This is a genomic window from Acidovorax sp. Root568 (genome assembly GCF_001427445.1).
GTDB lineage: Bacteria > Pseudomonadota > Gammaproteobacteria > Burkholderiales > Burkholderiaceae_C > Acidovorax > Acidovorax delafieldii.
In genome coordinates this window covers 336,301-560,769 of sequence record NZ_LMGP01000001.1, presented here as the reverse complement: position 1 = coordinate 560,769, position 224,469 = coordinate 336,301, and the positions used below count along the sequence as shown (strand labels likewise).

Genomic DNA, 224,469 nt, shown 5'->3' with positions numbered 1-224,469 from the left:
TGGTACTTCCCCGCCGTTCGCCGCTTCACAGGACTTTGACTTTTGCGATGCAGCCCCCGAACACACCCCCATCCACCGAAGAAGCCGTCACGCGCGTTGTCGCGTTCTTTGAAAACCTCTCGCCTGCCGACATAGCGGCCATTGGCCAGTTCTACGCACCACAGGCGCGCTTCAAGGACCCCTTCAACGAGGTGCAGGGCGTGCCTGCCATCCAGGCCATTTTTGCCCACATGTTCGAGGCGCTGGAGCAGCCGCGTTTTGTGGTCACCGGCCGGGTGGTGCAGGGCACGCAGTGCTTATTGACCTGGGACTTCCTGTTCGCGTTCAAGGACTTTCACAAGGGCGTGACGCAGACCGTGCGTGGTGCCTCGCACCTGGTGCTGGACGAACAGGGTCGGGTGACGCTGCACCGCGACTACTGGGATGCGGCCGAAGAGCTGTACGAAAAGCTGCCCGTGGTAGGCGCACTGATGCGCTGGCTCAAAAAGCGCGCCAACAGCTAAGGATCCTCCGCACGCATCGAGCGGTAAGTGGGCGCTGCGGATCGGGATGGTCTGCTAGGCGCAAAACGCAGCACTAGCTGTCGCTATTGCGAGGTGTTGCAACACCGCAGGCTGCCCGGGACCGCAGATGCACACGGCGCGGCGATTCGTGCACAGGGTCCCCGGGGGCCTGTTCACCCTCTTCACCCCACTGCCCGGATGCGCGAATGCCCGGGCAAGGGCACTGCGCGTTGCAACACGCCTTCGGCCAGCCACAGCGCACTGTTCCACGCCCGTTGCGCCACATAGGGCAGAGGCAGCTGCTGGTAGTCGTCGTTGAAGACCTCGAAGCTGTAATCGCCCTGGTAGCCCATGCCGTCCAGCGTGCGTACCAGTTCGGCCAGCGCCTTGCTGTGCACGCCTTCGCCAGGGAACACGCGAAAGTGCCGTGCGGTCTCGATGCGCTCTTGCACTGTGCGCGTTTCCTGCCACATGAAGTCGGACAGCTGCACGAGGTAGATCTTGGCGGGGTCCACGTCCTCCAGCGCCGCGAGCGGCGTGCTGGTGGCGAACTGGTGGTACGAATCAATGGCCAGCCCGAGGTTGGGGCAATCGGCCTGTTCCACGGCGGCCCAGGCCTGGTGCACCTCGTTGATGTGGCGGCCCCAGGAGAGGCCCTCAAACGCCACGCGGATGCCATGGGGCAGCGCCAGCAGGGCCAGCTTGCGCAGGTCGCGCGCAATCGCATCGGCGTCAGACGTGGCGTGCGAAGACGTGGAGCTGCAGGCCAGCAGCACGGGCGCGCCCAGGTCGCGCGCCATCAGGATCATCTGCTTGGCGATGTCCACCTTGTAGCTGTGCAGGTGGCCGGACAGACCCTCGAAGTCGCGCAGCACCTGGAAGCCCGTCACCCGCAGGCCGCTGCTGCGCACGGCATGCACGGCGGCCTCGATGCCCTCGGGGTGGCCCACGATGTCGCGTGCGGCCAGCATGATCTGGCCAAATCCGGCGGCCTTGACGGCGGCGAGCTTGGCCTCCAGCGGGCCGGCCAGGCTGATGGTGTCCATGCCAAAGTCGGCGACGTTGCGTTGCATGGTGGATGTGCGCATGGGGCAGTCTCCAGGCTCAGCGTGCGTCCAGCACCAGTTCGAAGCTGGGAGCTCCGGCATCTGCGCGGGTGAGGGCGCCGCGCGTGCCCGTGTGCACGCCGGTGGGGGACTCGACGAAGTCCACACCGCGCTCGCGCAGCGCTTGCACCGTGGCCAGCACGTCGGGCGCGCCAAAGGCCACGCGTTGCAGCAACTCTTCGGGGTCGGCTTCCAGCGCATCGACCAGCGGTTCGATGAGCTGCCAGTGCAGCGTGCCACAGGGACTGGCCAGGATGCGGCCGTGGGTGAGCACGCCAAACGACTGGTCCGGTGCCAGCTCGGCGAAGCCAAACAGTTCCCTGTAGAAGTGGATCCAGTCCTCCGCACGGCCCAGGCCGATGTACTGCACCACGCCAAACAGGTGCAGGCCCTGCAGCGCAGGCGGGCGCTGGTTGACGGTGGGGATGGGCACAAAGTCCACGTCGTAGATGGAGAACTCCTTCCAGCGGTCGACAAAGTAGATGCGGCTGGCACCCACCCCGTGGATGGCGGGGATGTTCAGCTCCATCACCTCGACCTCGGTGTGCACGGCCCAGGCGCCCAGTTCCAGCACCCGGCGGTAGGCCGCGGCCGCATTGCCCACGCGAAAAGCAATGGCGGCGAGTACCGGCGCTTCGGTGAGCGCGGGCGGGGCGTGCACGCCGGTGAGCTCGTTGTCCTGGTGGGCGTTGACAATGATGTTCATGTCGCCCTGGCGGTACAGCAGCACCTCGCGCGAGCGGTGGCGCGCCACGGGCTGAAAGCCCATGCGCTCCAGCGCCTGGCCCAGCGCCTGCGGACGGCTGGTGGCGTATTCGATGAACTCCACGCCCTGCAGGCCCAGGGGGTTGGGCAGTTCGCCCAGCGTTTCGCGGGCGGCCATCATCGGGGTGCTCATGGTGTCGGCTCCTTGAGGGTTGCGGCGGGCAGTGGCATCAGCGCGTGCTGACCAGGCGGCGGAAATGCGCATCCATGCGCGCCGCATCGGGCGCCTCGCCGGTGAACAGTTCGAACGCGCCCACGGCCTGGCCCACAGCCATGCCACCGCCGTCGGATACCCGGCAGCCCAGCGCGCGTGCGGCCTGTACCAGGGCGGTGTCGAGCGGGAAATACACCACTTCGGACACCCACATCGGGGGCCGCAGCAGGGCCACATCGAGTGGCAGGCCGGGCAGTTTGTCCATGCCCGTGGGCGTGGCGTGGATCAGGCCTGTGGCCTGCGCCATGGCCGATTGGATGTCGGAGGCTTCGGCCCGGACGCCGTACAGAGCATTCACGTCGGCTGCCAGTTGAGCCGCACGCTCGGGCTGCGCATCGACGATGCTCAGGTGCTCGGCGCCCAGCCGCAGCACGGCGTGTGCAATCGCAGCGCCGGCACCGCCCGCGCCGAGCAGCACCACGCGGCTCAGGTCGGCGCCAGGCAGTGCGCGGGTAAAGCCCCAGGCCCAGCCCGATCCGTCGGTGTTGTGGCCCACGAGTTTTCCGCCCTGGATGACCACGGTGTTCACGGCGCCCATGGCGCGCGCTTCTTCAGACAGGCTGTCGAGGTGCGGAATCACCGCCTGCTTGCAGGGGTAGGTCACGTTGCAGCCCGCGTAGCCCATGATGCGCGCCGCCGATAACAGCGTGGGCAGATGCTCCGCCGAGGAAGCAGAGCGGTCCAGGTCGATGAGCTGGTAGTGCAGGCGCATGCCGTGATGGCGCGCTTCTTCTTCGTGCAGCGCGGGCGACAGCGATTTCTGGATGCCGGCACCGATCAGTCCGATCAGCACCTTGCGGGGGCTTGTGGATGGCATGGCGGACGTGGGTGTGGTGACCGGGGGATCAAGCAGCTGGATGCTCATGGGGCGGGCGGGATACGGGGTGAATGCACGGCCGGGCGTGGCGGGGCCACTGGCAGCCGTGCAGGGAGGGCAGCGTGGGGCTTACTTGCCGCCGCGCAGCTTGGCCAGCGTGGCGTAGACCTCTTTCACCGTCTCTGCGCCCACTTTTTCGCTGTGCTTTTCGACCACGGGTTTCACCTTGGCGCGCAGCTTGTCCAGCTCGGCAGGCGAGAACTCGGACACCTGCATGCCGGCCTTCTTGAGGTCTTCCAGCGCCACATTGGCCTGCACGCGCGACACACCGCGCTGGAAGGTGGTGGCCTCGGCCATGGCATCGGTCAGCGCCTTCTGGTCAGCAGGGTTCAGGCTGTCCCAGAACTTCTTGCTCACGATCACGGCCTGGGGGTTGTACATGTGGCGCGTCACGGTCAGGTACTTCTGCACCTCCGCAAACTTGGACGACAGGATGGTGGAGAACGGGTTCTCCTGGCCGTCCACGGCCTTTTGCTCCATGGCCGTATACAGCTCGGGGAAGGGCATGGGCACGGCATTGGCGCCCAGCGCGTTGAACATGTCGATGTAGATGGGCGACTGGATCACGCGGATCTTGAGGCCTGCAATGTCTTCAGCCTTGGTGATGGGGCGCTTGCTGTTGGTGAGGTTGCGAAAGCCCAGCTCCCAATAACCCAGGCCCACCAGGTTCTTGGCCTGCAGCTTGTCGAGCAGCTTCTTGCCGAAGGGACCATCCGTCACGGCATCGGCCTCTTGGGGCGTAGCGAACAGGAAGGGGAAGTCGTAGATGCCGAATTCCTTGGCCTGGGCCGACAGAATGCCCGCGTTGAGCACCGTCATCTCCACCGTGCCACCTTGCAGCGCCGACACGGTCTGCAGGTCGCCGCCCAGCGTGCCGCCGGGGAAGAGCTTGACGGCAATGCGGCCGTTGGTCTTGGCCGCCACCAGGTCGGCAAACTTTTGCGCGCCCTGGGCTTGCGGGTGGTCCTTCTGGTTCTGGAAGGCGAACTTGATGGTGCGCTCCTGCGCGTGCGCAGCGGGCAGCAGCGATGCGGCGACGAGGGCCGTGGCAAGCAGGGTCTTGAGCAGATTCATGGGATGGTCTCCTTGGGTTTTGGGCAGGCAGAAACGGTACGTGCTGGAGGGCTGGTCAGCCACCCAACAGGCGCAGGGGCACGGTGACGATGGACGGGAAGAGCACCAGCAGGAACATGACGATGAACTGCGCCACCATGAACGGCATGACGCCCCGGGTGACCTGCGACATGGAAATGCGGCCCACCCCGGCCACCACGTTGAGCACGGTGCCCACGGGCGGCGTGATGAGGCCAATGGCGTTGTTGATGATGAACAGCACGCCGAAGTACACCGGGTCAATGCCCGCCGCCTTGACCACCGGCATCAGCACGGGTGTGAGGATGAGGATGGTCGGCGTCATGTCCATCGCTGTACCCACCACCATGACCAGCACCATGATCGCAATCAGCAACAGCGTCTGGTTGCCCATGAAGGGCTCCAGCATGCCGATGACCGCAGAGGGAAGATCGGCCACGGTGATGAGCCAGGCCGACACCATGGCAGCTGCCACCAGGAACATGACCACGGCACTGGTGCGTGCGGAAGTCTGGAAGATCTCCACCAGCTGGCGCAGGGTCAGCTCGCGGTACACGACCATCGCGACAAACAACGAGTACACGGCGGCCACCACAGCAGCCTCGGTGGGTGTGAACACGCCCATCCGCAGACCCACCAGGATGATGATGGGCAGGCCCAGGGCCCACACGGCTTCGCGCAGCGCCAGCAGCAGCTCGGCGCGCGTTGCGCGCTTTGGCGGCGCCACGTTCTCGCGCCGCACCAGCCACCACCACGTCACAGCCAGCGAGAGCCCCAGCAGCACGCCAGGAACAATGCCCGCCAGGAACAGCTTGCTGATGGACACGTTGGCGGCCACGCCAAAGATCACAAAGCCGATCGAGGGCGGTATCACTGGCGCGATGATCCCGGCGGAGGCAATCAAGCCCGCCGAACGCTCCTTGTTGTGGCCCGCAGCCACCATCATGGGCAGCAGCAGCGACGCGAGTGCCGCCGCATCCGCCACGGCCGAGCCCGACACTGCCGCCAGGATCACGGCCGCCATGATGGCCACGTAGCCCAGCCCGCCGGGGACATGGCCCACCACGGTGAGCGCCAGCTTCACGATGCGCTTGGACAACCCCCCCACATTCATGATCTCGCCCGCCAACATGAAGAAGGGCACGGCCAGCAGCGGGAAGCTGTCCGCGCCGTTGATCACGTTCTGCGCGAGGATTTGCGCATCGAACAGGTCGAGATGCCACATCAGCGCCACACCGCAGAGGAGCAGCGCGAAAGCGATGGGGACGCCGATCGCCATGGCGAGCAGCAGGGAACCCAGGAAGATGGTGACGGTCATGGTGCGCGTTCCAGTGCAAATGAGGGGTCAGCGACGGGGGCCTGCAGGGGGAGTGCTGGCACTGGCGTCTTCCGTGCGGTGTTGCAGTGCCGCGAGTTCTTCGCTTTCCTGCACCATGACCAGCTCATGCTCGCCCATTGGCACAAAGAGCGTGCGCAGCAGATCGCGGACCAGAATGGCAATGGCTGATGCGCCCATGAGCACGCCGCTGGCATAGAAGATGCCTACGGACGCCCCGGTCACCGGCGCTTCGGTGTCGGCATTGATCAGCATCTGGGCCCAGCTGCCTTTGAGCAGCAGCCAGGAGACATACAGCATCGAGATCTGTGCGAGAACCAGGCAGACCTTCTTGCCCACAGCGGGCAGGCGGGACACCAGGACATCGGTGCCCAGGTGCCCATGCTCTCGCAAAGCCACCACGGCCCCCATGAAGGTCAGCCACACAAACAGCCATCGCGACAGCTCTTCGGACACCGTGATGCCCGAGTTCACCGTGTAGCGCAGCACCACGTTGCCAAACACCAGCACCACCATGATGGCCAGACACAGGCCGGAAAGCATGTCGAGTGCGCGGGTGTATCGCCCGAGCCAGCGGTCGGCCAGTGCAAGCATGGTGTCTCCAGTCGTTATCAGTTAGTGGATTTAATTTTGTACGAACTGGTTAGTATTTGATCTAGGTGCAAACCCTGCTCGCGAACAGCGATAGGGCAGTGCTGGGTGGCGCGGCGTGGAGCCGCGATGGATGGGTCAACCACGCCCGGCGAAGAGCGTCCTCCGGCTCATGGCCCTGAAGAACAGCGGGGTGCCAGGCGCGCAGCGCGCCGGGGGGATTCGATTCAGGGCCGCAGAAAGCGCACGATCATTTCAATGATCGATTCACGGCGTTGCGCCGTGGCGGCAGGCGTATCCAGCGAGCGCTTGAAGATCGCGCCAAAGGTGTGGCGGTTGGCCACGTTGAAAAAGCACAGCGCCGAGATCGACATGTGCAGATCGACAGGGTCCACATCCGGACGAAAAACCCCCGCTGCCACGCCGCGCTGGTACACATCGCGCACGGCATGGATGACTGGGATGTTCAGTTCCTGGATGGTGGTGGACTGGGTGATGTACTCGCCCCGGTGCATGTTCTCGTTCATCACCAGGCGGATGAAGTCGGGATTGGCGAGCTGGTAGTCCACCGTGAAACCGACCAGGGTGCGCAGGGCCTGCTCGGGCGCCAGGTCTTCGAGGTGCAGCTCGGACTCAATGCGCCGGATGCGGCGGTAGGCGTCTTCCAGCACCGCCACATACAGACCTTCCTTGCTACCAAAGTAGTAGTAGATCATGCGCTTGCTGGTGCTGGTCAGTGCCGCGATCTCGTCGATGCGGGCCCCGGCCAGGCCCTTGTCGGCAAACTCTGCCGTGGCCACCTGCAGGATGTTGGCCATGGTGCGGTCTGGGTCGTTCACGCGCACCCGGTCGGCGCCCGGCGTGGCAGCGGCCTCGCGCGCGGCGCGCTGGCGGGTCGCCCTGGTACCAGCGGTGGGGGGTGGGTTTTGAACCATTTCGTTCATACGCCCGGGAGCATACGGCAAGCAGGGGACCGGAACTGCACAAAGACCCGCGGCACTCTGCGGGAGGACGGGCTTGCCGGAGCCTTTCAGCAGCCGAGTGACGGGGTCAGGCGGGCTTGGTGTCCGCGAAACTCGGGCGCTGCATCAGCTTGTCGAGCAGCTTGCCCAGGTTGGGGTACTCGCTGCGCCAGGCGATCTCGGGAAAGCGGAACTCCAGCCAACCCAGAGCGCAACCCACGGCGATGTCCGACAGGCTCAGGTGGATGCCACTGCAATAGGGCTTGTCGCCCAGGCCCTGGCTCATGGACTTGAGGCCATCGTTCACCTTGAGCAGTTGGCGGTCGATCCAGGCCTGGCTGCGTTCGCTGTCCTTGCGGTGAACCCAGGTGGCTTCCAGGCGGGCCAGGATGCCGGCATCCATCACGCCGTCGGCCAGGGCCTCCCAGGTTTTGACTTCAGCGCGCTCGCGGCCCTGGGAAGGGATGAGCTTGCCCACGGGCGACAGGGTGTCGAGATATTCGACGATGACGCGCGAATCAAACACGGCCTCGCCGCCTTCCATCACCAGACAGGGCACCTTGCCCAGGGGGTTAGATGCGGAGATATGGGTGTCGTCTGCCCAGACGTTTTCTTGCACGAACTGGTAGTCGAGCTTTTTCTCAGCCATCACGATACGTACCTTGCGCACGTAGGGGCTGGCGGTGGCTCCGATCAATTTCATGGTGTGTCTTCCAGTGCGCGGGGAATGCTGAACAATTCGGGTTTGATTCTATCGACAGCGACCCGGCATGAGGCCGACTGATGCGCCGCCCCCACAAACCCCGCCGACCCGCCCCGCCTACAATCGTGCGCCATGAGCCTGTCCACCATCACCGCCCTGTCGCCGCTTGACGGCCGTTACGCCCCCAAACTTGCCGCCCTTCGCCCGATCATGAGCGAGCACGGCTACATGCACCGCCGCGTGCAAGTGGAAGTGGCGTGGTTCATTGCCTTGTCGGATGCAGGGTTTGCAGAGTTCAAGCCCCTCACCACCGGAGCGCGCGCTTACTTGCTGGGCCTGGTCAAGAACTTCTCCGAGGCCGATGCTGCAGCCATCAAGGAGATCGAGAAGACCACCAACCACGACGTGAAGGCGGTCGAATACTGGATCAAGAGCAAGTTCGAGGCACGCCCCGAGCTGGAAAAAGCCTCCGAGTTCGTGCACTTTGCCTGCACCAGCGAAGACATCAACAACACCAGCCACGCCCTGCAGCTGCGCTCGGGTCGCGACCAGGTGGTGCTGCCAGGGCTGGACCGCATCGTGCTCAAGCTGCGCGAAATGGCACACGCCTTTGCCGAAGTGCCCATGCTCAGCCGCACCCACGGCCAGACGGCAAGCCCCACCACCGTGGGCAAGGAAATGGCCAACGTGGTGATGCGCCTGCAAACCGCCTGCGACCGCATCGCCAGCGTCAAGATCATGGGCAAGATGAACGGTGCAGTGGGCAACTACAACGCCCACCTGTCTGCCTGGCCCGACTTTGACTGGGAAGCCTTTAGCAAGAAGGTCATCGAGACACCCGAGCCTCTGGGCCTGGGCCTGACTTTCCAGCCGTACAGCATCCAGATCGAGCCCCATGACTACATGGCCGAGCTGTTCGATGCCGTCGCCCGTGCCAACACCATCCTGATCGACCTCTCGCGCGACATTTGGGGTTACGTGAGCCTGGGCTACTTCAAGCAGCGCCTCAAGGCGGGCGAAATCGGCTCGTCCACCATGCCGCACAAAGTCAACCCCATCGACTTCGAGAACGCCGAAGGCAACCTGGGCCTGGCCAACGCGCTGCTCAAGCACCTGTCCGAAAAGCTGCCCATCAGCCGCTGGCAGCGTGACCTGACCGACAGCACCGTGCTGCGCAACATGGGCGTGGCCCTGGGCTACGCCACGCTGGCCTATGCCTCGTTGCTCACGGGCCTGAACAAACTCGAAATCAACGAAGAAGCCCTGGCCGAAGACCTGGACGCGTCCTGGGAAGTGCTAGCTGAACCCATCCAGACGGTGATGCGCCGCTTTGGAGTGCAGGGCGCCTACGAAAAGCTCAAGGAAGTGACCCGGGGCAAGACCGTGACGGCCGAGGCCCTGCATGGCTTGATCGCCTCGCTGGAGATCCCGCAGGCAGAAAAAGACCGCTTGCTGACGATGACGCCCGGCAGCTATGTGGGCAAGGCGGCCGAGTTGGCGCGTCGGGTGTAGCGCTACCTCCATGCGGCAGAGCGGTACACCCAAGAGAGCACCTGGATGACAGCGCCTTTCATTCGAGGGCGCTGGTCAAAGGAATCATTGTTTGCTCTGCTTGTTTTTGTCGTAGTTTCGGCAGTCGCGGCGGCGCTGTACGGCCCATACCTGGAAAATCCGTTTGTTTTTGACGACGGAAATCTCTTCTTCACCTCCCGTCTGACGACCGCGGCGGTTGAGCCCTGGGAGCTGCTTACTCGGTCGTTGCCGTACTTCACCCTGGGTTGGGTCCAAACACAATGGGGCACCATGGAAGCGCATCGGCTTATCAGCCTGGTGCTGCACGTTTTGGTCGCCTGGCAACTTTATCAATTGCTCAAGCAGATGCTCATTCTGGAGGGGCGCCGAAGCGAGCCGGCTGCCATAGCCCGTGAGCAGGCCTGCGCCATTGCAGCATTGCTGGCCGTTGTGTTTGTGGTGCATCCAGTGGCTGTCTATGCGGCGGGCTACCTGATACAGCGCACTACCGTCATGGCCGCGCTGTTCTCGCTGATCAGCTTGCGCTATTTGCTGATGGCCCTGCAGGAAGGTAGCCATGTCAGGGCGCTGCGTGCGGCGCTGATGTCATCTTTGGCCATGCTGTGTAAGGAACATTCAGTGACTGTGCCATTTGCAGCCTTGTCACTCGTTTTGCTGCTGGATCGGGTGGATCGACGAACGGTACAGGTCTGCTCCACGTTCATTTGCGCGAATTTGCCAGCCGTTGCCTTGGTGTTCAGCGTGGGGATGGGATTCGTTGGCCAGCCTTACGAACCCAGACTGAGCGATCTGAGAGGTGAAATCTACGGCCTGCCTGCATTCCAGGGCCGTGGTGATCGGTGGCTATTTTCGGCCTACACGCAGGCCCAGCTGTACTACCAATACTGGCTGCAGTGGCTGCTCCCCTCCACCACCAGAATGTCTGCAGACTTGAGGGTCGATTTTCTTCAACCCTGGACTTCCGTTCACGCTTTGCTGCAACTTGGTCTGTTTGTGGCGGTACCTTCTGTGGTGGCAGGCCTTTCGCTGCGGACAGGCAAGCACCGTTTGTTCGCTTTTGGTCTCGCATTCAGCGCTTTGCTGTTTCTGGTTGAGTTCAGCCTTGTGCGCTTTCAGGAGCCGTACGTGCTCTACCGCAGTTATATCTGGGCCATTGGGTATGCTGCGACGGTCGCCGCTTTGGCACGACACCTTCCGTGGCGTATGACACTTGCACTGGGCGTGCTGGTGATCCCTCTGTTGTTTGTACAGTCGCAAGACCGGCTGGAGAGCTTTTCTTCACGGGCCGCTCTTTGGGAAGACGCCGCAGCCAAACTCCCGAAACCTGAAGTAGCAGGAGCGAGCCGGATCTTCTTCAACCGGGGCAACGAGCGCTTCCAGAAGGGCAACGTTGAGGGAGCACTGTCAGATATCAGCAAGGCCATCGAACTGAGCCCCGAGAACTCCAGTTTCTACCTCGCTCGCGCAACGACGCTTACCCGCACAGGCCGCCCCCAAGAAGCACTTTCCGATCTGGAAACCGCCGAGCGGATAACGCCCCACGACGAACCGCGAATTTGGTTTGAAAGATTTCGCGCGCTTTATGCCTTGCAACGCCCTGACGCGGAGGATGCGCTGCAAACTGCCGCACGCCTGGGCAGTTTTTCGGCCCGATATGTCATTGAAAAACGTCGAAGCAATGGGGCTGACGTAGAAGTACAAATTGAAGGAACCCGCTGAGAATGGCGATCAAATCCACAATATTCAAAGCGAACCTTGCGATCGCCGACATCGACCACGGCTACTACGCCGACCATGCGCTCACCCTGGCACGCCACCCCAGCGAAACCGACGAGCGCATGATGGTGCGGCTGGCAGCCCTGGCCATTCAGGCGCACCAGCTCAATGACCTGTGCAATGGCGACGCCACACTCGCGTTCGGCGCAGGGCTGTCGGACCCGGATGACCCAGATGCATCGCTGACGGACTTTACCGGCCGCAAACGCGTGTGGATCGAAGTAGGGCAGCCGGAAGACAAGCCGCTGACGAAAGCCTGCAGCAAGGCTGACTCGGTAATCGTGTACTGCTTCAACCACGCGGCCGAGATCTGGTGGAAGGGCATTGAAACCAAGCTTTCGCGGCTGGACAAGCTGCAGGTCTGGCGCATTCCGACCGAGGCGTCGCAAGCGCTGGCACAGCTGGCCGAGCGCAGCATGCAGCTGCAGGCCACAGTGCAGGAAGGATCCATCACCCTCAGCAGCACACAAGGCAGCGTGCATGTGGAGCCTGTGCGCTGGAAGTGAGGCATTTCGGACCGAAATGCCTGATGGCGCCGGTTCTATTTGCCTAAGCAGCTATTAAATACATAGCAATTAGCCGCGCGAATCTCAATCGCGCGGCATGAGCGTTCCGCAATGCCAGCACTGCTCGAACCCGCCTTCCACGATCTCGCCGCAGCGGCAGGCCCAGTGGCGCTGCGGCAGGTCTTGTAGTTGTTGCAGCAAGGCCTGGGCACGCGTGGCGTGCTCGTCGTGGTCCAGCCAGATTTCGGGCAGGCACTGGTCGGGCGGCAAGTGCCCAGCGGCGGCGGCCAGGTACTGGCGCTGCACTGAGGCTGCCATGCCCGCCTCACACAGCAGGTCTGCCCACAGGGTGGCGATCGCAATGTTCGGGGCTTGGGTCAGGCGCAGCATGGCAACACCATAGCGGTTTGCCGGGCCTGCGTACAGCCCATCGCCCATCAACCCGCCCCGCCGTTGGCAGCCCCCGGCAAGGTCACGCCCTCTGCTGCACGCTCTGCGTACCGGTTGAAACGCCAGGCCGAGTGCTCCAGCGTGATGCGGCGCCACACCCCCCGCTTTTCCGCCGGAGTGAACGATGGCCAGAACTGCACCTCGTCGAACGTGCGCCCACAGCCCTTGCACAGGTCGTCGCCCTGACTGGTGGAGCAAATCGCGATGCAGGGCGTGTCGGGCGTCGTGTCATACCAGGTCTGCCATGCGGCCATCGCTGCCGACGGCAGCTTGTCTTCATCGATCTCTGTGGCGCGCCCATAGACCATCAGCGCATAGACCTCTCCCAGGGCCTGCACCTCAGGCGCCAGGCCCAGACCGTCGGGTGATGCGGGGGCACGGTGGCGCCAGTGATTGATGGCAGCTTCGATGTCGGTGATGTGGATGGCAGCCATGAAAACGGGGCAAGAGGCGCGCGAGCGCAGGGGCACAAGAGGGGCTGGATGATAGCGGCCCGCCACGAGGGATGCTGACAGTGGTGGTATCCGCCGTCTTCCCCCAGGCGAGACCTTTCACCCTGCCCGCACCCTGGGGTGTACGCAGTAACCACAACACCCCGGCCCTTGCGCTGCCTCGCCGGGAATGTTCCAATCGCTGTCTCGAAGGGGAGTAGCTCCCGTCTTGCCAGCCCACCCACCATCATCCGGGTGTGAGCAGCGCAAGGCATCGGATTTGTCGTCAATACGAAGCCATGCTTCCGGCAGTCCGGGTTCGCACACAGCCAGCCTGTGTGGAACTGAGCAAGACCTTTGATGGGCCCACCGTGGGCTGATCAAGGCCGTCTCTTCGCTTGCCATGTCTCCCCTGTCTGGGGCAAGCCTTCCTTGACCAGGTCACCGTAAGCCCCCTATCCCTGCGGGGGACTCGGCGCTACAGTGGCGCCAGGATCCTCGTTTCGCGCCACTGACATTGAGGAATTTATGGACTTTTTGGCTTCGCCCGAATTCTGGCTCGCACTCGGCCAGATCATCATCATCGACATCCTGCTGGGTGGTGACAACGCCGTGGTCATTGCCCTGGCCTGCCGCAAACTGCCCCCCGCACAACGCACCAAGGGCATCATCTGGGGCACTGCGGGCGCCATCGTGCTGCGCGTGATCCTGATCGCCTTTGCGATGACCCTGCTGGCGCTGCCCTTCCTCAAGTTTGTGGGCGCGCTGCTGCTGGTGTGGATCGGTGTGAAGCTGCTGGCTCCCGATGAAGAGGGCCATGGCGACGTGCAAGGCAGCGACAAGCTACTGGCTGCCATCAAGACCATCATCGTGGCCGACCTGGTCATGAGCGTGGACAACGTGATCGCTATCGCCGGCGCAGCCCAGAACGCAGGTGACCATTCGTTCCTGCTGGTGGTGCTGGGTTTGCTGATCTCTATCCCGATCATCGTCTGGGGGAGTCAGCTGGTCATCAAGCTCATGGAGCGGTTTCCCCTCATCATCACGCTGGGTGGCATGCTGCTGGGCTGGATTGCCGGCGGCATGCTGGTCACCGACCCAGCCCTCGCCAACCCTGACAAGTGGCAGTGGATGCTCAAGATGCCCGTCGATAGCGTGAGCGGCGAAGTCACCGATGTCGTGAAGTACGGGGCCAGTGTGGCCGGTGCGCTGCTGGTTTTGCTGGCTGGGAAGATCATCCTGGCTCGCCGTGCCAGTGCCGGCTCGGCACCGGCCGGGCACTGACCGCTTCACGCGGATTGCATTGCATCTGAGGCGGCGCAGGGGGCCATACCGCTCCCCTGTGGCCAGCCTCACACCTGGAGGTGGGTATGGACAGAGTCATCGTGTATGTGGACGACGCAGCGTACGCACAACAAGTGCTGGCACCCCTGTGTGGGCGCCCAGCCAGCGCACACACCCATTGGGTGCTGGTAGCGTGTGCGCCACGCATGACCCACCGCGTCAGCAAATGGGTGAGCCACAGCACCCGCGAGAACTGGCGTACCAAGTGGGCGGACAAGCTGTTCGCACAAATTGTTCCGACACTGCATACCCCCTCGGGGGCTGTAACCACCGTGGTGGCCAAGGGCCCGTTGGCCGAGCTCACGGCTCAGCTTCAAGCAGATGCCGGCGGCATGGTGACAGCACCCGTGGTGGACGCGCGTCGGCCCAAGTCCGAGCCTGTGCAGCCCGCTGGCCGCGTGGACGGGCGCTGGTCGTCACTGTCGGGCACGCTAGGCAGCGTGCTCACCGGCTTTGGTGTGTTGTGGGTGCTGGCGCTCGAATAGGCCGGTAGGTGTGTGGGCCGGCAAGCCACATCCAGCGATTGCAGTACAGCAGGCCAGTGCTATTCTCCGGCCATGCGACTTCTTCTGAAATGGCTGCTCAGCGCTGCATCGCTGCTGTTTGTGGCTTACATCTACAGCGGTGTGGAAGTGAAAAGCTTCACCTCGGCGCTGATCGCGGCCTTCGTGATCGGCCTGTTCAATGTGGTGCTGCGACCGGTGCTGGTCGTACTCACTTTACCCGTCACCATCGTTACGGTCGGGCTGTTTCTCTTCGTCATCAACGCACTCATGTTCTGGGCAGCGGCAAGCGTGCTGGACGGCTTCCACGTCGCCGGTTTTGGCGCTGCGCTGCTGGGTTCGCTGATCTACTCGGTGCTGGGCCTGGTCATCGAATCAGCGCTCGGCGGCCTGTTCGCGAAGAAGTGACTCCATCGCACGCAGACGCGTGTCGATGATGGAGGCCTCGATATGGTCCACCGCCGCACCGCCTCGGCGAGCCATATCCTGGCCGGCCTTGAACCGGTCTACAGCGGCGGCATAGTCATAGCGCGCAGCATGCGCTTCTGCCTCGGCACGAATCGCCCTGAGCGCCTGGCCTTGTGCTTGCCAGGTGGACGCCAGTAGTTGCCATACAGTCGCATCCTTGGGGTGGGTTGCCACCCAGGTTTGCAAGGCTTGCGTGGCGTCAGCAGGTCGGTTGGCGCGCAACAGGGCTTGGGTACGCAGCAAAAGTTCTGGCCTGCGTGCGTTGTTGCCATCTGGAATGGACGGCAGGGCCGCAGATGCATCGCCAGCTGCCAATTCGGTCTCTGCCACCAACAGGCGCGCTAGGCGATGCGCAGCGGCGTCCTGCCGCACCAAGTCGTCCAGTTGGCGCGCGATCAGACGCGCATTTGCCGCATCACGCAACTGGCTGCTTGCCAACGCCGCCGCATACAGCGCGGCGGCCCGTCGTGGCAGCGGCTGCGACTGAAACGCGGAGCCCTTGGGCTCCGCGATCCACTGGCGCAAGGTATCCACTCCGGGGTTAGACAGCACACGCGCCCGCGCAGCCACCATGGCGTGTTCGCTGGAAGCCTGCATTGCTGCGCCCGGCGCAGATGCTGCACCCGGAGGGATGCGCGACTGCATGTCTGCCATGCGCTCCGTGGTCAGCGGGTGGCTGCGCAAATAGGGCCACGACCCATTGTCATTGAGTCGATTAGCTTGCTGCAGTTTTTCAAACATGCTCACAAACCCTTGGGGCGCAAAACCCGCGGGGGCCATCAGCCCGTAGCCAATGCGGTCCGCCTCACGCTCCATGTCCCGCGAGAAATTGAGCTGATTCTGAATGGCCAAGGCTTGGCCTCCCACGACCAGGGCCTGCGTGGCGCCCGGGTTCTTGCTGGCCGCAAGTGCACCCAGCACCATGGCCCCCAGCAGCAAGGGCGTCTGCTTGCTCTGCTGCGTGATCAGTCGCGAGATGTGACGCTGGGTCACATGGCTCAGCTCGTGCGCCAGTACCGAGGCCAGTTCATCGCGCGTGGCCACCACACCGATCAACCCCAGATGCACCCCGAGGTACCCACCGGGCAAAGCGAAAGCATTCACCGTGTGATCGCGTCCCAGCAGGATTTCCCAGGCAAAGCGTTCGTCCAGCTCGATGCTAAGTTCACCGCGTGTCTTGGCCGCTGAAAGGAGAGGCTGCCAGATTCCCTGCACATAGTCGGCCACGACCGGGTCATCAACGTAGTCTGGGTCGCGGTACAACTCGCGGATGATGCGGTCGCCCAAGCGGCGCTCGGCGCTGGTAGTGAGGTCGCTGGTGTCGCCGAGGGTAGGGAGGTAGGATTGGGCATCAACATGCACAAATCCCGTCACCAAATACACCCCTAGCATGAAGGTGGCAGCGCCCAGTTTCCTTGAGAGATTGGTCCGAACGTTGTCAAACATGCGGCTGAGATTCAGAAGGAGTCGATTGGCATGAACGCCAGTGGTTGCGCTGTGGTGGCGTCTAGAAGCACTGTCCAAACCTTATCCCGGCTGACCAGCGGCAGGTAGCGAAGCTGGTGGATCGGCCGGCCTGCATCTTGAAGGGCCATGTTGATCGAAGCTGCTTGGCTGGCAAATCTCACCAGTAATTCAGACGCCGGTCTCGCCTCACGCAGAATGTTTGCCCGGCTGTCTTCGTAAGCTTGCCAAAGATCACTCCTAGCCGCCAACGGTACACCGCCAATGGCCGACATCGTTGCATCAAACTGTTCAGATGCGTCCTTGAATGGGCGCAGCGCAATCGGTGTCGGCCCCCTCAAAGGCAGCGACCGAAGCGCGACAGGAGCTTGATCCAGTAGACTGGCATCTACATCAACCGCGTGAACCACAGTCATTCGGGTGTACTCGAACACCATATGTACAGGCCTGGCTGCGAAAACAGTCCACAGGCCATAGCCCAGGGCTACTAGCTGCAGCAACGCCACAACCGTAAAGTCCATAACCAGCTCTTTGCGCGGCTTAGCACGATTGAAGATGACGAGGGTGAGAAGCGGTCCCATCACAACGTCCACCCCCACCATCAGCACAAAAAGCGTACGGCCACCAGATATCTCTCGATAAGGATACGGATACCACAAGCCAAGTACCAGCAGTGCTGCCAGCAAAGCAACGCTCAAACTGATACCCAAATGAATTCCACCAGCGCGCAGGCGCCCCTTCCAATGGTGCATGGTCGTATGATGCTTTCGCTTATTCAATGTTCCACGGTTACTGCTTGTCATCTCATTTTTACCGCATGTCTGCCCTAACCCACTTTGATGCTCAAGGCCAGGCCCATATGGTCGACGTGGCCACCAAGCCCGCTACCCATCGCATTGCAATTGCATTTGGTCGTATTGCCATGCAGCCAGAGACCCTCGCACTGGTGCAGGCGGGCACAGCCAAGAAAGGTGATGTCTTGGGAATAGCTCGGATCGCTGGCATTCAGGGCGCCAAGAAAACCAGCGATCTGATTCCGCTGTGCCATCCGTTGGCGTTGACACGCATCACTATTGAGTTTGAAGCATCAGATATTTCCAAGATTGGCGCTCATGGCATTTTTTGCACCGCAACGGTGGAGACAGTGGGCCCTACTGGCGTCGAAATGGAAGCCCTCACAGCCGTACAGATTGCGCTGCTGACCATCTACGATATGTGCAAGGCGGTGGACCGTGGCATGTCGATCCATGACGTGCGCGTGCTTGAAAAGCATGGTGGCAAGTCAGGAAGCTTTGTAGCCAGCTGACATGCCGCAATTTGCGCCATAGGGAACAGTCTAGAGACACATACCAATATGTAGCGTGCTTCCACGCGGGGGCAGATCTCGCTACCCGCGTAGCAGCAGTCAGCACACTTCACTGTATTGCGCCAGCGTCAGGGAAAGCAATCTGCAGTAGTTGGGGGTAGCGGTTTTTTGCTAGGTCGTTCCACTCTTTTTGGGCACTTATGCATACACTGCGCGGCTGCATCGAGCATAGTTTTTGCAGTGTAGTGACTGCCCCCTCTGAGCGGTGATTGAGTGCTTGAGCGAGAGCATATTTAAACATCGGCGCGGCATAAGCAAATCGCTCCGAGCTACGGCGCATGGCTTCCAATGCCTGGTCGGTCATGTCAGACCGAGCCTCACTGCGAGAAAATCGCAGGAATTCTTGAATGCTGGTCAGGACTAGAGCGGCGGGAGGCTCTGTCATCTCCCGGCTTCCAATCCTCGCCTCTTGGTAGCGCATCAGACTCCAATCTGACTCAAGTGGGAAGTATTCAATGGCAACAGAGACTGCCAACCCAGCAGTAAAAGTGCCCGTAACGATCAATGCCCATCTTGCGAAGCGCCTCTTTGGACCTGCCGAGTTAAAGCGCGACGGAACTCCTTGTGCAATAGACAGTGCCCCCATAAAGAAACCAACAGGTAGCAAAAAATACGCATAGCTCAAGGGGTATTCGACCATGGCATGACTAAACACAAACCCAACACCCACAAGCGTCACCCACCTCATGGGATCGTTACAAGCTCTTGCTTGATGCACCAACCAGCATGCGAGCCCAGCAATCACCAGAACAGCAATCGGCAACCCGTTCCACAGTGCAAGATCAAGAAACAAGTTGTGGGAGCTTTCAAGCACAAGGTGGGTCGGCGCATGATTCAGAGTACCCGCGATTTGGGCGAGACTTATTTGCCCCCATCCGTAACCAAACCAGGGGGCTCGGCTGACAGCATCCAACATGGACCACCATATGACCCGGCGGATGCCCGGAGTGCCCATACGTTCCACGGCCGTATTGATGCCCGCTGTATTCAGCAGCAATATCTCATCCAACATTGGCCACAACCAAGTTATCACGAAGTAGAAAGCCACGCCAAAGATCACGGCCACCGGCTTAGTCCGTAAGTGGCACCGCTTGCGCATCAACGCATATGCGGGCAGAAACCAGAGAAGCGCTAACAGCACAGAGCGTGAGCCGGTCATGACCAATGCCCACAACAGTAGAAAAAGCGCAGCCATCGCGTAAAGCCTGCGCAATCGGCCAGCCTCCCAAAGATAGACAAGACCTGCGATCCCCAGAAGCAGAAGTGTCGCCAATTGATTCGGCTGGGCAAGATTACCAAATGGACGGCTTTCTGGTGGAATTTCTGCAATGTAAATACCCCGATAAGTCGGGATAAGCCATTGGTGGAATGCAAGGCCTGCAGAAAGAAGCGCGGCGAATAGCATTGCTATCCATATCACTTCGACCGGTGATTGGAACGAACGTCGACCCGGCAGTGGAGTGAATGCCCCTTGCGCACCTGCGTGGGCAGACAATGCAAAACCCATGAGATAGAGGCAGGACATCCAGCCATCGGTGGCGAAGTACAGTTGCCCACTGGCAACTTGCAGCAGAGGAACCAAGGCCAACAGGACGGCGCCATAGGTAATCGCTGGAACCTCCGAGGCCCGGGTACTCGCCCACGCCAACAAGGGAGCGAATGCAATGGCTGCCACCAACTCCTGATGAAAGCTCAACCACGGGGAATAGTGGTTCGGTAGCAGGTACGCAAGACACAGTGCCACCCCGGTCCATAGGAGCAATTTTTCTTTCACCAGAGTCATCATCCCAGAAATGAATGCCGCAATAAGAAAAGCGGTGCGCCCATAGGCACACCGCTTTGTCAGAAGGACGTCTGCCCTATGGGACGACTTTTACAACCCAACCATTAACCGCGGCAAGAGCCCGGCAAGTACTTGGCAGGCATGGGCGCACCACCAGCAGGTCCACAAACCCACTTGTAAACCACCTTGTTCGTATCACCGTTAGCAATAGCCGTCGTTTCAGTCAAATACGGAGTCATAACAATCGTCTTGCTGGCTGCTTCTTTGAGACTCACATCATCAGACGATGTAATTGTCACAGCGCCCGCATTATTTGTTTTGATAGACTGGACGTACTTCGTCACCTTGCTTGCTGCAGTATTTGCAGTATTTTGCTCGCAACCCCAAGTGTCGGCAGCAGGAAGTACATTACTAGAAATAGTCTGAATAGTTTCGGTAATGCTAGTGCGGCAGGCAGAGCCTGCCAGAATGACTTCAGACACCTTGGCGCGGATGGTGTAGTCCTGGTACGCAGGCAGAGCCACGGCGGCCAAGATACCGATGATTGCCACAACGATCATCAATTCGATCAGGGTAAAACCCTTTTGCAGAGTGCGCTTCATGAAAAACTCCTAGGAAAGTTGCAAATGCGCTGTTGCTATGCAATCGCCGTGCCTACACGCTGGAACAAGTCACAATCACTTCAAGCAGCTACTTAGAACATCCAAGCGGCAGAAAACGCCCGCCTCGGCCAATCACCAAACCATAAGTCAAGCGTCTTTTCGCGCACTCACCTAAAAAAAGACCCCATTCATAGCAACCTCGGCGACTCCAGCTAGCGATATCGAGCACCGGGGTAAGTTCCTCCAAAGCCACCGACCTCCGCAGTCCTTAGAAATTACATTTTTGTCGATCAGTATTGTCACAATCGTCTAAGCAATATTCAAACCTCGATCATCTGGCCTGCAACCAACCAACGAACGTCATGCGGGCGGTGCGGAATGCCAATAGTGCAGTCGAGTTGCGTTATCTCGTCCATGATGAGCGATGTCTCCGAAGGCTTCGTGTGCGTGATGTAAACGGGATAGCGCTCCGTGCCCGGGATGAGCGCCAGTTCCTGCGCCAGAGTCTCGGGCGAGAGATGCATGCTGCGGCGAGCCAGATCACGTTCGCGGTTGCTGAAGGCGGTTTCGATTACCAGGCAAGCTACCGGCAGCGCATTGATGCGGTTCCAGAACGCAGGATTGCGCTCTGTATCACCACTGAACACCCACCAACCGGTGTCGCCCTGCACTGCAAAGCCTACGGCGGGTACGGCGTGGTGGGCGGATAGCACCTCAATTTGGGTGCCAGCTATGCTCAGCACATCGCCGGTGACTAAGGTTCGATACTGCAAAAACGGGGATGCGGTAGAAGGTATGGCGCTGAAATCTGGCCAGATAACGTTGTTGAACACATGCGTCTGCAACGCCGCGATGGTGGCAGCCAGGGCGTGTACCCGAACCGGGTGACGGCGCTGTGACGACACCGCGTCGAGCATCAGGGGCAGCGCGGCGATGTGGTCCAGGTGGGAGTGGGTCAGCAACACATGGTCAATCTTGGCCATCTCTTCCAGCGTGAGGTCGCCCACGCCAGTGCCAGCATCGAGCAAGATGCTGTCACCAATCAAGAACGATGTCGTGCGACAGTCCTTGGCGATAGCGCCGGAGCACCCCAGCACGCGAACCTTCATGTCAAGCCTTCTACTTGGTGTCGAAATTGGTGGCGCTATCCCAATCCGGGTTGAAAGGCAAATTACGCAGGCCTTCGACCCGTGCCGCATACAACTCGTACAGGATGCAGTGAGATTTAAGGCCTCGCAACTGCCCCATCAGTTTGTCGCATTGTGCCCATTCTTGTGCTGCGTAGGCACGCAGAAAACCCTCCCACACAGCCAGTTCTTCAGCGAGATCGGTGGGTAGCTGCCCCCGGTGTGCGAGGGGCTGGTAAATCGGCACTGCCTGGGCCTTGCCTTTGACACGCACGCGGTCCATGGCCTGCCATACAAACTGAGGGGCGAGCTGCATGGCAGATTCGCTCACCACGATCGAAGTACCGTAGTGCTTGGACAGCCCCTCCAGGCGGGAGCCAAGGTTGACGGCATCGCCGATGACCGTATAGCTGCGCCGGATGTCAGAGCCCATGTCACCCACGCACATAACCCCGGTGTTGAGCCCAATGCCCACCCCGATCTCGGGCAAACCGCGCTGGCGATGATTGGCGTTGATTTGGCCAATAGCCTGTGACATTTCCAGGGCCGCAGCCACTGCCAGTTGGGCATGATCCGGCGTGACCACTGGAGCCCCCCAAAAAGCCATGACGCAGTCGCCCATGTATTTGTCGATGGTGCCGCGGTGGCTGCGGATGATATGGGTGAGCTTGCTAAATACTTCATTCAACAACCCTTGCAGCTGCAAAGGCTCCATCCGCTCGGACATGGCGGTAAAGCCGCGCATGTCGCAGAACATCACCGTCAGCTCCCGGTTGGTGGCCTGCATGCTGTAGTGCTCCGGCTGCTTGACCATTTCGGCCACCAGCTCTGGAGGCACATAGGCGCTGAACAGCGCTGCGAGTTCGCGCTTGGACCGGCTTTCCACAAAATAACCGTAGGCCATGTTGAGCGCAAAGGCCAGCATGGACATCACCACCGCCGTAGCCAGCGGCAACGCCAACCCCTGCGCGATGTACATCCAAAGGTTCAGCCCCACGAGCGCAGAAACCACGCCAGCGCTCAGCAAGACCGCTGACGATGCAGACAAGAGCGGCAATGCCACCGCCAAAAGTAGCCCTGCGCAGAGGAGCTGCAGCACATCGAACCCAGCGGCGTAGTCGGGCCGGACGATGCTTTTGCCATCCAGAAATGCCGACAACACGTTGGCATGGGTTTCTACGCCAGGGTAAGTTCTGCCCACTGGCGTCACACGCAAATCGAGCAAGCCAGGCGCGGTGGACCCGACCAGCACCAATTGATCCTTGAGCTGGCCCGGTGGGAGCACGCCATCCAGAACGTCCGACGCTGAGATGTACCGAAAGGAGCCCCCTTTGGCATCTCCCGGTCCCCGATAAGGAATGAGGGTGGCCAGTTGCTGGTCTACAGGGAGTGCCAGCGTGCGACCGTCCTGGAGCAACACGATGCTTTGCAGCAAATCATGCGTCCCAACGGGTGTGGGGTTCACAAAGCCCGGATGGATTTCTGGCAACCCGATGGCTGTGCGGAACATGGCCAGCGCCAGCGACTCGTAATACTGCCCTTGGTACTCGGCCAACAATGGCAAGGAGCGAACGACCCCGTCCTCGTCCGTGATGGAGTTGAAGAACCCCGCAGCAGGCGCTGCGCGGGTCAATGCCTCGATATTGCTGCTATAGCCGCGCCAAGTGGTTGCTCCCAGCGGCAGGCCCCGTAAGCGCTCCAACGGGAGAGCAGGGTCCGGCAGCATGCCTTTCATGATGCCATCGCGGTCTTCGCCCGACAGGTAATAACCCAGCACCACGGGCTGCCCACGCAAGGACTGCGCAAAAAGCGCGTCATAGTCCAGCGACGGTGCCAGTCTTTTCAGTTGCTCCTGGAAGGCCGGCTGACTGCGCAAAGGGCCTTGGGCCAGCTCTTGCAACGTAGAGAGACCTGAACTCTCGTCGGCCTCGGCAAACAGAACGTCAAACCCGATGACCGACACTTGCTGGCGCTCAAACAGTTCACGCACCAGCGCGGCCATTTTGTCCCTGCGCCAGGGCCATTGGCCCACACGCCCCAGACTTTTCTCGTCGATGTCGACAATGACGATGCGCTCGTCCAGCGTTCGAGGCATGGTCACCCGCAGGCGGGTGTCGTAGATGATGTTGTCCAGTCTCTCCAACACCTGCAAGTGGAGCACGTCGGCCACATGCAGCAACGCAAAAACCAGCGGTATCAGCGTGACTGCGATGCGTTGCCAGCGTCGGAGGAACAGCTGCGACAAGGACTGCAACATAGGTCCACGCGCAGGAATTAGAGTGTCCAGTCAGCAAGGGCCCGCAGCGAAGATGCGAGCCTTTTGCAGAGTTTCAGCTTTGCTCGAACTGCATCTCGGTGCCAGCCAGTTCCAGGCGATCACCGTGCTTCAGAGGAACCGGCGATGCACCAATGGCAGCGCCGTTGAGCAGCGGCATGTCCGGTCCTTCGACATGGGCCAAGACAAAACCCTGGTGCCGCTTGGTGATGGAAGCCACAGCCACACCCGGCTTTCCAATCGTGGTGACCACCTTCTGCAGCGACACTTCACGCCCCGCAGCAGCACCGGACATGACCCGAATCACGGCCGAAATCGGGGCTGGCGCGGGCGCGGCCGGAGCGGGCCTGGCAGCGGCGACCGCAGGCGGCACCATTCCGGGCTTGAAGATCATGGTCTTCTCAAAGTTCTGCCCTTCGGCGTCCTGGAGGAACCGAATCTTGTACTTGCCCACTTCCACTGTATCGCCATTGCGCAACTCCTGGCGCTTGACGGCCTTGGCGTTCACATAAGTGCCGTTGGTGCTGCCCAGGTCTTCAATCTCCACATCCTGTCCCACCATATGGAGCACGGCATGCTCACCGCTCACCGCAAGGTTGTCGATCACGATGTCGTTGTAGGGGCGCCGGCCCAGCGTGGTCCGCTCCTTGGTCAGCTGCACTTCCTTGATGACAACGCCGTCGATTGAAACGATCATTCTCGGCATGATCCACTCCTGATGTGATGAATTGTTGTAGTTCGGGCCGTTCAAGAGGCCCCTAGCAATCGGGACATGAGGCCACGCTTCTTGCCCCCAGCGGCAGCCTGCACCAGCAGCACGCTCACGTTATCACGACCGCCGTTGGCGTTGGCGGTGTCTATGAGCAGTGTCGCTTTTTCCTCCAAAGGCATGGGCGCCCGCACAAGCTCCGCCAGATCCGAATCGGACACCATGTCGGTGAGCCCATCGGAACAGAGCAGAAACAGATCATTCGGCGCCACCTGAAACTCGTTGACTTCCATCAGCACATTGGGCTCCACACCCAAGGCCCGAGTCACCAGATTGCGATTGGAAGACATGGCCGCCTGCTGCGCCGTCAGCAGCCCCGCATCGACCTGTTCCTGCAACCAGGAATGGTCGCGCGTGATTTGCTGCAAAGCACCATCACGCAGACGGTAACAGCGCGAATCGCCAATATGTCCCAGGATCAGGCGGCTGCCGTGGAACACGGCAACCACCAGCGTCGTACCCATGCCCGCGTACTGCGGATTGGAGAGAGATGCACCCAGAATGGCGTGATTGGCGTTTTCCACGCAGATTTCCAGCGCCCGGCGCACGTCCGTGGACTGGGGACTCGCGCCGGCTTGGGCCAACCAGCGGGCCATTTCGGTACGGATGAAGGTGGTGGCCATGCCACTGGCCACTTCGCCCGCGTTGTAGCCGCCCATGCCATCGGCCAATATCGCGACCTGCGCATCGCGGTCAACGGCTACCGCGTCTTCGTTGTTGGAACGCACGCGGCCCTTGTCGGTCCGCGCAGTGAATTCGTAGGTCATGGATGTGGGGGCGTGCGTCATGGGGCGCCCGAAATCGGCGGGGCTGCCGCACCCCGCACAGCGGGGGGCTCCATCACGGTTTCCTGAAAATCCGCCATTTCTTGCCCTGTTGCATCGCGGTCCGCATCATAGACGACTGGTTCAGGGCTGAATCGGGCATCGCCGGCCATGGCCTGCCGCAGATCCGCCGCGAACTGCCGCCCGGTCTGATAACGCGTCTCTGGCCGCTTTTGCAACGACAGCGCCACCACCCTGGCCACTGCGGCTGAGAGTTCGGGGCGCAGCTGGCGCACATCGGGCGCCTCCACGCTCGCGATCTTGTGCATCAGCTCGGTCATGGACGCGCCCCGCAGCGGCAGCGTGCCCGTCAACAACTGGAAGAGGGTGATGCCCAGCGAATAAAGGTCGGAGCGCCCATCTACTTTCTTTCCCGCCAGTTGCTCCGGAGACATGAAACTGGGTGTTCCCAGAACCAGCCCCGTACGGGTCTTGCTCGAATCCGTGATGCGGGCAATACCGAAGTCCGTCACTTTGACCGCGTCTGTCCCGCTGTCAAACATGATGTTGGCGGGCTTGATATCGCGGTGCACCACATTGTGGGCATGGGCATAGTCCAGTGCATCAGCCACCCTGGCTGCAATGGAGAGCACGGTGGGGACCGGCAGCAGCCGGTCCTGGCCACAGACATGGGTCAGGTCCTGACCCTTCAGGAACTCCATGGCGATATAGGCCAAGTCATGCTCCTCACCGGCATCAAAAATGGTGACGATGTTCGGATGCTGTAATCGGCCTGCAGTTTCGGCCTCTCGGAAAAACCGTGCGCGCGCATCGATCAGGGCGTCACCTTCGAACTCCTGCCCCAAGGCCAGAGTCTTGATGGCTACGACGCGGCCGATCTTCGGGTCGCGTCCCAGATACACCACTCCCATGGCGCCTTTGCCAATTTCGCGATCAATCTGGTAGCGCCCCAACATGGGCACGCCGACACTCGCATCGCCTGGCAGGCGGGGCGCTGCAGCGCCGGCACCCGGCAAAGAGTCTGTGGCGCCCTGCGGAGTTTGCGCGCCACCTTGTGCCTGAGCCTTGGCACGCTTGTAGCGGATGCGGGCGTCCTTGTAGTGCCGGTCATGGCGCAGGATATGTTCGTAGACCGTCTGCGCCCTGCCGAAGTGGCGCTTGCGCTCGAAATCCTCCGCCAGATGGTAGAGATTGTCCAGAAGCGCGTCGCTGGCAGGTACCTTGCGCAGGCGCTCAAAGGCCATATCCAGTTGTCCCTGGCCCTGCAGGGCCAAGCCCATCATGCGGTCCGCCTCGGCGGCTTCTGCGGAACGTCCGGAGGCGTCACTCAGCCGGCCACGGTGCAAAAGCACCACCACGGTAGTACCAGCCAATACAGCCAGCACTGGCAGCAACAACGGAACCCACAACCCCCCATAGCGCAAAAGGGTCCATTGGGCGATGACAACAGTGAGCACGAGCGCCGCACCGACCCCCATCCCGACGGGGCGCGCCAAACGCGGCGCCAACAGCACCAGATACCCCCCCCCCAGCGCCAACACCAGCCAAGCGACCGGACTAGCCCAGGCTGGCTCTGTCACGCCCAGCCCGAGGCGAACGGATGACAAGGTTTGCGCCAAAACCTCCACCGGATAGGCAGCATGCTCCCCCAGCTGCGCCCCTGGGGCGCCCAGCTTCTCCGCCATTTCGCCCACCAACACGATCTTGCCCCGCAAGCTACCGGCGGCGACGGTTCCATCGAGCACGCTGGCAGCCGACAGAATACGGAAGGTGCCCGCTCCATCGCCAGCCACTTGCCAGCGGGGACGCAGCACGGCGCCTGCATTGGTGGCAACGTTCAGCCCTCCGAGCCGCAGCCCCGCAGGCGCATCGACCACGCGGATATCACCCAACCCCAGATGCAGGCTGTGTTGCGCCGCCAGCAACGCCAAGGACGGCACCCCCACGCTGTCGTAGCGAAGAAGCAGTGGAACCTGGCGCACACGCCCATCCAGGTCAGCCTCTGCATACAAGTGCCCCACCCCAGCCGCCACCGCGCCCAACGACGGGATGGGGTGCTGCGCCGACTGCATCGGGGTTGCAGCAGCACCCGGGTCGGGCAACGTGCTGCGACGCACGTACGACGGCAGGGGCGCAGCAGCCCCGCCACTTTCATAACGCGAAGCCAGGAGCACGTTGCCCGCCCGCTGTATGGAGGCTGCCAGACGCGCATCGCTGTCGAGTACAGCTTCTGCCTCACCCACCACACGGCCGAGCTCGGCCGTCAGTGCGGTTCCCTCAGGCGCAGCGGCAAGGGTTTCGCGGATTTTTCTCAGGTAACCCAAGCCCCTGTCGTTCTGGGGCTGTGTGAGTGGGGGGGTGTAAACAACGGTTTGGGCACCAGCCGCTGACAGGCCATCAACCAGGCGCGCGTGGATGTCACGCGACCAGGGCCACGGCCCCAGAGCGGCCAAGCTGGCATCGTCGATGCCCACAATCACCACGTCGGCCAACGGGGCGGGGGACGAGGTGCGGATGGCGGCGTCGTAGAGCTTGTGTTCGAGTGACAACGATGCGCCCGTGACCGCACACAGGCCCGCTACGGCCAGTGCCACCAATCCGCCCCAAAAGCCATCGGTACGCCATCCATCCATCCGCCGCGCCGAGGTTTTTCGTCCCACTTGCTGTTATTCCACTCAGTATTGGGTGGATTTGAAGCAATAACTGCGCCCATGCAGTCCAAGGGCCTCAGGACCATTGAAAAGAGGAGATTCGGAGCGAATGGGCAGCGGGGGTGGCGTTCCGTGTCGTTCTTGTCACGCAACCCCGGGATGGGACGCCAGCGCCATGCCATTTTTGTCAGTCGCTGGCCTTAAAGAGGGGTTGCACCTCCGTGCAAGCCCCTTGGGCTGCAACCCTCAGGTCGCGGATGCGCTGTTGGATCCCTTGCGCCAGAACTTGCCCACGCCCACCACCAGCGCGGCGCCCAGTGCGGCTGCTACATAGTGCAGCGCAGGGTGCGCCACTGCGTAGTCATGCAAGATGGCATCGCTGGCGATGGTTTCTCCACCCACCCAGCCGATCAGCGCGGCGCCGAGCACCACGATGACAGGGAAACGCTCCATGAGCTTGATCATGAGGGTGCTGCCGAAAATCACCAGCGGGATACTGATGGCCAAGCCCAACACCAGCAGCACCACGTTGCCCTGGGCCGCAGCCGCCACAGCGATCACGTTGTCCAGGCTCATCACCAAGTCGGCGATGAGGATGGTGCGGACGGCGGCCATCAGGCTGCCATAGGTTTTGGACTCGCCCTCGTCCTCCTCGTCGTCGCTGAGCAGCTGAAAGCCGATCCACAGCAGCAGACAACCGCCCACGATCTGCAGGAACGACAGCTCTAGCAGCTTGGCAGCCACAACGGTCAGCAGAATCCGCAAGACCACGGCAGCGCCAGAGCCCCAGAACACGGCTTTCTTTTGCTGATGGGGGGGAAGGGACCGGGCTGCCAGCGCGATGACCACCGCGTTATCGCCCGAAAGAATGATGTTGATCCAGACGATCTTCACCAGGCCGATCCAGAAATCGGCGCTTTGCAGAAACTCCATGACTGACTCCACTGTTATGAATGCAAGAAGCGCCCGGAACCGGGGTTCCGAGCGCTTCTCTTTTTGTTGGAGCCGCCAGTCTAGCGGTCTGTGCCGAGCGCCGCGTCCGTAATTGTGCTTACGGACGGGACGGCGACAGCCCGCTTACTTCAGCTGGGCCTTGAGCAGCTTGCCCAGTTCCGAAGGGTTGCGGGTGATGACGAAGCCCGACTCTTCCATGATGGCGAGCTTGGCATCGGCCGTGTCAGCGCCGCCGGAGATCAGCGCGCCGGCATGGCCCATGCGCTTGCCGGGAGGGGCGGTCACGCCAGCGATGAAGCCCACGATAGGCTTCTTCATGTTGGCCTTGCACCACTGGGCGGCTTCGGCTTCGTCCGGACCGCCGATTTCGCCAATCATGATCACGGCGTCGGTGTCTGGATCGTCGTTGAAAGCCTTCATCACGTCGATGTGCTTGAGGCCGTTGATGGGGTCGCCACCAATGCCCACGGCGCTCGATTGACCCAGACCGACTTCGGTCAACATGGCCACGGCTTCGTACGTCAGCGTGCCCGAGCGGGACACCACACCGATACGGCCCTTACGGTGGATGTGACCGGGCATGATGCCGATCTTGATTTCGTCAGGCGTGATCAGGCCAGGGCAGTTGGGGCCCAGCAGCAGCGTCTTCTTGCCGCCAGCGGCTTCCTTGGCCTTCATCTTGTTGCGCACCATCAGCATATCCTTGACCGGAATGCCTTCGGTGATGCAGATGGCCATGTCCAGGTCGGCTTCGACAGCTTCCCAGATCGCGTCCGCAGCGCCTGCGGGCGGCACATAGATCACCGACACGGTGGCACCGGTCTGCTGGGCGGCTTCCTTGACGGAGGCGTAGATCGGGATGTTGAAGATCGACTCGCCCGCCTTCTTGGGGTTCACGCCCGCCACGAAGCAGTTCTTGCCGTTCGCGTATTCCTGGCACTTTTCGGTGTGGAACTGGCCAGTCTTGCCCGTGATGCCCTGGGTGATGACCTTGGTGTCTTTGTTGATGTAGATCGACATGTGTGTTCTCCGGGCTTACTTGACGGCAGCAACGATCTTGGTCGCAGCTTCGGCCATGGTGTCTGCGGCAATGATGGGCAGGCCAGACTCGGCCAGCATCTTCTTGCCGAGCTCTTCGTTCGTGCCCTTCATGCGCACGACCAGCGGCACGTTCAGGTTCACGGCCTTGCAAGCTGTGATCACGCCGGTGGCGATGGTGTCGCACTTCATGATGCCGCCGAAGATGTTGACCAGAATGCCTTCGACCTTGGGGTTCTTCAGCATGATCTTGAAGGCTTCAGTCACCTTCTCGGGGGTGGCACCGCCGCCCACGTCCAGGAAGTTGGCCGGCTCGCCGCCGAACAGCTTGATGGTGTCCATGGTGGCCATGGCCAGGCCGGCGCCGTTCACCAGGCAGCCGATGTTGCCGTCGAGGCTGATGTAGGCCAGGTCGAACTTGGAGGCTTCCACTTCGGCTGGATCCTCTTCGTCCAGATCACGGAAGGCCACGATTTCGGGGTGGCGGAACAGCGCGTTGGCGTCAAAGTTGAACTTTGCGTCCAGGGCCATCAGGTTGCCCTTGGAGTCGCAGTTCAGGGGGTTGATTTCCACCAGCGACGCGTCGGTGTCCATGTAGCACATGTAGATCTTGGCGAAGATGTCTACTGCTTGGTCGATGGAAGCGCCGGTCAGGCCGATGGCTGCTGCCACCTTGCGGCTCTGCGCTTCGGTGATGCCGGTCAGCGGGTCGATCATCTCGGTGATGATCTTCTCGGGCGTGGAGTGGGCCACTTCCTCGATGTCCATACCGCCTTCGCTCGAAGCGATCAGGGCGACCTTCTGCGTGGCGCGGTCAGTGACCAGCGACACATACAGTTCGTTCTTGATGTCGGCGCCGTCTTCGATGTACAGGCGGCGGACCTTCTGGCCCTCAGCGCCAGTCTGGTGCGTGACCAGCTGCATGCCCAGGATTTCGCTGGCGCGTGCTTTCACGTCGTCAATGGTCTTGGCAACCTTCACGCCGCCGCCCTTGCCACGGCCACCGGCGTGGATCTGGGCCTTGACCACCCACACGGGGCCGCCGAGCTTCTGGGCTGCTTCCACGGCTTCTTGCACCGTGAATGCGGGAATGCCACGCGGAACGGGCACACCAAAATTGCGCAAGATTTCCTTGCCTTGGTATTCGTGAATCTTCATGAGGTCTCTCTCAGGGAAGGGTGGTAGTTACCCGTTTACCATGAACAGATGTCTGGCCGCGGGCTTGGGACATGGCAACCCGCGACTGTATCATGCTGCAACGCACCATCCTTGTGCCTAACTTACACCCTGGGCTGGCCTGATAGCCTTCCCATCCCCCCTTTTCTATCCGGCAGACGCTGCCACCTTTTTGCAGGAGCACCTCCATGTCCAAAGTCTTTATTGATGGCGAAGCCGGTACCACAGGCCTGCAGATCCGCGAGCGCCTGCAGGCCATGCCGCAGATCGAGCTGGTCAGCATTGCGCCTGAGCTGCGCAAAGACCCGGCCGCCAAGCGCGACCTGATCGCGGGGGTGGATCTGGTGGTGCTGTGCCTGCACGACGACGCTGCGCGCGACACCGTGGCGATGGTGGACGAGATCGAGCGCAGCTCGGGCCGCAAGGTCAAGGTGATCGATGCCAGCACGGCGCACCGCACGGCCGATGGTTGGGTGTACGGGTTTCCGGAACTCGCACCAGCGCAGACACAAGCGGTGCGCGACGCCACCCGCGTCTCCAATCCCGGCTGCTACGCCACTGGAGCGATTGCCATGCTGCGCCCGCTGGTCGATGCGAGCCTGATTCCTGCGGACTACCCATTGAGCCTGCCCTCGGTCTCGGGCTACTCCGGCGGCGGCCGCACCATGATCGAAGCCTACGAGGCAGGCACTGCAGCGCCGTATGAAGCCTATGCCCTGGGCCTGACGCACAAGCACATCCCCGAAATCTTGCGCTACACCGGGCTCACACGCCGCCCGGTGTTCATCCCTGCGGTGGGCAACTTCCGCCAGGGCATGCTGGTGCAGATGCCGCTGCACCTGGACCTGTTGCCCGGAGCCCCCAAGGCCAGCGACCTGCACGACGTGCTGGCCAGCCACTACAGCCGCACCAACACGCCAGAACAATGGGTCAGCGTGCCGCCCCCCACCGACGATTTGAAGCTGGCCGCCGACACGCTGACCGACACCAACAAGCTGGAGCTGCGCGTGTTTGCCAACGAGCAGTACCGGCAGGCCGTGGTCATCGCGCGCCTGGACAACCTGGGCAAGGGCGCCAGTGGCGCTGCAGTGCAGAACCTGCAATTGATGCTGGGCGTGTAAACACGTCCGAGCGCATCAGGAAGCGGGACCGATGCCCCGCTTGTTGGCGTGGCGGTCAGCCCTCGTCAGACGCATCGGCACCCAGCACCGCGCGCCGCGCCACATCGCCCGAGAACCCCCGCACCAGCAAAAACCGCATCTGCTTGGCGCGGGTTTGCGGATCAGCGGCGGGTTCACCAAACTTGCGGCGCCACACCTCGCGGGCACGCTCCAGTTCGCTGCCCTGCAGCTGGGCCACTGCTTGCTGCACAGCCCCTGCGCCCAGCCCCTTGGACTGCAGCTCCTGCCGGATGCGCGAAGCACCGAGGCGGCCGGCGCGCCGGTTCAGCACCGACTCCACCACCCTGGCCTCGCTGATGAAGTCCTTGGCCTGCAGGTCGTCCAGCACAGCCTCCAGGTCTTCGCCCTCCTGCACATGCGGCGCGAGCTTGCGCTGCAGCTCGGCGCGCGAATGCTCCCGCTGGCTCAGCAGCCGCAGCGCACGGCCCTTGAGCGAGAGCGCAGTGAATCCCATGACTGACCAAATGCTATATTTTCAATAGCTACAGACGCATATGATATGAGCGCCTGCAGGCTATTTGCCTTCAAAAACCGAAATCACTCGTCCGCAGCCGCTGCTGGGGCCTGCAGTGCGCCAGGCAGCAGCGCAATGCCCAGGCCTTCGCGCACCTTGTTCTCGATCTCGCGGGCCAGGTCGGGGTTTTCGCGCAAGAACTCACGCGCGTTGTCACGGCCCTGGCCGATCTTTTCGCCGTTGTAGGCGTACCAGGCACCGCTCTTTTCCACGATCTTGGCCGTCACGCCCATGTCGATGATCTCGCCCTCGCGGCTGATGCCCTCGCCGAACAGGATGTCGAACTCGGCCGTCTTGAAGGGCGGGCTCACCTTGTTCTTGACCACCTTAACCTTGGTCTCGTTGCCGATGGCTTCGTCGCCCTTCTTGATCGTGCCGGTGCGACGGATGTCGAGGCGCACCGAGGCGTAGAACTTGAGCGCATTGCCGCCGGTCGTCGTTTCGGGCGAGCCGAACATCACGCCGATCTTCATGCGGATCTGGTTGATGAAGATGACCATGCAGTTGGTCTTCTTGATCGTGGCGGTGAGCTTGCGCAGCGCCTGGCTCATCAGGCGGGCTTGCAGGCCGGGCAGGGCGTCGCCCATCTCGCCTTCGATTTCGGCCTTGGGCGTGAGCGCAGCCACCGAGTCCACCACGATCAGGTCCACGGCGCCGGAGCGCACCAGGCTGTCCACGATTTCCAGCGCCTGCTCGCCGGTGTCGGGCTGGCTGATCAGCAGGTCGGACAGCTGCACACCCAGCTTCTGGGCGTACTGCACATCCAGGGCGTGCTCTGCGTCGACAAACGCGCAGGTGCCGCCTTGCTTTTGCATTTCGGCAATCACCTGCAGCGTGAGCGTGGTCTTGCCCGACGATTCCGGGCCATAGATTTCGACCACACGGCCACGGGGCAGGCCACCCACGCCCAGCGCGATATCGAGGCCCAGCGAGCCGGTGGAGACGACCTGGATGTCCTCGATCACCTCGCCTTCACCCAGGCGCATGATCGTGCCCTTGCCGAATTGCTTCTCGATCTGGGCGAGCGCGGCGGCCAGGGCCTTGGCCTTTTCCGTGTTCACGGGCAATGCGGGGTTGGTGCCTTTGACTGCGACGTCCATGAGAAACTCCTTGAAAAACAACAGGTTGGATGCTTGCATCGCTCTGCGGTTAATCACAGGCTGGATGCTTGAACAGTAGTTTATGCGAGCAATGAAATCCAGATAAAGCGATTTTTAGTCAGTTTGCCTGACAATATCGCATGGCCGATTTTTCTCCAGCCGCCCCCCTTGCCACGCCCGCCCCGGGACCTGACGACCGCTGGCGCCAGACCCACCTGGGCCGCCTGATGGGCAGCGCCCTGCGCCGCTTCGACGCGCGGGTGCTGCAGCTCATGGCGCGCAATGTGGAGGTGCCGCTGGCGCTGTCCAACCTGGCGGCACGCGACCAGGTGACGGCTGCGCACGTGCACATCACCCGGCACCTGGCCTTGCAGGGCGACCGGTTGACCGATCTGGCCCAGCGCGCGGGCATGACCAAGCAGGCCATGGCCAACCTGGTGGACCAGTGCGAGGCATGGGGGCTGGTCACGCGCGAGGCCGACCCGCTGGATGCGCGGGCGCGCCGCGTGTGCTTCACGCCCACCGGCCTGGCGTGGCTGCAAGCGTTCCGGGATGCCGTGGCGCAGGCCGAGGCGGAGTTCCGCGCCGAGGTGGGCCATGACGTGGCCACCGTGGTGGCCATTGGGCTGGAGGCCTATGCGGGCGGCGATACGGGTGCCTGAGCCCCCATCGGCTCGGCGCATGCCAGCAGCCATTCCCTGAAGCACTGCAGCGCGTGCAGCTGCGTGCGGCCTTCGGGGTAGCAGAACCAGTAGCCCACATCACTCCGGTAACCGCCGCGCAGGTCGGCGTCGGGCAGGGGCTCGCGCACCAGGCCTGCCGTGATTTCATCCTGCACCAGGCAGCGCGGCACCAGCGCCAGGCCCATGCCCGCCATCACGGCGCGGATCATGGTCTGGAACTGGTCGAACTGCGGCCCGGCCAGCGGGTCGATGAGGCCCTCCACCCCGTGCGTCTCGCTCCAGCGCAACCACGCCTCGGGCACGGTCACGTGGCGCAGCAGCGTGTAGCGGGCCACATCGCGCGGGGTGCGGATGGGCCAGTCGGCCACCTTGGTGCGGGGAGCGATCAGCGCCACCTCGTTGCCCGTGATGTGGTGGGCGTGCGCGCCGGGCCAGTGGCCGTCGCCGAACAGGATGGCGCAGTCCAGTTCGGGGCGGGTGAAGTCGTAGCTGTGCACATAGGGCACAAAGTGCAGCGTGATTTGCGGGTGCTGCTGCTGGAACTGCGGCAGGCGTGGGATGAGCCATTTGGCCGCAAACGTGGGCAGGCTGGACAGGTGCAGCGCCCCCCCACCGTCATCGCTGGTGATCAGCTCCAGCGTGGCGGCCTCCAGCTGCGCCAGCACGCCACGCACCGCCTTTTCGTAGCGCTCGCCGGCGGGGGTGAGCGCCAGGCGCTTGCGGCTGCGTTCGAACAGTGGCACGCCCACCCAGGTCTCCAGTTCCTTGACCTGTTTGCTGACCGCGCTTTGGGTGAGGTGCAGGGCCTCGGCCGCGCGGGACACCCCGCCGAACCGCGTCACCGTGGAAAAAGCCCGCAGCAGGTGAACGGGTGGCGAGAGGCGGCGAAGGGATGACATAGTAAGTAATCAAATCATTCCAAATGGGAATGTTATCAGGCATATCCATTGCTTGGTAGAGCGCATTGAATCCTTTAACCTCAATGCAACCCATAGGAGAAACGCCCATGCAACGCCGTCACCTGCTCTCAGCACTGGCCGCCGTATCTTTCGCTCCCGGAATGTCTTTGGCGCAAGAGGGCAAGCCCCTGCGCATCATCGTTCCGTTCCCGCCCGGGGGCGCCACGGACATCACGGCCCGCAGCCTGCAAGAGTCGCTGGCGCGCATCCTCAAGCAGCCCGTGGTGCTGGAAAACCGGGGCGGCGCAGGCGGCTCCATCGGCATGGCCGAAGTCGCCCGCGCGCCGGCAGACGGCCTCACCCTGGGCGTGGCCACGCTGTCCACCCATGGCGTGAATCCCGCCGTGTACACCAAGCTGCCCTACCACCCGACCAAGGACTTCATCGGCGTGACCGAGATCGTCAAGGCCCCGGGCGTCATCGTGATCAACCCGGCCGTGGTGCCCGTCAAGGACTTTGCGGAGCTGGTGAAGTACCTCAAGGCCAACCCCGGCAAGGTGTCCTACGCCACCCCCGGCAACGGCACCATCGGCCACATGTGGGGCGAGCTGTTCAAGAGCAGCACCGGCACCTCCATGGTGCACATCCCCTACCGTGGTGCAGGCCCGGCCATCAACGACGTGCTGGCGGGCCAGGTGGCGGTGTACTTTGACCAGGTGGCTTCGTCGCTCCCGCACGTCAAATCGGGCAAGCTCAAGGCGCTGGCGGTGTCGTGGCCCGAGCGGCTGGATGTGTTGCCCGATGTGCCCACCTACGCCGAGCTGGGCTACAAGCAGGCCAACGAGCCTTCATGGTTTGGTCTGGTGGCCCCTGCGGGCACGCCCCCGGCGGCGGCAGAGCGCATCCAGCAAGCCGTCGCCCAGGCCCTGAAGGAGCCCGCTGTGCGCGAGCGCCTGGCAGGCCAGGGCCTCTACCCCTCGGGCACCACACCCAAGGAATTCACGGCCCAGATCGCCAGCGAGATCGACAAGATGAAGCGCGTGGCGGCCTACGCCAAGGTGGTGCTCGATTGACCTGATTCCCCCGGGCCCTGGGCCCGGGGACGGCCACAGCTGGGATGGTGAGACAACGCAGGCACGCCTGCTTCCCGGGCCTGCTCAAGGTCTCAGGGATAACCATAGTCACATCCCGGTCTGGGCGGCTAGGCCAGCCGCCCTCCTTTGCGCACACTCTGCCTATGCATGCAGCCTTGAAACTGATCCACCACCGCTTCCAGCAGGCCCAGCCCGGCGTCACCGGCTCGCCGGGGCTTGCCACACAACCCGCCACCGTCACTGCGGTGCCCGGCAGCACACCGCTGGTGCTCGACTCCCCCCACAGCGGCACCCGGTACCCCGACGACTTTGGTTCCGCCCTCGACCTGGCCACGCTGCGCCGGGCCGAAGACACGCACGTCGAAAAGATCTACGCCTTTGCCCCCGCGCTCGGCGTGGCCTGGGTCGAAGCCCACTTCCCCCGCATCTACCTGGACGCCAATCGCGATACGACCGAGCTGGACACCAGCCTGCTCGACGGCGACTGGCCCGACCCCATCTCCACCGATCCCAAGGTGCTCAGCAAGGTGCGCCTGGGCAAGGGGCTGATCTGGAAGTTCACCGACCAGGGCGAACCCATCTACCAGCGCCAGCTCACTGTGGCCGAGGTGCGTGCGCGCATCGACCGCTGCTGGCGCCCGTACCACGCCGCCGTGGCCCAGGCCATCGATGCCGCCCATGCGCGCCACGGCTACAGCATCCACCTCAACTGCCACTCCATGCCCGCCGTGGCTGGGCGCTTTGCCACCGAGTTTCCGGGGCTGGAACATGCCGACTTTGTGGTGGGCGACCGCGATGGCACCACGGCCAGCCCGGCGTTGTCGGCACTGATCTGCGAGCACCTGCGCGCATGCGGCTATAGCGTCGAATACAACCACCCCTACAAGGGCGTGGAGCTGGTGCGCCGCTACGGCAACCCCGCGCAGCACCGCCACAGCATCCAGGTCGAGATCAACCGCAAGCTCTACATGGACGAGCAGACGCTCGCGCAGATGCCCGAGGGCATGGCGCGGCTGCAGGCGGATCTCAAGACCCTGGTGCAGAGGCTGCGGGCACACGACCCGCGCTGAGAACCCGGCGCGGGTCCAGCGGGCTCAAGACACCAGCGTGGAGACACCCTCGTAGAGCAGGCTCATGCTGTCCGCCGTGGCGATGTTGCTGTGGGCCAGGCCCGCGCGCGAACCATCGAGTGCGACTACCGACATGGCCTGAAAGCCCGCGTCCTGGCCGTTGTGCAGCAACCAGCCCGTGCCGTGCGCCGCATGCACCAGCCAACCCAGGCCATAGCGGCCTGCGGGGGCGTGCCCCAGGTCCTGAAGACCCTTCACGTAGCTGCGCGGCAAGGGGGTGGCTTCGCCGCGCAATGCCCGCAGATGCCACTGCAGCCACCGTGCGTCCTCCTCCACCGTCAGGCTCACGGCGCCTGCCGGGTCCAAGACCTCCAGCCACACACGTTCCGGCGCCTCGGCCAGCAGCAGGGGCTGCAGCCGCCCGTCCAGGATTTCATGCCCGGCGGGCTGCTGGCTGCCCGCACGCATCGGCTCTCCCACAAAGAGCGAAAGGCCCAGTGGCTGGGCCACGCGCTGGCGCAGCAGATCCGCCCACCCCAAGCCCGTGGCCGCACGCAGCATGCGGGCCGCCAGCGCATAGCCTGCATTGGAGTAGGCAAAGCCCGGGTCCGCGCCCGTGCCGCGAACGGGCGGCTGGCGCAGCAGCCATTGCAGGAAGAACGCCTCCGCCTCCGCAGGTTGCTGCAAGCGCGCCAGCACCTCGGGGCCCACTGCATTCACGAACAGGTCCACGTCTTCGATGGCTGAAAAACCCATCACCCCGGCGCGATGGTCCAGCAGGTCGCGCAGCGTGATCTGCTGGTAGGCGGGCAGGGCGCTCCGCGCCAGCTCGGGCAAGGTCTGGGCCAGCGTGCTGTCCCAGCGCAGCAGGCCCTGGTCCACCACACTCGCGGCCGCGCAGGCCGTCATGGCCTTGGTGTTGGAGCCGATGGCCATCAGGTCGCCGGAGGCCAGGGGCGCATTGCCACCCAGGCGGCGTAGCCCCGCGACGGCCGTGCGGACCTGGCGCGGGTCCGCCCACCCGGCTGCGGCTCCCACCACGCCCTGCTTCACAAGCCCTTGGGCCAGGGTCTGCACCCGCTTGTGGGCTTCGCGGGGACCGTCGTCGTCGCCACCGCCGCAGGCGGTGAGCACGCCGCCTAGCGTGGACAGGCCTGCGGCGGCCAGCCAGTGGCGCCGCGAGAGAAGGGGGGCGCTGCGCGCCGTGGAAGGGGTAACAAGGCGGGTAGGGTTCATGGCATCTCGTGAAGTGAAGAAGATGCCGGGATTGTTGAAACGCGAACCTTGGGCGAACCCAAAGATCTGCGCTGGGCGTGGAGCTGCCGGGTGCGGATTGTCAGCCCGCCACCGGCCAGCGCAGCGTGAAGCCCACGCCCCGCCCGTGAAGCCCCGGCCCCAGGCGGACCTGCCCGCCCAGGTGGCCGATGGCCTGCTGTGCAATGGTGAGTCCCAGGCCCGATCCGCTGCTGCGCGCGCGCGGCGAGCGCCAGAAGCGCTCGAACACCCGGTCTTGCTCGCCGGCCGCTATGCCCGGGCCGTCGTCGGCAATCCAGACCACCACGTCGCCGCCCTCCTGCCACACCCGCAACTGCACCTCGCGCCCCGCACCGGGGCCGCAGCCGTGCTTGAGCGCGTTGTCCAGCACATTGCCCAGGGCGGACCAGAGCAGCTGGCGGTCCAACGGCAGCTCCAGGGTGTCCGGGCCGTCCAGCGACAGCTCCGCGCCCAGGCCCTCGGCCCAGCCCACGCGCTCTGCCAGGCAGTCCTGCAGCAGCGCCATCAGGTCCTGGGGCGCGGCGGAGTCCAGCGCGGGGGCTTCTTCCAGGGCTGCCAGCATGAGCAGCTGTTCGCTCAGGTGCGCGGCGCGCTGCACGGCGCGCGCCAGCGCCTCGCTGGCCTGCGCGCGTGCGGGGCCTTCGGGGGCTTGCGCCAGCACATGGGCCTGGGTGGCGATGACGGCCATGGGCGTGCGCAGTTCGTGGGCCGCGTCGTGCACCAGGGCCTTTTCGCGCGCCAGGTGGGCCCGCAGGCGGGCCAGCAGCTGGTCGAACGACTGGGCCAGGCCGTGCAGCTCGCGCTGGGGCGGAAGGTGCTGCAGCGGCCGCAGGTCGTTGGCCGAGCGCGCGGCGATCTGGGCATCCAGCCGCGCCAGCGGGCGCAGCCCGGTGCGCACGGCCAGCCACAGCGGCAGGCCCACCAGCGGCAGCGCCAGCAGCACCGAGGCCGCCAGGTCTTCGCCCATGAAGCCCAGCAGCCGCGCATCGGCCAGGCGGGGCTCGGCCACCACCACGCGCCAGGGGCCCGTGCTTTCCCAGGCCACCCAATGGGGTGTGCCGGCCACGTCCATCGCGGCATGGCCCGCGTCGCCTGCCAGCACCACGGCGCGCACACCGGCCGTGCTGCTATGCAGAAGCTGGCCTGTGCGGTCCTGCAGCTGCAGCAGCACCGAGGTGCCCTGCAGCAGGTCCACATCGGCGCGCATGGCGTTGAGGGTGTGGGCCATGCCGTGCACCAGCGCGCGGGCCTCGGCGGGTTGCTCCAGCGTGGCCAGCGCCCCTGCCAGCCCCTGCGCCAGCTGGCGCACGCCGGGGTTGGTGTCCATGGCGCGGTAGTGGGTGATGGCCGCCTGGCCCAGCAGCACCAGCCACACCAGCGCCATGGCCGCGAGCAGTGCCAGCAGGGTGCGGCGCATGAGGCTCGGGCCCCACCAGCCGCGTGGGGGCGCGGGGGTTTCGGTAGGTGGTGTCATGGCTGCAGCCGGTAGCCCACGCCACGCACCGTGACCACGCGCTCTGCGCCGATCTTCTTGCGCAGGTTGGAGACATGCACCTCCAGTGTGGCGGCGTCCAGCGCGTCGCCCAGGGGTTCGAGCCGCTGGGCAAGCACGTTCTTGGCCACCACCTTGCCGGGTTCGCGCGCCAGCTCCACCAGCAGCCGGAACTCGCGCGGTGACAGCGCCAGGGGCTCGTCGCCCACCCATGCCTCGTGCCGCCCGGGCACCACGCGCAGTGCGCCCAGCGTCCACTCCTCGCTGGCCTGGCGCGCACTGCGCCGCAACACGGCGTGCAAGCGCGACAGCAGCTCGGGCACATCGAAGGGCTTGAGCACGTAGTCGTCGGCACCGCCGTCCAGGCCGTCAAGCCGGTCCTGCAAGGCGGTGCGGGCTGTGATCACGATCACCGGCAGGCTGAGGCCCGCGCGGCGCCAGCGACGCAGCAACGCCATGCCCTGACCGTCGGGCAGGGTCAGGTCCAGCAGCACGGCGGCGACCTCGTTGGCGTCGGGCAGGGGCGGCGTGGCGGCCACACTGCGCAGCCATTGCACAGTGAAGCCGCCCTGCTGCAGGGCTTGCAGCAGGGCCTGGCCCAGGTCCAGGTCGTCTTCGATGAGCAGGATGTGCATGGCCGCCATTTTCCGTGTCCCAAGCTTGCAGCCAGCCAAAGGCGCCGGACAGGGAGCTGGCGCCTAAAATCCTCGCACAGGCAGACAATGACGACACAGGCCCGCCCACGGGCCGCACCACCCAAGGAGACAGTCCGCATGCGCATCCTCATTGCCGAAGACGACCAGGTGCTGGCCGATGGCCTGCTGCGCACGCTGCGTGCCTCGGGCGCCGTGGTGGACCATGTCGCCAGCGGCAGCGAGGCCGACGCGGCGCTCATGACCAACAACGAGTTCGACCTGCTCATCCTGGACCTGGGCCTGCCCAAGATGCATGGGCTGGAGGTGCTGAAAAAGCTGCGCGGCCGAGGCTCGGCCTTGCCGGTGCTCATCCTCACTGCGGCCGACAGCGTGGAAGAACGCGTGAAGGGCCTGGACTTTGGCGCCGACGACTACATGGCCAAGCCCTTCAGCCTGCAAGAGCTCGAAGCCCGCGTGCGTGCCCTCACGCGCCGGGGCATGGGCGGCACCAGCAGCGCCATCAAGCACGGCCCGCTGGTGTACGACCAGGCCGGCCGCGTGGCCACCATCGACGGCAAGATGATCGAGCTGTCCGCCCGCGAGCTGGGCCTGCTGGAAGTGCTGCTGCAGCGCGCCGGCCGGCTGGTGAGCAAGGAGCAGCTGGTGGAGCGCCTGTGCGAGTGGGGCGAGGAGGTGAGCAACAACGCCATCGAGGTCTACATCCACCGCCTGCGCAAGAAGATCGAAGGCGGGCCCATCCGCATCGCCACCGTGCGCGGCCTGGGCTACTGCCTTGAGAAGATCCCCAATTAACTATCAAAACGATAGCAGCTTGTGCATATGAATCTAGCGCTATCGGGTGTTTTGGCTTCAAAAATGCCACGGCGGCCGCTGTGAAGATCTTCCAGCGCGAGCAGCGCTCCCTGTTCGGCGAAATCCTGGACTGGATGCTCACGCCGCTGCTGCTGCTGTGGCCCGTGAGCCTGGCGCTGACCTGGCTCGTGGCGCAGGGCCTGGCCAACAAGCCGTTTGACCGGGCGCTCGAGTACAACGCCCACGCACTCGCCCAACTGGTGAGCGTGGTGGGCGACAAGGCCCAGTTCAACCTGCCCCAGCCCGCCAGCGAGATCCTGCGGGCTGACGACTCCGACATCGTGTACTACCAGGTCATCGGCCCGGGCGGCGAGTTCCTCTCGGGCGAGCGCGAACTGCCCGAGCCCCCGAGCGACGAGGCGCCCCTGTCGGGCGAGGTGCGGTTGCGCGATGCCGAGATGCGCGGCATCGACATCCGCGTGGCCTACATCTGGGTGCGCCTGCCGCTGAAAGACACGCCGGTGGCGCTGGTCCAGGTGGCCGAGACGCGCGAAAAACGCAGCGTGCTGGCCACCGAAATCATCAAGGGCGTGATGCTGCCGCAGTTCGTCATCCTGCCGCTGGCGGTGCTGCTGGTGTGGCTGGCGCTGGCGCGGGGCATCCAGCCGCTCAACCAGCTGGAGCAGCGCATCCGCGCGCGCAACCCCGACGACCTCTCGCCGCTGGACGACCGCACCGTGCCGCTCGAAGTGGCGCCGCTGGTGTCGTCCGTCAACGACCTGCTCACGCGGCTGAACGATTCGCTGGCCACGCAAAAGCGCTTTCTGGCCGATGCCGCGCACCAGCTCAAGACCCCGCTGGCGGGCCTGCGCATGCAGGCCGACCTGGCCCAGCGCGAAGGCACCAGCACCGAAGAGCTCAAGCGCTCGCTGCAGCAGATCGGGCGCTCCAGCATCCGCGCCACGCACACCGTCAACCAGCTGCTGGCGCTGGCGCGGGCCGAGGGCAGCGGCGTGGGCATTACCCGCCAGCCCTGCGACCTGGCGCGCCTGGTGATCGAGGTGGTGCGTGACTCGGTGCCCCGTGCGCTCGACAAGCACATCGACCTGGGCTACGACGGCGCCGAGCCAGGATCGCCGGGCGTGCTGATCGACGGCAACCCCACGCTGCTCAAGGAGCTGGTGCGCAACCTGGTGGACAACGCCATCAACTACACGCCCTCCACGCCCGACAAGCCCGGCGTGGTCACCGCCCGCGTGCTGGCCGACACCTTCGGCCATGTGCTGCTGCTGCAGGTCGAGGACTCCGGCCCCGGCGTGCCCGAGGCCGAGCGCGAGCTGGTGTTCCAGCCGTTCTACCGCGCCCTGGGCAGCGAGGCCGACGGCTCCGGCCTGGGCCTGCCCATCGTGCTGGAGATCGCCAGCAAGCACGATGCCGAGGTCACGCTCGAAGACGCACGGCCTGGCCAGACCCCGCCCGGCGCGCGCTTCAGCGTGCGGTTTGCGGCGCGGGACGTGGTGGCGGGCAGCTGACCCTATGGCAGAAGACAAGGCCGTCGCGCTGCAGGGTTGATGCGCCGGCAACCCGCCACAGCACCGGGCATCCGGCATCATGCGGCCTCGTAGCCTGGCCCGATCTTTTTGCACGGACGCAGCCCCCGCCATGACATCACCGCCCCGCCGCTTTGCCAACACGCACCCTGCCGTGGTGATCGGCAACTTCCCCTGGTACGAAATGGTCTGGCGCTCGCTGCGCGGCGATTTCAAGCCGCGCAGCGAGCCTGCGGGCGGCTACGGGGCCTTTGCCCGGCAGTGGACGCAGCCCGTGGACCCCGCGCGCCTGGCTCAGCGCCAGCAGGCCCCCGTGATCACCTGGCTGGGCCATGTCTCCATGCTGCTGCAGGTGGCGGGCCTCAACGTGCTGATCGACCCCACGCTGTGCGATTTTGCGGGCCCCCTGGGCCGCTTCGGTGCCCCGCGCCGTGTGCCTGCGCCCCTGGCGCCCGAGGACCTGCCGCCCATCGATGTGGTGCTGATCTCGCACAACCACTACGACCACCTTTGCTACGGCACCTTGCGCCGCCTGCGCGACGTGGGCCAGTCGCCCCGCTTTGTGGTACCGCTGGGGCTGGCCGACTGGTTCACGCAGCGGGGCATGGGCCCGGTCACCGCGCTGAACTGGTGGGAGCACGCCGACATCGCCCCCGGCGTGCGCGTGGTGTTCACGCCGTCGCAGCATTGGAGCCGCCGCACCCCGTGGGATACGAATGCCTCGCTGTGGGGTGGGTACCTGCTGGAATGGTCGCGCCCGCAGGCGGCTGCGCCCTGGCGCTTTCTGTTCCCGGGCGACACGGGCTACAGCGACGACTTCAAGGTTATCCGCCAGCGCCTGGGGCCGGTGGACTTTCTCGCATTGCCCATCGGCGCCTATCTGCCCCGCGACTTCATGAAGCCCATGCACGTGAACCCCGAGGACGCCGTGCAGCTCATGCTGGACGTGGAAGCCAGGCAGGCCATGGGTGTGCACTGGGGCACGTTCATGCTGACGCAGGAGGCCTTCGACCACCCGCCGCGCGACCTGGCCGCCGCGCTCGCGCAGCGTGGCCTGCCGCTGGACCGCGTCTGGCTCATGCGGCAGGGCGAGACGCGCGCCATACCGCTGCCATAGCGCTGCACCGGGGTTGGCGCAGCAACCGTGCTCACGCCACGCGCTGCACCGACATCAGGGCCATGTACAAAAAGCCCCGGCCCGTGGGCACGCGGTACACGCCCTGGGCGCCCAGCACCTGCGCGGCCACGCCCGACAGCTCCCAGCCATCGGTGGCATCGCCCTTCCACAGCGGCACCGTGAGGTGCAGGAAGCCTTGGGTTTCACCCCACTCCCGCACCGCAGCGATGCGCGACACCACCGGGGCCTCGTTGTGGAAATTGGCCCAGGCCCACAGCCAGGTGCCGCTGGCCTCCGACACGGAGCCGATGAACTCGATGTCGGCCACCAGACGGGGCACACCGCCGTCTGAAAAGGTCAAGGTGCCTGCCGCCTGGTCGTAGTCCCAGCGTTCAAAGTGCGAGATGCCGTGGTCCTGCTCCAGCGCGCGCTGCTTGTCCCGCAGCGCATGGTGGCCCTGCGTCACCGCATCGATCCAGGCGGCTTCGGCATCACCGTCCAGGGCCTCCACGCTGCGTGCCATGGCGTCCTGGTAGCAGTGGTGGCACAGGATCTGGAGGTCCAGGCAGTCCGCGTTGTGTTCGTTCCACTCGCCGCCAGTCTTGAGCAGCTCGGTATGGCAGCTGGCACACCAGGCGTCCGGGTAAGGGGTGTCTGGCGACGGCGCATCGCAAAACCAGCGCTGCACCGGGTGGCGGCACAGGTGGCCGCACACGTAGGTGGGCGCGGCCTCTCCGTGCTCGCCGCACTGGATGGATGTCTGCTCTTCGTTCATGGTGAAGGTGCTCAGCCGCAGGTGCGCAGCGTCTTGCCCGCCATGGCCGTGCGCAGCACATCCAGCTGTGCCCGCAGCGCGTCGTTCACGGCGGACAGGCGCAGCGTGAAGCCGGGGGACTCGGCGCGCTCCTGGATCACGCGCGCCGTGCGCACGCCTTTGTTGCCAAGGTTGGCCAGCTCGCGCTCGGCCGCCTCTTTCGATGCAAAGCGGCCCAGCGACAAGCCCAGTTCGAGCGTGCCCCCGGCGCGGTCGTGGTCCACCTTGCGGGCGCGCAGCTCGGCACGTTTGCGGTCCAGTGTTTCCACATCGTCAAAGCGCCCCATGTAGACCATCCAGCGGCCCGGCACGGGCGTGGGCTCCAGCATCCAGCTGCCTGAGGGCAAGCCAGCAGCCGCCGTGCGCAGCACTTCGGCCTGGCGCTCGTCGAAGACGCCGGCCTGCAGGCACTCGGCAGATTCTGCGGGGGCCGGGGCAGCCGGTGTGGAGGCGGGAGTGGGGGAATAGTTGGCGGCGGTGGCCTGGGAGGGGGAAGTAGGGGTGGGGGGCGCAGCGGAGGAGGTCTTGCTGGGGTTGACCTTCAGGATCTGCAGCGTCTCGGGCCGGATCTGCTGGTTCATGCGCTGGGGCTCGGACTGCTCTTGCGGCGCATAGCCAAACTGGCGCAGAAGCCCCTGCGACCACGCGTAGTAGCCCGCGTTGGCCAGCAGCAGCACGATCACGGCAAGACGGAGCATGGGGCGCGGCCTTTCAAGAACACTCGCATCGGAAGAGGAAGCTGTCTCACACCGGTGGCACCGCCGCCGGCCGGACGCTGATTTCAGAACTGGTGATGGCCTGCATGCCACCGGCTGTGTGCACCAGCAGCGCGCCATCATCGCCCACGCCATGCGCGGTGCCGGTGTGGCCGTCGCTCAGCGTCACCGCGCGGCCCTGCAGCACATCACGTGCCGCAAAGCGGGGCTGCATGGGCGCAAACCCATAGCCCGCAAACGACTGCAGCATGGCCACCAGCGGCGGCACGATGCGCAGCAGGGCGGTGGGTGCGTCCAGGCCCGGCTCCACCTCCTGCAGGCTGCCGGGGGGCATGCTCATGCCCTCGGGGCTGCGCGGCAGCACGTTGATGCCAATGCCCACCACCACATAGCGCGCGGTGCTGATGCTGGCCTGCGAAGCCACAGCCTGGGGTGCCACAAAACTGGCCGTCTCCACCAGGATGCCACCCAGCTTGCGGTCGCCCGCAGCGCCGCCCAGCCACAAGTCGTTGGGCCACTTGAGCCCCACCCGCGCAGGCTGCCCCGCCCCCAGCGCGGGCAGCACGGGCTGCAGGCTTTCGGCCACGCTCACCCCCACGGCGAGCGACAGACCGGACCAGTCCTGGGGGGCCAGCGGCAGTCCCAAGGACATCATGAGAGAAGCCCCCACATCGCTTTGCCACACCCGCCCCAGCCGCCCGCGCCCGGCAGTCTGCTGCTCGGCCACCAGCAAGGTGGGCTCGCACTGGCCGTTGCGCGCACGGCGCATCAATTCGGTGTTGGTGGAGTCGATGGTGGGCAGCACCTCGACGGTAAAGCCCGGTAACAGCGGTGACACCGCTTCCCAGACGGCCTCGGCAGGCCAGCGGATGGGTGCATTCATCGCCGGGCCTTTTTGGCGGCCTTGGCGGAAGGTTTGGACGGCGGCAGCGGCACGGGAGGTGCCCAGCCGCGCTTGGGCGCCAGCAGCGTGCCCCGGCAGTTGGGGCTGCCACACCAGCAGGGGTATTCGGCCTTGAGCTTCGGGGTGTAGCGCTCTTCAATGATCAGGCCGTAGTCGTAGTTCAGCTCTTCGCCCGCCTTGATGTTGCGCAGCGCGGTGATGAAAATGCGGCCGTCCCGCTCGTCGGCGTAGCAGTTGGGGTTGCAGCTGTGGTTGATCCAGCGCGACGAATTGCCACCGAACTTTGCATCGATCACGTGGTCTTCATCCACATGGAAGTAGAACGTGTGGTTGGGCTGCAAGGGGTCGTGCGGGTGCCGGTCCTGCGCCTCCTGCCAGCCGATCACTTCACCCGTGTATTCGACAAGGACTTCGCCCTCTGCAATATCCTGCACGGCAAAAACGCCCTTGCCGTGCACGCCCGAACGCCGGGTCTGGATGCGACGGCCCTGCGCGGGGGTCTGGGTTGCAGGCGGTGCGGTGCGGGGCATGGCAAAAACTCTGTTAACTTGAATATGCACACATGCGCGTGCGCGTGTACGCGTGAGGCAACGAATTGTAGAAGCGACCGGCCGGATGCCGGACAGCCAGACTGGCGAGAAACCAAAAAATGACCAAGACCCTGGTAATTGCAGAAAAACCCTCGGTGGCGCAAGACATCGTGCGCGCGCTGACCCCCGTGGCGGGCAAGTTCGATAAGCACGAAGACCACTTCGAGAACGACCGCTATGTAGTCACCAGCGCCGTGGGCCACCTGGTGGAGATCCAGGCCCCCGAGCAGTTTGACGTGAAGCGCGGCAAGTGGAGCTTTGCGCACCTGCCTGTGATCCCGCCGTACTTTGACCTGAAGCCCGTGGACAAGACCAAGAGCCGCCTGAACGCGGTGGTCAAGCAGGCCAAGCGCAAGGACGTGACACAGCTCATCAACGCCTGCGACGCGGGCCGCGAGGGAGAGCTGATCTTCCGCCTGATCGAGCAGTACGCCGGTGGCGCCAAGCCCCTGGGCAAACCGGTCAAGCGCCTGTGGCTGCAGTCCATGACGCCCCAGGCCATCCGCGACGGCTTTGATGCGCTGCGCACCGAGCAGCAGATGGCGGGCCTGGCCAGCGCGGCCCGCAGCCGCTCCGAGGCCGACTGGCTGGTGGGCATCAATGGCACGCGGGCCATGACGGCGTTCAACTCGCGCGATGGTGGGTTCTTCCTGACCACCGTGGGCCGGGTGCAGACGCCCACGCTGTCGCTGGTGGTGGAGCGCGAGGAAAAAATCCGCAAGTTCATCAGCCGCGACTATTGGGAAATCCACGCCACCTTTGGCGCGGAAGCCGGCGAGTACCCCGCCAAGTGGTTCGACCCCAAGTGGAAGAAGGGCGAGGATGTGGAAATGCGCGCGGACCGCGTGTGGTCCGCCGCCGAGGCACAGTCAATAGCCAACGCTGTGCGCGGCAAGCAGGCCACGGTCACCGAAGAGAGCAAGCCCACCACCCAGGCGTCGCCCCTGCTGTTCGACCTGACCAGCCTGCAGCGCGAGGCCAACGGCAAGTTCGGCTTCTCGGCCAAGACCACGCTGGCCCTGGCGCAAAGCCTGTACGAGCGCCACAAGGCCTTGACCTACCCACGTACCGATTCGCGCGCGCTGCCGGAAGACTATTTGCCGGTGGCCAAGCAGACCTTTGAAATGCTGGCCGACAGCGGCATGCGGCACCTGGCGCCGCACGCGCTCACCGCGCTGAACAACAACTACGTGCGCCCGTCCAAGCGCATCTTCGACAACAGCAAGGTCAGCGATCACTTTGCCATCATCCCCACGCTGCAGGCACCGAGCGGCCTGAGCGAAGCCGAGCAAAAGCTGTACGACCTGGTCGTGCGCCGCTTCATGGCGGTGTTCTTCCCCAGCGCTGAATACACGGTGACCACGCGCATCAGCACCGTGGCCCCGCACAGCTTCAAGACCGAAGGCAAGGTGCTGGTCAAGCCGGGCTGGCTGGCCATCTACGGCAAGGAAGCGGCCGACGAAGTGGAAGGTGGCAAGGACGGCGACAAGGGCCAGAACCTGGTGCCGGTGAAACCCGGCGAGAGCGTCAACACCCTGGCCGCCGACCCCAAGGGCCTCAAGACCAAGCCCCCCGCCCGCTACTCCGAAGCCACGCTGCTGGGCGCCATGGAAAGCGCGGGCAAGCAGATCGACGACGACGAACTGCGCGAAGCCATGCAGGAAAAAGGCCTGGGCACCCCAGCCACGCGCGCGGCGATCATCGAAGGCCTGCTGACCGAAAAGTACATGCTGCGCGAAGGCCGCGAAATCATCCCCACGGCCAAGGCCTTCCAGCTCATGACGCTGCTGCGCGGTCTGGAGGTGGAAGAACTCTGCCGTGCCGATCTGACCGGCGAGTGGGAGTACAAGCTCTCGCAAATGGAAAAGGGCCAACTGAGCCGCGAAGCCTTCATGGCCGAGATCGCCGCCATGACCGAGCGCATGGTCAAGAAGGCCAAGGAATACGACCGCGACACCATCCCCGGCGACTACGCCACGCTTGAATCGCCCTGCCCCAACTGCGGCGGCGTGGTGAAGGAAAACTACCGCCGCTTTGCCTGCGTGGGCAAGGCCGGCTCGGAAGGCTGCGGTTTCAGCTTTGGCAAATCGCCTGCAGGCCGCACCTTTGAAACTGCTGAGGCCAACGCCCTGCTGCGGGACAAGAAGATCGGCCCGCTGGAGGGCTTCCGCTCCAAGGCGGGCTGGCCCTTCACGTCCGAGATCGTCATCAAGTACGACGACGAGGCGCACAACTACAAGCTCGAATTCGACTTTGGCGACGACAAGAAGGGCGAAGAGTCCGGCGAGATCGTGGAGTTTGAAGACGCCGCGCTCGGCCCTTGCCCCATCTGCGGATCGGAAGTGCACGAACACGGCAGCAACTATGTGTGCAGCAAGGCCGTGCCCACCGCGGCGCAGCCCACGCCCAGCTGCACCTTCAAGAGCGGCAAGATCATCCTGCAGCAGCCCGTGGAGCGCGAGCAGATGCACAAGCTGCTGGAGACCGGCAAGACCGACCTGCTCGACAAGTTCGTGAGCATGCGCACGCGCCGCAACTTCAAGGCCCACCTGGCGTGGGACAAGGAGGCGGGCAAGGTCAACTTTGAATTCGCGCCCAGCAAGTTCCCACCCCGTCCGGGCGCCGCTTCAAAAACAATAGCAACCAAAACAAAAGCCACTAGCGCTGCCGCCAAAAAAGCCCCTGCAAAGAAGGCCGCAGCCAAAACAACGGCTGCCAAAGCCCCGCGCAAGGCCGCCGCAGGCAAGGCCCCCAGCGCAGCCCTGGCCGCCGTGATTGGCAACGAGCCGGTGGCGCGCCCCGAGGCCGTGAAGAAGATGTGGGAATACATCAAGGCCCACAACCTGCAAGACCCCAAGGACAAGCGCACCATCGTCGCTGACGACAAGCTGCGCGCCGTGTTCGGCAAGGACAGCGCGGGCATGTTTGAGCTGGCGGGCATTCTGGGCAACCACCTGGGCGGCGAATGATGCAAGCGCCGAACATGGAACCTACCGCGTCGATGGCGGGCAGCGTCTGCCGCACCGCGCTGGTGGCACTCGCGGTTGCCGCTGCGCTGGGGGGTTGCACCACCACAGGCTCCGCGCGCTCCAGCGACCCCGCCAGCCAGCAGCAGCCCCAGGGCGCGAGCGGCGTGACCGTGTTTGGCGATATCGACGTGAACGTGACGCGGGAGCGCACCCGCTGACTGCAAGCTGCCACCGCGCGCAGCCCGTCTTCAACCAGCACGGGGCCGGGCGGATGATGGAACGTGAGCCGCAAGGGAGAGATTGATGGTCGAACCCGCACTGTCGTTGCAGATTGCCACCACGGTGCACCACCGCATCCACACTGTCACGGTGCGCATGGATTCGGTGGGCTGGGTGGTCTCTGGCACCAAGCACCTGGTCACACCGGGCGGGGCGCACCGCTATCCCAGCGGGCGGGTGTTTGTGCTGCCGCGTGGCGCGCAGTGGGAGGTGATCAACGACCCCGCCCCGCAAGGCCGCTATGTGGCGCGACTGCTGTGTTTTGCGCCCGAACTGGTGGAGCAGTTTCACCGCCAGTTCGGCCAGTTTGCGGCCGTGCCTGCGGTGCAGGGCTGTGCGGGCCTGGCGGCCGATGCGGCATTTGAAGACAGTTACCGGCGTGCCCTGGCCGCGCTGGAGAGCGATGCCAGCTCGCAGGCGCTGCGCGAACACCGCGCGCTCGAAGTGCTGCTGATGCTGGCCGAGGCAGGCATCGTCTTCGCCCCGCCCGGCGAGCTGGGCTGGGCCGAGCGGGTGCGCCGCCTGGTGGGCCCCAGCCCGCAGGCTGACTGGACGGTGGAGCGTATCGCCGCTGCCTTTGCCACCAGCGCCAGCACCCTGCAGCGCCGCCTGGCACAAGAGGGCGAAACCGTAAGCCAGTGCCTGCGCGATGTGCGGCTGGAGACGGGGCTGGTTCTGCTGCAAAGCTCCACGCTGCAAGTGTCCGAAATCGCAGCGCGCTGCGGCTACGAGTCGCACAGCCGCTTCAGCGCGGCCTTCCGCGAACGTTTTGGCTTTCCGCCCTCGCAACTGAGGCCCTGATTACTGCGGCTGACGCACAGCGCACAGCCTTTGATGCCGCCGGGCCAGTGCGAAGGCGTGGCACACCGCACCATCAAGTCCTTGTTTCACACCGCTACTGCAAGGAGCTTTTTGGATGAGCCACCCACTTTCACGCCCCCGCCGCGCTTTCACCTCCATCGCGGCGCTTGCCACCATCGGCCTGGCATTGGCTGCCCATGCCCAGGCGTTCACGCTCAGCAGCCCCGACTTTGCGGCGGATGGCACCTTGCCCCAGCGTTTCGAGTTCAAGGGATTCGGCTGCGCAGGTGAGAACCAGTCGCCCGCGCTGCGCTGGAACGGTGCGCCTGCAGGCACGCAGAGCTTTGCCGTCACCGCGTATGACCCTGACGCACCCACAGGCTCGGGCTGGTGGCACTGGTCGGTGGTGAACATCCCCGCCAGCGTCACCGAGCTGCGGCCCGACGCCGGTGCTGCTGGCGGCGCCAAGCTGCCCGCAGGCGCCAGCCATGTGCGCATCGACTACGGCGTGGCCGCCTGGGGCGGGGCGTGCCCGCCCGAGGGGGATGCGCCGCACCGCTACATCTTCACCGTACACGCACTCAAGGTGCCACGCCTGGACCTGCCTGCCGACGCCACCGCTGCGCTGGCGGGCTACATGATCAACGCCAACAGCCTGGGCAAGGCCACACTCACGGCGCGCTACGGGCGCCCTGCGGCCCAAGGCAGGCAGCAGTGACCGTGTGGGGTGGGGCACTGTGATGTTTTAAGCTTGGTGGTCATCCACCCCACTGCAGGCCCACCCCATGCGCAGCCCCCGCGAACGAGCCCTCTGGTCCCTTCTGGCCGCACTGCTGCTGGCCGCCGCAGCAGCGGCGTGGTGGACCGCCGACCAGTGGCTGCCCCAGGCCGGACCCTGGACCGAACAGGCCTGGAAAAAGATCACCCGCCCCGGGCCCGAGTCCCTGCCACCCGACAAGCGCCCCACTGCTACGCAGGCCCGCCCCGCGCAGGCGGGCGCATCCCAGCCCGTGGCGCCGCAGCCGCGCAAATGTGTGCGGGACGGCCGCACCACCTACACCGACCAGCCCTGCCCCCAGGGCAGCCAGGAGCTACCGGTGGATGGCGCAGTCACGTCGCTGCCGCCTGCGCAGTAAGCGGCTGGCGGCCAGCTGTGGTTGGCGTGCAGGCCTGTGGTGGGCATGTCGTTTTTTTCCTAGCCGGCGAGGGGGCTGCACAGATTCAATCGGCGCATTGATTCACTACCCCAGGCCTCTCTCTTTCTTTGGGGGCCGCATGCACCGATGCACCACCACCAACCCCTGCGCGTTTTTCTTGTTCTGCTGGCCGCCCTCGGTCTGGCCATCCCCTGGTACTTCAACACCTTGTACTTTCTGGGCGGCGGCAGCGTGATGCCCGATGTTTTCTGGCGCGATGCCTTTGCCAACGCGCTCACCACCGGCATCACCTGCGATGTGTACCTGGCCGCCGTGGCGTTCTCAGCCTGGGTGGCGGCCGACCGCCGCCTGGGCGCGTGGCGCTGGGCCTGCATCGCGGCCTGCTTTGGTATCGGGCTCGCGTTTGTGATGCCGCTGTACCTGGCTCAACGCCTGCGCAGGGACGCTGATCCCTCCGGCGGCTGACCCGGCTGCGCCTGTGCGCCCACCTGCAGGGGCCAGTGTTCGCTGACCGGGCTGCGGCTGCCCTGCACCAGGGCCTGCAGCGGCTGGCCCGCCAGCCTGCGCACATCACGCGCCATGTGCGACTGGTCGTAGTAGCCCTGGTCCACGGCCAGTTCCACCACCGGGTCGTCGGGCGCGGCCAGGGCGTTGCCCAGCGTGCTGTTCAGCCGTGCAATCACCTGAAACTGCTTGGGCGCCATGCCCCAATGCGCCACAAAGCGCCGCTCAAACTGCCGCTGGCTCAGACCCAGACGCTGTACCGTATCCGTGGCGTTTTCAGTGGCTGCATGCAGCAAGGCCAGCGCCTGTTGCCGCCGCGCCTCGCAGGGCGACGGCGGCGCAACCCACTGGCGGACGAAGTCGCACAGCACCTGCAGCCGCGCACCATCGTCCGCGGCTGCCCGCACCGCGTGTTCCACCTCCGCCCACCCAGGGCCCACCAGGTCTGCCAGCGGCCGCAGCGTGTTCACCACTCCACGCGCACTGGCGAACAGCGCCGCCGCTGCCGAAGGCTGCAGCACCAGCCCCACGGCCTGCACCGGCCCGCTGTGTTCGTACACCGTGGCCGTGGTGCTGGCGCTCATCCAGGCCGATGGCGGCACGGGCGCGCCCCGGCACACCACCTGCCCGGCCAGCCGCACCACCAGCATGCTCGACACCATGGCCGGGAAATGCGATTGCGCCAGCGCCGCCGGGGCATTGACCACCACGGCGGCCATCAGCCAAGGCTGCAAATCGGAGGGGACGGGCACCAAGCGCTGCATACCCGCATTCTGCATATCGACGTGGCACAGGTGGCGGCTTTCGGGGGTGGGTGGTCAGCAAGTCAGCCGTCGTACTCGACGTTCTCCAGCCACCCGTGCGACATGCAGCTGCCGCAGTGCCCGACTATCCTTGTTGCTTTCGTATCCCCACCAACCACTCAACCGTGCCAAGCACCATGCAGCAAGAGCAAGCCCCCACCCGGTCCGTCCCCCTCGCAGGCGCCACCAACTTCCGCGACCTCGGCGGCTACACCGGCCACGGCGGCCGCCCGGTGAAATGGCGCCGCATCTTCCGCTCTGACCACCTGGCGGGCCTGACGCCCGAGGACCAGGCCCTGCTGGCAGACCTGGGCGTGGCCCGCGCGGTGGACTTTCGCGGCCAGGCCGAAAGCGCCGCGTATGCCTACGCACTGCCCGGCGTGGCCTACCACCCACTGCACATCGAACCCACCGTGGTGCAGCGCGCGCTGGAGCTGCAACGCACCGGCCGCCAGCTCACGGCGCAAGACGCCGTGGGCCTGATGCGGGACACCTACCGGGGTTTTGTGAACGACAACGCCCCGCGTTTTGCCGAGCTGTTCCGCCTGCTGCTCGCCAGCGACGCGCCCACCGTGTTCCATTGCACCGCTGGCAAAGACCGCACCGGCTTTGCCGCCGCCCTCATCCTGCTGACCCTGGGCGTGCCGCGCGATGTAGTCATGCACGACTACCTGCTCACCAACACGCTCTACCAGCGCCCACCGGGCATGGGCAGCCACGCGCCGGAAGAAGTGCTGCGCGTGCTGTGGCGTGTGCAAGAGGAGTTTCTGGACGCCGCCCTGCACATGGTGGACAACGACTTTGGCGGGCTGCAGCCCTATCTGGTGGACGTGCTGGGCGTGGACGCCGCAGCGCAGACAGAGCTGGTGGGGCGGTATCTGCAGCCGACCCGCTGACGCATCACGCGCGTTCCTGTCGCGCCCTGGAGCGGGATAGGCCACCCAGTCCCAGGCCTGCCAGGACCAGTGCCGTGCACGCGATGCCCCATTCCGAGAGGGTGGGAATCGCCGTGCCGCTTACCAGCGGTGTCACTTGCAGGGAGAACGGGGCGCTGGTGCTGGCCGTATATCCCGTGGCGCTGTCGTACACCGCCGTAAGCGACCGGGCGCCGAGGGGCAGGTCGCTGGTGGTGCATTGCGCGGCACCGGCAACCACGGGCACGGCGCTGCAACCGGCGATGGGCGTTCCTCCATCCAGGAAGGTCACGGTGCCTGCGGCCGACGGAGTGCTGACGGTCGCCGTCAAGGTGACGCTGGCGCCCACTCCGACCGAGTTGCTGGAGCTGGTCAGCGAGAGGGTGGTCGCGACGTTGCCCAGCGCGTAGACCGGCGCCGGGCTGACCTGCTTGGTGGTACGAAACTGGAAGTCAGGGAAGCCGTAGTGGATAGCGTTGAGGTAGTTGGTGGGAAACGTGTCTTGCGTGCAGCCATTGCAATAGCGCATGTCCAAATACGTCAGCACAGGATTGATCTGCGTGCTGGAGCCGAAGTAGTAGCCATCACTCGCTCCCTGGTAGATCTCCATGATGTATTCGGTGTCCTTGGTAAGCATCAGAGGCTGCGCAAGCTGCGCATAGGTATACGTATTCGCGGGGCCTGAGACCTGCTGCTGGGCCAGCTTGGCCTGCGTGGCGACATCGAACAGCGTCAGATACCGGGTGGTTCCCGAAGGCTCGTATTTCCCGAAGTCGGTCACCAGAATGTCCTGGTTGGGTTTGAACCTGAAGCCGCGCTGGGAATTTGTGACGCCGCCAGGCTGTCCTACGACCACCTGCTGTGTGGCCGAATTGGCAACGGCGTCGGTGTAGTCGAACGTATTGACGGTGCTCGCGCTGGTGGCGGCAGGATTGCCGCTAAAAATGAAGAACGCCGTCGTGGCCAATGCGGGGATCGTGGGAACTTTGACCCACACCACCGTGGAGGCGGTGTTGACCCCGCGTTCGATGTAGTAGTCCATCAGCGTGCCGCCCGATGCGGCAGTCCCAAAGCGCAGATCGGCAGCGTCTGCCTGCAATTGGCCCGCCGTCACCATGCTGGCCGTGTCGAGCACCAGGCGTATTTGGTAATCCGTCAGGGTTGCGCCGCTGCTTTCCGTGATATTGAACGGACTCGCTTGTGTCCAGCCTGCAGGCTGCGCTTGTGCTGTGTGTGTTGCCATTGCGGCGAGGACGCCGCAGGTCCACACCGCAGCGTGGCGTAGCGCGCCAAGGACGGGGCGGACATCCGTTTTCGTTGAAAGGGAAAGTGTGTATGACATGGAGAATGAAGCGGAAGCGATTACGGAGGATGCAGTCGGTACGACCGTATGAAGGACGGACTCACCGCGCGCGCCGGGCAGCGGCCACCGAAACGGTGCGAGCAACGGGGCAACGGGGCCGTGTATCGGCCCAGGCCGAGCTAGAACCTATCGCTCATCGTGATTTGCTCAAAGAAAAATTTGCGCATTGAAGCGCTACCTGGAGGTCGAGGAGCACACCATTGCGGAGATAGTCGAGCTGGCCGCACTCACCCCGCACCAGGCTGCACCTGCCCCACCACTGCCCCTCAGCCCCGCACGCGCCAGAACAGCCAGCCCACGATCGACAGATTCAGCAGGTTCCACGCCATACCGTTCAAAAACGCCGCGCGGTAGCTGCCCGTCAGGTCAAAGATCCAGCCCGACATCCAGCCCCCCAGCGCCATGCCGATCAGCGTGGCCATGATCACCGCACCCACCCGCGCACCGGCCTCCTGCGGGGCGAAATACTCGCGGATGATGATGGCGTAGGCGGGCACGATGCCGCCCTGGAACAGCCCGAACATCGCCGAGATGACATACAGCGGCACCAGCCCGTCAAACGGCAAAAACAGCGCCAGCCCCACGCCCTGCAGCGCCGAGCCCAGCAGCAGCGTGCGCACGCCGCCAATGCGGTCGCAGATCACGCCCGACACCAGGCGGCTGACGATGCCGCAGGCCAGCATCAGCGACAGCATCTCGGCCCCGCGCGCCGCGCCAAAACCCAGGTCGGTGCAATAGGCCACGATGTGCACCTGCGGCATCGCCATAGCCACGCAGCACGCGACGCCCGCCACACACAGCAATAGCTGTGCATGCAGCGGGCGCAGACCGAACGGGCGGCTGCGATCGAGCGGCAACGGCGAGGGCGCTGCACCCGACGCGGCCGGTGCCACCGCTGCCGATGCTGCATCCATCTGCGCCACCGGCGCGCGCTGGCGCATGCGCAGTGCCAGCAGCAGCATGCCCACCCCACACACAATGCCCAGCAGCACATAGGTGTGGCGCCAGCCGATCAGCTCAATGCCGTGCTGCACGATGGGCGGCCACAGCGCGCCCGCAATGTAGTTGCCACTGGCGCAGATCGCCACCGCGATGCCCCGCCGCTTGTTCCACCACAGCGCGGTGTCGGCCATCAGCGGCGCAAACGTGGCCGAGCTGCCAATCAGCCCCATCAGCCCGTGCGCCAGCCCAAACCCCCAGATGCTGCCCGACAGCCCCGCCCACACGAACCCGCCACACACGGCCACAGCCCCCACGCACAGCACCGGCATCAGCCCATGCCGGTCGGCCATGCGGCCCGTCCAGATTCCGCCCAGCCCCAGGCACACCATCATCAGCGTGTAGGGCAGGGATGCATCGGCACGGCCCACGCCGAACTCGGCCTGTACGGCGGGCAGCACCACCGACACCACGTACATGCTGCTGTTGCCCAGCACCACGAGGCCCAGCGTGGTCAGCAGGCGCCACGCGGCCTGGCGGGAGTCGATGAGAGATGCGGGGGCGGCGGCAGAGGGGGGCGAAGAGGTGTACGGCATGCGGGGCAATTTACCCCACAGCGCTGCAGGGACTTGCAGGGCGGCGTCATGGCTCGCTGAGTGCAAGGATGCGGCACATCGATTGGTGTGATTTTTTAGCTGTTCGCACGGGCTGACCGCACACCCCGGTGGTGCCGCGGGTGGTGGGGCAGGGTCACTGCCACAGACCCCAGGCAACATGTTTTGATCGAGCTACCCTGGGGTCTGAAAGTGCCAGGGCAGATACCCCTTCTCAAATCTTGATGAACTGCGTGCTCGACAACGCACCAAACGGCAGCTCCGACAAACGCCCGCCCACCGCCAGCGTGCCCAGGTCCACCGGGAAGTAGCCAATGGCGTCCAGCACCTTGCGCACTGCGGCCTTGGCTGCGGCGTCGTCGCCTGCGTAGAACATGGCGCGCTGGCCGCCGGAGACTTGGGGCTGGGCCAGCAGGTTCACGTCCAGGTGGTTGAACGCCTTGACCACGCGGGCGCCGGGCACTAATTCGCTGAACACTTCGCTGGACGAGCGCCCGCCCAGGTCGATGGCCTTGATGCCGTAGGCCGCCAGCGGGTTGCTGGGGTCTTGGGCATCTGGCGAGTTGAGGTCCAGAAACGCCACGGGGTTGGTGCCGTCGATGACGATGCGGCCGTTCCACGCAGGCAGGCCACCCAGGGCCTGGCCCAGGTCTTCCCAGCGCACGGCGATGAGCACGATGTCTGCGGAGGCAGCTTCTGCCACGGTGCCCGCCTTGATGGTGGGGCCCAGTTCGGCCACCAGCGCGGCCAGTGATTCCGGACCGCGCCGGGTGGAGAGGGTGGCCGACAGGCCTTTGCTGGCCAATGCGCGTGCCACGTTAGAGCCGAGTGCGCCAGAGCCGATGATGCCGATGTTCATGGTGTTTTCCTTGGTCAATGAGTGAAGTGGGTGGTGGGAAAGGGAACAGTGAAAAGTCGAATGTGGAGGGGGATGTGAAAGGGATTAACCCAGCCGCCCGGCTTGGCGCAGTTGCCCTGCAATGCGCCGGATTTCTGTGGTGCCCTGCCGCAGTGCTGCCTGACTGGTATGCACGGAGTAAGTCCCCATGACCAGCTCATGCGGGTGCGGCACGGCAGAGCCCAGCACGAAGCGGGTGGCTTCGGTGGCCACAAAGTCGATGCTTTGGTGGGTGGGCTCAAACGCCACCAGCTCGCCTGCCGCAATGGGTTCGCCCGCCGTCAGCGCGCCAGTGGCCACTGCCGCCCATGCCACGGTGTGGCCGGGGGGCGGGGTGTAGGTCCAGCGTTCGCCCAGGGCCAACTGCACGGCCAGATAGGTCATGCCCTCGGGCGCCGCCACGGGGCTGTGCACTGCACCGTACTCGCCCAGCAGCACCCGCACCGGGCCCACCTGAGGCACCAGTTCGGGGGCGAGGTACTGGCTGTGGGCGGGGGCGTTCTCCAGCGCGGCGGGCAGGGCCACCCACAGCTGAAAGCCCCGGCCCGGTGTGTCGCCCACGGGGGCGCCGGTGTGCCACACGCCGTTGCCAGCGCGCATCCATTCGATGCCACCCGCAGGCAGCAGGCCGGCTTGGCCGGTGCTGTCTTCGTAGCGCACATCGCCTTGCGACAAGAACGTGACGGTGGCGATGCCCGAGTGGGGGTGCATGCCAAAGCCCTGTTGCGCTGCACCGGGCTGAAAGTGCACCCGATCCAAAAAGATAAAGGGCTTGAGCACCTGGCCCAGGTCCCCGGGGCTCATGAGGCGGATGATGGGGCCGTGCGTGGTGCCGCGGGTGCGGTGGGCGATGGCGCGTGGGGCGGTGGCGGGTGCAGACATACAGAGAACCTTGGAGGTGTTGAACTGATGCCTGTAGCTTAAAAATTCATCGATTGATTGACTAGATAGCGCAATATGATTGCACTCGTCCATTAATCGAATGAATGAGCGTGACCATGCTGGATCTGAACGACGTGGCCATCTTTGTGCAGGTGGTGCGCTGCGGCAGCTTTGCCGAGGCATCGCGCCGCCTGGGCGTGCCGCCCAACACCCTGAGCCGCCGGGTGCAGCAGCTGGAAGCGCAGCTGGGCACCCGGCTGATGCAGCGCTCGACCCGCCACCTCACGCTCACCAGCGCGGGCCAGGTGTTTCTGGAGCGCTGCAGCGGCGCGGTGGAAGGGCTGATGGATGCGGGCGAGGAACTGCTGGCGGTGAACCAGGAGCCCAGCGGCCTGGTGCGGGTGGCGGCCCCGGCTGATTTTTTTGATTTCTTTGCGATGGAGTGGCTGACCGAGTTCCTGGTCGCGCACCCCAAGGTGCGGGTGGACTTTGTGCTGAGCGACGGCCGCGCGGACCTGATTGCAGACCGGATCGATGTGGCGTTTCGCGGCGGCATTCTGGAGGACTCGGGCCTGTTTGCCCGCAAGGTGCTGGACGCGGGCAGCGACGGCCTGGTGGCCAGCCCGGCCTACATTGCCCGCCGGGGTGTTCCGGTCACGCTGCAAGACCTGGTGGACCACGACTGCCTGGCGTTCAGCCACCCCAGCGGCAAGGCCACCTGGCGCGTGACGGGGCCAGATGGCGCACCGGCCGAGGTGCAGGTGACTGGCCGCTTCAGTGGCAACACGGCACAGGCCTTGCGCAAGGCCGCGCTGGCGGGCCTGGGCATTGCGCTGCTGCCCTCCACGCTGACGCAACGCGATCTGCGCGCTGGCCTGCTGGTGCCCATGCTTCCTGGATACCACCGGCTGGGGCATGGCGTGCACATGGTCTACCCCAGCAGGCGCTACCTGCCCTTGGCGGTGTCGGCTTTCATTGAGCTGGTCATCAGCAAGATGGGTGCGATGCAGGAGCTGCCGCCCCAGGGCGATGGCTGATGACAGATGACAGATGACAGATGACTGACGCGGTATGAATCCACGGGTGCCGTTCACGCTGGGTCTGTCAGCGCGCTGCACGAGGCTTCGCAAGGCTCCGTCTGCTCACACTGCTGACCGCTATGCTCCCCACCCAACGAAACACAAACAACCCACACGGTGACCGCCATGCACGACATCATCTGCCCCCACTGCAACAAGGCGTTCAAGATTGACGAAGCCGGGTATGCCGACATCCTCAAGCAGGTGCGGGACGCGGATTTCGCCGCGCAATTGCACGAGCGGCTGGAGCTGGCCGAGCAGGACAAGCGCAATGCGGTGGCGCTGGCGCAGGCCCAGGTGGCCAATGAGCTGCAGAAGTCGGCGGCGGCCAAAGATGCCGAGATTCAGGCCCTGAAGGCGCAGCTGGGCGCGGGCGCGGTGGAGCGCGACCTGGCGGTGGCGCAGGCCCTGGGCGCGGTGGAGAAGCAGCGCGACGCGCTGGAAAACAAGCTGGTGAGTGAGCTGGAGCGTGCGCGGCAGGCGCAGCAGGCAGCGGACCAGTTGGCACAAGCACGGCTGGCGCAGCAGCTGCAGGGCGTGGCCGCCCAAAAGGACGCCGAGATTCAGCAGCTCAAATCACAACTGGACGCTGCCGAGGTGGCGCGCAGGCTGGCGGTGACCGAGGCAGTCACAGTGGTGGCGCGGGAGCGCGACGAGCTCCAAAACAACCTGAACCTGGTGGTAGTGAAAAAGCAGCTGGAGGAGGCCGCTATCAAGGAACAGTACGCCTTGCAGCTGCGCGACCGCGACGGCGAGATTGCGCGGCTGCGGGACATGAAGGCGCGCCTGTCCACCAAGATGGTGGGCGAGACGCTGGAGCAGCACTGCGAGACGGAGTTCAACCGCATCCGCGCCACGGCGTTTCCCCGCGCCTACTTTGAAAAGGACAACGACGCGCGCAGCGGCAGCAAGGGCGACTACATCTTTCGCGACCTGGACGAGGCGGGCAACGAGATCGTCTCGATCATGTTCGAGATGAAGAACGAGAGCGACGAGACGGCCACGAAGAAGCGCAACGAAGACTTCTTGAAAGAGCTGGACAAGGACCGCAACGAAAAGGGCTGCGAGTACGCGGTGCTGGTGTCACTGCTGGAGCCCGAGAGCGAGCTGTACAACACCGGCATCGTGGACATGTTCTACCGCTATCCCAAGATGTATGTGGTGCGGCCGCAGTTCTTCATCCCCATCATCACGCTGCTGCGCAACGCTGCGATGAAGTCGCTGCAGTACAAGTCGGAGCTGGCGCTGGTGAAGGCGCAGAACCTGGACATCACCAAGTTCGAATCGCAGCTGGAAGAGTTCAAGGGCGCGTTTGGGCGCAACTGGCGGCTGGCATCGGACGGGTTCGAGGAAGCCATCAAGCGCATTGACGAGGCCATCAAGGACCTGGAGAAGACCAAGGAGGCGCTGCACAAGTCGGCCAACAACCTGCGCCTGGCCAACGACAAGGCCGAAGACCTCACGATCAAGAAGCTCACACGCGGCAACCCGACGATGGCGGCCAAATTTGCGGAACTCAAGCAGTTGGGGATTTCGGACGGGGAGTGATGCGGGGCGGGGTGAGGCGGCTGGCGGACGGGGCCTTGCAAACAGGGCGGGCACAACCGGTCTGCCGCTGCTCCGTCCCCATGGGTTGCATGGACGTTGAGCGGCACTAGCCGCGCACCGACGCCCCCGTCGCATAAAACTGCCCGCCCGCCACGTAGTGCAGCGTGCGCAGCTCATCCGGCGCGGTGTCGAACTCCCAGTGCCCGTTGCGGAACACGCGGTCGTCAGCCCAGGCGGCCACCACTTCGCCGATGAAAAGGTCATAGGCCTGCTGGTTGTGCGGCTCAGGGATCACGCGGCACAGCAGCCAGGCAGCGCAACCTTGCACCAGCGGGGGCGTGGCCTGCGCCGGGTGGCCGGGCGCTTCAAACAACGGCACGCCATGGCGCTGCAGCTTGTCGGGCGTGGTCTTGGCGCTGTCGGTGCCCAGCGCCACAGTCAGCGCGGCCAGGGGCACGGTGGGCAGCTGCAGAGCAAAGAAGCCGCTGGCCTCCACCAGTTCGCGCGTGCGCGTGGCCTTGTCGAGCACCACCGTGACCTTGGGCGGTGCAAAGTCCAGTGCGCAGGCCCACGATGCCGCCATGACGTTGTGCTGGCCCGCGTGGGCGGCCGACACCAGCACGACGGGGCCGTGGTTGAGCAGGCGGTAGGCCTTGTCGAGGGGCACCGGGGTGAAGTGGCGGTGGGAGGCAGTGGGCAGCATGGGGGGTGAGGGTCTGTTCAAAGGGCAATACCAGGGGATGGGGCAGTGCGTGGAGCCTGTGGGCGTTGCTGAAATTTGCTATCAATTAGATAGCTATTCAGGCATATTGCACTAGCGCCATGGCGCATTTTTGCCTCAAAACGGCTTCCATGAAGCCTGTGGGGGCGCTCTGGGGCCAGCGGCACGGCCCGCCCAATGCCCCCGCCCCTGAGTGCCGCACAGGGGCTTGTGGCCCGCGCCGGTGATGGCGATAGCCACCCGCTAACATGCCAACGCCAACCGTTGGCCACAACCCGCCCCCTGAGGGGCCTACAGGAGACGATGAATGTTCAGTCATGTGATGGTCGGTGTGAACGACCTGGAGCGGTCCAAGAAGTTTTATGACGCGCTGCTGGGGGCGCTGGGCGTACCGCCCGGTGTGGCCAACAAGAACCGCTACTTCTATCGCGGCCCCACTGGTACCTTTGGCATCACCACCCCCATCAACGGCGAGCCCGCCACCTTTGCCAATGGCGGCACCATCGGTTTTGCCATGCAGTCGCCCGAGCAGGCCGATGCCTTCCACGCCGCCGGTGTAGCGAACGGTGGCATCACCTGCGAAGACCCACCCGGCTGGCGCGAAGGCCCCGGCGGCAAGCTGTACCTGGCGTACCTGCGCGACCCGGACGGCAACAAGATCTGCGCCCTGCACCGCCCGGCCAAGGCCTGATCAACGGGCAGGCCCCCCGCTGCAACCCCGGTAGCGTTGCAGCCAGCGCTGGGCGCCCTGCACACCGTGGCAGGCCGCAGCGGCCATGGCCCCGGTGACGGCCAGCATGGCCAGTGTGTGAACCCCCAGCGCGGCCAGCGCGAACAGCAAGGGGGTGGAGAGCCGGTCGCCCCCAGAGGCCACCCCACCTGCAGCGACATCGCCCCCGCACAGCGGCGCCAGCGCAGGCACCAGCGCCAGCCCGGCACCGTGCACCGTGGCCACCCCAAAGGACCAGATTGCCATGCCCACGGGCCCGGCCGGCTTGCGCAGGCGATGCCACGCCGCCCCCGTCAGACGCACGCGAGCGACTATCACCACCCCGCCCAGGCCGCCCGCCACCGCCAGCAGGGCAGGTGGCGACAACGACAGCCCCCACCCCACCGCAGCCGCCGTCAGTGCCACGGCGGCCAGGTGCCCGACGGCCATGGGCAGCAGTGCGCGCAGCGGCATGCTGTGGTCACGCGCACAGAGGCTCCAGATGGTGGCCAGCCCCCAGCCCGTGAGGGGGTTGAGCCCGTGCAGTGCCCCCATGGCCGCAGCGGCCAGCCAGGGCCAGAGGGTGGCGTCCATGGTCGCGGTCTCAACCGTGTGTGGTTCAGCCCCGTGTGGAGCAGCACCCGCCCGGCGCCGTGTGGGCCGGTGAAGGCTGTGGCGCCTGTGCAGCTGGTGCCGCCGCAGACCCAGCCGCTGGCAGGGAAGGTGCATACCGGTCGTGGTGGCGCACCCAGTCCATGGGGTAGGCTGGGTTGGTCTCGTGGCGGCCTTGGGGCGCGAGGTCCAGCAGCTGGTAGGTGCCCATCATGGCCTCCACGCCGCGCCCGAAGGTGGAGTAGGCGTGGAACACCTCGCCCGCGTCACTGCGCACAAACACGCTGATGCCCGGCGCCTCATCGGCGGGGAACGGCTGCATGCCGTAGTTGTAGAACACCTCGCCGTGGCCGCGTGCGCGCTGCTCGGGCGTGAAGCTCACGGCAAAGTCGTGGTTGAAGTCGCTGCCGTGCGACGACGCCCAGCGAAACTGCCAGCCCATGCGCTGGCGAAAGCGCTCGATCTCGGCCAGCGGCGCGCGCGAGACGGCGAGCACCGACACGTCGCGGTGCTGCAGGTGCAGCTCCATGCCGCCCATGTGGTCGGCCATGAAGGAGCAGCTGGGGCAGCCCTGCTCCCACCCCGGGCCAAACATGAAGTGCTGCACCAGCAGCTGGCTGCGGCCATCGAACAGGTCGGCCAAGGCGCGCGGACCCTGCAGCGTGTCCAGCATGTAGCGCTTGTCCACGCGGGTCCAGGGCAGTGCGCGGCGCTGCGCGGCGACCTCGTCATGCAGGCGGGTCAGGGCCTTTTCGCGGGCCAGCAGCGCGTGGCGCTGGGCCAGCCATTCGTCGGCAGAAACCACGGGGTGGGAAGTGGGTGCGTTCATGGGGGTGCTCCTGGTGGGTGGTGGATGACGTTGCGGGACGGAGAATTGCGTGGGGAGGGAGGCGCTGGCAGCCGCACCTGTCCCCGGCCCGCGACATCGCGTGATGCGCGCAGGGCCTGTGGTGGCAAGGGGTGGTGGGTGCGGCGGGGCGCCGCGTCGCTCAAGGGCTTAAGGTGTCAGGGGCTCAGGGGCGGGCCGCCTTGGGTCGGCGCACAGCGCGGACTTTGCCGCTGCCGCCGCCCCCGCAGTAGAAGAGGTCGGCACCGTCCGATTCGAGGCCGCTCACGCCCACGCCTGGAGGCATGTCGAGCTGCTGCAGCACGGCGCCGGTGGCGGGGTCGATGTGGCGCAGCGTGCTCTCGTCACCCTCCCAGGTGCCGTGCCACATCTCGCCGTCCACCCAGGTCACGCCGGTCACAAAGCGGTCGGACTCGATGGTGCGCCGGATGGCGCCGGTGGCGGGGTCGATCTGGTGGATCTTGCGGTCGCGGTACTGGCCCACCCACAGGCTGCCCTCGGCCCAGGTGAGGCCCGAGTCGTTGCCGTTGCCGGGTGCAGGAATGGAGGCCACCACCCGGCCGGTGGCGGGGTCGATCTTGTCGATGCGCGCCTCGGTGATCTGGTACAGGTGCCTGCCGTCAAACGCAGTGCCTGCATCGCTGGCCACCACCAGCGTGCGCTGGGTCTCGCCCGTGGCGGCATCGAAGGCCACCAGGTGCGCCCCCGTGGCCGCCCAGACATACTGGCCGTCATGGGTGACGCCGTGCACGCTGTCCGCGCCCGCAAAGGGGCCGTATTCGCGCACGATCTCGGCGGGTTGGGAAGGGTGGTGGCGGAGGGTGGCGGGTGTCGGGTCGCTGTGGGTGCATGCGGTCATGGTTGGCTCCTGTGGGGTAGCCCGGTGGGGGCTTGGCGTCCACTTTATGCAATCGGCAGCGCAGCAGGGAGTAACAATATCGTCGTGAATCCGGACAGCGGCGGCGCCAGCCAGCGCTGCGCACGCGCGCGGCCGATGGAGCGCACACGGCCTTGTGCTTCCAGCTCGGCCAACGCGCGCTGCACGGTGCGCTGGCTGGCATCCGTGGCCAACGCGAGCGCCGAGGTAGACCAGGCCGCACCGTCCGACAGCAGAGCCAGCAGCGCCGCCTGCTCGCCATCGATGGGCGGCGCCAGCACCACCACGGGCCGTGCGTCCAAGGGCTGCAGCGCAAAGCCGCGCGCTGTGGCCTCGATACGCGCCAGTGGCCGCAGAAGCGCGCGCAGGCGCCCCACCTCCACCCGCAGCCGCGCACGGTGGGTGTCGTCCGGGTGGCGGGTGCGAAAGACCTGCGCAATCAACGCCTCGCGCTCGGCATCGCCGGGCCAGGCTTGCGCCAGCGCACACACCAGCGTGAACAGGATGGGCCGGCGTGCCAGCAGTTGCCACACGCCGGCGCCTGTGATGGGGGGGCCACCGCCCACCCCCACGCAGCGCCGACATGCATCCACCACCAGCGCGCCCGATGCCAGCAGGTCTGCCACATCGGAAAGGCGCAGCGGCTGGTCCACCCCCGCCCCCACGCGCCGCGCTGCGGGTTGATCCAGCACGGCGCGCGCCTGCGCCACCTCAGCCAGCAGGGCCGGTACATGGGCTTGCTCAGCGGCCCCCTGCGCAAGGTCCAGCGCCGCGCTGGCGGAGGCGATGTGCAGCGAGCGCAGCGCCAGCTCGGCCAGGGTCAGGTCGGCCATGGCCCGCAGGGCGGGGGGCAGGTCGCCCGCTGTGGGGGCGGTCGCCATAGCGTCCATGGCCGCTGCGGCTTCGTCCAGGCGGCCCATGCGCAGCAGCCGCCGCGCCGCAATCAGCCGCGCCTGTGTGGCGTTGGCGGTGTCGCCGTGGGCTTGCAGCGTGTCGGCTGCCTCCAGCAGCGGACGGGGTGACCCGCCCAGGTCGCGCATGGCCAACGCCACCTCGGCCTCGGCCACCACGCAGCGGGCGCGCGCCTGGGCTTCGTGGGTGCCAAAGGCGCGCGCAGCCTGCCGCAGCAGGTCGCGCGCACGGGAGTGTTCGCCCAGCTGCGCCATGGCAATGCCGCGCAAGGCCAGGGCGGGTGGGTCGTCGCGCAGGGCCACGCGCTTGAGGGCGCCCAGCGGGTCCCCGGCGGCCAGTGCGCGGGCGGATGCGGAGATCAGCGAATCCATGGCCGCAGACTACACCGCCAAGGGCCCACACTCCCGTGGGCGATACTCGCCGCCTCGAACAGCCACCTCGAATCGCCATCGTGCGGCTGCCCCGCAGGCGGTTCGGGGCAAAAGGAAGCAGCAGTGAAACCAGTGACCGGCAGCGCAGACGCGGCCATTTTTGACGAGGCGTACTACCAGCGCTTTTACTTCGACAAGAAGACCAGCGTGGTGGACCCGGCGCACACCGAGCGCCTGGGCGCGTTTGTGTGCAGCTACCTGCAGTACCTGCGCGTGCCCGTGCGGCGGGTGCTGGATGTGGGCTGCGGCATTGGCCTGTGGCGCGATGTGATCGCACGGCATTTTCCGCAGGCGCAGTTCCACGGCGTGGAGTTCAGCGAATACCTGTGCCAGCGGTTTGGTTGGGAGCGCGGCTCGGTGGTGGACTACAAGGCCCGCACGCCGTATGACCTGGTGATCTGCCAGGGCGTGCTGCCCTACCTGAGCGAGGCGGACGTGCAAAAGGCCATGCGCAACCTGGCGCGCCTGAGCCGGGGCGCCCTGTATGTGGAGGCCGTCGCGCGCGAGGACTGGGAGCAGGATGTGGTGGACGAGCAAGTGACCGACCCGCGCATGTTCCGTCACCCCGCACAGCTGTACCGCCGCACGCTGGGCGAGGGCTTTACCGAGCTGGGTGGTGGCGTGTGGCTGAGCCCGCTGGCAGAGCTGCCGCTGTTTGCGCTGGAACGTGCGGGCGGCCGGTGACACAGCCCGCAGCCCCCTCGGCGACCGACGTGGCCACCACCGATACGCCGTCCGTCACACCACCTGTCCCACCGCATGCGGTGGCACGCCTGCGCGCCGAGCGCCTGGCCCGCAGTGCCAAGCCCTTTCTGGCCCGGGGCGGCCCCAAGGGCGAACGCTGTGCGGGCTGCCGCCTGGTACCCAGCCACTGCATCTGCGCGCTGCGGCCCGTGCTGCCCACGCGCGCAGGCATGTGCCTGCTGATGGCGGACATCGAGCCCCTCAAGCCCAGCAACACCGGCTGGCTGATCGCCGATGTGGTGGCCGACACCTATGCGTTTGGCTGGGCGCGCACCGAGGTAAACCCCGACCTGCTGGCGCTGCTGGCCGACCCGCAGTGGCAGCCGTATGTGGTGTTCCCTGGCGAGTTCGTGGCGCCCGAGCGCGTTGTCACGCAGGTGGCCACGGCCGAGGGCAAACGCCCGCTGTTCGTGCTGCTCGACGCCACCTGGCCCGAGGCGCGCAAGATGTTCCGCAAGAGCCCCTACCTCAACCACCTGCCCGTGCTGAGCCTGCAGCCCGAGCAGCTCTCGCGCTACCACCTGCGCCGATCCACCCGCATGGACCACTTCTGCACCTCCGAGGTCGGCGCGCTGTGCCTGGAGCTGGCGGGCGAGCTGCAGGTCGCACAGGCGCTGGAGGCATACCTGGACGTGTTCACCCACCACTACCTGCAGGCCAAGCACCAGTTGCCGGTGGCTGCGGACGATGCCACGCACCTGCGGCTGCGCGGTGTGTGCAGCACGGGCTGAGCAAAACGCACTTTGGCACAAGGTCCGCCGGGGGATTGCGCGACACGGGCAAAATGCACCGATGAAAGCTCCCCCCCGCCTGCAGTCCCTCATCGAGGAAGGCCTGATCGACACCGTGGTCCGGCAGCTCATGAGCGGCAAGGAGGCCATGGTCTACGTGGTGCGCTGCGGTGACGAAACCCGCTGCGCCAAGATCTACAAAGAAGCGAACAACCGCAGCTTTCGCCAAGCCGTGGATTACACCGAGAACCGCAAGGTCAAGAACTCGCGCTCGGCCCGTGCCATGGCCAAGGGCAGCAAATTTGGCCGGCAAGAGCAAGAGGCCGCCTGGCAAAGCGCCGAGGTCGATGCGCTCTATCGCCTGGCCGCCGCCGGCGTGCGTGTGCCGCAGCCCTACAACTTTCACGACGGCGTGTTGCTGATGGAGCTGGTGACCGACGCCCACGGCGATGCGGCCCCGCGCCTGAACGATGTGAGCTTCACTCCCGAAGACGCGCGCACCCACCACGCCACGCTGGTGGCCGAGGTGGTGCGCATGCTGTGTGCGGGCGTGGTGCATGGGGACTTGTCGGAGTTCAACATCCTGCTGGCCCACCTGCCTGGCACAGAAGGTGAAGAGGCGGGCCACGACGGCCCCGTCATCATCGACCTGCCCCAGGCCGTGGACGCTGCGGGCAACAACCACGCCCAGCGCATGCTGCTGCGCGACGTGGCCAACCTGCGCGACTTCTTCGGCCAGTTTGCCCCCGAGCTGCGCACCACCCAATACGGCCCCGAAATCTGGAGCCTGTACCAGAGCGGGCTGCTGAGCAATGAGACGCCGCTCACCGGCATCTATGCGCCGACGCATGCCGATGTGGACATGCAGGCCGTGCTGCGCGAGATTGACGACGCGCGCGACGAAGATGCAGCGCGCAGGCTGCGCATGGCGGCGGGCTGACGCCGTCTCCACCACGCAGGGCTGTGGCACCATCGCGGCCTTTTTCAGTGTCGCTTGCCCGCCATGCCGTTCATCCCCATCCGCAACTTCTGCCCCGGCGACGAACCTGCATTGCGCGCCGTTTTCCATGCCTCGGTGCATGGGTTGGCTTGCAAGAACTACACCGCCGAACAACTCGCCGCCTGGGCTCCACTGCACCATGACGCCCCACAGTGGGCAGAGCGCATGCGTGCCAACCAGCCCTTCATCGCGCAAGCGCAGAGCAGTGGCGCCATCGCCGGGTTTGCCGACCTGCAGGCCAACGGCTATATCGACATGTTCTTCGTGGCCCCGGCGTTCGCACGACAGGGTGTGGCCCGGGCGCTGATGGCGCACATTCACGCGCAAGCGGCGCAGCGCGGCATCACCCAGTTGCACGCGCATGTCAGCCTGACCGCTGAGCCCTTTTTTGCCGCCCAGGGCTTCGTGGTGGAAGCGCGCCAGCAGGTGGAGCGTGCGGGCGTGGTGCTGCACAACGCGCGCATGGCCAAGGCCTTGGCAGCCCGCCTGAGGGATCAGTCCTGATTTGATAGCTGGTTGCGCTTATCAATCAAACGCCAGAGGCCAATTTGGCTTGAAATGAAACCACAGTGCTGTGCCCCTGCACCTGCAGGTGCCTTACAGTAGCCGCCCCGCACACACAAACCCACCCACATACCAGCCCACGACGGCTGCCACCCCATGACCAAAGACCTGGCCCGACAGAACGAACTCAAACCCATGGCCCTGTGCGAGCCCTGCCAGGGCATCCAGCGCAACTGGCGCAAGGCGCCGGGCCATGCCGAGCTGGTGCAGCGCGGCAACCGCAAGGAAGACCGTGAGGACGGCACCGTCACCATCACCCGCTATGTGTGCGACCGCTGCGGCACCGCGTGGGAGTACGAGAATGACAAGAACAACCAGCGGGCGGGCTGGTCGGTCGTGGGGCGCTGAGCGCGGCGCTGGTCGCACCGGTGGCGGCCGAGCCCCGCTACCGCCATCCCGCAGCCCACGCGTAAATGCACCTATTTTGATAGCGCCCAAGGCATATAGCACTAGCGCTATCGCCCCAAAATCCACAAACTTCTGGTAACAACGCCTGCAGCAAGCCTTGGGCACCTTTTTGCTACCGCGGTGTCACAACGGTTTTGACGGAAAGCACCCATGCTGCATCGCCGACGATTCCTGACCCACGCCACCCGGGGCCTCGCTCTGGGCGGCGCGGTGCTGCTGGTGGCGCGGGGCGCGCTGGCACAGCCCAGCTACACCGTGCCCCTGGCCCAACTGCAGGCCATGGTGGACCCCAAGTTTCCGCGCAACGTGCCGGTACAAGGCCTGTTCAACCTGAGCGTGCAGGCGCCCCACCTGCGCCTGCTGCCCGAAGTGAACCGGCTGGGCGCAGCCATGGCGCTGGATGTGGCCGGCGCGGCGCTGCGGCGCAGCCACCAGGGCAGCCTGGAGGTGGAGTTTGCGCTGCGCTACGAGGCCAGCGACCGCACGCTGCGCGCCCACCAGATCCAGCTGGGGCGCATGGAGTTTCCCAGCCTGCGCCCGGCGGTGACCGAGCTGCTCAATGCCTACGGCCCGCTGCTGGCCGAACAGTCGCTGCGCGAAGTCACACTGCACCAACTGCGCCCGCAAGACACGGCGGTGTTTGACGGCCTGGGCCTGCAGCCAGGGCCCATCACCGTGACGGCCAAGGGGCTGACGGTGGCGTTTGTGAGCAAGACGCCCTGAGGGGCAACAGGGCTCAGGCGGGCGATTTTTTCAAGTAAGGCGCCAGATACCGCCCCGTATGGCTGGCCGGGTTGGCCGCCAGCTCCTCGGGCGTGCCCACGCCCACCACGGTGCCACCGCCCGCACCGCCCTCGGGGCCCATGTCGATGAGCCAGTCGGCGGTTTTGATCACGTCGAGGTTGTGCTCGATGATGACGATGGTGTTGCCCGCGTCGCGCAGTTGGTGCAGCACCTTGAGCAGCAGGTCAATGTCGGCAAAGTGCAGGCCGGTGGTGGGCTCGTCCAGGATGTAGAGCGTGCGGCCGGTATCGCGCTTGCTCAGCTCCTGCGCCAGCTTCACGCGCTGCGCCTCGCCGCCCGACAGCGTGGTCGCCGCCTGGCCCAGGCGGATATAGGAGAGGCCCACATCCAGCAGCGTATGCAGCTTGCGTGCGATGGTGGGCACGTCCTTGAAGTAGGCCGCAGCGTCCTCCACCGTCAGCTCCAGGATCTGCGCGATGTTCTTGCCCTTCCACAGCACCTCCAGCGTCTCGCGGTTGTAGCGCTGGCCATGGCAGATGTCGCAGGGCACGTACACGTCGGGCAAGAAGTGCATCTCCACCTTCACCACGCCATCGCCCTGGCAGGCCTCGCAGCGGCCGCCACCCGATGACTGCGACACGTTGAAGCTGAAGCGCCCCGGGCCGTAGCCGCGTTCCTTGGCGGTGTTGGTCTCGGCCATCAGCTCGCGGATGGGCGTGAACAGGCCCGTGTAAGTCGCAGGGTTGCTGCGCGGCGTGCGGCCAATGGGGCTCTGGTCCACATTGATGACCTTGTCGAAATACTCGATGCCCACGATCTCTTCGTGCTCGGCCGGCTCTTCGTGCGCACGGTGCACCTGCCGCGCCACGGCGGCATAGAGCGTGTCGTTGACCAAGGTGCTTTTGCCCGAGCCCGACACGCCCGTCACGCAGGTGAGCAGCCCCACCGGGAAGTCCACCGTCACCCCCTTGAGGTTGTTGCCCGTGGCACCCACCACGCGCAGCGCCTGCACGGCGCCCTGGCGCGCATGGTGCTCGGCCATGCGCTCGGCGCGGCGCTTGCTGGCTTCGGTCTGCGGAAAGCGCGACTTGGTCTTGGCCTCCACCACGGGCGCGGGCTGGTCCAGCACCGGCAACCAGGGCGTGCGGCGCTGGGGCACGGCAATGGTGCGCGTGCCCGACAGGTACTGGCCCGTGAGCGACTGGGCATTGGCGCGCACTTCGTCGTACGTGCCCTGCGCCATCACCCGCCCGCCATGCACGCCCGCACCGGGGCCCATGTCGATCACATGGTCGGCGGCGCGCATCATGTCTTCGTCGTGCTCGACCACGATCACGCTATTGCCGATGTCGCGCAGGTGCTGCAGCGTGGCGATCAGCCGGTCGTTGTCGCGCTGGTGCAGGCCAATGCTGGGCTCGTCGAGCACATACATCACACCCGTCAGGCCCGATCCAATTTGGGAGGCCAGGCGAATGCGCTGCGCCTCTCCACCGCTGAGCGTTTCAGCGCTGCGGTCCAGGCTCAAATAGCTCAGGCCCACGTCGTTCAAAAACTGCAGGCGCGTGGCGATCTCGCGCACCACCTTGTCAGCAATCTCGGCCTTGGCACCGGTAAGCTGCAGGGCCTTGAACCAGGCATGGGCGTCGCTCAGCGTGGCGTGGCTCACTTCGTAGATGGCACGGGCCTGTGTGCCTTCGCCCACCTTCACATGGCAGGCCTCGCGGCGCAGGCGCACGCCGTGGCATTCGGGGCAGGGCTGGGTGCTGCGAAAGCGTGCCAGGTCTTCGCGCACCACCACCGAATCCGTCTCGCGGTAGCGGCGCGCCATGTTGGGGATGATGCCTTCAAACGGGTGCTTTTTGGTGTGCACCTTGCCCTTGGAGGCCCCGCTGTCCATGATGTAGCTGAAGGCGATTTCTTCATCGCCCGAGCCGTGCAGGATGGCGTGCTGCACCGGCGCGGGCAGTGACTCAAACGGCGCCTCGATATCGAAGGTGTAGTGCCGCGCCAGGCTCTCCAGCATCGCAAAGTAGTAGCCATTGCGCCGGTCCCAGCCCTTGATGGCCCCGCTGGCCAGGCTGAGGGACGGGAAGGCCACCACACGCGCCGGGTCGAACACCTCGCGCTGGCCAATGCCGTCGCACGCCGGGCAGGCGCCCATCGGCGAGTTGAACGAGAACAGGCGCGGCTCCAGCTCGGCCAGCGAGTAGCTGCACACCGGACACGCAAACTTGCTGCTGAACAGGTGCTCCTGGCCCGTGTCCATCTCCAGCGCCAGCACGCGGCCATTGCCCTCGTTGCCGCCCACGCGCAGGGCCGCCTCAATGCTCTCGGCCAGGCGCTGCTGCAGGTCAGCGCGCACCTTCACCCGGTCGATCACCACGTCAATGTCGTGCTTCTCGGTCTTCTTGAGCGGCGGCAGGTTCTCGTGCTCGTAGATCTGCCCATCGACCCGAAAGCGGATGTAGCCCAGCGCCTGCATCTGCGCAAACAGCTCGGTGAACTCGCCCTTTTTCTCGCGTGCCACGGGGGCCATCACCATGAGTTTGGTGTCCTCGGGCAAGGCCAGCACGGCGTCCACCATCTGGCTCACCGTCTGCGCGGCCAGCGGCAGACCGTGGTCAGGGCAGAACGGCGTGCCTGCACGGGCATACAGCAGGCGCAGGTAGTCGTGGATCTCGGTCACCGTGCCCACAGTGGAGCGCGGGTTGTGGCTGGTCGCCTTCTGCTCAATGCTGATGGCGGGCGACAGGCCTTCGATCAGGTCGACATCGGGCTTGTCCAGCCGCCCCAGAAACTGCCGCGCATAGGCCGACAGGCTCTCCACATACCGCCGCTGCCCTTCGGCATACAGCGTGTCGAACGCCAGGCTCGACTTGCCCGAGCCCGACAGCCCCGTGATCACCACCAGCTGGTTGCGCGGAATGTCCAGGTCAATGTTCTTGAGGTTGTGCGTGCGCGCCCCCCGGATGCTGATGCGCTGCTCGCGCAGGGCGCGGGCGAGGTAGAGGCCGCTGTCGGCGGCTTGGGCATCAATGGGGGAGTGAGAGTCTGTCACGGAATGAAGTAAACAGCAGGGAAACCGACCATGATAGGTCAACCCCTGCAGCTTCGCTCACCAAAGCCTGCGTGAAACCGTCTGTGCCGCCACCCCATTACCATTACATGCCCAGTATCTTCGCCAGCGCCAAAATGCCCCATCAGACCAGCCCCCACACCCCTCATCTCCATTCACAGGTGCTCACAGTGAGTCGCGCGGAACGGGAGCAACTAGGCGGTCATGCAGGCCGGGTCGTGTGGCTCACCGGACTATCGGGTGCCGGAAAATCGACCATCGCGAATGCGCTGGAGCTAGAACTCCATCACCAGGGCAAGCGCACCTACATCCTTGACGGAGACAATATCCGTCAAGGGTTGAATCAGGATCTGGGGTTCTCCGACGCCGACCGGGCAGAGAATATCCGGCGCATTGCTCATGTAGCCCGCCTGTTTGTCGAAGCTGGCGTGATTGTGGTGGTGGCGTTTATTTCACCCTTCCGCGCTGAGCGCGAGACCGCCCGGGCTTTGTTTTCGCCAGGGGACTTTCTTGAGATATTCGTGGACGTACCCTTGGCTGTTGCCGAGGAGCGCGATCCAAAGGGCCTGTACCGCAAAGCGCGGGCGGGGCAACTTCGCCAGTTCACGGGTATTGATTCGCCCTATGAGCCTCCGCTGGCGCCAGAGCTTGTGCTGGCAACAGCGCAGATCACGCCGCAGGAATGTGTGCAAAAAATCTGCCGTCTGCTGTGACTATTTGAGTTGACAACGCCTGTCCGCCCAGCCTTGGCGAGATGGCTTGGTGCCCAGGCCGCATCCAGGTTTCTGCGCCATGGGCGAAAATCCCTGCTTTATCCGCCCTACAGGGCACCACCGTGCCGGAATCTCCTTCTTCATTACGGGGCGCTGCCCTGCCCCCCTTGTCGTCACCTTCATTTGGCACCGCAATGACCGCGCTGGAGCGTCGCTCCAGCGTAAGCCTGGCCCTCATTTTTGCGCTACGCATGCTGGGCCTGTTCCTGGTGCTGCCCGTGTTTGCCCTGGAGGCACGCAAGTACCCCGGTGGCGACGACCCTGCACTGGTGGGTCTGGCCATGGGTATCTACGGCCTGACGCAGGCAGTCCTGCAGCTGCCGCTGGGCATCGCGTCTGACCGCTTCGGGCGCAAGCGGGTGATCGTGCTCGGTCTGCTCGTCTTCGCAGGCGGCAGTCTGATGGCTGCGCTGGCGGATTCTCTGACCGGACTGCTGCTGGGCCGGGCGCTGCAGGGTGCAGGGGCTGTGTCGGCAGCCGTGACCGCGCTGCTGGCCGACCAAACACGCGACAGCGTGCGCACCAAGGCGATGGCGCTGGTGGGCGGCAGCATCGGGCTGATGTTTGCCGTGGCGCTGGTGGCGGCACCGATGTTGGCTGCCCATATCGGCCTGGCGGGGCTGTTTGGCCTGACCTGTGCGCTGGCCCTGGCCGGTGTGGCCGTGGTGGTGTGGTGGGTGCCGCCCGAGCCTGCGCTGCATCGGAACGCCCCCCGGGGCCGCCTGGCCGATGTGTGGGGACACCCTGACCTGCTGCGCCTGAACCTCGGCGTGTTTGTGCTGCACACCGTACAGCTGTCCATGTGGGTGGCCGTGCCCGCGATGCTGGTACAGGCAGGACTCACCAAAGACCACCACTGGCAGGTGTACCTGCCCGCCGTGGTGCTGTCGTTTGCCGCCATGGGCGGGCTGTTTGCGCTGGAGCGTGCGGGCCGACTGCGCGCAGCCCTGCTCGGAGCCATTGCCCTGGTGCTGGTGGTGCAGGCGGGGCTGGGCCTGCTGGCGGCCAGCGGTGTGCCTGCCACGCTGTGGGTGCTGGGGCCTTTGCTGTTCGTCTTTTTCTGCGGATTCAATGCGCTGGAGGCCAGCCAGCCCAGTCTGGTGTCGCGCATGGCGCCAGCCCAGCTGCGCGGCGCCGCGCTGGGCAGCTACAACACCCTGCAGTCTCTGGGCCTGTTTGCGGGCGGTGCGATGGGTGGCGCGCTGGTGAAATGGGCTGGGGCTCCAGGTCTGTTCGCCGTGACCACGGCGCTCACGGCTCTGTGGCTGGTGCTGACCTGGCCGCTGCGGCCCGTGGGGCGTGGCGGGCACTGAACCGCCAAGCCGTGCCACGCCGTCAGGGCTTCCATTGCCCCCCGGTTGCGGCACAATGGAGCGTTTGGCGCCTGGAATCTCTCTCCAAATCCGGCGCTTTTATCCCTTAAAGGCAAAGACAGCACCATGGCATCCGTAAACAAAGTCATCATCGTCGGCAACCTGGGCCGCGACCCTGAAATGCGCACCTTCCCCAGTGGCGATCAGGTGGCCAACGTGACGATTGCCACCACCGACAAGTGGAAAGACAAGCAGTCTGGCGAAATGAAGGAAGCCACCGAGTGGCACCGCGTGGTCTTCAACGGCCGCCTGGCCGAAATCGCCGGCCAGTACCTGCGCAAAGGCTCGCAGGTGTATGTAGAAGGCAGCCTGCGTACCCGCAAGTGGACCGACCAGAGCGGCGTTGAAAAGTACAGCACCGAAATCCGCGCCGACCAGATGCAGATGCTGGGCAGCCGCCAGGGCATGGGCGGTGGCGGACAGGGCGGCGGACAGCAAGGCGGTGGATACGACGACGGTTACGGTGGCGACCAGGGTGGCTACGACCAGGCCCCGCGCCGTGCAGCGCCAGCGCCGCGCCCCATGGCCGCCCCCGCTCAGCGCCCTGCACCCGCTCCCGTGGCACAGGCACCGCGCGCGGCCTCCGGATTTGACGACATGGACGACGACATTCCGTTCTGACAGCTTCTGGCACCGGACTTAGTCCCCAGCCCGCACCCGCAAGGTGCGGGCTTTTTTTCGTCTGTGCGCAAGGCATGCCCAACCCCACGGAAAACGTCGCCTGTGGGCGTCAAAACGTAGCAACTCGCAACAGGAGGTGCTGGAGCCCGCCCGACTCACAAGCGCCAGCGCGGCCATGGAGCGATGGCTTTTACAACGGCGCTCACGGGCGCCGCTTCTCAGTTTTGTCCAGTTCGGCACCACCGCAACAAACCAACAATTCCTTACATTCGATACGGAAATATCAAAGATCATCGCGGTCTGGCTCGCCAAAGAGGTGCAAAACCCGGCGGCCAGCAGTTACCAAAATCAATATTCCAAACTGAAAAGAGAGAGGGTTGTGATGCCGGGGTTCGTCCGAAAGATTTTGATATTTGTCACTGGCTACGCGTGGCTCCTGCTGCTGGCGGGCCCGGGGCTCATCGGGCTGTCGGTGTACAGCGGCTGGAAGGCGGAAGATGGCCACGCCTACGTGGCGCGCGAAAGCCTGCAGACCGTGTCCGGTACCGTGACGCAGGCCTCTGAAGTCACCGTCAAGCGCAAGCGTCGTACGACCAAGAAGTATTACGAAATCACGGTCCAGCCCGACACCGCTGGTGCCGAGGCGCGCAAGCTGCGCATCGACCACAGCACGCCGCAGCAGCTGGTGAGCAATCTGATCGACGAAAAAGTCACCGCCTTGGTCGATGGCAGCGACAGCGACCTGGTCTATGAAGTATCGGCAGACGGCGCGACCGTCATCAGCTACGACACCACCAAACAGCGGCTGCAGGCCGAAGCCGCCTCTTCCGCGCAGTCCTTCAGCGGCGCAGGCACCTGGATCTTTGCCATTTTGCTCACGCTGGTGGGAGCGGCAGGCGTGTGGTCCAACCGCAAGCTGCGCGCCGCCGACGAAGCACACCAGCTGGCCGCCGCCTGACGGCCATACCCCATAAAAAGCGAGAGGGAGGGAGGGGCAGCGCCCGGGGCGCGCTCCTCCCATCGTTTGCGCCAACCTGCGCGCTCACTACGGAGGACCACACCATGAACCCCAACGCACTTTCGCCACAAACCCCTGCGGGCGCTCCGATGGAGCGGCGCGATTTCATCGTCTCTACCTACAAGCACCTGGGCGTGGCCATTCTGGCCTTTGTCGTGCTGTCGGCGGTACTGATGGTGAGCGGACTTTCCACCGCCGCGGCCAAGATGCTCATGGCCAGCGGTAGCAAATTCCTGTGGCTGGGGGTCATGGGCGCTTTCATGCTCGTGGGCTGGCTGGCATCGCACCTGGCCGACAACTCGGACAACCCTCAGACACAGCTGATGGGCCTGGGCCTCTACGTGCTGGCGGAAGGGCTCATCTTTGCCCCGATGTTCGGCATTGCCCAGCTTTTGGTGCCCGGCGCCATCGGCGCTGCCGCCTTCATCACGCTGCTGCTGGTGGCGGCGCTCACCTGGACGGCGTTCAGCAGCAAGACCGACTTTTCGTTCCTGGGCGGCATCCTGAAGGTGGCGGGCCTGGTGGCACTGGGCACCATCATCGCGGGCGCCATCTTCGGCTTCAAGCTGGGCATCTGGTTCTCAGGGCTCATGGTGCTGTTTGCGGGCGCCTGCGTGCTGTACGACACCTCGCGCATCATCCACGACTACCCTGCAGACCGCCCCGCCGGCGCAGCGCTGCACCTGTTCGCATCGATTGCGCTCATGCTCTGGTACGTGCTGCGCATCCTGATCAGCCTGGCCACGAACGACGACTGACACGCCGGGGCACCGCCCCACAAAAAAGCCGGAGCGGTCACCGCCTCGGCTTTTTTGCTTTTGGAGAATGGATTTCGAGAGAAATCAGGCGCAAGCGCTAGTTCTTATTGCGCTGACAGCTATCAATTTTGAAGTATCAGCGGGCCATGGCCGGCTGCACCGCTGGCGCATTGCCGGTGGATTGCGGCAGCCCTTCCACGGCAGCAATCACGCCACCGCCCAGGCAGACATCACCGTCGTACAGCACCGCGCTCTGCCCGGGCGTCACGGCCCACTGGGCGTCCGGGAACTGCAGCGCAAAGCCATCGGGCACGGTCTCCAGCGCGCACGCTGCGTCCTGCTGGCGGTAGCGCGTCTTGGCGGCATAGGCGCCGGGCGCCGGGGCCTGGCCAGCGCACCAGCTCACGTCCTGCACCACCAGGCGGTGCGACAACAGCCAGGGGTGGTCGTGACCTTGCACCACCCGCAGCGTGTTTTTCTCCAGGTCCTTGCGGGCCACGAACCAGGGCTCGTGCGCGCCGCCACCGCGCTGGGCGCCTTTTTCCTTCACGCCCCCAATGCCCAGGCCCTGGCGCTGGCCCAGCGTGTAGAAACTCAGGCCCACATGCTGGCCCAGCTTGCGTCCCCGGTCGTCCAGAATGGGCCCGGGCGCATGGCTGATGTAGCGGTTCAGAAACTCGCGGAAGGGCCGCTCACCAATGAAGCAGATACCGGTGGAATCCTTCTTCTTGGCGTTCGGCAGGCCGATCTCCTCGGCAATGCGGCGCACTTCGGTCTTGTGCAGCTCACCCACGGGGAACAATGTCTTGGACAGCTGCGCCTGGTTCAGGCGGTGCAGAAAGTAGCTCTGGTCCTTGCTCGGGTCCAGGCCCTTGAGCAATTCATGCAGGCCCGTGGCCAGGTTGTGCCGCACGCGGGCATAGTGGCCGGTGGCGATCTTCTCCGCACCCAGGCGCATCGCGTGGTCCAGGAAGGCCTTGAACTTGATCTCGGCGTTGCACAGCACATCGGGGTTGGGTGTGCGGCCGGCCTGGTACTCGCGCAGGAACTCGGCAAACACCCGGTCCTTGTAGTCGGCCGCGAAGTTCACATGCTCGATCTCGATGCCGATCACATCGGCCACAGCGGCGGCGTCCACGAAGTCGATGTTGGACGAGCAGTACTCGCTGTCGTCATCGTCTTCCCAGTTTTTCATGAAGATGCCGACCACCTCATGGCCCTGCTTTTTGAGCAGGTAGGCGGTCACGGCCGAGTCCACGCCGCCGGAAAGGCCGACGACAACGCGCTGTTTGGTAGGGGAAGTCATTGCCCCCATTGTATTTTTGATGCCGCCGGAGCACTGCGCGGGCGCGCAGAACGCGTAGCCACGAGCAGGTCATACAGCTGCTGCGCGGCAGGCGACAGGGTTTTGCCCCGGCGCTTGATCAGCCCCATCTGCCGCGTGACGATGGGCTCCACCAGCGGAATACTGACCAGCGTAGGGTGGTCCTTGCCCGGCATGGCCAGGCTGGGCACGGCCGCCACGCCCAGGCCCGCCTCCACCAGGCCGAGCAGCGTGGTCACGTGCTTGGCCTCGTACAGGCACTGGGGCCGGTCAGGCACGTTGGCCAGCGCCAGGTCCATCAGCAGGCGGTTGCCCGACGTCTTGCCCACCGACATGAAGTCGTGTTGCCCGAGCTCGGCCCAGCTCACCTTCTTGCGCCGCGCCAGCACATGGTCGCGCCGGCAGGCGGCCACAAAACGCTCAGCCAGCACGGGCTTGAACTCGATCTCGGCTTCCTGGCTGCCGATGAAGTTCAGGCCGAAGTCCGCATCGCCCTGCGCCACGGCCACCAGCACCTCGTTGGCGCTGGCGTCGTGCACCTTGACGCGGATCTTCGGAAACCGCTCGTGGTAGCGCTTGACCACCTGCGGCAGGAAGTAATACACGGCCGATGGCACGCAGGCAATCGTGACCTCGCCCATGCGCCGCGCGGCCACATCGCCCAGGCCCATGAGCATGCCGTCCAGGTCGTCCAGCCACACGCGGGTCTTGCGCGCAAAGTCGCGCCCCACGGCTGTGAGCGTGACACGGCGCGTGGTGCGGTCGAGCAGACGCACACCCAGGGCTTCTTCGAGCTTGTCGATGCGACGGCTGAACGCAGGCTGCGACAGGTGGATGGCCTCGGCGGCCGCACGAAAGCTCTGCAGCTCGGCCACGGCCGCAAAGGCCTGGATGTCGGCAAGGTCGAATTTGTTGTTCATCGCGGCGTCCTTCCAGTGCGCTTCGGGGTGTTTTCAGCGTTGCAAGCCGTGCATCAAACGATCGGAACATTGCAATTCACGGCCGTGATTGGAGCATGTACAAGCCGCGTTAGCCTATTGCACAGCATGCATCAATCGTTGCCAACAATGCAATTCACAGATCATCGAAGGCGTCGCACCATGCCGACCCATGAGCACCAACATTCCTTGCGTTCTGATGCGTGGCGGCACTTCCCGGGGGCCGTTCTTCCTGGCCGACTGGCTGCCGCGCGACCCCGAAGCCCGCGACCGCACGCTGATTGCGGCCCTGGGATCGCCCCATGAGCTGCAGATCGACGGCCTGGGCGGCGGCAACTCGCTGACCAGCAAGGTCGCCATCGTCTCGCGCTCCACGCAGCCCGACTGCGATGTGGACTACCTGTTTGCCCAGGTCAGCGTGCAGGAGGCCCGCGTGGACACACGCCCCAACTGCGGCAACATGCTGGCCGGTGTGGGGCCCTTTGCCATCGAGCAGGGGCTGGTCCCAGCAGACCGCGAAGGCCAGACCACCACCGTGCGGGTCTACAACGTCAACACCCGCTCCCGCATCGACGTGCAGGTGTGCACGGCGGGCGGCCAGGTGCACTACGACGGCGATGTGCGCATCGACGGCGTGCAGGGCACGGCAGCCCCCGTGCTGATGAACTTCCTGGACGCCTGGGGCGCCGTCACCGGGCAGATCTTTCCCACCGGCCAGCGCATCGACACCATCCAGGGCCTGCAGGTCACCTGCATCGACGCGGCGCAGGTAATGGTGCTATTGCGCGCCGCCGACCTGGGCCTGCGCGGCGACGAGACACCTTCCGAGCTGGACGCCAACACCGCCTTGCTCACCCGCATCGAGGCCCTGCGCCTCGAAGCAGGCCAGCGCATGGGCATGGGCGATGTGACACACAGCGTGCTGCCCAAGCCGGTGATCGTGTCACCGGGCGCGCAACCGGGCAGCGTGGTGTCGCGCTACTTCACCCCCCACCAGTGCCACCGCTCGCATGCGGTGACGGGCGCAATTGGCGTGGCGGCGGCCTCGGTACTGCCGGGCACCGTGGCCACCGACGAACGGCATGCACCCGCCGCCGGGCTGCGCCGCGTGGAAGTGCAACACCCGGCAGGCCGCATCCAGGTGGAGGTGGAGCTCAGCGCGGTGGATGGCCAGTTCAAGCTGGTGCAGGCCGCGCTGGTACGCACCGCCCGAAAGATTCTGGAAGGCACGCTGTTTGTGCCCGAAAGCGCCCCCGCGCACTGAGCGCTCTTCAGGGCACCGCTTGCGCAGCGCCCTCCCAACGATTTCGACGATTCCAACCATTACGACAGGAGACAAACCATGCCCCGTTCCATTCACTCCAACACGCGCCGCACGGCGCTGGCCACGGCTGCGCTGGCGCTTGCGTCCAGCGCCTTCTGGGCCGCAGGCACCGCCCATGCGGCCTATCCCGACAAGCCCATCACGCTGGTCGTGCCCACCGCCGCCGGGGGCGGCAACGACGGCATGGCGCGCGTGGTGGCCATCAAGCTCTCCACCCTGCTGGGCCAGCAGGTCATCGTGGAGAACAAGGCGGGGGCCAATGGCGCCATTGCGGCCGAATACGTGGCCCGTGCGGCACCCGATGGGCACACCATCTTGTTTGGCTACATCGGCACCCACGGCATGAGCCCCGCGCTGCAAAAGCTGCGCTACGACCCCATCACGCAGTTCGAGCCCATCGGCATGGTGAGCTACTCGCCCACGCTGATGGTGGTGAATCCCAAGGTGCCGGCCAAGACGGTGAGCGAACTGGTGGCGCTGAGCAAGGCCAAGCCCCACGACTTCAACTACGCATCGGCCGGCAACGGCACAGCCCCACATTTCTCGGCGGAAATCTTCAAGCTCGAAAGTGGCGCCCAGATGGCCCATGTGCCCTACCGGGGCGCAGCCCCCGCCATGAACGACACCATGGCCGGGCAGACGCAGGTGATGTTTCCCAGCCTGTTCTCGGCCTACCCGCACGTGAAGGGCGGCAAGCTGCGCGCCCTGGCGCTGGCCGGGCCCAAGCGCTCGTCGCTGCTGCCCGATGTGCCCACGCTGGAGGAGGCTGGCATCAAGGGTGTGGAGATCACCCAGTGGTACGCCTTGTTCGCACCCGGCAAGACGCCCCGCCCGGTGATCGACCTGCTCAACAAGACCTTGAACACCGCACTGGCCGACAAGGACGTGGTGCGCCGCATCGAGGAGCAAGGCGCGGTGGTGGACACCAGCACGCCCGAGCAACTGGCCCTGACGGTGAAGCAGGAACTCGCCAAGTGGAAGGGTGTGGTGGTCAAGGCCCAGCTCACACCCGATTGAGCCCCTGCGAAGAAGGCTCTGGGAAATAGAGGGAGAGGGGCGCCACCACCCCTCAGCGGCACACATGCCCGCATTTCAACAAGAGGAGACAACCATGAAAACGAAGATGGCAGCGGCCTGCGCTGCATTGGTCGGCCACTGCGCGATGGCACAAGGCACTGATGTGACGCTATACGGCGTGGTGGACCTGGGCCTGCGCAACGGCAGCGGCCTCACCGCATCCAACGCGCCCACGGCCGGCTCCAGTCGCAGCCTGGGCAGTGGCATCCACACCACCAGCCGATGGGGCCTGAGGGGCAGTGAAGACCTGGGCGGCGGCGCCAAGGCGCTGTTCAACCTGGAGAGCGGCCTCAACGCCGACTCGGGTGCCCCGGCCAACGCCACCAAATACTTCGACCGCGCATCCTGGGTGGGCCTGCAGGGCGGCTGGGGCACGCTGGCCCTGGGCCGCCAGACCACGACGCTGGCCGACGCCATCTCGCCCGTGGACCCGCTGGCCATGCGCTTTGCCAGCTTCAACCCCAACATCGGCGTGACGGCGCTGAGCCAGCATGGCCTGGGCATCGAGTACGGCAGCGCAGGCGCCAACTCGGGCTCGTACCGGCTGGACAATTCACTGAAGTACACGGGCCGCTTCGGCGGCTTCACGGCGCGTGCCATGTGGGGCGTTGGCGAGGTCGCATCGCAGGCCTCGGCCCTGTCGTCACGCGGCGTGGGCCTGGCCTGGGCTGCGGATGGCTTCGTGGTATCCGGCGCCTACCAGAGCTTCAACGACACCAACAAACGCGCACTGGACGCCACCACGCTGGGCGCCGCGTACCAGTGGGGCAACGTGCGCTTGGCCGCCAATGCCGGCCGCAACAAGGCCGAAACGGCGGCAGGCCGCTTCACTGTGCAGCGCGTGTTGTCCGCCGGTGGCACCTGGGCGGCCACCCCGTGGGTGGACCTCACAGCGGCCTACTACAAGGTGGACCGCTCGCGCACCGGCGCCGCCGACGACGGCTACGGCCGCCTGGTGGCGTTTGCCGAATACAAGCTCTCGCGCCGCACCAAGGTGTATGCCGAGCTGGACAACACCCGCTGGCGCAACGGCTTCCAGGGTGTGGCGAACAAGGCCACGGCCACCGGCATCTCGGCCGGTGTGGTGCACACGTTCTGAGCCCTGTAGGCCGATACGGCGGGCGCTGGGCACAGGTCTCTTGGAGGCTTATGCCCCAAAGCCCCCGGTGGCGCGGCGCACACCCGCCGCAGGGGGCCGGAAGGGAGACTCTGTCGACCCGCTATCGCACCACCATGGACGTGAAGGGCCACACATAAGCCTGCAGGCTCACCAACAGCCCCACCAGGCAGGCCAGCGCGATCGAGTGGAAGAAGACGAAGCGCAGGATGTCCCCTTCATGGTTGAACCAGCGGGTGGCGGTAGAGGCCACAACAATCGACTGCGCATCGATCATCTTGCCCATCACGCCGCCCGAGCTGTTGGCGGCGCCCATGAGGTTGGGCGAAAGGCCCAGCTGTTCGGCCGCCACCTTCTGCATGCCCCCGAACAGCACGTTGGAGGCCGTGTCCGAGCCGGTCAGCGCCACACCCAGCCACCCCATGAGGGTGCCAAAGAAGGGGTACAGCACACCGGTGTTGGCAAACGCCAGACCCAGGGTGGTGTCCGTGCCCGAGTAGCGGGTGAGCGTGCCCAGTGCCAGCATGAGCACGATGGTCAGCAGCGAATAGCGCACCAGCCAGACGGTGCGGAAGAACGTACCAACGATAGCGACGGGGCTGTAGCGCATGAGCAGCGCGCTGACCAGCGCAGACAGCAAGATGCCCGTGCCGGTGGCCGACAGCAGGTTCAGCGTGTAGACCGCGCCTTCCTTGGTGGGCTTGGGCACCACAGGCGGCATCTTCTCGATGAGGTTGTGCAGCCCGTCCATCGGGAAGGCTGGCGAGAAAATGCCATTGAGCCATGCCTTGACCGATGGCAGCCCCCAGACAAACACACACACCGACAGGATCACCCAGGGCATCCAGGCATTGATCAGCTGGGCGCGTGAATAGCGCACCGGGGCCTGGGCGGGCTTGGTTTCGCCGGCACTGGGGTCGTGGCCGCGCATCGAGGGCGAGGTCCAGATCTTCTTGGGCTGCCACACGCGCAGGAACGCGATCAGGCTCGCCATGGAGACGATGGCCGCAATGATGTCTACCAGCTCAGGGCCGATGTAGTTGGAGACCAGGAACTGCGGAATGGCAAACGACACACCGGCGACCAGAATGGCGGGCCAGATTTCCCACATCGCCTTGCGCCCTGCAAACGCCCAGATCAGCCAGAACGGCACCAGCACCGAGAAGAAGGGCAGCTGGCGGCCGATCATGGCCGTCACCTCCATCAGGTCGTAGCCGTGCACCTTGGCCAGCGTGATCACTGGCGTGCCCAGTGCACCAAACGCCACGGGGGCGGTATTGGCGATCAACGACAGCCCCGAGGCTGCGAGTGGCGAGAAGCCCAGCCCGATCAGGATCGCGGCAGTGACTGCCACGGGCGTGCCAAAACCGGCGGCCCCTTCAAAGAATGCGCCAAAGCAAAATGCGATCAGCAGCAGCTGGATGCGGCGGTCTTCCGTGATGTTGGACAGCGAGTCCTGCAGCACCTTGAAGCTACCGTTCTGCTCGGTCAGCTGGTGCAGAAAAATGATGTTCAGCACGATCCAGCCGATCGGCAGCAGCCCCACAAAACCGCCATACAAGGCAGCGCGACCCGCCATCTCGGCGGGCATGCCATAAGCGAATATGGCCACCACCAGCGCTGCGATGAGCCCCATGCCGGCAGCAATGTGGGCCTTGATGTGAAAGAACCCCAGGGCGGCCAGCATGATGATCACCGGGATCGCGGCCAGTGCGGTGGACACAACCATATTGCCCGCCGGGTTGTAGATTTGTTGCCAGATCATGGCCTGTCTCCGTTCGGAAAGGGTTGAAGTGAAAAGATGCGGGCGCAGCATTCGCCTGTGCCAGCTCGCCGGCGGATTCTTTGGGAAAGCGCCTGTGTCTCTCTTGAAATGCGGTCCACCGGCGGTGCAATTAATTTCAAGTCCCCAGCCTCCATAGGGAATTGACGGGTCACAGGGGCTCGGACTGCGCGTTTACCCGGAGCAACGGCGTCAGCCTGCTGCAAGTGGCGCGTTGCGCGCTCAGCACGCAGTCGCCAACGAGTCAGGGCGGCGTGGCGGCACCGGTGTATTCGCGCCCCCGGGAGGGGCAACAGACGCTCCGGGGTACAGTGCCGCATGGCAAAAAGGGCGCTATGGAACTGAGACAACTGCGCTATTTCGTACGTGTGGTGGAGCAAGGCTCTATGAGCCGCGCCGCGCTGGACCTGGACGTGGTGCAGTCCGCACTCAGCCAGCAGATCACGCGGCTGGAGAGCGAGCTGTCCACGCGCCTGCTGCAGCGCACGCCGCGCGGCGTGACCCCCACCGAGGCAGGGCTGGCGTTCTTTCGCGAGGCGCGGCGCAGCAGGCGCGGCTGTCGGGCACCGTCACCGTGGGGCTGGCGCCCACCACCTCGGGAGTGCTGGGCCTGCCGCTGATGCAGGCCATGCGCACACGCTACCCCGACGTGCGGCTGCACATGGTGGAGAGCATGTCGGGCCACCTCACGGCCATGCTGCATGCGCGCGAGCTGGACCTGGCCGTGCTGTTCGACACCCGCCTGCACCAGGCGCAACAGGCCACGGGCGCGCGCCGCTGGGACATGGCGCCGCTGCTGGAGGAGGACCTGTTCCTCATCTGCGCCCGTGACCGAGGGGAGGGCACCGGCAACCCCCATGGCCGGCAGCTGCCGGAAACCATCACCGTCGCCGAGCTGGTGCAAGAGCCGCTGATCCTGCCCACCGGCCCACACGGCCTGCGCAGCACGCTGGACACGGCCTTTGCCCGCGACCGCGTGGCACCGCATGTGGTGCTGGAGGTGGACTCGCTTGCCATGGTGATGGCCGCCGTGGACGCAGGCCTGGGCTCCACCGTGCAGCCCTGGGCCGCCATGGGCCGCTACCCGGATGCGGCCGAGCGTTTTCAGTGCGCGCGCCTCACCGACGCGCCCGCGCGCCGCGTCAACCTGCTGTGCAGCCTGCCCGACGAAGAACTCTCGCCCGCCGCGCTGGCCGCACGCGTGGTGCTGACGGACTGCGTGCGCGAACTGGTGATCACCGGCCAGTGGTTTGGCACGACATGGATCGGCGGGCAAGACACCAGCGCCTGAGCCGCCACCCCGCAGCCATCACGATCCGTGATACCCCCATGACCTGAACCCGCTGCACGGCGGGCCCGTGTCTCCCTACAGTCGCCATCACCCCGATGAACGACACGGCGACCGCGCCAGGAGACACCCCATGGGCCCCACACCCCCTTCTTCATTCCCCCGCGCGCGGCGCACCACCGGGAGCCACCAGCCATGAGCGGCGATGCTGTGGTCGATGTGCTGGTCATCGGTGGCGGCAATGCCGCCCTGTGCGCCGCCCTGATGGCACGCGAGGCGGGCGCCAGCGTGCTGTTGCTCGAATCCGCCCCGCGCGCCTGGCGCGGCGGCAACTCGGCCCACACGCGCAACCTGCGCTGCATGCACGATGCGCCGCAGGATGTGCTGGTCGATGCCTACCCCGAGGAAGAGTTCTGGCAAGACCTGCTCAAGGTGACAGGCGGGCTGACCAACGAACACCTGGCGCGCCTGGTGATCCGCGAGTCGAGCACCTGCCGGCCCTGGATGCGCCGCCACGGCGTGCACTTTCAGCCCGCGCTGGCGGGCACGCTGCATGTGGCGCGCACCAATGCGTTCTTCATGGGCGGCGGCAAGGCGCTGGTCAATGCGTATTACCGCAGCGCGGAGCAGCTGGGCGTGCAGATCCGCTACGAGGCGCCCGTGGAGCGCATCGAGATGGACGGCCGCCGCTTCATCGCTGCCCACCTGGCGAATGGCGAGCGCATTGCCGCCAAGAGCTGCGTGCTGGCCGCGGGCGGCTTTGAATCGAACCGCGAATGGCTGCGTGAGGCCTGGGGCCAGAACGAGCGTGGCGAGTGGCCGGCCGACAACTTCCTGATCCGCGGCACGGCCTACAACAAGGGGGTGCTGCTCAAGCACCTGCTCGAAGACCACGGCGCCGACCGCATCGGCGACCCCACGCAGGCGCACATGGTGGCCATCGACGCGCGCGCGCCGCTGTACGACGGCGGCATCTGCACCCGCATCGACTGCGTGTCGCTGGGCGTGGTGGTCAACCGCAACGGCGAGCGTTTTTACGACGAGGGCGAGGACTTCTGGCCCAAGCGCTATGCCATCTGGGGCCGCCTGGTCGCGCAGCAGCCGGGGCAGGTGGGCTACTCCATCATCGACAGCAAGGCCATTGGCCGCTTCATGCCGCCCGTGTTTCCGGGCGTGCAGGCCGACACCCTGCCCGAGCTGGCCCAAAAGCTCGGCCTGCCCGTGGACACCTTCACGCGCACGCTGACCGGCTACAACGCCGCCTGCCGCGTGGGCCAGTTCGACCACACCACGCTGGACGACTGCCACACCGAAGGCGTGGCGCCCGCCAAAACGCACTGGGCGCGGCCCATCGACACCGGCCCGTTCTACGGCTATGCGCTCAAGCCCGGCGTCACCTTCACGTACCTCGGTCTGCACACCGACGACACGGCTGCGGTGCGCTTTAACAACCAGCCCAGCCCCAACCTGTTTGTGGCGGGCGAAATGATGGCCGGCAACGTGCTGGGCAAGGGCTACACCGCCGGCGTGGGCATGAGCATTGGCACCGCGTTTGGCCGCATTGCGGGCACACAGGCAGCTTTGGCCTCCAAACGCCCGATAGCGCTAGTCGAACCTGCTTCAAACGCTACAAAACAAGGAGCAAACCATGCAAACGCTTGAGGCCCTGACGCGCGACGCCCGGGCGCTGGCAAATGGCGACATCGTGCTGTCTGCGCCCGAAACCGAGGTGGCGCGCCAGCTGCAGATCTGCAACGCCTGCCGCTATTGCGAAGGTTTTTGCGGCGTGTTCCCGGCCATGACGCGGCGGCTGGAGTTTGGCAAGGCCGACATCCACTTCATCGCCAACCTGTGCCACAACTGCGGTGCCTGCCTGCACGCCTGCCAGTACGCGCCGCCACACGAATTTGCGGTGAACATTCCGCAGGCCATGTCCCAGGTGCGCGGCCAGACCTACGCCGACTACGCCTGGCCGCCCGCGCTGGGCCAGCTGTACCAGCGCAACGGCCTGACCCTGGCCCTGGCGCTGGTGGCGGGGCTCACGCTGTTCCTGCTGCTGGCCGTGGCACTGCATGGGCAGGGCATCGCCGCGCTGTGGCAGGCCCCTGTGGGCGGCTTCTACGGCATCTTCCCACACAACCTGCTGGTGGGCCTGTTCGCGCCGGTGTTCCTGTTCGCCGTGCTCGCGCTGGGCCTGGGCGTGCGCCGTTTCTGGCGCGATATCACACCTGCCACCAGCGGCGCGCCGCTGAGCGCGCCCGCCACGGCCGAGGCCACCGATGCCGTGCTGCGCCTCAAGTACCTGGACGGTGGCCATGGCGACGGCTGCCACAACGAGGACGACGCTTACACCTTGTCGCGCAGGCGTTTCCACCACCTCACCTTCTACGGCTTCACGCTGTGTTTTGCAGCCACCAGCGTGGCGACGCTGTACCACTACCTGCTGGCCTTGCCTGCACCGTATGACCTGCCCAGCCTGCCCAAGGTGCTGGGCGGCGTGGGCGGCATCAGCCTGGCGATTGGCACGGCTGGCCTGTGGCGGCTGAACCTGCGCCGCCACCCGCAACACGGCGACGCCGCGCAAAAGCCCATGGACCGCGCCTTCATCGCCCTGCTGTTCCTCACCGCCACCAGCGGCCTGGCGCTGTGGGCGGTGCGTGGCACCGCAGGCCTGCCGCTGCTGCTGTGCCTGCACCTGGGCGCGGTGATGGCGCTGTTCGCCACCATGCCCTACGGCAAGTTTGCGCACGGCATCTTCCGCACCGCGTCGCTGCTGCGCCATGCCGTGGAGAAGCGACAGCCCAACCCCATCGGCCTGGGCGCCGACTGATCCCCAGCCCCCCCAACAACCCACAATGAAGGAGACCCCCATGAACCCCAAAAGAACCCTGCTGCGTTGCGCCTTGGCGCTGGCCACCCTGCCTCTCGCCTTGGGCGCTGCGGCGCAAGACTTTCCGCCCAAGAAGCCCGTCACGCTGGTCGTGGGCTTTGCCGCAGGCGGCGCAGCCGATGCGGCGGCACGGCTCATCGCCAAGAAGCTGGGCGAGAACATCGGCCAGTCGGTGGTGGTGGACAACAAGGGCGGCGCAGGCGGCAACATCGCGCACCAGTTTGTGGCCAATGCGCCCGCCGATGGCTCGGTGCTGCTGCTCGGGTCGGTGGGACCGCTCACCATTGCGCCCCACCTGATGAAGGTGGCCTACGACCCCTTCAAGGACCTGGCCGCCGTGTCGGGCGGGGTGAACTTTCCGAACGTGCTGGTGGTGCACAAGGGCGCGGGCGTGAAGACGCTGGCCGAGTTTGTGCAGCTGTCCAAGAAGAAGCCCGGCAGCGTGGACTTTGCCTCCACCGGCGCGGGCTCGGCATCGCACCTGGCGGGTGAACTGTTCAACCAGCGAGCCGGCATCGACATGACCCATGTGCCCTACAAGGGCGGCGCCCCCGCGCTGCAGGACCTGCTGGGCGAGCGCGTGACCTCGTACTTTGCCGCGCCCCCCACTGCGCTGCCGCATGTGGAGACGGGCAAGCTCATACCGCTGGCCACCACCGGCCTCACGCGTCCGGCCTACCTGCCCAACATCCCTACCGTGGCGGAGTCGGGCTATCCGGGCTTTGAGGCGCTCAACTGGTACGCCTTTGTGGCGCCGGGCAAAACGCCCGCGCCGCTGCTGGACCGCTGGAACCAGGAGATCGTGAAGGTGCTGAACGACCCGGGCGTGAAAGAGGCGCTGAATAAGCACGGCCTCACGCCGCAGCCCACCACACGCGCCGAGCTGACGGCCTTCATGAAGAAGGAATCGACCCAGTGGGCCACCATCATCAAGGAACGCAAGCTGACGGCGGACTGATGGAAGCGGGCGCAGGAGCTGCGGCAGCGGGGGCAGTGGCGCCCGCCCGCCATCCTCGTTTTCCCGGAGGCCGTCACACAGCCGACACCCGCCGCCGCGCCGGGTGCGCAACACTGTGGCAAACCTCCCAGGAGTCCTGTCGATGCATGCCCGCATTTCCTCCCTTTTGACCGTTTTGCTCGGTGCCTTTGCGGTCGCCCCCGCGCTGGCCCAGCCCGCTGCCGCCGCCAACTACGACGCGCCGGATACCTGGCTGTGCCGCCCCGGCCGCGCCGACCTGTGCAGCACCGACCAGACGGTCACCACGCTGGCCGCCGAAGGCCAACGCACGGTGCAGGTGATCAAGCCGCAGGCCGATGCGCCCATCGACTGCTTTTACGTGTACCCCACGATCTCGCAGGACCCCAACCCGCACAGCACGCTGCAACCTGGCGCGGGTGAGCAGCGGGCGGTGGCGCAGCAGTTTGCCCCCTTTGCCTCGGTGTGCCGTCCGTTTGCACCCATGTACCGGCAGATCACGCTGGCGGGGCTGCGCGCGGCCATGTCGGGCAACCCGGCCGGGGTGAACCCGGAGATGGCCATCGAGGACGTGCGCGCCGCGTGGCGGCACTATCTGGCCAATGACAACAAGGGCCGGGGCGTGGTGCTGGTGGGGCATTCCCAGGGCAGCCGCATGCTGCTGGAGTTGCTCAAGCGCGATGTGGACGGCCAGCCGGTGCAGCAGCGCCTGGTGTCGGCCCTGCTGATCGGCTTCAACGTGATGGTCCCTGCGGGTGCGGACACCGGAGGGTCGCTGCCCACGCTGCCCCTGTGCCGTACCGGCGCGCAAACCGGGTGTGTGGTGACATACGCCACGTTCCGCGAGACATCACCGCCGCCCGCGAACTCCCGCTTTGGCCGCAGCAATGCGGCGGGCGCCGAGGTGGCCTGCACGGACCCGGTGCGCCTGAGCGGCCAGCCGCTGCGCAGCATGCTGGCCCGCGAGGCCAACCTGCTGGGGCAGCCCGTGTTGCGTGCGCAATGGGCGCAGGGCCTGGAGGGCGTGAGCACCCCGTTTGTGAGCCTGCCGGGCCTGATGCGTGCAAGCTGTGTGAAGGACGGCCCCGCACACTACCTGGCGCTGGGCCTGGACAGCAATGGGCGTGGCAGCCTGCCCAGCGATGTGCCGGGCGATATCGTGGTCAATGACCGCACTCTGGACGACTGGGGCCTGCACCTGATCGACATGAACGTGGTGATGGGCAACCTGCTGGACCTGGTGCGCCAGCAGGGCGCTGCCTGGAAGGCCAAGGCGAACTAGCGCCTGTTCACACCGGGGGCGGTGCGCAGCCCCGTGCGGCACCAAGGCTTATCGCGCGGTCACGCCGTCCGGCTCGGTCACCGAGATGTCGGTGTGCACCAGCGTCAGCGGAAAGCGCTGGCCCGCCAGGTAGTCCTCCAGGCCGCGCAGCAGCAGCGGGCTGCGGTGGCGCTCGGGGCAGGCGCGGATCTCGTCGGCCGTGAGCCACAGCGTGCGCACGATGCCGGTGTCGAGCGTGCGCCAGTCATGGTGCGTGCCCAGCGTGCCCGCAAACGCAAAACGCATGTAGGTGATGTCGTCCCCCGTGCGCGTCTTGGTGAAGCGGTTGAGGTACACGCCGATCAGCGCCGTGGGCTCGAAGTCGTGGGCGGTTTCTTCCAGCACCTCGCGCGCGCAGGCCTGGATGGGCGACTCGCCCGGGTCCAGGTGGCCGGCAGGGTTGTTGAGCTTGAGGCCGTCGGTGGTTTCTTCCTCGACCAGCAGAAAGCGGCCGTCGCGCTCGATGAGGGCGGCCACGGTGACGTTGGGTTTCCAGCGGTGGGGCATGGCGGGCATTATGACGAGGGCGGGTGACACTGTGCCTACAAGGTCTAAGAACGTGTTTACGATCTCGCAGGGGATCGCGTTGGAGCGCAATCGGGATGAGTGGATGCTTCGGATGCGCCGCATGGGCTCATGCCCATGCAAGCAGCTGGGGCGTCCAATCACCCGATTTCGCTCCAACCCTTCGGGCAGTGGTCTTTGCGGGCGGTCTGCAGCGTTGCGGCGCTTGTGGATAGCCAAGCTATCCACTACGCACAGCGCCTTGCATCCCATCCCGCAAAGACCGCTGCGCGACCTCTGGGAGATCGTAAACACGTTCTAAAGCGCTCGCGCCATGTACACCGCGCCTTCGCCATAGCTGGCCAGGCGGGCCTGCTGGGTGGCGTCCTGCAAGGGGTGCAGCGCATAGCCCTGCCGCTGCCAGTAGGCCTGCGAGCCCTGCACCGAGACCAGCGCGCTGTGCCGCAGCCCCTCGGCGCGGGCCTGCGTCCACAGGGGCTGCAGCAACGCATGGGCCAGGCCTTGCCCCGCATGGGCAGGCAGCACGGCCATGTCGTGCAGGTACAGCGTGTCGGGCGCAGTAGCGGTTTCAAAGTCGCCGTGCAGCGGGGTGACCTTGCCACGCACGCTGCGGTAGGCCGCCAGATAGGCACACACCGTGCCGCCCTGCTCCAGCACCAGCGAACAATTGGCGGGGCTGGCGAGGCGGCGGGCAAACACCTCGCCGCTCTCCACAAACCCCTCGCCATAGCAGGCCAGTTGCACGGCCAGCAGATCGGCCAGGTCGCTCAGCGCCAGCGGGCGCACCACCAGGGACATGAGTGAGCTTGGTTCGATCAGTGCGGCAGCACGGGCGCCTGCACGAAGTCGTCCAGCGACAGGCCCTTTTCCTTCAACAGCGCCTCCAGCACGGGCTGCAGGCGGCCCAGGCTCTCCTGCACGGCCTCGCGGACGGTGTCCACCACCACCTGGGTGCTGCGCTCGATCTCGATGTTCAGGCGGTCACCCACCTGCTTGGCTTCAAACACCGTGGCACGGCGCGTTTCGGGAATCATCCAGATCTCGAACCAGCCCTCTTGCCGGTTCACCTCGGCCACCGTGAGGCTGGCGCCGTGGATGGCGATGTAGCCCTTGGCAAAGATGTAGCGGCGAAACGCCTCGGGCACGGCCACGCGCCACACCAGGTTGTTGTAAAACTCGCGCCGCTCGATGAGCGTGCCGGTGAAGTCCACATGGCCCGACAGCGGGTGGCCGCCGATCTCGGCACCGTCCTTGGCCGCGCGCTCCACGTTCACGCGGTCGCCCTGGCCGTAGCTGCCCAGCGTGGTGATGTTCAGGCTCTGCAGCATCACGTCAAAGTTGGCCTGCGTGGGCGACAGGATCTCGGTGACCGTGAGGCACACGCCATCGGTGGCCACGCTGGCGCCAATGGCCAGGTCCTGGCAGAAGCCCTCAGGGAAATCAAGCGTGAAGGTGCGCAGCCCTGCGCGGTCGTGGATGGCGGCAATGCCTGCCGTGGCTTGGACGATGCCTGTGAACATGGTGGCGCGGCTTCCGGGTACGTTGGAACGGGAACCGGGAATTTTGCCACCCGCAGCATTCAAAGGTGTCCCGAGGGTTGGAGCCCCCAAACACCGGTCTTAACGGGGCCTCGCACCTGCCCGCAGCGCCCAAAACCGGCGCGACCCAGCCCGGGGCAGCCGAGCAAGGGCCGCCCCGCAGCGACGGCTGCGTCCCCCTGCCCGCGCGCAGCGCGAGAGCGGGGGGAAGACGCGAAGCGTCTCAGGGGGGTACCCCTTACCTTGCGCGCAGCAACTCGCCGACTTCCAGCAGCACCAACTCGTTGTCATCCGCCTTGTTCGGCTCGCGGCTGCTGCTGAAGGGCAAGTTGTTGTCGTTGCCCACCACGATGTGCGTGCTGTCCACAATGTCCACGTTCTCGATGGTGAAGAACGGGAAGGTGAGCACGCCGTTGTTCAGCGGCTTGCGCGCCAGGCGCTGCGGGTCCTGGATGTTCATGAGATCGATGTAGCCCACCTTGCGGATCTCGCCGCCCACGTTGGCGTCGCTCATCTCCACCTTGTAGACGCGCTTGAACTTGGCCAGGTCGTGGAAGCAGTCCGTGCGCTTGGTGCCCTCGGGGCAGGCTTTGTCGGCCGTGCCTTCGCCGTTGTCGCGCTCGATGATGAGGCCCGTGGTGCCGTCGATCATGTTGAAGTCGCCAATCGCGTGGTGGTTGGCCTCCAGCACGTACTTCCAGTGGCGGCCGGTCCATTGCTCGGTCTTCACGTCAAATTCGAGCACACGCAGGTACTGCTTGCCGCCCACGTTTTCGTACGCCTTCGCGCTGTCGTTCCACAGCGCGCCTTCGAGCAGTGCATAGAGCTTGCTGCCGTCCTTGCTGGAGGCCATGCCTTCGTAGCCCTTGGAGCGCTTGACTTCAAACGGCGTGGGCTTGGCGTCGGGGGCACCGGGCATCAGCACACCGGGCGCATCGGGCGAGCGCACGACCTTGCCGTCCACCTGCGTCTCGAACACGGCCAGCACCTTGCCGTTCAGGTCGGCCTTGATGAGGAAGGGGCCAAACTCTTCGCCGATCCACAGCGCGCCACCGGCGAACTGGAAACTCTCGGGGTCGAAGTCAGCGCCCGTCAGGTAGCGCTTGTCGGTGCCTTCGTGGGTGATGCGAAACGGCACCTTCTTGTCGGGGTCGTGCAGGAAGACAGTCTTGAGGCGGTTGAACTGGCCGCTTTGGAAGTCCACGGTGTAGTGGCTCAGGTGCAGCATGAAGTCGGGCGAGTTGGCCTTGGAGCCAGCGCCGTTGTCGGTCAGGATCCAGAACGAACCGTCGGCCATGCGCTTGATGCCCGAGTGGCCCTGGAGGGGCTGGCCCTGAAACGGCAACGACACACCCGTGTCGCGGCCGCCCGACTGGCCCATCACGCTGCCCACGGCGTCCACACGGCGGGGGGTGGTGAACTTGCCGGCCACCTGCAGGTCTTGCGGCGCGTCCTTGGGCGCGGCAACCACGGTGAGGGCGGGCAGCACGGCGTGGCCGGCCAGGGTGGCGGGGTAGGCCTGCTGGGCGATGGCGGGGATGGCGGCAGCGCACAGCAGCGCTGCGCAGGCGGCAATTTGGGACAGTCGGGACATGGTGGTCAAGGAGAAGAGAGCCAAAACCGTGAACGATGCCGCCGCCCTGTGACACCGCCATGAAAAGCGGTTCTCCAACGCCCCCCACCAGGCAACGCCGAATCGGGCACATGCACGGACCTTTTGCCGCTGGCCGGGATCACACCTGCCTCACCCCACCCGCACGGCCTGCGCACCCGCCATGGAAACCCTCTCTGCACTGCAATCCCTCGGCCTGGAGCTGCCCAGCCCGGCCTACATCGTGGGCGCCATCCTGTTTGGTCTGATCGGCATGGCGGCGTACTGGCACGGCAAGCGTGCGCAGCAGCCGCGCACCCGCTGGTGGGGCGTGGCGTTGATGTTTTATCCCTACGTGGTCTCGGCCACCTGGCTGCTGTACGCCGTGGGCGTCGCGCTGTGCCTGGGGCTGTGGTGGGACGGGCAGCGCGGCTAGGGATCCTCTGCACCAAGGAATCAACTGGCGGCGGCCACCAGCCCCGCGCCGTGCCCGCGCGTGAAGGCCTCTTCAAACACCGAATACCCCGACCAGTCGGCATGCGCAAACGCCAGCCGTGCGGTGGTGGGCGTGGGCAGCCAGGCGGCACGCTCACCATTTGATAGCACCTTGGGCATGAAAGTCTTGCGCTCCAGGCCGATTTGGCTCAAAAACTGCTGCAAACCCGGTGTGGGGATGGACATGGCGTGCCCGTAGCGGGTGATGTCCACGCGCGTGGCGCGCTGGCGCAGGTCGGGGTGGGGCACGGCGAGAGCGGCCAGGGCGGCTTCGGCCCAGTGCTGCCAGGGCTGGGTGGCCAGTTGCTGGCGGCCGTCCGCCCGGTCGCCCAGCGCCTGGTAGTAGGTAAGCACGGTGGGGCCGGCCAGCGTGGCGCGGGTGTCCAGGCGCTGGTGGCCGGCGTTCACATAGCCCAGGCCCCCCGCCGTGGGGTCGGCATACAGGACGTTGTCCCAGGCCGGCGCAGCGCCGGGGCGGTCGGTGAGCGGACTTTGGATGTGGATGTTGGCCACCAGCCAGGGCGCCCACGACAGACGCTGGGCCGCCCCGGTGAGGAAGGCGGGCGGGTTCTGCACCACGCGCGCCGCCATGAAGACGGGCAGCGCCACGATGCAGCGTGGCGCCTGCCAGCGCTCCACGCTATCGGTGGCGTGGTTGAACGCATCCACCTCCACGCCGTGGCGGCCTTCGGTGATGCGCAGCACGCTGGTGCCGGCGCGCAGCTGGCCGCCGCCGTGGGACGTGTTGGCCAGCGGCTCGGCCAGGCGCCGGGTGATCCAGCCATTGCCCTCGGGCCAGGTCAAAACGCTTTCGCGGGCTTCGTCCACGGCCTCGCCGGGCGCATGAAAACCGTGGCGGCTGGCAAAGTAGTGGATGCCCGCCCAGGCCGAGACACGGTCGGCCCCGGCGCCGTAGTCGTCGCGGCAGCAGTAGTCCAGGTACCAACGCAGATGGGCATCGTCCAGCCCTTCCTGCGCCAGCCAGGCGGCAAACGTCATCGCGTCCAGCGCCTGCTGGCTGGGCGCCAGTGGGCGCTTGGCGGTCCACAGCTTGAGTGCGGGCATGGCAAACCGGGCGGCGTGGGCCTGCGCGTCCACGGCCTGGGCAAAGCGGCGGTACTGCGCCAGCGTGGCCTCGCCCACGCCCTGCACGGGCAGCAGGCCATCCTGCCACTCGCCATCGAAGTACAGGCGCTCCTGCGGGCTGTGGCACAGGTGGCGTTCGTCGTACTGCCAGCGCCCGGCCACACGCTGGCGCAGGCCCAGCTCCTCCAGCAGGTCCTGCACCTCGCGCGCGTCGTCGCCAGGCACGGGCAGGTAGTGCGCGCCCTGCGGGCAGGTGATGCCGTTGACGGCGGTGCCCCGGCTGTTGCCGCCTGCGGTGTCTTCCAGCTCCAGCAGCGCAAAGTCCTGCACGCCTGCCAGGCGCAGCGCACGCGCTGCGGCCAGCCCCGCCACGCCACCACCGGCAATGATGACCTGCGCGCGGCGCACCACGGCGGGCTCGGGCCAGGTGCCGCGCGCCAGCCACTCACGCAGCTGGTGGCCGCGTGCCATGTTGATGCCGGTGAAGCCGCCTTCCAGCGGCGGCACGGCGCGGTCGCACCCGCCCAGCGCAGCCGTGGCCAGGGCGGCGGCGCCCGCCACGAACTGGCGGCGCTGCAGGGTCCAGGGGGTCATGCGGTCACGCCTCAATCGGCCCAGCGGGCGCGGATCTCAAGCAGCTGCGGCACCAGCGGGGCGAACAGCGCCACCAAAGCGGGGTCGAAGTGTTTGCCGGCCTGCGCTGCAATGTGGTCGAGCGCATCCTGCACGGGCCAGGGTTCCTTGTAGGGGCGGCGGGTGGTAAGCGCATCGAACACATCGGCCACCGCCACGATGCGCGCCGACACCGGAATGGCCTCGCCCGCCAGGCCGCGCGGGTAGCCGCTGCCGTCCCACTTTTCGTGGTGGGCCAGCGCAATCTCACGGGCCAGCTGCAGCACGCCGGACGGGTGCTCGCCAATGATCTCGGCGCCGATCTCGGGGTGGCGGCGCATGGTGTCCCACTCATCGGCGTTCAGCGGGCCGGGCTTGCGCAGCACGGCGTCGGGGATGCCGATCTTGCCCACGTCGTGCATGGGCGCGGCGTTGAGCAGGTCTTCGGCCCAGGCCGGGCTGTGGCCGGCAGCCAGGGCCAGCAGCTGGGCAAAGTGGCTCATGCGGATCACATGCATGCCGGTTTCGTTGTCCTTGTACTCGGCCGCGCGGCCCAGGCGCTGCACGATCTGCAGGCGGGTTTCACGCAGCTCGTCCATGCGCACTAGCGACAGGTGGGTGCGCACCCGCGCGCGCACCACGGGCGGGCTGACGGGCTTGGTGATGTAGTCCACCGCGCCCGCGTCAAACCCGGCAGTTTCGTCCTGGCTGTCGGTGAGGGCGGTGATGAAGATCACCGGGATGGAGGCGGTGGCGGCATCGGCCTTGAGCGCGCGGCACACGGCATAGCCGTCCAGGTTCGGCATCATGATGTCGAGCAGCACCAGGTCGGGCCGCTGCTCGCGCGCCACCTGCAGCGCACGTTCACCGTCGGTGGCAAACAGCAGGCGGTAGTCGGACTGCAGGATGTGGCGCAGCACCTGCAGGTTGGTGGGCTCGTCGTCCACCAGCAACAGGCGGGGCCGCTGGTCAGGGGCCGGTGTCATGCGGGGTTCTCCAGGGGTTCGTCCAGCCAGTGCGTGCGCAGCTGCTGCAACTGCACCCCGGCCTGGTCAAAGTCAAAGCGGTCGATGGCCTCTTGCAGGCGCTCGGTGGCATCTGCAGGCAGCAGCTGCACCAGCAGGTCCAACGGCGGCTGGGCCAGTTCGGACTGTGCCAGGGCCTGCTGCAGCGCCTGCGCGGCGTCCCGGGCCTGCTGGCGTTGGTCGGCGGTCAGCGGTGCGTGCTGGCCCACGCCGGGGGCGGGCGCTGCGGCGGCCTCGGCCTCGTGGGCCAGGGCCTGCTCCACGGCCTGCAACGCGGCGGGCAGGGCGGCCACCAGCGGCTGCAGAGCCGTGCGGTCCAGGCTGTGGGCGGCTTCCTCGATGCGCTGCGCCAGCGTTTGCAGCGGGCCCAGCGCCAGGTTGCCTGCCGCACCACGCAGGCGGTGGGCTAGCGCACGGGCAGCGTCCATGTCGGGCTGCGCCACCAGGGCCTGCAAGGTGGCAGGGGTGGCGGCATGGTCGGTCAGCAGGCGCGCCACGGCATCGCGCAGCAGCGCACGCTGGCCCCAGAGGCGGGTGCCACGCTCCCAGTCCACCGCGGCGATGGTGGCGTGGGGGACCGGTGGCAAGTCGGTGGCGCGCGTCAAGGTCTGCAGGCTGCTCCACCCCGATGTGGCGGTGTCGGGCTGCAGATGCAGCACGCGGGCGATCTCGCGGAACAGGCGGGCGGGCTCCAGCGGCTTGCTTGCAAAACCGTCCATGCCCGCAGCGCGTGCGTTGCGCCGGTCCTGCTCCAGCACGCTGGCCGACAGGGCGATCACCGGCACCGGCTTGCGCCGTTGCGCCTGCTCGAACGCGCGGATGCGGCGCGTGGCCTCCAGGCCGTCCATGCCGGGCATCTGCAGATCCATCAGCACCACGTCAAAGCGCCCGGCCTCGTAGGCGGCGACAGCGCTCTCGCCATCCCGCGCCACGGTCACCTGGTGGCGCCCCCGGTCCAGGTGGATCTGCAGCAGCTCGATGTTGGCCGGCACATCGTCCACCACCAGCATGCGCAGCGGCGGCAACTGCACCGCATGGCTCACGGTGGCCACTGCCGCCGTCGCCTGGCCCACCGGCAAAGGTACACACACGGTGAACGTGGTGCCAACACCCAGGGTGCTGCGCACGCTGATGCTGCCACCCATCAGCTCCACCAGCTGGCGCGAGATGGTGGTGCCCAGGCCGGTGCCGCCGAACTGCCGGGTGGTGGATGCGTCGGCCTGCGCAAAGGGGTCGAAGATGCGCTCCAGGTGCTGCGCCGCGATGCCGATGCCCGTGTCCTCCACCTCCATCACCAGCGTGCCGTCGTGGTAGTCCAGCCGCAGCAGCACATGGCCGCGCTCGGTGAACTTGAGCGCGTTGCCCAGCAGGTTGAGCAGCACCTGCTGCAGGCGCAGCGCATCGCCCCGCAGGTAGGGCGGCACCCGGTCGTCCGTCAGGCACTGCAGCGCGAGCCCCTTCTTGCCCGCATGGATGCGCAGCGAGGCAAGGATCTGGTCGCACACCTCTTGCAGCGAGAAGTCCGCAATCTCCAGTTCCACCGCGCCTTTTTCCAGCTTGGCAGTGTCCAGGATGTCATTGAGCAGGCGCAGCATGGAGCGCGCCGCATGCTGCACCGTGCCCAGGTGGCGGCGCTGCTGCGCGTCCATGGGGGTGTCGAGCAGGGCCTCGGTGAAGCCGATGATGGCGTTCATGGGCGTGCGGATCTCGTGGCTCATGTTGGCCAGGAAGGTGCTGCGCGCGGCTGCGGCCTGCTCCGCACGCTCCTTGGCGGCGCGCAGCTCTTGCTCCATGGCACGGCGCTGGGTGAGGTCGGTCGCAAACTTGACGACCTTGAACGGCTGACCCTGGGCGTCGAAGATGGGGTTGTAGGTGGCCTGGATCCAGATGCGCCGCCCGTCCTTGCCCAGTCGCTGATATTCACCGCCATCAAGCTGGCCAGCTCGCAGTTGCTCCCAGAACTGCGCGTACGCCTCGGTCTGCGCGTAGGCGGGCTCGCAGAACATGCGGTGGTGCTGGCCCACGATCTCTTCCAGCCGGTAGCCCATGAGTTCTCGAAAGTTAGCGTTGGCGTTGAGCACATGGCCCTGCATGTCGAACTCCACCACCGAGAGCGCACGGTTGATGGCACGCACCGTGCTCTCGAACTCGGCGTTGCGCTCGCGAAAGACGGTCATGTCCATGATGACGCCGTCGATCCACAACACCTGGCCATCATCGCCGGCCACGGGGCGGCCGCTTTCCGACACCCAGCGCAGGCGCCCGTCACGGTCCCGCAGGCCAAACTCCACGTGGTAGGGCCGGTGCTCCTGGATGGCCATGGAGACTTCCGCCCACAGGCGGTCCACCTCTTCGGGCAGCGTGAGCTGGGTGAAGTTGATACGGCCGTCCAGAAAGTCCTGCGGCAACCAGCCCGTGAGTGCGGTCACCGCATCGCTGATGAACAGCATGGTCCAGTCGGCATCGTGCCGGCATCGGAAAGTGACGCCCGGAATGTTAGCCATGAGCGAGCGCAGGCGCTGCTCGCTGGCCTGCAGCTCCTGCTCCATGGCGCGGCGCTGTGTCAGGTCGCTGATGAAGCCTACGAACACCGGCGCGCCATCCAGCGGCACGCGGCCTATGGAAATGCGAATGGGCACGGTGCTGCCATCGGGCCGCAAAGCCAGCACCTCGCGGCTGTTGGCGCCGACCACGCCACCGCCCTGGCCTTGCAGGTAGCGCTGCAGGTAGGTGTCGTGGCGCGAGCGGTCGGGCTCGGGCATGAGCATGGACACGTTCTGGCCCACCACTTCGTCGGGACGCCAGCCCAGGATGCGCTCGGCCGCTGCGTTGAAGGACTGCACACGGCCCTGCGCATCGATCATCACCATGCCGTCCACGGCGGTGTCGGCAATGGCGCGCAAGCGGGACTCGCTCTGGCGCATCTGCAGGAACATCTGCCGGTAACGCAAGCCCGCGTTGATGGCGATCACCAGCAGCCCGATACCCGACGCCACTGCAGCAACGGCCAGTGCCAGGGGCGCGCCATCGGCCGCAGTCAGCAGTTCCAGCTCGTTGGGGGCGTCAATGAAACGCAAGGCCGCCATGCCGGTGTAGTGCATGCCCGCAATCGCCAGCCCCATGACCACACCGGCCACCGCATTGAGCCACCGGGCGCGCCAACGCACCACGCGCTCCAGCCCAAACCGCACCCACAGGGCCACGATGGCCAGCAACACGGCCACCAGCACCGAGGCGGCAAACCCCCAAGGGTCGTACCGCATGACAGGCGCCCACTGCGATGCTGCCATGCCGATGTAGTGCATGGCGCCAATGCCAGCGCCCACCAGCACCCCACCCACCACCAGGGCGGAGCGGCTGATCTCGCGGCGCATCAGCAAGCCCAGCGCCACCCACGACGCGCCCACGCTGGGCAGCAGGGACAGCACGGTGGTCCACGCATCAAACTGGCCCCGCGCGCACACCGTGAAAGCCAGCATGCCGATGAAGTGCATGGACCAGATGCCGCCGCCCAGCGCCATCGCCCCGGACCCCCGCGCCATCTGGCGCATGAACCGGGTGTCGGCGCGGCGGGCCAGACCCGCCATCTGCAGCGCCAGCACGGAGGCCAGCACCGCCATGCCCACCGACAGCGTCACCAGCCAGGGATCGTGCTGCGCCCAAAGCAGCGGATAGGGCTGTGCGTCAGAAAGGAAAAAAAGGTCCAGCATCGGGGGCGCCCACGGCGATCAGGTCTTGACAGCTTTGTAGCCGATTGTGCTGCCCATGCCAGCGGGCAGAACCCCTGCAAATTGCTCGGCGAATGCCTGTTGGGGCCCTGGCAAACGGCGACTCAATGCGCCACCACCTTGCCCCATTCGCGCTCGTAGCTGTGCACCAGCGCCTGGTTGGACAGGCGGTTCACGTCGGCCGGCACCCGCGCCATGTCGAGCGGAAAGTCGAACAGCAGGGGCAGCGACGGGGCGCTCAGGAACCGGAGCCCGGGTGGCAGGGCGTCGGGCAGGCGCCACGGCCTGCGGCTGGCGATGACATAGCCCCATTCGCCAAAGCTGGGCACATGGGCGTGGTACGGCGCTGTCGAGAGGCCCACGGATTCGATGGTCTGCACCACCGTCCAGAAGCTCTGGCGCGCCACCAGCGGCGAGGTGGTCTGCACCACGGCGTAGCCACTGGCCGCCAGCCGCTTGTCCAGCAACGCATAAAAGCTGTTGGTGTATAGCTTGCCGATGGAGAAGTTGGTGGGATCGGGGAAGTCCACCACGATCACGTCAAAAAGGTCCGTCCCCTGCTGCAGCCACCCAAAGGCATCGGTGTTGACGATGGTCACCTTGGGGTTTTGCAGCGCGTGGCCGTTGAGCTTTGCCAGCGTGGGGTTCTCGCTGAAGATGCGCGTCATGGCCGGGTCCAGCTCGACCAGGGTGACGGACTCGACCGAGGGGTACTTGAGGATCTCGCGCACCGCCATGCCGTCGCCGCCGCCCAGCACCGCCACCCGCTTGGGCGCCCCATGCGCGGCCATGGCGGGGTGCACCAGAGCCTCGTGGTAGCGGTATTCGTCGGACTCGGAGAACTGCAGGTTGCCGTTGAGGTACAGCCGGTGGCCATAGCGGCCCTGCGTGACCACAATGCGCTGGTAGGGCGTGGCCGTGGTGAAGATGATGCGGTCCTGGTAGAACTTGTCTTCGGCAAAGCTCGTGATCTGCTCAGACCCCGCCAGTCCCGCCAGCAGCAGGCCCACCACCATCAGGCAGGCGAACAAATGGGCTTGGAGGCGCCGCAGCTCATGCCGGAACAGCCACACCGCCCACAGCGCCACTGCGGCATTCATCAGCCCGAACAACAACCCCGTGCGGATGAGCCCCAGGTGCGGCACCAGCAGCAGCGGAAACGCCAGCGACACCGCCAGCGCGCCCAGGTAGTCGAACGTGAGCACCTGCGAGACAAGGTCCTTGAGCACCACGTTGCGTTTGAGGATGCGCATGACCAGCGGAATCTCCAACCCCACCAGCGTGCCCACCATCAGCACCATGCCGTACAGCAGGAACCGGAACGCACCCGGCGCATACGCATTGGCGAGGAACAGCGTGGCTGGCAGCGCGCCGCCGATCAGCGCCACCAGCAGCTCGATGCGCAGGAAGTGCGCGGGCAGCTGCCGCTCGAAGTAACGCGACAGCCACGACCCCAGGCCCATGGCAAACAGGTAGGTGCCGATGATGGTGCTGAACTGCAGCACCGAGTCGCCCAGCACATAGGAGGCCAGCGCCCCGGCGGCCAGCTCGTACAGCAGGCCGCAGGCTGCCACCACAAACACGCTGATGAGCAGCGCGATGTCGATGGGGCGGGGGCCAGAGGATGGGGGCGGCACCGCAGGCGCGGGCGCGACGGGAGACGGGGTGGGAGACGACAAGGCAGCGGTCAGCGCACCCTGCCGGGTGCGCCGCTTCGTTCATTCAGGCGGTAGGGGCTCGAAAACGCGTCAATGCGTCAATGGATGGCAGCCGCCACGATGATGCTGATGCCCAGGCACATCGCGGCCACCACCAGGCCCAGGGCCTGGTTCTGCTTTTCGACGATCTCGCGCCACAGGTCATAGGGCGTGATCTTGTCCACGATGACAAAGGCCAGCCAGAAGATGATGACGCCAATGATGGCGTAGAGGATGGACCCGAGAAATGCCGCGGGTTTGAGCCATTCGAATCCCATCATGGTGTGATCTCCTTGAAACGTGGTGTCGGTGAGTGTGGCTGGCGGATGAACAGAAGCAAGCGCCGCACTACTTGTGGCTGCCGCCCGACGAATATCCGCCGTACGAGCCCCCCGAGCTTCGGTAGCTGGAGGACGAGGAACAGTTTTCGACCCGGGGATCGCAGCTGGAGCAACGGCTGAGCAAGATGAGCAGGATCAGGATCACCACGGCGATGATGATGATGGTGCCGCAGCCCAGGCCGGATTTGGCCACGAACGGGCCAGGGTCGTCGCGCTGGAGCACATCTTTCTTGTCGTCCAGCTTGAACGCCTTGGCCACCGTGTCGCTGGACAGCTTGTCCCCCGCAGACCAGGTGATCTCGTTCGGGCTCTGCTCCATCGACAGCAGGCCCTTGGCGCTCGCAAAGTCGCGGTTGGTGGTCTTCTGGCCGCGCGTGACCTGCCAGTAGAACTCGCCCAGCACATAGGTGGTCTCGGCCTCGTAGGTGTACTTGAGGTCGTACTTGGTGCCCATGTACGTGGCGGAGCGACCCGTGGCTGCCATCTGCGGCGCGCCGGTGGTGGGGCGCACCATGCTCCAGCCTTCTTCGGAATCGACCAGGAACGCGAAGCCACGCTTCTGGTTGTAGAGAAGGTATTCGCTCCAGCCAAAGTGCTCGTCATCGCCGGGCTCCACGCCCATCCGGTGCTGAAAGCCCACCACCTGCCAGTGCACGCCCTGCAGCTGCCCCTTGCTGCCCAGCGGGATCAGGGGCTGGACGGGTTCGTCCTGCTCCGCCGAGCGCAACTCTCCGCCCACGCCACTGTCCAGGCTGATGATGCTGGCGCACGAGCCGCAGGTGATGCTCTTGGAGGTGGACAGCTGTACCTGCACCGGCGCACCGCAGTGCGGGCAGTTGAACTGGCGGCCTTTTTCGTCCTTGGCCGATTCGTCCTTCAGACCCTGCAGCTGCAGGTCTTCCAGGAGCACTGCCTTGCCACGCTCCACATTGGGCGGGGTGTGGCCGTAGTCGATGCTGACCACTTCGCCGTCGGCACTGCGCAACTCGACCATGCCGAAGGGCTGGCCCAGCGGCGGTAGTTTGGGCAGCTCGCCCTGGGCCGAGATCAGCTGTGCCTGGCCGGTGTAGGCCACGCTGTAGGGTTTGCCGTTGATGGCCGTGGTGGTGCCGATGCGAAAGCGCTCGGGCGCAGGCATCTCGCGGCCGGGGTCGATGGGCCGGGTGAAGACATAGGCACCGTTGTCTTCGCCCAGCGTGGCCAGCGTGCCGTCATTCAGGAAGGCCGCCCATTCGGTCCACACGCCCGCGTCGCCCTTGTATTGCAGGCGGCCGATGAGGGTAAAGGGAACGTCCTTGCCGTCGAGCTGGATGCGCCCGCTGGCCATGAGCTGCAGCGGGCTGTGGTCGTCGAACAGCTCGGCCATCTTGCCCAGGCGCGTGAGCACATCGCCACTGCGCACGACGGTGCTCTGGCAGTAGCCGCAGACGGCATGGGTGGACTGCGCGCTCTTGAACTCCACCGGCGCGCCACAGCCGGGGCAGGGCGCGCGGTAATAGCGCTGGGTGGGGTCGGTGGCCATCGTGTGGAGTGTTCTGCCCGCGCCGCGCTAAACGGCTTTGAAGCCCTATTGGCCTCTAGCGCTTATCCCTCCAGCGCAAGCAGCTATTTTTATGATAGCAATCGATCCGATCGATCAGACGAGCTTCTTGAGCAGTTCGGCCTTCTTGGCGTCGAACTCTTCCTGCGTGAGGATGCCCTTGGACTTGAGCTCGCCCAGCTTCTCCAGCGTGGCCATCACGTCTTCGGGCTTGACGCCCACTGCAGCGGCCGCCGCTGCGGGCGCTGCCTGGGCTGCTGCGCCGCCGCCTTGCAGGCCCTGCTGCAGGTTCTGCGCGAGCACCTGGCCCAGCGCCACACCCGCGCCCAGACCCATGGCGTCACCCGCCACACCGCCACCGTTGCCCGCGCCCTCGGCAAATTTGGGGATGGCCTGCGCCGTCTGGTACTGCATGAATTTGGCCATGTCGTTGCCAACCATGCCCATGCCGATCTTCTGGTCGAGGATCTTCTGCAGCTCTTCGGGCAGCGAGACGTTCTGCACCGTGAGGGACTCGATCAAGATGCCCAGTTTGGCGAAGATGGGCGCCAGCTCCTTGGTCAGCGCATCGGCAAACATGACCTGGTTGGCCGCCAGGTCCAGGAACGGCAGGCCGCTACCGGCAATGGCGTTGCTGATGTTCTGCAACACCAGGCCACGCAGCTGGCCTTCCAGGTCGGCCACGGGGTAGGACTCGCGCGTGCCCGAGATTTCGGTGTGGAACAGCTTGGGGTCGGCGATACGGAAGGCGTAGTTGCCGAACGCGCGCAGGCGCACGGCGCCAAAGTCCTTGTCGCGGATCGTGATGGGCTGGGGCGTGCCCCACTTCTGGTCGATCTGCTGGCGTGTGCTGAAGAAGTACACATCGCTCTTGAAGGGGGACTCAAAGAGCTTGTCCCAGTTCTTCAGGTATGTGAGCACCGGCAGCGTCTGCGTGGTGAGCTTGTAGGTGCCGGGGCCAAACACGTCGGCCACTTGGCCTTCGTTCACGAAGATGGCCATCTGCGACTCGCGCACCACCAGCGTGCCGCCGTTCTGGATTTCCATGTCGCGCATGGGGAAGCGCCAGGCCAGCGTGCCGTCCCCCTCTTCGGTCCACTGAATGATGTCAATGAACTGTTTCTTGATGAAGTCCATGAGGGCCATGTGTGCTCCCAAAGCAAAAGAGGGGTTGAAAAGAGCGGCCATCATAGCAACGGGGGCTTTGGTGGCAGCGGCTTTTTTCAGTGGCGGAACGTGAACTAGTTCACGCGCAGAACCAGTCTGTTTGGGATAGGCGCTGCGGCGCTTCGTAAGGCGTCATTGGATAGCGGCTATCTGCGCCTTAGCGATGATCAATTGGCTTTCGATATTGCGAATCACTACCATTCAACCATCCCTGCTGCACCGCCGCAGGCTCTGTTGAACCAAGGAGTCCGCCATGTCCCTCATCCGCCGCGTTGCCCGCCAGAACCAAACCATGCTGATGAAGACGGGCAGCTACTACCTCATCCACATCTGCGTGGCCGCTCTGGTGGCCTATGCCGTCACCGGCAACCTGTGGGCCTCGCTCACCCTGAGCCTGCTGGAGCCCACGGTGCAGGCGGTGGCCTTCTTCTTCCATGAAAAGGCGTGGGACCGGGCTGGTCGGCGCGCTGCACGCCAAAGCGCTACCCCATCGCCCCACAGCAATCCCGCCATCCAGGGCGCCTGAACAAACTCACGACAAGGAGTACCGCCATGTACGCCATTCCACTGCGCAGCCGCACCGCCACGGGCTTGGCCTTTCAACGCTGGCTGGTCCAGCGCCTGGCGGGGCTGGCCGATACCAACTGATAGCGGGCAGTCCTCTCTGCCTGCGCCAGAAACGAACATGCCCCGACTAGCGGGGCATGGGGGTGGGAACACAAACAGGCGGTGAATGGGCAGCGCTCAGGCTTTCACATCCAGCAAGGAGCCCATCATTTCGTCCTGCGTCTTGATGGTCTGCAGATTCGCCTTGAACGCGTAAGTGGCCGACATCTGCTCCACCGCCTCTTGCTCCAGCGCCACGCCCTTGGCGTCCTGTTCGCGCTGCACGGTGGCTCGCACGCCGGCGCTTTCGGCCACTTCTTCTTGTGCAACCACCTCGCGGCGGTAGCCGGGGGTGTTCATGTTGGCCACGTTGTTGGCCGACGCGTCCAGCCGCAACTGGGCGGCCTGGAGGCCTGAACTGCCGATGGAGGAAATGCTGGCCATGGGCGCTGCTCCCGATGTCACACAATGTTGCAAAGAAGGCGAATTGTCCGCCGCGCCGCGGCGGCTGGCAAGCCGCAGCCCCGCAATACCCCTGTCAGCGACCGGGCCGGTGCGCATCCTCCAGGCATTGCGCAAACGCCTGCGCCGCGCGGGCGGGGGCGGGGGAGCGGCGCATCAGGCTCACAAACTGGCAGTGGTAGTGGAACAGCGACGGGTTCACCGCCTGCATGCGGCCCTGGCGCTCGAAGGCCTCGGCGTAGTGGTCGGGCAAGAACCCGAGAAAGCGGCCCGACAGGATCAGCGTGGCGATGGACTCCTGGTCAAACCCCGTGGCCGCACGCTGCAGCCGGGCCTGATGGCTCAACTCCATATTGGGCGAGTGGTAGCCCAGCCCCGCAAACTGGTAGCCGCGCACGGCATGCCAGTCGGCCGGAGGCGATGACGCCCCAAACAGCGGGTGGCCCGCGCCGCAATACAGCAGCATGGTCTCGCCAAACAGGTCGGCGTAGGCCAGGCTTTGCGAGCTGCGGTGCGCGGGGATGATGCCCACCTGGTAGCTGCCGTCGATCACACCGCGCTCGATGGCGTTGATGGAGCCCACATGCAGTTGCAGTTGCACATCGGGGGCCTGGGCGGTGAAGGCGGCAATCGCCTCGCCAATGCGGGCGGCCGGGTTGCTGGCGGTTTTGTCGAACACCGCCACGGCCAGCTGCCCGCCCATGCGCGAGTGGATGTCGTCCACGCTGTCGCGAAAGCTGCGCACCGAGGCCAGCAGGCGCAGGGTTTCGTCATACACCCGCTGCCCCTCGGCAGTCAGCGCAAACCCCGCCCGCCCCCGGCGGCACAGCGTGAGGCCCAGGCGGGCTTCCAGGTCCTTGATGTGGCGGCTGACGGTGCTGGTGCCGATGTTCAGCTCCAGCTCGGCGGCCGACATGCCGCCGCACTCCACCACGCTCTTGAACACCTGCAGCAGGCGCAGGTCCATGTCGCTGAGCTGGCCCAGCACAGCGCGGTGTTTGCCCGGTACTGCGGGCACTGAAGCTTGGGGGGATGGAATCGGGTCTTTTACTTGCATAAATCGTCAAGTAAACATTGATATTGGATTATTTGAGAGATTAACAGGCGGCGCAACAATGCCCTACGTCAAGCCCCAGGCCGCTGGGGCTGTCCGCTTTTTTGTCGCCGCCTTTGCACTGGAGAACCCCATGAGCTTCGTCAACATCGAAAAACCCGCCGCTGGCGCCGAAGGCCCCCGCATGGACGCCGAGTGGCTGGACGCGCACTGGATGCCCTATACGGCCAACCGCCAGTTCAAGGCCAACCCGCGCATGATCGTGGAGGCCAGCGGCGCCTATTTCACCGACAGCGAAGGCCGCAAGATTTTTGACGGCCTGTCGGGCCTGTGGTGCTCCGGGTTGGGCCATGGCCGCCGCGAGATCGCCGAAGCCATCGGCAAGCAGGCGATGAAGCTGGACTACGCACCCGCTTTCCAGTTTGGCCACCCGCTGTCGTTCGAGCTGGCCAACCGCGTGAAGGAACTGACGCCTGCTGGGCTGGACTATGTGTTCTTCACCGGTTCGGGCTCCGAGTCGGCCGACACGTCTCTGAAGATGGCCCGCGCCTACTGGCGCGCCAAGGGCCAGGGCACCAAGACGCGCCTCATCGGCCGCGAAAAGGGCTACCACGGCGTGAACTTTGGCGGCATCTCGGTGGGCGGCATCGTGGCCAACCGCAAGCTGTTTGGCCAAGGCGTGGAAGCCGACCACCTGCCCCACACCCAGCCGCCCGCAGGCTCGTTCCACAAGGGCATGCCGCCCACGGGCAAGGAACTGGCCGACCGCCTGCTGGAAGTGATTGCACTGCACGATGCGAGCAACATCGCCGCCGTGATCGTCGAGCCCTTCTCGGGCTCCGCCGGTGTGGTGATCCCGCCGGTGGGCTACCTGCAGCGCCTGCGCGAGATCTGCACCCAAAACAACATCTTGCTGATTTTTGACGAAGTGATCAGCGGTTTTGGCCGCAGCGGCGCCTGGACGGGTGCCGAAGCCTTCGGCGTGACGCCCGACATCCTGAATTTTGCCAAGCAGGTCACCAACGGCGCGCAGCCGCTGGGCGGCGTGGTGGCTACCAAGGAAATCTACGACACCTTCATGGCCGCGGGCGGGCCGGAGTACATGCTCGAATTCCCGCACGGCTACACCTACTCGGCCCACCCCGTGGCCTGCGCGGCGGGCATTGCGGCGCTCGACATCCTGCAAAACGAAGACATGGTCGGCCGCGTGAAGGCGCTGGCCCCGTACTTCGAGCAGGCTGTGCACAGCCTCAAGGGCGCCAAGCATGTGGCCGACATCCGCAACTTTGGCCTGGCGGCCGGCTTCACCATTGCGGCGCTGCCCGGCGAGCCTGCCAAGCGCCCCTATGAGATCGCCATGAACTGCTGGAAGAAGGGCTTTTACGTGCGCTACGGTGGCGACACCATCCAGCTGGCACCGCCGTTCATCAGCACCCAGGCCGAAATCGACCGCCTGATTAGCGCCCTGGGCGACGCCTTGCAAGAAACCGCCTGAGCTTCCTTCGCCAGCCAGCCTGCCCCTCCATGCGCATTTCCATCCTCACCTTCGATGCCTTCAACGACCTGGATTCGCTGGTGGCATTTGGCATGCTCAATCGCATCGCGCTGCTGGGCGACAAGGACTGGCAGGTGCGCATTGCGAGCCCCACGCCCCGCATCACGTCCATGAACGGGCTGACCATCGACGCGCACGAAGACCTGAGCCAGTTGGCTGAGGCCGACGCGGTGCTGGTGGGCAGCGGCATGAAGACGCGTGAGGTGGCCAACACCCCCGCGCTGATGGAACAGCTAAGGGTGCTGAACCCCGCCCGCCAGTTGCTGGCGGCGCAGTGCTCTGGCACCTTCCTGCTCAGCCGCCTGGGCCTGCTGAGCGGCACGCCCGCCTGTACGGACCTGACCAGCAAGCCGTGGGTGGTGGAGTCGGGCGTGGACGTGGTGCCGCGCGCGTTTGCGGCCCACGGCAACGTGGCCACGGCGGGCGGGTGCCTGGCCTCGCAGTACCTGGTGGCGTGGCTGATCGCCCGCCTCAAGGGGCTGGACGCCGCGCGCGAAGTGCTGCACTACTTTGCCCCGGTGGGCGAGAAGCAGGAGTTCATCGACCGCGCCTTGGGGCATGTGCTGCCCGCACTGGAGCCCCGGGCTGCTGCGGCTTGAATACTATAAATTTGGTAGCTATCAGCGCATGTTTCACTAGCGCTTGTGGCACTTTTTACTTGAAAACACCATGAACCACGACAAAAACGTCACCACCACCATCGGCCATCTCATCGACGGCCAGATCGTCGCCGACACCGCCCGTACGCAGCCCGTGTTTGACCCCGCCACCGGCCTGTCCACCACCAGCGTGGCCCTGGCAAGCCAGGCTACGGTCGAGGCGGCCATTGCCTCGGCCGAGGCCGCGTTTCCGGCCTGGCGCAACACGCCGCCGCTCAAGCGTGCGCGCGTGATGAGCAAGCTGAAAGTCCTGCTCGAAGAAAACGCCGACAAGATCGCCGCCCTGATCACCGCCGAACACGGCAAGGTTCTGGCCGATGCACACGGTGAGCTGCAGCGTGGCATTGAAAACGTCGAATACGCGAGCTACGCGCCCGAACTGCTCAAGGGCGAGCACAGCCGCAACGTGGGCCCCAACATCGACTCATGGAGTGAGTTCCAGGCACTGGGCGTCACTGCAGGCATCACGCCCTTCAACTTCCCGGCCATGGTGCCGCTGTGGATGTGGCCCATGGCCGTGGCCTGCGGCAACACCTTTGTGCTCAAGCCTTCGGAGCGCGATCCCTCCTCCACGCTGTTCATCGCCCAGCTCGCGTTGGAAGCGGGCTTGCCGCCCGGCGTGCTGAACGTCGTCAACGGCGACAAGCTGGCCGTGGACACGCTGCTGCGCGACCCCCGCGTCAAGGCCGTAAGCTTTGTGGGCTCCACCCCCATTGCCGAATACATCTACGCCGAAGGCTGCAAACACGGCAAGCGCGTGCAGGCCCTGGGCGGTGCCAAGAACCACGCCGTGCTGATGCCCGACGCCGATGTGGGCAACGCCGTGAGCGCCCTGATGGGCGCGGCGTATGGATCGTGCGGCGAGCGCTGCATGGCCATCCCGCTGCTGGTGGCCGTGGGCGACGAAGTGGGTGATGCCGTGATTGCGGGCCTCAAGACCGAGATCGCCAAGATGAAGGTCGGCCCCGGCACCGACAACAGCAACGACATGGGCCCGCTGGTGACCAAGCCGCACTTCGAGAAGGTGAAGGCCTATGTGGACAGCGGCGTGGCCGAAGGCGCCACGCTGGTGGTGGATGGCCGTGGCGTGAAGGTGGCGGCAGGCCACGAGAACGGCTATTTCCTGGGCGCCTGCCTGTTTGACAACGTCAAGCCCGGCATGAAGATCTACCAGGAAGAAATCTTCGGCCCCGTGCTGGGCGTGGTGCGCGTGAAGACGCTGCAGGAAGCCATGCAGCTCATCAACGACCATGAATACGGCAACGGCACCTGCATCTTCACCCGCGACGGCGAGGCCGCCCGCTACTTCACCGACCACATCCAGGTCGGCATGGTGGGCGTGAACGTGCCCCTGCCCGTGCCGGTTGCCTACCACTCGTTCGGCGGCTGGAAGCGCAGCCTGTTCGGCGACCTGCACGCCTACGGTCCCGACGCCGTGCGCTTCTACACCAAGCGCAAGACCATCACGCAGCGCTGGCCCTCGGCGGGCGTGCGTGAGGGGGCGGTGTTCAGCTTCCCGAGCAGCCGCTGAAGCACCAGCATCCACTTTTCGACGAAAAGGCCCCACGTGGGGCCTTTTTTCGTTCTGTGCCGTGCCAGGGCGTTTGAAGGCGAGCCATGCAAATGCGCATGGCTGGCGTGGCATGCCGTCTTTTGGCGCAAGAAGAGCCCATGAAGCGACCCGTTTTCGGATGCCGAGGTCTTACCCATCAAAAAGCAAAACACTTCATAGCTTTTGTGCATGGATACGGAGGTCTCAAAACCCTGCCCGCACGACACAATCAATGGGCAAACAGCCCCTCTGTAAGCAGATTCGCTTACTAGGGTTTTTACGCACATCCCCCTACAATCGCAGACCCTTACAAAGCTGACAGCCTGCTGCAGACCCGCTGGAGTACGGTTTTGGCCCCTCACCCCTGAGTTGGAGACACTGAATGCCCGAGAACACCACGGCCCAGAACAACAACGATTCCGACAAGCGTGCCCAGTTGCGCCGTGCCGCTCTCGAGTACCACGAGTTTCCCAAGCCCGGCAAGCTGGCGATTGCCGCGACCAAGCAGATGATCAACCAGCACGATCTCGCGCTGGCCTACTCGCCCGGCGTGGCAGCGCCCTGCGAAGAGATCGTCAAGGACCCGGCCAACGCCTTCCGCTACACCTCGCGCGGCAACCTGGTCGCCGTGATCAGCAACGGCACGGCCGTGCTGGGCCTGGGCGACATTGGTGCGCTGGCCTCCAAGCCGGTGATGGAAGGCAAGGCCGTCCTGTTCAAGAAGTTCGCGGGCGTGGACGTGTTCGACATCGAGATCGACGAGAAGGACCCCGCCAAGCTGGTGGAGGTGATTGCGGCACTGGAGCCGACCTTTGGCGCCGTGAACCTCGAAGACATCAAGGCCCCCGACTGCTTCTATGTGGAGCGCGAGCTGCGCAAGCGCATGAAGATCCCGGTCTTCCACGACGACCAGCACGGCACGGCGATCACGGTGGCGGCTGCCGTCGTGAATGCGCTCAAGGTCGCCAACAAGAAGATCGAAGACGTGAAGCTGGTCACCAGCGGCGCGGGTGCGGCGGCCCTGGCCTGCCTAAACCTGCTGCTCAAGGTGGGCGTGCAGCGCAAGAACGTGTTCGTCACCGACCTGGCTGGTGTGGTGTATGAAGGCCGCGAAGAGCTGATGGACGACGACAAGCGCCAGTTCATGCAGAAGACCGACGCGCGCAAGCTGGCCGAGGTGATGGTCGGCGCCGACGTATTCCTGGGCCTGTCGGCCGGCAACGTACTCAAGCCCGAGATGGTGGCCACCATGGCCGAGCGCCCGGTGATCTTCGCGCTGGCCAACCCCAACCCCGAGATCACGCCCGAGCTGGCGCACAGCGTGCGCAACGACATCATCATGGCCACGGGCCGCTCGGACTATCCGAACCAGGTGAACAACGTCCTGTGCTTCCCATACATCTTCCGTGGGGCACTGGACTGCGGTGCCACCACCATCACTGATGAGATGGAGATTGCCGCGGTGCACGCGATTGCCGAGCTGGCACAGGCCGAACAAAGCGAGGTGGTGGCCGCCGCCTACGTGGGCGAGAAGCTGACCTTCGGGCCCGAGTACCTGATTCCCAAGCCGTTCGACCCGCGCCTGATGATGAAGATCGCGCCCGCCGTGGCCCAGGCCGCCATGGACAGCGGCGTGGCACAGCGCCCCATTGCTGACATGGACGCGTACCGCGACCGGCTGCAGACCTTTGTGTATGCCTCGGGCACGACGATGAAGCCCATCTTCGACGCGGCCCGCAATGCCGCCAAGAAGCGGGTGGCCTATGCCGAGGGCGAAGAAGAACGCGTGCTGCGTGCTGCGCAGATCGTGGTGGACGAAAAGGTGGCGCGCCCCACGCTGATCGGCCGCCCCGCCATCATTGCCCAGCGCATCGAAAAGTTTGGCCTGCGCCTGAAGGAAGGCGTGGACTACGACGTGGTCAACACCGACTTCGACCACCGCTACCGCGACTTCTGGCAGACCTACCACCGCATGACCGAGCGCAAGGGCATCACCCAGCAGGTTGCCAAGATCGAGATGCGCCGCCGCCTCACGCTCATCGGTTCGATGATGCTGCACAAGGGCGAAGTGGACGGCCTGATCTGCGGTACTTGGGGCACCACCGCCAACCACCTGATGTACATCGACCAGGTCATCGGCAAGCATGCAGGCGGCGCCGACAGCACCGAGCAGGATGTGCCGGTGTACGCCTGCATGAACGGTCTGATGCTGCCAGGCCGCCAGGTGTTCCTGGTGGACACGCACGTCAACTACGACCCCACGCCACAGGAGCTGGCAGAGATCACCGCCCTGGCCGCCGAGGAAATGATGCGCTTTGGCATCAAGCCCAAGGCGGCGCTGCTGTCGCACTCCAACTTCGGCACCAGCAACAGCCCCAGCGCCGTAAAAATGCGCCGGACGCTGGAACTGCTGCGCCAGCAGGCCCCCTGGCTGGAAGTGGACGGTGAAATGCATGGCGACGTGGCGCTGGACGGCAAGGCCCGCTCGGCGCTCATGCCCAGCAGCGAGCTGACTGGCGACGCCAACTTGCTGGTGTTCCCCAACATCGACGCCGCCAACATTGCCTACAACCTGCTCAAGACCGCAGCAGGTGGCGGCATTGCCATCGGCCCCGTGCTGCTGGGCGCAGCCAAGCCGGTTCATATCCTGACACCCAGTGCTACCGTGCGTCGTATTGTGAACATGACAGCCCTCACCGTGGCCGATGCCAACGCCCTGCGGTAAGCCTTAAAAGAATAGCAAGCGCTAACTTAAAACCCCTGCAAAGCCCTTCAGCGTCTGCCCAATCTTTGTGCAGACGCTTGCTTTTTGGGGACCGTTGAGCGACACTAGCGGGTCGAAATTTCGGGTTAACCCGTAGTTTCTGAAAGGTTCGTTGATGCTGAAGGCTGTAGCCACCCGGGCGCGCAAGGCAGGGTTATTGTGTGTTTTGGGTGTTGCTTTCGTGCTGTCTCCGGTCGCGGGACATGCCCGGAAATCCCCGTCCACCGACGGGTCCATCACCCCCATCGCACTGGCCGAGTTGCCGCCCCAAGGGCGGACAACGTATGCGCTGATCCGTGAGGGCGGGCCCTTTCCGTACGACAAGGACGGATCGGTTTTTGGCAATCGCGAGCGGCTGTTGCCCGCCCAAAAGCGGGGCTACTACCGTGAATACACCGTCAGAACACCAGGATCGCGCGACCGGGGAGCCCGGCGCATAGTGTGTGGCGGCAAGCCCCGGATGCCGGATGCCTGCTACTACACCAGCGACCACTACGCCAGTTTTCGCGAGATCGTCGAGTAACCCCAATGCGTCGTACGCCAGCCAGCCCATCCCTGAAAGCGTACGCCGCGCCCCATTGAATTCCCCATTCACAGGCCGCATCCTGCAGCCTGTGAGATGCCAGAAGTTTGTGGACTTTATAAAGAAAGAGTAGCGGAGATGCAGACGCCACTTCGTAAAGACCTGGAAACGCCACTGCGTGGCGTGCGCACCAACATCGTGCAGTCCATTCGCGCCTTCCGCGTGCAGGACCTGCAAGATGCAGCCACCTCCATGGGTCACCATTTCTTGTACGCCAATCTGGCCCACGCGCAGTCCAAGCAGGATGTGCTGGATCTGATTGCCGCCCAATTCACGTTCCCGTCGCACTTCGGCAAGAACTTCGATGCGTTGTACGACTGCATGACAGACCCCTTGCACAAATCAGGCCCGCAGCCTGGTTTCATCGTGGTGCTGGAGCAGATTCCTGCCACGGGCAAGTTCGACAAGGAAGCGCGCGAGCAGCTGCTCGACATCTTCCGTGATGCAGCCGACTACTGGGGTGATCGCAAGATCCCCTTCCGGTGTTTCTACTCTTTTCTGTAGCCCGTTCTGCATCCACCAGCCAAGCAGAACGGGCGAACGAGGCTAGCGACACCCAGGCCGTGGAAGGCATCGAGATCAACGGCGAACCCGCTGAAAAGATGCCCACCGACAAGCTTGTGGACGTGTCGCCCATGGCGCTGCGCATGAGCAGCCCTTTCAATGCCGGGTATTGGCTCAGCGCCGCATAACTCGGTACATCCCCCTGAGCGGCTACGCCGCTTCCCCCTTCTCTCGGCTTCGCCGGGAAGGGGGACGACACCAGCGCGGCGGGGCGGCCCTTGCGCGGTGTCTCTGGCATGGTATCTCGCCCATCGTCGAGGGCAGAGTTGAATCAAGCGCCCTGCCACACCCGAGGCAGGCCTCTGTTCCTGCCATTGATGCGGATGATACGGGTGCACTGCACCCCATTTTTTGCCCCCATAGACCGCCAGCGCCTACTCAGCAAGCGCCGCCAGCTATCAATTCAAGAGCATTTCTGTGCTAGTGCCACGTATTCGGCCACGGGCACTTCCTCGGCGCGGCGCTGGGTGTCGAATTCACCAGCAAACTGGCGTGCTTCGAGCCAGCGGCCCAGTGTGTGGCGCAGCAGCTTGCGGCGCTGGCTGAAAGCAACCTGGACCAGCTCCTCCAGCAGCGGCACTGACAACGGTGCCGGCTCGGCATACGGCACCATGCGCACGACGGCGCTGTCCACGCGCGGGGGCGGGTCAAAGCTCTCGGGCGGCACGAACAGCACGTTTTCCATGGCGTAGCGCCATTGCAGCATTACCGACAGGCGACCGTAGTCGCCCGTGGCGGGGCTGGCCACCATGCGGTCGATCACTTCCTTTTGCAGCATGAAGTGCTGGTCTTCGATGACCTGCACATGGTCCAGCAGATGGAACAGGATGGGTGTGGAGATGTTGTAGGGCAGGTTGCCCACCACGCGCAACCGCAAACCGGGCTGTCCTGCCTTGTCACGCAGGGTCTGCGCCAGTGCGGTGAAGTCCACCTTGAGCACGTCCGACTCAATCACGTCGAGCTGGCCATGCAGGCGCAGGCGCAGCGCCAAGTCGCGGTCCAGTTCGATGACCGTGAGGCGCCCCAGGCGTTCCACCAGGGGCTGCGTCAACGCGGCCAGACCGGGTCCAATCTCGACCATGGGTTGGCCGGGCAGCGGCGCAATGGCCTGCACGATGCCGTCGATGATGCCCTGGTCGGACAGGAAATGCTGTCCGAAGCGCTTGCGGGGAATGTGTTTCAACGCGGCCTTACCTGTTGTCGTGTCTGAGAGTGCTTGGAGCTCGTGTGCGCTGCACTCACTGGGGTGGCTCGCGGTACTCGACATACGCGCGCCCGCGCAACTCCTGCGCCCAGGTGGCATAAGCCTCGTCGAGCTTCTTCTCGCGCACCGTGCTGCGGGCCATTTCGCGCTGCTCGCGCTGGGTGAGCTTGGCCTCGCGGCGTTCGAGCAGCTGGATCAGGTGCACGCCAAAACGCGAAACCAGGGGTTCGCTGATGTCACCGGGCTTGAGGGCGTCCAGCGCTTGCTCGAACTCGGGGACATACCGGCCTGGGTTGGCCCAGCCGAGGTCGCCGCCCTCCTTGGAACTGCCGTCCTGCGAATGGTCGCGCGCCAGGGCTGCAAAGTCGGCCTGCCCCGCCAGCACGCGGCGGCGGTAGTCGGCCAGGCGCGCGGCGGCGGCGGCTTCGGACAACTGGGGGCCAGTGCGCAGCAAGATGTGGCGCGCATGGTTTTGCACTACGGTGGTCGGCATACCCGCCGTCACACGTTCCACCACCTTGAGCACGTGAAAACCCGCTGGTGAGCGCACCGGGCCCACGATGGAGCCCACCGGCAGGCCAAGGGTGGAGTTCACAAACAATTCTGGATAACGATCCGCAGGCCGCAAGCCCAGCAATCCACCAGCCCGCTGGCCTTCGGGCGCATCGGAGAACTCGCGGGCCACCGCTGCAAAGTCTTCGCCTGCGCGCACCTTGTCGGCCGCTCGCTGTGCCCGTGCCTGCCGCTCGGCCACCTGCGTGGGGGTGGCGTTTTCAGGCACCAGCACCAGCACATGGCCCAGATTGATCTCCATGGCGGCGACATCCGTGCCCTTTTGCTCTTCACGCAGGAACTGGTCCACGTCCAGATCGCTCACCTTCACCCGCGCTTCGACTTCGCGCTCGCGCAGGCGCTGCTGCAGCAACTGGTTGCGCAGCTCTTCGCGAAAACGGTCCTTGCTCATTCCATCGCGGGCCAGGCGCGCATACAGCTCGTCCACCGTCATGTCGTTCTGGCGGGCCACGCCCTGCTCGGCCTGCGACACGGCGTAGTCATCGACCTTGATGCCCGATTCGCGGGCCTGCTGCAGCTGCACCTTCTCCAGGATGATGCGTTCGAGGACTTCGCGCGCCAGCGCATCGCGCGGTGGCATGGCACCGCCCTGCTTGGCGATCTGCGCCTCGGCACGTGCCAGGCGCGAGCGCACCTCGTAGTTGGTCACGGGCTCGGAGTTGACCACCGCCACAATGAAATCGGCCGAGCGCGGGGCCGTGCTGGTGGAGGGCGCGGGCAGCGTGATGGAGGGCACGGCAGCAGGGCGCGCCTTCAGCGAAGACGGCGAGGAAGACAACCCTGTCTTGCCCGAGGACGAGGTCCCCGAGGGGCGTAGGCCCTGGGCCGCAGCGCCTTGCGCCACGAGGGATGCCAACGCGGCCGTCAAGGCCAGTGCGAATACACGGTGGTTCATGGTCTAGTCGTAGTTGCTGAAGCGGCTGGGCGTGGAGACCTGCTCGCGCAGGTTCTGGTAACGCGGCACATTTTGCTTGAAGGAGTCGAGCGGGCTGGAGCCCAGGCTCAGGCGGGAGAAGCCCACGAATTCGATCTGGAACAGCAGGCGCGTGTTGGAGCTGGTCACGCTGCTTTGCAGGCGCTCCAGCACCACGCGGCCAATCCAGCAGCAGCTGTCGTACTCGAAGCCCACCACGGTGTCCACGAGTTTGCGGTCCTTCATGCTGTAGTTCAGGCGGCCCACGCTGTACCAGCGCCCGCCGCCCTGGCCGCGACCGGGGCCCAGGTCTTTGCCCTTGTCGCCCCACAGGTCGTTCAGCGGCCACTGCCAGCCGATGTCGATCTGCTCGCTGGTGCCACGTTGCAGGCGGTAGGCCGCGCTCACCGTGCGGTAGTTGCTGGGGCTGTAGCGCGCGCCGATGGTCGAACGGATGGACTGTCCGGTCTTGGGGTTGTACTGCACGGTGGAGTCAAAGCCCCACTGCGGTGTCCAGTTGATGCCCGCGCCCAGCAGCAGGTCCGACAGGCGCTCGCTCACCGGCGTACCCCCTGGCAGGGTGACCTTCTGGTCCGAGAAACGCACCCGCTGGGCAATGCCGAAGCGCGCTGCCTGGGCACCAGTGTCGGGGTCCAGCAGGCGTGTGGTCACGCCCAGGGTCAGCAGGTTGTTGTCGGCCAGCCGGTCGTTGCCGCCAAACGCGTTCTCTGTGTAGATGGTGGCGAAGTTGAAGTCATTGGCCGCTGTGTCATACACCGGCAGCATGCTCTGGTCGCGGTAGGGCGTGTAGGTGTAGAACGCCCGGGGCTCCAGTGTCTGCAGGAAGGCGCGACCAAAGTAGGCGGTGTCGCGCTCGAACACCAGGCCGCTGTCCAGGCTGAAGGTAGGCAGCGTGCGGCTGGCCGAGCGCTGGCCGTTGGACAGGGCCGAGTCAAACTGGTACTGCGTGGCGTGCAGCTGCAGGCGCGGGGTGATGAAGCCGCCCGGCGACAGGAAGGGGCGACTGATCTGCGCCATGGCGTAACTGCGATCGGCATTGGGCTGGCCCGTGAGCGCACGGGCCGCTTCAAAGCGCGTGGTGTCCAGCTCCACGCTGGCATCGAATCCACCGCCCAGCTGCGAGGGGTTGTAGCGCCATTGCACCTGCGGCATGCGGTCATACGGAGGCACGATGGGCGAGCTCACGTCTTGCAGCGTCTGCCACTTGAGCGTGCGCACGGTGGCCGACATGTCGTTGCGGCCCCAGGACAGGATCGCATCGTTGGGCAGCAGGCGCTGGCGCAGTTGATCCGTAGCACGGCTGAAGTCGCGCCAGTAGTTGTCATCACTCACGCGGTTGAGGTTGAGGTTCAGCCCCAGCCCGCCGATGCCGGTGTCGAACGCGCCTTCGTGTTTGCCGCTAAAGCTCCAGCGCACACGGTCGCGCAGACGGTCGGTGGGCATCACGTCGGCACTGATCTGGCCTTTGTAGGTTGGCTCCAGGTAGCGGAACTCGCCGCCCACGTTGGCGCCTCGTTTGGTCATGAGCGCGGCGCGCAAGGTGGCATCGCGGTTGGGCGCGATGTTCCAGTAGTACGGCTGCATGTAAGTCACGCCATCCCGGCTATCGAGCCCGACGGTGGGCGGCAGCAGGCCGGACTTGCGCTTTTCCGACAGCGGGAAGCTGATGTACGGAATGGGCAGCACCGAGATGCCCTTGAACTCCAGCACCGCATCTTCGGCCGTGCCCACCTCTTCCTCGTTGTCAATGCGGATGGTGGCGGCGCGCAGCACCCAGTCGGGCTGCCAGCTCTCCTCGTTGCCACGCTCGCAGGTGGTGTAGGTGCCGTTGTGCACCACGGCGCGGTAGCGGTCCACAAAATCCACCCGCGTCGCATCTCCATGCGCCTGCGTGGCCAGGAAGCGGTAGCGCGCGTCGCTGAAGAAGCCCTCGAAGGCCTCCACCCGCAGCTCCAGCGCCGTCCCTTCGTAGACATTGCCTGCGCGGTTGATGCGCACCTTGCCGTTGGCCTTGGCCAGGTCCTCGGGCACGTTGTAGTCGAGCCGGTCGGCGCGGATGACCGTGTCGCCCCGGCGCAGCTCGGCGTTGCCTTCAATCAGTGCGTTCAGGTCGGTCTGGCCGCTGATGTGGTCGCCCTTCACAAAGACGGGCAATTGCGAACGCACGGCGTCGGGAATCTTTTCCTGCAGCAGGGGTGACGTGCGCAGCACCGGCGGCGCATCCCAGGCGCTGGGCGCGGCTCCGTCCTGGGCCAGAGCCGCCAGCGGCAGGCCACACCAGGCCAGCGCAACGCCCAGGGCCAGCACGCGGGGCACGGGGGGCCGCAGCCGTGCAGACTTCGCCATGGCGGGCCGGGCGCGAAGGGAGGTGAGGTTCTGCACGGTGAGGGGCTGGCAGCGTGGCACGTGGGGTGTTGAGGGGCGGTAGCGGACAAAGGGACCGGTCCTGGCCAGCGCGCACGGCGCCAGCCACGACCGGTTTGTAAAATCGGATTATCCATGAGCCACCCCATCCCCCCATCGCCCGCCGGCCAGCCCCTGGGCGCCACCGTGGCCGCACCTGCTACGCCCGCCGCCTCCACCCCTGTCAGCTGGCCTGATGCAGCCCGCCGCGCGGCCTTCGAAGCCTGGTTGGCGCCACTCGTCGGCCCCCACCAGTTGCTGCCTGCCACGCTGCGCCCCGCCTCGGCCGATGCCAGCTTCCGCCGCTACCTGCGCATCGACACAGCCACGGGCGCCAGCCGCATCGTCATGGACGCACCGCCCGACAAGGAAAACAGCCAGCCGTTTGTGCAGGTGCAGGGCCTGATGGCCGCCGCCGGGCTGAACGTGCCGCAGATCCTGGCGTTTGATGCGCCCACCGGCTTCATGCTGCTGTCAGACCTGGGCCACCAGACGGTGATCGAGCGGCTGAACCCCGAAAAACCCCAGGACGCCTACGCCTGGTACCAGCAGGCCACCGATGTGCTGCTGCAGTGGCAAAAGGCGTCCACCCCCGGCGTGCTGCCCGCCTACGACGAGCCGTTGCTGCGCCGCGAGCTGGCGCTGTTCCCCGACTGGTACTTGGCCCAGCACCGCAGCGTCACGCTGGATGACAAGCAACGGGCCACCTTGAGCAGCGCCTTTGACGCCATCGTGGCGCACAACCTGGCCGCCCCGCAGGTGTATGTGCACCGCGACTTCATGACCCGCAACCTGATGGCACCTGCCGAACAGGGCGCCCCCTTGGGCGTGCTGGACTTCCAGGACGCTGTCTACGGCCCCATTACCTACGACATTGCCAGCCTGCTGCGCGATGCGTTCATCAGCTGGGAAGAAGAATTCGTCATCGACATTACCGTGCGTTACTGGGAAAAGGCGCGCAAGGCCGGACTGCTGGGCGCCACCAGCGCCAGCGGCTGGGGCGATGACTTTGGCGAGTTCTACCGCGCGGTGGAGTGGATGGGCCTGCAACGGCACCTCAAGGTCGCGGGCATTTTTGCGCGCCTGACCTTGCGCGACGGCAAGCCCAAGTACCTGGCCGATGCGCCCCGCTTCATCGCCTACATCCGCGCCACCGCCAACCGCTACCGCCAGCTGGGGCCGCTGCTCAAGATGCTGGACCAGATCGAAGGCACCGAGCCCGTGGTGGGCTTTGCGTACGGCCGGATGTAGCCCTGGCCGCCTGCACGCACGGCACACCCCCATAGATCAAGTAAAAACCGGCTCAAGCGCAGACAAATCATGCGCTAGCAGCTATTACAAAGATAGCAAATGCCCCGTTTCCATTGCCCGCCCCCCCTGGCCACCGGCGCCGAGCTGGACCTGCCCCCGGGCGCTGCACGCCATGTGCAGGTGCTGCGCCTGCAGCCTGGTGACGGCATCACGCTGTTCCACGGCGGCCAGAGCGCGGCCGACCCGGGCGGCGAGTTCGATGCCACCGTGGTCAAGATGGGCCGCAGCGATGTGCGCGTGCTGGTGGGGGCGCACCACGCCATCGAGCGCGAGGCGCCCCGCGCCGTGCACCTGCTGGCGGGTATCACCGCCAACGAGCGCATGGACTGGCTGGTCGAGAAAGCCACCGAACTGGGCGTGGCCAGCATCACCCCGCTGGTGGCCGAGCGCAGCGTGCTCAAGCTCAAGGGCGAGCGCGCCGACAAGAAGATCGCCCACTGGCAGGCCGTGGCCGTGGCCGCCTGCGAGCAGTGCGGTCGCAACCGCGTGCCGGTGGTGCACGCCGCCATCGACCTGGCGGGCTGGCTGCGTTCACCAGGGCAGGGCCTGACATCTCCCGAGACACGGGACACTCCCCAGCGCCTGCTGCTGTCGCTGCGGGCCGGTACCGTGCCGCTGCGCGAGGCCAGGGGCAGCGCGGATGGCCAGCGCCCCGTGCTGTTCCTCTCGGGCCCCGAGGGCGGGCTGAGCGCTGCGGAAGAGGACCTGGCGCTGCAACACGGCTTCGCCCCAGTCACGCTGGGCCCGCGTGTGCTGCGTGCCGAGACGGCCCCGCTGGCCGCCTTGGCCGCGCTCACGCTGTAGCGCGACACCCCGCGCGCAGGCCGGGCTCGCCACGCGCGCCCCACGCCCGGTCAAGGCCCGGACAAGCCCTGGGGGGGCTATACGCACGGCACTACCTCACCGTAAAATCTCCGACCAGCCGGTAACCCAGCATCACACGGGTTTCGGGCCACCCCGCCCGCGCGCCGCGCGGCCCTCTCTCCTGGCCGGAGCCCCCCACCTTGCGCCCACCCGCCCGCTGGCAGCGCCTCAAGGATGTGATCCTCTCCACCGACCCTCGGCGGCGTACGCTGGTGGGCATGGCCTTGCTGGCGCTCACGCTGATGGCAGGCAGCGCCGGCGTGATGCTGCTGGTGGCACATTCCAGCACCACCGTGGACCAGACCGCCGTGCAATGGTGGGCCGCCCTGTCGGTGGGCGGCCTGGTGGTCATGACGGCCTTCATCCGCTCCGGCGAAACCGCCCGCCTGCGCGACCCCTCGCTCACCATCCCGCAAATGGTCTGGACCATCACCAGCGGCGCCGTTGCCTATGTGCTGGCAGGCGATGCGCGCGGGCTGGTGCCCAGCGTGCTGGCAATGATCCTGTTCTTTGGCACCTTCGGCCTCACGGTGGCCGAGGTGATCGGCATTGGCGTGTATGCACTGCTGGCCTTTGCCAGCGCCATCGGCGTCAGTTCGCGCTTCAATGCCAACGCCTCGGGCTACCTCGACACCGCCTATGCGCTGATGGTGCTCATCGTGCTCAGCGGCTGCATTGCGCTGAACCTGCGCATCCAGCGCATCCGTGCCAAGCTGCAGCAGCAGCGCGAGGCGCTGGCCCAGGCGCTCGAAGTCAACCGCGAACTGGCCACCCGCGACGAGCTGACAGGCCTCATCAACCGCCGCGCCATGCTCGACCTGATGGCGCTGGAGCACCGCCGCAGCTTGCGCAGCGGCCGCCCGATGCTGCTGGCGCAGCTGGACATCGACCACTTCAAACCCATCAACGACCAGCACGGCCACGCCACCGGCGACCGCGCGCTGCAGGCCTTTGCGGGCACCGTGCGCGCCAGCGTGCGCGACACCGATGTGCTGGCCCGCTGGGGTGGCGAGGAGTTTGTGCTGATGCTCACCGACACCTCGGCAGACCATGCACGCGAGTTGCTCGAACGTATCCGCCAGGCCGTGCAGGCGCTGGAGATTGCCCACAGCGCAGGCTCACTGCACCTCACGGTGTCCATCGGCCTGGCGCAGCACCTGCCCGGAGACACCGTGGAGCACACGCTGGAACGCGCGGACCAGGCGCTGTACCACGCCAAGGCCCTGGGCCGCAACCGCGTGGTGGTGGCGCCTGCCGCCCACCGTACCGTGGCGGCAGGGTCTAACGCACGGGCTTGATCGTGCCGCAGTCAGCGGCGAGCCACTTGCCGTTTTGCACCATGTCGATCTGCTCGGGTTTGCCGTTCGACGTGGTCTTGACCTTGAAATTGCCCGTGTAGGCTGTGGGGCCCTGGAAGGTCATCGTTCCTTCGCCCGTGGTGGGCGGCTGCCCCTGGGTGCCCTTGCAGCTGAACGTCATCGCCACCGCGTTGGGGCCCGTGCGTTGCACGTTCTGTGTGCAGCCCTCCTGCGCCGGAATGCGGTCCAGGTCGGCCTGCTCGGGGCTGATGCAGACCTTCACGGTGTTGCCGCTGGGGCCCATGCTCACGCCCTGCTGGGCCATGGCCTGTTCCATCTGCTTGCGCTGCGCGGGCGTCAGGCTGGCCATGGACTTCTGCATCTGCGCCATTGCGGCCTCCAGCTGGCCGCTCTGGCTTTTCATGGTCACGCTGTTCTCCCACAGGCCGGGCCGCAGCTTCTGGGGCTGGGCGTGGGCAGTGCAGAGCGCAGCGAAGGAAACGGCAAACACGAAAGCGCGGGGGATGGTGGTGTGCATGGTGTGGGGGCCTCAGTGCCAGCGGCTGGGACCACAGTATCGGCAAGCACGCCCCGGCTGCCAAGTGGAGACGGAGCACTTCAGGGGCCACGATCGACGGCACGCACTCTCAGAAAGACGCCGAACCGCTCAAGCACTCAGGTGCGGCGGCGCGCGCAGCTGCTCGGGGGTGGTGAAGTAGGCCGCCGACGCCCCCAGGGCCCCACGCGCCTGCGCCAGCTCATGGCGCGCCACGGTGCGCAGGTGCACCTCGTCGGGCCCATCCATCAGCCGCAGCGCGCGGCCCCAGGTCCAGAAGGCGGCCAGCGGCGTGTCGGGCGACAGGCCCATGGCGCCAAAGATCTGCATGGCGCGGTCCACCACGCGCTGCTGCAGGCGCGCGGCCACCACCTTGATGGCAGCGACCTGGGCACGCACGGCGCGCGCGTCCGCCGCATCGGCTGATTCGCCCTGGTCCAGCAGCCACGCAGCGTGCAGCACCAGCAGGCGCGCCTGGTCGATCTCGATGCGCGACTCGGCCAGCCACTCCTGCACGTTGGCCTGATCGGCCAGCGGCTTGCCAAACGCCGTGCGCTCCAGCGCGCGCTCGGTGGCCAGGCGCAGCGCCAGCTCGCACTGGCCGATGGTGCGCATGCAGTGGTGCACACGGCCGGGGCCCAGGCGCGCCTGCGCCATCGCAAACCCCGCCCCCCAGTCGCCCAGCAGGTGGTCCGCAGGCACACGCACGCCCTGCAGCAGGATCTCGCAATGCCCCTCGGGCGCATGGTGGTGCAGCACGGGGATGTTGCGCACGATCTGCACACCCGGCGTGCCCACGGGCACCAGCACCATGCTGTGGCGGCGGTGGCTGTCTGCACCATCGGCATCCGCATTGCGGCACAGCACGATGAGCAGTTGGCAGTGCGGATGCGCCGCGCCGGTGATGAACCACTTGCGGCCGCTGAGCACCAGGCCATCCCCCTCGCGTCGCACCGTGGTCTGCAGGTTCGTGGGGTCGGACGAAGCCACGTCGGGCTCGCTCATCGCAAAGGCCGAACGCATCTGGCCGTGCAGCAACGGCACCAGCCAGCGGGCGCGCTGCGCGGGTGTGGCAAAGCGGTGCAGCAGCTCGATGTTGCCGGTGTCCGGCGCCTGGCAGTTGAACACCTCGGCCGCCCAGGGCAGGCGGCCCATGGCCTCGGCCAGTGGTGCGTAGTCGAGGTTGGACAGGCGGGTGCCCGGCTCGTCCTCGCGCAGCGTGGGCAAGAAAAGGTTCCACAGCCCTTCTTCACGGGCCAGGGCCTTCAGGTCTTCCAGGAACGGCGGCGGGTAGTCGCGCGCGGCCACGGCCGCATGCCAGGCGGCGTTGTAGGGCAGCAGATAACGGTCGATGAACGCCAGCAGGCGATCACGCAGTTGCAGAGCCAGGGGGGAAGGTGCGAAGTCCATGTGGGCATTGTGAAAACAGCGCCAGCACACGTCACAACGCAAGCGACAACGGGCTTGACGCACATCACGGCCTGCCCGGAGCGCCCTCAGGGGGGCAAACGCAGCGCTATTCTATTGATAGCTATCAAGGCATATTGCACTAGCGCTACCAGCCCCTTTTGCTTGAAATCTCGCTGAGCGCCACCCTGCACACGGGTACCATGGCCCCATGAGTACCCACTACGAAACCCTGCAACACGCCGACACCTACCGCGAGGCGTTTGCGGTCGAGCCCCCTGCGGCGCAGGGTGAACGCCACCTGTGGCCCCGCAAGCCAGGTTTCTTTATCGTGCATGCCGCGACGGCCGCCGCCCTGGCACAAGGGCCCACCAGCCCGGCCGAGGAGACCGCTCCATCAACAACTGCATCAGACACCCCCAGCAACGCCGCCCCCCACCGGGTACTGGTGCCTGCGCAATGGGGCCTGGTGCCGCACTGGGTCAAGTCGGCGTCCGATGCGAAACTGCGCGCACCCAAGCTGGTCAACGCCAAGTCCGACACCGCCTCCACCGGCACGGCGTTTCGCGACGCATGGCTGAACGGCCAGCGCTGCATCGTGCCCATGGCTGCGTTTTATGAAGACGACCTGCGCAGCGGCAAGGCCGTGCCCACCCGCGTGGCGCGCGTGGACGGCAAGCCCATGGGCGTGGCAGGCCTGTGGGCGCGCTGGCAGGGCGCTGACGGCGAGGCGATCATCAGCTACTGCCTGCTCACGGTGAACGCCAACAACCACGCGCTGCTGCACCGCTACGGCCAGCCCGGCAGCGAAAAAAGCATGCCCGCCATCCTGAACGAAGGCGCGTACGACGCGTGGCTCACGGCCCGGCCGGAAAAGGCCAAGGAGTTCATGCGCCAGTACGCGGCGCAGTGGCTCACGGCCAACCCGGTGGAAAAAAAGGCGGACAAGGTGCCCAAGGGTTTTTTGGACTGAACCAGGCCCCTGTCGCGCACCCGTGCCGTGCGGTGGCCTCTCTGCCTACCCACCGACCTGTAGCTGCGGCTCCCCCAGCGACAGCATCAACCGGTTGGCCCAGTTGAAGAAGGCGGCGCCTTGCAGCGCATCGGCAATGGCGTAGTCATCCAGCCCCAGGGCACGCAAGCCGTCGATATGCTCCGGGCCAAAGTCCGACGGTGTGGCCGACAGTGCTGCGGACGCGGCCACGATGGCGTTCCAGCGGGGGCCCAGGTCGGCAGACACCCCTTCATCGAGCAGGCGCTGCACATCGCCCTCGCGGTGCGAAAAGTGCGACGCAAACCGGGCGTGCACCGACGCGCAATAGATGCAGCCATTGAAACGCGACGTGGCCGTGGCCGACAGCTCGCGCTCTGCGCGCGGCAGGCCTGCATCGGGGTTGTAGAAGATGTCCTTGTCGGTGCGCGTGCGGGCGCCCAGAGTGTCCGGGTCGCGCGCCAACAGGCGAAAGTAGGGCGACTTGGCGCGCGCGGCGTCCACCAGGCCTGCATAGTGGCGATCGGTCAGTTCGTCCTCGGGCAGCGGCGGCAGCCAGGGCAGCCATTCAAGCTGGGCCTGCGTGAAAGCTGTAGGCTCGTGGTTGTCGGGGTGAGTCAGTGGGGTGTCGCTCATGGCTGGACCTCGGTGGTTTGGGGCAACGCAGGGTGTGCCGCCAGTGCCCGCAGGCCGACCACCACACGGATCTGGAACGACAAGAACGCCACCAGCTGCGACAGGATCACGATGTCGGTGGCCGACCAGCCCGCGTTCAGCAGCTCTTGCAGCGCTTGTGGGCTGGCATCGCGCGGGCGAAACACCAGCAGGTGCGCGTGCTCCAGCGCGGCAGACAGCCGGGCGCCCAGCACCGCACGCGCGGTGGGCGCCACGCGGTACACCGGCCCCTCGGCATCTTCTGCACTCAACGGCCCTGCGGGATAGCGGCCATACGGGCCACGCGCCGCGCCTTGCGCGATCTCCGCCGCAATGGCCGGTGCCAGCCCGGGCGGTGCATCGTGGGCCACCAGGGCGGCGGCATAAAAGCCCGCAGCCTCGGGCTGCTGGTGCAGGCCCGCCACAAACGCGGCCACCGCATGCCGCTCTGCCAGCGTCACGCTGCCGGGCACCGGCGCTGTGGGCGCAAACAGCGCCAGGTAGCTTGTATGGGCATGGGTGCGCGCCTGCAAGCGATGGCGGCGCACAGTGTCGAGGGCATCGCCCGGCCGGATGCCGACCAGCAGGTCGATCACGTCAGGGACTGTGCCTTGGAGAGCAGGGGTGTTTGTCATGCGGGTTCCGGAGTACGTTCAGCAGGCGATGGGGCCAGGGTGGAGGGCACAGATACAGGCTTGCGCACCCAGCCCAATGCCGGAGCCACCTGGGTCGCGGTCAATTCGATGGAGCGCAGGATGTGCTCGTGCGGCGGATCCACCGAATGCACCTGGAACACGATGTCCGTGGTGCGCGCCAGCGCTGTGTCGGCCTGCAGCGAGGCGATCACATCGTCCGGTGTGCCCACGTGCACGTCGTAGGCGGCAATCAGCTCGGCCAGCGGGGCTTGTGGCCCAGGGCGCGGCGCTTGTCCTGGCAACACAGCGGCGGCAAAGCGCGCGGCGGCGCGGCGCAGGCCGACATCCGCCAGGTGCAATGCCTCCTCGCGGTCATCGGCGACGAACAGGCTGCGCGAGCCCACGATGCGTGGGGTGATGCCGGGCGGCAGCGCTGCCAGGTACGCATCAATGATCGGGTGCTGCAGGTCTGACAGCGAGGCCGCAGGCGCCTCTACCGAGCGCGGCTGGGTGCGCGACAGCATCAGCCCGTCGCCCGCCTGCCCCGCACGCACACCACCCGACACCGAAAACGTGGCCTGCCAGATGCGTGCCAGCAAATGTTCGGCGGCGGGGTACAGCCGGTCACCGCCCGCCAAGGGCCGCCCGGCCCAGGCTTCGCGCACCAGCGCGAGGTGCCTGGCATAGACGCTGGCGCGGTCGTCGCTGGTGATGCCGAAGGCGGCGAACGATTCGGGCGTGCCGCCCGTGCCCACGCCCACCTCCAGCCGTCCACCCGAGAGCAGGTCCAGCACGATCGCGTCCTCGGCGACACGCACGGCGTTCTCCATGGGCAGGGTCACGATGCCAGTGCCCAGGCGGATGCGCCGCGTACGCGCCGCCACATGGGCCAGAAAGACAAACGGTGAGGGCAGGCCGCCTTCGTGTTCGTGGAAGTGGTGCTGGGCCACCCAGGCGGAGTCGAAGCCAAAGGCCTCGGCGTGGGCGATCTGCTCGGTCACCAGCCGGTAGCGTTCACTGGCTGGCACATCGTCAAGCAGCCTGCTGAAAAACCCCAGGCGCTTGGCGGAGGTGAGTGGTGTGGGTATCGATAGGGTCATGGTGATGGTTCTTCTTTCCGGGGATGGCTGCAATGAGTTCACGCGTGTAGTCGCTGCCGGGGCGCAGGAACACGTCTTCCACGCGGCCCGCGTCCACCTGGCGGCCGGCCTGCAGTACCGAGACGGTGTCTGCGATCTGGCGCACCACGGCGAGGTCGTGCGAGATGAAGAGGTAGGTCAGGCCCAGGTCGCGCTGCAGCGTCTCCAGCAGCGCCAGGATCTGCGCCTGCACCGTCACGTCCAGGGCCGACACCGCCTCGTCGAGCACCAGCACGCGGGGCTGCAGCACCAGCGCGCGCGCAATGGCCACGCGCTGGCGTTGGCCGCCTGACAGGGCGCGCGGGCGGCGCTCCAGCACGGCGGGCGGCAGGCCGACGCGGGCCAGGATGTCGTGCACGCGGCGCGCGCGCTCGGCGGCGGGCAGCGGCTCGAAGTTGAGCAGCGGCTCTTCGATGATCTGGAAGATGGTCTGGCGCGGGTCCAGCGAGCTGAACGGGTTCTGGTAGACCAGCTGCACCGTGCGGCGGAACTGCCGCAGCGCCTCGCCGCGCAGGGTGGTGAGGTCCGTGCCTTCGATGACGATACGGCCCGCCGTGGGCTGGCGAAAGCCCAACACGTCGCGGATGGTGGTGGTCTTGCCCGAACCCGACTCGCCCACGATGGCATGCGTGGTGCCACGTCGCACACGGAACGACACGCCGTCCACCGCGCGGAAAGGCTGCTTGTGCCCGGCCACGTCGAAGTCGTGCACCAGGCCGTCCACCTCGATGGCGAAGTCCTCGGGCCGCTCGGGCGCATCGTTGGCGGCGGCGCCACGGGCCGGGCGAAACGTCCCCTGCGAAAGCGAAGGCGCATCGGCCAGCAGCTTGCGCGTGTAGGCGCTGTGCGGGTTGCGCAGCAAGCTGGCCGTGTCGCCCTGCTCCTGGATGCGCCCGCCCTGCAGTACCACCAGCCGGTTGGCCCGGTCGGCCGCCACGCCCAGGTCGTGCGTGACCAGCAACACGGCGGTGCCGAACTCGCTGCGCAGTTCGTCGATGAGGTCGAGGATGCGCCGCTGTACCGTCACGTCGAGCGCGCTGGTGGGCTCGTCGGCAATGATGAGCGCGGGCTGCAGCGCGATGGCAATGGCGATCAGCACGCGCTGCTTCATGCCGCCCGACAGCTCGTGCGGGTACTGCCGCGCACGCAGCTCGGGCTGAGACAGGCCCACCTTGGCGAGCAGGTCAACCACGCGCCGCGCGATGGCCTGGCGGTCGCCGTAGCGGTGGATCTTCAAAATCTCGCCCACCTGCTCGCCCACCGTGCGCACGGGGTTGAGCGAGCTGGTCGGGTCCTGCGGGATGAGGCTCACCACGCGGCCGCGCACGCTGTCGAAGCGGTCGGGCGACCAGCCAGCGACGTCCGTACCGTTCAGGCGAATCGCGCCATGCTCCACCCGGCCGTTGTCGGCCAGCAGCCCGATGAGGGCCTGCGCGGTGGTGGTCTTGCCCGAGCCGGACTCGCCCACCAGCGCCACGACCTCGCCGGGTGCAATGGCGAACGACACACCGTGCACCACACGCTGCTCGTGGTCCTTGTCGCGGTAGGTGATGGAGAGGTTCTCCACCTCCAGCACCGGCGGCGGCGCCACGGCCTGGGCGATAGTGGTCATGCGCGCCCCTTCGTCAACGCCGCGCTGATGCGGTTGGCCGCCAGCACCACGGCCACCACCACCAGCCCCGGCACGGTGGTGAGCCACCAGGCCGTCGAGATGTAGTTGCGCCCCTCGGCGATGAGCAGGCCCCACTCGGGCGTGGGCGGCGGCGCGCCGTAGCCCAAAAACCCCAGCGTCGAGATCGACAGGATGGCCGAGCCGAACTGCAGCGCCGCCATGGCGATCACCGAGGTCAACGAGTTGGGCAGCACATGGCGCCACAGCACCGCGCCAAAGCGCCCGCCGCTGCCAAAGGCCGCCTCCACATAGTCGGAACGGCGCACGCGCACCACCTCGGACCGTGTGAGCCGCGCAAAGCTGGCCACCGAGGCCACGCCCACGGCCACCGCCGCGTTCAGCGTGCCGAAGCCCAGGATGATGATGATGGAGAGCGACAACAGCAGCGACGGCACCGACAGCAGCACATCGACGGTGCGCATGATCACGTCCTCCACCCAGCCGCCGATGGACCCGGCCAGCACGCCCAGCAGCGTGCCCAGCACCAGCCCCACGGCCACCGCCAGGAATGCACCTGACAGCGAATGCACCGCACCGAACACCAGCCGCGCATAGCCGTCGCGCCCCAGCGCATCCGTGCCCAGCCAGTGCGCAGCCGACGGCGCCTGCAGTTGCTGGCCGGCCACGCCCACCGTGGCGCTGTAGCTGGTGAAGGCACCGGGCGCGACGGCCCACAGCGCCACCAGCGCAAGAACGCCCCAGGCCAGCCACAGGCTGATGGGTGCCCTGCGCGCGCGCTGCACCAGGCGGCGGCCCCATGTGCCGCTGTGCGCTCGCGGCGGCGGGGCGGCAGGAATGGGCACCGTGGGCACCACGACGGCGGCAGGCGCCGCCACGGCACGCTCAAAGCGGTGCGGGGTCGGCTGTGCGGTACCCGTGAACGCGCCCAGGTCGGCGGTGGAAGACGTGGTGGTCATGCGGAATCTCCTCAGGTGCCCAGGCGCGAACGCAGGCGGGGGTCGAACACGGGGTAGAGCAGGTCCACCACCAGGTTGATGAAGACAAAGGCCGTGGCCGAGACCACCACCACGGCCTGCAGCACGGCGGTGTCCTGGTTGCCCACCGCTTGCTGCGTGAGGCTGCCCAGCCCGTTGAGGCCGAACACTGCCTCGGTCACCACGGCCCCAGCCAGCAGCTCGCCAAACAGCACGCCCGCAATCGTCAGCGTGGGCAGCACCGCGTTGCGCGCCACGTGTTTCCACAACACCCACTGGCGTGAGGCGCCCTTGGCGCGCGCCACGGCCACGAAAGGCTGGGTGAGCACCTCGTCGATGTTGCGGATCAGGATCTGCGCCAGCGGCGCGGCGATGGGAATGGCGAGCGTGAGCGTGGGCAGCACCAGGCCCTGCCACTTGCCGGGGTTGATCACCGGAATCCACCCCAGGCGGAACGACACCACCTGGATCAGCATGATCCCCAGCCAGAACACCGGCACCGAGATGAACAGCGAAGGCAGCGACTGCAGCGCCGAGCGCAGCCACCCCCAGCGCGTGAGCTGCGACGCAAAGGCCAGCAACACCGCCAGCAACAACGCCGCCGCAAAACCCAGCCCCGCCAGGCGCAGCGTGGGCGGCAGGTTGGTGGCCAGCCCCTGGCTCACCGGCACGCCCGCCTGCACCGAGTAACCGAAGTTGCCACTGAGGAAACCCAGCAGCGTGTGTTGGTACTGCTGCCACACCGACGTGTCGGCCCCATAGGCCGCGCGGATGTCGGCGATCTCCTGCGGGCCCAGGCCCAGCTCGGGGTTCAGGAACTTGATCAAGATCGCATCGCCCGGCAACAGTTGCAGCAGCACGAACGACGCCGTGAAGGCGGCCCACAGCACCAGCAGGGCCTGCCCGGTGCGGTTGGCGAGGTACTTGATGAACATATCGATCATTCCTTGTGCTGCAAAGGGCGCTGGGCCTGCGAAACTGGCGGCGTCAAAAGGTCAGTGTTTTGCAGCGACCCAGGTGCCGTAGAAGCTGGGGCGGCCCACTGCCTCAAACTCCACACCCTTCACCGAAGGCGCACCCGCAAAGGCCTGCGGCTCTTCGAACACCGGGATCACATAGGCCTGGTCGATCAGGTAGTTCTGCACGTCAGCCGTGAACGCGAGCCGTTTGGCCGGATCGGTCTCGGCGGCAATGGCTTCGAGCAAGCCGTTGAGCTTCGTGTCTTCGAACGACTTGACCTTGCTGCTCACCCCACCCTTTTGCAGCAGCACGTTGCGGTTGGTGGGGTAGTAGTTGCTCTTGATCACGTCGGGGTCGGCGCGGCCCACCATGCCGGGGGCGATAGGGGTCTTTTCGGGATCGAGGCTGTCCACGGTGCGGCTGCCAGAGTCGCCCGCCAGCACATTGAGCTTGACGCCCACCTTGGCCCACTGCTGGGCCACGAGCTGCAGGGTTTCCTTGTTCTGCGGCTGCGGCAGCGACTCGTACGCGGCCAGCACCAGCTCCTTGCCGTCCTTCTCGCGCAGGCCGTTGGCATTGAGTTTCCAGCCGGCGTCATCCAGCAATTGTTTGGCCTTGGCCTCGTCGTAACCCAGCTTGGCCGACAGGTTCACATAGCCCAGGGCCGTGGACGCGATGACCGATGTGGCCTGCGGGTAGTTGGCCGAGAACAGGGTCTGCACGATCTCCTTCGTGTTGGTGGCATGCAGCAGCGCCTGGCGCACCTTCACATCAGCCACCAGCGCGTTGTCCGGGCGAAAGACCACGCTGTTGTTCACGCCGCGCGTGGAGGGCGCGTAGATGGCGAACTTCTGGTCGAGCACGCGCTTTTCGTCATAGGCCTGCACCTGGCGGATGAAGCCCGCTTGGCCAGACAAAAGCGCACCGATGCGCACGCTGTCCTCGGGCGTGACGATGAGCTTGATCTCGTCGAGGCGCGCACGGCCCTGGTGGGCGTGCTTGGCGGGGCCCCATGTGTAGTCCTTGCGGGCGGTGAGCGTGAGCTCCTTGCCCAGCGTCTCGGCCGCCACCACGAAGGGCCCGGAGCCGATGATCTTGGTCGCATCGCCCAGCTCTTCAAACGGCCGTGCCAGCGTGGCCAGCGACACCAGGCCCGAGCCGATGACGGACGTGCCCTGCAGGAAGCCGGGCGATGGCTTCTTGAAGTAGAACTTGACGGTCAGCGGGTCCACCACCTCACTGCGTTCGTAGTTGTTGAGGACTTCTGACACGGGCAGCTTGAGCTCCTTGTTGCCCAGACCGTAGGTGTCGTAGTTTCTGGCCACGGCGACGGCATCCAGCGGGGTGCCGTCCGAGAAGGTCACGCCTTTCTTCAGCTTGAAGGTGTACTCGGTGGCAGTAGGGTTGACCTCCCACGACTCGGCGATCCAGGGCTGGATCTCCAGCGTCTTGGGGTCTTGGTAGGTGAGCTTGTCGGTGATCTGGTTGAGGATGCCGCCGTTCGGATAGAAGCCCCCTGCAGGCGGGTACAGGTTGGTGTGGGCCTGCTGCTCCAGATACACCAGCGTGCCGCCCTGCACGGGTTGGTCGGTGGCGGCACCGGTGGAGGCGGCTGGCTCGCTGGCCTGCTTGGAGCAGCCCGCCACCAGCACGCCCAGCGCCAGCGCAGACGCACCCCACACCCTCCATCCCATTGATTTCTTCAGAGAAAACACGTTCGTACCTCGTCGCCGGACCGGCATTGACAGACCATGAAACACCGGCCCCAAAGTGGGCCGATTCATGTGTATGCATGCTATCGACGCACCATCCAAACGTGCACCTATTACGTAGCATGCATATTCGGAAAACGACGAAGCAGGCCGCAGCACACAGCCCCGCCCGGCATATCTGAAACCCGCATATGCGAGCGCAGTTTTGTTTGTTTCCAGCGCGGGTGTGGCCCCGAACAATGCATGTGCGACGCCGCTTTACCCACGCCCGATGTCCGGGCGCGGAAGGCGTTGGAAAGAACATCCATGCCCCATTCGAATAGCCACCTCAACGACTACCTGGCTGAAAAGCGTGCCGCCGTGCTCGCGCGCAATGCCGCCATCGACGCAGGCACTGCACAACCGGCCGCCCTGCAGGCGCGCGTGAGCGCCGAGGGCCGCAGCGGCGTGCGCCGCATCCGCGTCCGCGACCACCAGGTCATCAGCGACAGCCCGCCCGACTTCGCGGGCTACAACCTGGGACCCAGCTCGCCCGAGTTGCAGCTCGGTGTGCTGGGCAGTTGCGTGACACACATCTTCCTGATCCAGGCGGCCTTGCGCCAGGTGCCTTTGACGAGCCTGGAGGTAGAGGTCAGCGGCGTGATCGACCCGCGCGGCGGCAAGCCTGGGCACGAGGCCACGCCCATCTGGCCGCACCACATTGCCTACACGGTGCATATCGACTCACCCGCCAGCCGGGCTGACATTGACGCGCTGTTTCTGGCGGTCGAGCAGACCTGCCCCATCCTCAGCCTGCTGCGCAACCCGCAGCACATCCACGCCGAAGTGAAGCTGGTGAACTCCGTTGCCTCCGCACCCCTACGCGCCACCACAGAGGCCGTGGCGGCCTGAACTCGACGAAAGCAACAAGGAACCCCATGGCATTGACACTCGACCACATCGTGATCGCGGTGAAGGATCTGGAGCAGACCATCACCGACTACCGCGCCCTTGGCTTTAACGTGCTGCAGGGTGGCGAGCACCCGGGCCGGCCCACCTATAACGCGCTGGTCGTGTTGGCCGATGGCGCCTACTTTGAACTCATCGCCTGGCGTTCCCCTTCGCCCGGCGACCGCTGGTGGGAACTGCTGAACCAGCATGGAGACGGCATCGTGGACTTTGCATTGCTGCCGCCTGGGACTGCGGCCACCCTGAGCAACGCACAGGCCCGGGGCCTGGCGTACAGCGGCCCGCACGACGGAGGCCGCCTGCGGCCCGATGGCGAGCGCCTGCAATGGCAAACAGCCCGCCCGCCGTCGGCCGATCTGCCGTTTCTGTGCGGAGACCTCACGCCCCGCGCGCTGCGCGTGCCCGAGGGGGACGCCCGCGTGCACCCCAACGGCGCACGCGGCGTGCTCAGCCTGTCGATTGCGGTGGAAGACCTTGATGCCAGCCTGGCCCACTACCGCGCCTTGCTGGACGAGACACAGGCGGCACACATTGGCACGCCGTTGGTGTTGCCTGGCGCCGGCGCACGGGTGGCCACCATAGCCCTGGGAACCACCACGCTGGTGCTGACGCAGCCAACCCAAAGTGCTGCGCCGCACGCCGCCGGAGCGCAGCAGCTTGCCACGCGTGGCCCCGGGCCGTTTGCCGTGGTACTGGGCGCCAGCTTGCCTGCAGCACAGACTGCCCTGGCATGGGGACTGGATCAGACCCACGGAGCAGCCATTGAGTTGGCGGTGGCCTGATAGCGGCTGATCCACACACTGCCGCCCCATAAAAAAGGGGAAGTGGGCACAACACCCACTTCCCCTTTTTTGATCGCCAACCGGCTGACAGTGCAGCCTGTGTGCGCTGGCTATCGCCGTTGCGCCGCCAGCCTGCGCACCACGGTCGTGAGGCAGTCGATTTCGTCAAACGTGTTGTAGAACGCCAGCGACGGTCGCACTGTGGTCTCCACGCCAAAGCGGCGCAGGATGGGCTGCGCGCAGTGGTGGCCCGTGCGCACCGCAATGCCCTCCTGGTTGAGCGCCTTGCCGACCTCTTCCGTGGTGTAGCCCGCGAGAACGAAGGACATCACGCTGGCCTTGTGCGCCGCCGTGCCGACCAGGCGCACACCCGGAATGGCGCCCAGCTGCTGCATGCCATACACCAGCAGGTCATGCTCGTACTGCGCAATGTTCTCGATGCCCACGCGGTTCACGTAGTCGATGGCGGCCCCCAGGCCCACGGCGTCGGCGATGTTGCCGGTGCCGGCCTCGAACTTGTTGGGGATAGGCTGGAACACCGTCTTCTCGAAGGTCACGTCGGCAATCATGTTGCCGCCGCCCTGCCAGGGTGGCATGTCTTCCAGCACCTCGCGCTTGCCCCAGACCACGCCGATGCCGGTGGGCCCGAACACCTTGTGGCCGGAGAACACGAAGAAGTCGGCACCGATGTCCTGCACGTCCACCCGCATGTGCGAGATGGACTGCGCGCCATCGACCAGCGCCTTGGCCCCTGCGCGGTGCGCCAGGGCCACGATCTCCTTCACGGGCACCACCGTACCGAGCGCGTTCGACACTTGCGTGACGGACACGATCTTGGTGCGGTCGTTCAAGAGCTTCTGGTATTCATCCAGCAGCACCTGGCCCGAGTCGTCCACCGGGATCACGCGCAGCCTGGCGCCCTTGGCCGCCGCAAGCTGCTGCCAGGGCACGATGTTGGCGTGGTGCTCCAGGTGGCTGACGATGATCTCGTCGCCCTCGCCAATGTGTTGCGCGCCCCAGCTCTTGGCCACGAGGTTGATGGCCTCGGTGGTGCCGCGCACAAAAATCACCTCGTTCACATCCGGCGCGTTGATGAAGTGCTTCACGCGCTGGCGGGCGCCTTCGTAGGCGTCCGTGGCACGTGCAGCCAGCTCATGGGCGGCGCGGTGGATGTTGGAGTTTTCGTGCTCGTAAAAGTAGCTGATGCGGTCGATGACCGCCCGGGGCTTGTGCGTGGTGGCCGCGTTGTCGAACCACACCAGCTGCCGGCCATTCACGCGCTCGGAGAGGACGGGAAAGTCGCGGCGGATGGCATGCACGTCGAACGGCGGATGCTGCCCCTGCCCCGCCAGCGGCACCGTGGCGTGCGGCGCGGGCTTGGCCGGGGTGACATAGCCGCTGGGCAACACCACCGCATCGGCAAAGTAGAACTGCGGTGCAGTGCTATGAGACGCCTGTGCCAAAGGTGCGGGCGAGGTCGCTGATGTGCCGCGCAGGTCCACCCCTTGCAGGTTGGCAAACGGCTGGCGGGCCAGTTCGTCGCTGACACGCGTGGGGCCCAGCGCATTGCCTGGCGTGCCGCTGTGGCCACCGGGCGAAGGCTGTCCATGGTTGGGCGACAGGAAGTAGAACGGTAGTGCGCTGGCCACAGGGTGGCTGCCAGCAGATGCACCGCTGGCACCCGCCGCCTCGGGCACACCCAGCACGCCACTGCCAAAGCGGGGCTCATAGCCCGGCACGGCAGTGACCACGGTGTCGGGCACGCCATTGGCGGCGGTGGCGTGGGGCAGCAGAGCGGGCGCCCTGTGCGCTAGCGACAACATAGGCGTAGGGGATGCGGGCACCAGATTGCTGCCCGGCACTTGTCCTTGCGGAAACGGCGTGCCCGGCACGCTGGGCCCAAAGCCCGCTGGGCTGGCCAGCGGCGAGCCCGCAGGCGCGATGTTGACCGGTGCCTGCACACCGGCCGGTGCGGGCGATGCCTGGGCAAAGCTCGGGACAGTGGCCGGTCGTGTGGAGGGGGTGCTGGAGGGCAGCTGCGGCGTCTCGCCCGGCCGGGCCGAGAAAATCGCCGTGGCCATCTGTGCCAGCAGCGCCGGGCTGATCGGCGCCTCGGGTGCGTCGGGCACGCCCGCTGAGGTGGAAGGGATGTTGCTCACCGCAGATTACTTGTAGGTGTCAGGGTAGTCGTGGTACTTGTTGACCTCGACGTCATCCAGCACCGCCAGTGCGTCGCTGGTCAGCACCGCCAGCGAGCAATACAGCGAGATCAGGTACGACGCGATCGCGTGGTTGTTGATGCCCATGAAACGCACCGACAGGCCGGGGCCCTGCTCGCCCGGCAGGCCCGGCTGAAACAGGCCCACCACACCCTGGCGCTTGTCGCCCACGCGCAGCAGCAGGATCTTGCTCTTGCCATCGGCCACGGGCACCTTGTCCGAAGGGATCAGCGGAATGCCGCGCCAGGTGATGAACTGCGAGCCGAAAAGGCTCACGGTGGGTGGTGGTGTGCCACGGCGGGTGGCTTCGCGCCCGAAAGCGGCAATGGCCAGCGGGTGCGCCAGGAAAAACGCGGGCTCTTTCCAGACCTTGGTCAGCAGCTCGTCCAGGTCGTCCGGCGTGGGGGCACCGGTGAGGGGGAAGATGCGCTGCTCTTCCGTCACCTGCGCCAGCAGGCCGTAGTCGGGGTGGTTGATGAGTTCGCTTTCCTGGTTTTCCTTGATCGTTTCGATCGTCAGGCGCAGCTGTTCCTTGATCTGGTCGTGGGGGCTGCTGTACAGGTCCGACACGCGGGTGTGCACGTCGAGCACGGTGCTCACGGCATTCAGGTGGTACTCGCGGGGGTTTTCTTCGTAGTCCACAAAGGTGCGTGGGAGCTGGTTCTCCGACTCCTTGGCGGTGCACGCCACCTTGATGGCTTCAGGGTTCTTGACCTTGTTGAGGCGGTAGATGCCCGCCTCCACCGGCACCCACTGCAGCAGGTGGGTCAGCCAGCGGGGGCTGATGGTCTCCAGCTGGGGGACGGTCTTGGTTGCATTGGCTAGTTGCCGTGCGGCGCTATCGCCGAGTGCGGTCGTGCCGCCCACTGTTGCCGACATAGTGAAACTCCCTGGGGTAAAAATCAGTGATGAAAAATGGAATGGGCGCAGTGTCCCGTGGCAGCGTGGGCCGCCTCAACAGGCTATAGCCGCCAACTCGATGCCACGCACCAGCTGGGCACGCTGAACAGCCTCGCCCCGCACCACCAGGCCCGAAGCCGCCACGCCCAGCGCACCGGCCAGCTTCTCGACGGTGGCCAGCGAGGCAATCACGCTGCCCCGCTCGATCTCGCCCACATAGGAGCGGTTGAGGTCGGAGTGTTCGGCCAGGCGCTCCTGCGACCAGCCCCGGGCCTCGCGCGACTGGCGCACGGCGATGCCAAAACCCTGGACCAGCGTGCTCATAGCGCAGCCCCCGCCAGCACGGAGGCAAAACGGCCCGACTCCAGCGAGCTGGCCTGGGTGACATTGCCGCCGGCCGGCACGTCGTGCGTGAGCCAGACGTTGCCACCGATGACGGCGCCCCGGCCCAGCGTGACGCGGCCCAGGATGGTGGCCCCTGCATAGATCACCACGTCGTCTTCCACCACCGGGTGGCGCGGCAAGCCCTTTTGCAGGTGGCCTTCGGCATCGGTGGGAAAACGCTTGGCGCCCAGCGTGACCGCCTGGTAGACCCGCACGCGCTGGCCGATGACGGCGGTCTCGCCAATCACCACACCCGTGCCGTGGTCGATGAAAAATCCCGCTCCAATCTGCGCGCCGGGGTGGATGTCAATGCCGGTTTCGCTGTGCGCCAGCTCGGCCACGATGCGCGCCAGCAGAGGCAAGCCCAGCTGGTACAGCCGATGTGCCAGCCGGTGGTGGATCATGGCCAGGATGCCGGGGTAGCACAGCAGCACTTCGTCCACACTGCGGGCCGCCGGGTCGCCCTGGTAGGCCGCCAGCACATCGCTGTCGAGCAGGCGGCGGATGGCGGGCAGCGACTGCGCAAACGCCTGGGCCGACCGGCGCGCCTGCGCTTCCACATCCGATCCGTCCAGCGCCTGGCGGCGGGCGCTGTAGCGCAGCTCCAGACCGATCTGTACATGCAGCGCATGCAAGGCGCTGTCCAGCGTGTGGGCCACGTAGAAGTCTTCGCTCTCCTGGCGCAGGTCGTAAGGGCCCAGCCGCATGGGAAAAAGCGCGCCCTTGAGCTGGTGTACCACCTGGGCCAGCGCGTCGCGCGAGGGGAACTCGCGTTCGCCCGCATCCTGCACGCGGTTGTGCGCATCGCGCCACTCGCGCCGGGCCGCGCTCAACGACTGCGCGATCTGTTCAATGTCAAAAAGGGCCATGGGTTTCACACCGGTCGTACCGGTTCATCCAGTCTGCAAAGTTCGGGAGGTCCGCGCGCTACTCTTCAGTCCTGCACCCACGGCAGGTTGTGAAAGCGCCATCCATCGCCACCGCCGCGGTGCTGCAGGGCATCGATCTCGCCTTCGAAGCCTTCGAGCACGTTGAACACATGGCGGAACCCCGCTGCTGCGGCTGCCTCGGCCGCCAGCACCGAACGCTTGCCGCTGCGGCACAGCAGCAGCGCCACGGCATCTTTGCCGCCGTCCTTGGCCAGCCTGGCTTCCAGCTCGCGCACAAAACGCGGGTTGCGTGTGAGCGCTGTGCCCGTGGCCCAGGCCACATGCTGGCTGCCGGGCACATGGCCCACAAACTTGCGCTCTTCGGCCGAACGCACATCCACCAGGACAGCCTGGCCCGACTGCACCAGCGCCCACGCTACGGGCGGGCGCACGCCACCGGCGTAGTTCAGCCCCTGGGCAGCGGCATCTGCGCGGGCAGCCTCCAGGGCTTCGGGCAAGGTGATCTCAAGGGCATCGGCGGACATGGACAGGGTCTCCTGGAACGTGGGGGAAAGCGGTTTTGGATGGGGATAGCCACCAATCTATGCCGTGGTCAGTCAAAACCAAACGAATAAAAATCGTTTTCTTTACAACCAAATCATCTGACGGGGGATGCAAAGACCGAAAGAAGGAGACCTGGCGTGCCGCACGCCCTGCGGAGCAAGGGCTCGCCTGCATGGGGCTTGCGCCTCCCGCACGGAGCCAGGGGCGCAAAAGCGCCGAGGCGGCGCACGCCCCACCAGGGCGTGCAGGGCAAGGGGTGTTGGAGGTGTGGGGTGGCAGTCAACGACGGCTGCGGACTGGGGGCCTGGGCTGGCGCGTGGATGCGATCACGCACAGAGCCCGCGCGCGTGGGCCGTGTGCACGCGCCGCTCACAAGCGACAAAGAGCGGGGCCGATGCCGGCCACGCCAGTCAAAGAATCACCGGCTTGCGCCAGCAGTTAAAGGTGGCTTATCCCGATGCACGGCCGTTTGCGCTGCGGACCGATGCCGCGCTGATGGCAAGGCTCCGCAACGAGCGTGCCCTTGAGGAAAGCGTTTGCGCCTGCAGCAGCTACGCACAGTGCGTGGCGTGCAGGCGCAGAGATGGCGGGGCGCTCAGGACGGCCGCTTCATCTGACACGACGTCGGCTGGGCGCTGATGTAGTTGTCCCACGCCACTTCGGAGCGGAAGCCGTAGCCGGTTTTCTCCGCGTCGTACTTCACGCCCTTGCTGCCCTGCTTGGCCCAGATGCCCAGGTACAGCGGGGCTTCGAGCTGGTGGTCGGTCTTGCGCATGCGCACCTCGCCCATGGGGCTCTTGTAGGTCATGCCTTCCAGGGCCAGGGCCACCTTCTTGGCGTCGGTGGACTGGGCCTTGCGCATGGCTTCTCGCAGCATGTGCACGCTGTTCCAGTGGGCGGCAAACACAAAGTCTTCACCGGTCTTCTTCTTGTAGTCCACGTAGATCTTTTCCAGCTCGGGGGTGGGGGCGTTGTGCACCCAGTTCCAGATGACCCCGACCTTGCCTTCGCCCCAGGGCCCGATCTGCGCGGGCGTGCCGGGGTTGTTGGCATTGAGCGTGAAGTAGTTGATGTTCAGGCCATAGTCGCGCGAGGACTTGAACAGCAGCGTGAGGTCGCTGCCCCAGTTGGAGGTGATGACGGTGTCGGCCTTGGTGGCGGCAATCTTGGCCACGTACGAGGCGAAGTCGCGCGTCTGGGCGATGGGGATGAAGTCATCGCCCACAACCTCGATGTCAGGCCGCTTGCGGGCCAGGTATTCCTTGGCAGCCTTGGAGACCTGGCGGCCGTGGGTGTAGTCCTGGTTGAGCAGGTAGACGCGCTTCACGTCCTTGCGGCCTTGCAGGTAGGTGGTCAGCGCCTCCATCTTCATCTCGCTCGACGGATAGAAGCGGAAGTGCCAGAAGCTGCAGCGCTCGTTGGTGAGCTGCGGGTCCATGGCGGCGTAGTTGAGGTACACGGTCGCGCGCTCGGGGTCGCGCTCGGCGAGCTTGTTGAGCGCATCCACCAGCGCCAGCGCCACGCCCGAGCCACCGCCCTGGGTGATGTAGCGCACGCCCCGGTCGGTGGCAGCCTTCAGGGCGTTCAGGCTCTCCTGCGGCGTGCCCTTGTTGTCAAAGTCCATCACCTCGAACTTGGGCTCGTTGGGCCCGGCCTTGGCGTTGACCTGCGCCACCACCTCGCGCAGCTGGTTGAGCGAGCTTTGGCCGGTGAGCGCAAACGGGCCGGACAGCAGGTCGATGAAGCCGATCTTCACCGTCTCGGCAGCCCCGGCGTGCGCAGCCATCACCAGCGCTGCGGCGCATGCGCCGGCCTTGAGCCATTGATGAGGCCATTTCCTGGGAACCATGTTCATGTGTGTCTCCGTGGGGTGGGTGGGTAGGAACTGCGTCAATGCGGGGCGATGTCACTCGCCGCCGAACACCGAGCCATGGCGTTGCCGCAGCTCGTTTTTCTGGACCTTGCCGGTGCCGCCCAGCGGCAGGCTTTCGACAAACAACACTTCGTCGGGCAGCCACCACTTGGCAACACGCTCTGCGAGGAAGTCCAGGATCTGCGCCTTGTCGAGTGACTGGCCGGGCTTGCGCACGATGAAGAGCAGCGGGCGTTCGTCCCACTTGGGGTGCTTGACGCCGATGACAGCGGCCATGGCCACCGCCGGATGCGCCACGGCGGCGTTCTCCAGGTCGATGGAGCTGATCCACTCGCCGCCCGACTTGATCACGTCCTTGGTGCGGTCGCGAATCTGCACCACGCCCTGGGGGCTGATGGTGGCGATGTCGCCGGTGGGAAACCACCCATCGGCCAGCGCCGAACGCTCGGCCTTGTGGTAGCGGTCCACGATCCACTGGCCGCGCACCATCAGCTCGCCCTGCGCCACGCCGTCGCGGGGCAGGCGGGCGCCGTTTTCGTCCACCAGCTTGAGTTCGATGCCGAACACCGACTTGCCCTGCTTGGCCACAAGTGCGTGGCGCTCCTCGGGCGGCAGTTCGGCATCGGCAGCGCCCAGCACGCTCATGGTGGCGATGGCGGTGGTCTCGGTCATTCCCCAGCCATGGCGCACCTCCACGTCGTACAGGTCGTTGAACTTGGCGATCAGCGCCTTGGGCATGGCCGAGCCGCCCACGCCCGTGCGGCGCATGGTGGTAAAGCGCAGCCCGTGCTGTTCCACATGCTGGATGAGGCCCATCCAGATGGTGGGAACACCCGCGCTGACGGTGACGCGCTCGGTCTCCATCAGCTCGTACAGGCTGGCGGCGTCCAGGCGCGGGCCGGGCAGCACCAGCTTGGCCCCGCCAATCAGGGCCGCATAGGGCAGGCACCAGGCGTTGATGTGGAACATGGGCACCACGGGCAGGATGGTCTCCCGCGCGCTGATGCTCAGCACGCCCGGCATGCAGGCCGACAGGGCACTGAGCGCCAGCGCCCGGTGCGAATACAGCACGCCCTTGGGGTTGCCGGTGGTGCCCGAGGTGTAGCACAGCGCTGCGCCGGTCTTTTCATCACATTCGGGCCACTCAAAGCGGTCATGCTGGCCGGCCACCAGTGTCTCGTAGGCCTCGACCCCGGGCACCCCTTGCAGGTCGATGGTGCCGAGCGTGTCCGCATCACACAGCGCCACCCAGTGCCGCACGCGGGGGCACGACGCCGCAATGGCGCGCACCAGCGGTGCAAAGGTGGTGTCAAACAGCACCACCTCGTCGTCGGCGTGGTTGACGATGTAAGCCAGCTGCTCGGGGTGCAGGCGCGGGTTGCAGGTGTGCATGACCATGCCGCTGCCGGACACGGCGTAGTACGCCTCCAGGTGGCGGTGGTTGTTCCAGGCCAGCGACCCCACCACGCTGCCAGGGCGCAGGCCCAGCGCCTGCAGAGCGTTGGCCAGCTGCCGGGCGCGCCGGGCCATGTCGGCAAAGCGGTAGCGGTGCAGGCTGCCATTGGTGTCGCGCGAGACGATCTGCTGGTCGCCGTACTGGTTCTCACCGTGCTCGAGGATGGCCGAGACCAGTAACGGCCGATCCATCATGCTGCCGGGCTGCTGCATTGCTGTCGTCTCCTTGTGGTGTGCGCGGTGCTGCATCGCGGCATCCGTGGGATGCCGGTGCAGAGCCCTCTTTGCCGGGGCTGGCGCATCGTCGCAAACAACGCGGGGCGTGCTTGTCTTCTACGTGACTGGGGAGCTCTGCACCGCCGCGGTGCGCGGTGGTGTCACAGGCCCAGCGCTGTGAAAAGCCCGTCCACGCGCGCCTGCACGGCGGCGTCCATGGCCATGGGGCGGCCCCATTCGCGCTGGGTCTCCCCCTGCCACTTGTTCGTGGCATCCATCCCCATCTTGCTGCCCAGGCCGCTGACAGGTGAGGCAAAGTCCAGGTAGTCGATGGGGGTGTGCTCCACCAGCAGCGTGTCGCGCGCTGGGTCCATTCGGGTGGTGATGGCCCAGATCACTTCCTTCCAATCGCGCACGTCCACATCCGCATCCACCACCACGATGAACTTGGTGTACATGAACTGGCGCAGGTGGCTCCACACGCCCATCATCACGCGCCGCGCGTGGCCCGCGTAGGCCTTGCGGATGCTGACCACCGCCATCCGGTAGCTGCAGCCTTCGGGCGGCAGGTAGAAGTCCACGATCTCGGGGAACTGCTTTTGCAACAGCGGGATGAACAGCTCGTTCATCGCCAGGCCCAGCACGGCGGGTTCGTCGGGCGGCTTGCCGGTGTAGGTGCTGTGGTAGATCGCGTCCTTGCGCAGGGTGATGCGGTCCACGGTGAGCACGGGGAACTCGGCGCATTCGTTGTAGTAGCCGGTGTGGTCGCCGTACGGCCCTTCCAGCGCATGCTGCCAGCCGCTCGCGTGGTGGGCATCGGGCTGGATGTGGCCTTCGAGCACGATCTCGGCGGTGGCGGGCACCGAGAGGGGCACACCCAACGCGGGCGCCACCTCGGTGCGGGCGCCGCGCAGCAGGCCGGCGAACTGGTATTCGCTCAAGCTGTCGGGCACCGGCGTGACGGCGCCCAGCAGCGTGGCCGGGTCCGCCCCCAGCGCCACGGCCACGGGGTAGGGCTGGCCGGGGTGGGCAGCGCAGTGGTCGGCAAAGTCCAGCGCCCCGCCCCGGTGGGCCAGCCAGCGCACGATGACCTGGTTGCGTGAGAGCACCTGCTGGCGGTAGATGCCCAGGTTCTGCCGCGCCTTGCGCGGGCCACGCGTGATGGTCAGGCCCCAGGTGATGAGCGGGGCCACGTCGCCGGGCCAGCAGTGCTGCACGGGCAGGCGGGCCAGGTCTACGTCGGGCCCTTCCCACACCTCCTGCTGGCAGGGTGCGCCGCGCGCCACGGTGTGCGGCGCCATGTTCCACAGGGTCTTGAGCAGCTGGCCCATGCCGAGCATGTCCTTGAAGCCTTTCGGCGCCTCGGGCTCCTTGAGGGTGGCCAGCAGTTCGCCCAGGGCGCGCACGCCGTGCAGGTCGGCCACGCCCATGGCGCGGGCCACGCGGTCTGTGGTGCCAAACAGGTTGGTGAGCACCGGCATGCGGTGGCCCGTGGGCTGGGTGAACAACAGCGCCGGGCCGCCTGCGCGCAGCACGCGGTCGCTGAGCGCAGTCATCTCCAGGTGGGGCGACACGGGCTCCGCCACACGGCGCAGGTCGCCCGTGGCTTCGAGCTGGGCCATGAAGTCGCGCAGGTCGCTGTAGGCCATGTCAGGTTCAGGATTTGAATGAAATCGGCCGATAGCGCAGGTATTGATTGCGCCAACAGCTATAAATTAAGGAGCATTCAGCTCCAGGCCCTGCCACCGAGGCGCCAGGGCGTGCGGCACATCCATGAGGTCGAGCACGCGCGCCACGCTGTAGTCCACCACCTCGCCCACGGTCTGCGGGCGCAGGTAGAAGGCGGGCAGCGGCGGGCAGATGATGCCGCCCATCTCGGTCACGGCCACCATGTTGCGCAGGTGCGTGAGGTGCAGGGGCGACTCGCGCACCATCAGCACCAGGCGGCGGCGCTCCTTGAGGGCCACGTCGGCCGCACGCGTGAGCAGGTTGTCGGCCAGCCCATGCGCTATGGCAGCCAGCGTGCGCATGGAGCAGGGCGCGACCACCATGGCATGGCACTGGAACGAACCGCTGGCGATGGCCGCGCCCACGTTGGCCACGTCGTGCGCGCGGTGGGCCAGGGCCTCGACGGCGGGGCGGTCCAAGTCCAGCTCGTGCTGCAGGTTGCGCCAGCCGGCGTCGGAGACGACCAGGTGGGTCTCGATGCCGCTTTGGCCTTGCAGCACCTGCAGCAGGCGCGCGCCGTACACGGCGCCGCTGGCGCCCGAGATCGCGACGATGATGCGGCGGGTGTGGGCAGCATCAGCCATGCGAGGGCTCCACCACAGAAGGGCGCCGCAGGGGCTGGGCCTGCTGGTCAGCCTCCACCTGCTCCAACACCAGCGCGGCCTGCACGGGGTCAAAGTCTTCGTGGGTGCGCTTTTTCACGCCGTATTGCTGCAGCTGGTAATGCCGGTCGGCCACGATGCCATGGCGCGCCAGCGTGCTTTTCACGCAGACCAGCGGACAGCCGTCGAGCGCGATGATGGGCCGGCCCGAGCGCACGGTCTTCATCAGGTGCGGCACATCGCCCCCCACGCCCGCAATGCACGACATCTCGGCCACGCCGCGCCGGTCGAGCTGCAGCGCCACATGGTTGGCCAGCTGCGCGGCGCTGGAGCAGCCGGAGCAGGAATAGACCAAGGGGTGGTTCTGGGGATGGGTGTCGGTGGTCATGCTCACCCTCCGTTGCGTGGAGTGGGGTCGAGGCGGCGGCGCAGGTGGCCCAGCACCTGGCGCGGCGCCAGCTTGTGGACCCACTGGCGCGGGTCCAGCACGGGCAGCTCGATCGCATCAAGCGCGTTCTTCACCACCAGGCCTAGCTCGGTGTCGCCCTCCATCGACAGACGGCGGCTGAAGAACAGCGTGTCGGGGTCTTGCTGGCGCTGGGCCAGCAGCAAAAAATCATGGGCCGTAGCGCTCAGCGTGACATCGGCCACCTGCGGCGGCACCAGCGGTGCATGGGGGGCGAAGCGCTGGCCCGTCCAGGCAAAGTCGAACGCCACGCGCGCATCGCGCACCTGCACCCGCATCTTCTTGTGCAGCAGCACCTGGCCCACGTCCGCAGGCAAGTGCCGCGCGAGCGCCAGGTTGAGCGCGGTTACCAGCAGCTGCGAGCCAGGGTAGGCGGGCAGGCGTGCCAGCACAGCGCCCACGGGCGCAGGAACGACCAGGGGGAAACGAAGAGGAGAAGCCGCCATGAGACAGAAGGGCCCTCAGGCCACGTAGAAAAACACGGTGAAAAAGTGGCAGACGCTGCCGCCCAGCACAAACAGGTGCCACAGCCCGTGGCCGTGGCGCACGCGGTGGTCCAGCGCATAGAAGACGATGCCCAGCGTGTAGCAGGCACCGCCCGCCAGCAGCCAGGCAAACCCGGCTGGCGTGAGCGCCTGCCACAGCGGCACCACGGCCACCAGCGCCAGCCAGCCCATGAGCACATAGATGACCAGCGACAGCACGCGTGCGCCACGCGCCCACCAGATCTCCTGCGCAATGCCCAGCAGGGCCAGGCCCCACACCACGCCCAGCAGCGACCAACCCCAGGCGCCGCGCAGCGACACCAGCGCAAACGGCGTGTAGCTGCCCGCAATCAGCAGGTAGATGCTGCAGTGGTCCAGCTTTTGCAGCACGGCCTTGATGGTGCGCCGGCGCACGCTGTGGTACGCGGTGGAGGCCGCGTACAGCGCCACCAGCATGGCGCCGTAGATGCTGAACGCCACCACCTTCCACGGGTCGCCCAGGCGCGCCGCGAGGGTGATGAGCACGGCCGTGCCTGCCGTGGCGAGCAGGGCACCCACCAGGTGGCTGATGCTGTTAAAACGTTCTCCGGGGTACATGGTGATCTGCCTTGTGGTTACGGGTGCATGGAGGGCTGAGCGGCTGCACCGCCCGCCGCGCCGTGCATCCCCTGCTCCAGCCCCGGGCGCCCGAACCAGTAGCCGTTGCAGGGCAGATCGGGCATGAAGGGTTGCATGCGCTCCACAAAGTCGGGCGCGTTTTCAGCAGTGGCTTTGGCGGCTGCGGCACGGCGGGCTTCGTCAAACGCGGCGATCACCTGCGCCATGTGCTGCGCCTGCGGGCTCAGCCGCACCACGTCCACGCCCTGGGCCTGCATCGCCGCCAGTTCGTTGGCCAGGTTGTAGACGCGCGCCGATTGCGTTTGTGTGCCGTTGAGCACCAGAAAACCCTCGCCCTCGCGCGTGCGCAGCGGCAGACCGTCGGCGTGTTGCAGGCAGCTGAACTGGCAGTCGTCCTTGGGCAGGTTGCGGTGGCGGGCGGTGAAGCAGCGCGCCGAATAGGCCAGGGGCATGCGGCCGTAGGCAAACACCTCGGTCTCGATGCCTGCGGGCCGCTGCGCCAGCACAGCAGCGAGCGCGTCCTGCGACATCTCCAGCGGCATCACCCAGCGCGTGGCGCCCCGTTGCGCCATCCATTGCAACGCGGGCGCGTTGTACAGGTTCAGGTGCGGCCCGGCCACAAAGGCCTGCGGCCCGGCGGGTACACGCGCAAGGCAGCTCACTGCCCCCATGTCATTGGCCTCGACCAGAAATTCGCCATTGCCCGTGATCTTGTGCATCACGCCCACGTCGGCGCTGGACTCGATGAGCACCTGGCTGGACAAGACCGCTTCCTTGCCCGCGTCCCGCAGCATGTGCGCCAGCGCCAGCCAATCGGCCAGGCGCAGCTCATGGCGGCGCGAACACACCGTCTCGCCCAGGTACACCACATCCACAGGCGTGGCGGCCATGGCTTCGTAGAACGCGAACACGGTGTCGCGGGGCCAGTAGTACAGCAGCGGGCCGAGAGCAAGTTTCATGGGGCGGTCTCTAAGGTTTTCATCGTGGTAGCCAGGCGCCAAAGCGGCTCACTGAGTTCGAATCTGGCGCGGCCCAGGCCAGCGACCGCCGCGCAAGGGCCGCCAAGCCGCGTATGCGGCGCTTCGCTGGCGTGCGCTGGCGGTGTCCCCCTTCCCGCATCGCGCAAGCAAGGCGAGAGAAGGGGAAGGCGCGCAGCGCCTCAGGGGGTTGTCGCCTGATCATTTCATTTCCAGGGGCGGTGGTAAGCGCCCAGCGTGTGCTGCTGGCCTTCTGCCACCTGGTCCAGGCTGGCCATCCAGCGCGTCTTGGGCGCATAGCGGTGCGGGTAGGCCAGGCACTGGTCCATGGCCTCGCGCCAGACCTGGGTGACCTGCGCCACATAGGCGGGGCTGCGCTGCCGGCCTTCGATCTTGATCGCGCGCACACCCATCTTGAGCAGCTGGGGCAGCAACTCCAGCGTGTTGAGGCTGGTGGGCTCTTCGATGGCGTAGTAGTTCTCGTCATCCCCCACGTCGAAGCGGCCCTTGCACAGCGTGGGGTAGCCCGCGTTCTCGCCGGGCGCGTAGCGGTCGATGAGCACGCCGTTCAGGCGCGACTCGCGGCCCTGCGGGGTCTCCACCCAGCGCACGGCCTTCGGGGGTGAACACACGCCGTGCGTGTTGGGCGATTCGCCCGTCGCGTACGACGACAGCGCACAGCGCCCCTCGACCATCACGCACAGGCTGCCAAAGCCGAAGACTTCGATCTCGACCGGCGTGCGGTCGATGACTTGGCGCACCTGCTCCATCGACAGCACACGCGGGAGCACGGCGCGCACGATGCCGAACTGCTCGCGGTAGAAGTTGATGGCCTCGTAGTTGGTGGCCGAGCCCTGCACCGACAGGTGCAACCGCAGCCGGGGATGGTGCTGCACCGCGTATTGCATGAGGCCGGGGTCGGCCAGGATGACGGCGTCCACGCCCAGGTCCACCGCCTTGTCCAGGGCGCTGCGCCACGGCCCCGGGTTGGCCGCCTGGGGGTAGGTGTTGAGTGCCATGAAGACCTTGCAGCCGCGCGCATGCGCATGGCCAATGCCCTGGGCAATGGCCGCCTCGTCGAAGTTGAGGCCCGCAAAGTTGCGCGCGTTGGTGGCGTCGCGCAAGCCCAGGTAGACACAGTTGGCGCCGTGGTCCACAGCGGCCTTCAGGGCGGGCAGGCTGCCCGCGGGGCAAACCAGTTCCATGGCAGGGCCAGCCGCCTCGGGCAAGGCGGCGGCCGTCGATTTCAAGGGATCCATCACAAGCATTCAAACGCTGGCCCCGGTGGGGAGCCACAGCACTGGGCGCCACCATACGGGGGGCTCTCCGCGCATCCGCTGATCTTCATCAACGGCAGTGCACAATGCCGGAGCAAAGCAGTCGGGTTTTGATGTGCTCCAGCCTTCCCGGCGTTCCACACCGCCCACCGGCCTTGACTTGCATCCAGTGCCCTGCGTGGGACATCCATTTCATAAAGACGCCAAAAGGCGCCCTCTGCCGTGAACAAGAACCTGTGGTTGCTGGCCCTGTGCCAAGGCCTTTTCCTGACCAACAACGTCGTCTTCATCGCCATCAACGGGCTGGTGGGGCTGCAGCTCGCGCCCTTTGGCTGGATGGCCACGCTGCCGGTGATGGGCTATGTGGTGGGCGGTGCGCTGTCCACGCCCCTGGTGGCCAGGACGCAAATGCGCTGGGGCCGCAAGGTGTCGTTCCAGATCGGGCTGGCCGTGGCCGTGGTGTCGGCCGCGCTGTGTGCCTGGGCCGCGTTCAGCGCCAGTTTCTGGCTGCTGTGCACGGCCACGGTGGTGGCGGGCTACTACAGCGCCAACGGTGGCCTGTACCGTTTTGCCGCCGCCGAACTGGCCAAGCCGGACTACCGCGAAAAGGCCGTCTCGCTGGTGCTGGCCGGTGGCCTGCTGGGCGCCGTGGCAGGTCCCAACCTGGCCAGCGCCACGCGCACGCTGTTCCCGGTGCCGTTTGCGGGCGCCTATATCGCGCTCATCGGCGTGGCACTGTTGTCGATGCTGTGCATGACAGCCATCCGGTTCGAAATGCAACCCGTGGTGCTCAACGCTGCGGGCCAACGCGAGCCAGGGCGCCCCCTTTCTGTGCTGATGCGCCAGCCTGCCTTCGTCGTGGCCATTGTGGGTGCCGCGTTGGGCTATGGGGTGATGAACCTGCTGATGGCGGCCACGCCGCTGGCCATGCAGGTGTGTGGCTTTGACTTTGATGCCTCGGCACTGGTGCTGGAATGGCATGTGATCGGCATGTTCGCGCCCGGCTTTGTCACCGGCCACCTGATCAAGCGGTTTGGTGTGTTGCCCATCATGGGCACGGGGGTGTTGCTCAACCTGGCGTGTGTGGCGGTGGCGCTGATGGGCGTGGAGCTGCACCACTTCGGCATTGCGCTGTTCTTGCTGGGCGTGGGCTGGAACTTCCTGTTCACCGGCTCCACCACGCTGGCCATGACGGCCTACCGCCCGGAGGAGAAGGACCGCGCCCAGGCAGCCATCAACTTCTGCGTGTACGCCACGCTGGCGCTGAGTGCGTTCTCGTCGGGCGTGCTGGTCACGACGCAGGGCTGGACGCTGTTGAATGCCGGATCGCTGGTGCCGATTGTGGTGACGGGGCTGGCGCTGGCCTGGCTGGGTTTGCAGCGCCAGCGTGTTTCAAGCGGCGCCTGAAGACCGGCCTACCGCAGCGCCCTCTGCCTGCGCCGTGGTGCGCAGCCACTGTGCAAAGGCCGCCACCGCAGGGTCTTCCAGGCGCCCCGGCGCCACAAAGAGGCTGTAGCCCCGCGCACCGCTGTCGTGGTGCGGGTGGGCCAGCACCAACTCGCCCGATTGCAGTTCGCGCTCCACAAAATACCGGGGCACCAGGCCAATACCCAGATCGGCGCGCACCGCCTCCACCAGCATCGAGAACAGATCAAAGCGGTGGCCGCCCAGGGTGTGGGCCGGCACGCGCGTGATGCCCGCGCGGCCCAGCCAGTCGCCCCACGCCCCCAGGCGGGAGCTGAGCTGCAACAGCGGCACGGCCCGGAAGTCGCCGCGCTCTGTCGCACGCCGGTGGCGCGACTGCGGTGCACACACGGCCACGCAGACCTCGGGCATCAGGGGCGCTGGCACCACACCGGGCCAGGCCGCGTCGTCATATTGCACGGCCACGTCGAACGGTATCTCCGCCATGTAGATCTGCGTGGGGTACACCTGCAGGTGCAGGCTGCAGCCTTTGTGCTGTGCAAGGCAGGCCGGCAGACGGGGCAGCAGCCACCGCTCGGCAAACACCGGCACGCAGCCCACCAGCAGACGCGCGCCATCGGGCCGCTGGGCCATGGCTTCGAGCGTGTGGTTCTGCAGCCGCAGCAGGTCGCCCACGATCTGCGCGTGGTAGCGGCGGCCCACGTCGGTGAGGGTGGAGCCGCGCGCGCCACGCTGCACCAGCTGCAAGCCCAGCTGGCCCTCCAGCAGGCGCAGCTGCTGGCTCACGGCGCTGTGGGTGAGGCAGAGTTCTTCGGCGGCCTTGCTCACGCCGTGGTGGCGCGCCACAGCATCAAAAACAAGCAGGGCACGGGTGCTGGGGATGTGTTTGCGCATGTAAGAAAAACTGTCGGCTCGGCAGATTAAAGCAGAGCCCGGGGGCGGGGTTCGGTCCAACAATTGCATTGCACTGCATGCCGGCCCGCGGCTCCATCCACGATGGCTGGACAGGCCGGTCACTCCTTCCGTTTGTGTTCGTGTTTCGCTGGATCACCATGACTCTCCCTCTCCATACCTTCCGTGCCACAGCCCTTGTGGGTGCCATGGCCCTCGCCTGCGCCGCCTTGCTGCCCGGTGCCGCCCATGCGCAGTTCGGCGCCGTGGCGCCCACGCCCACCACGCTGCGTCCCGCCGTGGACAAGGCCTACGGCCAGCTCATGGCTGCGCCCCAGATCCTGCAGCTGCTCGACGCCGTGAAGGCCGACCACGACCGCGCCACCGAAGACCTGCGCATGCTCACCGAGATCGAGGCGCCGCCGTTCAAGGAACAAAAGCGTGCCGAAGCCTTCCTGGCCCGGCTCCAGGCCCTGGGCCTGACCAACGCCGCCATCGATGCCGAAGGCAATGTGGTGGGCGTGCGCAAGGGCACCGGCAACGGGCCCAAGCTGGTCATCTCGGCCCACCTGGACACCGTGTTCCCCTCCGGCACCGACGTGAAGGTGAAGGAGCGCGACGGCAAGCTGTATGCGCCCGGCATCTCCGACAACACGCGCGGCCTGGCCGTGCTGTTGTCGTGGCTCAAGGTGTTGAACGACCAGAAGATCGCCACCGTGGGCGACCTGGTGTTTGTGGGCAATGTGGGCGAGGAAGAGCTGGGCAACCTGCGCGGCATGAAGCATTTGTTCAAGGAGCACCTGGACATCGACGGCATGGTGGCGCTGGAGCCCGCGCCCGATGGCACGGTGCTGGTGCTGGGCACGGGCAGCCACCGCCACGAGGTGACCTTCAAGGGCCCGGGCGGCCACAGCTACGCCGCGTTCGGCGAGGTGCCCAGCGCCATCCACGGCATGGGCCGCGCCATTGCCAAGATCGCCGAGATCCGCACGCCCAAGAGCCCCAAGACCACCTTCACCGTGGGCACGGTAGGCGGCGGCACGTCCGTCAACACCATCGCGCCGGATGCGCGCATGGCGGTGGACATCCGCTCCGACGAAATGGCCCCGCTGCTGGCCACCGAAAAGCAGGTGTTGGCCGCCGTGGACAGCGCCGTGACCGAAGAGAACGCACGCTGGGGCGTGAACACCCTGAGCGCATCGACCAAGCTCATCGGCGACCGGCCCGGTGGCCGCACCGCCGCCGACGCGTTGATCGTGGAGGCCGCCGTGCGCGCCAACACGGCCTTTGGCCGCAAGACGGTGCTGGCCGGTGCCAGCACCGATGCCAACGTGCCCATGGCGCTGGGCATCCCCGCCATCGTGATCGGGGGCGGCGGCAAGACGGGCGGCTTCCACGCACTGTCGGAGTGGATCGACCTGACGGATGCCTGGAACGGCGCCCAGACCTCGCTGGTCACGGTGCTGGGGCTGGTGGGGGTACAAGGTGTGAGTGCGCCGCTGCTCGACAAGCGCCCACCCCGCACCAAGTAGTGGCGCGGCACCCCAGCGGCGTCACCCCGTTCACGATTGTTGACACGAAAGCGCCGCAGAGGTGCGTACCATGGATGGTTAAGTCCGGGCTGGCGCACTGCCGCCCTTCATTCCTCTGCAGGAGAACACCATGGGTTTGCTCGATTCCGTTCTAGGTGCCGTCATCAACAACGCGTCACAAGGCGGCAGTGGCGCCGCTGCGGCGGGTGGGGCCGGTGGTGGCCTGGGTGGCCTGCTGAGCCTGGCCGCACAAAACCCGCAGTTGGTGCAGGCCGTGATGTCCCTGATCAGCAACGATGGCCCGGTGGGCGGCCTGCCGGGGCTGATGGCCAAGTTCCAGCAGGCAGGGCTGGGCAATGTGATGGCGTCCTGGCTGAGCACGGGGCCCAACCACGCAATATCGGGCGAGCAGCTGTCCCAGGTGCTGGGCAGTGGCCCGCTGGCGCAGATTGCGTCGCAACTGGGCGTAGGCCCCAGCGCTGCGGCGGGGCAGCTGGCGCAGGTGTTGCCGGGCCTGGTAGACCACCTGAGCCCCCAGGGCCAGGCGCCCCACGGCGGGTTTGGCAATGCCAACGATCTGCTGGGGATGCTCGGCGGCCTACTTCAAAAATAATAGCAACCGGGTCATATTGCACTAGCGCAACCAGCCGTTTTCTCTGATATCAGGCCACCCGGTGCCTGCCTACGGCTTTGCAGGTACCGCGCAGCGCCGCACCAGCCATTGCCGCAGCAGGTCGAACACCGGCTCCGCCAGTTCCGGGCTTTCGTTGAACAGCTCGTGGAACAGGGGCTCAAAGCAGTGGGACTGCACCACGGCCTTGGGTGCAGCGGCCGCAAAGGCACGGCTGCCCGCGGGGTTGACCAGTTTGTCGCTGCCCGCCCACATCAGCAGCGTGGGCACGCTCCAGTGCGCAGCACGGGCGACGGTGGCGGGGCCACCCTCGGCAATGAAGCGGGCAAGGCGCGCGCTGATGCGGTCGTGGCACAGCGGGTCGGCCAGGTAGGCCGCCACCACGGCGCTGTCATGCGAAAGGTACTGTGCATCCAGCCCATTGCCCACGCGCAGGTTGGGCGCGATGCGCGGCAGCGTGGCCAGCAGCAGTTTTTGCACGGCGCCCAGGCCGGCATCGAGTGCGGGGGAGGACAGCACCAGTGCATCCACCGGCCGCAGGTGCAGTGACACAAACCGCGAGGCCACCAAGCCGCCCATGCTGTGGCCCAGTAGCACCAGGGGTTGCCCTGCCGGCATGCGGGCGCGGGTGGCGTCCACCAGGTCCGCCAGATCGTCCAGCAGGCGCATGTCCGACGTGAGCCCGCCGCGCGGCCCGGCCGATTCGCCATGGCCGTATTGGTCATAGCCCCGCACCGCAAATCCCCAGTCGTTGAGGCGGCGGGCCAGCGCGTCGTAGCGGCCCACATGCTCGCCCAGGCCGTGCACCAGCAACACGGTGCCGCGTTGCGGCTCACCCTCGGGCAGCGGCCAGTCCTGCACGGCAAGGTTCTCGCCGTCGCTGGCGGTGAAGGTGGTCAGGGTCGAAGGAAGCAGTTCGTCAGAAGTCATGGAAAGCAGGGCATTCGAGACGCGATGGGACAGCATACCCGGCGCACCCAAATACCCGATGCACTAAATGGTCAGGCTTGTACTGCCGGCAAGACCCAGAGAGCGTGACCCCTGATCGGGCGAAGCTGCTCGGGGTTTTCAAGCCAGAGATACCCAGAGGTCATCCCAGTCGGTGGGCAGGAAATTGCCTTCGCGCCGCAGCACTTGCTGGTGCTTGCGGTTGAGCACGAAGTGCGTGGGACGTCGCGAAATGGCGCCAAAACTGTCCTTGTGCCCCTCGGCGTTTCGCCAGGCAATGGGAAAACGCTGCTCGGCGGGCACTGATACCTTGAGCAGCTCGATGTACTGCATGAAGTCAGAAGCCTTCTCATCCATGTTCACGCCCAGCAGCACAAAGTCGCGCTGGCGATTGGCGGTGTAAAACTCGCGCATGAGGCGCAACTCGTTGGTGCACAGAGCGCAGCCAGCGGTGAAAAAGCTCACCAGACACACCTTGCCCGCATAGTCCGTCAGCATGACCGGTTTGCCTTCGCTGTTGGTACCGGTCAGCGTGTGAAGCGGGCCCGGTGTGCTGCCGCCAGCCGGGGTCTGGGCCGTACCGGACGCCGGCGCGAGAGTGGCAAGGGCAGCTGCAGAGCAGGCGTGGAGAAATACGCGTTTTTCCATGGTGTGACCCGGTGATGGAAGCGTGAGGAAGAGCACCCAGGGCGCCTGGTGTGGCGCCCTCTGGTGTCAGGGGGCCGTGGCCGCAGCGGCTGCCTGCTGGGCCATGGCCGCCATCACGTGTGCCACGGAGGCGGTGAGGCGCTTGGCATAGGGCACGTGCAAAAACTCGTTGGGGCCATGCGCGTTGCTCTTGGGGCCCAGCACGCCACACACCATCATCTGCGCGGTGGGAAAGCCTTCGCTGAGCATGTTCATGAGCGGAATGGTGCCGCCCTGGCCAATGTAGCCGCAGGGCGCGCCAAAGTGCGCCTGCGAAGCCTCGTTGAGCGCCTGCTCGAACCAGGGTGTGGTGGCCGGGGCATTCCAGCCCGTGGCACCGCCGCCGCTCTGGAAGGTGACCTTGGCCTGGTAGGGCGCGTTGTCTTCCAGCAGCGCCTTCAGGTCCTGCACGGCTTGCGCTGCGTCCACCAGCGGGGGCAGGCGCAGGCTGAGCTTGAAGGCGGTGTAGGGTCGCAGCACGTTGCCAGCGTCCTGCAGCGCCGGAAAGCCTTCGGCCCCGGTGACGCTGAGCGTGGGCTCCCAGGTGCGCTTGAGCAATGCCTGCACCGGGTCGGTGGTGGTGGGCAGTGCAAACGTGGTGGAGCCGCCGCAGTCGTAGTGCGCCCAGGGGAAGCGGCGGTACACCTCTTCGCCCAGGATGGCCGCCGTGGCGCGGGCCTGGGCCAGCCGGTCGGCGGGCACTTCGCAATGGAAGCTGGCGGGCAGCAGGCGGCCAGTGGCGCTGTCTTCCAGCCGGTCCAGCACCTGCCGCATGATGCGGAACGACGAGGGCACCAGGCCCGAGGCGTCGCCCGAGTGGATGCCCTCGGTGAGGATCTCGACCTTCAGCGTGCCGCTGGCCATGCCGCGCAGGCTGGTGGTGAGCCACAGCTGGTCGTAGTTGCCGGCGCCCGAGTCCAGGCACACGACCAGCGCCACGTTGCCCATGCGGGGCTTCAGTGCATCGATGTAGGGCAGCAGGTCGCGCGAGCCGCTTTCCTCGCAGGTTTCAATCAGACCCACGATGCGCGGGTGCGGCACGTTCTGGCGCTTGAGTTCCTGCACCGCAGCGATGCTGGCGTACACCGCATAGCCGTCATCGGCGCCGCCCCGGCCGTAGAGCTTGCCGTCTTCGTACTTGGGCGTCCAAGGGCCCAGGTCGCTGCGCCAGCCAGAGAACTCGGGTTGCTTGTCCAGATGGCCGTACATGAGCACGGTGTCGGTGGCATTGGGCTGGGTGGCGGCGATCTCGAAGAACAGCACGGGGGTGCGGCCTTCCAGGCGCACGATTTCGAGCGTCAGGCCCTCGACCTTTTGCGACTCCACCCAGGCGGCGGCGTTGCGCACCACGGTGTCGAGCAGGCCCAACTCGGCCCAGTCGGCCGCGAACGTGGGGGACTTGGCAGGGATGGCGATGTAGTCGGTGAGCTGGCGAACAATGTCGCTGTCCCAGGCCTGGCTGACACGCTGCAGGGCAAGCTCAGGCTGAAGGACTTGGGAGGGCACTCGGGCGTTCATGGTGGGGCTCCTGAAGGCGGAAGGTGATCAATCCGCCATTCCAACACAACCCCCCGCCGGGCGCCATCGATCAATACAGAGACTCGGGCAGGGTCTCGGGATTGGCCTGGGCCGCCAGCTGGGCGCTGGGGCGGCGCAAGCCCGTGGCCACCTCGACGCGGTTGCGGCCGTTGTTCTTGGCCTGGTACAGCGCGCGGTCGGCGGCAGCAATCAGCATGTCCCAGCTGTCACCCGACTCCAGCCGCCCGCCAAACACGCCAATGCTCACCGTGACCGCAATGCCGGGGCCGGGCACGCCATCGGCGGGGCAGCGGGACTCCTCGACCGCCTTGCACAGCTCGCGCGCCAGCTGCTCGGCGCCCGTGAGGCCGGTGTCGGGCAGCAGCACCATGAACTCCTCGCCCCCGTAGCGGCCCACCAGGTCCTGCGCACGCACGCGCTGGCGCAGCACATTGACCACGCTGCACAACACGCGGTCACCGGCGGGGTGGCCGTACTGATCGTTCACGTCCTTGAAGTGATCGATGTCCACCATCATCAGCGCCATGGGCTCGCGCATGCGCTGCGCGCGGGCCACGTCGCGGTCCAGCGCGGCGATCAGCGAGCGGCGGTTGGCCACGCCGGTGAGCGGGTCCAGCGCGGCCAGCACGCGGTTGTTTTCGTCGGCCCGGTCACGCGACATGAACACAAAACCCACCGAGCTGACGAGCACCACCGAGAAGGTGGCCAGAAAGGTCAGCGTTTGCAGCGCACTGCTTTGCAGGATGTTCGTGGCCTCGGTGTGCGTGCTGATGGCCACCAATGCACGGCCCCCCAGCACCACGGCCTCCAGCAACAGGCCCGCCACCAGCAGCCATTGCCCGCGCCCTACGGTGGCATGCCGGTGCGACAGCGCTGCCAGCAGCGCCCACACGGCCTGCAGCCCGATGACCAGGCCCACAAAACTCACCCGCGCCGGAAAGTTGTCGATGAACACCGAGACAAAAACCAGCACCAGCGCCGGTGGGGCCAGCAGCAGCGGCCAGCGCACCGGCCGCCCCTGGAACTGGTAGACCGCAGCAATCATCCCCACGAACACACTGGACAACATCAGGTTGCCCACCACGATGGACAACACATCGGGAATCAGGCCGCGCAGCATGATCAGCAGGTGGCCGATGGCGTTGACCAGCAGGGCCGCCGCCCAGCGACCCAGACCATCGCGCCGCCGGCCCCAGCCCACCACGGCCATGGAGGCCGCCATCATGAGGGAGCTGGCAATGATCATTGCCAGCATGGTGGGGACGTGGGCGGCCATGGATGCAGGTGGGCGGGGGAGTGAAAGGAATCAGACCAGCATAAACCAAGGGCCACAGACCGCAAACCGCCGGATGACCACCCCCACCGTTCGTGCGCCCTATTGCAGCTGGGCGGGCGCCCGGGCTCCGCTGCCGGGCGCGTGCTGTCCCTCGCCGTCGTCGGTTTGCGCCATGGGCGCAGCCAGGGCCCCGCGCGGCGAGTAACCCAGGCCACCGTGGGTCGCCGTGCCGTCGCCGCGCGAGAGTTTGAACACTTGCACCGCGCCCGCCAGCCGCGTGGCCTGCTCGCGCAGGCTTTGCGCAGCGGCGGCCGATTGCTCCACCAGCGCAGCGTTCTGCTGCGTCATCTGGTCGAGCTGGTTGACGGCGGTGTTGACCTGGCCGATGCCGTCGGACTGTTCGGTCGATGCGGCCGTGATCTCGCCGATGATGTCGCCCACCCGTTTGACCGAGCCCACAATCTCGTCCATGGTGCTGCCCGCGTTCTGCACCAGGCGCGCGCCCGACTCCACCCGCTCTACGGACGCACCAATCAGCGCCTTGATCTCGCGCGCGGCCTCGGCGCTGCGCCCGGCCAGGTTGCGCACTTCGCTGGCCACCACGGCAAAACCCCGGCCCTGCTCACCCGCGCGGGCGGCTTCTACCGCAGCGTTGAGCGCGAGGATGTTGGTCTGGAACGCGATCGAATCAATCACGCCGATGATGTCGGCGATCTTGCGCGAGCTCTGGTTGATGTCGCCCATGGTGGTGACCACCTCGCCCACCACCTGGCCGCCGCGCGCGGCGACCTCGGCCGCGGTGCTGGCCAGCTGGTTGGCCTGGCGCGCGGCGTCGGCCGACTGGCGCACGGTGGAGGTCAGGTGCTCCATGCTTTGTGCGGTCTGCGCCAGGCTGCTGGCCGTGGCCTCGGTGCGGGCCGACAGATCCTGGTTGCCGCTGGCAATCTCGGCGCTGGCGGTGGTGATGCTGTCCACGGCATTGCGCACCTGCTGCAGCATCTGCGTATAGCGCTGGCGCATGCCCTCCACCTCCTGCACCAGCGCGCCGATCTCGTCGCGCCGCGTGGTGTGGAAGGCCTCGGTCAGGTCGCCCTGCGCGACCAGCGTGATGGCCTGGGTCAGGTCCTGCAGCGGGCGGCTCACGCCCCGGCGCAGCATGACAAACAGGCCGATGGCCAGCAGCACCACGGCCACGGCCATCAGGCCCCACACGGCCAGCGTGACGCGCCGCTGGCTGGCCATGGCCTCGCCGTCGGCCACCTCGGCCACCACCCACCAGCCGCCACCGGTCTTGCGCACCAGCGCCCAGGGGTTCTCGGCGCCTGTGCCCAGCACGTCTGCGGCCTCGCGCACAAAGCCGTCCTGCGATGCGGCCAGCGCTTCAAAGAAGGGGCGCGCCTGCGGGTAGGCCTCCAGCACGCGCTTGCCGCGCGCGGTGGGGTGGTACACAAACACGGCCTGGTCCAGCGAGGTGCCAGGGTTGATCACATAGGTGCCGCCGTGTTCGAAGAACTTCGTCTGCGCCACCTGTTTTTGCAGCATGGCGTGGAACACGCTGATGTCGTTGCCGATGAACAGCAGCGCAATGACCTTGCCCGAGGCGTCCTTGGCGGGCAGGTAGTGGCCCATGAAGGGCTTGCCGTTCACCACCGTGACGCCAGTAAAGGGCTCGCCCTTGGACACCGTGGCGTAGGCCGGGTCGGTGCGGCCAAGCGGCGTGCCCATCTGGCGCTCGCCCTTGTCGTTCTTGACCGAGGTGGTGATGCGGATGAAATCGTCGCCCTTCTTGGCAAACACGGTGGCAATGCCGCCCGTCTCGCTGGCAAATTTGTCGACCGAGCCATAGTCCTCGTTGACCAGCGCGCCGTAGCTGCGCAGCTCGCCCGAGGCTTCGTCGAGCTGCATGGTGGCCTCGAAGTAGCGCTGAAAGCCCTTCATGGTCAGCTGCACCAGCTCGCGGTTGGTGTTGTCGGCCGCGTCCAGCGACTGCGCCACGCTCTGCGCCGTGTCGCCCACGCTGGCCACCACCTGGGCGCGGGTGCTGCGCTCGGTCAGCACGGCAATCGCCAGCCCCACCAGCACCAGCACCAAGGCCACCAGCGCAATGGCGGTCAACGTGACCTGGCGCGCGACGGATCGGTTGTTGGCAAGGGATGCGGGCATGCGGGGTGTCTCCTGGAATGGAATGCGGAAAGCCGGCTGGGCCGGTCTGCATTCACTCTAAGCGCAGCACCTTGTTACATTTATTCACGCATTCCCTTACGCATTCGCGCGTATTGGTGCCGACCGCCGAAACGATCTATGCGGGGTGAGGGGCGCGGCTGCGCAGGGCCCAGTCCCGCCAACCGAGCCCCTGTGACGTGCCTGCCGCCGGGGTGTATTCGCACCCCACCCAGCCCGTGTAGCCCAGGGCGTCGATGGTGTCGAGCAGGAACGGGTAGTGCAGCTCGCCCCGGTCGGGCTCGTTGCGCGCGGGCACGCCCGCCACCTGGATGTGGGCCACGCGGCCCGTGGGCAGGTAACGCTGCAGCTTGCCGTGCAGGTCCCCCTCCACCAGCTGGCAGTGGTACAGGTCCATCAGCACCTTCAGGTGGGGCACCTGGGCCGCGTCGAGCAGCTCGTGCGCATGGTCCTGCCGGTTCAGAAAATAACGCGGCACGTCGCGCAGGTTGGTGGGCTCGATGAGGATGTCACACCCTGCACGCGCGGCCTGCTCTGCCGCCCAGCGCAGGTTGCCCACGCACAGGGCCTTCAGCGATTCGCGCTCCACCCCCGGCGGCACGGTGCCGCACAGCAGGTTGATGAACGGGCAGCGCAGTTGCTCGGCATACCGCAGGGCCTCCAGCACCCCGGCGCGAAACTCCGCCTCTCGACCCGGCTGCGCGGCGAGGCCCCGTGCGCCCTGGTCCCAGGCGTGGGCCATGTCGGTGGGCGCGAACCCGCCCGCCGGGGCGTTGAACAGCACCAGCTGCAGGCCGTTGTCCTGCAGCCGGGCAGCGATCTCGCGGGGGTCGAAAGCGTAGGGGAAGTGCAGTTCCACCGCCCGGAACCCGTCGCGCGCCGCAGCCGCAAAACGGTCGAGCAAGGGCAGCTCGGTGTACATCAGGCTCAGATGGGCGGCAAACTGGGGCATGGGGGCAGTGCGAAGAGGCAACTTCTAAGCGCCGCAGCTTATCGTGTAGCCAACGAGCCCATTGCCCGCCCAGAGCGCCGTGGAGCCTGAATTTGTGCCAAATTCGCCTCTAGCGCTAGTTTCATATGCCTTTACAGCTATACATTTTATAGCAATCTCAGGATCACCCATGCGCATCGGAGAACTCACCCAACGCACCGGCACCACGCCCAAGGCCATCCGGCTGTATGAGTCACGGGGCCTGCTAGGCACGGTGGCACGCGCGGGCAGCTACCGCCACTATGGCGAGGCCGATGTGGCCCGCGTGTTGCTGATCCGCCGGGCCCAGGCGCTGGGTTTTCGGCTGTCGGAGCTGGACGGCCTGCCCCACATCGACACCGCTGCAGGCTGGGACCGCATGGCCCAACTGGTGGCCGGGCGGCGGGCCGCCGTGGCGCAGGAGCTGGCGCGCCTGTCAGCGCTGGACGCGCAGCTGGCGCTGTTGGAAGCCGAGCTGCACACCTGCGACACGCTGGCCGTGCCCGTGGCACCCGAAGCCTGCGCTGCACTCTACACACTGGCGGTGGCACCTCCAGCGCACAACCCCGCGCAATTTGGTGCAGCGACCACAGCGGGCGCTGCGAGATCCACCGCGACTTGACCTGACCGCTTGACTCTGCCCCGTGGGGCAAGGTGACCATGGCGCCATCAACAACACCGAGATGGAGCGTCTGTGGCAGAGCAACACAACATTCTGGTCATCCTGGGCCATCCCGCCGCCGGGAGCCTGTGCGCGGGCATGGCACGTGCCTATGCCGAGGGCGCCCGGCACGCCGGGGCGCAGGTGCGCTTTCTGGACGTGGGTCAGCTGGCCTTCAACCCCCTGTTCCAGGGCTATGGCGCTGCCCAGCCGCTGGAACCCGACCTGCTGGCCGCACAGGCTGACATCAGCTGGGCGCACCACCTGGTGTGGGTGTACCCCATCTGGTGGGGCGCCATGCCCGCGCTGCTCAAGGGTTTTATCGACCGCGTGCTGCTGCCCGGCTATGCCTTCAAGTACCGCAAAGGCTCATCGCTGTGGGACAAGCTGCTGACCGGCCGATCGGCCGAGCTGCTGGTGACCATGGACTCGCCGCCCTGGTACTTCCGCTGGGTCACGCGCATGCCGGGGCACCACCAGATGAAGAAAGCCATCCTGGAGTTCTGCGGCATCCGGCCCGTGCAGGTGCACAGCTTTGGCCCGGTGCGCAGCGCCAGCGCCGACCGGCTGGCACTGTGGGTGGAAAAGGCGCGGCAACTGGGGTTGCGCCAGGGGGCGCGTTCCGCACCGGGCAAGCCGCGCCCGGCACCTGTTACTTCGTCGCCTTCGCCGTGAAGGCCTGGACTGCAGCACGGCCCACCGCCGAGTCGTCGGTGAAGAAGCCGTCGATGCCCGCGCGCAGGTAGGCCGTGATCTCGGCCACGCTGTCGCCGCGCACGATGCCATCGGTGGTGGGCGCCTTCTTCAGACCGGCGGGCAGGAAGGCGTTTTCGGGCCGCAGCGTCCAGATATGCACTGCCAGCCCGGCGGCATGGGCCTGCGCGACCAGCGGCGTGGGCTCGCCGGGCACACCGTCCTTCACCGGCACCACCAGGGTCTTGAATGGCCCAATGGCGTTGGCGTAAGTGGCCACCTGCTTCAGGCCCTCGGGCGTGATCAGGTCGGCATAAGCGCGTGTGTTGGCCGCGCCCTGCGCCACAAAGTCATACGGCCGGCCCGAAGGGGCGACCAGCTGCACCAGGCGCACGCTGCTGAGCTTGCGGATCGCCTGCAGGTTGCTGACCTCGAACGACTGCACGAACACGGGCGCGTCCTTGTGGTTCCAGCCGTTCTTCTCCAGCACGGCCAGCAGTGGCGCCTCCAGCGGCAGGCCGATGGACTGGAAGTAGGTGGGGTGTTTGGTCTCGGGGTAGATGCCGATGGTGCGACCGGTCTTGGCCGTCGCCGCCTTGGCCAGGTCGATCACCTCCTGCAAGGTGGGCACCTCGAACTGGCCGTTATAGGCCACGTTGGCCGGGCGCTGTGCAGGGATGCGTTCGCGGGCGCGCAGGGTTTTGAGCTCGGCCAGGGTGAAATCTTCGGTGAACCAGCCGGTGATGGCCTGGCCGTCGATGGTCTTGGTGGTTTTGCGGCCTGCGAACTCGGGGCGGTCCACCACGTCGGTGGTGGCTTCCTTCACAGAGCCATCGGCGCCCAGGATGGCGATGGCGTTCTCGTGCCGCGCCACCAGCACGCCGTCCTTGGTGATGACCAGGTCGGGCTCGATGATGTCGGCGCCGTCATCAATGGCCTTCTGGTACGCGGCGAGCGTGTGCTCCGGCCGCAGGGCCGAGGCGCCCCGGTGGGCAATGACGGTGGGGGTGGGCGGCCAGGCCTGGGCCACGGCGCCCAGCGCCCAGGTGGTCAACAGCGCGGCAGCAGTCACGGCGCGCAGTGCAATGCGTTTCATGCGGGTCTCCTACAAACGGAGCCCGCACCTTAGCCGATGCGCTTGACAGCGGCGTGTCGCCGGGGCGTACACCCCGGTAAGCGCTACGCGTGTTCGAAGTGGAAGACGGCGGTGCCCGCGCGTGCGTTGGGCAGCCAGCGCACTTCCTGTCCATCCTGCAGGCCGAAGGCATCCAGGATGCGCAGGCTGTTCTTGGTGGCCAGCACTTCGAAGTCCTTGTAGGTGCCCACGCGGATGTTGGGCGTGTCGTACCACTGGTAGGGCAGGCGCCGCGTCACGGGCATGCGTCCGCGCAGGATGGACAGGCGGTTGGGCCAGTGCGCAAAGTTGGGAAACGCCACTACACCCGTGCGGCCTACGCGCGCGGTCTCGCGCAGCATGGTTTCGGCATTGCGCAAATGCTGCAGCGTGTCGATCTGCAGCACCACGTCAAAGCTGTTGTCGTCGAACATGGCCAGCCCCTCGTCGAGGTTGAGCTGGATCACATCCACCCCGCGCTGCACGCAGGCCAGCACGTTGGCGTCGTCGATCTCCACACCATAGCCGCTGCAGCCGCGCTCGCGCTGCAGGTAGTCAAGCATGGCGCCGTTGCCACAGCCCAGGTCGAGCACGCGCGAGCCGGGGGGCACCAGGCGCGCCAGGGCTTGCATCGCCGCTTTTTCGGTCATGGTTGCAACTCCTTGGCAATGCTATCGAAATAAGAGCGCATCACGCCCATGTACCGGGCGTCATCGAGCAAAAAGGCATCGTGCCCGTGGGGCGCATCGATCTCGGCGTAGCTCACGCTGCGGCGGTTGTCGAGCAGGGCCTTCACGATCTCACGGCTGCGCTTGGGCGAGAAGCGCCAGTCGGTGGTAAAGCTCACCAACAGGAACTTCGCCGTGGCGCGGGCCAGGGCGCGCGTGAGGTTGCCGGCGTGCGCGCGGGCGGGGTCAAAGTAGTCGAGCGCGCGGGTGATCAGCAGGTAGGTGTTGGCGTCGAAGTAGTCGCTGAACTTGTCGCCCTGGTAGCGCAGGTAGCTTTCGATCTGGAACTCGATGTCCTGCGTGCTGTATTTCAGGTCGATGCCTTCACGCAGCTGACGCCCGAACTTCTCGTTCATCACGTCGTCACTGAGGTACGTGATGTGGCCGATCATGCGGGCAATGCGCAGGCCACGCTTGGGGATCACGCCGTGGCGGTAAAAGTGGCCGCCGTGGAAATCCGGGTCGGTCACGATGGCGCGGCGGGCGACTTCGTTGAAGGCGATGTTCTCGGCCGTGAGGTTGGGCGCACTGGCCACCACCACCGCGTGGCGCATGCGCTCGGGGTACTGCAGCGTCCAGCTGAGGGCCTGCATGCCGCCCAGGCTGCCGCCCAGCACGGCCGCCAGTTGCTGGATGCCCAGACGGTCCAGCAACCGTGCCTGGGCGTTGACCCAGTCTTCCACCGTGACCACCGGGAAGTCCGCGCCATAAACCTCGCCGGTGTCCGGGTGGTGGTGCATGGGCCCGGTGGAGCCAAAACACGAGCCCAGGTTGTTCACGCCGATGACGAAGAAGCGGTCGGTGTCCACGGGCTTGCCGGGGCCGATCATGTTGTCCCACCAGCCCTCGCTCTTGTCCTGCCCGGCGTACACGCCCGCCACATGGTGCGAGGCGTTGAGGGCGTGGCACACGAGCACGGCGTTCGAGCGGTCGGCATTGAGCGTGCCGTAGGTCTCAAAGGCCAGGTGGTAGTCGCGGATGGACGCGCCGCTTTGCAGCGGCAGCGCATCCGGGAAATGCATGGACTGGGGTGTGGCGATGAACGACATAGTTGGAACTGGTAAGCCCTCACGTTCCACCGCTTGCACACGCCGCAAGCCCCTTGAGGAGCCGCTGTCACCGAGGGCAAAACCTCGGCAAAAAAATACCCGGCGTCGCTAAAAACGAGGCCGGGCAGGTGTGTCGGACGGGTCTTTAGCAGAATTTATAAAGCGCCCGCAAGCTGTGGCAAATCGGCGCGTCTAGCAAATATACCAAAGCAGCGCCGCGTCGCCCAGCCCGTCGCACCGATCAGGTCAGCCTGCAGACGAAAAAATCGCCAGCAGCCCCAACACCAGAAAGATGGCGGCAGACACCAGATGCACCGCGCGGATGGGCACCTTGCGCGTGATGCGCTCACCCAGCCAGACCACGGGCGCATTGGCCAGCATCATGCCCAACGTGGTGCCCGCCACCACCCAGAGGTAAGCGTTGTATTTGGCAGCCAGCATGACCGTGGCGATCTGGGTCTTGTCGCCCATCTCGGCCAGGAAGAATGCGACCACGGTGGTGCCAAACACACCCCAGCGTGGCGATCCGTCGGCTTCGCCTTCGTCCAGCTTGTCGGGGATCAGCATCCAGACCGCCATGGCGATGAATGAGGCGCCCAAAATCCAGCGCAGCACCTGGGGGCCCAGGAAGGTGGTCACCCAGGCACCGACAGCGCCGGCCAGGCCGTGGTTGACCAGCGTGGCCACCAGGATACCCAGCACGATGGGCCAGGGTTTGCGAAAGCGTGCCGCGAGCACCAGAGCGAGCAGCTGCGTCTTGTCGCCCATCTCGGCGAGCGCGACGATGGCGGTGGAAATGAAGAAGGCTTCCATGGGGGAGGGGGTCCTATCCGGCCGGATGGGTGGAAAACGCATTGACTGCACCCCGACTCCGGCCATGTGGATCGGTTTGCAGTCAATGGTCTCGCCCAGCTCAAAAGCCGCATACGCCATAGGTCTCAAAGAACCCAAGTGTGTTGACGCATGCCCCCGGCGCGTTGCGCGGCCGGGCGGGCTACTCCCCAAAGACCCACGGATTTTACCCTATGGTTTGCCCTGAAATTCCCCGAAAAACCACGCTGCCCCGGTGTTTTGAGCCCATCTGCCCAGAAATAAAACCCCACGGGCCCCATAAAGTGATTAATAATGGATTCGCTTTTCTGCTTGCAGAAGGGCAGTTAGCTTAGCGGTGAATGGTCAGTTTCGCGTCTTTGAAGTCGTCACAGGTTTGTTGATTGCGTCGGGCTCCATCGCGTTTTTGTGTTTTTTCAGGAGTCCTTCATGGGCAACAAACTTTACGTGGGCAACCTGCCCTACTCTTTCCGCGACGAAGATCTGCAGCAGACCTTCAGCCAGTACGGCTCGGTTGGCAGCGCCAAGGTCATGATGGAACGTGACACCGGCCGCTCCAAGGGTTTCGGCTTTGTCGAAATGGGCAGCGATGCTGAAGCCCAAGCCGCCATCCAAGGCGTGCATGGTCAAAATTTCGGTGGCCGTGACCTCGTGGTCAACGAAGCCCGTCCTATGGAGCCCCGCGCTCCCCGTAGCGGTGGCTTCGGTGGCGGCAATGGCGGCGGCGGCGGTTACGGCGGTGGCCGTAGCGGTGGCGGCGGCTACGGCGGTGGCGGCGGTGGTGGTTACGGCGGTGGCCGTAGCAGCTACTAATAAGTCCTTATCGGCAGTCCTCAGGACCTGCCGACGACAAAAAAAGGAGCCTTCGGGCTCCTTTTTGCGTTCTGGCGCGGCACGGACACCACAGCGCGCAAAGCCCCTTGCTTTTTCCCCAAAAGTGTGGCGCATAATGGTCTGGCGGGCTTTGCCTGCATTTCAAGTTTGCGGTGATCCGTCAGTTTCGCGCTGAGAGCGTCATTGAGATTAGCTGGCTGCGTTTTGGGGACTCCATCGCTTTATCCATGTGTTTTTGAGGAGTCCCTCGATGGGCAACAAACTGTACGTCGGCAACCTGCCTTACTCGGTGCGCGACGGTGATCTGGAACAGGCCTTTGGCCAGTTCGGTGCCGTGACCAGCGCCAAGGTCATGATGGAGCGCGACACGGGTCGCTCCAAAGGCTTTGGCTTTGTGGAGATGGGCAGCGACGCAGAAGCCCAGGCCGCTATCAACGGCATGAACGGCCAACCCCTCGGCGGCCGCAGCATTGTGGTGAACGAAGCCCGCCCCATGGAACCACGCCCACCCCGTAGCGGTGGTTTCGGCGGCGGTGGTGGTGGTGGCGGGTACGGCGGCGGCCGCAGCGGTGGTGGCGGATATGGCGGCGGCCGTGAAGGCGGCGGTGGCTATGGTGGTGGCCGCGAGGGCGGCGGCGGTGGATACGGCGGCGGCCGCGAAGGTGGTGGCGGGGGCTACGGCGGCGGTGGCCGCAGCGAAGGTGGCTTCCGCAGCCCGTACGGCTCGGGTTCACGCAACGGTGGTGGCGGCGGCCGCAATGGCGGCGGTGGTGGCTACGGTGGCGGCGGCAACGGCGGCTACTGAACCACACCCGTTTTTCTGTCACAAGGGCCCTTCAGGGCCCTTTTTCATGGCAGCTGCACGTCGAGATAGCAATCTCCATCGCCCACGGCGCCTTGGGGCGCCTTGTGCAATCCCGCCCCTACTGCATTTCGCTCTGGCGGCGCTTGCGCGGACGGCCCGCTAGCACCTTGTCAAACAATGGGTTCGGCAGCATGCGCAGCAGCTTGGCGACCACGCCCATTTGCCAGGGGATGACCCGGTAGCTCACGCCCGCCTGAATGGTGCGGAACGCCTGGTCGGCAAAATCGGCGGGCTGCATCAAAAACGGCATGCTGTAGCGGTTCTGTTGCGTGAGGGGGGTATCGATGTAGCCCGGCGACACCGTCACCACGCGCACGCCGTGGGGGCGCAATTCACCCCGCAGGCTTTCGCAGTAGCTGATGACAGCCGCCTTGCTGGCGCAGTAGGCGCCATGGCCGGGCAGGCCCCGGATGCCGGCCACGCTGCCGATGCCCACCAGGGTGCCGCTGCCGCGCTGCACCATGGCGTCCACAAACGGCTGGAAGGTGGCCGCCATGCCAATGTTGTTGGTGGCAAAGGTGCGGGCCATGACGTCGATATCGTCCCGCACCGCTGTGTCCATGCCCACGCTGATGCCGGCATTGGCGATCACCACATCCGGCACACCCTGGCGTGCGATGCAATCGCGCCCTGCAGTCACGATGCTGTCAGTCACCGACACATCAGCACTATAAATTTCATAGCTTTCAGGGCTTATTCCTTGAGCACTTGCCCATGTTTTGACTTCGGAAGTGCGCCGCGCCACCAGAGCCAGGCGAAACCCCGCTTGGTGGTAGCGCTGGGCCAGCGCTTGGCCGATGCCACTGGATGCGCCGGTGATGAAGACAAGGGGAGTGGTCATGTGCATTCCGACAGTGGGCGGCAAGGCAGGATAGGTGGAGGCTACCGCGTGGTGCCCGGCAGGATCATGCCGCGCACGCGCCCGCGCAGTTGCAACACCTGGTCGAGGTTGTCGTAATCCATGCTGTCGGCGGTGAAGCGGTCGTTGCCACGGGTGAGCGTGACCGGCTGATCAGAACGCACCCGCTCGGTGTTGGTGAAGGCATGCAGAAACTCACCACGGAACTCCATGGGGGGCTGCGCTGCCGCCCCGGGCTTGGCGGGCAGCGGTTCACGCTTGACGATGGCGTTGCCGAACAACTGCACTTCGGAGCCATCGGCGTTGCTCAGGGCCCGGTTGGCCGTGGCCACGGTGACCCGGCCATCGAGGCTGACCGAACGCATGCGGACCTGATCGATCTCCAGCGTGTCGGTGTCGGGGTAATGGCGCGCCTCGTCACCCTGCACCTCGCTCTGCAGGCGGCCCGTGGCATCGAATGTCTTCACCGAAAAGGACTTCATGAAATAGTCCGGCTGGTGCTGCACGGGCCGGTCAATCGCAGGCAACTGGGGCATGGGCGCGTTGCGCACCAGCCACCAGGTGCCCAGGGCCAGCAGGCCCATCAGCACCACGGGCAGGTAGATCGAGAGCTGGTCCCAGCCCTGGCGGATCACGCGGATCATGCGGTGTAGTCCGCCAGCAGCGCCGCATAGCGGCCCGTGGCCACCAGCAGCAAGTCACACAGCTCGCGCGCTGCACCCTCGCCCCCGCGCGCTTGGGTGACGAAGTGGGCCGCGTGGCGCACCTCGGTCTGGGCGTTTGCGGGCGCGCAGGCAAAGGCGCTGCGGCGCATCACGGGCAGGTCGGGCCAGTCGTCGCCCATGGCAGCCGCCTGCGCCCAGGTCAGGCCCAGGGTGGCCAGAATCTGCTCCGCGGCGGGGCGCTTGTCTTCGGTGCCAAACACGGCGTGCTCCACGCCCAAGGCCTTGAGGCGCACGCGCAATGGGGCAGAGTCGCGACCGGTGATGACGGCGGGGGTGATGCCTGCCTTTTGCAGCAGCTTGAGGCCGTGGCCGTCCAGGGTGTTGAAGCGCTTGAGGGTCTCGCCCGTTTCGCTGAAGTACAGGCCGCCGTCGGTGAGCACACCGTCCACGTCGAAAAAGGCCACGCGCACGCCCTGGGCGCGCAGCAGCAGCTCAGGGTCAATCTGCAGGGCAGGAGAGGGAGAGGTCTGAGGAACCAGCGCCATCGTCAGATCACCTTCGCCCGCATCAGATCGCCGATGTGCACCACGCCCACCAGGGCGCCCGCAGCGTCCACCACCAGCACGCTGGTGATGGCGTGGGCTTCCATCATTTCGGCGGCGTCCACGGCCAGGGCGTCGGGGGCAATGCGGCGCGGGTTGGCGTGCATGACCTGGGCTGCGGTGGTGGACCGCAGGTCCGCCCCGGCCTCGATGCGGCGGCGCAGGTCGCCGTCGGTGAAGATGCCCAACAGCTGCCCGTCGGCATCGACGATGGCCGAGGCGCCCAGGCCCTTGGCGCTCATCTCGCGCATGAGGTCGCTGAACGAGGCATCGGGGGCCACGCGCGGCACCTCGGTGCCCGAGCGCATCACGTCGCCCACATGGGTGAGCAGCTTGCGGCCCAGCGCACCGCCGGGGTGCGAGCGGGCAAAGTCTTCGGGGCGGAAGCCCCGGGCGTCCAGCAGGGCCACGGCCAGCGCGTCGCCCATGGCCAGCTGGGCCGTGGTGCTGGCGGTGGGGGCAAGGTTCAGCGGGCAGGCTTCGCGCGCCACGCTGCAGTCGAGGACCAGGTCGGCATAACGCGCCAGGGTGGACTGCAGGCCGCCCGTCATGGCGATCATGGGCGCGCCCAGGCGCCGCAGCACCGGCAGGATGGCCGTGAGTTCGCCACTTTCGCCGCTGTTGGAGATGGCCAGCACCAGATCGTCGCCGGTGACCATGCCCAGGTCGCCGTGGCTGGCCTCGGCAGGGTGCACAAAAAACGCGGGGGTGCCGGTGGAGGCCAGTGTGGCGGCGATCTTGCGCCCCACGTGGCCACTTTTGCCCATGCCCATCACCACCACGCGGCCCCGGGCCTGCAGCACCATCAACACCGCTTGGGCAAACACACCATCCACGCGGGCCGCCAGGCCATTCAGGGCCTCCACCTCGATGTGGAAGGTCTCGCGGGCCAGGCGCAGGGCCTGGTCGGCATCAAAAGGGGGCAACGCGGCGGGGGCGGGAGTCATGCAAGGATTCTATCGACCGGGCATGCCTGCCGGGCCGCCGCATGGGCCAAGTCCACTGGCACGGTCCGTGCATCCGGGTAGAAAGGCCCTTGCCCGGCCCACAAGGCTTGCCAGACTTGCACAAACAGGGAGGCAGCAGCGGCCTGCAGCCCCGGCCAATGGCTTGCTTGAATCCTGTGTTACACAACGCAAGCCTCGGATAGCATCGAACCCATGTCTTCACTCGCCCTCACACTGCTTTACCTGCTGGCCGCGGTGCTGGGCGTGGTGACCTGCCGCAGCCTCAAGCTGCCGCCCATGCTGGGCTACCTGGCCGCCGGGGTGCTCATTGGCCCGCACGCGCTGGCACTGGCGCAAAACTCCGAAGGGGTGCGCCACCTGGGCGAGTTTGGCGTGGTGTTCCTGATGTTCGCCATCGGGCTGGAGTTCAGCCTGCCCAAGCTGCGTGCCATGCGCAAGCAGGTGTTTGGCCTGGGGCTGATGCAGGTGGTGCTGACAATGGCGGTCGTGTCCGGCATGGCACTGGCGTTGTCGCGCTGGGCGGGTGGGGTGTGGGACATGGGCTGGCAGACGGCGCTGGCGCTGTCAGGCGTGATGGCCATGAGCAGCACGGCGATTGTGGTCAAGCTGATGGCCGAGCGGGCCGAGCTGGAGAGTGAACACGGCCGGCGGGTGATGGGCATCCTGCTGTTCCAGGACCTGGCGGTGGTGCCGCTGCTGGTGCTGATCCCGGCGCTGGGGTCGTCGCCCGACCAGCTGCTGACCTCGCTGGGCTGGGCACTGATCAAGGCCACGGTGCTGGTGGGCCTGCTGCTCACGGGCGGCCAGCGGCTGATGCGCTGGTGGCTCACGCTGGTCGCGCGGCGCAAGAGCGACGAGCTTTTCATGCTGAACCTGCTGCTGATCACGCTGGGCCTCGCCTGGCTGACCGAGCTGGCGGGCCTGAGCCTGGCGCTGGGCGCCTTCATTGCGGGCGTGCTGGTGTCCGAGACCGAGTACCGCCACCAGGTGGGCACGGACATCCGGCCCTTTCACGATGTGCTGCTGGGCCTGTTCTTCATCACCATCGGCATGATGCTGGACTGGCACATCCTGGTGGACCGCTGGGCGCTGGTGTTGATGCTGCTCACGGTGCCGCTGGTGCTCAAGCTGGGGATCATCCTGGTGCTGGCGCGGGGCATGGGCGCGACCACCGGTGTGGCGCTGCGCACCGGGCTGTACCTGGCGCAGGCGGGCGAGTTCGGCTTTGTGCTGCTGTCGCTCACGCAGAACAACGGGCTGGTGCAGCCAGCGCTGATGAACCCCATCCTCGCGGCCATGGTGCTGTCGATGCTGGCCACGCCCTTCCTCATCATGTACAGCAACCGCATCGTGATGAAGCTGGTGGCCAGCGACTGGCTGCAGCAGTCGCTGCAGATGACATCGATTGCGCGCAAGTCCATCAACACCAGCAAGCACGTGATCATCTGCGGCTACGGCCGCTGCGGACAGAACCTGGCGCGCATGCTGGAGCACGAGGGCATCCCCTACATGGCGCTGGACCTGGACCCGGACCGCGTGCGCCAGGCCGCTGCGGCCGGCGACTCGGTGGTGTATGGCGACGCCACCCGTCTGCAGGCGCTGATGGCGGCGGGCCTGGTGCGCGCCAGCGCCGTGGCCGTGACCTACATCGACGTGCCCGCCGCGCTGAAGGTGCTGGCCAATGCCCGGTCGCACGCGCCGCAGGTGCCGGTGGTGGTGCGCACGCAGGACGACCTGTACCTGGACAAGCTGCAGGAGGCCGGTGCGACCGAGGTGGTGCCCGAGGCCATCGAAGGCTCGCTCATGCTCGCCAGCCACGCCCTGGCCCTGGTGGGCGTGCCCATGCGCCGCGTGCTGCGGCTGGTGCAGGACCAGCGCGATGCGCGCTACAACCTGCTGCGCGGCTACTTCCATGGCGCGGACGACGACACGGTGAACGAACGCGACCAGGAGCGCCTGTCCACCATCAACCTGCCCCCGGGCTCCACCGCCCTGGGCCGCAGCCTGGGCCAGCTGGCCCTGCCCGCCATGGGTGTGCGCGTGGTCAACCTGCGGCGCGGCAATGGCCATGTGAGCGCGGCAGTGGACGAGGCCCTGCTGGCCGAAGGCGACACGCTGGTGCTGTCGGGCCATCCGGCCGCGCTGGCGCTGGCGGAAGACAAGCTGCTGAAAGGCTGACCAGCCCCGGGGCCCGCCACTGGCAGCTCAGCGGGTGGTTGGGCACAACATTTGAATGCAATCGGCCTGTAGCGCTAGTGCAATATGCGCTGACAGCTACATAATTGATAGCAAACTACAGCAGCTCTTCAGGCCCAGGCCGCCCGAACAGGTAGCCCTGGAACTGGCGGCAGCCGTTGCGCAGCAGGAAGCTGCGCTGCCCTTCGGTTTCCACGCCCTCGGCCACCACGTCCAGGCCCAGGCTGCGGGCCAGCGTGATGATGGTGCAGGCAATGGTGGCGTCGTTAGGGTCGGTGAGCACGTCGCGCACAAAGCTCTGGTCGATCTTGAGCTGGTCCAGCGGCAGGCGCTTGAGGTAGCTGAGCGATGAGTAACCCGTACCAAAGTCGTCGAGCGAAAAGCCCACCCCCAGCGTGCGCAGCGCCTGCATCTTGAGGATGCTGTCCTCCACATCGTGCAGCAGCAGGCTTTCGGTGAGTTCGAGCTTGAGCAGGCGCGGGTTGGCGGCCGCATCACGCAGCGCTGCCAGCACCTGCTCCACAAAATCGGGCTGGCGGAACTCCTGGGCACTCACGTTCACGGCCAGCGTCCACGCGGCTTTCCCCGGGGCGGTGGCCCACTGGGCCAGCTGGCGGCAGGCCAGGGCCAGCACCTGGCGCCCCAGGGGCAGGATGAGCCCCGTCTGCTCGGCCAGCGGGATGAAATCGGCGGGCGAGACCATGCCGCGCTGCGGGTGTTGCCAGCGCACCAGCGCCTCGGCCCCCAGCAGGTGGCCGCTGGCGTCCACCACCGGCTGGTAGTGCAGCAGGAACTCGTTGCGCGCCAGGCCCTGGCGGATGTCGCCCTCCAGCGCCGAACGCGCCGACGCGGCAGCCTGCATGGCGGGGTCGAAAAAGCACAGGGTGTTGCGCCCCTGCGCCTTGGCCTGGTACATGGCCAGGTCGGCGCGCTTGAGCAGCTCTTGCACCGGCTGCTGCGCGTCCTGGAATAGCGCAATGCCGATGCTGGGGGTGCTGTGCATGTCGCAGCCATCCACCACATAGGGCTGGTTCAGCGCCAGCAGCACCTTCTGGGCCACGGCCTCGGCCTCGGCCGCGGCTTCGACCTCATGGCCGTGCAGGCCCTGCACCACGACCACAAACTCATCGCCACCCAGCCGCGCCACGGTGTCGGTGGCCCGCACGCTGGCCCCGATGCGCGCGGCCACCTGCACCAGCAGGCGGTCGCCCCACTCGTGGCCCATGGTGTCGTTGATGCCCTTGAAGTTGTCCAGGTCGAGGAACAGCAGGGCGCCATGGCGGCCGTCGCGCTGGGTGGTGGCCACCGCGCGCTCCAGCCGGTCCATCAGCAGCCGGCGGTTGGGCAGGCCGGTGAGTTCGTCGTAGAACGCCAGGCGCTGGATCTCGGCCTCGGCCAGCTTGCGCTCGGTGATGTCGCGCGCCACGCCCCGGTAGCCGGTAAAGCGGCCCTCTTCGTCAAAGATGGGCTCGCCACTGATCGACACCCACACGGGCTTGCCGTCCTGGGACAGGCGCTGCATCTCGAAGTCGTGAAAGACCTGGTGCGCCTCCAGCTGCTCGCGGTGCTCGCGCCATTGCCCTTCGTTGACGAAGGTGTCGGGCAACTCCCAGCGGGTCAGGCCGTAGTGCATCTCATCGGGCACGCCCTCCGTGTGGTACGGGTTGCCGTCCAGCCGCACAAAACGAAACTGGTCGTCCTGCTCCCAGTACCAGTCGGACGACAGGTCCGTCAGGCTGCGCCAGCGCGCCTCGCTCTGGCGCAGGGCCTCCAGCGTGCTCAGGTAGTCGGTGACATCGGTGAACGTGCGCACGCGCCCGCCGGGCTCCAGGGCACGGGTGCGCACCTCGATGTAGCGGCCCTGCCGGGTGCGCCGCACGTAGCTCTGCGGCATGTTCATGCGGCCGCCATGCGCCGCGTATTCCGACGCCACATAGTTGCGGGCCATGGGCTCGATGAGCTGGAACTCGGGCCCGAAGTCGCCCCGCTCGGTCTGAAAGCGCACCACCTCTTCCACAAGCGGCTGCGTGGCCAGCAGGGACTCGGGCAGGTCCAGCAGCTCCAGGTAGCGCTGGTTGTAGACGCGGATGCGGCCCTCGGCGTCCACGTTGGTGATGCCCTGCGAAATGTTGTCCAGGGTGCCTTCGAGGGCTCGGGTCTTCTCGGCCAGCAGGGCGCTGGTGCGGGCCAGTTCGGCCTCCACATGGCTGCGGGCCAGCTCGGCGCGGCGGGCGGTCTCCAGCTGGCCAATGGTGTTCAGCAAGGGCTGCAGAAACTGCACATCGGCGTTGGTGTAACCGCCGCTGCGGTTGGCCAGCCCCACCATGGCCACCAGCTCGCCCGCCGCATGAATGGGCAGGCCCAGGTAGGTGCGCAGCGTGGGGTGGCCGGGCGGCGTGCCCGCGCTGCGGGCATCGTGGTTGGCATCGTTGCTGAGGACCGGCTCGCCCGTCACCAGCGCAGCGCCCACCAGCGAGTGCAGGTTGTCGAACACCATGCCATCCTCGGCATGCTGGGCGTAGCGCTGGCGCGAGGCCTCGTCCCAGCTGATGTCGGTCATCGCGTGCACGCGCAGATAGGGGTGTCCATCGTCAGCACGCTGCACCTGGCCCACCAGGCCGAAGGCGCTCTGGGTCAGGGTCATCAGCTCGTTCAGCAGCGCCTCGAACGCTGCACGGGGACCTGAGCTGGCAATGAACATGCCCTGGGCCCTCGAGATGGCCTGCAGCAGCCGGTGCTGGCGCGCCAGCATGGCCTCGGCAGCGCGGCGGGCACGGGCGCTGGAGCTGCGCTCCAGCACCGCCTCGATCTGCGCGGGCAGGGTGAGCAGGTAATCGAGCCCCGGGTCTTGCACGGTGAAATCGTCAAACCCGTGGCGCATGGCCTGCGCCGCGTGGGTTTCTGCCCCCATGCGCACGATGATGATGGCCGGAACGCCGTCGAGCAGCTGCAGCAGGTCAAAGGCCGAACCGTCCAGGGTGCGCTGGGCGGCCAGCACGATGTCGGGGCGGTGGCGCAGCAGGTGGTCGCGCGCCTGGGCGATCGAATCCACCACGTCCACGCGCCAGCCCGACCAGGGGTCGGCCAGCGCCCCCGCCACGGCCTGTGCGTGGGGGTGATCACTCTCGATCAGCAGGACGGAGATGGGCATGGGCCGATCGTCGTGGGGGTTGGGGCACCGTCCGCCGCAGGCGGCGCGAGTTTGTAACGCCAGTGAAACACATTATGGCGTCTGGTGCAGGCGCGCGCGGGGACCGCCGGGCTGTTTACACTCTCGCACTTTCCGTGCCTCGCGCCACTGGTCAGCCCCTGGCGCACACCCAGGCATTGGCCCTGCCCGGGCCTCCCCCGCGTCATTACTCCCCACCCGCCCATGCAGCCCCTCAGCGTCAACCAGTACCTTCGCCAGCACATCCGCACCGTCCCCGACTGGCCCGCGCCTGGCGTGCAGTTCCGCGACATCACGCCACTGCTGCAGGACCCGAAAGTGTTCCGTGTGCTGATCGATGCCTTCGTGCACCGCTACATGGACAAGGCGCTGCGCCCCGATGTTGTGGCGGGCCTGGATGCGCGGGGCTTCATCCTGGGCGCCGTGGTGGCCTACGAGCTGAACGTGGGCTTCGTGCCCATCCGCAAGAAAGGCAAGTTGCCCTTCACCACGGTAGAGGAAACCTACGAACTCGAATACGGCAGCGCCACCGTGGAGCTGCACACCGACGCCGTGAAGGCCGGCGACCGCGTGCTGCTGATCGACGACCTGATCGCCACCGGCGGCACCATGATGGCCGGCAAGAAGCTGTTGGAAAAACTGGGGGCCACCGTCACCGAAGGCGCCGCCATTGTCGATTTGCCCGAGCTGGGCGGATCGCAGCGCCTGCGCGATGCCGGCCTGCCGCTGTACACCCTGGTGGACTTTGCAGGCCACTGACCCGAGGGCCATGGCATGGGTGCACAGCCCCCTGTGGGCGTGCACCACATGACCCCTGGATCAGTTGAGTTCGCCGTACTGGGTGCTGCTGAGGTCGGGAGCGGGACCGTCGGCACCGGGCATTTCGGTGTCCTCAAACCCTGTGGGCTGGGACGGTGGCAGCAGCGGACCGGAGCGCACCGGCACGCCTGGCTTGGCGGCCGCAGCCGTGGCAGCCGATGACCCTGCGGCGTTGGCCAGCGCGCGCTTGAACGCGGCCACCTCGTCGGCCTCGATGGGTTCGAAGCGGGCAGAAGAGGCAGGCCGCGTGGCAGCCAGCGGTGCGGGTGCAGACACAAGGGGTGCGGGGGCCGACACCGCACCGAGCGGGCGGCGCGCAGCCAGCGGGGCCGCAGCGGGCGCCAAAGGAGCAGGGGAAACAGGTGCCGCGGCAGCCGCGGCAGGGCGTGCGCCCACCTGCGGTGCAGGCGACGGGGCCAGGGGTGCCGGGGCAGTGGCCGCTGCTGCTGGCGGACGGCGCACTGCCGTAGAAGCCGCCTGCAACGGCAGCGCAGCGCCTTGGGGCGCCACGCCCTTTTGTGGAATACCCACCGCCACATGGTCGTTGATGCGCCAGTACACGGCCGTCACCAGGATGTCGTAACGGGTTTTGGCGGTCTGGGCGATGAGCGCCTCGATCTCGCTCAGGCGCACCGTCTCGCCGCCGTATTCCCGGGCCAGGTCCATCATCACCAGGAACTGGCGGCCGCGCTGGTCGAGCGACAGCACCTTGAACTTGTAGCTGGCCGACAGCACGCCAGCGCGCACCATGGCGTCGCGCACCACGGTATAGAGCAGCTCACGGCGCTCCATGCGCTCGTTCTTGCGATTGGCGGCGTGCTCTGGGGGCTGGGGCTCCACGAGCGGCTTGCCCTGGCGCCCGGGTTGCAGGGGCACGGTGGCGTCGGCGTTGAACAGGCCGGAGGGCTCGGCCGCTGCGCGGGGCTTGGCGGGAGCGGGTTTGCGGCTGAACCAACTGAACAGGGACATGGCTTGCTTTCTTCGGATGGTGCCTGGACAAAATCCAAATCGAGTGTAACGCGCCATCCCCCCGCAGAAGGCGGAAGAAGCCCGAGGGAAACCCCCGACAGGCCCCGCCTGTCAGGTGGCCGCAACGCGGCGGCGGCGGTTGCCCAGGCGCTTGGCCAGCACAGCCCCTGCCGCCATGGCCAGACCCAGGGCAATCGCGGGCTGGCGGTTGGTCAGCTCGGTGAAGCGGATGGCCGTGAGGCTCCACAGTTTGCACGGCGCGCTGGCCTGCACCGTGGCGCTGCGTGCGCGGTGCGAGAAGAAAGCGCCTTCACCCACCACCGACCCGGCGCCCACAATCGCCAGACGCAGGCGTTCCTTTTCGTCCTGGTAGTGCACGCTCAGGCTGCCACTTTCGACCAGGTACAGGGTGCGGTCCGTAGCACCCTGGCTGAAAAGCACTTGGCCCGCGGGCAACACCACCGGGAGCAGGTAGGACGACAGCACCTCCCACTGGGCGGCCGTCAGCGGGTTGGTCATGCTGTCCTCCGCCGTGGTCTGGGCAATGGCGTCGATCAGACCTTTGAGGTCCACCTTGGAGGCAACGGGCATGGGAACATTCATGGTCCGCCGAAAGTAACCCTGTTACAGATCGGACACAAGCGCTGTTTACGTCCGTTTACAAGATAGGGCGACCAACGGTCGCTATTTACCGATGCAGAAGCTGGAGAAGATCACGCCGAGCAGGTCGTCGGAGGTGAACTCGCCAGTGATGGCGCTCAGGGCGTTCTGCGCCAGCCGCAGCTCCTCGGCCAGCAGGTCCAGCGCCGGGCCCTGGGCCTGCAGTTGGTCGGCAGCTTCCTGCAGGTGCAACGACACGGCCTGCAGCGCCTGCACATGCCGCGCCCGGGCAATGTAGATGCCCTCGGGTGCCGACTGCCAGCCCGCCACGTCCAGTAGCAGCCGTCGCAGGCCGTCCAGCCCCTGACCGGTGCGGGCCGACAGATGCACCGCAGGGCGCCCGGGGTTGGCTGTAGGGGCAACACCGGCCGCGCAGTCCAGCTTGTTCCAGACATCGATCACGGGGATGTTTTTCGGCAATTTTTGCCCCAAGGCGCTTTCGATATCTGCGTCGGCAGCTACATATTCAGGAGCACTTTGCCGCGACAGGTCGTGCAGGAACAGCACGGCGTCTGCCCCGGCAATCTCGTCCCAGGCGCGGGCGATGCCGATGCGCTCGACCTCATCGCTGCTGTCGCGCAGGCCGGCGGTGTCGATGATGTGCAGCGGCACCCCTTCGATCTGGATGGTCTGCTGGACCTTGTCGCGCGTGGTGCCGGCAATGGGCGTGACGATGGCCAGCTCGGCCCCTGCCAGCGCATTGAGCAGCGAGCTTTTGCCGGCATTGGGCTGCCCGGCGATGACCACCTTGATGCCCTCGCGCAGCAAAGCGCCCTGGCGCGCGCGCTGCATCACCGAGGCCAACGTTTGCTGCAAGTTCGATAGCTGGCCATGCGCATCGGCCTTGCGCAAGAAGTCGATTTCTTCTTCAGGAAAGTCCAGCGTGGCCTCCACCAGCATGCGCAGATGGATGAGTGCGTCGCGCAGGCTGTGGATTTCTGCAGAAAACGCGCCGGTCAGCGAGCGGCTGGCGCTGCGGGCTGCGGCTTCCGTGCTGGCGTCGATCAGGTCGGCAATCGCCTCGGCCTGGGCCAGGTCGATCTTGTCGTTCAGGAAAGCCCGTTCGGTGAACTCCCCGGGTTGGGCCACGCGCAGGCCCGGCAGACAGGGCTGGCCGGTCGCCGGTTGGGTAGCAGCCCCCGCCTCCAGGCAGCGCGCCAGCAGCAGCTGCAGCACCACCGGGCCCCCATGCGCCTGCAGCTCCAGCACGTCTTCGCCGGTGTAGCTGTGCGGACCGGGGAAGTACAGCGCGAGCCCCTGGTCGATGGCCTGGCCCTGTGCATCCCGAAAGGGCAGGTACGTCGCCTCGCGGGGCTTGAGGGTGCGGCCGCACAGCGCCTGCACCAGGGCCTCCAGCCCTTTGCCCGACACCCGTACGATGCCGACGGCCCCGCGCCCGGGGGCAGTGGCGATGGCAACGATGGGGTCGTGGTGGCGTGCAAGCATGGGCAGGGACTTTACAAGGTGACAGAAAAAAGGCCGCTTGCGCGGCCTTTGGGGGTCAGTTCGTGGATGTCAGCGTTGCCGCTGCCGCATCACTTGAACTTGGGCAGATTGAACTGCGGTGGCACGCCCATGCGGGTGTTGATGATCCACTGCTGCGCAATCGACAGGATGTTGTTCGTCAGCCAGTACAGCACGAGGCCGGCTGGGAAGAAGAAGAACATCACGCTGAAGATCAGCGGCATGAACCACATCATCTTGGCCTGCATCGGGTCTGGTGGCGCGGGGTTCAGGGCGGTCTGCAGCAGCGAGCTGGCCGTCATCAGCAAGGGCAGGATGAAGAATGGGTCAGGCGCGGAGAGGTCGTGGATCCAGCCGATCCAGGGCGCATTGCGCATCTCGACGCTGGACAGCAGCACCCAGTACAGCGCAATGAACACAGGGATCTGGATCATGATGGGGAAGCAGCCGCCCATCGGGTTGACCTTTTCCTCGCGGTAGATGCGCATCATCTCCTGCTGCATCTGCTGCGGCTTGTCCTTCAGGCGTTCGCGCATCTCCATGATCTTGGGATTGATAGCCTTCATCTTGGCCATGCTGGCGTAGGCCTTGGCATTGAGCCAGTAGAACGCGATCTTGAGCAGCAGCACCAGCGCAACGATGGACCAGCCCCAGTTGTTCAGGAGCTTGTGCAGGTTGTCGAGCAGCCAGTACAGGGGCTTGGACAGGATGGTCAGCCAGCCGTAGTCCTTGACCAGTTCCAGGCCGGGGTACAGCTTTTCCATCATGGTCTCGACCTGCGGGCCGGCGAACAGGCGCGCGTCGATGGTCTTGGTCGCGCCCGGCTCGATGGTGCCGAGGGGGGTCAGCATGCCCACGGAGTACAGGTTGGTGTCCACCTTGCGGGTGAAGGGCTCGCGCTGCACGCCGTCGGCCAGCAGCCATGCAGTGGCGAAATAGTGCTGCACCATGGCGACGTAGCCATTGGCCGAGTCCTTGGGAATGTCGACCTTGCCGCTTTCGATGTCCTTGAACTCGATCTTCTGATACTTCTTGGCTTCGGTGAAAACCGCCGGGCCGGTGAAGGTGGAGTAGAACGACGACTCGCCTGGCGGCTTGTTGCCGTCACGCACCAGTTGCAGGTACAGCTGGGGCGACACAGCGGCGCTGCCGGTGTTGACGATGTCGTGCTTGACGGCAATGTCATAAGCACCGCGTTTGATGGTCCAGGTCTTGACCAGCTTCACGCCGCCCTGGTCGGGCGACTCGAAGCGGATGCTCATGGAGTCTTCACCGTCCTTGAGTTCGCGCGGGCCGGGAACGGCCGTCATCACCGTCTTGTGCGTGGGGAAAGTGCCGCCCACCAGGCCGGTCTGCGCCACGTAGACGCGCTGCGCGCTTTCATCCAGCAACAGGAAGTTGCGGGCCTTGTCGGTCATGTCGGCGTGCTTGAGCAGCTCGGCCTGCGTGAGCGAGCCGCCTTCGCTGTCGAACATCAGGCGATACAGGTCGGTCTTGACCTCAATGCGTTCGCGTTTGGCAGGCGCAGCCGCTGCGGCAGGCTGCCCGGGCACGGCTGCCGCGCCTTGCGCGGCCGTTGTGGCTGCGGGCACGCTGGTGGCGGGCACGCTGGCAGCCCCGGTCGCACCGGAGGCCGCGCCTGCGGCAGCAGCAGGGGCTGTCACTGCGGGCGTGGTCGGGAAAAAGGTGGCCTTGTTGCCATTGTGCAGCTGCCACTTGTCCCACAGCAGAACCATGGAAAAGCCAAAAATCACCCACAGGATGGTGCGGCGAATGTCGTTCATGAAGACTTCTTTGGTGAGGATGGGGGAGTGGTGGAAGGGGTGAGCCTGGAGAAAAGCCGCAGGCTGCGCGGCAGATCTTGCGGGACCGGATCATGGCCCCCGTCACACCAGGGGTGGCAGCGTACCAGCCTGCGCACCGTCAGATAACTGCCTGCTGCAGCGCCGTGCTGCTCCAGCGCCTGCAGCGAATAGACCGAGCAGGTCGGCTCAAAGCGGCAGGCCGAACCCAGCCATGGGCTGAGAAACAGCCGATAGCCTTTGACCACGCCGATCAGCAGGCGCTGCATCATGGGGCAGTCACCGGCTCTGCCACCGGCGGCACAGGGGCAGCAACCGCTGCGCCCGAATGCCGGGTGGCATATCCGAACAGCTGCAGCAGCTCCGCGCGTACCGCCTGCTTGAGTTGGTCGGACGTGGCGCTCACGAACTGCTTGCGATCAAACGCCGAGCGAAGGCGCACCACATGGGCGGCCTGCGGCAAACGCGCCTCAAACGTGGCGCCCACGGTGTAGATCTGCCGCTTGATGGTGTTGCGCGTCACGGCGCGGCGCGCCCAGCGCTTGGGCACCATGGCACCCATCCAGACGCCCTGAACGACAAACAGGGCCTGCGGCCCTTGCGTGTGCGGCAAGGAGCCGGGCCCTGTAGGTGCAACAGTGGCGGCTTGGCTGGCAACTGCGGTGCTGTTGGCGTCCAGTGCCAAACGGTGCAACGCAAAATGCGCCGTGCGGGAGACAGTGCCCCCCGCCATGGCAGCCTGGAACTGCGGCCGGGTTTTTAGCCTGTGCATGCAAGCGCCCCGTTTGGAACCTGGCGGTACAAACCGGGAACAGGCGGGGAGCAGGCCGTAGACCGTATCGGCCTTAGACGGCCAGGCGCTTGCGGCCCTTGGCGCGGCGTGCGTTGATAACGGCACGGCCGCCGCGGGTCTTCATGCGGACGAGGAAACCGTGGGTGCGCGCGCGGCGCGTCTTGGAGGGCTGGTAAGTACGTTTCATGGTGCTATTCCTTGAGGTTCAGTTCCGGACTGCTGCTCTTGAACCCCCTGCAATCTGCACACCCACACAATGTATGAAACATCACCTGGAGGCAGACCCACGGGGCAGAAATAACGGCGCGCCGGGTCAAATCACCCTGAACACATTCAGGGAAACCCAAAATTATCGCAGGCTTGTGGCCGACTGGCAATGCCTTTCGATGGGCAGGCCTTTACCAGCGCGTCGCAGAGGCTGCAGCGCCCGACCCTTTCAGGCCACGCCTTCCCCGCATGGCAACCCCGGATTCCCCCGGATGACAGCCGCCTTCAAATTGTGGATAACTCCTTGACAAGCTACAATCCACCGCCTTACCCCGTTCCTCCTATCCACAATAAGAATTCCCCAGAAATGACCGAGGAACCCACCCGCAGCCCTATCAATTCGCCCGGCTCAGATGCCGGTCAGGGCCTGTGGCAAGCCTGCGTTGAGCAACTGGCACAAGACCTGCCAGAACAACAATTCAACACCTGGATCAAGCCCCTGATTGCCCAAGTGGCCGAAGACTTCTCCAAAGTCACGCTGCTCGTGGGCAACCGCTTCAAGCTCGACTGGATCCGCGCCCAGTACGCCGGCCGCATAGCCGCGCTGCTCGAAGGCCTGTATGGCCAACCGGTCACACTGGAGTTAGCACTCGCTCAGCGCGAATCCGTTGCCAGGACTTATGTACGGCCTACATCGCAGGAGCCCTCCAGCCCCGCAGCGCCAGCCGACCCCCCATCCAGTAGCAACGATGAGGCCTCAGCGGGCGCGTTCCGCAACCGCCTCAACGCCGCCCTCACCTTCGAGACCCTGGTGGAGGGCACGGCCAACCGCATGGCGCGCTCTGCGGCCATGCACGTGGCGGGCATGCCCGGCCATCTGTACAACCCGCTGTTCATCTACGGCGGTGTCGGCCTGGGCAAGACCCACCTGGTGCACGCTGTGGGCAACCGCCTGCTGCAGGACAAGCCCGACGCCAAAGTTCTCTACATCCATGCCGAGCAGTTTGTGTCGGATGTGGTTAAGGCCTACCAGCGCCGCACCTTCGATGAGTTCAAGGAGCGCTATCACTCGCTCGACCTGCTGCTGATCGACGATGTGCAGTTCTTCGCCAACAAGGACCGCACGCAGGAAGAGTTCTTCAATGCGTTCGAGGCCCTGCTGGCCAAGAAGTCGCACATCGTGATGACGTCGGACACCTACCCCAAGGGCCTGGCCAACATCCACGAGCGGCTGGTGTCGCGCTTCGACTCGGGCCTGACGGTGGCCATCGAGCCGCCCGAACTCGAAATGCGCGTGGCCATTCTGATCAACAAGGCGCGCGTCGAAGGCACCGAGATGCCCGAGGAAGTCGCCTTCTTCGTGGCCAAGAACGTGCGCTCCAACGTGCGCGAGCTCGAAGGCGCGCTGCGCAAGATCCTGGCGTACTCGCGTTTCAACCAGAAAGAGATTTCGATCCAGCTCGCCCGCGAGGCGCTGCGTGATCTGCTGTCCATCCAGAACCGGCAGATTTCTGTGGAAAACATCCAGAAGACGGTGGCCGACTACTACAAGATCAAGGTCGCCGACATGTACAGCAAGAAGCGCCCGGCCAGTATTGCCCGCCCGCGCCAGATTGCGATGTACCTGGCCAAGGAGCTGACGCAAAAGAGCCTTCCCGAGATCGGAGAATTGTTTGGCGGGCGCGACCACACCACGGTTTTGCATGCTGTGCGCAAGATTGCGGGCGAACGCCAGCAGCTGACCGAGTTGAACCAGCAGCTGCACGTGCTGGAGCAGACGCTCAAAGGGTAGCGCCAAGGGTAGATAACCAGCGGGAAACGCCCGTCGGGCAGCCCCACGAAGAAGCGACCCCGTTAAGGGGCAAAATGGCGGGTTATAGATAGCAGGGGGAGGCATGACCTGTGCCGCTGTCCACGCACCGTCCCAAAACCACAAGAGGTTGATGACATGATCGTCCTGAAGGCAACACAAGACAAGGTTCTCGCGGTTCTGCAGTCCGTGGCTGGCATCGTGGAGCGCCGCCACACGCTGCCCATCCTGGCCAATGTGCTGATCCGCAAGACGGGCAATGCCCTGCAGCTGACGACCAGCGACCTCGAAATCCAGATCCGCACCACGGCCGAACTGGGTGGCGACACCGGCGACTTCACGACCACCGTGGGGGCGCGCAAGCTCATCGACATCCTGCGCACCATGCCGGGCGACCAGACGGTCAGCCTCGAATCGGCCCAGTCCAAGCTCATCCTCAAGGGCGGCAAGAGCCGCTTCACGCTGCAAAGCCTGCCGGCCGAAGACTTCCCGCTGGTGCAGGAATCCGCCGCCTTTGGCCCCGTGTTCGCCGTGCCCCAAAAGACGCTGAAGGACCTGCTCGGCCAGGTGTCGTTCGCCATGGCGGTGCAGGACATCCGCTACTACCTCAACGGTATCCTGTTCGTGGCCGAGGGCAAGACCCTGAGCCTGGTCGCTACCGACGGCCACCGCCTGGCCTTTGCCAGCGCCACGCTGGACGTCGAAGTGCCCAAGCAGGAAGTCATCCTGCCGCGCAAGACCGTGATCGAGCTGCAGCGCCTGTTGTCTGATGCGGGTGGCGAGAACCAGCCGCACATCGAGATGCAGTTCGCCAACAACCAAGCCAAGTTCACCTTTGGCGGCATGGAGTTCGTGACCAAGCTGGTCGAGGGCAAGTTCCCCGACTACAACCGCGTGATCCCCAAGAACCACAAGAACAGCATCACCCTGGGTCGCGCCCCGCTGCTGGCCAGCCTGCAGCGCACGGCCATCATGACCAGCGACAAGTTCAAGGGCGTGCGCCTGAACCTGGAGCCCGGCACCCTGCGCGTGGCGTCCAACAACGCCGAGCAGGAAGAGGCCGTGGACGAGCTCGACATCGACTACGGTGGCGACACCATCGAGATCGGCTTCAACGTGACCTACCTCATCGACGCCCTGGCCAACATGGGCCAGGACATGGTGAAGGTGGAGCTTTCGGATGGCAACAGCTCTGCGCTGCTGACCATCCCCGACAACGACAGCTTCAAGTACGTCGTGATGCCCATGCGCATCTAAGGCTGCGTGACACCCGCCGTGCACCACAGTCGCAGCGCCACACCGCGAACGCTACTTTATTGATAGCTGCAAGCGCACATTCAATATGCGCTTGCGCCCAATTAGACCATTGAACATATTGGAAACCCCGGTTTCCACGGATCCCAAGGCCCACCATGACCGTTGACAACAACATTCCCTCCGAGCCCGAATCCTCCGGAGTCTCCGGCCATGTGGAGCCCACCGTCAACAAGATCGACACCAACCAGGCCGGCGCCAGCGAAAGCTATGGCGAAGGCGCCATCACCATCCTCGAAGGCCTGGAAGCCGTGCGCAAGCGCCCCGGCATGTACATCGGCGACACCAGTGACGGCACCGGCCTGCACCACCTGGTGTTCGAGGTGGTCGACAACTCCATCGACGAGGCCCTGGCCGGCCACTGCGACGACATCGTCGTCACCATCCACACCGACAACTCCATCAGCGTGACCGACAACGGCCGTGGCATTCCCACCGGCGTGAAGATGGACGACAAGCACGAGCCCAAGCGCTCGGCTGCCGAAATCGCCCTGACCGAGCTGCACGCAGGCGGCAAGTTCAACCAGAACAGCTACAAGGTCTCGGGCGGCCTGCACGGCGTGGGCGTGAGCTGCGTGAACGCATTGAGCAAATGGCTGCGCCTGACCGTGCGCCGCGAAGGCAAGGTGCACCAGATCGAATTTGCACGCGGCTTTGTGCAAGACCGCCTGCTGTCCACCGTGGACGGCTTTGAAGTCAGCCCCATGAAGGTGACCGGCGAGACCGAAAAGCGCGGCACCGAAGTGCACTTCTTGCCCGACACCGAGATTTTCAAAGAGAACAACGACTTTCACTACGAGATCCTGGCCAAGCGCCTGCGCGAACTCTCGTTTTTGAACAACGGCGTGCGCATTCGCCTCAAGGACGAACGCAGCGGCAAGGAAGACGACTTCTCGGGCGCGGGCGGCGTGCGCGGCTTTGTCGAGTTCATCAACAAGGGCAAGACGGTGTTGCACCCCACCTCGTTCTACGCCGCAGGCGAGCGCCCGGCAGAAACGTATGGTGGCATCCCTGGCACGCACATTGGCGTGGAAGTGGCCATGCAGTGGAACAGCGCGTACACCGAGCAAGTGCTGTGCTTCACCAACAACATCCCCCAGCGTGACGGCGGCACCCACCTGACCGGCCTGCGCGCTGCGATGACCCGCGTCATCAACAAGTACATCGAAGAAAACGAGCTGGCCAAGAAGGCCAAGGTCGAAGTCACCGGCGACGACATGCGCGAAGGCCTGTGCTGCGTGCTGAGCGTGAAGGTGCCCGAGCCCAAGTTCAGCAGCCAGACCAAGGACAAGCTGGTGTCGAGCGAAGTGCGCGCGCCGGTGGAAGACATCGTGGGCAAGCTGCTCACCGACTACCTGCAAGAAAAGCCCAACGACGCCAAGATCATCTGCGGCAAGATCGTGGAGGCCGCCCGTGCCCGCGAAGCCGCCCGCAAGGCCCGCGAAATGACCCGCCGCAAGGGCGTGCTCGACGGCATGGGCCTGCCCGGCAAGCTGGCCGACTGCCAGGAAAAAGACCCCGCCCTGTGCGAGATCTACATCGTGGAGGGTGACTCCGCCGGCGGCTCTGCCAAGCAGGGCCGCGACCGCAAGTTCCAGGCCATCCTGCCCCTGCGCGGCAAGATCCTGAACGTGGAAAAAGCCCGCTACGAAAAGCTGCTGACCAGCAACGAAATCCTCACGCTGATCACCGCCCTGGGCACCGGCATCGGCAAGGCGGGCGGCACCACCGGGGGCGACGACTTTGACGTGGCCAAGCTGCGCTACCACCGCATCATCATCATGACCGACGCCGACGTCGACGGCGCCCACATCCGCACCCTGCTGCTCACCTTCTTCTACCGCCAGATGCCCGAACTGGTGGAGCGCGGCCACATCTACATCGCGCAGCCGCCGCTGTACAAGGTCAAGGCCGGCAAGGAAGAGCTGTACCTGAAGGACGCCCCCGCGCTCGACGGCTTCCTGCTGCGCATTGCGCTGAACCACGCCAGCGTGACCACCGGCGGCGCCAACCCGCAAACCCTGACGGGCGAGACCCTGGCCGAACTGGCGCGCAAGCACCAGATCGCGGAAAGCGTGATCGCCCGCCTGGGCAACTTCATGGACGCCGAAGCCCTGCGCGCCATTGCCGATGGCGTGAGCCTGAAGCTGGACACCGTGGCCGAAGCCGAAGCCAGCGCCGTGGCCCTGCAAGCCAAGCTGCGCGAACTGAACACCACCGGCGCCCCCGCCGAAGTGGCCGGCGAATTCGATGCCCGCACCGACAAGCCCCTGCTGCGCATCAGCCGCCGCCACCACGGCAACATCAAGAGCAGCGTCATCACGCAGGACTTCGTGCACGGCGCCGACTACGCCGCCCTGGCCGAAGCCGCCGAAACCTTCCGCGGCCTGCTGGCCGAAGGCGCCAAAGCGATGCGCGGCGAGGGTGAGAAGCAAAAGGAAGAAAAGGTCAGCGACTTCCGCCAGGCCATGAAGTGGCTGATTGCCGAAGCCGAACGCACCACCAGCCGCCAGCGCTACAAGGGCCTGGGCGAAATGAACCCCGAGCAGCTGTGGGAAACGACGATGGACCCCAATGTGCGCCGCCTGCTGCGCGTGCAGATCGACGACGCGATCGAAGCCGACCGCGTGTTCACGATGCTGATGGGCGATGAGGTCGAGCCGCGCCGGGATTTCATTGAAACCAATGCGCTGCGGGCGGGGAATATCGACGTCTGATCGATCGCTTGATCGTCGCCGCCGCGCCCTGCCGCCGCTCGCGCATTCAGGAAGGCCACCCTCGGGTGGCCTTTGTGCCCTTTGCCCGACCTTCTTCGCATGACCCATCTTGCCATCCGTCCCGCAACCATCGATGACACCGACCTGATCCTGCACTTCGTGCGGGAACTGGCGATCTATGAGAAGGCTGAGCAGGAGGCGCTGGCCACACCCGCACATGTGCACCGCACGCTGTTCTGCACCAATCCCAAGGTGCATGGCCTGATCTGCCAGGACGGCGATACCCCCGTGGGCTTCGCGGTGTACTTCTTTAACTATTCGACCTGGCAGGGCCGCCACGGTCTGTATCTGGAAGACCTGTACGTGTCGCCAGAGCACCGCGGCAAGGGCGCGGGCATGGCGCTGCTGAGGCAACTCGCGCGCATCGCCGTGGACCACGACTGCGGGCGCTTCGAGTGGAGTGTGCTGGACTGGAATACACCTTCCATCGCGCTGTATGACAGCCTGGGTGCCCGCCCGCAGAGCGAGTGGATCCGTTACCGACTCACAGGAGACGAGTTGCACGCGCTGGCGGCGCAGTCGCAGCCGCTCCTGCAGCCGTCCAACACCGCGCCATGAGATCCACCATCGCCATCGTTGACGTTGACCGCCTGGACACCTGGTCCCGCTACCGCGCAGGCCTGTGCGACACCTGCGCAGCCAACTGCTGCACCATGCCGCTGGAAGTGCAACTATCGGACTTGGTGCGGCTGGAACTGGTGGACCCGTTCGAGGCCGAGCATGAAGAAATCCGCCACATTGCCAAGCGGCTGCAAAAGGCGCGGCTGATTGACCACTTCAACCACAAGAACGCGGTCTTCACGATGGCGCGGCGGGCCAGTGGGGACTGCAATTTTCTCGACCCCAAGACGCGGCTGTGCACGGTGTATGACAAGCGGCCCGAGACCTGCCGCCTGCACCCGCAGAAGAAGAGCCCCAAGCCGGGCTACTGCGCTTACGGGGCGCGGGATCTGCAGCGGCGGGGCTGACTACAGACAAGCGGTGAGGTGTCTCGCATCTCGCATCTGCGCAAGCCCACCGCCTCTGAGACCGCCGCTCCCCGCGCTCACGCCATGTCGCGCAGCTCGCGGCGCAGGATCTTGCCAACGCTGGACTTGGGCAGGGCCTCCACAAACACGATCTGCCGGGGCACCTTGTAGGCAGTGAGCGCTGCACGGCAGTGGGCGGCGATGTGGTCTGCATCCACCGGTGGCGCAGTGCCCGCCGCGCGCACCACATACAGCCGCAGTGCCTCGCCCGTCTTCTCGTCCGGAACGCCGATGCAGGCGCATTCCAGCACGCCGGGGCACGCGGTGGCCACGGCTTCGACTTCGTTGGGAAAGACGTTGAAGCCTGACACGATGACCATGTCCTTCTTGCGGTCCACGATCTTGAGGAAGCCGCGCTCGTCCAGCTGGCCGATGTCGCCGGTGCGGAAGTAGCCGCCGGGGGTGAAGGCGGCGGCGTTGGCCTCGGGCTGCTGCCAGTAGCCGCCCATGACCTGGGGGCCTTTTACGCAGACCTCGCCGGGCTGGCCCAGGGGCACGGGGTGGCCGTGGTCGTCCAGCAGCAGCACGTCGGTGGAAGGCAGGGGCAGGCCGGTGCTGCCGCTGAAAGCAGTGACCGATGCGGGGTTGAAGGCCACCACGGGACTGGCCTCGCTCAGGCCGTAGCCTTCGCGGATGAACTGGCCGGTGATGGCCTGCCAGCGGGCAGAGACCGATGGCAGGATGGCAGCGCCGCCGCCGCCCGCCAGCCGCAGGTTGGAAAAGTCCACGCCCTGCGTGCCGGGGTGCGCCGCCAGCCCCGCGTACAGCGTGTTGACCCCCATGAACACGCTGGGGCGCGCGGCGTTCAGCACGTCGATCAACCCGTCCAGGTCACGCGGGTTGGGCACCAGCCAGTTACGCGCACCCACCGCAAAGTAGCTGATCAGGTTCACCATGAGCGCGAAGATGTGATACAGCGGAATGGCCGTGACGACGACCTCCTGTGCGGGGCGCAGGGCATCGGGCACGAAGGCCTTGAACTGCTCCACATTGGCCACCAGGTTGCGGTGCGTGAGCATGGCGCCCTTGGACAGGCCTGTGGTACCCCCGGTGTACTGCAGGAACAGCAGGTCGCCCCCCTCCAGCACAGGTGGCGCAAAAGGCAGGGTGGCGCCCTCGGCCAGGGCGCGCGCAAACGAGGTGGTGGTGTGCAGGTGGGCATCCACGGGCGGCCCAGGCAGGTCGGCTGCGGTGCCGTCGCCGGGCGCCACGGTGATGATGCTGTGCAGTTCCACACGGTCCTGGATGGCAGCCAGGGTCGCAGTAGACCCTGCATAGATCACCATCACCCTCGCTCCTGCGTCCTGTAGCTGGTGCTCCAGCTCCCGCGGGGTGTACAGCGGATTCACGTTCACCTGCACACAGCCCACGCGCGCAATGCCGAGCATGGCGATGGGAAACGCCATCAGGTTCGGGCACATCACGGCAATGCGGTCGCCCTTGCGCACGCGCAGCACGTTTTGCAGGTAGGCCGCAAACGCGCGGGATTGCTGGTCCACATGTGCATAGGTCAGCGTCTGGCCCAGGCAGGTGAATGCGGGCCGGTGCGCATACCGCTGCATGGCGGCACACAGCAGGTGCACGATGCTGGGATGGCTGTCGGGATCGATGTGGGCAGGGATGGCGCCATAGCTGGCCAGCCAGGGTTGGGGGGACATGGTGAATCGGTCCTCGTGGGGGGTGGAGCAGCAACGTGCGGGCAGGCTCAGCGCACGGCCTTGGCCAGTGCGGCAAAGGCTTGCCGGTCCAGCGCGTGGGTGAAGGCGGTGTTGGGCACGGGGTGCGTGGAGAACTTCACCACCACCAGCTCGGCCGCCGGGTTGATGTGGATGTGCTGGCCCATCAGGCCCTTGGCTTCAAAGGTGCCATCGGCATCGTGGGGTATCCACCACTGGTTGTGGTACGAGTAGCCCGCGCGCATGGCCGTGCCGGGGGCCTTGCTGAACTGGGCGGGGTCGGCCCCTTTGCGCAGCTCGGCAATGGTGGCGGGCGAGACGATCTGTTGGCCGTTGAAGCGGCCGTTGGATCGCAGCATCTCGCCCAGACGGCCCAGGTCACGCAAAGTGGCGTTCACGCCCACGCTGGTGGCCTGGCCGCCGTTGGCATCGGCAAACACATACGCGTCCTCCTGCGTGCCCAGCTTGGACCAGATGCGCTCGGACAACAGCGTGGCGTAGCTCTTGCCAGTCACGCGCTGCAGCAGCCAGCCCAGCACTTCCGTGTCCACCGACTTGTAGGCAAACGCGGTGCCGTGCTCGCCGTCCTTCTGAATGGTGGGCAGGTGCTCGGCCATGCTCTTGGCCCCGTTGCTGCCGGGGCGCGCAGGCTGCAGGCCCGCAGCGGCCAGATACTGAAAGACACCGGAGGTGGGGTCCGCAAAGTCTTCGGCGTATTTGACGCTGGTGGTCATGTCCAGGGTCTGCTGCACGGTGGCATCGGCCCAGGCGCTGTTGGCCAGCTCGGGCAGGTAACGCACGATGCGCGCAATGGGGTCGATGGCGCCTTCCTGGATGAGTTCGGTCACCAGCAGCCCCACCAGCGATTTGCTCATGGACCACAGCACATGTGGCTGCTGCGGCTGCATGCCGATGTGATAACGCTCATACACCACACGGCCCCGGTGCAGCACCAGCAGGGCGTCGGTGTAGGTGGCCTTCTGCCAGTCGGCCAGCGTGGTGGGCACGCCCTTGTCGTCGGCAAACGCCAGGGTGTCGGGCAGGGCACGCGGCGCTGCGGGCAGTGCGCTGGGCGCTGCTGCACCGCGCCAGATGGTGGCCGTGGGCCCCAGTTCGCGCAGGTGCTGCGCGGCCCAGCGCACGTTGGGGTACTTGAGGATGTTGGCCAGGCGCACGACCTTGTCGGGCGCCGGGGGGAAGCCCTGCATCAACTGCAGGGTCACAGGGTTGGTGGCGTCCGGCGGCGGCAACTGCGGAGCCTGGGCCTGGCTGGCAGGCGCAATCCCCAGCAGGGTGCAAGCCAAGGCGACGGCGGTGAAGGAAGGGGTAAGGTGGCGATGAAAAGAGCGCATGGTGAGAAGGCCTCGGTCAAGAAACGTGGGATGGGGAAGAACAAAAAAGAAAACGGAATCGGTCGGGCCGATCAGCCCCGCGCGGCCAGCAAGGTACGGATCACGCCCTCGGTGCGCTCGTACTCGCCTTCGCCAAAGTGCTTGTAGCGAATGCGGCCTTGGGCATCGATGAGGTAGGTGGCGGGCCAGTACTGGTTGCTGTAGGCCTTCCAGGTGCCGTAGCGGTTGTCCTGTGCCACGGGGTGCTTCACGCCATGGCGGCGCATGGCGGCTTCCACGTTGGCGGTCGGGCGCTCAAACGGAAACTCTGGCGTGTGTACGCCCACCACGGTGAGCCCCTGGGGCGTGTATTGCTCGGCCCAGCGGTTCACATGGGGCAGGGTGCGGATGCAGTTGATGCAGGCGTACGTCCAGAAATCCACCAGCACCACGCGGCCGCGCAACTGCGCCAGGCTCAGCGGTTCGGAGTTGAGCCAGCGCTCGATGCCGGTGAACTCGGGCGCAGCGCCCAAGTCGGGCAGCGCTGCGGCGGGGCTGGCGGGGCCCGCTGCATACGCCAAGCCAGGGGCCGCCAGTGCAGCGGCCATCGACGCCAGGAAAGCGCGGCGCTCGGAAAAGCGCGGGGAAGAGGGGTGCAATGTCATGGTGAAAGCTCCTTGCAATCGGTGGGGTGTCGCCCCTTACAGGCCGCCCCAGCCCGAGGGATAAAACTGCGTAAGCCAGACGGTGATCTGCCCATCCACCTCCCACAGCATGGCCAGCGCGATGGCAATGACCACCACGCCAAACACCTGCTGCACGCGGTGTGCGTGGCGCGCAATGCGGCGCACATGGGTGGCCGCGGCCTGGCCGCCGTAGGCAATAGCCAGCATGGGCAGTGCTGCGCCGGTGGAATACGCGAGCAGCAGTACGACGGTGCCAACCCCCGGTGGCTCGGTAGCGATGAGGGTGAGGATGGAGGCGAGCACCGGCCCGGCGCAGGGTGTCCAGACCGCGCCCAGGCTCAGGCCCAGCAGCAGTCCGCCCCAGTTGCCGCCCCCGCTGCCCATGCCCAGGCTGGCCATGCGGTTGAGCACGCCGCCTGCATGTTGGCTGAGCCACTGGAACGGCCGGGGCCACACCGTAAGCACGCCAAACACCAGCAGCATCACAGCGGCAAACCGGCGCAGGCCTTCCTGAGACACACCCAGCACCTGCGTGAAGCTGCTGAACAGCAGGGCCACGGCCGCGAACGACAGCGCAAAACCCAGGGCAATGAACAGGGGGCGTGTGCGCCGCGCTGAGTCGGCGCCGCTCACCGAGGCCCCCAGCACCACTGGCAGCATGGGCAACACGCAGGGCGCCCCCACCGTGAGCATGCCGGCAGCCACGGCCAGCCATGGCGAGGTGGTGGCCATGGTCATTGCCCGCTCCCCTGATCGGCCGCCGGACGGCGCCACACCTGGGTTTTGCCGAACAGCGGAATGCCCACGTACGCGTGCACCAGCAGTTGTTCCGGCTCGGCCGGCGTCAGGTTGACGCGGTACGTCTTGGCGTTCTCGCGGTTGTAGATTTCTCCCTGGTACTCGCTGCTGCCGCCCTCCGCCGGGCGCAGGCCCGACAGCAGAGTCATGCCCAGTGCAGGCCGCGCGTCGGCCGCCGCCATGTCGGCGCCCGGCGCGCTCATGGAGCGGTTGGCCAGCACGCGCACCACCTTGCCACACAGGGCGTTGCCGCCAGCGGGATTGCAAGGAGCGATGTTCACTTCCAGATTGCCGCTCTCGGTGATCCAGCGGCCCAGGGGGGCTTTGGGGTGAGCGGTGCCCGGCGCTGGTGCCACAGCGGCTGGCGGCGCTGCCGCAGCCTCTTGCGCGCTGACTGCCTGCGCCAGGCCCAGGGTCAGCAGGGCGGTCACGGCGATGGATGGTTTCATGGCAAGGTCCTCGTGAAGTTCAGGAAGACCTCATTGAAGCCAGCGCAGGTATCGGCGATTTGTCTGGCCAGGGGCTTTTGGTATGCGCGCTTGTCGATGCACCGGGCAGACAAGTTGAGATACATATCTGCCCACCCAGCCCATACCGCTGCACCACCAAAGCCCGGACAATGGCCACCATGACGACGCCCGCTCCCGACCACATCCTGATCGTCGATGACGACGCCGGCATCCGCGAACTGGCTGCCGAGTACCTGCAGCGCCAGGGCCTGCAGGTGAGCGTGGCCGCCGACGGGCGGCAAATGCGCGAGGTACTGGCCACGCAGCGCATCGACCTGCTGGTGCTGGATCTGATGCTGCCAGGCACCGACGGCATCGCACTGTGCCGCGAGCTGCGCAGCCCGGGCGCCCCACCGCTGCCCATCATCATGCTCACCGCACGCAGCGACGAAGCGGACCGCATCCTGGGCCTGGAGCTGGGTGCGGACGACTACCTGACCAAACCCTTCGCCGCGCGCGAGCTGCTGGCACGCATCCACGCGGTGCTGCGGCGCACGCGCATGCTGCCGCCCAATCTGGCCAAGGCCGAGCCCGCGCGCCACCTCACGTTTGGGGACTGGCGGCTGGACACCACCGCACGCCACCTGCTCGATGCCACGGGCGCAGTGGTGGCGCTGTCGGGCGCCGAATACCGCCTGCTGCGTGTGCTGCTGGACCACCCGCAGCGCATCCTCACACGCGACCAGCTGCTGCAGCTCACACAGGGGCGCGATGCCGATGTGTTCGACCGCTCCATCGACCTGCTGGTAAGCCGTGTGCGCCAGCGGCTGGGCGATGGCGCGCGCGGCTCGCGCTACATCAAGACGGTGCGCAACGAGGGCTATGTGTTCTGCGCCGATGTGCAAACTGCGGCAGCCGCCGCAGGAGCTGCGCAATGACGTCGCGCTGGTGGCCGCGCTCACTGTTCGGACGCATCCTGCTGGTGATGGCACTGGGCCTGGCGTTGGCGCATGCGCTGACGTTTGTGCTGGCGTTCACCGAGCGCAGCATGACCATGCGGCGGGCCATGGTGTCGTATTTCGCCAGCGACGTGGCCAGCTCGGTCGCCATGCTGGAACGCCTGCCTGCCACCGAGCGCGCACAGTGGGTGGACCGGCTGGCGCGCCGCAACTACCGCTTTGCACTGGCCGAACCCCTGGACGCACCTGCCGACCCGTCCCAGCTGGCCCGCCTCGTTGCCAGCGCTGTGGCGGCCACACTGCCCACTGACCGCCCGGTGCAGGTGATCGACCCCCATGTGCCGGGCATCGAGCTGCGGCTGCAACTGCGCCTGGCCGACGGTACGCCTCTGGCCGTGGACATGGACGAGCCCCGGCTGCAGATATCGCCCTGGGTGCTGGGCGCGCTGGCACTGCAGCTGGCGCTGCTGGTGGGCCTGTGCGCGTGGGCCGTGCGTGCAGCCACGCGGCCCCTGAGCACGCTGGCCGATGCAGCCGATGCGCTGGGCGCCGACCGCCCCACCGTGCCGCTGGCTGAAGACGGCCCGCGCGAAGTGGTGCGCGCCGCCGTTGCCTTCAACCATATGCAGCAGCGCATCCAGGCGCATCTCCAGGAACGCATGCAAATCCTGGCCGCCGTCTCGCACGACCTGCAAACACCCATCACCCGGCTGCGCCTGCGCGCGGATCTGCTGGACGACACCACGCTGCGGGACAAGCTGCACGCCGACCTGGCCGAGATGCAGTCGCTGGTGGAAGAGGGCATTGCCTACGCGCGCTCATCGCAGGCCGTGCGCGAGCCCCCGCAGCGCGTGGACCTGCGCGCGCTGGTGGAGAGCATTGCGCGCGACTACGCCGATGCCGGCCTGCCGGTACAAGTGCTGCAGGCAGTGGATGTGACCTCCGACACCCGCCCCCAGGCCCTGCGCCGCCTGCTGTGCAACCTGGTGGACAACGCGCTCAAGTTTGCGGGTGCCGCCGAGCTGACGCTGGAGGCAGAAAGGCCAGGCCAGTGCCTGATGCGCGTCATCGATCATGGGCCTGGCATCCCCCCGGCGGACCTCGCCGCCGTGCTGCAGCCCTATGTGCGGCTGGAGGATTCGCGCAACCGGGGCACCGGTGGCACCGGCCTGGGCCTGGCCATTGCCAGCGAGCTGGCCAAGGCCCTGGGCGGCCGCCTGATACTGGGTCCACGCGCGGACGGCGCGCAGGGGCTGGAGGCGCGGGTAGAGCTGCCAGAAGCGCTCCCGGCATAGGCATGCGCACCAGCGCCGCTGCTACAGTGGCCGCTCCGTGGACTCTCAAAAGGGCAACGCCGTGGACACACCTGTCAGCACCCCGCAGAGCGAGATCAGCGCCAGCAACCCACGCATCCGCGTCGGCATCGGCGGCTGGACCTTCGAGCCCTGGCGCGGCAACTTCTACCCCGCAGGGCTTGCGCACAGCAGGGAGCTGCAATACGCCAGCCGACAGCTCACCGCGATTGAGGTCAACGGCACCTACTACAGCACCTTCAAACCACCCACCTTTGCCAAATGGCGCGATGAAACGCCCGAAGGCTTTGTGTTCTCACTCAAGGCCAACCGCTTTGCCACGCACCGGCGCGTGCTGGCGGACGCGGGCGATTCGATCGCGCGGTTTGTCGACAGTGGCATCTCGGAACTGAAGGGCAAGCTCGGGCCCATCGTGTGGCAGTTCATGCCCACCAAGGCGTTTGAGCCGGGCGACTTCGAGGCCTTTCTGGCCCTGCTGCCGCAGCAGGTGGAGGGCCTGCAGCTGCACCACGCGCTGGATGTGCGCCACCCGAGTTTTGCGACGCCAGCGTTTGTGGCGCTGGCGCGCCGGTATGGCTGCGTGCCTGTGTGCACCGACTCAGACAAGTTTCCGCCCATCGCGGATGCTGAGGCCGACTTTGCCTACCTGCGGCTGATGCGCAGCCAGGCCGATGTGCCCACGGGCTACACGCCCGATGCGATTGCGCAATGGGCACAGGGCGTGCGCACCTGGACCAGCGGCGACCGGCCACGCGATGTGTTTGTGTACTTCATCAACGGCGCCAAAGAGCGGGCGCCGGCAGGGGCGATGGAGTTGCTCAGGCAGCTGGGCGCTACACCGTCTCGCGCTGCGTGAAGCCCTGCGGGGCCTCGCCGCCATCGGGCACATTGCCTACCACCACGCGGTCCACCCGCGCATGTGCTGGCCCCTGGTGCGCCCAGTCGATCAGCGCAAGCACGGCGGGTTCCGGGCCCCAGGCGCAGGCCTCCACGCGGCCATCCTGGCGGTTGCGCACCCAGCCCGTCACGCCCAGTCGATTGGCGGCCTGCGCCATGGACCAGCGGTAGCCCACGCCCTGCACCTGGCCGGTGATCAACAGATGGCGGGTGATGGTGGAGTGGGGTTCTGCGTTCATGGGGGGCACTGTAGCGCGCTCCTTGTGGGGAGGCCCCTCCAGGGGCACACTGCCAGCACCACCGCACCCCATGACCACCACCACCCCCAAGGCCCTGCCCACCATCGACCCCCAGCGCTGCACCGGCTGCGGCTGGTGCATTGCGGTGTGCCCGCCGCATGTGCTGTCGCTGCAGGTGTTGGGCGCGGGGCCTTGGGGCCCCAAGTGCTCCACCCTGCACGATGCGCCCGGCTGCACCGGGTGCGCGCTGTGTGCGGTGCGCTGCCCATTCGATGCGATCCGCATGGTGCGGGTGGCGGCCACCCAGGCCCGGTGAGGCCGTTGCGCCACAGGCTCACACAAGCGCACACAGATGCGCATAAGCGCGTACAGGCAGGTTGACAGGCCCCGGCCTGCATCCGGTACACTGCGCCCTTCATGTCGTTCACCTCTCTCCCCATCACCACCGCACGCGCCGCTGCCTTCCAAGGCATGGGCATGATGCCGCCCGCACTCACGCGGGCCAATGGTGAACAGCGGGCACTGGGTGCACGAATGATTACCACCATTACCACCGCGGCCACCTGAGCACGCGCAGGTGGCCGTTTCGGCAGCCACCTGGTGATCGCTCTCTTCTCCCCCAAGACGAATGCACGAAACCCAGCTCTGGCAGCTGGGTTTTTTTGTTTGTTCGTTAGCCGGAGAAGTCCATGTACCGCGATCCCGTCCAGTCCCTCGAAGCCCCGTTGTTGCCGTCGTCTGCCACGGCCATGCGCCCCCTGCGCGTGGGCATGATTGGCATTGGCACCGTGGGCGCAGGCACCTTCCGCGTGCTGGCGCGCAACCAGGCTCTGATTGCCGCCCGTGCGGGCCGGGGCATCAAGCTGGTGGTGGTCTGCGCCCGCAGCCTGGCCCGCGCCATGAGTGTGGTCGGCAAGGACGTGGCCCTGACCAACGACCCCATGCAGGTCGCCACGCACCCCGACGTGGATGTGCTGGTGGAGGCCGCTGGCGGCACCGGCCCCGCACGTGACTGGGTGCTGGCCGCCATCCGTGCGGGCAAACATGTGGTCACGGCCAACAAGGCGCTGCTGGCCGAGCATGGCAACGAGATCTTTGCCGCCGCGCGCCAGCACGGCGTGGCCGTGGCGTACGAAGGCGCGGTGGCGGTGAGCATCCCCATCGTGAAGGCGCTGCGCGAGGGCCTCACGGCCAATCGCATCGAGTGGGTGGCGGGCATCATCAACGGCACCACCAACTTCATCCTGAGCAAGATGCGCGACGAGGGTGTGGGCTTTGCCGAAGCGCTGGCGCAGGCCCAGGCGCTGGGCTACGCCGAAGCCGATCCGACGTTTGACATCGAAGGCATCGACGCTGCGCACAAGATCTCGCTGCTGGCGGCCAATGCGTTTGGCATGCCGGTGCGGTTTGCCGATGCGCAGGTGGAGGGCATCACCGCACTGCAGGGGCTGGACGTGGCCTGTGCCGAGCAACTGAGCTTTCGCATCAAGCTGCTGGGCGTGGCCAAGCGGCGCAAGGCGGGTGACGCGGAAGGCAATGTGGAAGGGGTAGAGCTGCGCGTGCAGCCCGCGCTGGTGCCCGCCACACATTTGCTGGCGCATGTGAACGGGTCGATGAACGCAGTGATGGTCAAGGGCGATGCGTCGGGCGTGACGATGTACTACGGCGCGGGTGCGGGGTCGGAGCAGACCGCGTCGGCCGTGATTGCGGACCTGGTGGATGTGGCACGGCTCGATGGCACCCACGCGGGCCAGCGCGTGCCACACCTGGGCTTCCACCCCCAGGCCGTGGACGAGCAACTGGCGGTACTGCCCCGCGCGGCCGTGCACACCCGCCACTACCTGCGCGTGCCGGTGCACAGCGCGCAGCAGATCGAGGCCGTGGGCGCCTGGCTGGCTGCGCAGCACGTGCCGGTGCTGCAGGTGGCGCTGGCGCATGACAAGGCCTTGCCCCCCGGCAGCGGCCCCCAGGTGCTGGTGCTGACCGATGCCGTGGCGCAGTCCACCGTGGACCTGGCCGTGTTTGCACTGGCGGCGCACCCTGCGGTGGCGGGGCCGGTGGTCACGCTGCGGGTGGAGACGCTGGAAGGGTGAAGGGCGCCTGAAAATGTGTTAGCACGAGGTTTTGGCGCCAAAACGGGCTGTAGCGCTAGTGCACCATGCCTGAGATGCTATCAATTTTGATAGTCCCTTCCGGTCGCAGCCATCACGCCATCAGCCGGCCCAGCACCAGCGCCGCCATATCCTCGGCCGCGCTGGTGCCCTCCGCCATCAGGCCCTGCACCACACCGGCGCGATCGGTGTCGGTGCGGTTCTGGCTCACCTTCCAGATGCCCTCCCAGCGCTCCACCGCCAGCTCGATGCCCACGATGGCGCGCAGCAGCTTGTCGATGTAGTCGGGCGGCGCATCGTCGATGCGCCAGGGGTCGGCGCGGTGGGCCTCGTGCTGCTCGCTCAGGGTGTGCAGGATGCCGCGCAGGCGCGCGGGGTCGTCAAACGCGCTCAGTGCGCCGTGGGCATGCACGGTGGCGTAGTTCCAGGTGGGCACCTGCTTGCCGTCCAGGGCTTTCGACGGGTACCACGAGGGCGACACATAGGCCTGCGGGCCGTGGAACACCGCCACTGCCTGCTGGGGCAACAGCGGCCACAGCGCATTGGCGCGCGCCACATGGCCGATGAGCGTGCCCTGCGGGCCGCGCGCCGGGTCCAGGTACAGCGGGATGTGATTGACGTGTTGCGCGCCTTCGTGCGCAATGACCAGCGTGGCCAAAGGCTGGGCACGTACCAGGGCTTGCTGGGCGGCGGCATCGGCCACCTGAAACTGCCGGTTGGGGTTGGCCATGTCAGCCCCCTTCCACTTCAAGCACCGGGGCGCAATCGATCTGCGTCTTGACCGAGTTGGCCAGAAAACACGATGTGTGGGCGCGGTGGTGCAGCTCGTCCAGCTGGGCAGCGCTGGGCGCGTGCGCCGCGTCAAAGCGCGTGACTGGGCGCAACTGCACATGGGTGACCACCAGCTGGCCCTCTGCGTTCTTGGCCATGGTGCCCACGGCCGCGTCGGTGTAGCGGTTGAGCCGATAGCCCGCACGGCTGGCGAAGTCCATGAACCACAGCATGTGGCAGCTCGACAGCGCGGCGACATAGGCTTCTTCCGGGTCCACCGCCGCCGCGTCGGAGTACGGCAGCGGCACCACATGGGGCGACGACGACGCGGCCACGGTGGCGCCGCCGTCAAACTGCCACGTGTGGGCACGGTGGTAGCGCTTGTCCAGAAAGTCGTCGGTGCCACGGGACCAGGTGATGGTGGCGGTGTGCTCGGCCATGGGGTGCTTTCAACAGGATGAGACCCGCTGGGGGCCCGGGTTTCTACAATGGTTCTTCAGTTTATGAGTACATCCCCGTATTGAAAGGGCCAATTTGTGCCCAGCCCCGGAGCCAATCGAACCACCGCCACCCTGCGCCAGCAGGTGTATGCGCAACTGCGCCGCGCCATCGAGCAGGGCAGCCTGCGCGCAGGCACCCGCCTGCCGCCCTCGCGCGAGCATGCGGCCAGCCTGGGCGTGTCGCGCAACACCGTGCTGTGGGCCGTGCAGCGCCTGCAGGCCGAGGGTTATGTGGAAGCCCGCGTGGGCGACGGCACCTATGTGTCGCAGGCCGTGGCCGCCACATTGCCTGCCCCGCAAGGCCTGGTGGCGCCGCCCCGGGGCCTGTCGCGCCGGGGGCAGCTGATAGCCGACACGGCGGCGCGCTGGCGCCCGCCCCTGGCGGCGGCCAAGGCGTTTCGCATTGGCGCGCCCGAAGTCGCCACCTTTCCGTTTGCGCTGTGGGACCGCCTGACACGCCAGGCCAGTTCAGGCCAGCGCAGCCACCGCGCGCAGTACCTGGACCCGGCCGGCGACCCCGACCTGCGCCAGGCCGTGGCGCAATGGCTGTGGGCTTCGCGCGGCATCCGCTGCGATGCGGCGCAGGTGGTGGTGTGCTCGGGCTCGCAGCAGGGCATTGACCTGATTGCGCGGCTGCTGCTGGACGTGGGCGACGAGGTGCTGGTGGAAGACCCCGGCTACCCCGGCATCCGCGCCAGCCTGCTGGGCCACGGCGCGCTGGCGCGGCCGGTGGCGCTGGATGCGCAGGGCCTTCGCATCGACGAGGGTGCGGCCCAGTGGCCCGGCGCGCGCATGGCGGTGGTCACGCCCACGCACCAGTTCCCCACCGGCGTGTGCATGGGCCTGGCGCGGCGGCAGGCGCTGCTGCAATGGGCGCGCACGCACGACGCCTGGGTGGTGGAAGACGACTACGACGGCGAGTTTCAGTACGGCGGCGCTGCCCAGCGCGTGCCCGCGCTGTGCAGCCTGCCGGGCTCGGAGCGCGTGCTGTACGTGGGCACCTTCAGCAAGACGCTGCACCCCGGCCTGCGCCTGGGCTTTGTGGTGGTGCCGCCCGCGCTGGTGGAGGCCTTTGCCATGGCCCGCGCCATCACCGACCGGCATGCACCGGGCGACACCCAGGCCGTGCTGGCACGTTTCATTGCCGAAGGCCACCTGCTGCGCCACCTGCGGCAGATGCGCGAGCTGTACCTGCAGCGGCAGCACACGCTGCGCGCCGCACTGGCCGAGGCCAGCAACGGCGCCTGGCAACTGGCCACCAGCGATCGCGGCATGCACCTGCTGCACGAGGTAGCACCCGGCACCGACGACGAAACCCTGAGCCGCCAGGCGCTGGCGGCGGGCGTGATGCTGGCGCCGCTGTCGCGCTATGCGATGCAGTCGGCGCGCCGGGGCTGGCTGCTGGGCTATGCGGGGTTTGACGATGCAGAGATCCGCGCGGCCGCTCGCGTGGTGGGCGGCCTCGTGCGTCAGCGGTGATGCGGGCGCTGGTGCTTCACCACGCGCCGGGCTGAGGGGCCAGGGCCGTGCCAAGGCCCTCCGTCTGAACCTCAGCTTGCGGCTCCACCTTGCGCCACCAGTGCGTGGACAGCGCGGGTGCGCGAATGTCCAGCCGCTCGCCCATGATGGGCGCCACCAGCGGCACCTGCGCTGCTGCCGCGAGCGCGGTGATGCGCTCGAACGGCTCTACCCACGGGTGCAGCGACAGGTCGAACGTGCCGTTGTGGATGGGGAACAGATGGCGCCCCTTCACGTCCAGATGGGCCTGCAGGCTCTCCTCGGGGTGCATGTGGATGTCGGGCCAGTCGGCGTTGTAGGCGCCCGTTTCGATCAGCGTCAGATCTAACGGGCCGAACCGCTCACCAATGGCCTTGAAGCCGTCGAAGTAGCCCGTGTCACCACTGAAGAAGACGCGGACTTGGTCAGCGCCTTGACCCGCGATCAGCACCCACGAGGCCCACAGCGTGCTGTTGCCGTCCGACAGGCCCCGGCCCGAGAAATGCTGCGCAGGCGTGGCCACCAGCTGCAGCCCCCCGATGGTGGTGCCCTGCCACCAGTCAAACTGCTGCACCTTGGCCGCCGGCACGCCCCAGGCGATGAGCCGGTCGCCCACGCCCAGCGGCGTGATGAAGTGCTCCACCTTGGGCGCGAGTTTCTGGATGGCAGCGTAGTCCAGGTGGTCGTAGTGGTCGTGCGACAGGATTACGCCGGTGATGGGCGGCAGCTCGTCAATCGTGATGGGCGGCGCGTGAAAGCGCTTGGGGCCCAGGAACTGGAACGGCGAGGCGCGCTCGGAAAACACCGGGTCGGTCAGCCAGAACTGGCCGTTGATCTTGAAGAGCAGGGTGGAGTGCCCCAGGCGCCACAGGCTCAGGTCGGGCGCGGCCAGCAGGTCTGACCGCATCACCGCGTACACCGGCACGGGCTGGCGCGGCACCGAGTCGTCGGGCTTGCCGGTGGCAAAGCGCCACATCACCTGCAGCGTCTTGAGGGCGCCCAGCACATGGCGGGGTGCCACGTTGCGAAATTTGCCACCCGCAAACTGCGGCGACTGTTCATAGGCGGCCACCGGCTGGGCGGCGCGGGAAAAGAGGCTGTAGGCCATGGCGATCAGTACAACGAAGGCGACACAAAGTGCCGGGAGCAGACGGCGGCGGCGGGCGATGGAGAGTGACACCGGATCTGCGACATAGAAATTACACTGCACAGTGTAGTTCACTTTTTAGAAAAGTAAACTACCCGGTGTAAAATTTGCGCATGATCGCCTCCCAGCCCACCCCTCGCCTGACCGACCGCAAGCGCGATGCCATCGTGCAGGCCGCCATCGGCGAGTTCCGCGAACACGGCTTCAACGGCACCAGCATGGACCGCGTGGCCGCAGCGGCGGATGTGTCCAAACGCACGGTGTACAACCACTTCCCAAGCAAGGAAGAACTGTTCGAAGCCATCCTGCTGCTGATGTGGGAGCGCAGCCAGTCACCCGACGAACTGGCCTACACCCCCACACGCCCGCTGCGCGACCAGCTGCTGGAGCTGCTGGCGCAAAAGATGCGCCTGCTCAACGACGCGAGCTTCATCGACCTGAGCCGCGTGGCCATGGCCGACATGATGCACACCCCCGAGCGCGCGCGCGGCATCACCGCCAAGCTCTCGGCCAAGGAAGAGGGCCTGCCGCGCTGGTTGCGCGCGGCCCAGCAGGATGGCCGCCTGCGCGCCACCATGGATGTTCCCTACGCCGCGCAGCAACTGCAGGGCATGGTCAAGGCATTTGCGTTCTGGCCCCAGCTGGCCATGGGCCAGCCGCCCCTGACCGCCGCACAGCAAGCGCAAGTGGTGGGGGATGCGGTGGACATGTTTCTGGGGTTCTACGCCGCGCCCACCCAGAAGGCCAAGGCCCCCGTAAAAAAGGCCCCGGCTGGAAGCACGGGCAAGGCAGCGGCAGCCCCTGTTGCCACCTCTGCGAAACCTGCCCCTCGCCGCGCCCCAGCGCGCTGACCCACGCCACCACCCTGGTCAGCAAACCGGCGTGAGGAGCGATTTGCACTACGCTCACCCGTTCTTTCCACGCAGCCTGACACCAAGATGCCCCTCGCTCCCTACCTCGACACCGCCCCGGTCCTGGACACCGGCGTTTTCATCCACGACTCTGCCCAGGTCATCGGCGACGTCACGCTGGGCCGCGACAGCTCGGTGTGGTGCAACGCCGTGCTGCGCGGCGATGTGAACCGCATCACCGTGGGCGTGTGCAGCAACGTGCAGGACCTGACCATGGGCCATGTGTCGCACCGCAACGCCAGCAAGCCAGAGGGCTCGCCGCTGGTCATCGGCGACTACGTCACGGTGGGCCATTCGGTGATCCTGCACGGCTGCCGCATCGGCAACGAATGCCTCATCGGCATGGGTTCCATCGTGATGGATGACGCCATCATCGAAGACCGCGTGATGCTGGGCGCAGGCAGCTTGGTCTCGCCCGGCAAGGTGCTGGAGAGCGGCTACCTCTACATCGGCCGCCCGGCGGTGCGCCAGCGCGCACTGACCGACGCAGAGATTGCGTACCTCAAGTATTCGGCCGAGCACTATGTGCGGGTGAAGAACAACTATCTGGCGGGCACGCCTGACGCGGCTGCGGCGCCCCCCGCCCACCAGGGATAAAGCCGGGCCGGGATAATCGGGGGTTCCACGACCCCTGCGGCGGCACCGCATCGCCCCATTGCCTGTTTCCACCATGTCTGCCGTCGCCCCCGCCTCACCCGCCCAGCGCGTCCTCTCCGTCATCCCCCCGATGACGCAGCTGAACACGCCATACCCCTCCACCGCCTACCTCACGGGCTTTCTGCGTTCGCGGGGGGTGACGGCGTTCCAGGAAGACCTGGCATTGGCGCTGGTGCTGCGCCTGCTCTCGCCCGAAGGGCTGCGCGCGGTGGCCACCCAGGTGGATGCGCTTCCCGCCAAAAAGCAGAGCCCCGCCGTGCAAAGTTTTGCGGCGCAAAAGGACCGCTACCTCGCCACTATCGGCCCCGCCATTGCCTTCTTGCAAGGCCGCGACAGCACGCTGGCGCACCGCATCGTGGGACGGAACTACCTGCCCGAGGGCCCGCGCTTTGCCACACTGGATGTGTATGTGGATGACGAAGGCGGCGACCCGCTGGGCTGGGCCTTTGGCGCCCTGGGCCTGCACGACAAGGCCAAGCACCTGGCCACGCTGTACCTGAACGACCTGGCCGATGTGCTGCGCGACGCGGTGGACGAGCGCTTTGAGTTTGTGCGCTATGCCGAGTCGCTCGCGGGCAGCCAGCCCACGTTTGACCCATTGGCCGATGCCCTGGCCGCACCACCCACGCTGGTGGACGAGCTGCTGGAGCAGCTCACGCACGAGGCCATTGCAAAGCACCAACCCACGGTGGTTCTGCTCTCGGTGCCGTTCCCCGGTTCGGTGTACGCGGCGTTCCGCATTGCCCAGGCCATCAAGGCGCGGCACCCGCACGTCGCCACCGTGCTGGGCGGCGGCTTTGTGAACACCGAGCTGCGCGAACTGGCCGACCCGCGTGTGTTCGACTTTTTTGACTATGTGACGCTGGACGCGGGCGAACGCCCATTGCTGGCGCTGCTGGAACACCTGCGTGGCGAGCGCGGCCGCCAGCGCTTGGTGCGCACCTTCGTGCGCGGTGACGATGGCGCGGTGCAGTACATCAACATGATGGAAGCCGACATCGCCTTTGCCGAGGTGGGAACGCCCACCTGGGACGGCCTGCCGCTGGACCGGTATCTGTCGCTCCTGGACATGCTCAACCCCATGCACCGCCTGTGGAGCGACGGGCGCTGGAACAAGCTCACCGTGGCGCATGGCTGCTACTGGAAGAAGTGCAGCTTTTGCGACGTGAGCCTGGACTACATCAGCCGCTACGAAGGCGCCAGCGCCGCCGTGCTGGCCGACCGCATCGAGCAGATCGTGCGCGAGACGGGGCAGACCGGCTTTCACTTTGTGGACGAAGCCGCACCGCCCAAGGCGCTCAAGGCACTGGCCACCGAGCTGATCGCGCGCAACGCAGGCATCAGCTGGTGGGGCAATGTGCGGTTTGAAAAAACCTTCACGCCCGATCTGGCCGAGCTGATGGCCGACAGCGGCTGCATCGCGATCTCGGGCGGGCTCGAAGTGGCGTCAGACCGGCTGCTCACGCTGATGAAAAAAGGCGTGTCGGTCGACCAAGTGGCTCGAGTGACGCGGGCGTTCACCGACGCGGGCATCCTGGTGCATGCGTACCTGATGTACGGCTTTCCCACCCAGACCGTGCAGGACACCGTGGACGCGCTCGAATACGTGCGCCAGCTGTTCGCCAATGGCTGCATCCAGAGCGGATTCTTTCACCGCTTTGCCTGCACCGTGCACTCGCCCGTGGGCAAGAACCCCGAGGAATACGGCGTGACGCTGGCGCCGCTGCCCCCCGGTGACTTTGCCAAGAACGATGTGGCCTTTATCGACCCTACGGGCGTCGACCACGACGCGCTGGGCGGCGCGCTCAAGAAGGCCATCTACAACTACATGCACGGCATCGGGCTCGAAGATGACGTACGCACGTGGTTCCCGTTCAAGGTGCCCAAGACGACGGTGCGACGTGACCGGATCGAGCGCGCGCTGCGCGAGCGGGGGTGAATGCAACAGGCGATACAGCTACCACCTTCAAAGAAAATGGCCGCTAGCGCTTTCTGTATAAGCGCTGATAGCTATCAATAGCGAAGCATTCACAAGGCTATCAACGCTTTTGCTTCTGGTAAGCCTTGTCGGCCGGTGGCCCCCGATCGGTGTCTTGCAACCCACGCTGCACGTCACGGTAGGCCTGCTCGATTTGTGCGTCGGGCTTGCCATGGGTCATGTCCACCGACTCATCACGCTCGTGGGGCAGCTTGGGCTTTTCTTCCTTCGCGGCAGACTGCCCTGCCTTCAGCGGTCCCTGCGTGTCGGGGCCGGGGGCTTGGCGTTTGGTGGTGTCGACGGAAGGTTCTGGGCCGGTGGGGGTGGGGGTGGGTTCGTCGGGGTTGGTGTTGCGGGGCATGGGGTCTCCTGGGTGGGGACCGCAGCGGGTCCCGTCCCGTGGATCGTAAAAACGCCCCCCTCGTCGCCGTGTAGGCCCAGAGGCCATCTAACCGACGGGCGATGGAGACGGCGCACACACGCACTTGGCGCGGCGGGCCCCCCAAGCCATGCGACACTACTGTATGTCTCAACAGGTGTGGGCCGCACAGGCCCTTGAATCTTTCGATGCGGTGGTGTCGGCCACCGAGGGTTTTCGCAGCCGCGCTGGCCAGCGGCTGATGGCGCAGCAGGTGGCACACACGTTCAGCAGCGCCACGCTGGGCAAGGTGGATGAAGAAAGTGGCGAGGCCGCGCCCACGCGCTCCATTGCCGTCATCCAGGCGGGCACGGGCGTGGGCAAGTCGCTGGCGTATTGCGCACCCGCCATTGCGCTGGCGCTGTCGCGCGGCACGCGGGTGCTGATCTCTACCGCCACGGTGGCGCTGCAAGAGCAGCTGGTCAACAAAGATCTGCCCGCACTGGCCGCGCTAATGCCGCAGCCCTTCAAGTTTGCGCTGGCCAAGGGGCGCGGGCGCTATGTGTGCAAGCTCAAGCTCGACCGCCTGGCGGGCACGGGCGAGGCGGAGGAAGAGGGCGAAGACGACCTGTTTGCCGAAGAGGAAGCCGCCGCCCGCGCCAAGCGCCCCCGGCACGAAACCGAGGCGCGCATCCAGTTCTATTCGACGATGGCGCAAACCTTGTCGAAGGGCGCGTGGGATGGCGACCGCGACAGCCTGGATACACCGCCCGAGCCCGAGGTGTGGAGCCCCGTGGCGGCCGAGGGTGCCTCGTGCACGGGCAAGCATTGCCCGGCCTTCAGCCAGTGCACCTACTACGACAAGCGCAAGGAGCTGGTGGGCGCGCAGGTGATCGTGGCCAACCACGACCTGCTGCTGTCGTCGCTGGGCGCGCGCGTGCTGCCCGAGCTGGACAACTGCCTCCTGGTGCTGGACGAAGCCCACCACCTGCCCTCGACCGCACTGGATCAATTCGCGTGCAGCATGGACCTGTCGCGCATCACCTGGATCGAGCGGCTGTCGAGTCGGGGCCTGCGCATTGGTGCGCTGCTGGAGGTCGAAGAGATTGCCGACATCCCCAAACACTCGGCCCAGCTGCGGCAGACGCTGCAGGACCTGGCGCGCATCGTGATGGATGTGTACGGCGCCCAGCTCAAGAGCCAGCCCAGCGCCTGGGGCCCGGCGCGTGTGCGCGTGCCACGGGGCGAGCTGCCTGAACAGTTGATTGCCCCGCTGGGCCTGCTGGCCGCCAGCGCTGAGGGCTTTCTCGACGCCCTGCGCGCCATCAGCAAAGCCCTGCGCGCCGAGATGCGCGACAAGCCCGACGAGGCCAAGCGCCTGTCCACGCTGTACGCGCAGATCGGCATGCTGGCCCCGCGCCTGGAAGCGCTGCACGCCACGGCCCAGTTGCTGCTGCAGGATGCGCCCGAAGGCGCGGTGCCGGCGGCCAAGTGGTTCACGCTGGAGGTGGACGGCGACTTCATCGTGGTCAAGGCGCATGCCAGCCCCATCCTGCCCGGCACCACGCTGCGCAACCACCTGTGGAGCGCGGTGCGCGGCGCGGTGCTGACCTCGGCCACGCTCACCAGCTGCGGGCACTTTGATTTCTTCCTGCGCGAGGCGGGCCTGCATGGCGACGAGGCCACCACCACGCTCGAAGTGCCCAGCCCCTTCAACTACGCCGCGCAGGGCACGCTGATTGCCGCCGAGACCCGTGCCGACCCCAAGAACGCCGCCCAGTTCACCACCGAGATGGTGGACGCGCTGCTGCACGACATTGCCCGCGTGGAATACGGCGCACTGGTGTTGTTCACCTCGCGCGAGCAGATGCGCCAGGCCGTGGATGCATTGCCCACCGCCATGCGCAGCGTGGTGCTGGTGCAGAACGCGCTGCCGCGCACACAGCTGCTGCGCCGCCACCGCGAGCGGGTGGAGAACGGCGAGCCCTCGGTCATCTTCGGCATGCAGTCGTTTGGCGAGGGGCTGGACCTGCCCGGGCGCCTGTGCGAGTCGGTGTTCATCACCAAGCTGCCCTTTGCCCCGCCCGACGACCCGGTGGGCGAGGCCCGCGCCGAGTGGCTGCGCGCCGTGGGGCGCGACCCCTTCAGCGAGCTGGTGGTGCCCGCCACCGCCATCCGCCTGGCGCAATGGGTGGGCCGCGCGATCCGCACCGAAGAAGACATGGCGCATGTGTACTGCTACGACAAGCGCCTGACGCGCACCAGCTACGGACAGCGGCTGCTCAAAGGGCTGCCACCGTTTGCGCTGGAGCAACGTGCGCCGCTGTGAAGCGGCGACACTTTGCGCACCGATTTCACAACCACTACAACAACGACAGAGAGGACCCCACCATGCCCCACACCGTTCCCGCCTGCCCCCAGTGCGGCCAGGAGAACACCTACCCGGATGGCAGCAACTATGTGTGCCCCGACTGCGCCTTTGAATGGCCGCAGGTGGCCGATGCAGCGGACGCCGACGCCGATGCAGGCGACGGCATCGTCCGGGATGCCAATGGCAATCCACTCGCCGACGGCGACGCGGTGATCCTGGTGAAAGACCTCAAGGTCAAGGGTTCGTCGTCCACACTCAAGAAGGGCACCAAGATCAAGAGCATCCGCCTGGTGGATGGTGCCGATGGCCACAACGTGGACTGCAAGACGGACCTGGGCAGCATGCTGCTGAAGTCGGAGTTCTTGAAGAAGGCCTGATGGAGGAGGGCGGCGCCCCTGTGTCAGACAACCGCCCACAGGCATCGGCGTTCCCCGCCGACGCCCTGGCCGCCCCATGGTGCCTAGAGTCAATCGATTGCAGTGCCCGCACTCTTCGATTGATTCCCTACCGCCTGCTGGAGGCCCCATGCACCCCAACTCCCCCGCCCACGACACCTTGTGGAAGCTCATCAAGGACATCCGTTTTGGCATGCTCACGCACCGCACGTCCACAGGCATGCTGCACGCGCACCCGCTCACCACGCAAAACCGGCAGCTCGATGAACAGGCCGAGCTGTACTTCTTCATCTCCCAGTCGGGCGAGCTGTACGAACGCCTTTTGACCGATGGGGAGGTGAATGTGTCGTACGCCGACCCGGGCGAGGACCGCTATGTGTCTGTGTCAGGCCAGGCGCGTTTTGTGGACGACCGCGCGCTCAAGGAAGCCCTGTGGTCGCCCCTGGCCAAGGCGTGGTTCCCCGGCGGAGCGACCGACCCGGACCTGGCACTGCTGGTGGTGCGCGTTCGCCACGCCGAATACTGGAACGTGGACGAGAGCAAGATGGTGCAGCTGTTCCAGATGGCCAAGGCCGCCTTCACTGGCGAGCCGCCGCGCAGCCTGGGTGAACACAAGGAACTCACGCTGTTCTGAGCGCCTGTGGACGATCCCTCCGGATCGGCCTGCAGGGTGTGAGTGGAGCCCCTTTCCCCAGGGCGGTGCAGCATCTGCACCGCCATCCTGCGGGTCTCCGGGGCAAATTTCAGGCAAAACCGGGCGCTAGCGCTACAGAAACATGGCTTGTTTGCTACCATTTTGGTAGTGAGCGCATGCAGTACCTCCTGGGGCCCGTAGGCCCCATTCTTTTTGGGCAGCTCTTGCAAAGCAGCCAACCACCATCCATATTCCATCCATACACCATCTGTTTGGATGTTTTTTGGAGTGTGCTTGATGAGCAACCTGGTTCCCACCGCCCCCGCACGCAGCAAGGTGCCCGAGTCCGAGAAGGTCACCATCAACCTCGGTTTTGTGGACCTGGGCCACATTGACCTGCTGGTGTCCGAAGGCTTTTACGCCAACCGCACCGACTTCATCCGCACCGCCATCCGCAACCAGCTGACCGCCCAGAACGACGCGGTGCGCCAGGTGGTGGCCCGCAAGATGCTTGTGCTGGGACTGCAGCGTTTTGGCCGGGCCGATCTGGAGGCCGTGTTGGCGGCAGGCCAGGCGCTGGAGATCCGTGTGCTGGGCCTGGCCAGCATCGACGACGACGTGCCGCCCGCACTGGCGCAGGCCACGATCGCCTCGGTGACGGTCTTGGGCGCGTTCCACGCCAGTACGGCCGTCAAGGCCGCACTGGCCGGGCGCATGCATTGAATCCGTACACAGACCGCAGCGCGTCGCCCGTGCCCGCACCCACCACCAAGGAGTCCCCATGGACTGGAACCTGAACCTCAAGCGCCTGATGGGCGAAGCCACCCAGCTGGTGCGCAGCGGCCAGCTGGCCGACGCCACGCGGGCCATCCAGCAAACCCTGGGCGAGGCCGTGGCGCGCCATGGCCCCCCTCCCGCACCCGCCATCACAAGCGCCCCCCCGCTGCACGCACCCGAGCCCGAACCCACGGCAGGGAACGCCCCCCGCTGGCGCAGTGCCCACACCGCGCAAGAGGTGGAAGACGCCGTGGTCATCGACCGCAGCACCCACGCTCCGCCCGCAGAGGCACAGCCCACAACCACACCACGCACCGCCGCCAGCCACCACCCGCTGGCGGAGCCCGCCGGCAGCTTCACCCGCGTGGCCTTCACCCCCCCGGGCGCTCGGCACAACCCGCACCACTACCACCTGTACGTGCCCCCGGGCGCCACGGCAAGCACCCCCATGCCCCTGGTGCTGATGCTGCACGGCTGCACGCAGAACCCGGTGGACTTTGCGACTGGCACGGGCATGAACGACGCAGCCGCGCCCGCCAACGCCCTGGTGCTGTACCCCGAGCAACCCCACAGCGCCAACCCCAACGGCTGCTGGAACTGGTTTCGCCCCGGCGACCAGCACCGGGGCAGCGGCGAGCCCGCGCTGATCGTGGCCATGCTGCGGGATGTGATGGCGCGCCACCCGGTGGATGCGCAACGCGTCTACGTGGCGGGCCTGTCCGCCGGCGGCGCCATGGCCGCACTGCTGGGCCGCGAATACCCCGACCTGTTTGCGGCCGTGGGCGTGCACTCAGGCCTGCAGGCGGGTGCCGCGCACAACGTGATGGCCGCACTGTCGGCGATGAAGAATGGGGCCAAACCCGGTGCGGCGACCCACCATGCCGCTGACGCCCCAGCCCTGCCACCCCCACCGGTGATCGTGTTCCACGGCGATGCCGACACCACCGTACATGCACACAACGGTGAACAGCTCATCGAGGCAACGCTGTCAACACTGGCCACAGCCCCAGGTGACGGCCAGACGACGGTGGAGACCGTGCACCAGGGCCAGTCCCGTGGTGGCCAAAGCTACACCCGCAAGGTCTACACCGTGGCGGGTGGCGCCCCGTCGGCCAGCGCACTGACTGGCACGGTGGTGGCAGAACACTGGGTACTGCACGGCGCAGGGCACGCGTGGGCTGGTGGGCACGCGGGCGGCAGCCACACCGACCCGCGCGGCGTGGACGCCACGCAGGAGATGCTGCGGTTTTTTCTGGAGCATCCGCGCGCTGCGAAGCATTGACTCTCCACACGCGTCCGCTCGGTCTTCGATGCGCTAAGGCCGGTGTGCAAGATCGCGCACAACACCTTCTAGCCCCTGAACCACGCGAGCCAGGTGGTCGAAATCCAACTGGTCAGGAGTGTCCTGGCCGGTGTGATAGTGGGGATAGCGATAAGGGGCGGTGTCGGTCACCATCAACGCGGGATAGCCCGCGTCGAGATAGGCCGCATGGTCTGAATAGTCCACGCCGGGGATGAAGCGGGGCGCCGCAATGCCCTCGGACGGAAGCGCCGCGTGGGACCGAAAGGACCGCACCACCTTTCGCACCAACCCCAGGTCGCCAGGCGTCGCCACAAAAGCGATGAAATCACCCTGCGTGGGGTAGAACTGGTTCAGGGGCCAGGGGTACTTCTGCGACCCTTCGGCGCTGGAAAAGTACCCCATGGTCTCCAGCGACAGCATCGCAACCACGGGCGCCCCACGAGCCAACAAGGCCTGGGCGTGCACCTGGCTGCCCATCAGCGGGGTCTTGAAAAAGGGCGGCTCTTCGTTGGTGTAGAGCACAAACATCACGTCCGCCTGCGCGGAGGCGCCCAGGTTCTTGAGGCTTTTGGCCAGTGCCAGCACGGCGGCGGTGCCCGTGGCGTTGTCGTTGGCGCCGGGCGTTTCGTGCGCCGAATCGTAGTGGGCGCCAACCACCACCAGCCGCTGCCCCGGTGCGCTCTGGCTGGGCACCGTGACCTCCAGGTTACGCACCGCCACACCGCGCGCCTTGAACTCGTCACGCCGGACTCGGTAACCGTACGACGCCAGTTCCGACTCCAGATAGGTCGCCACGGCCTCCAGGGCGGCAGGGTGCTGGGTGTTGTGTTCCTGCGCTGCAATCACGGCCACATGCTGGCGCAATTGCTGTGCCAGCACCTGCTGCTCTGCGGTGGCGGGCAGGAGCGCGCCGCGGTGCGAACTGCCGGGCATGGTGGTGACTGCCAGGATGGCCGCCAGCAGCAGGCCCAACACGGTGGCGAGGGCCCCGGTGATGCGCAGCAGGCTTTGCCCCAGGCGCAGGGCGATCTGTGAAATTCTCATAGCGTTGTATTCATCGGCACTGCGTGCCTGTTACCAAGCACATGCCCCGAGTGCATCCGTCACTTTGATGGATCACTGCGACGCGGGCGCGCCTTGCGATAGCGACGGGTGGCCTCAGCCACCATGGCGTCCTTGGGCAACAGCTGGGTGCCGCCCACCCACAGCTCGGTTGCGGTGCCGCTGGCATCGCGCACGCGGCGCACCGGCTGGCCGGGGCTGGCATAGGCCGAGGCTTTCTGGACCACGCCGCTGTCGCGCCCGGTGATGGCCAGCTCCGTGGTGGCGGCGTTGAACGGCACGAACATGGCGGGCACCACCTGGCACACCACCTTGCCCATGGGCACCATGTCGCTGGCGCCCCACAGGCTCCACCAGCGCCCCGCCCAGGCGGCTTCCTTTTTGCCCGGCGCACCATGCTGCTGGAACGCAAACAGGATGCTGGCAATGCCTTCCACCCACTCGGTGGACAGGCCGTCCTGCGCGTTGGTGAGCACCGTCACCGTCAAGTCGAGCGCGGGGTAGCGCGCGGTGCGTGACAGGAACCCTTGCAGGCTGCCGGTGTGGCCCATCCATTCACGCGGGCCCGGCGCGCTGAGCATGGTGCCCAGGCCGTAGTGGGACTCGAACAGGTTGCAGGGGTCGCGCCAGCGGCGCTGCGCCATCTCGCGGCGGCTGGCGGGCGACAGGATGCTGCGCTGGCTGTCTGGCGCCAGCTGCGAAAAGAAGCGGGCCACATCCGACGCGGTGGACACAAACCCGGCCGCCGGGGCCATGGCGTCGCAACGGTTGTCGCCCGGCACGATCAGGCGCTGGCCGAACGGAAACTCGCTGCTGTGGCCCACGGCCATCGGGGCGCCCCGGGCCAGGCGCGGCATGTCGGGCACGGTTTCCTGCAGGCCCGCAGCATCGATCACGTGGCGCACCATCCAGCTGGCGTACTCCGTGCCGGTGACCTGCTCCATCATCAGCCCCAGCAGGCCGTAGCCGTGGTTCGAGTACTTGAGCTGCACCCCCGTCTCCAGCGGCGGCTTGTGGCGCAGATCCGCCAGCAGCTCTGCGCGGGAGAGATATGGACGCCGGTCGAGGAACTGGCCGGCATCGGGCCCGTCGCGCGTCACGCCCGCGCTGTGCGAGAGCAGCTCGCCAATGCGCGCCCGGGCCAGGTCCTTGTGCAGGCCATCGACATAGCGGCCAATGGGGTCGTCCAGCCCGACCTTTCCCTGCTCGCGCAGCAGCATGACGCCCGCTGCCGTAAAGCTCTTGGAGTGCGACGCGATGCGCAGGCGGTGCCGGGGCGTGAGGGGTTGGTGGGTGCGCATGTCGGCCACGCCCAGGGCCAGCTCGGCCACGGTCTCGCCGCCGCGTGCAATGGCCACGGAACACCCGGGCTGGCGGTAGCGCTCCAGTTGCAGGTCCAGCCACTGCGGCAGGTAGTCCAGGGCGGCGTGGAGCCAGGCGGGTTGGGTGGTGTGGTTCTTCATGGGTTGCTCGGCTCCATGCATCCAGAAACGGGGTGGGGCAGTGTAGGCCACACGCCTGGATGACACGTGGACACACAGGCCCCAAGGGCGCACAGGATGGCGGGCAGGATGGCGCGCAGGTGCGGCGGCACAATCCTTCCTTTTCGCACGCAAGCCCATGCCCCCCATCGCCGTCATCGACTTTGAAACCACCGGCGTCTCGCCCGGCCAGGGCGCGCGCGCGACCGAGGTGGCCATCGTGCTGCTGGAAGGCGGCCAGGTGGTGGACCGGTTCCAGAGCCTGATGAAAACCGGGGTGTGGATTCCGTCCTTCATCACCCAGCTCACCGGCATCACCAACGCGATGGTGAACGCCGCGCCCGACGCGGCGCAGGTGATGCAGGACGCCGCGCGTTTTGTGGGCGATGCGCCCATGGTGGCGCACAACGCATCGTTCGACAGCAAGTTCTGGCAGGCCGAGCTGGCGCTGGCCGGGCTGCCTGCACCGCAGCCGTTTGCGTGCACGGTGTTGCTGTCGCGGCGCCTGTACCCCGAGGCGCCCAGCCACAAGCTGGGCACGCTGGTGGACCACCACGGCCTGCCGCGCACGGGCCAGGCCCACCGGGCGCTGGCCGATGCCGAGATGGCCGCTGCGCTGCTGGCCCGCATGCAGCACGACCTGCGCACCCGCTGGCGGGTGGCCGAGCCCAGCTACGCCTTGCTGCAAACGCTGCAGCGCTGCGCCAAGCCCAAGGTGGGGGCGCTGCTGGCGCAGCATGCGGGGATCTGACCCCACCTTCCTGCTGGCGATACAGCAGTATGTTTACTATTAAATTGATAGCTATCAGGGCATGATTCACTAGCGCTTGCTGCACTTTTGACTTGAAACCAGAGTTGGCGACCGCTCTTCAGAGCGTGCGGCCGTGGGGGCCGAGCAAGCACTGGCGCGGCAAGTGCAGGGCCTGCTCTGCCGATAATCGACCAGGACCTGCGCGATGGGGCTGTGCCACCGATGGCGCGGCCCCGCCTTCGTCCTCACAACCTGTTCACGACGACATGAAAGGCTTGGCCATGGGGTATCTGGTACTGGGACTGGTGTTGTTTCTGGGCGTGCACTCGGTGCGCATCGTGGCCGATGGCTGGCGCACGCAGACGCGGGCGCGCCTGGGCGAGATGCCGTGGAAAGGGCTGTATTCGCTGGTGTCGGCCGTGGGCCTGGCATTCATCGTCTGGGGCTACGGCCTGGCGCGGCAGCAGCCGGTGGTGCTGTGGGTGCCGCCCATCGGCATGCGGCACGCCGCAGCGCTGCTGACGCTGATCGCCTTTGTGCTGCTCGCCGCCACCTATGTGCCGCGCAATGCCCTCAAGGCCCGGCTGCACCACCCCATGGTGCTGGGCGTGAAGGTGTGGGCGCTGGCGCATTTGCTGTCCAACGGCAACCTGGCCGACGTGCTGCTGTTTGGCAGCTTCTTGCTGTGGGCGGTGCTGAGCTTTCGCGCCGCGCGCCAGCGCGACCGGGCGCAGGGCACCGTGTACGCGGCAGGCAGCGCTGCAGGCACGGCGGCGGCTGTGGTGGTGGGTGCAGTAGCCTGGGCGGGCTTTGCGTTCTGGGGCCATGCGTGGCTGATCGGCGTGGCGCCGCTGGGGCGATGATCGAACGCTGGGAAGGCCAGCACCCCAAATGCCGGAGAATCCGCGCTTTGCGTTTTCTCCTTTCTCGCTGAGACCTCTATGACCGAAGCCACCACCCCCAACACCCCCGCCCAGCCGCCCCTGCCCGACCACCTGTCGGTCAACCCCCGCAGCCCGCACCATGTGGCCGCCGTGTTCGAGCACGACATCGGCATCCGCCTGAACGGCAAGGAGCGTTTTGATGTGGAGGAATACTGCATCAGCGAAGGCTGGGTGAAGGTGCCCGCCGGCAAGACGGTGGACCGCAAGGGCCAGCCGCTGCTCATCAAGATCAAGGGCACGGTCGAAGCTTTTTACAAGTGACCGCTGCACGGGCGGCCGCGCCGCTCGCCCCTGGTGCCTGGGTGATCCACTGCGACGGCAGTGCCTGGCCCAACCCGGGGCGCATGGGCCTGGGGGCCGTGCTGACCGGCCCCGACGGGACCGTGCGGCACCAGATCTCCGAAGCCACCACCTTTACCGGCTGCAACAACGAGGCCGAGTTGCGCGCGCTGATGTTGGCGCTGCAGTGGCTCGCGCAGCAGGGCATTGCCACATCAACCCAAGTGCACGTGTTCAGCGACAACAGCGTGCTGGTGCAGCAGCTGGGCGGCCATCCCACGGCACCGATCGCGCGGCTGGCAACGCTGTTTGAAGAAGCACGCCAGGCACTGCGGCAGTTCCCACAAGCCCAGGTCCAGTGGATTCCCCGCCACCGCAATGGCGCGGCCGATACGCTGGCCCGCGCCGCCCTGGGGCTGGCACCCAAGGCCGCCACGCCGCAAGGCCAGACCATCAAAAAGCGCCGCCGGCGCTGAGCCCCCCGCCCGGCACACGCCGTCAGGCCGGGTCGAGCCCTGCAGCCGCACGGTAGGCCTGGATGCGCGGCAGCACCGCCTGGCGACGGGCGATGCTTTGCGCAGGCCACAACCCTTCGCGTTCGTAATATTCCGCCACGGCGGGTATCCCCGGCGGCAGCACCACCCAGGGCTGTTTGGAGGCCGTGAAGATATGGATGTCGGGCGGCAGGTGATCGGGCGCATCCAGCGTGCCCACGCGCACAAACGCCATGACGGGCCCCGCGCCTGCGTAGTGGCTCCAGACTGCCACCTGGCAGCGCGGGCAACGCGCGATCTGCTGGCCCAGGCCACTTTCTGACGGGGTGTGCACCATCGACGGGGTGCCTGCGAGCAGCTCCACGCGGTCGGCCTCGATCATCGCGTTCAGCGCAAAGGCCGCGCCGCTTTCGCGCTGGCACCAGCGGCAGTGGCAGCAGTGCACAAACAGTGGGGGAGCCAACAGGCGGTAGCGCACATGGCGGCAGGTGCAGCCGCCTTCCAGCGGGTATTCAGGGGCAGGGTGGGGCATGAGGGTGGTGTCCTTGCAGCGGGGTGAGGGTGGGCACAACACCGGCCTTCAGCCGCAGGCGCGGGCCAGCAGCAGCGCCTTTTCCTGCGCGTTGCGGGTGAGGCTGGCCGCGCGCTCGAACTCGGCCCGCGCTTCAGCCCCCCGGCCCAGCT

General features: G+C 66.2%; 213 protein-coding genes, 2 pseudogenes and 1 riboswitch (2 of these 216 cut by a window edge). Of the genes and pseudogenes, 93 read left to right on the top strand and 122 right to left on the bottom strand.

Annotation, left to right across the window (positions count from 1 at the left end):
* Both ASD75_RS02580 and ASD75_RS02575 read left to right on the top strand, forming a co-directional pair.
* Positions 1-39, top strand: the end of a protein-coding gene (locus ASD75_RS02580; RefSeq protein WP_056742855.1) for an SDR family oxidoreductase. It extends 744 nt beyond the left edge of the window; the window shows 39 of its 783 coding nt (coding positions 745-783); the start codon falls outside the window, past its left edge; the stop codon is at positions 37-39.
* 8 nt (positions 40-47) lie between these two features.
* Positions 48-503, top strand: coding sequence for a nuclear transport factor 2 family protein (locus ASD75_RS02575; protein WP_056742853.1), 456 nt, complete (start codon positions 48-50; stop codon positions 501-503).
* A gap of 182 nt (positions 504-685) precedes the next feature.
* On the opposite strand, the gene ASD75_RS02570 is transcribed toward ASD75_RS02575, so the two are convergent.
* The 8 genes from ASD75_RS02570 to ASD75_RS02535 all read right to left on the bottom strand — a co-directional run bounded on the left by ASD75_RS02570 (position 686) and on the right by ASD75_RS02535 (position 8,149).
* Positions 686-1,591 carry a sugar phosphate isomerase/epimerase gene (locus ASD75_RS02570; RefSeq protein WP_056742851.1) on the bottom strand — a complete coding sequence of 302 codons (906 nt, stop codon included), beginning with the start codon at positions 1,589-1,591 and terminating at the stop codon, positions 686-688.
* A 16-nt stretch (positions 1,592-1,607) separates the two neighbouring features.
* Positions 1,608-2,507: a VOC family protein gene (locus ASD75_RS02565; protein WP_056743221.1), complete on the bottom strand. Its 900-nt coding sequence runs from the start codon at positions 2,505-2,507 to the stop codon at positions 1,608-1,610.
* A gap of 37 nt (positions 2,508-2,544) precedes the next feature.
* Positions 2,545-3,453 carry a shikimate dehydrogenase gene (locus ASD75_RS02560; RefSeq protein WP_082564857.1) on the bottom strand — a complete coding sequence of 303 codons (909 nt, stop codon included), beginning with the start codon at positions 3,451-3,453 and terminating at the stop codon, positions 2,545-2,547.
* An 81-nt stretch (positions 3,454-3,534) separates the two neighbouring features.
* A complete protein-coding gene (locus tag ASD75_RS02555; RefSeq protein ID WP_056056573.1) occupies positions 3,535-4,539 on the bottom strand; it encodes a TRAP transporter substrate-binding protein in 1,005 nt (334 codons plus the stop codon).
* Positions 4,540-4,594: 55 nt separating this feature from the next.
* Positions 4,595-5,875 (bottom strand): TRAP transporter large permease, encoded by a 1,281-nt coding sequence (locus ASD75_RS02550; protein WP_056742849.1) that lies wholly within the window; start codon positions 5,873-5,875, stop codon positions 4,595-4,597.
* A gap of 27 nt (positions 5,876-5,902) precedes the next feature.
* Positions 5,903-6,487 carry a TRAP transporter small permease gene (locus tag ASD75_RS02545; protein WP_056742847.1) on the bottom strand — a complete coding sequence of 195 codons (585 nt, stop codon included), beginning with the start codon at positions 6,485-6,487 and terminating at the stop codon, positions 5,903-5,905.
* 224 nt (positions 6,488-6,711) lie between these two features.
* Complete coding sequence (locus ASD75_RS02540) at positions 6,712-7,428, bottom strand: TetR/AcrR family transcriptional regulator (RefSeq protein ID WP_056056579.1); 717 nt, start codon at positions 7,426-7,428, stop codon at positions 6,712-6,714.
* A 106-nt stretch (positions 7,429-7,534) separates the two neighbouring features.
* Positions 7,535-8,149, bottom strand: coding sequence for a glutathione S-transferase N-terminal domain-containing protein (locus ASD75_RS02535; protein ID WP_056742845.1), 615 nt, complete (start codon positions 8,147-8,149; stop codon positions 7,535-7,537).
* Positions 8,150-8,281: 132 nt separating this feature from the next.
* Between ASD75_RS02535 and purB the strand changes: the two genes are divergently transcribed.
* The 3 genes from purB to ASD75_RS02520 are packed head-to-tail and all read left to right on the top strand — an operon-like array spanning position 8,282 to position 11,964.
* Entirely contained in the window at positions 8,282-9,661 is a 1,380-nt protein-coding gene (purB, locus tag ASD75_RS02530; protein ID WP_056742843.1) for an adenylosuccinate lyase, read from the top strand.
* A gap of 45 nt (positions 9,662-9,706) precedes the next feature.
* Complete coding sequence (locus ASD75_RS02525; RefSeq protein ID WP_156400930.1) at positions 9,707-11,401, top strand: hypothetical protein; 1,695 nt, start codon at positions 9,707-9,709, stop codon at positions 11,399-11,401.
* A 2-nt stretch (positions 11,402-11,403) separates the two neighbouring features.
* A complete protein-coding gene (locus ASD75_RS02520) occupies positions 11,404-11,964 on the top strand; it encodes a YaeQ family protein (RefSeq protein WP_056742839.1) in 561 nt (186 codons plus the stop codon).
* A gap of 84 nt (positions 11,965-12,048) precedes the next feature.
* Here ASD75_RS02520 and ASD75_RS02515 read toward each other — a convergent pair whose 3' ends face one another.
* Both ASD75_RS02515 and ASD75_RS02510 read right to left on the bottom strand, forming a co-directional pair.
* A complete protein-coding gene (locus ASD75_RS02515; protein WP_056743217.1) occupies positions 12,049-12,354 on the bottom strand; it encodes a hypothetical protein in 306 nt (101 codons plus the stop codon).
* A 47-nt stretch (positions 12,355-12,401) separates the two neighbouring features.
* The gene (locus tag ASD75_RS02510; RefSeq protein ID WP_056742838.1) at positions 12,402-12,848 is read right to left on the bottom strand and encodes a DUF3717 domain-containing protein; all 447 of its coding nucleotides are present in this window, start codon (positions 12,846-12,848) and stop codon (positions 12,402-12,404) included.
* A 525-nt stretch (positions 12,849-13,373) separates the two neighbouring features.
* On the opposite strand from ASD75_RS02510, the gene ASD75_RS02505 reads away from it, so the two are divergent.
* The 3 genes from ASD75_RS02505 (at position 13,374) to ASD75_RS02495 (ending at position 15,100) form a co-directional block, all read left to right on the top strand.
* The gene (locus ASD75_RS02505) at positions 13,374-14,129 is read left to right on the top strand and encodes a TerC family protein (protein WP_056056589.1); all 756 of its coding nucleotides are present in this window, start codon (positions 13,374-13,376) and stop codon (positions 14,127-14,129) included.
* Positions 14,130-14,215: 86 nt separating this feature from the next.
* Complete coding sequence (locus ASD75_RS02500) at positions 14,216-14,674, top strand: hypothetical protein (protein ID WP_056742835.1); 459 nt, start codon at positions 14,216-14,218, stop codon at positions 14,672-14,674.
* 72 nt (positions 14,675-14,746) lie between these two features.
* Positions 14,747-15,100 carry a phage holin family protein gene (locus tag ASD75_RS02495; protein ID WP_056056593.1) on the top strand — a complete coding sequence of 118 codons (354 nt, stop codon included), beginning with the start codon at positions 14,747-14,749 and terminating at the stop codon, positions 15,098-15,100.
* Here ASD75_RS02495 and ASD75_RS02490 read toward each other — a convergent pair.
* Both ASD75_RS02490 and tfpZ read right to left on the bottom strand, forming a co-directional pair.
* Positions 15,068-16,552: a M48 family metalloprotease gene (locus ASD75_RS02490; protein ID WP_056742833.1), complete on the bottom strand. Its 1,485-nt coding sequence runs from the start codon at positions 16,550-16,552 to the stop codon at positions 15,068-15,070. The two genes, ASD75_RS02495 and ASD75_RS02490, sit on opposite strands and share 33 nt — an antisense overlap.
* A 65-nt stretch (positions 16,553-16,617) precedes the next feature.
* Positions 16,618-17,376 (bottom strand): TfpX/TfpZ family type IV pilin accessory protein, encoded by a 759-nt coding sequence (gene tfpZ, locus ASD75_RS02485; RefSeq protein ID WP_056742831.1) that lies wholly within the window; start codon positions 17,374-17,376, stop codon positions 16,618-16,620.
* Between the two features lie 65 nt (positions 17,377-17,441).
* Here tfpZ and moaC point away from each other — a divergent pair, with 65 nt between their 5' ends.
* A complete protein-coding gene (moaC, locus tag ASD75_RS02480; RefSeq protein WP_056742829.1) occupies positions 17,442-17,930 on the top strand; it encodes a cyclic pyranopterin monophosphate synthase MoaC in 489 nt (162 codons plus the stop codon).
* A 109-nt stretch (positions 17,931-18,039) separates the two neighbouring features.
* On the opposite strand, the gene ASD75_RS02475 is transcribed toward moaC, so the two are convergent.
* The 10 genes from ASD75_RS02475 to sucC form a co-directional block, all read right to left on the bottom strand.
* Positions 18,040-19,776, bottom strand: coding sequence for a PglL family O-oligosaccharyltransferase (locus ASD75_RS02475; protein WP_056742827.1), 1,737 nt, complete (start codon positions 19,774-19,776; stop codon positions 18,040-18,042).
* A gap of 101 nt (positions 19,777-19,877) precedes the next feature.
* Positions 19,878-20,375 carry a pilin gene (locus ASD75_RS02470; RefSeq protein ID WP_056742825.1) on the bottom strand — a complete coding sequence of 166 codons (498 nt, stop codon included), beginning with the start codon at positions 20,373-20,375 and terminating at the stop codon, positions 19,878-19,880.
* A 320-nt stretch (positions 20,376-20,695) separates the two neighbouring features.
* Entirely contained in the window at positions 20,696-21,484 is a 789-nt protein-coding gene (locus ASD75_RS02465) for an MBL fold metallo-hydrolase (RefSeq protein ID WP_056742823.1), read from the bottom strand.
* 10 nt (positions 21,485-21,494) lie between these two features.
* Positions 21,495-23,759 (bottom strand): CHASE2 domain-containing protein, encoded by a 2,265-nt coding sequence (locus ASD75_RS02460; RefSeq protein WP_056742821.1) that lies wholly within the window; start codon positions 23,757-23,759, stop codon positions 21,495-21,497.
* A gap of 73 nt (positions 23,760-23,832) precedes the next feature.
* Positions 23,833-24,483: an FHA domain-containing protein gene (locus ASD75_RS02455; protein WP_056056604.1), complete on the bottom strand. Its 651-nt coding sequence runs from the start codon at positions 24,481-24,483 to the stop codon at positions 23,833-23,835.
* Positions 24,484-24,524: 41 nt separating this feature from the next.
* Complete coding sequence (locus ASD75_RS02450) at positions 24,525-25,313, bottom strand: Stp1/IreP family PP2C-type Ser/Thr phosphatase (RefSeq protein ID WP_116748326.1); 789 nt, start codon at positions 25,311-25,313, stop codon at positions 24,525-24,527.
* A gap of 17 nt (positions 25,314-25,330) precedes the next feature.
* Positions 25,331-27,964 carry a CHASE2 domain-containing serine/threonine-protein kinase gene (locus tag ASD75_RS02445; protein ID WP_235511523.1) on the bottom strand — a complete coding sequence of 878 codons (2,634 nt, stop codon included), beginning with the start codon at positions 27,962-27,964 and terminating at the stop codon, positions 25,331-25,333.
* A gap of 264 nt (positions 27,965-28,228) precedes the next feature.
* Positions 28,229-28,915 carry a TerC family protein gene (locus ASD75_RS02440; RefSeq protein ID WP_056056608.1) on the bottom strand — a complete coding sequence of 229 codons (687 nt, stop codon included), beginning with the start codon at positions 28,913-28,915 and terminating at the stop codon, positions 28,229-28,231.
* Between the two features lie 144 nt (positions 28,916-29,059).
* Positions 29,060-29,956 (bottom strand): succinate--CoA ligase subunit alpha, encoded by an 897-nt coding sequence (gene sucD / locus ASD75_RS02435; protein WP_056742815.1) that lies wholly within the window; start codon positions 29,954-29,956, stop codon positions 29,060-29,062.
* 15 nt (positions 29,957-29,971) lie between these two features.
* Positions 29,972-31,132 carry an ADP-forming succinate--CoA ligase subunit beta gene (sucC, locus tag ASD75_RS02430; RefSeq protein ID WP_056742813.1) on the bottom strand — a complete coding sequence of 387 codons (1,161 nt, stop codon included), beginning with the start codon at positions 31,130-31,132 and terminating at the stop codon, positions 29,972-29,974.
* A 206-nt stretch (positions 31,133-31,338) separates the two neighbouring features.
* Here sucC and argC point away from each other — a divergent pair, with 206 nt between their 5' ends.
* Positions 31,339-32,271, top strand: a complete 933-nt coding sequence (argC, locus tag ASD75_RS02425; RefSeq protein ID WP_056742812.1) for an N-acetyl-gamma-glutamyl-phosphate reductase — start codon at positions 31,339-31,341, stop codon at positions 32,269-32,271.
* A gap of 55 nt (positions 32,272-32,326) precedes the next feature.
* On the opposite strand, the gene recX is transcribed toward argC, so the two are convergent.
* Together recX and recA are read right to left on the bottom strand one after the other, a co-directional pair.
* On the bottom strand, positions 32,327-32,785 hold the full coding sequence (recX, locus tag ASD75_RS02420; RefSeq protein WP_056742809.1) for a recombination regulator RecX: 459 nt from the start codon (positions 32,783-32,785) through the stop codon (positions 32,327-32,329).
* 83 nt (positions 32,786-32,868) lie between these two features.
* A complete protein-coding gene (gene recA / locus ASD75_RS02415; protein ID WP_056057577.1) occupies positions 32,869-33,945 on the bottom strand; it encodes a recombinase RecA in 1,077 nt (358 codons plus the stop codon).
* Between the two features lie 140 nt (positions 33,946-34,085).
* Between recA and ASD75_RS02410 the strand changes: the two genes are divergently transcribed.
* A complete protein-coding gene (locus ASD75_RS02410) occupies positions 34,086-34,607 on the top strand; it encodes a MarR family winged helix-turn-helix transcriptional regulator (protein ID WP_056742807.1) in 522 nt (173 codons plus the stop codon).
* Here the strand turns inward: ASD75_RS02410 and ASD75_RS02405 are convergent.
* Positions 34,580-35,527 (bottom strand): LysR substrate-binding domain-containing protein, encoded by a 948-nt coding sequence (locus ASD75_RS02405; protein ID WP_056742806.1) that lies wholly within the window; start codon positions 35,525-35,527, stop codon positions 34,580-34,582. The genes ASD75_RS02410 and ASD75_RS02405 overlap by 28 nt on opposite strands.
* A 107-nt stretch (positions 35,528-35,634) precedes the next feature.
* Between ASD75_RS02405 and ASD75_RS02400 the strand changes: the two genes are divergently transcribed.
* Entirely contained in the window at positions 35,635-36,600 is a 966-nt protein-coding gene (locus tag ASD75_RS02400; protein ID WP_056057580.1) for a tripartite tricarboxylate transporter substrate binding protein BugE, read from the top strand.
* Between the two features lie 164 nt (positions 36,601-36,764).
* A complete protein-coding gene (locus ASD75_RS02395; RefSeq protein WP_056742804.1) occupies positions 36,765-37,691 on the top strand; it encodes an N-formylglutamate amidohydrolase in 927 nt (308 codons plus the stop codon).
* 24 nt (positions 37,692-37,715) lie between these two features.
* Here the strand turns inward: ASD75_RS02395 and ASD75_RS02390 are convergent, their stop codons facing one another.
* The 3 genes from ASD75_RS02390 to ASD75_RS02380 form a co-directional block, all read right to left on the bottom strand.
* Entirely contained in the window at positions 37,716-38,927 is a 1,212-nt protein-coding gene (locus ASD75_RS02390; RefSeq protein ID WP_056742802.1) for a serine hydrolase, read from the bottom strand.
* A 100-nt stretch (positions 38,928-39,027) separates the two neighbouring features.
* Complete coding sequence (locus ASD75_RS02385) at positions 39,028-40,440, bottom strand: HAMP domain-containing sensor histidine kinase (protein ID WP_056742800.1); 1,413 nt, start codon at positions 40,438-40,440, stop codon at positions 39,028-39,030.
* Positions 40,437-41,093: a response regulator gene (locus tag ASD75_RS02380; RefSeq protein ID WP_056743215.1), complete on the bottom strand. Its 657-nt coding sequence runs from the start codon at positions 41,091-41,093 to the stop codon at positions 40,437-40,439. The genes ASD75_RS02385 and ASD75_RS02380 overlap by 4 nt, the downstream gene beginning before the upstream one ends.
* Before the next feature lie 138 nt (positions 41,094-41,231).
* Here ASD75_RS02380 and ASD75_RS02375 point away from each other — a divergent pair, with 138 nt between their 5' ends.
* The 3 genes from ASD75_RS02375 (at position 41,232) to ASD75_RS02365 (ending at position 44,573) form a co-directional block, all read left to right on the top strand.
* Positions 41,232-41,906, top strand: a complete 675-nt coding sequence (locus ASD75_RS02375; RefSeq protein WP_056056624.1) for a response regulator transcription factor — start codon at positions 41,232-41,234, stop codon at positions 41,904-41,906.
* 80 nt (positions 41,907-41,986) lie between these two features.
* Positions 41,987-43,438, top strand: coding sequence for a sensor histidine kinase (locus ASD75_RS02370; RefSeq protein ID WP_056742798.1), 1,452 nt, complete (start codon positions 41,987-41,989; stop codon positions 43,436-43,438).
* Positions 43,439-43,568: 130 nt separating this feature from the next.
* Positions 43,569-44,573, top strand: a complete 1,005-nt coding sequence (locus tag ASD75_RS02365; RefSeq protein ID WP_056742796.1) for an MBL fold metallo-hydrolase — start codon at positions 43,569-43,571, stop codon at positions 44,571-44,573.
* Between the two features lie 31 nt (positions 44,574-44,604).
* On the opposite strand, the gene ASD75_RS02360 is transcribed toward ASD75_RS02365, so the two are convergent.
* The 4 genes from ASD75_RS02360 to ASD75_RS02345 are packed head-to-tail and all read right to left on the bottom strand — an operon-like array spanning position 44,605 to position 47,537.
* A complete protein-coding gene (locus tag ASD75_RS02360; RefSeq protein ID WP_056742793.1) occupies positions 44,605-45,348 on the bottom strand; it encodes a DUF6882 domain-containing protein in 744 nt (247 codons plus the stop codon).
* A gap of 11 nt (positions 45,349-45,359) precedes the next feature.
* Entirely contained in the window at positions 45,360-46,085 is a 726-nt protein-coding gene (locus ASD75_RS02355; RefSeq protein ID WP_056742791.1) for an SPOR domain-containing protein, read from the bottom strand.
* 46 nt (positions 46,086-46,131) lie between these two features.
* On the bottom strand, positions 46,132-46,986 hold the full coding sequence (locus tag ASD75_RS02350; protein WP_056742789.1) for a biotin--[acetyl-CoA-carboxylase] ligase: 855 nt from the start codon (positions 46,984-46,986) through the stop codon (positions 46,132-46,134).
* Positions 46,983-47,537 (bottom strand): SET domain-containing protein, encoded by a 555-nt coding sequence (locus tag ASD75_RS02345; RefSeq protein WP_056742787.1) that lies wholly within the window; start codon positions 47,535-47,537, stop codon positions 46,983-46,985. The genes ASD75_RS02350 and ASD75_RS02345 overlap by 4 nt, the downstream gene beginning before the upstream one ends.
* A gap of 119 nt (positions 47,538-47,656) precedes the next feature.
* Between ASD75_RS02345 and ASD75_RS02340 the strand changes: the two genes are divergently transcribed.
* From ASD75_RS02340 to ASD75_RS02315, 6 genes are all read left to right on the top strand, one after another.
* The gene (locus ASD75_RS02340; RefSeq protein WP_056742785.1) at positions 47,657-50,566 is read left to right on the top strand and encodes a DNA topoisomerase III; all 2,910 of its coding nucleotides are present in this window, start codon (positions 47,657-47,659) and stop codon (positions 50,564-50,566) included.
* 14 nt (positions 50,567-50,580) lie between these two features.
* Entirely contained in the window at positions 50,581-50,784 is a 204-nt protein-coding gene (locus ASD75_RS02335; protein WP_235511522.1) for a hypothetical protein, read from the top strand.
* A gap of 85 nt (positions 50,785-50,869) precedes the next feature.
* Positions 50,870-51,646: a helix-turn-helix transcriptional regulator gene (locus tag ASD75_RS02330; protein WP_235511521.1), complete on the top strand. Its 777-nt coding sequence runs from the start codon at positions 50,870-50,872 to the stop codon at positions 51,644-51,646.
* A 115-nt stretch (positions 51,647-51,761) separates the two neighbouring features.
* Entirely contained in the window at positions 51,762-52,364 is a 603-nt protein-coding gene (locus ASD75_RS02325; RefSeq protein WP_235511520.1) for a YbhB/YbcL family Raf kinase inhibitor-like protein, read from the top strand.
* Positions 52,365-52,431: 67 nt separating this feature from the next.
* Positions 52,432-52,782 (top strand): DUF4124 domain-containing protein, encoded by a 351-nt coding sequence (locus ASD75_RS02320; protein WP_056742776.1) that lies wholly within the window; start codon positions 52,432-52,434, stop codon positions 52,780-52,782.
* 147 nt (positions 52,783-52,929) lie between these two features.
* Entirely contained in the window at positions 52,930-53,268 is a 339-nt protein-coding gene (locus ASD75_RS02315) for a DUF2834 domain-containing protein (RefSeq protein WP_056742774.1), read from the top strand.
* Here the strand turns inward: ASD75_RS02315 and ASD75_RS02310 are convergent.
* Positions 53,229-54,059 (bottom strand): helix-turn-helix domain-containing protein, encoded by an 831-nt coding sequence (locus ASD75_RS02310; protein ID WP_235511519.1) that lies wholly within the window; start codon positions 54,057-54,059, stop codon positions 53,229-53,231. The genes ASD75_RS02315 and ASD75_RS02310 overlap by 40 nt on opposite strands.
* Before the next feature lie 188 nt (positions 54,060-54,247).
* Between ASD75_RS02310 and ASD75_RS02305 the strand changes: the two genes are divergently transcribed.
* The gene (locus ASD75_RS02305; protein WP_056742772.1) at positions 54,248-55,006 is read left to right on the top strand and encodes a tyrosine-protein phosphatase; all 759 of its coding nucleotides are present in this window, start codon (positions 54,248-54,250) and stop codon (positions 55,004-55,006) included.
* Positions 55,007-55,010: 4 nt separating this feature from the next.
* On the opposite strand, the gene ASD75_RS02300 is transcribed toward ASD75_RS02305, so the two are convergent.
* The 4 genes from ASD75_RS02300 to ASD75_RS02285 form a co-directional block, all read right to left on the bottom strand.
* Complete coding sequence (locus ASD75_RS02300) at positions 55,011-56,267, bottom strand: DUF2341 domain-containing protein (protein WP_162251073.1); 1,257 nt, start codon at positions 56,265-56,267, stop codon at positions 55,011-55,013.
* Between the two features lie 386 nt (positions 56,268-56,653).
* A complete protein-coding gene (locus ASD75_RS02295) occupies positions 56,654-57,922 on the bottom strand; it encodes an MFS transporter (RefSeq protein WP_056742769.1) in 1,269 nt (422 codons plus the stop codon).
* Between the two features lie 232 nt (positions 57,923-58,154).
* Entirely contained in the window at positions 58,155-58,799 is a 645-nt protein-coding gene (locus ASD75_RS02290; RefSeq protein ID WP_056742767.1) for an NADPH-dependent F420 reductase, read from the bottom strand.
* 84 nt (positions 58,800-58,883) lie between these two features.
* Positions 58,884-59,720, bottom strand: a complete 837-nt coding sequence (locus ASD75_RS02285; RefSeq protein WP_056742764.1) for a pirin family protein — start codon at positions 59,718-59,720, stop codon at positions 58,884-58,886.
* 116 nt (positions 59,721-59,836) lie between these two features.
* Here ASD75_RS02285 and ASD75_RS02280 point away from each other — a divergent pair, with 116 nt between their 5' ends.
* Together ASD75_RS02280 and ASD75_RS02275 are read left to right on the top strand one after the other, a co-directional pair.
* Complete coding sequence (locus ASD75_RS02280) at positions 59,837-60,757, top strand: LysR family transcriptional regulator (RefSeq protein WP_056743209.1); 921 nt, start codon at positions 59,837-59,839, stop codon at positions 60,755-60,757.
* 168 nt (positions 60,758-60,925) lie between these two features.
* Positions 60,926-62,347, top strand: a complete 1,422-nt coding sequence (locus tag ASD75_RS02275) for a DUF2130 domain-containing protein (protein WP_056742762.1) — start codon at positions 60,926-60,928, stop codon at positions 62,345-62,347.
* A gap of 106 nt (positions 62,348-62,453) precedes the next feature.
* Here the strand turns inward: ASD75_RS02275 and ASD75_RS02270 are convergent, their stop codons facing one another.
* Positions 62,454-63,050: a flavin reductase family protein gene (locus tag ASD75_RS02270; RefSeq protein WP_056742760.1), complete on the bottom strand. Its 597-nt coding sequence runs from the start codon at positions 63,048-63,050 to the stop codon at positions 62,454-62,456.
* A 325-nt stretch (positions 63,051-63,375) separates the two neighbouring features.
* Between ASD75_RS02270 and ASD75_RS02265 the strand changes: the two genes are divergently transcribed.
* Entirely contained in the window at positions 63,376-63,759 is a 384-nt protein-coding gene (locus ASD75_RS02265; RefSeq protein ID WP_056056657.1) for a VOC family protein, read from the top strand.
* Here ASD75_RS02265 and ASD75_RS02260 read toward each other — a convergent pair whose 3' ends face one another.
* The 4 genes from ASD75_RS02260 to ASD75_RS02245 form a co-directional block, all read right to left on the bottom strand.
* Positions 63,760-64,371, bottom strand: a complete 612-nt coding sequence (locus ASD75_RS02260) for a hypothetical protein (RefSeq protein WP_056742758.1) — start codon at positions 64,369-64,371, stop codon at positions 63,760-63,762. It lies immediately after the preceding gene.
* Between the two features lie 25 nt (positions 64,372-64,396).
* Entirely contained in the window at positions 64,397-65,218 is an 822-nt protein-coding gene (locus ASD75_RS02255) for a thioredoxin family protein (protein ID WP_082564854.1), read from the bottom strand.
* Between the two features lie 184 nt (positions 65,219-65,402).
* Positions 65,403-66,095 (bottom strand): PQQ-binding-like beta-propeller repeat protein, encoded by a 693-nt coding sequence (locus tag ASD75_RS02250; RefSeq protein WP_082564853.1) that lies wholly within the window; start codon positions 66,093-66,095, stop codon positions 65,403-65,405.
* A gap of 44 nt (positions 66,096-66,139) precedes the next feature.
* Positions 66,140-67,396, bottom strand: coding sequence for a hypothetical protein (locus tag ASD75_RS02245; protein WP_056742755.1), 1,257 nt, complete (start codon positions 67,394-67,396; stop codon positions 66,140-66,142).
* 123 nt (positions 67,397-67,519) lie between these two features.
* On the opposite strand from ASD75_RS02245, the gene ASD75_RS02240 reads away from it, so the two are divergent.
* From ASD75_RS02240 to ASD75_RS02215, 6 genes are all read left to right on the top strand, one after another.
* On the top strand, positions 67,520-68,140 hold the full coding sequence (locus ASD75_RS02240; RefSeq protein WP_192419261.1) for a trans-aconitate 2-methyltransferase: 621 nt from the start codon (positions 67,520-67,522) through the stop codon (positions 68,138-68,140).
* Positions 68,141-68,169: 29 nt separating this feature from the next.
* Positions 68,170-68,931 (top strand): tRNA-uridine aminocarboxypropyltransferase, encoded by a 762-nt coding sequence (locus ASD75_RS02235; protein ID WP_056743206.1) that lies wholly within the window; start codon positions 68,170-68,172, stop codon positions 68,929-68,931.
* Between the two features lie 61 nt (positions 68,932-68,992).
* The gene (locus ASD75_RS02230; RefSeq protein WP_056742748.1) at positions 68,993-69,871 is read left to right on the top strand and encodes a PA4780 family RIO1-like protein kinase; all 879 of its coding nucleotides are present in this window, start codon (positions 68,993-68,995) and stop codon (positions 69,869-69,871) included.
* A 63-nt stretch (positions 69,872-69,934) separates the two neighbouring features.
* Positions 69,935-70,435: a GNAT family N-acetyltransferase gene (locus ASD75_RS02225; protein ID WP_082564852.1), complete on the top strand. Its 501-nt coding sequence runs from the start codon at positions 69,935-69,937 to the stop codon at positions 70,433-70,435.
* A 156-nt stretch (positions 70,436-70,591) separates the two neighbouring features.
* A complete protein-coding gene (locus ASD75_RS02220) occupies positions 70,592-70,843 on the top strand; it encodes a hypothetical protein (protein ID WP_056056666.1) in 252 nt (83 codons plus the stop codon).
* A gap of 210 nt (positions 70,844-71,053) precedes the next feature.
* Positions 71,054-71,626: a hypothetical protein gene (locus ASD75_RS02215; protein ID WP_056742747.1), complete on the top strand. Its 573-nt coding sequence runs from the start codon at positions 71,054-71,056 to the stop codon at positions 71,624-71,626.
* Between the two features lie 13 nt (positions 71,627-71,639).
* Here ASD75_RS02215 and uvrA read toward each other — a convergent pair whose 3' ends face one another.
* A complete protein-coding gene (gene uvrA / locus ASD75_RS02210) occupies positions 71,640-74,705 on the bottom strand; it encodes an excinuclease ABC subunit UvrA (RefSeq protein ID WP_056742746.1) in 3,066 nt (1,021 codons plus the stop codon).
* A 134-nt stretch (positions 74,706-74,839) separates the two neighbouring features.
* On the opposite strand from uvrA, the gene cysC reads away from it, so the two are divergent.
* The 5 genes from cysC (at position 74,840) to ASD75_RS02185 (ending at position 79,266) form a co-directional block, all read left to right on the top strand.
* Positions 74,840-75,436 carry an adenylyl-sulfate kinase gene (cysC, locus tag ASD75_RS02205; RefSeq protein WP_056743202.1) on the top strand — a complete coding sequence of 199 codons (597 nt, stop codon included), beginning with the start codon at positions 74,840-74,842 and terminating at the stop codon, positions 75,434-75,436.
* Positions 75,437-75,630: 194 nt separating this feature from the next.
* Positions 75,631-76,809: an MFS transporter gene (locus ASD75_RS02200; protein WP_056742744.1), complete on the top strand. Its 1,179-nt coding sequence runs from the start codon at positions 75,631-75,633 to the stop codon at positions 76,807-76,809.
* Between the two features lie 126 nt (positions 76,810-76,935).
* Positions 76,936-77,490: a single-stranded DNA-binding protein gene (gene ssb / locus ASD75_RS02195; protein WP_056056677.1), complete on the top strand. Its 555-nt coding sequence runs from the start codon at positions 76,936-76,938 to the stop codon at positions 77,488-77,490.
* A 175-nt stretch (positions 77,491-77,665) separates the two neighbouring features.
* Entirely contained in the window at positions 77,666-78,448 is a 783-nt protein-coding gene (locus tag ASD75_RS02190) for a hypothetical protein (protein ID WP_235511518.1), read from the top strand.
* A 104-nt stretch (positions 78,449-78,552) separates the two neighbouring features.
* The gene (locus ASD75_RS02185) at positions 78,553-79,266 is read left to right on the top strand and encodes a Bax inhibitor-1 family protein (RefSeq protein ID WP_056056682.1); all 714 of its coding nucleotides are present in this window, start codon (positions 78,553-78,555) and stop codon (positions 79,264-79,266) included.
* Between the two features lie 136 nt (positions 79,267-79,402).
* On the opposite strand, the gene mnmA is transcribed toward ASD75_RS02185, so the two are convergent.
* Positions 79,403-80,572 carry a tRNA 2-thiouridine(34) synthase MnmA gene (mnmA, locus tag ASD75_RS02180; RefSeq protein ID WP_056742740.1) on the bottom strand — a complete coding sequence of 390 codons (1,170 nt, stop codon included), beginning with the start codon at positions 80,570-80,572 and terminating at the stop codon, positions 79,403-79,405.
* Complete coding sequence (locus ASD75_RS02175; RefSeq protein ID WP_056742734.1) at positions 80,569-81,510, bottom strand: LysR family transcriptional regulator; 942 nt, start codon at positions 81,508-81,510, stop codon at positions 80,569-80,571. Before ASD75_RS02175 ends, mnmA begins: the two co-directional genes overlap by 4 nt.
* Before the next feature lie 190 nt (positions 81,511-81,700).
* On the opposite strand from ASD75_RS02175, the gene ASD75_RS23995 reads away from it, so the two are divergent.
* The 3 genes from ASD75_RS23995 (at position 81,701) to ASD75_RS02160 (ending at position 85,028) form a co-directional block, all read left to right on the top strand.
* Complete coding sequence (locus ASD75_RS23995; protein WP_056742731.1) at positions 81,701-82,792, top strand: 4-oxalomesaconate tautomerase; 1,092 nt, start codon at positions 81,701-81,703, stop codon at positions 82,790-82,792.
* A gap of 78 nt (positions 82,793-82,870) precedes the next feature.
* Complete coding sequence (locus tag ASD75_RS23990; protein WP_056742729.1) at positions 82,871-83,869, top strand: tripartite tricarboxylate transporter substrate binding protein; 999 nt, start codon at positions 82,871-82,873, stop codon at positions 83,867-83,869.
* Between the two features lie 94 nt (positions 83,870-83,963).
* Complete coding sequence (locus ASD75_RS02160) at positions 83,964-85,028, top strand: porin (protein ID WP_192419277.1); 1,065 nt, start codon at positions 83,964-83,966, stop codon at positions 85,026-85,028.
* 121 nt (positions 85,029-85,149) lie between these two features.
* Here the strand turns inward: ASD75_RS02160 and ASD75_RS02155 are convergent, their stop codons facing one another.
* Complete coding sequence (locus ASD75_RS02155; RefSeq protein WP_056742725.1) at positions 85,150-86,811, bottom strand: L-lactate permease; 1,662 nt, start codon at positions 86,809-86,811, stop codon at positions 85,150-85,152.
* A gap of 353 nt (positions 86,812-87,164) precedes the next feature.
* On the opposite strand from ASD75_RS02155, the pseudogene ASD75_RS02150 reads away from it, so the two are divergent.
* The 5 genes and pseudogenes from ASD75_RS02150 to ASD75_RS02130 all read left to right on the top strand — a co-directional run bounded on the left by ASD75_RS02150 (position 87,165) and on the right by ASD75_RS02130 (position 93,265).
* Positions 87,165-88,120: pseudogene (locus ASD75_RS02150) on the top strand (LysR substrate-binding domain-containing protein).
* Between the two features lie 192 nt (positions 88,121-88,312).
* Positions 88,313-89,779: an FAD-dependent tricarballylate dehydrogenase TcuA gene (gene tcuA / locus ASD75_RS02145; protein WP_056742724.1), complete on the top strand. Its 1,467-nt coding sequence runs from the start codon at positions 88,313-88,315 to the stop codon at positions 89,777-89,779.
* On the top strand, positions 89,766-90,947 hold the full coding sequence (gene tcuB, locus ASD75_RS02140) for a tricarballylate utilization 4Fe-4S protein TcuB (RefSeq protein WP_056742722.1): 1,182 nt from the start codon (positions 89,766-89,768) through the stop codon (positions 90,945-90,947). Before tcuA ends, tcuB begins: the two co-directional genes overlap by 14 nt.
* 40 nt (positions 90,948-90,987) lie before the next feature.
* Positions 90,988-91,965 carry a tripartite tricarboxylate transporter substrate binding protein gene (locus ASD75_RS02135; RefSeq protein WP_056056701.1) on the top strand — a complete coding sequence of 326 codons (978 nt, stop codon included), beginning with the start codon at positions 90,988-90,990 and terminating at the stop codon, positions 91,963-91,965.
* Positions 91,966-92,107: 142 nt separating this feature from the next.
* Positions 92,108-93,265, top strand: a complete 1,158-nt coding sequence (locus tag ASD75_RS02130) for a DUF3089 domain-containing protein (protein WP_056742719.1) — start codon at positions 92,108-92,110, stop codon at positions 93,263-93,265.
* A gap of 48 nt (positions 93,266-93,313) precedes the next feature.
* Here ASD75_RS02130 and ASD75_RS02125 read toward each other — a convergent pair whose 3' ends face one another.
* From ASD75_RS02125 to ASD75_RS02110, 4 genes are all read right to left on the bottom strand, one after another.
* On the bottom strand, positions 93,314-93,811 hold the full coding sequence (locus tag ASD75_RS02125) for an NUDIX hydrolase (RefSeq protein ID WP_056743200.1): 498 nt from the start codon (positions 93,809-93,811) through the stop codon (positions 93,314-93,316).
* Between the two features lie 315 nt (positions 93,812-94,126).
* Entirely contained in the window at positions 94,127-94,627 is a 501-nt protein-coding gene (locus tag ASD75_RS02120) for a GNAT family N-acetyltransferase (protein ID WP_056742711.1), read from the bottom strand.
* Between the two features lie 17 nt (positions 94,628-94,644).
* Positions 94,645-95,349 (bottom strand): riboflavin synthase, encoded by a 705-nt coding sequence (locus ASD75_RS02115; RefSeq protein WP_056742709.1) that lies wholly within the window; start codon positions 95,347-95,349, stop codon positions 94,645-94,647.
* Positions 95,350-95,605: 256 nt separating this feature from the next.
* Complete coding sequence (locus ASD75_RS02110) at positions 95,606-96,961, bottom strand: esterase-like activity of phytase family protein (RefSeq protein WP_056742707.1); 1,356 nt, start codon at positions 96,959-96,961, stop codon at positions 95,606-95,608.
* 181 nt (positions 96,962-97,142) lie between these two features.
* Between ASD75_RS02110 and ASD75_RS02105 the strand changes: the two genes are divergently transcribed.
* Complete coding sequence (locus ASD75_RS02105) at positions 97,143-97,394, top strand: hypothetical protein (RefSeq protein ID WP_056742705.1); 252 nt, start codon at positions 97,143-97,145, stop codon at positions 97,392-97,394.
* 20 nt (positions 97,395-97,414) lie between these two features.
* Here ASD75_RS02105 and ASD75_RS02100 read toward each other — a convergent pair whose 3' ends face one another.
* The 7 genes from ASD75_RS02100 to ASD75_RS02070 form a co-directional block, all read right to left on the bottom strand.
* Complete coding sequence (locus tag ASD75_RS02100) at positions 97,415-99,133, bottom strand: NAD(P)-binding protein (RefSeq protein WP_200947549.1); 1,719 nt, start codon at positions 99,131-99,133, stop codon at positions 97,415-97,417.
* 11 nt (positions 99,134-99,144) lie between these two features.
* Positions 99,145-100,137 carry a two-component system response regulator gene (locus ASD75_RS02095; RefSeq protein WP_056742703.1) on the bottom strand — a complete coding sequence of 331 codons (993 nt, stop codon included), beginning with the start codon at positions 100,135-100,137 and terminating at the stop codon, positions 99,145-99,147.
* Positions 100,134-103,886 (bottom strand): PAS domain S-box protein, encoded by a 3,753-nt coding sequence (locus ASD75_RS02090; protein ID WP_056742701.1) that lies wholly within the window; start codon positions 103,884-103,886, stop codon positions 100,134-100,136. The genes ASD75_RS02095 and ASD75_RS02090 overlap by 4 nt, the downstream gene beginning before the upstream one ends.
* Positions 103,887-104,008: 122 nt before the next feature.
* The gene (locus ASD75_RS02085; RefSeq protein WP_056742696.1) at positions 104,009-105,583 is read right to left on the bottom strand and encodes a polyamine aminopropyltransferase; all 1,575 of its coding nucleotides are present in this window, start codon (positions 105,581-105,583) and stop codon (positions 104,009-104,011) included.
* A 77-nt stretch (positions 105,584-105,660) separates the two neighbouring features.
* Entirely contained in the window at positions 105,661-105,879 is a 219-nt protein-coding gene (locus tag ASD75_RS02080) for a DUF350 domain-containing protein (protein ID WP_015016355.1), read from the bottom strand.
* 70 nt (positions 105,880-105,949) lie between these two features.
* A complete protein-coding gene (locus ASD75_RS02075; RefSeq protein WP_056742694.1) occupies positions 105,950-107,464 on the bottom strand; it encodes a DUF4178 domain-containing protein in 1,515 nt (504 codons plus the stop codon).
* Between the two features lie 114 nt (positions 107,465-107,578).
* Positions 107,579-108,628 carry an SPFH domain-containing protein gene (locus ASD75_RS02070; RefSeq protein WP_056056717.1) on the bottom strand — a complete coding sequence of 350 codons (1,050 nt, stop codon included), beginning with the start codon at positions 108,626-108,628 and terminating at the stop codon, positions 107,579-107,581.
* 274 nt (positions 108,629-108,902) lie between these two features.
* On the opposite strand from ASD75_RS02070, the gene ASD75_RS02065 reads away from it, so the two are divergent.
* The gene (locus ASD75_RS02065) at positions 108,903-109,175 is read left to right on the top strand and encodes a DUF2061 domain-containing protein (RefSeq protein ID WP_056056719.1); all 273 of its coding nucleotides are present in this window, start codon (positions 108,903-108,905) and stop codon (positions 109,173-109,175) included.
* Positions 109,176-109,393: 218 nt separating this feature from the next.
* Here the strand turns inward: ASD75_RS02065 and ASD75_RS02060 are convergent, their stop codons facing one another.
* On the bottom strand, positions 109,394-109,699 hold the full coding sequence (locus ASD75_RS02060; RefSeq protein ID WP_015016359.1) for a flagellar basal body protein: 306 nt from the start codon (positions 109,697-109,699) through the stop codon (positions 109,394-109,396).
* A gap of 94 nt (positions 109,700-109,793) precedes the next feature.
* A complete protein-coding gene (locus ASD75_RS02055; RefSeq protein ID WP_056056721.1) occupies positions 109,794-110,774 on the bottom strand; it encodes a LysR family transcriptional regulator in 981 nt (326 codons plus the stop codon).
* 130 nt (positions 110,775-110,904) lie between these two features.
* Here ASD75_RS02055 and ASD75_RS02050 point away from each other — a divergent pair, with 130 nt between their 5' ends.
* The 7 genes from ASD75_RS02050 to ASD75_RS23580 all read left to right on the top strand — a co-directional run bounded on the left by ASD75_RS02050 (position 110,905) and on the right by ASD75_RS23580 (position 118,576).
* Positions 110,905-112,266 (top strand): aspartate aminotransferase family protein, encoded by a 1,362-nt coding sequence (locus tag ASD75_RS02050; protein ID WP_056057624.1) that lies wholly within the window; start codon positions 110,905-110,907, stop codon positions 112,264-112,266.
* Positions 112,267-112,295: 29 nt separating this feature from the next.
* Positions 112,296-112,925, top strand: a complete 630-nt coding sequence (locus ASD75_RS02045; RefSeq protein WP_056742692.1) for a DJ-1/PfpI family protein — start codon at positions 112,296-112,298, stop codon at positions 112,923-112,925.
* A 70-nt stretch (positions 112,926-112,995) separates the two neighbouring features.
* Positions 112,996-114,516 carry a CoA-acylating methylmalonate-semialdehyde dehydrogenase gene (locus ASD75_RS02040; RefSeq protein ID WP_056742690.1) on the top strand — a complete coding sequence of 507 codons (1,521 nt, stop codon included), beginning with the start codon at positions 112,996-112,998 and terminating at the stop codon, positions 114,514-114,516.
* Between the two features lie 403 nt (positions 114,517-114,919).
* On the top strand, positions 114,920-117,262 hold the full coding sequence (locus tag ASD75_RS02035; protein ID WP_056742688.1) for an NADP-dependent malic enzyme: 2,343 nt from the start codon (positions 114,920-114,922) through the stop codon (positions 117,260-117,262).
* A gap of 154 nt (positions 117,263-117,416) precedes the next feature.
* Entirely contained in the window at positions 117,417-117,824 is a 408-nt protein-coding gene (locus ASD75_RS02030) for a ribonuclease domain-containing protein (RefSeq protein ID WP_056056729.1), read from the top strand.
* 138 nt (positions 117,825-117,962) lie between these two features.
* The gene (locus ASD75_RS02025) at positions 117,963-118,388 is read left to right on the top strand and encodes a barstar family protein (protein WP_015016366.1); all 426 of its coding nucleotides are present in this window, start codon (positions 117,963-117,965) and stop codon (positions 118,386-118,388) included.
* Positions 118,367-118,576: a hypothetical protein gene (locus ASD75_RS23580; RefSeq protein ID WP_156400927.1), complete on the top strand. Its 210-nt coding sequence runs from the start codon at positions 118,367-118,369 to the stop codon at positions 118,574-118,576. The genes ASD75_RS02025 and ASD75_RS23580 overlap by 22 nt, the downstream gene beginning before the upstream one ends.
* Before the next feature lie 275 nt (positions 118,577-118,851).
* Here the strand turns inward: ASD75_RS23580 and rsmA are convergent, their stop codons facing one another.
* Genes rsmA through ASD75_RS02010 form a run of 3 tightly spaced genes read right to left on the bottom strand, consistent with a single transcriptional unit; the run spans position 118,852 to position 123,505 of the window.
* Positions 118,852-119,631, bottom strand: coding sequence for a 16S rRNA (adenine(1518)-N(6)/adenine(1519)-N(6))-dimethyltransferase RsmA (rsmA, locus tag ASD75_RS02020; RefSeq protein ID WP_056742686.1), 780 nt, complete (start codon positions 119,629-119,631; stop codon positions 118,852-118,854).
* 55 nt (positions 119,632-119,686) lie between these two features.
* Positions 119,687-121,120, bottom strand: coding sequence for a peptidylprolyl isomerase (locus ASD75_RS02015; RefSeq protein ID WP_056742684.1), 1,434 nt, complete (start codon positions 121,118-121,120; stop codon positions 119,687-119,689).
* 3 nt (positions 121,121-121,123) lie between these two features.
* Positions 121,124-123,505 (bottom strand): LPS-assembly protein LptD, encoded by a 2,382-nt coding sequence (locus tag ASD75_RS02010; protein ID WP_056742682.1) that lies wholly within the window; start codon positions 123,503-123,505, stop codon positions 121,124-121,126.
* 153 nt (positions 123,506-123,658) lie between these two features.
* On the opposite strand from ASD75_RS02010, the gene ASD75_RS02005 reads away from it, so the two are divergent.
* The 3 genes from ASD75_RS02005 to ASD75_RS01995 all read left to right on the top strand — a co-directional run bounded on the left by ASD75_RS02005 (position 123,659) and on the right by ASD75_RS01995 (position 127,035).
* On the top strand, positions 123,659-124,813 hold the full coding sequence (locus tag ASD75_RS02005; protein WP_082522273.1) for an aminoglycoside phosphotransferase family protein: 1,155 nt from the start codon (positions 123,659-123,661) through the stop codon (positions 124,811-124,813).
* A 99-nt stretch (positions 124,814-124,912) separates the two neighbouring features.
* A complete protein-coding gene (locus ASD75_RS02000) occupies positions 124,913-125,677 on the top strand; it encodes a 16S rRNA (uracil(1498)-N(3))-methyltransferase (protein ID WP_056056738.1) in 765 nt (254 codons plus the stop codon).
* 200 nt (positions 125,678-125,877) lie between these two features.
* Positions 125,878-127,035: a diguanylate cyclase gene (locus ASD75_RS01995; RefSeq protein WP_056056740.1), complete on the top strand. Its 1,158-nt coding sequence runs from the start codon at positions 125,878-125,880 to the stop codon at positions 127,033-127,035.
* On the opposite strand, the gene ASD75_RS01990 is transcribed toward ASD75_RS01995, so the two are convergent.
* A complete protein-coding gene (locus ASD75_RS01990) occupies positions 127,019-127,573 on the bottom strand; it encodes a DUF3617 domain-containing protein (RefSeq protein ID WP_056056742.1) in 555 nt (184 codons plus the stop codon). The two genes, ASD75_RS01995 and ASD75_RS01990, sit on opposite strands and share 17 nt — an antisense overlap.
* A 129-nt stretch (positions 127,574-127,702) precedes the next feature.
* Positions 127,703-129,001: an acyl-CoA dehydrogenase family protein gene (locus ASD75_RS01985; RefSeq protein WP_056742680.1), complete on the bottom strand. Its 1,299-nt coding sequence runs from the start codon at positions 128,999-129,001 to the stop codon at positions 127,703-127,705.
* A gap of 208 nt (positions 129,002-129,209) precedes the next feature.
* Here ASD75_RS01985 and ASD75_RS01980 point away from each other — a divergent pair, with 208 nt between their 5' ends.
* The gene (locus ASD75_RS01980) at positions 129,210-129,971 is read left to right on the top strand and encodes an SOS response-associated peptidase (protein ID WP_056742678.1); all 762 of its coding nucleotides are present in this window, start codon (positions 129,210-129,212) and stop codon (positions 129,969-129,971) included.
* Between the two features lie 45 nt (positions 129,972-130,016).
* Here the strand turns inward: ASD75_RS01980 and ASD75_RS01975 are convergent, their stop codons facing one another.
* The 7 genes from ASD75_RS01975 to ASD75_RS01945 are packed head-to-tail and all read right to left on the bottom strand — an operon-like array spanning position 130,017 to position 137,678.
* On the bottom strand, positions 130,017-130,625 hold the full coding sequence (locus ASD75_RS01975; protein ID WP_156400926.1) for an alkylhydroperoxidase domain protein: 609 nt from the start codon (positions 130,623-130,625) through the stop codon (positions 130,017-130,019).
* On the bottom strand, positions 130,622-131,278 hold the full coding sequence (locus ASD75_RS01970; RefSeq protein WP_056742676.1) for a CMD domain protein: 657 nt from the start codon (positions 131,276-131,278) through the stop codon (positions 130,622-130,624). The genes ASD75_RS01975 and ASD75_RS01970 overlap by 4 nt, the downstream gene beginning before the upstream one ends.
* On the bottom strand, positions 131,275-132,378 hold the full coding sequence (locus tag ASD75_RS01965; RefSeq protein ID WP_056742673.1) for a putative FMN-dependent luciferase-like monooxygenase: 1,104 nt from the start codon (positions 132,376-132,378) through the stop codon (positions 131,275-131,277). The genes ASD75_RS01970 and ASD75_RS01965 overlap by 4 nt, the downstream gene beginning before the upstream one ends.
* Positions 132,311-134,029, bottom strand: coding sequence for an ABC transporter ATP-binding protein (locus tag ASD75_RS01960; RefSeq protein ID WP_056742671.1), 1,719 nt, complete (start codon positions 134,027-134,029; stop codon positions 132,311-132,313). The genes ASD75_RS01965 and ASD75_RS01960 overlap by 68 nt, the downstream gene beginning before the upstream one ends.
* A complete protein-coding gene (locus ASD75_RS01955) occupies positions 134,026-135,006 on the bottom strand; it encodes an ABC transporter permease (RefSeq protein ID WP_156400925.1) in 981 nt (326 codons plus the stop codon). The genes ASD75_RS01960 and ASD75_RS01955 overlap by 4 nt, the downstream gene beginning before the upstream one ends.
* Before the next feature lie 11 nt (positions 135,007-135,017).
* Entirely contained in the window at positions 135,018-135,959 is a 942-nt protein-coding gene (locus tag ASD75_RS01950; protein WP_056742669.1) for an ABC transporter permease, read from the bottom strand.
* Between the two features lie 60 nt (positions 135,960-136,019).
* Positions 136,020-137,678 carry a TIGR04028 family ABC transporter substrate-binding protein gene (locus ASD75_RS01945; protein WP_056742668.1) on the bottom strand — a complete coding sequence of 553 codons (1,659 nt, stop codon included), beginning with the start codon at positions 137,676-137,678 and terminating at the stop codon, positions 136,020-136,022.
* Positions 137,679-138,002: 324 nt separating this feature from the next.
* Here ASD75_RS01945 and ASD75_RS01940 point away from each other — a divergent pair, with 324 nt between their 5' ends.
* Positions 138,003-138,587, top strand: coding sequence for an OsmC family protein (locus ASD75_RS01940; RefSeq protein WP_056742666.1), 585 nt, complete (start codon positions 138,003-138,005; stop codon positions 138,585-138,587).
* A gap of 26 nt (positions 138,588-138,613) precedes the next feature.
* Positions 138,614-139,426: a VOC family protein gene (locus ASD75_RS01935; protein ID WP_056742664.1), complete on the top strand. Its 813-nt coding sequence runs from the start codon at positions 138,614-138,616 to the stop codon at positions 139,424-139,426.
* Positions 139,427-139,536: 110 nt separating this feature from the next.
* Here ASD75_RS01935 and ASD75_RS01930 read toward each other — a convergent pair whose 3' ends face one another.
* The 14 genes from ASD75_RS01930 to ASD75_RS01865 form a co-directional block, all read right to left on the bottom strand.
* A complete protein-coding gene (locus tag ASD75_RS01930; RefSeq protein WP_200947548.1) occupies positions 139,537-141,585 on the bottom strand; it encodes a family 2A encapsulin nanocompartment cargo protein cysteine desulfurase in 2,049 nt (682 codons plus the stop codon).
* 6 nt (positions 141,586-141,591) lie between these two features.
* On the bottom strand, positions 141,592-142,524 hold the full coding sequence (locus ASD75_RS01925; RefSeq protein WP_056742658.1) for a family 2A encapsulin nanocompartment shell protein: 933 nt from the start codon (positions 142,522-142,524) through the stop codon (positions 141,592-141,594).
* A 75-nt stretch (positions 142,525-142,599) separates the two neighbouring features.
* Positions 142,600-142,869 carry a helix-turn-helix domain-containing protein gene (locus ASD75_RS01920; protein ID WP_056742656.1) on the bottom strand — a complete coding sequence of 90 codons (270 nt, stop codon included), beginning with the start codon at positions 142,867-142,869 and terminating at the stop codon, positions 142,600-142,602.
* Positions 142,866-143,798 (bottom strand): serine O-acetyltransferase EpsC, encoded by a 933-nt coding sequence (gene epsC / locus ASD75_RS01915; protein WP_056742654.1) that lies wholly within the window; start codon positions 143,796-143,798, stop codon positions 142,866-142,868. The genes ASD75_RS01920 and epsC overlap by 4 nt, the downstream gene beginning before the upstream one ends.
* Before the next feature lie 65 nt (positions 143,799-143,863).
* Complete coding sequence (locus tag ASD75_RS01910) at positions 143,864-144,343, bottom strand: rhodanese-like domain-containing protein (protein WP_056742652.1); 480 nt, start codon at positions 144,341-144,343, stop codon at positions 143,864-143,866.
* Between the two features lie 614 nt (positions 144,344-144,957).
* A complete protein-coding gene (locus ASD75_RS01905) occupies positions 144,958-146,217 on the bottom strand; it encodes a branched-chain amino acid ABC transporter substrate-binding protein (RefSeq protein ID WP_082564848.1) in 1,260 nt (419 codons plus the stop codon).
* Between the two features lie 51 nt (positions 146,218-146,268).
* Positions 146,269-147,903, bottom strand: a complete 1,635-nt coding sequence (locus tag ASD75_RS01900) for a long-chain-fatty-acid--CoA ligase (protein ID WP_056742650.1) — start codon at positions 147,901-147,903, stop codon at positions 146,269-146,271.
* Between the two features lie 164 nt (positions 147,904-148,067).
* Complete coding sequence (gene ubiD, locus ASD75_RS01895) at positions 148,068-149,555, bottom strand: 4-hydroxy-3-polyprenylbenzoate decarboxylase (protein WP_056742648.1); 1,488 nt, start codon at positions 149,553-149,555, stop codon at positions 148,068-148,070.
* Between the two features lie 66 nt (positions 149,556-149,621).
* Positions 149,622-150,218 (bottom strand): UbiX family flavin prenyltransferase, encoded by a 597-nt coding sequence (locus ASD75_RS01890; protein WP_056742646.1) that lies wholly within the window; start codon positions 150,216-150,218, stop codon positions 149,622-149,624.
* The gene (locus ASD75_RS01885; protein WP_056742644.1) at positions 150,211-150,624 is read right to left on the bottom strand and encodes a putative zinc-binding protein; all 414 of its coding nucleotides are present in this window, start codon (positions 150,622-150,624) and stop codon (positions 150,211-150,213) included. Before ASD75_RS01885 ends, ASD75_RS01890 begins: the two co-directional genes overlap by 8 nt.
* Before the next feature lie 2 nt (positions 150,625-150,626).
* Positions 150,627-151,148, bottom strand: a complete 522-nt coding sequence (locus ASD75_RS01880) for an SCP2 domain-containing protein (RefSeq protein WP_056742643.1) — start codon at positions 151,146-151,148, stop codon at positions 150,627-150,629.
* A 15-nt stretch (positions 151,149-151,163) separates the two neighbouring features.
* A complete protein-coding gene (locus ASD75_RS01875; protein ID WP_056056758.1) occupies positions 151,164-151,784 on the bottom strand; it encodes a hemolysin III family protein in 621 nt (206 codons plus the stop codon).
* 17 nt (positions 151,785-151,801) lie between these two features.
* Positions 151,802-152,764, bottom strand: coding sequence for a U32 family peptidase (locus ASD75_RS01870; RefSeq protein ID WP_056742642.1), 963 nt, complete (start codon positions 152,762-152,764; stop codon positions 151,802-151,804).
* Positions 152,765-152,988: 224 nt separating this feature from the next.
* Entirely contained in the window at positions 152,989-154,041 is a 1,053-nt protein-coding gene (locus ASD75_RS01865) for a peptidase U32 family protein (protein ID WP_200947547.1), read from the bottom strand.
* Between the two features lie 240 nt (positions 154,042-154,281).
* Between ASD75_RS01865 and ASD75_RS01860 the strand changes: the two genes are divergently transcribed.
* The gene (locus ASD75_RS01860; protein ID WP_056742640.1) at positions 154,282-155,466 is read left to right on the top strand and encodes an MFS transporter; all 1,185 of its coding nucleotides are present in this window, start codon (positions 154,282-154,284) and stop codon (positions 155,464-155,466) included.
* On the opposite strand, the gene ASD75_RS01855 is transcribed toward ASD75_RS01860, so the two are convergent.
* Complete coding sequence (locus ASD75_RS01855) at positions 155,452-156,378, bottom strand: LysR family transcriptional regulator (protein WP_056742639.1); 927 nt, start codon at positions 156,376-156,378, stop codon at positions 155,452-155,454. The two genes, ASD75_RS01860 and ASD75_RS01855, sit on opposite strands and share 15 nt — an antisense overlap.
* A gap of 158 nt (positions 156,379-156,536) precedes the next feature.
* On the opposite strand from ASD75_RS01855, the gene ASD75_RS01850 reads away from it, so the two are divergent.
* Both ASD75_RS01850 and ASD75_RS01845 read left to right on the top strand, forming a co-directional pair.
* Complete coding sequence (locus ASD75_RS01850; RefSeq protein ID WP_056743189.1) at positions 156,537-157,907, top strand: M20/M25/M40 family metallo-hydrolase; 1,371 nt, start codon at positions 156,537-156,539, stop codon at positions 157,905-157,907.
* Positions 157,908-158,037: 130 nt separating this feature from the next.
* A complete protein-coding gene (locus ASD75_RS01845; protein ID WP_056742638.1) occupies positions 158,038-158,520 on the top strand; it encodes a YidB family protein in 483 nt (160 codons plus the stop codon).
* A gap of 69 nt (positions 158,521-158,589) precedes the next feature.
* Here ASD75_RS01845 and ASD75_RS01840 read toward each other — a convergent pair whose 3' ends face one another.
* The 6 genes from ASD75_RS01840 to ASD75_RS01815 form a co-directional block, all read right to left on the bottom strand.
* Positions 158,590-159,468, bottom strand: a complete 879-nt coding sequence (locus ASD75_RS01840) for an alpha/beta hydrolase (protein ID WP_056742637.1) — start codon at positions 159,466-159,468, stop codon at positions 158,590-158,592.
* Between the two features lie 138 nt (positions 159,469-159,606).
* Complete coding sequence (locus tag ASD75_RS01835) at positions 159,607-160,134, bottom strand: peroxiredoxin (RefSeq protein ID WP_082564846.1); 528 nt, start codon at positions 160,132-160,134, stop codon at positions 159,607-159,609.
* Positions 160,135-160,200: 66 nt separating this feature from the next.
* Complete coding sequence (locus ASD75_RS01830; protein WP_056742633.1) at positions 160,201-161,691, bottom strand: M20 family metallopeptidase; 1,491 nt, start codon at positions 161,689-161,691, stop codon at positions 160,201-160,203.
* 70 nt (positions 161,692-161,761) lie between these two features.
* The gene (locus ASD75_RS01825; protein WP_056742632.1) at positions 161,762-162,988 is read right to left on the bottom strand and encodes a GGDEF domain-containing protein; all 1,227 of its coding nucleotides are present in this window, start codon (positions 162,986-162,988) and stop codon (positions 161,762-161,764) included.
* 99 nt (positions 162,989-163,087) lie between these two features.
* Positions 163,088-165,151 (bottom strand): methyl-accepting chemotaxis protein, encoded by a 2,064-nt coding sequence (locus ASD75_RS01820; protein ID WP_056742629.1) that lies wholly within the window; start codon positions 165,149-165,151, stop codon positions 163,088-163,090.
* A gap of 136 nt (positions 165,152-165,287) precedes the next feature.
* The gene (locus ASD75_RS01815) at positions 165,288-166,121 is read right to left on the bottom strand and encodes a hydroxypyruvate isomerase family protein (RefSeq protein WP_056742627.1); all 834 of its coding nucleotides are present in this window, start codon (positions 166,119-166,121) and stop codon (positions 165,288-165,290) included.
* Between the two features lie 169 nt (positions 166,122-166,290).
* Between ASD75_RS01815 and ASD75_RS01810 the strand changes: the two genes are divergently transcribed.
* Positions 166,291-166,761, top strand: a complete 471-nt coding sequence (locus ASD75_RS01810; protein WP_056742625.1) for a MerR family transcriptional regulator — start codon at positions 166,291-166,293, stop codon at positions 166,759-166,761.
* Positions 166,762-166,833: 72 nt separating this feature from the next.
* Positions 166,834-167,475, top strand: coding sequence for an NAD(P)H-dependent oxidoreductase (locus ASD75_RS01805; RefSeq protein WP_056742624.1), 642 nt, complete (start codon positions 166,834-166,836; stop codon positions 167,473-167,475).
* Here ASD75_RS01805 and ASD75_RS01800 read toward each other — a convergent pair.
* The 4 genes from ASD75_RS01800 to ASD75_RS01785 all read right to left on the bottom strand — a co-directional run bounded on the left by ASD75_RS01800 (position 167,453) and on the right by ASD75_RS01785 (position 171,197).
* Positions 167,453-168,589, bottom strand: coding sequence for a glycerophosphodiester phosphodiesterase (locus tag ASD75_RS01800; protein ID WP_056742621.1), 1,137 nt, complete (start codon positions 168,587-168,589; stop codon positions 167,453-167,455). The two genes, ASD75_RS01805 and ASD75_RS01800, sit on opposite strands and share 23 nt — an antisense overlap.
* A gap of 83 nt (positions 168,590-168,672) precedes the next feature.
* Positions 168,673-169,257 carry a methionine biosynthesis protein MetW gene (metW, locus tag ASD75_RS01795; protein ID WP_055402134.1) on the bottom strand — a complete coding sequence of 195 codons (585 nt, stop codon included), beginning with the start codon at positions 169,255-169,257 and terminating at the stop codon, positions 168,673-168,675.
* Complete coding sequence (locus ASD75_RS01790) at positions 169,254-170,384, bottom strand: homoserine O-acetyltransferase (protein WP_056742616.1); 1,131 nt, start codon at positions 170,382-170,384, stop codon at positions 169,254-169,256. Before ASD75_RS01790 ends, metW begins: the two co-directional genes overlap by 4 nt.
* Before the next feature lie 246 nt (positions 170,385-170,630).
* Positions 170,631-171,197, bottom strand: coding sequence for a TMEM165/GDT1 family protein (locus ASD75_RS01785; protein ID WP_056056786.1), 567 nt, complete (start codon positions 171,195-171,197; stop codon positions 170,631-170,633).
* Positions 171,198-171,213: 16 nt separating this feature from the next.
* Positions 171,214-171,399, bottom strand: a riboswitch (yybP-ykoY riboswitch).
* A 245-nt stretch (positions 171,400-171,644) separates the two neighbouring features.
* Between ASD75_RS01785 and ASD75_RS01780 the strand changes: the two genes are divergently transcribed.
* Both ASD75_RS01780 and ASD75_RS01775 read left to right on the top strand, forming a co-directional pair.
* The gene (locus ASD75_RS01780; RefSeq protein WP_056056787.1) at positions 171,645-172,028 is read left to right on the top strand and encodes an RNA-binding protein; all 384 of its coding nucleotides are present in this window, start codon (positions 171,645-171,647) and stop codon (positions 172,026-172,028) included.
* Between the two features lie 271 nt (positions 172,029-172,299).
* Positions 172,300-172,854, top strand: coding sequence for an RNA-binding protein (locus ASD75_RS01775; RefSeq protein ID WP_056742615.1), 555 nt, complete (start codon positions 172,300-172,302; stop codon positions 172,852-172,854).
* 118 nt (positions 172,855-172,972) lie between these two features.
* Here the strand turns inward: ASD75_RS01775 and ASD75_RS01770 are convergent, their stop codons facing one another.
* The 4 genes from ASD75_RS01770 to ASD75_RS01755 are packed head-to-tail and all read right to left on the bottom strand — an operon-like array spanning position 172,973 to position 175,987.
* The gene (locus ASD75_RS01770; protein WP_200947546.1) at positions 172,973-173,755 is read right to left on the bottom strand and encodes an SDR family oxidoreductase; all 783 of its coding nucleotides are present in this window, start codon (positions 173,753-173,755) and stop codon (positions 172,973-172,975) included.
* Between the two features lie 41 nt (positions 173,756-173,796).
* On the bottom strand, positions 173,797-174,417 hold the full coding sequence (gene lptC / locus ASD75_RS01765; RefSeq protein WP_056056794.1) for an LPS export ABC transporter periplasmic protein LptC: 621 nt from the start codon (positions 174,415-174,417) through the stop codon (positions 173,797-173,799).
* Positions 174,414-174,983, bottom strand: coding sequence for an HAD family hydrolase (locus tag ASD75_RS01760; RefSeq protein WP_056742613.1), 570 nt, complete (start codon positions 174,981-174,983; stop codon positions 174,414-174,416). Before ASD75_RS01760 ends, lptC begins: the two co-directional genes overlap by 4 nt.
* Before the next feature lie 2 nt (positions 174,984-174,985).
* Positions 174,986-175,987 carry an SIS domain-containing protein gene (locus ASD75_RS01755; RefSeq protein ID WP_056742612.1) on the bottom strand — a complete coding sequence of 334 codons (1,002 nt, stop codon included), beginning with the start codon at positions 175,985-175,987 and terminating at the stop codon, positions 174,986-174,988.
* Between the two features lie 213 nt (positions 175,988-176,200).
* On the opposite strand from ASD75_RS01755, the gene ASD75_RS01750 reads away from it, so the two are divergent.
* Positions 176,201-178,186: a monovalent cation:proton antiporter family protein gene (locus tag ASD75_RS01750; protein WP_056056799.1), complete on the top strand. Its 1,986-nt coding sequence runs from the start codon at positions 176,201-176,203 to the stop codon at positions 178,184-178,186.
* Positions 178,187-178,301: 115 nt separating this feature from the next.
* On the opposite strand, the gene ASD75_RS01745 is transcribed toward ASD75_RS01750, so the two are convergent.
* Positions 178,302-181,355, bottom strand: coding sequence for an EAL domain-containing protein (locus ASD75_RS01745; RefSeq protein WP_056742611.1), 3,054 nt, complete (start codon positions 181,353-181,355; stop codon positions 178,302-178,304).
* A gap of 222 nt (positions 181,356-181,577) precedes the next feature.
* Here ASD75_RS01745 and ASD75_RS01740 point away from each other — a divergent pair, with 222 nt between their 5' ends.
* Positions 181,578-182,132 carry an adenine phosphoribosyltransferase gene (locus ASD75_RS01740; RefSeq protein ID WP_043565825.1) on the top strand — a complete coding sequence of 185 codons (555 nt, stop codon included), beginning with the start codon at positions 181,578-181,580 and terminating at the stop codon, positions 182,130-182,132.
* A gap of 60 nt (positions 182,133-182,192) precedes the next feature.
* On the opposite strand, the gene ASD75_RS01735 is transcribed toward ASD75_RS01740, so the two are convergent.
* The 7 genes from ASD75_RS01735 to rpmH form a co-directional block, all read right to left on the bottom strand.
* Positions 182,193-183,161: a hypothetical protein gene (locus ASD75_RS01735; RefSeq protein WP_056742609.1), complete on the bottom strand. Its 969-nt coding sequence runs from the start codon at positions 183,159-183,161 to the stop codon at positions 182,193-182,195.
* Between the two features lie 111 nt (positions 183,162-183,272).
* Positions 183,273-183,764, bottom strand: coding sequence for a Crp/Fnr family transcriptional regulator (locus ASD75_RS01730; RefSeq protein ID WP_043565827.1), 492 nt, complete (start codon positions 183,762-183,764; stop codon positions 183,273-183,275).
* 81 nt (positions 183,765-183,845) lie between these two features.
* Entirely contained in the window at positions 183,846-185,267 is a 1,422-nt protein-coding gene (gene mnmE / locus ASD75_RS01725; protein WP_056742608.1) for a tRNA uridine-5-carboxymethylaminomethyl(34) synthesis GTPase MnmE, read from the bottom strand.
* An 89-nt stretch (positions 185,268-185,356) separates the two neighbouring features.
* The gene (yidC, locus tag ASD75_RS01720; protein WP_056742605.1) at positions 185,357-187,069 is read right to left on the bottom strand and encodes a membrane protein insertase YidC; all 1,713 of its coding nucleotides are present in this window, start codon (positions 187,067-187,069) and stop codon (positions 185,357-185,359) included.
* Positions 187,066-187,359 carry a membrane protein insertion efficiency factor YidD gene (gene yidD, locus ASD75_RS23030; RefSeq protein ID WP_082522278.1) on the bottom strand — a complete coding sequence of 98 codons (294 nt, stop codon included), beginning with the start codon at positions 187,357-187,359 and terminating at the stop codon, positions 187,066-187,068. Before yidD ends, yidC begins: the two co-directional genes overlap by 4 nt.
* The gene (locus tag ASD75_RS01715) at positions 187,356-187,859 is read right to left on the bottom strand and encodes a ribonuclease P protein component (RefSeq protein WP_056742603.1); all 504 of its coding nucleotides are present in this window, start codon (positions 187,857-187,859) and stop codon (positions 187,356-187,358) included. The genes yidD and ASD75_RS01715 overlap by 4 nt, the downstream gene beginning before the upstream one ends.
* Positions 187,860-187,932: 73 nt before the next feature.
* Positions 187,933-188,067 (bottom strand): 50S ribosomal protein L34, encoded by a 135-nt coding sequence (rpmH, locus tag ASD75_RS01710; protein ID WP_005798102.1) that lies wholly within the window; start codon positions 188,065-188,067, stop codon positions 187,933-187,935.
* A 387-nt stretch (positions 188,068-188,454) separates the two neighbouring features.
* Between rpmH and dnaA the strand changes: the two genes are divergently transcribed.
* The 5 genes from dnaA (at position 188,455) to ASD75_RS01685 (ending at position 194,956) form a co-directional block, all read left to right on the top strand.
* Entirely contained in the window at positions 188,455-189,879 is a 1,425-nt protein-coding gene (gene dnaA / locus ASD75_RS01705) for a chromosomal replication initiator protein DnaA (protein ID WP_082564845.1), read from the top strand.
* A gap of 156 nt (positions 189,880-190,035) precedes the next feature.
* Complete coding sequence (dnaN, locus tag ASD75_RS01700; RefSeq protein ID WP_056056813.1) at positions 190,036-191,154, top strand: DNA polymerase III subunit beta; 1,119 nt, start codon at positions 190,036-190,038, stop codon at positions 191,152-191,154.
* A gap of 155 nt (positions 191,155-191,309) precedes the next feature.
* Positions 191,310-193,928 carry a DNA topoisomerase (ATP-hydrolyzing) subunit B gene (gene gyrB, locus ASD75_RS01695; protein ID WP_056742601.1) on the top strand — a complete coding sequence of 873 codons (2,619 nt, stop codon included), beginning with the start codon at positions 191,310-191,312 and terminating at the stop codon, positions 193,926-193,928.
* A 99-nt stretch (positions 193,929-194,027) separates the two neighbouring features.
* Positions 194,028-194,546: a GNAT family N-acetyltransferase gene (locus ASD75_RS01690; RefSeq protein WP_056742599.1), complete on the top strand. Its 519-nt coding sequence runs from the start codon at positions 194,028-194,030 to the stop codon at positions 194,544-194,546.
* Positions 194,543-194,956, top strand: coding sequence for a YkgJ family cysteine cluster protein (locus tag ASD75_RS01685; protein WP_056742597.1), 414 nt, complete (start codon positions 194,543-194,545; stop codon positions 194,954-194,956). Before ASD75_RS01690 ends, ASD75_RS01685 begins: the two co-directional genes overlap by 4 nt.
* Positions 194,957-195,033: 77 nt before the next feature.
* Here ASD75_RS01685 and ASD75_RS01680 read toward each other — a convergent pair whose 3' ends face one another.
* The 5 genes from ASD75_RS01680 to ASD75_RS01660 form a co-directional block, all read right to left on the bottom strand.
* Positions 195,034-196,674, bottom strand: a complete 1,641-nt coding sequence (locus tag ASD75_RS01680; protein WP_056742595.1) for an AMP-binding protein — start codon at positions 196,672-196,674, stop codon at positions 195,034-195,036.
* Between the two features lie 47 nt (positions 196,675-196,721).
* Positions 196,722-198,044 (bottom strand): serine hydrolase, encoded by a 1,323-nt coding sequence (locus ASD75_RS01675; RefSeq protein WP_056742593.1) that lies wholly within the window; start codon positions 198,042-198,044, stop codon positions 196,722-196,724.
* Between the two features lie 71 nt (positions 198,045-198,115).
* Entirely contained in the window at positions 198,116-198,688 is a 573-nt protein-coding gene (locus ASD75_RS01670) for a thioredoxin family protein (RefSeq protein ID WP_056742590.1), read from the bottom strand.
* Between the two features lie 36 nt (positions 198,689-198,724).
* The gene (locus ASD75_RS01665; protein WP_082564844.1) at positions 198,725-199,447 is read right to left on the bottom strand and encodes a cytochrome c biogenesis CcdA family protein; all 723 of its coding nucleotides are present in this window, start codon (positions 199,445-199,447) and stop codon (positions 198,725-198,727) included.
* Positions 199,444-199,956 (bottom strand): DUF2147 domain-containing protein, encoded by a 513-nt coding sequence (locus tag ASD75_RS01660; protein WP_056742588.1) that lies wholly within the window; start codon positions 199,954-199,956, stop codon positions 199,444-199,446. The genes ASD75_RS01665 and ASD75_RS01660 overlap by 4 nt, the downstream gene beginning before the upstream one ends.
* A 179-nt stretch (positions 199,957-200,135) precedes the next feature.
* On the opposite strand from ASD75_RS01660, the gene ASD75_RS01655 reads away from it, so the two are divergent.
* The 3 genes from ASD75_RS01655 to ASD75_RS01645 all read left to right on the top strand — a co-directional run bounded on the left by ASD75_RS01655 (position 200,136) and on the right by ASD75_RS01645 (position 203,084).
* On the top strand, positions 200,136-200,894 hold the full coding sequence (locus tag ASD75_RS01655) for a response regulator (RefSeq protein WP_056743182.1): 759 nt from the start codon (positions 200,136-200,138) through the stop codon (positions 200,892-200,894).
* Positions 200,891-202,210, top strand: a complete 1,320-nt coding sequence (locus ASD75_RS01650; RefSeq protein WP_056742586.1) for a HAMP domain-containing sensor histidine kinase — start codon at positions 200,891-200,893, stop codon at positions 202,208-202,210. Before ASD75_RS01655 ends, ASD75_RS01650 begins: the two co-directional genes overlap by 4 nt.
* A 61-nt stretch (positions 202,211-202,271) precedes the next feature.
* Positions 202,272-203,084, top strand: a complete 813-nt coding sequence (locus tag ASD75_RS01645; RefSeq protein ID WP_369817442.1) for a DUF72 domain-containing protein — start codon at positions 202,272-202,274, stop codon at positions 203,082-203,084.
* Here ASD75_RS01645 and ASD75_RS01640 read toward each other — a convergent pair.
* Entirely contained in the window at positions 203,062-203,364 is a 303-nt protein-coding gene (locus ASD75_RS01640) for an acylphosphatase (protein WP_015011840.1), read from the bottom strand. The two genes, ASD75_RS01645 and ASD75_RS01640, sit on opposite strands and share 23 nt — an antisense overlap.
* A gap of 70 nt (positions 203,365-203,434) precedes the next feature.
* Between ASD75_RS01640 and ASD75_RS01635 the strand changes: the two genes are divergently transcribed.
* The 3 genes from ASD75_RS01635 to ASD75_RS01630 all read left to right on the top strand — a co-directional run bounded on the left by ASD75_RS01635 (position 203,435) and on the right by ASD75_RS01630 (position 205,457).
* Entirely contained in the window at positions 203,435-203,680 is a 246-nt protein-coding gene (locus ASD75_RS01635; RefSeq protein ID WP_056056843.1) for an ATP-binding protein, read from the top strand.
* Between the two features lie 101 nt (positions 203,681-203,781).
* Positions 203,782-203,931: a hypothetical protein gene (locus ASD75_RS23575; RefSeq protein WP_156358827.1), complete on the top strand. Its 150-nt coding sequence runs from the start codon at positions 203,782-203,784 to the stop codon at positions 203,929-203,931.
* 122 nt (positions 203,932-204,053) lie between these two features.
* Positions 204,054-205,457, top strand: coding sequence for a homoserine dehydrogenase (locus ASD75_RS01630; protein ID WP_056742583.1), 1,404 nt, complete (start codon positions 204,054-204,056; stop codon positions 205,455-205,457).
* Between the two features lie 112 nt (positions 205,458-205,569).
* On the opposite strand, the gene ASD75_RS01625 is transcribed toward ASD75_RS01630, so the two are convergent.
* Both ASD75_RS01625 and ASD75_RS01620 read right to left on the bottom strand, forming a co-directional pair.
* A complete protein-coding gene (locus ASD75_RS01625; RefSeq protein WP_056742577.1) occupies positions 205,570-206,205 on the bottom strand; it encodes an FMN-binding negative transcriptional regulator in 636 nt (211 codons plus the stop codon).
* 1 nt (position 206,206) lies between these two features.
* Positions 206,207-206,686 carry an OsmC family protein gene (locus ASD75_RS01620; RefSeq protein ID WP_056742575.1) on the bottom strand — a complete coding sequence of 160 codons (480 nt, stop codon included), beginning with the start codon at positions 206,684-206,686 and terminating at the stop codon, positions 206,207-206,209.
* A 96-nt stretch (positions 206,687-206,782) separates the two neighbouring features.
* Between ASD75_RS01620 and ASD75_RS01615 the strand changes: the two genes are divergently transcribed.
* Positions 206,783-208,225, top strand: coding sequence for a PLP-dependent aminotransferase family protein (locus ASD75_RS01615; RefSeq protein ID WP_056742573.1), 1,443 nt, complete (start codon positions 206,783-206,785; stop codon positions 208,223-208,225).
* 16 nt (positions 208,226-208,241) lie between these two features.
* Here the strand turns inward: ASD75_RS01615 and ASD75_RS01610 are convergent, their stop codons facing one another.
* Positions 208,242-209,351: an MBL fold metallo-hydrolase gene (locus tag ASD75_RS01610; RefSeq protein WP_056742571.1), complete on the bottom strand. Its 1,110-nt coding sequence runs from the start codon at positions 209,349-209,351 to the stop codon at positions 208,242-208,244.
* Between the two features lie 152 nt (positions 209,352-209,503).
* Here ASD75_RS01610 and ASD75_RS01605 point away from each other — a divergent pair.
* The 3 genes and pseudogenes from ASD75_RS01605 to ASD75_RS01595 form a co-directional block, all read left to right on the top strand.
* Positions 209,504-210,118 (top strand): annotated as a pseudogene (locus ASD75_RS01605) (TetR/AcrR family transcriptional regulator); the annotation flags it as partial.
* A 210-nt stretch (positions 210,119-210,328) separates the two neighbouring features.
* Positions 210,329-210,898 (top strand): gamma carbonic anhydrase family protein, encoded by a 570-nt coding sequence (locus tag ASD75_RS01600; protein WP_056742567.1) that lies wholly within the window; start codon positions 210,329-210,331, stop codon positions 210,896-210,898.
* A 130-nt stretch (positions 210,899-211,028) separates the two neighbouring features.
* Positions 211,029-212,897: a radical SAM protein gene (locus ASD75_RS01595; protein ID WP_056742565.1), complete on the top strand. Its 1,869-nt coding sequence runs from the start codon at positions 211,029-211,031 to the stop codon at positions 212,895-212,897.
* 100 nt (positions 212,898-212,997) lie between these two features.
* On the opposite strand, the gene ASD75_RS01590 is transcribed toward ASD75_RS01595, so the two are convergent.
* The gene (locus ASD75_RS01590) at positions 212,998-213,297 is read right to left on the bottom strand and encodes a hypothetical protein (RefSeq protein WP_056742563.1); all 300 of its coding nucleotides are present in this window, start codon (positions 213,295-213,297) and stop codon (positions 212,998-213,000) included.
* Between the two features lie 163 nt (positions 213,298-213,460).
* Here ASD75_RS01590 and dinG point away from each other — a divergent pair, with 163 nt between their 5' ends.
* The 5 genes from dinG (at position 213,461) to ASD75_RS01565 (ending at position 218,753) form a co-directional block, all read left to right on the top strand.
* Positions 213,461-215,623: an ATP-dependent DNA helicase DinG gene (gene dinG, locus ASD75_RS01585; RefSeq protein ID WP_056742560.1), complete on the top strand. Its 2,163-nt coding sequence runs from the start codon at positions 213,461-213,463 to the stop codon at positions 215,621-215,623.
* Between the two features lie 62 nt (positions 215,624-215,685).
* Entirely contained in the window at positions 215,686-216,042 is a 357-nt protein-coding gene (locus ASD75_RS01580; RefSeq protein ID WP_056743179.1) for a zinc ribbon domain-containing protein YjdM, read from the top strand.
* Positions 216,043-216,190: 148 nt separating this feature from the next.
* A complete protein-coding gene (locus ASD75_RS01575; protein ID WP_056742558.1) occupies positions 216,191-216,694 on the top strand; it encodes a pyridoxamine 5'-phosphate oxidase family protein in 504 nt (167 codons plus the stop codon).
* A 297-nt stretch (positions 216,695-216,991) separates the two neighbouring features.
* A complete protein-coding gene (locus tag ASD75_RS01570) occupies positions 216,992-217,417 on the top strand; it encodes a hypothetical protein (protein WP_056742556.1) in 426 nt (141 codons plus the stop codon).
* Positions 217,418-217,475: 58 nt separating this feature from the next.
* Positions 217,476-218,753 (top strand): PHB depolymerase family esterase, encoded by a 1,278-nt coding sequence (locus tag ASD75_RS01565; protein WP_056742554.1) that lies wholly within the window; start codon positions 217,476-217,478, stop codon positions 218,751-218,753.
* Positions 218,754-218,786: 33 nt separating this feature from the next.
* Here the strand turns inward: ASD75_RS01565 and ASD75_RS01560 are convergent, their stop codons facing one another.
* The gene (locus tag ASD75_RS01560) at positions 218,787-219,818 is read right to left on the bottom strand and encodes a M28 family peptidase (RefSeq protein WP_056742552.1); all 1,032 of its coding nucleotides are present in this window, start codon (positions 219,816-219,818) and stop codon (positions 218,787-218,789) included.
* Positions 219,819-219,877: 59 nt separating this feature from the next.
* Complete coding sequence (locus tag ASD75_RS01555; RefSeq protein ID WP_056742550.1) at positions 219,878-221,299, bottom strand: serine hydrolase; 1,422 nt, start codon at positions 221,297-221,299, stop codon at positions 219,878-219,880.
* A gap of 157 nt (positions 221,300-221,456) precedes the next feature.
* Between ASD75_RS01555 and ASD75_RS01550 the strand changes: the two genes are divergently transcribed.
* The 4 genes from ASD75_RS01550 (at position 221,457) to ASD75_RS01535 (ending at position 223,767) form a co-directional block, all read left to right on the top strand.
* Complete coding sequence (locus tag ASD75_RS01550; RefSeq protein WP_056742547.1) at positions 221,457-222,068, top strand: PolC-type DNA polymerase III; 612 nt, start codon at positions 221,457-221,459, stop codon at positions 222,066-222,068.
* 281 nt (positions 222,069-222,349) lie between these two features.
* Positions 222,350-222,931 carry an NnrU family protein gene (locus ASD75_RS01545; RefSeq protein WP_056742546.1) on the top strand — a complete coding sequence of 194 codons (582 nt, stop codon included), beginning with the start codon at positions 222,350-222,352 and terminating at the stop codon, positions 222,929-222,931.
* Positions 222,932-223,009: 78 nt separating this feature from the next.
* Positions 223,010-223,273 carry a DUF3297 family protein gene (locus ASD75_RS01540; protein WP_056742544.1) on the top strand — a complete coding sequence of 88 codons (264 nt, stop codon included), beginning with the start codon at positions 223,010-223,012 and terminating at the stop codon, positions 223,271-223,273.
* Positions 223,270-223,767 carry a ribonuclease HI family protein gene (locus ASD75_RS01535; protein ID WP_082564842.1) on the top strand — a complete coding sequence of 166 codons (498 nt, stop codon included), beginning with the start codon at positions 223,270-223,272 and terminating at the stop codon, positions 223,765-223,767. Before ASD75_RS01540 ends, ASD75_RS01535 begins: the two co-directional genes overlap by 4 nt.
* A 22-nt stretch (positions 223,768-223,789) precedes the next feature.
* Here ASD75_RS01535 and ASD75_RS01530 read toward each other — a convergent pair whose 3' ends face one another.
* Together ASD75_RS01530 and ASD75_RS01525 are read right to left on the bottom strand one after the other, a co-directional pair.
* Positions 223,790-224,317 carry a GFA family protein gene (locus ASD75_RS01530; RefSeq protein WP_056742542.1) on the bottom strand — a complete coding sequence of 176 codons (528 nt, stop codon included), beginning with the start codon at positions 224,315-224,317 and terminating at the stop codon, positions 223,790-223,792.
* A 48-nt stretch (positions 224,318-224,365) separates the two neighbouring features.
* A protein-coding gene (locus ASD75_RS01525) for an RNA polymerase sigma factor (protein ID WP_162251072.1) crosses the window boundary here: on the bottom strand, positions 224,366-224,469 show its final stretch. Its footprint extends 1,189 nt past the window's final position; 104 of the gene's 1,293 nt are visible here — the last part of the coding sequence; its start codon lies off the right edge, out of view; its stop codon occupies positions 224,366-224,368.

Bases quoted from the DNA above. Each gene is read 5' to 3' on its own strand.
- ASD75_RS01800 (WP_056742621.1), bottom strand. From the start codon at position 168,589: ATGAAACGCATTGCACTGCGCGCCGTGACTGCTGCCGCGCTGTTGACC.
- ASD75_RS02070 (WP_056056717.1), bottom strand. From the start codon at position 108,628: ATGGCCCTCATGGACTTCATCAAGAAACAGTTCATTGACATCATTCAG.
- ASD75_RS02005 (WP_082522273.1), top strand. From the start codon at position 123,659: ATGAGCCACCCCATCCCCCCATCGCCCGCCGGCCAGCCCCTGGGCGCC.
- ASD75_RS02035 (WP_056742688.1), top strand. From the start codon at position 114,920: ATGCCCGAGAACACCACGGCCCAGAACAACAACGATTCCGACAAGCGT.
- ASD75_RS02455 (WP_056056604.1), bottom strand. From the start codon at position 24,483: ATGCCGAGAATGATCGTTTCAATCGACGGCGTTGTCATCAAGGAAGTG.
- ASD75_RS02050 (WP_056057624.1), top strand. From the start codon at position 110,905: ATGAGCTTCGTCAACATCGAAAAACCCGCCGCTGGCGCCGAAGGCCCC.
- tcuA (WP_056742724.1), top strand. From the start codon at position 88,313: ATGAGCGGCGATGCTGTGGTCGATGTGCTGGTCATCGGTGGCGGCAAT.
- ASD75_RS02400 (WP_056057580.1), top strand. From the start codon at position 35,635: ATGCAACGCCGTCACCTGCTCTCAGCACTGGCCGCCGTATCTTTCGCT.
- sucD (WP_056742815.1), bottom strand. From the start codon at position 29,956: ATGTCGATCTACATCAACAAAGACACCAAGGTCATCACCCAGGGCATC.
- ASD75_RS01785 (WP_056056786.1), bottom strand. From the start codon at position 171,197: ATGGAAGCCTTCTTCATTTCCACCGCCATCGTCGCGCTCGCCGAGATG.
- ASD75_RS01870 (WP_056742642.1), bottom strand. From the start codon at position 152,764: ATGAAACTTGCTCTCGGCCCGCTGCTGTACTACTGGCCCCGCGACACC.
- ASD75_RS02575 (WP_056742853.1), top strand. From the start codon at position 48: ATGCAGCCCCCGAACACACCCCCATCCACCGAAGAAGCCGTCACGCGC.
- tcuB (WP_056742722.1), top strand. From the start codon at position 89,766: ATGCAAACGCTTGAGGCCCTGACGCGCGACGCCCGGGCGCTGGCAAAT.
- ASD75_RS01620 (WP_056742575.1), bottom strand. From the start codon at position 206,686: ATGGCCGAGCACACCGCCACCATCACCTGGTCCCGTGGCACCGACGAC.
- ASD75_RS02110 (WP_056742707.1), bottom strand. From the start codon at position 96,961: ATGTCCCGACTGTCCCAAATTGCCGCCTGCGCAGCGCTGCTGTGCGCT.
- ASD75_RS01990 (WP_056056742.1), bottom strand. From the start codon at position 127,573: ATGCACACCACCATCCCCCGCGCTTTCGTGTTTGCCGTTTCCTTCGCT.
- ASD75_RS01640 (WP_015011840.1), bottom strand. From the start codon at position 203,364: ATGAACGCAGAACCCCACTCCACCATCACCCGCCATCTGTTGATCACC.
- ASD75_RS01560 (WP_056742552.1), bottom strand. From the start codon at position 219,818: ATGAGAATTTCACAGATCGCCCTGCGCCTGGGGCAAAGCCTGCTGCGC.
- ASD75_RS02395 (WP_056742804.1), top strand. From the start codon at position 36,765: ATGCATGCAGCCTTGAAACTGATCCACCACCGCTTCCAGCAGGCCCAG.
- ASD75_RS01580 (WP_056743179.1), top strand. From the start codon at position 215,686: ATGCCCCACACCGTTCCCGCCTGCCCCCAGTGCGGCCAGGAGAACACC.
- ASD75_RS02040 (WP_056742690.1), top strand. From the start codon at position 112,996: ATGAACCACGACAAAAACGTCACCACCACCATCGGCCATCTCATCGAC.
- ASD75_RS01935 (WP_056742664.1), top strand. From the start codon at position 138,614: ATGGCATTGACACTCGACCACATCGTGATCGCGGTGAAGGATCTGGAG.
- ASD75_RS01965 (WP_056742673.1), bottom strand. From the start codon at position 132,378: ATGACCCTATCGATACCCACACCACTCACCTCCGCCAAGCGCCTGGGG.
- ASD75_RS01625 (WP_056742577.1), bottom strand. From the start codon at position 206,205: ATGGCCAACCCCAACCGGCAGTTTCAGGTGGCCGATGCCGCCGCCCAG.
- ASD75_RS01690 (WP_056742599.1), top strand. From the start codon at position 194,028: ATGACCCATCTTGCCATCCGTCCCGCAACCATCGATGACACCGACCTG.
- ASD75_RS02510 (WP_056742838.1), bottom strand. From the start codon at position 12,848: ATGGCTGCCATCCACATCACCGACATCGAAGCTGCCATCAATCACTGG.
- moaC (WP_056742829.1), top strand. From the start codon at position 17,442: ATGTCTGCCCTAACCCACTTTGATGCTCAAGGCCAGGCCCATATGGTC.
- yidD (WP_082522278.1), bottom strand. From the start codon at position 187,359: ATGATGCAGCGCCTGCTGATCGGCGTGGTCAAAGGCTATCGGCTGTTT.
- ASD75_RS01880 (WP_056742643.1), bottom strand. From the start codon at position 151,148: ATGGCGGCTTCTCCTCTTCGTTTCCCCCTGGTCGTTCCTGCGCCCGTG.
- ASD75_RS02175 (WP_056742734.1), bottom strand. From the start codon at position 81,510: ATGAACAACAAATTCGACCTTGCCGACATCCAGGCCTTTGCGGCCGTG.
- ASD75_RS02055 (WP_056056721.1), bottom strand. From the start codon at position 110,774: ATGCAAGTAAAAGACCCGATTCCATCCCCCCAAGCTTCAGTGCCCGCA.
- ASD75_RS01845 (WP_056742638.1), top strand. From the start codon at position 158,038: ATGGGTTTGCTCGATTCCGTTCTAGGTGCCGTCATCAACAACGCGTCA.
- ASD75_RS02500 (WP_056742835.1), top strand. From the start codon at position 14,216: ATGGACAGAGTCATCGTGTATGTGGACGACGCAGCGTACGCACAACAA.
- ASD75_RS01650 (WP_056742586.1), top strand. From the start codon at position 200,891: ATGACGTCGCGCTGGTGGCCGCGCTCACTGTTCGGACGCATCCTGCTG.
- ASD75_RS02015 (WP_056742684.1), bottom strand. From the start codon at position 121,120: ATGAACCACCGTGTATTCGCACTGGCCTTGACGGCCGCGTTGGCATCC.
- ASD75_RS02080 (WP_015016355.1), bottom strand. From the start codon at position 105,879: ATGGGATTCGAATGGCTCAAACCCGCGGCATTTCTCGGGTCCATCCTC.
- ASD75_RS02000 (WP_056056738.1), top strand. From the start codon at position 124,913: ATGCCCCGTTTCCATTGCCCGCCCCCCCTGGCCACCGGCGCCGAGCTG.
- ASD75_RS01940 (WP_056742666.1), top strand. From the start codon at position 138,003: ATGCCCCATTCGAATAGCCACCTCAACGACTACCTGGCTGAAAAGCGT.
- ASD75_RS02230 (WP_056742748.1), top strand. From the start codon at position 68,993: ATGAAAGCTCCCCCCCGCCTGCAGTCCCTCATCGAGGAAGGCCTGATC.
- ASD75_RS02200 (WP_056742744.1), top strand. From the start codon at position 75,631: ATGACCGCGCTGGAGCGTCGCTCCAGCGTAAGCCTGGCCCTCATTTTT.
- ASD75_RS02215 (WP_056742747.1), top strand. From the start codon at position 71,054: ATGCTGCATCGCCGACGATTCCTGACCCACGCCACCCGGGGCCTCGCT.
- ASD75_RS02475 (WP_056742827.1), bottom strand. From the start codon at position 19,776: ATGATGACTCTGGTGAAAGAAAAATTGCTCCTATGGACCGGGGTGGCA.
- ASD75_RS01945 (WP_056742668.1), bottom strand. From the start codon at position 137,678: ATGGGATGGAGGGTGTGGGGTGCGTCTGCGCTGGCGCTGGGCGTGCTG.
- ASD75_RS01980 (WP_056742678.1), top strand. From the start codon at position 129,210: ATGAGTACCCACTACGAAACCCTGCAACACGCCGACACCTACCGCGAG.
- ASD75_RS02090 (WP_056742701.1), bottom strand. From the start codon at position 103,886: ATGCTGGACCTTTTTTTCCTTTCTGACGCACAGCCCTATCCGCTGCTT.
- ASD75_RS01850 (WP_056743189.1), top strand. From the start codon at position 156,537: ATGACTCTCCCTCTCCATACCTTCCGTGCCACAGCCCTTGTGGGTGCC.
- ASD75_RS02350 (WP_056742789.1), bottom strand. From the start codon at position 46,986: ATGAATGCACCCATCCGCTGGCCTGCCGAGGCCGTCTGGGAAGCGGTG.
- ASD75_RS02340 (WP_056742785.1), top strand. From the start codon at position 47,657: ATGACCAAGACCCTGGTAATTGCAGAAAAACCCTCGGTGGCGCAAGAC.
- dnaA (WP_082564845.1), top strand. From the start codon at position 188,455: ATGACCGAGGAACCCACCCGCAGCCCTATCAATTCGCCCGGCTCAGAT.
- recX (WP_056742809.1), bottom strand. From the start codon at position 32,785: ATGGGATTCACTGCGCTCTCGCTCAAGGGCCGTGCGCTGCGGCTGCTG.
- ASD75_RS02130 (WP_056742719.1), top strand. From the start codon at position 92,108: ATGCATGCCCGCATTTCCTCCCTTTTGACCGTTTTGCTCGGTGCCTTT.
- ASD75_RS23995 (WP_056742731.1), top strand. From the start codon at position 81,701: ATGAGCACCAACATTCCTTGCGTTCTGATGCGTGGCGGCACTTCCCGG.
- ASD75_RS01595 (WP_056742565.1), top strand. From the start codon at position 211,029: ATGACGCAGCTGAACACGCCATACCCCTCCACCGCCTACCTCACGGGC.
- ASD75_RS02280 (WP_056743209.1), top strand. From the start codon at position 59,837: ATGCTGGATCTGAACGACGTGGCCATCTTTGTGCAGGTGGTGCGCTGC.
- ASD75_RS01555 (WP_056742550.1), bottom strand. From the start codon at position 221,299: ATGAAGAACCACACCACCCAACCCGCCTGGCTCCACGCCGCCCTGGAC.
- ASD75_RS02465 (WP_056742823.1), bottom strand. From the start codon at position 21,484: ATGAAGGTTCGCGTGCTGGGGTGCTCCGGCGCTATCGCCAAGGACTGT.
- ASD75_RS01975 (WP_156400926.1), bottom strand. From the start codon at position 130,625: ATGAGCGACACCCCACTGACTCACCCCGACAACCACGAGCCTACAGCT.
- ASD75_RS01570 (WP_056742556.1), top strand. From the start codon at position 216,992: ATGAGCAACCTGGTTCCCACCGCCCCCGCACGCAGCAAGGTGCCCGAG.
- ASD75_RS02190 (WP_235511518.1), top strand. From the start codon at position 77,666: ATGGAGCGATGGCTTTTACAACGGCGCTCACGGGCGCCGCTTCTCAGT.
- ASD75_RS02555 (WP_056056573.1), bottom strand. From the start codon at position 4,539: ATGAATCTGCTCAAGACCCTGCTTGCCACGGCCCTCGTCGCCGCATCG.
- sucC (WP_056742813.1), bottom strand. From the start codon at position 31,132: ATGAAGATTCACGAATACCAAGGCAAGGAAATCTTGCGCAATTTTGGT.
- ASD75_RS02260 (WP_056742758.1), bottom strand. From the start codon at position 64,371: ATGGACGCCACCCTCTGGCCCTGGCTGGCCGCTGCGGCCATGGGGGCA.
- ASD75_RS02115 (WP_056742709.1), bottom strand. From the start codon at position 95,349: ATGTTCACAGGCATCGTCCAAGCCACGGCAGGCATTGCCGCCATCCAC.
- ASD75_RS02160 (WP_192419277.1), top strand. From the start codon at position 83,964: ATGAAAACGAAGATGGCAGCGGCCTGCGCTGCATTGGTCGGCCACTGC.
- recA (WP_056057577.1), bottom strand. From the start codon at position 33,945: ATGGACGTCGCAGTCAAAGGCACCAACCCCGCATTGCCCGTGAACACG.
- ASD75_RS01835 (WP_082564846.1), bottom strand. From the start codon at position 160,134: ATGGAAAAACGCGTATTTCTCCACGCCTGCTCTGCAGCTGCCCTTGCC.
- argC (WP_056742812.1), top strand. From the start codon at position 31,339: ATGTCCAAAGTCTTTATTGATGGCGAAGCCGGTACCACAGGCCTGCAG.
- ASD75_RS01830 (WP_056742633.1), bottom strand. From the start codon at position 161,691: ATGAACGCCCGAGTGCCCTCCCAAGTCCTTCAGCCTGAGCTTGCCCTG.
- ASD75_RS01565 (WP_056742554.1), top strand. From the start codon at position 217,476: ATGGACTGGAACCTGAACCTCAAGCGCCTGATGGGCGAAGCCACCCAG.
- mnmA (WP_056742740.1), bottom strand. From the start codon at position 80,572: ATGACTTCCCCTACCAAACAGCGCGTTGTCGTCGGCCTTTCCGGCGGC.
- ASD75_RS02365 (WP_056742796.1), top strand. From the start codon at position 43,569: ATGACATCACCGCCCCGCCGCTTTGCCAACACGCACCCTGCCGTGGTG.
- ASD75_RS02265 (WP_056056657.1), top strand. From the start codon at position 63,376: ATGTTCAGTCATGTGATGGTCGGTGTGAACGACCTGGAGCGGTCCAAG.
- purB (WP_056742843.1), top strand. From the start codon at position 8,282: ATGAGCCTGTCCACCATCACCGCCCTGTCGCCGCTTGACGGCCGTTAC.
- ASD75_RS02135 (WP_056056701.1), top strand. From the start codon at position 90,988: ATGAACCCCAAAAGAACCCTGCTGCGTTGCGCCTTGGCGCTGGCCACC.
- ASD75_RS02100 (WP_200947549.1), bottom strand. From the start codon at position 99,133: ATGACCCCCTGGACCCTGCAGCGCCGCCAGTTCGTGGCGGGCGCCGCC.
- ASD75_RS01770 (WP_200947546.1), bottom strand. From the start codon at position 173,755: ATGACCACTCCCCTTGTCTTCATCACCGGCGCATCCAGTGGCATCGGC.
- ASD75_RS01900 (WP_056742650.1), bottom strand. From the start codon at position 147,903: ATGCAGCAGCCCGGCAGCATGATGGATCGGCCGTTACTGGTCTCGGCC.
- cysC (WP_056743202.1), top strand. From the start codon at position 74,840: ATGCCCCATCAGACCAGCCCCCACACCCCTCATCTCCATTCACAGGTG.
- yidC (WP_056742605.1), bottom strand. From the start codon at position 187,069: ATGAACGACATTCGCCGCACCATCCTGTGGGTGATTTTTGGCTTTTCC.
- ASD75_RS02540 (WP_056056579.1), bottom strand. From the start codon at position 7,428: ATGAACGAAATGGTTCAAAACCCACCCCCCACCGCTGGTACCAGGGCG.
- ASD75_RS02275 (WP_056742762.1), top strand. From the start codon at position 60,926: ATGCACGACATCATCTGCCCCCACTGCAACAAGGCGTTCAAGATTGAC.
- ASD75_RS01855 (WP_056742639.1), bottom strand. From the start codon at position 156,378: ATGCGCAAACACATCCCCAGCACCCGTGCCCTGCTTGTTTTTGATGCT.
- ASD75_RS01540 (WP_056742544.1), top strand. From the start codon at position 223,010: ATGACCGAAGCCACCACCCCCAACACCCCCGCCCAGCCGCCCCTGCCC.
- ASD75_RS01685 (WP_056742597.1), top strand. From the start codon at position 194,543: ATGAGATCCACCATCGCCATCGTTGACGTTGACCGCCTGGACACCTGG.
- ASD75_RS01665 (WP_082564844.1), bottom strand. From the start codon at position 199,447: ATGACCATGGCCACCACCTCGCCATGGCTGGCCGTGGCTGCCGGCATG.
- ASD75_RS02390 (WP_056742802.1), bottom strand. From the start codon at position 38,927: ATGAACCCTACCCGCCTTGTTACCCCTTCCACGGCGCGCAGCGCCCCC.
- ASD75_RS01575 (WP_056742558.1), top strand. From the start codon at position 216,191: ATGCACCCCAACTCCCCCGCCCACGACACCTTGTGGAAGCTCATCAAG.
- ASD75_RS01955 (WP_156400925.1), bottom strand. From the start codon at position 135,006: ATGACCACCACGTCTTCCACCGCCGACCTGGGCGCGTTCACGGGTACC.
- ASD75_RS01740 (WP_043565825.1), top strand. From the start codon at position 181,578: ATGCAGCCCCTCAGCGTCAACCAGTACCTTCGCCAGCACATCCGCACC.
- ASD75_RS01675 (WP_056742593.1), bottom strand. From the start codon at position 198,044: ATGCGCTCTTTTCATCGCCACCTTACCCCTTCCTTCACCGCCGTCGCC.
- ASD75_RS01890 (WP_056742646.1), bottom strand. From the start codon at position 150,218: ATGGCTGATGCTGCCCACACCCGCCGCATCATCGTCGCGATCTCGGGC.
- ASD75_RS02525 (WP_156400930.1), top strand. From the start codon at position 9,707: ATGACAGCGCCTTTCATTCGAGGGCGCTGGTCAAAGGAATCATTGTTT.
- ASD75_RS01840 (WP_056742637.1), bottom strand. From the start codon at position 159,468: ATGACTTCTGACGAACTGCTTCCTTCGACCCTGACCACCTTCACCGCC.
- ASD75_RS02245 (WP_056742755.1), bottom strand. From the start codon at position 67,396: ATGGATTCGCTGATCTCCGCATCCGCCCGCGCACTGGCCGCCGGGGAC.
- ASD75_RS01755 (WP_056742612.1), bottom strand. From the start codon at position 175,987: ATGACTCCCGCCCCCGCCGCGTTGCCCCCTTTTGATGCCGACCAGGCC.
- ASD75_RS01760 (WP_056742613.1), bottom strand. From the start codon at position 174,983: ATGGCGCTGGTTCCTCAGACCTCTCCCTCTCCTGCCCTGCAGATTGAC.
- ASD75_RS02560 (WP_082564857.1), bottom strand. From the start codon at position 3,453: ATGAGCATCCAGCTGCTTGATCCCCCGGTCACCACACCCACGTCCGCC.
- ASD75_RS01790 (WP_056742616.1), bottom strand. From the start codon at position 170,384: ATGTCGTTCATCGCCACACCCCAGTCCATGCATTTCCCGGATGCGCTG.
- mnmE (WP_056742608.1), bottom strand. From the start codon at position 185,267: ATGCTTGCACGCCACCACGACCCCATCGTTGCCATCGCCACTGCCCCC.
- ASD75_RS02095 (WP_056742703.1), bottom strand. From the start codon at position 100,137: ATGACACCGGCCCCTGACCAGCGGCCCCGCCTGTTGCTGGTGGACGAC.
- ASD75_RS23990 (WP_056742729.1), top strand. From the start codon at position 82,871: ATGCCCCGTTCCATTCACTCCAACACGCGCCGCACGGCGCTGGCCACG.
- ASD75_RS01735 (WP_056742609.1), bottom strand. From the start codon at position 183,161: ATGTCCCTGTTCAGTTGGTTCAGCCGCAAACCCGCTCCCGCCAAGCCC.
- ASD75_RS01750 (WP_056056799.1), top strand. From the start codon at position 176,201: ATGTCTTCACTCGCCCTCACACTGCTTTACCTGCTGGCCGCGGTGCTG.
- ASD75_RS01905 (WP_082564848.1), bottom strand. From the start codon at position 146,217: ATGAACATGGTTCCCAGGAAATGGCCTCATCAATGGCTCAAGGCCGGC.
- ASD75_RS02270 (WP_056742760.1), bottom strand. From the start codon at position 63,050: ATGCTGCCCACTGCCTCCCACCGCCACTTCACCCCGGTGCCCCTCGAC.
- ASD75_RS02295 (WP_056742769.1), bottom strand. From the start codon at position 57,922: ATGCCGTACACCTCTTCGCCCCCCTCTGCCGCCGCCCCCGCATCTCTC.
- ASD75_RS02355 (WP_056742791.1), bottom strand. From the start codon at position 46,085: ATGCTCCGTCTTGCCGTGATCGTGCTGCTGCTGGCCAACGCGGGCTAC.
- ASD75_RS01715 (WP_056742603.1), bottom strand. From the start codon at position 187,859: ATGCACAGGCTAAAAACCCGGCCGCAGTTCCAGGCTGCCATGGCGGGG.
- ASD75_RS02520 (WP_056742839.1), top strand. From the start codon at position 11,404: ATGGCGATCAAATCCACAATATTCAAAGCGAACCTTGCGATCGCCGAC.
- ASD75_RS01810 (WP_056742625.1), top strand. From the start codon at position 166,291: ATGCGCATCGGAGAACTCACCCAACGCACCGGCACCACGCCCAAGGCC.
- ASD75_RS01530 (WP_056742542.1), bottom strand. From the start codon at position 224,317: ATGCCCCACCCTGCCCCTGAATACCCGCTGGAAGGCGGCTGCACCTGC.
- ASD75_RS02290 (WP_056742767.1), bottom strand. From the start codon at position 58,799: ATGAACATCGGCATCATCGGCTCTGGCGCACTCGGCTCTAACGTGGCA.
- ASD75_RS02410 (WP_056742807.1), top strand. From the start codon at position 34,086: ATGGCCGATTTTTCTCCAGCCGCCCCCCTTGCCACGCCCGCCCCGGGA.
- ASD75_RS01875 (WP_056056758.1), bottom strand. From the start codon at position 151,784: ATGTACCCCGGAGAACGTTTTAACAGCATCAGCCACCTGGTGGGTGCC.
- ASD75_RS02325 (WP_235511520.1), top strand. From the start codon at position 51,762: ATGAGCCACCCACTTTCACGCCCCCGCCGCGCTTTCACCTCCATCGCG.
- ASD75_RS02470 (WP_056742825.1), bottom strand. From the start codon at position 20,375: ATGAAGCGCACTCTGCAAAAGGGTTTTACCCTGATCGAATTGATGATC.
- ASD75_RS01680 (WP_056742595.1), bottom strand. From the start codon at position 196,674: ATGTCCCCCCAACCCTGGCTGGCCAGCTATGGCGCCATCCCTGCCCAC.
- ASD75_RS02380 (WP_056743215.1), bottom strand. From the start codon at position 41,093: ATGCACATCCTGCTCATCGAAGACGACCTGGACCTGGGCCAGGCCCTG.
- rpmH (WP_005798102.1), bottom strand. From the start codon at position 188,067: ATGAAACGTACTTACCAGCCCTCCAAGACGCGCCGCGCGCGCACCCAC.
- ASD75_RS01815 (WP_056742627.1), bottom strand. From the start codon at position 166,121: ATGCCCCAGTTTGCCGCCCATCTGAGCCTGATGTACACCGAGCTGCCC.
- ASD75_RS23575 (WP_156358827.1), top strand. From the start codon at position 203,782: ATGTCGTTCACCTCTCTCCCCATCACCACCGCACGCGCCGCTGCCTTC.
- ASD75_RS01920 (WP_056742656.1), bottom strand. From the start codon at position 142,869: ATGAGCACGCTGGTCCAGGGTTTTGGCATCGCCGTGCGCCAGTCGCGC.
- ASD75_RS02385 (WP_056742800.1), bottom strand. From the start codon at position 40,440: ATGACACCACCTACCGAAACCCCCGCGCCCCCACGCGGCTGGTGGGGC.
- ASD75_RS02550 (WP_056742849.1), bottom strand. From the start codon at position 5,875: ATGACCGTCACCATCTTCCTGGGTTCCCTGCTGCTCGCCATGGCGATC.
- ASD75_RS02075 (WP_056742694.1), bottom strand. From the start codon at position 107,464: ATGGCCACCGACCCCACCCAGCGCTATTACCGCGCGCCCTGCCCCGGC.
- ASD75_RS02545 (WP_056742847.1), bottom strand. From the start codon at position 6,487: ATGCTTGCACTGGCCGACCGCTGGCTCGGGCGATACACCCGCGCACTC.
- ASD75_RS01545 (WP_056742546.1), top strand. From the start codon at position 222,350: ATGGGGTATCTGGTACTGGGACTGGTGTTGTTTCTGGGCGTGCACTCG.
- ASD75_RS01780 (WP_056056787.1), top strand. From the start codon at position 171,645: ATGGGCAACAAACTTTACGTGGGCAACCTGCCCTACTCTTTCCGCGAC.
- ASD75_RS02155 (WP_056742725.1), bottom strand. From the start codon at position 86,811: ATGATCTGGCAACAAATCTACAACCCGGCGGGCAATATGGTTGTGTCC.
- metW (WP_055402134.1), bottom strand. From the start codon at position 169,257: ATGACCGAAAAAGCGGCGATGCAAGCCCTGGCGCGCCTGGTGCCCCCC.
- dnaN (WP_056056813.1), top strand. From the start codon at position 190,036: ATGATCGTCCTGAAGGCAACACAAGACAAGGTTCTCGCGGTTCTGCAG.
- ASD75_RS01745 (WP_056742611.1), bottom strand. From the start codon at position 181,355: ATGCCCATCTCCGTCCTGCTGATCGAGAGTGATCACCCCCACGCACAG.
- ASD75_RS01600 (WP_056742567.1), top strand. From the start codon at position 210,329: ATGCCCCTCGCTCCCTACCTCGACACCGCCCCGGTCCTGGACACCGGC.
- ASD75_RS02125 (WP_056743200.1), bottom strand. From the start codon at position 93,811: ATGCCCCACCGCTGGAAACCCAACGTCACCGTGGCCGCCCTCATCGAG.
- dinG (WP_056742560.1), top strand. From the start codon at position 213,461: ATGTCTCAACAGGTGTGGGCCGCACAGGCCCTTGAATCTTTCGATGCG.
- ASD75_RS02250 (WP_082564853.1), bottom strand. From the start codon at position 66,095: ATGACCGCATGCACCCACAGCGACCCGACACCCGCCACCCTCCGCCAC.
- lptC (WP_056056794.1), bottom strand. From the start codon at position 174,417: ATGATCCGCGTGATCCGCCAGGGCTGGGACCAGCTCTCGATCTACCTG.
- ASD75_RS01985 (WP_056742680.1), bottom strand. From the start codon at position 129,001: ATGGACTTCGCACCTTCCCCCCTGGCTCTGCAACTGCGTGATCGCCTG.
- tfpZ (WP_056742831.1), bottom strand. From the start codon at position 17,376: ATGCACCATTGGAAGGGGCGCCTGCGCGCTGGTGGAATTCATTTGGGT.
- ASD75_RS02335 (WP_235511522.1), top strand. From the start codon at position 50,581: ATGGAACCTACCGCGTCGATGGCGGGCAGCGTCTGCCGCACCGCGCTG.
- ASD75_RS02320 (WP_056742776.1), top strand. From the start codon at position 52,432: ATGCGCAGCCCCCGCGAACGAGCCCTCTGGTCCCTTCTGGCCGCACTG.
- ASD75_RS01550 (WP_056742547.1), top strand. From the start codon at position 221,457: ATGCCCCCCATCGCCGTCATCGACTTTGAAACCACCGGCGTCTCGCCC.
- ASD75_RS02505 (WP_056056589.1), top strand. From the start codon at position 13,374: ATGGACTTTTTGGCTTCGCCCGAATTCTGGCTCGCACTCGGCCAGATC.
- ASD75_RS01885 (WP_056742644.1), bottom strand. From the start codon at position 150,624: ATGACCACCGACACCCATCCCCAGAACCACCCCTTGGTCTATTCCTGC.
- ASD75_RS02045 (WP_056742692.1), top strand. From the start codon at position 112,296: ATGCGCATTTCCATCCTCACCTTCGATGCCTTCAACGACCTGGATTCG.
- ASD75_RS02375 (WP_056056624.1), top strand. From the start codon at position 41,232: ATGCGCATCCTCATTGCCGAAGACGACCAGGTGCTGGCCGATGGCCTG.
- ASD75_RS02010 (WP_056742682.1), bottom strand. From the start codon at position 123,505: ATGGCGAAGTCTGCACGGCTGCGGCCCCCCGTGCCCCGCGTGCTGGCC.
- ubiD (WP_056742648.1), bottom strand. From the start codon at position 149,555: ATGGCCTACAGCGACCTGCGCGACTTCATGGCCCAGCTCGAAGCCACG.
- ASD75_RS01865 (WP_200947547.1), bottom strand. From the start codon at position 154,041: ATGGATCCCTTGAAATCGACGGCCGCCGCCTTGCCCGAGGCGGCTGGC.
- ASD75_RS02535 (WP_056742845.1), bottom strand. From the start codon at position 8,149: ATGAAATTGATCGGAGCCACCGCCAGCCCCTACGTGCGCAAGGTACGT.
- ASD75_RS01970 (WP_056742676.1), bottom strand. From the start codon at position 131,278: ATGACAAACACCCCTGCTCTCCAAGGCACAGTCCCTGACGTGATCGAC.
- ASD75_RS01825 (WP_056742632.1), bottom strand. From the start codon at position 162,988: ATGGCCGCCCACGTCCCCACCATGCTGGCAATGATCATTGCCAGCTCC.
- ASD75_RS02025 (WP_015016366.1), top strand. From the start codon at position 117,963: ATGCAGACGCCACTTCGTAAAGACCTGGAAACGCCACTGCGTGGCGTG.
- ASD75_RS02255 (WP_082564854.1), bottom strand. From the start codon at position 65,218: ATGAACGCACCCACTTCCCACCCCGTGGTTTCTGCCGACGAATGGCTG.
- ASD75_RS01670 (WP_056742590.1), bottom strand. From the start codon at position 198,688: ATGACATTGCACCCCTCTTCCCCGCGCTTTTCCGAGCGCCGCGCTTTC.
- ASD75_RS02360 (WP_056742793.1), bottom strand. From the start codon at position 45,348: ATGAACGAAGAGCAGACATCCATCCAGTGCGGCGAGCACGGAGAGGCC.
- ASD75_RS02225 (WP_082564852.1), top strand. From the start codon at position 69,935: ATGCCGTTCATCCCCATCCGCAACTTCTGCCCCGGCGACGAACCTGCA.
- ASD75_RS01630 (WP_056742583.1), top strand. From the start codon at position 204,054: ATGTACCGCGATCCCGTCCAGTCCCTCGAAGCCCCGTTGTTGCCGTCG.
- ASD75_RS02060 (WP_015016359.1), bottom strand. From the start codon at position 109,699: ATGGCCAGCATTTCCTCCATCGGCAGTTCAGGCCTCCAGGCCGCCCAG.
- ASD75_RS01925 (WP_056742658.1), bottom strand. From the start codon at position 142,524: ATGTCGGCAACAGTGGGCGGCACGACCGCACTCGGCGATAGCGCCGCA.
- ASD75_RS02445 (WP_235511523.1), bottom strand. From the start codon at position 27,964: ATGGATGGATGGCGTACCGATGGCTTTTGGGGCGGATTGGTGGCACTG.
- ASD75_RS02450 (WP_116748326.1), bottom strand. From the start codon at position 25,313: ATGACCTACGAATTCACTGCGCGGACCGACAAGGGCCGCGTGCGTTCC.
- ssb (WP_056056677.1), top strand. From the start codon at position 76,936: ATGGCATCCGTAAACAAAGTCATCATCGTCGGCAACCTGGGCCGCGAC.
- ASD75_RS02300 (WP_162251073.1), bottom strand. From the start codon at position 56,267: ATGGCAACACACACAGCACAAGCGCAGCCTGCAGGCTGGACACAAGCG.
- ASD75_RS01635 (WP_056056843.1), top strand. From the start codon at position 203,435: ATGACCACCACCACCCCCAAGGCCCTGCCCACCATCGACCCCCAGCGC.
- ASD75_RS02285 (WP_056742764.1), bottom strand. From the start codon at position 59,720: ATGTCTGCACCCGCCACCGCCCCACGCGCCATCGCCCACCGCACCCGC.
- epsC (WP_056742654.1), bottom strand. From the start codon at position 143,798: ATGGCCCTTTTTGACATTGAACAGATCGCGCAGTCGTTGAGCGCGGCC.
- ASD75_RS02345 (WP_056742787.1), bottom strand. From the start codon at position 47,537: ATGCCCCGCACCGCACCGCCTGCAACCCAGACCCCCGCGCAGGGCCGT.
- ASD75_RS02405 (WP_056742806.1), bottom strand. From the start codon at position 35,527: ATGTCATCCCTTCGCCGCCTCTCGCCACCCGTTCACCTGCTGCGGGCT.
- ASD75_RS01655 (WP_056743182.1), top strand. From the start codon at position 200,136: ATGACGACGCCCGCTCCCGACCACATCCTGATCGTCGATGACGACGCC.
- ASD75_RS02220 (WP_056056666.1), top strand. From the start codon at position 70,592: ATGACCAAAGACCTGGCCCGACAGAACGAACTCAAACCCATGGCCCTG.
- ASD75_RS02460 (WP_056742821.1), bottom strand. From the start codon at position 23,759: ATGTTGCAGTCCTTGTCGCAGCTGTTCCTCCGACGCTGGCAACGCATC.
- ASD75_RS02490 (WP_056742833.1), bottom strand. From the start codon at position 16,552: ATGCTAGGGGTGTATTTGGTGACGGGATTTGTGCATGTTGATGCCCAA.
- ASD75_RS01950 (WP_056742669.1), bottom strand. From the start codon at position 135,959: ATGTTCATCAAGTACCTCGCCAACCGCACCGGGCAGGCCCTGCTGGTG.
- ASD75_RS02570 (WP_056742851.1), bottom strand. From the start codon at position 1,591: ATGCGCACATCCACCATGCAACGCAACGTCGCCGACTTTGGCATGGAC.
- ASD75_RS01730 (WP_043565827.1), bottom strand. From the start codon at position 183,764: ATGAATGTTCCCATGCCCGTTGCCTCCAAGGTGGACCTCAAAGGTCTG.
- ASD75_RS02030 (WP_056056729.1), top strand. From the start codon at position 117,417: ATGCTGAAGGCTGTAGCCACCCGGGCGCGCAAGGCAGGGTTATTGTGT.
- ASD75_RS02105 (WP_056742705.1), top strand. From the start codon at position 97,143: ATGGAAACCCTCTCTGCACTGCAATCCCTCGGCCTGGAGCTGCCCAGC.
- ASD75_RS01820 (WP_056742629.1), bottom strand. From the start codon at position 165,151: ATGCCCGCATCCCTTGCCAACAACCGATCCGTCGCGCGCCAGGTCACG.
- ASD75_RS02120 (WP_056742711.1), bottom strand. From the start codon at position 94,627: ATGTCCCTGGTGGTGCGCCCGCTGGCGCTGAGCGACCTGGCCGATCTG.
- ASD75_RS02315 (WP_056742774.1), top strand. From the start codon at position 52,930: ATGCACCACCACCAACCCCTGCGCGTTTTTCTTGTTCTGCTGGCCGCC.
- ASD75_RS02495 (WP_056056593.1), top strand. From the start codon at position 14,747: ATGCGACTTCTTCTGAAATGGCTGCTCAGCGCTGCATCGCTGCTGTTT.
- ASD75_RS01590 (WP_056742563.1), bottom strand. From the start codon at position 213,297: ATGCCCCGCAACACCAACCCCGACGAACCCACCCCCACCCCCACCGGC.
- ASD75_RS01660 (WP_056742588.1), bottom strand. From the start codon at position 199,956: ATGAAACCATCCATCGCCGTGACCGCCCTGCTGACCCTGGGCCTGGCG.
- gyrB (WP_056742601.1), top strand. From the start codon at position 191,310: ATGACCGTTGACAACAACATTCCCTCCGAGCCCGAATCCTCCGGAGTC.
- ASD75_RS02565 (WP_056743221.1), bottom strand. From the start codon at position 2,507: ATGAGCACCCCGATGATGGCCGCCCGCGAAACGCTGGGCGAACTGCCC.
- ASD75_RS02305 (WP_056742772.1), top strand. From the start codon at position 54,248: ATGCAGCAAGAGCAAGCCCCCACCCGGTCCGTCCCCCTCGCAGGCGCC.
- ASD75_RS02065 (WP_056056719.1), top strand. From the start codon at position 108,903: ATGTCCCTCATCCGCCGCGTTGCCCGCCAGAACCAAACCATGCTGATG.
- ASD75_RS02330 (WP_235511521.1), top strand. From the start codon at position 50,870: ATGGTCGAACCCGCACTGTCGTTGCAGATTGCCACCACGGTGCACCAC.
- ASD75_RS01910 (WP_056742652.1), bottom strand. From the start codon at position 144,343: ATGTCCGCCGATGCCCTTGAGATCACCTTGCCCGAAGCCCTGGAGGCT.
- ASD75_RS02515 (WP_056743217.1), bottom strand. From the start codon at position 12,354: ATGCTGCGCCTGACCCAAGCCCCGAACATTGCGATCGCCACCCTGTGG.
- ASD75_RS01775 (WP_056742615.1), top strand. From the start codon at position 172,300: ATGGGCAACAAACTGTACGTCGGCAACCTGCCTTACTCGGTGCGCGAC.
- ASD75_RS01960 (WP_056742671.1), bottom strand. From the start codon at position 134,029: ATGACCACTATCGCCCAGGCCGTGGCGCCGCCGCCGGTGCTGGAGGTG.
- ASD75_RS02185 (WP_056056682.1), top strand. From the start codon at position 78,553: ATGAACCCCAACGCACTTTCGCCACAAACCCCTGCGGGCGCTCCGATG.
- ASD75_RS01610 (WP_056742571.1), bottom strand. From the start codon at position 209,351: ATGGCCTACAGCCTCTTTTCCCGCGCCGCCCAGCCGGTGGCCGCCTAT.
- ASD75_RS02440 (WP_056056608.1), bottom strand. From the start codon at position 28,915: ATGGAGTTTCTGCAAAGCGCCGATTTCTGGATCGGCCTGGTGAAGATC.